Below are 190,638 nucleotides of genomic sequence, written 5' to 3'. Positions count from 1 at the left end.
GAGGAGCGAAAGGGAGACGTAAAACACAGCCTTGCCGATATCTCTAAAGCAAAGCAACTGATCGGCTATCAGCCCCAAATAAATATACAGGAAGGACTGAATTTAACTATTCCATGGTACGCGAATGCCCTTGTTGTAAATAGTGAACAACAAATGTGAAAATAGGTGTTGCCGGCGGATTAAAATACAAGGCAATCCTTCCAAGCTCAGCCTGTTATTTATTTGTATAAAAGATGAGTTGCTCATGATTTTATGTTTTCATTGGAAACGTATTCCATCATACAACTGTTAATACACGCATATTTTTAAATAAAGATATTCTTAAAACTACTGCTTTCCTTCTCATCCTGTTTATAAGTAAAACTTACAAAGTACATTTGATTTTTTACTTCATTCACGTATAAGTAAGTTTACATGATAAAGCTGGTTCAGGTATTTGTTTGTATAATAATGTTGCTTTGCACTGCTTTGATAAGCACTGCACAGGAAGTTAAACCTGTACAATTTAAATACGATCAAACAAGAAAAGATGATACAGTAATTCTTTCTATCAAAGCATTAATTAATCCGGATATAAAACTCTATTCTATACACAAGACTTCGGACGACGCCCCTTTTACAACTATCACTTTCGACAGCACGGCTACGAAATACGTAAAGGATTCTGTTGACGAAAAAGGAAAACTGCAAACCGCAACGGATACTACGTTTCATACACAGGTGAAATACTACAATGACTCTGTTGTTTGGCTGCAAAAAGTGACAGCAAAGCCATCAGATAGTTTGGTGTTGAAAGGTGCCATCAGCTATATGTATAAAAACGGCGATGAATATGTGCCAGCCGAAGAACCTTTTAAATTTTATATACAACCTCAACAAAACAATACAGTTGTATCTGCACCTGTAGAGGCAACCAATATCAGGCATTCTTTATGGTTAATCTTTTTCTCAGCATTCGGTAGCGGGCTGGTAGCGCTTTTTACACCTTGTATTTTCTCCATGATTCCGGTAACGGTGAGCTTCTTTACCAAGCGTAGCAAAACACGCGCTGAAGGTATCAAAAACGCTTTTATTTATTCGCTATCCATCATTGTCATTTTTACATTAGTTGGCTTTTTAGTATCACTCATTTTTGGCCCGGCTGCTTTAAATAACTTAGCTACCAACTGGATTGCCAATCTTGTATTTTTTGCACTATTTTTTGTGTTTGGTATCTCTTTTTTAGGTGCCTTTGAGATAACGCTGCCGGCGAGTTGGTCCACCCAGGCCGATACGAAAGCAGGCATGCACAATGTGGCAGGCATTTTCTTCATGGCACTTACATTAGTCATTGTTTCATTCTCCTGCACTGGCCCCGTGATTGGGCCTTTGCTGGTGCTGGCTTTTAATGGTAGCTTTTACGGACCGTTGATTGGCATGTTGGGATTCTCTATTGCATTGGCATTACCATTTGCATTATTTGCCCTCTTTCCGGGTATGCTCAATGTATTGGGTAGGTCGGGTGGCTGGCTCAATGCTGTAAAGGTTACGTTAGGTTTTATAGAGCTTGCCTTAGCGTTGAAATTTTTATCCAACGCTGATTTATCTAAGGGTTGGCGCCTGCTGGACAGAGAAGTATTTTTGAGTTTGTGGATTGTGATTTTTGCACTGTTAGGTTTGTACTTATTAGGCAAAATAAAACTGCATCACGATACAGAATTGCCGGTAAATGAATCGGGCTTGCCTTACCTGAGCATCCCGCGGCTGTTGTTTGCTATCACTGTTTTCACTTTTGTGGTCTATATGGTGCCGGGTTTGTGGGGCGCTCCGTTAAAAGCTATCAGCGCTTTTGTGCCGCCCATGGGTACGCAGGATTTTAATGCTTCCGTAGCTAATAATGCTAATGCGGTTAACTATTCCTCTGTGCCAAACAGCAATGCGCCGCACCCGGTGAAGTATGTAGATAAAATGAAAATATACGAGCCGGAAGTAGTAACGAAATATGGTATGCATGTGTACTACGATTACAAAGAAGCACTGGCGGCTTCAGTTGCAGTACATAAACCATTGATGCTTGATTTTACAGGCATTAATTGTGTAAACTGCCGCAAAATGGAAGGGCAGGTATGGAGTAATCCGGAAGTAATGAGAAGATTGAAAGAGGACTTTATAATTGTGTCTTTATACGTAGATGTACAGAATATAGACCTGCCACAAAGTGAACAATATTTCTCCAAAGCTTTGAACAAACAAGTAGAAACATTGGGCGACTTGAATACTGATAGGCAGGTAACTTATTTCAAAGCCAATACCCAACCGTTTTATTTCTTTCTGGATGGTGATGAAAAACGGTTGGTAGAAGATGGCTATGGATATGATGCTTCGGTAGAAAAGTTTATCCAATTGCTGGACAATGTGAAAGCAAAATACCAGCAAAGCAGTATGTAAAATTTTAGTAAAGCTATTCATGTTTTAATGTACGTAATGTGTGCTAAGTGTAACAATAATGGCGCGAGCAAATCGCGCCATTATTACAAAGTTCCTGCACTCACCCACCCGCCATTCACAAACATTATTTCCCCGGCGTAGTAGGTCGTACTTCTATCTTGCTGGGCAAGGTGCGTTGCGGTATGTTTAAAAGGTCGGCTACTATTTGCCCAATATCTTCCGGCTGTATTTTCCAGGCATCCTTTTCGCTGGGTATATGATTGTCAAAATGAGTAGCCACCGAGCCGGGCATGATGGTCGTAACTTTTATACCATATTGCCGGAGGTCGAGCATGACCGCTTGTGTAAAGCCAACCAGTCCAAATTTACTCGCATTGTACGCCGAGCCGTTTGCAAAAAAATTGGCGCCTGCTAAACTGGCAATGGTAATAATGTAACCTTTTGTTTGTTTGAGTGCTTCTATGCTTGCTTTTACACTATGAAATACACCTGTAAGATTGGTATTGATTGTGCTATTCCAGTTTTCTACGGTAAGGTCTTCAATAGAAGCAAAATGTCCGATGCCTGCGTTAGCAACCAATACATCTAATTTGCCAAAGTGATCTGTTACTGCTTTTACTGCATTCATCTCCGATTGTAAAGAACTCACATCCGATTCTAATGCCAATAATTTCGTGTCATCTTCACTTAGTGATTTTGCAGCTTCCTGTGCAGCTTGTAAATGGCGGCTTGTGATGGCTACTTTTGCACCATTATCCAATAATACTTTTGCTATTCCATATCCTATTCCCTTGCTGCCGCCCGTAATGTACACTACCTTGTCTTTAATCTGATCTGTCATAAATAATGGTTTTGATACTGTGGTTTTATTAATGTGATAAGTAGCTCACAAAAATTGTGCATGTCAGTTATAACTCATCAGCTTTTAATTTTTAATCTTAAAAAACAGTTACCATGTTATACTTACCGCTATTCCGGGAGAAGCATTTCTGCATTGCAACAGGCAGGTATTCGACAGCTCATCCCAGCTATAGAAAGCATCATTCATCACGTTACCATTGGCATCTTTTACCGTAACGTTTTGTGGTTTTGCAGGCAACAAAATACGCATTACATTATTCGTATTATCCGGACTTTTAGCGATGAATGTATAGCTGTGTGCATCTCTTTTCTCATCATACACCCGCGACGCTGCACATAATACCTGTGGTGTTTTTTTATCTTTTATTCTTTTTAAATCGTATAAGAAAGCTTGTTGCCCCGGCTGCACTATTTTTTGGTTTAATACAGGCAAAAACGGATCGAATAAATCTATAACAGGACCATTAATAGTTAAATGTTTATCACTTACACTTTCATCCATTACAGAAGCTATATCATAAGGTCCTCTTTCAAGATAGAAGTAATTTTTGGTTATAAGCTTCGTATGATTAGATGCTTCATAAGCATCTTTTATCAAGTTAAAAAAAGCACTATCAGCACCTGGAGTTAACACTAATTCTTTTGGATCTTTTCGTACAACATATACTGTTCCTTTGCCATAATGATATACAGAAGCGTGATCGTTTGGATTAATATTCATTTGTTCAAATAAATGCTCCGAAGGTGCGGCATAGTTCAGCCCGTTCGTATTCCACCATTCCTGTACTTTTTGAAACGGATCGTTATCTCTGCCATAATACAACAGCGTGCCGCCTTTCTTTACCCAGGCTGCTAATTGCTGGTGTACCTGTGGCGATTGCGGCTTCATGTTGGTATAACTCATCACCAGCACTTTCGTATTTTGCAAAGCAGCAGGGAAACCTAAGTTTTCCATGTGTACAATATCTGCGGGAATACCGCGCTTCTCTAAAGGCAATACCATTCCGTAAAAATTTGAAAGCTGTGGATCTTCATAACCTTCATGTGTAGGAAAGCGCTGAAACATCATTGAATTGCCTGCCAGCACACCAATACCTTTGCTGCCGTTGATGGTATTGGAAGATGCAGGCATAAAATTGAGCGCATTAATCATCACCTGCATTTGTGTAGCATAAGCAGGCGAAATGGGTTGTCTTTCATTACTATTTTCCAATTTGAATTTGCCCAGATAAATCCTGTTTGGCCAAGGCATCACTTCAAAATGGGAGACAGTAGGATACAATATTTCTGCTGTGAACGTAGCTTCGTAATTCCGTTTATAATCATCCCAGGTACGTGGCCAATCTTCTATCGGGTCGGTTAAAAAATACATGGTGCGACCGATGGGTGCCGTCATAGATAGCATAGAACCATATTCCAGAAATGCATTCTCAAATACCCTTTCCTTTTTTACACCATTATAAATTAATGGCTCTCGCGAAGTGCCGGTCCATACCTGTGCGATGTAACCATCCATGCCGGGCAATGCAGCAAGACTCGCTTCGGGGCTTACAATTTGCCAAGAAGAGTAGTTAAGCAACGAATGGGTTGGCACAAAACAACGAATGTTTTTGCCCTGGCTTTGTCCATATTCTTTAGCATACAGAAACACTTCTTTCAGTGCTTTAAAATACAGGTGGTATTTGAGTTTGGAGGATAAATAAGTTGCTTCCGGTGATTCGTGTTGCGGCATCCACGGAAAGCCGTAGTAGCTTTGCCATTCGCGTTTAAATGCTTCGCTGTAGCCGGCTCTCGCCCAAAACTCCGGCTCTTCCAGGTAAATGGTATTGATGCCTGCATCGATTACTTTCTTAATCAATGTTTTGAAGTAAGCAATATAACTATCTGTTGGCACTGTGTAAGGCACGTTTCTGCCATGACCAATGCTGTCACCCTTTCTATCCATTTGCCCTTCATCCAAATGCGATTTGCCATCCCATTGCCCCGAGAAATAATCCTGGTAATTGCCCCAGGCAATGCCGGTCATAAACTGCACATTGTAGCCGTGTTGTTTATATTGTTCTACACGATCATTAAATGTACTGTCGTAGCCATACACAATGGCTACATCGGAGCGTACATCATAAGCAGGGCTCCATGGTGCCGAAATTTGGAAAGCTGTTTTATCTGCAAGCTGATGATTGGATTGTGCGAAGCTGTGTGTAGCAAACAAGGCGAATAATAAGAATGGAATGTTTTTCACGTTGCAGTCTTTATTGAGGGGTTAAAAGTAAAGGATAATAAATAACTGATTGCAATGGCAAGAGAAGGTTTCCTATCTCGTTTAATTACCTTTTTTATCACCGGATAATTTATTTTTTAAATTATTTGGAAGTTTTGATAAAACTGTTACATTTGTATTCAACAAAGTTGAACAAGCGTAAACAAAGTTTAATAATGGATGAACTACTGACGGAGGAAAAAATAAATAGTCTGAATATTGGGGATCGTATTAAAATACTGCGCATGGGTCAGAAAAGGACTTTACAGGAAATTGCAGATGCGAGTGAACTATCGCGGAGTATGATTTCTAAAATTGAAAATAATAAGGCTATTCCGTCTGTTGCAGCGTTAGTAAAAATTGCGAAGGCATTAGGTACAAACATATCCGGATTGCTGGAGCAAAACGAATTTTTGAACGCCATTATTACACCAAGAAAAAAAGCTGAGGAAAACTTGACATCAACCGATAAAGGGTATTTTATTTACCCTTATGCTTCGGATTATCACGAGAAGAAAATGCAGCCTTTTTTGTTTGTTGCAAGAAAAGGCGAAGTGAAAGCGCATGAAGTATCGCACGAAGGAGAAGAGTTTATATACATCATTCGCGGGCAAATGAAAATGCAGGTGGGCGAAGTGGAATATGTATTGAAAACAGGTGATAGCTTATATTTTAATTCTTTGCAGAAGCATGGTATTATGCCTGTTTCAGAGGAAGTAATGTATCTCGATATTTTTGTTTGATTGCTATAAAACAAAGCATACATTTTTTATAACTAACACCAATCGCTTGTAAGAAGATAACGTAACCATAATAGTATAAATAATAAAGTACCTTAAGTGTGTACCACTACATCAGGCAAATAGCTGTTTGCTGGAGAATATGCTTAAGGGTATAACAACGGTCGGATGAGCGCTAACACATCTGAAGCAAGTAAACGATTGAAGTAAATATTGCCGATATTCCTATAACATATAGGATTGGATTTGCCTTAACTGGGATTGAGTAACTGCGCCCGTTGGAAAAATATGGTTTTTTCTGACAGGAAAAGAATTGCCTAAAGAATAACACACAATTGTAAACACAAGCTGAACTGTCTATTATTTTTTAAATCTTAAAAAGAAGTATTATCCAACTAATCAAGCATCGCTAAGCGCCGGCTAAGCGATACAGAACCTCTTTTCTTACATATTAACAAAAAACCGCCGTATGAACTTGTTTTTAAAACGTTTGCGGGAGCGCGGAAAACTGTCTGCACTCCTCACTGTTCTGCTATTGCTTACTGTTACCGCAATAGCTGCTGCACCCATAAAAGGGGTGATTACAGATGCATCGGGTAAACCACTGGAAGGTGTAACTGTTACTGTTAAAGGCACCACTTCTGCTACCATGACGTCATCGGATGGAACTTTTACCATAGATGCAGGTACAGGAGCAGTGCTGGTTATTTCTTCTGTTGGTTTTGAAAGCCTGGAAGTACCTATGACAACCGGCAAAAACATGACGATTGTATTGAAGGAAAAAGTGAATACCATGGATGAAGTAATTGTAATTGGTTATGGCTCCCAGCAGAAAAAGGATTTAACCGGAGCAATTGCTTCTGTCTCAGAAAAAGATATTGAAAAAACGGCTATCACCACACCCGACCAGGCATTAAAAGGCAAAGTAGCGGGTGTACAGGTACATACCAACTCCCACGCGCCGGGTGGCGGCATTTCGGTACAAATCCGTGGTACGGCTTCCATCTCTGCAGGCGGTTCTCCTTTATATGTGATTGATGGCATGCCTATCTCCAATGATTTTATAACCGGCAGAAGCACAGATGTGGGTTCTTTTGGTGCGCCGCCTAATCCACTTAACTCGATAGATCCCTCTGAAATTGCCTCTATACAGGTGTTGAAAGATGCTTCTGCAACTGCTATCTATGGCTCCAGGGCAGCTAATGGCGTAGTATTGATTACTACTAAAAGAGGGCAATCTGGTCAGCAGACCACTACTGCAGAATATACGTATGGCATTGCTAAATTGAGTAATAAATTGCCCTTCTTAAATGCACAGCAATGGGCAGAACAGGCAAACGAAAGAGCCGTATTGCTGGGACAGGCAAAAGTGTATTCCGATCAGGAAGTAGCCAATTTTGGGCAAGGTACCGACTGGCAGGATGAAGTGTACCGCACGGCTGCCCGCAAAGAATACAAGTTATCCTTCTCCGGTGGTAATGCTGGCATCCGTTATTTGGTAGCAGGCAATATCGCAGACCAGGATGGTATTGTAACAGGTTCCAATTTTAAAAGATATGGCGCAACCATTAATGTTGATGCTAACGTAAGTAAGAATTTTAAAATTGGCGAAAGCCTGATATACAGTATTACTAATAATAAGATTGTGCCTACAGATACTAAAGGGTACGAAGGTATCTCGAATGTGATTGATGCCATTTATGAAGCGCCGCCCACTATTCCGGCAAGAGATAGCGCTGGCAATCCCATCGTATTAGCCAATTATCCCCTGGGTGGTGGCAGAGAAAACCCGTTGGTGATGACCGATAAATATAAGCAGTTAACAAACACTGGTCGCTTGATTGGTAATGTATATGGCAACTATACGATTATCAAAGGGCTGGACCTGAATGTACGGTTTGGTGTGGATGTGAATGACTGGCGGTATCATGAATATTATCCAATCGGTTCAGAAGCTGCTGCCGGTGCCGGTGGCAAGGCAAGCCAAACCAGCATGAAGAACACCAACTTCAGTAATGCCAATACGCTTACTTATCAGACTTCCATCAACGATAATCAACGCATTACTATTTTGGGTGGTTTTACTTATCAAAAGAATACTAATGAAGTTTTAAGTGCTTCCTCTTTTGGCTTCCCAAGTGATATTTTTCAATATTATAATCTTGGCTTAGGAAGCAGTGTGCAAACGCCCGGCAGCAACTTTACGGAGTGGACATTGATATCTTATTTGGGCAGGGTGAATTACTCTTTACTCAACAGGTATCTGGTGACTGCTTCTGTGCGTGCAGATGGCGACTCTAAATTTGGTAAAAACAATAAGTACGGTGTATTTCCTTCTGTGTCTTTTGCATGGCAGTTAGGCGAAGAAGGCTTCATTAAAAGGATGAATATATTTAACCAGTTAAAGCTGCGTACCAGTTATGGTAAAACAGGTAATGAAGCCATTGGTGTGTACCGTTCCCTGTCTTTATTAGGTACTTCTTATGGTACCCGTTCTTCCTATATTTATGGCACTACCAGGTACCCGATTGCCTATCCGCAAAACCTTGCTAATCCCGATTTAAGCTGGGAAAAAACAAGCGAGTATAATGTAGGATTGGATATGGGAATAATAAAAGGCCGCGTAAGTTTATCCATAGATTATTATTACAAAAAAACCACCGATTTGCTGCTGGATGTGCCCGTACCTTCTCAAACAGGTTTTGGAGGCGTATTGCAAAACACCGGTGCTATGTTGAACAAAGGCGTAGAAATCGGGTTGAACAGTACCAATTTTACCGGCAAGTTCAACTGGAATACCAACTTCAATATTTCTTTCAATAAGAATAAAATATTGTCTCTTGGCGGAGCGCCTTACATCTATACCGGCTGGGTAGGTGGCGGTAATGTAACACCGCACGATAAAAATACTGCCCGCTTACAACCTGGTCATTCCGTAGGTGAGTTTTATGGTTCGGTGTACGAAGGTATCTGGACTTCGCAGGAAGAGATTGATAAAGTAGGCACCATGCCTGCAGCAAAGCCCGGCGATATCCGGTATAAAGATGTGAATGGAGATGGCATCTATGATACGGAGAATGATGATGTTTTCTTAGGTAATCCAAATCCCAAATTCAACTTTGGCTTTACTAATGAATTCAGCTATAAAAACTGGAGTTTGCATGTATTTATGTATGGCGAATACGGCAACAAAGTGCTTAACCTGGCTGCCCAGCAACTGGCATTGGATGGTTTAGGACCTTCCGCTAAGCGCTTAGACAGGTGGAGTCCCGATAACCTCGACGGTAAGTATCCTTCCGCCGCTTTTTCTAATCCGCAAAGAGTAAGTTCTATACTGGTAGAAGATGGTTCGTTCCTGCGCATACAAACGGTGGCTTTAGCCTATAATTTACCGGTAAAAAATTTATTCTCCGGCAAAGTGATACATAGTGCACGCTTAGCTGTAAGTGCAGATAACCTTGCCGTATTTACCAAATATTCAGGTTACGATCCGGAAGTGAATTCCTATGGTACCAGCAACACTTCAAAAGGTATGGATCGCTTTGGTTATCCGCCATCCAGAATTATCAATTTTTCTATTGCACTTACCCTTTAAATAATTAATAAACGATTGTTTATGAAAAAGAACTTTTTAAACTTACAAAAAACAGGTGCATCGCTTGTTCTTATTGCGGCTGCATTCACCTTTCATAGCTGCTCGCGTGCACTGGACGAAAAAGTGTACAGCCAGGTAGCGGTAGATCAGTTTTATCAAACCGTTGATCAGGCGCAACTGGCACTGAATGGGGTTTATGGTAACACCCTCTGGAACGATCCTTACCGCGATGGTCAGATGATTACACTTGGCGATGTAACTGCAGGTACACTCACTGGTGGCGGCTCTGCCAATGGGTCGGGAGACCGGTCGGGCATAATTACTGATTGGAGCACGTACACCTGGACCGCCGATGCCATTGAATTGATTACCTGCTGGAACTCTTTCTACCAAACCATCAACTGGGATAATACACTAATAGATAAGCTGGCAAATTCTCCAATACCAGATGCTTCTAAAGCCAGTATTGATGGGCAGGCAAAATTCCTCCGGGCTTTCTTTTATTTTAATCTGGTACGCATGTTTGGCGGTGTTCCGCTCTACACAAACGGCACCTCGGATTTGTCCGACGCCTATAAGTCCCGTGCTTCGGAAGAGGAGATTTATAGTCAAATAATTGCTGATTTAAAAGAGGCACAAACAGAGTTAACTCCATTTAATCCAGGTGATCAGGCCTTGGGAAAAGCTACCGCTGCATCTGCTACTGCATTACTTGCAAAAGTGTACCTGCAACAGCGTAACTGGACAGATGCTGCCGCTGAAGCAAAAAAGGTAATAGATATGGGTTATTTTACTTTGATGAACGATTACGAAAATATATTTAATCCCGATTTTCAGAATGGCCCGGAGAACCTCTTTTCCATTCAGTTTGGAGGCAATGCCAACAGCGCTTCTCAAATGTATCAAACAAGATTAATTTACCTGTATGGACCTCCTGCACAAACATTGCCTGATGGTACCAATATTCAGTTTCATACATTGAAAGACCTGGTAATTTTTCAGGCAACAGGTGATTTCTTTAATTCCACGCCAGATACTTACAGAAAGTGGTGGACAATGCGTAACAGAATGCCTTATTACTATAAAAATGGGGTAAGTGCTGCTAATCTGGTAATGGATACCGTGCAAATGTATGCACCATTCTTAACTAAATTCCATCGTATTGATTTTTCGACCGGTACGTTGAGAGAAGGCGTTAACTTTCCGCTGATCCGCTATTCCGATGTATTGCTGGCGTATGCAGAAGCGCTTAATGAGGCGAATGGTGGACCAACTGCAGAAGCATACAACGCTATTAATACTGTTCGCCGCAGGGCAAGAGCGGTTGGTACTGCTGTAGAACAACCGGAAAGCCTGTATCCTGATGTAGCCGGATTGAGCCAGGATCAGTTCCGTGATTCACTACTGATGGAGTATAAGCGTGAGTTTGCAGGTGAAGGACATTACCGCTGGGATTTGCTAAGGCACGACCGGTTAATAAGCGATGCAAAAGCGAGAGGCGTAACTGCTGCCGATGACAAACACAAGTTGTTTCCTATACCTGCCATTCAAATAAGCCGGAACGAGACATTGGAACAAAACCCTGGTTATTAATAGTTATATGAGAAAGGTTATGTTTAATTGAATACCGTTATAGCAATATCAAGTCTTTAAATTAAACATTCGGGAATCTAAAAAGATAAGAACTAAATTATGATGTACACAAGCTTTCAAAAAGTTGTAAAATTCCTTTCATTATCTGCTGCTTTTACTGTTTTTGCCGGTGCAGGCGTTTTTGCGCAAAGCAGTAATAATTCATCCGGAGATCCTGTAGCAATAAGTGTGGACTTTAATACCAAACAGGGCGCTATGAAGCCAATCTGGGCGTTTTTTGGTTACGATGAGCCCAACTACACCTACATGAAAGATGGTAAAAAATTACTGACAGAAATATCCCAATTGAGTAAAGTACCGGTAAATGTAAGAGTGCATAGTTTATTGGTTTCGGGCGATGGTAAAGCGGCTTTAAAATGGGGTTCCACCAACGCCTATACCGAAGATGCACAAGGACGCCCGGTGTATAGCTGGACAATCATTGACAGCATTTTTGATACATTTATTGAAAGAGGAATGAAGCCTATTGCACAAATTGGTTTTATGCCCGAGGCGCTGTCAACCAAACCGGAGCCGTACAGGCATAATTGGGGACCCGACCAGAAATATGGTAATATTTTTACCGGCTGGGCTTATCCTCCAAAAGACTATACGAAATTTGCCAACCTGGTGTATGAATGGGTAAAACATTCTGTAGAAAGGTATGGAAAGGAAGAAGTGGAAACGTGGTTTTGGGAAGTATGGAACGAACCCAATATTGGTTACTGGCAGGGTACAACTGAAGAATACATCAAGCTGTATGATTACTGTGCCGATGCGGTGAAGCGTGCCTTGCCAACTGCAAAGATTGGTGGACCGGAGGTAACGGGTCCGGCATGGGAAGATGCGGCCACTTTTATGAAAGCTTTCTTAGATCATGTGGTAAACGGAAAGAACTATGTTACCGGCAAAAAAGGCTCTCCGATTGATGTAATTACTTTTCATGCTAAAGGCGAACCAAAAGTGGTGAACGGCATGGTGCAGATGAATGTGGGTAAGCAATTGCGTGATATTGATGCCGGCTTCCAGATTGTTGCATCTTATCCTACATTAAAAAATTTACCCATAATTATTGGCGAATCAGATCCTGAAGGTTGTGCCGCCTGTTCAGAAGACTTCAATCCTCAAAATGCGTATCGCAATGGTACCATGTATTCCAGCTATACCGCCGCAGCCTTTGCAAGAAAATATGATATTGCTGAGAATCGGGGTGTAAACCTGAAAGGTGCTGTTACCTGGGCTTTTGAGTTTGAAAATCAGCCTTGGTTCCGTGGCTTCAGAGATCTGGCAACGAATGGCGTGGATAAACCTGTCTTGAATACTTTTAGGATGTTTGGGATGATGCAGGGCGACAGGGTAGCAGTAGGTAAAAACTTAGCTTACAATTATGCAACTATTCTCGACTCCAGTGTAAGAGGAGATAAGCCGGATATTAATGCGCTTGCTGCTAAAGACGACCATACGGCAACGGTAATGGTTTGGAATTATCATGATAATAATGATTTGACTGTACCGCCATCGCAGGTGGTTGTAAAAATGAATGGACTGCCCGACGGAAAAGTAATGTTACGGCATTACAGAATAGACCAACAGCATAGCAATTCCTATCAAGCCTGGAAAAAGATGGGTTCACCACAAAGCCCTTCTCCTCAGCAGGTGAAAGAGTTGGAAGCAGCCGGCCAGTTGCAGTTATATTCTTCACCTGAATGGGTAACAGTAAAAAATGGGGAGGCCGTGTTGAAGATGGATTTGCCAAGACAAGCAGTTTCATTACTGCAATATTCCTGGTAAAACAGTTTACATAGTTTGATTATAAGTACACTGTTACCTAAATCACTTGCGCCTTTGCCGGTGTTCTTCACCGGCAAAATAAATAAACCATTAAATCATTGCTGTTGGTGAAGAACACCAACATCGGCGAAATATCATAAGTGCAAAAGGCTTTGCCATCCAAACCACTCACTCAAAATACTAAAATGCAACTTAGAGTAAGTGGTGGCGTTGGCCGGACAAACGCGCGGAGCGATCGGCTTGTCCTTGAACTTTTTGATTAATTTTTCTTTCAAGAGAAAAAGTGACAAACATAAATTGAATGTAAGAGATCATACTTAAAGTATCTGTAAACTCAATAGCATCCAAAATAGATCAGTTCTATTCTAAACATATTTTGTAACAGTGTAACAAGTATGATGTCAAACTAAATTTTAGAACTCGAAGCCGCCACAATTACGAAGCAACATTTACTTACAAAAAACACATACAAACAAACTCTTTTCAATTACAATATAACAACAGATGAAAATTCAAGCGGTTAGAACAAAGCTATACCAGTGGCAAGGTCCCGTTAAAACAGCAGACACCATTTTTGCCACACCCCTAAGTGCATTGCCTTTTCAGGAAGATTCCCAGGCGCCTTTCCGGTTTTTTAGCTGGCTGGTGGTAGAAATTGAAACAGATGAAGGACATATAGGCATTGGTAATGCAGGTCTTTGCCCCGATGTTACAAAGCTGATTATAGATTCTAAGTTAAAGCCATTACTTATAAATGAAAACCCCCTGAATACAGAATACCTGTATGAAAAGATGTATCGCTCTACCGTAGCTTATGGCAGAAAGGGCGCTGTGCTGGCTGCCATCAGTGCGCTGGATATTGCCCTGTGGGACATCAAAGGACATGTAATGCAACAGCCGGTATTTATGCTCATGGGAGGCAGAACAAAGCCGGCCATAAAAACATACTATAGCCGTTTATACACCCGCAATTTAGATAGCCTGCAGGCAGAAGCAGCCGATTTTAAAGCACAGGGTTTTACTGGCATGAAGCTTCGTTGCGGCTATCCGCTCACAGAAGGTAAAGCTGGTATGAAAAAGAACCTGGAAATGGTAAAGGTGGTGCGCGAAACGGTAGGCGATGATGTAGATATTATGCTCGAAGCCTATATGGGTTTTGATTTTGTATATGCAAAACAATTTTTACAGGCATTAGAGCCGTACAATCTGCGCTGGGCAGAAGAACTGCTGCTGCCCGATGAGATACACAATTTTGCCAAATTAAAACAATATACAGATATACCACTTTCCGGTGGCGAACACGAGTACACCCGCTTTGGCTTTTATGATTTATTGAAAGCTGATGCGCTGGACATTTTTCAATTTGATACTAACCGAGTTGGTGGATTTACAGAGGCACAAAAAATTTGTACCCTAGCTTACCAGCACGGCGTAGAAGTGATTCCGCATGGCGGGCAGATGCACAATTTGCATGTGGTAATGAGTTCTTTTGCATCGCCTATGGCGGAGTATTTTCCGCAAACGGAGATAGAAGTAGGCAACGAAATGTTCTGGTACATATTCAATGGTGAGGCAGTTGCTGAAAATGGTTTTCTTCAGTTGGATGATAACAAACCCGGCGTTGGTCTTACTTTAAAAGATGATTATGTAGATCAATTTAAAATTATAGAATAAGTGCAGTGTCAACTAAATATGTTTTGCATAAACAATACTATTTCAGATGGTATTTCACCACAGGTGTCCGGAAGATTATTGTTAGCCAAACCAAAGAACTCAATAATAAAGGTGCATCTTAGGCAATGTGGCGTGCAGGCCCGGACGGATGCGCGGAGCCATCATGCCGTCCTTGACTTTTTTGTTTCTTTTTGCGTCAAGGCAGAAAGAAAGAGTAAAAACTTAATGCGGAAACTTCTTCCGAACATTTATGGGTGAGACACCGTCTGTTAGAGAGGCTACCAACGGGTGTCCTCACCCATAAGGGATTGGAGAATTATTTAGTTAATAACCTGATAAGGTAGTTTAAAGAAAGGATGCAATAAATTTTTGTTAGCCAACAAACCAGGTCTATACAACATTATTGTATCAATCACTTGTATTTGCTTATTGCTGCATGCTTTTGTTTTTACTTAAGCACTATTTAAAGCGAAACTTTTTTTAATAGTTAAACATAAAATGGATAACCTTGAAACAAAAAATTTTAGACTTATTCAAACTGAATGGCCATGTGGCATTGGTCATTGGTGGTAATCGCGGGCTTGGGCTTGCCATGGCAAAAGCTTTGGCAGAAGCAGGTGCAGGTATTTGTATTGCTGCAAGATCAAACGGAGAAAATGACAAAGCTGTACAATGCATTAAAGAATCGTATGGCGTTGATTGTATAAGTACTTACTGCGATGTTGCCAACGAAGAAAGTGTGCAGCAAACAGTGCAAAAAACGGTAGCGCACTTTGGGAAAATAGACATCTTAATCAACTCGGCAGGTATCAATATACGGGGAACGATTGAAGATTTGTCGCTGGCCGACTTTAATAAAGTACAGCAGATAAATGTTACCGGCTCCTGGTTAGCCTGCCGCGAAGTGGTACCCATCATGAAGAAGAATGGTTACGGACGCATCATTAACATTGGCTCCATGCTTTCTGTAACCGCCATTCCCGAGCGCACGCCGTATGCAACCAGTAAAGGTGCCATTTTACAACTTACCCGCTCGCTGGCAATGGAACTGGCAAAAGAAAAGATTAATGTGAACGCTATTTTACCTGGTCCTTTTGCTACCGATTTAAACCTGCCGCTTACCAATGATCCGGAAAAGTATAACGCCTTTATTGCCAAAATACCCATGGGGCGCTGGGGCGAATTGTATGAGATAGGTGGCATAGCGCTTTACCTCGCAAGTCCTGCTTCGAGCTATGCAACCGGAGGCTGTTTTTCGGTGGATGGCGGATGGATTACCATTTAAAAACACGCACGCAGGCTGTTATTTCTACAAAACCCAATAAATAATTATGAAAGAAAGCATTCGGCTGGTCCAAATCAAACATCCTGAAAAAGGGCGGCGGGTAGCGATGGTTAAAGAGCCTTCACTCATTTTATTAAACAATACTGACTCGGTTTATGCGCTTGCATTTGATGCACTTAATACACAAGCGAAAATGGAAGCTTTGATAGCATCCCGCTTATCAGATGAAGTGTTAGACTATGATGCTGTTTATAATGGCGAAAGTGAATGGAGATGGCTGCCTTCATTCGACTATCCTCAAAACCCTGCTGCCTGCATTGTTTCAGGCACTGGGCTTACGCATAAAAACAGCGCGCTTAACCGCCAGATGATGCACCAAGCACAGGAAGCAAAACTAACCGACAGTATGCAGATGTACCAATGGGGGCTGGATGGCGGCCACCCCGAAGGCGGAACAGTAGGCGTGCAGCCAGAGTGGTTTTATAAAGGCACCGGCAATATCTTACGTGGTCACGGCGATAACCTTGAAATACCTCATTTTGGTAACGATGGCGGGGAGGAGCCGGAAGTGGCAGGCATCTATATTGTTGACCGGAATGGAAAACCCTGGAGAATAGGGTTAACCACAGGTAATGAATTTTCTGACCATGTAATGGAGAAGAAAAATTATCTATATCTCGCTCCTTCTAAGCTCAGGTCCTGTGCTATTGGTCCTGAACTGGTATTAACTGCTGATTTTGAAGATGTAAAAGGTACAGTAAGCATTACAAGAAGGGGCAATGTTATCTGGTCGAAAGAAATACAGACCGGCGAGAAAAATATGGCGCACAGTCTTCCTAATTTAGAACATCACCATTTTAAATATCCCGGACATCGCATCCCAATGCAGGCGCATATTCACTTTTTTGGGGCAGACGCCTTTAGTTTCGGAGATAAGATACAATTACAGGAAGGCGACATCATGAATGTAGAATGGCGTGGGCTGGGCAGAACGCTAAAAAATCCATTGACATTCTCAAAAGAGGAAGAAAGAATAGTGTCAGTAGCATCAATACTATAAGTTGATTAAAAATAACGAACTCCTTGTTTACTGCAGTAATAAGCTGCAGCAGTATATCTTTTTGTATAGTTTAAATGTATAAGCCATGAAAAATGTAACTAACGTATTGCTTAGCCAAAGAAACCGGTTGCTGATAGTGCTGCTGTTTTGTTGTACACAACACCTGCATGCGCAACCACCAAAAACACCTTTATATCTCGATTATACGCAACCGGTTGATATGCGTGTACATGACCTCATGTCGCGAATGACACTAGAAGAAAAAGCAGCTTTTTTAAACCATGTTGCGCCGGATATTGAGCGCTTTGATATTAAGTCGGATAAATGGAATCAATGTTTGCACGGGGTTGTATGGAACCGGCCTACTACCATGTTTCCGGTATCTATTGCAGCAGCAGCTACCTGGGATACAAAACTAATGTATGCAGTAGCTACTGCCATCTCCGATGAAGCCCGCGCTATATACAATGGCTGGCATAATGATCCCAATTTTAAGGGTGATAAAAAAGGTTTAATCTACCGGGCACCAGTTATCAATATGAGCCGTAACCCATACTGGGGACGTATCAATGAATGTTTTGGTGAAGACCCGTACTTAACCGGGAGAATAGGGGTTGCCTATGTGCAAGGTCTGCAAGGCAATGATCCTGAACATCTTAAACTCGTATCTACCCTAAAGCACTTTGCCGTAAATAATGTAGAAGAAAACCGGCAGGCGCTATCAGCCACCGTGAGTGAGCGCATGCTGCACGAATACTGGTTGCCACAATTTAAAGACTGTATTGTGGAAGGTAAAGCACAATCTATCATGGCTTCTTATAATGCTATTAACGGCACGCCTAACAATATCAATAAACATTTGCTTACGGATATTCTTAAAAATGACTGGGGCTTTAAAGGTTTTGTAGTCTCGGACCTGGGCGGTGTAAGAACGATGGTAAACGGGCACGAAAAAGGACAAATGAGCTACGAACAGGCAGTTGCCAAATCAGTGATGGCGGGCTGCGATTTTTCTGACAAAGAATTTATGGAATATATACCTGCCGCAGTAAAGCAGGGTTTATTATCGGAGGATAGATTGAATGATGCGGTTTACCGCGTAATGCGAGACCGGTTTTTGTTAGGAGAATTTGATCCGCAGGATAAAGTTTCTTACAGCAACATTCCTATGTCGGTAGTTGGTAGTAAAGAACACCTTGCACTCGCATTGCAGGAGGCGCAGGAATCTATCGTTTTATTAACCAATAAAAATGGCGTTCTTCCTTTAGATAAAAACAAAATAAAAACCATTGCAGTTATCGGTCCACATGCCGATGTGTTTACCGCGGGTGGTTATAGCGGTAAACCAATGGAAGCCATTACCCCGTTACAAGGAATTAAAAACCGTATTGGACAAGGCACGGAAGTGATTTTTGCCAAAGGCACACCATTGCCGCCGCCCAGGAGAAGAAGGAATGCAACTGCTGATTCAAACGCAACTGCCACTCCTGTTTTTGATACTGTTTTAGAACTGCAAAATGCTGCTGATGCTGCAAAAAAAGCCGATGCTGTCATACTCTATGTAGGTACTACACTCGATGTGGAGGCAGAAGGGCATGATCGTACTTCTTTAGGCTTGCCGGCTGGGCAGGAGGAATTGTTTAAAACAGTATTAGCTGCCAACCCACGCACCATAGTAGTGTTGATGAATGCAGGTCCGCTTACGATACCTGCAGTTAAAGAAAGCGCACCAGCCATTATTGAAGCGTGGTGGGGTGGCGAGCAGGGAGCTAATGCCATAGCAGACGTATTATTTGGAAATGTTAATCCCGGTGGCAAATTGCCCTATACCGTATATGCTTCAGAATCGCAGGTGCCGCCGCAGGATGAGTATGATATTTCAAGAGGCTTTACATATATGTATTTGAATGGAAAACCGCTTTTCCCCTTCGGCCATGGATTAAGTTATACCACTTTTAAATATTCCAATTTAAAAGTATCTGATAAACAAATAACACCATCCGGCAAGGTAACCGTAAGCGTGGATGTTACCAATACAGGAAAAGTTGCCGGCGATGAAGTAGCACAACTGTATGTACACGATGTACAATCAAGTGTAAAAAGACCTGTAAAAGAGCTTCGTGGTTTTGAACGCATCTCGTTGAATCCCGGACAAACCAAAACTGTAACTTTTGATTTACCTGCAAATAAGCTTGCCTTTTATGATGAACAATCACACGGCTTTTTGGTAGAACCAGGTGCTTTCGACCTTTTGGTTGGCAGCTCATCAGAAGACATCCGGTTGCAAACCCAGCTTAGCGTAATAAAAGGAAAATAAATAAGGATATGGCAAATGCAACAATTGCTTTAAACAATGAGCAGCCGCTGAAAATGCGATGGGTAATGATCACCTTTGCTTTTTTGGCCACTTTTCTCAATTATGTTCATCGCCTCTCCTTTAATTACTTGAGTGCCGATGGCGAATTAAGGAAACTCATTCCCGACGATGCATTCGGGTATATAGGCACTGCATTTTTCGTTGCCTATATGTTGTCTAATGCGCTTTCGGGCCTGGTGATAGACAAGTTAGGAACCAGGATTGGCTATTCGCTTTGTATGGCTTTCTGGACAACGGCTGGGCTCTTTCATGCGTTTGCCGTTACGCCTTTGCAATTTGGTATTTGCCGGTTTTTATTGGGTATTGGTGAGGCAGGCAATTGGCCGGCTGCCTTAAAGCTTACCAGCGAATGGTTTCCGCCCAATGAACGTTCTACCGCCTCAGGAATATTTAACAGTGGCTCTGCACTCGGGGCAATCGTAGTTCCTCCGTTAATAGCAGTCATGAGTTCCCGCTATGGCTGGCAATCTACCTTCATTATTCTTGCAGTATTCGGGTACTTATGGTTGGCTGTCTTTTGGTTTGCTTATTATACGCCCCAGCATTCGGTAAAAGAAGCTAAAGCAAGGGTAATTCCGCCTTTGAAGCTGTTAAAAAACCGCTTTGTTTCCAGGTTGCTGCTGGCAAAAATATTCATTGAGCCGGTGTGGTATTTTGTTACATTCTGGATTGGGCGCTACCTCGTGGATGTACATCATTGGGATTTGAAAAAAATCGGGTGGTACGCGATGCTTCCTTTCATCATGGCAGACATTGGTAATATTGTTGGTGGCTATTTTACACAGTTTATTATTAAGAAAGGGGTTCCTATTCCAAAGGCACGAAAGATAGCTTTGGGTATGTCTGGTGTTATCATGTGTGCACCGCTGTTGCTGGCACCGTTGCTTGTAACCACGCCTATGTCGGCACTTATCGTTTTTGGCTTGGCAGGCTTCGGATATACTTCTTACACCGCCAATGCACTAGCGCTCACCGCTGATGTAGTACCTAAAAGTGCTGCTGCTTCCGGATGGAGTCTTGCATGCATTGGCAATGGCATTGGCGGTGCTATTTTTCAATCATTATCCGGCATTACGCTGGTGTATGTTACTGCTGCTTACAATTATACGGCTGCATACAATGTATTATTTATAGGGTTTGGCGTGTTGTCATTAATAGGCCTGATTATTTTATTATTCCTCATGGGACCATTTGTAAAAAGTAAAGCGTTGCAGGATTATGTAGATGCGGAAGCACCTGTGCCGCCGTATGCTTTAAATGTACAGGCTTAAGGGGGCGGAATGACGGGCAGCAGCACTTGAATCACAATTACTTATCATTCAACTATCAAATTAAGTACATGGTAACGTAAATTCTTTTAAGTTCAAAGAGTACTTAAACATCAATAGCAAGCCTTATATCAGCCAAACCATATACTCAAATAAGAGATGCAATTTAGATTAAGTGGTGGCGTAGGCACGGACAGATGCGCGGAGCGATCATGTCGTCCTTGATCTTTTGGTTACTTTTTCCATCAAGGGAAAAAGTGACAAAAAACTGTATGTAAGAAATCATATATAATAACACTGACAACTTCACAAAACCCTACAGCTGATTTGTTCTGTTTGAAATAATTTAGTTGACAATGTACTAAACATCAATAAAACTTACCAATATGACACTAACCGGTGAAAATTTTATAGGCTTTCAAAACAGTGCAAAAAGCAATAAAACATTCCAGGCTTTTGCATCCGCCACCAACCAGTTTTTACAAGGAAACTTTGCCATTGCTACCAGCGAAGAATTAGAAAAAGTATTGTCCTTAGCAAGCAATGCTTTTCCGGTATATAAAGAAATTTCAGCCGCAAAGCGTGCCGATTTTTTAGATGCAATTGCGGCTGAAATTTATGCGTTAGGCGATATGCTAATAGAACGATGCTCACAAGAGTCATCCTTACCTGTTGCACGTATTGCGGGAGAAAGGAACCGTACTTGCGGGCAACTTCAATTGTTTGCACAACTGCTGCGCGATGGCTGGTGGGTAGATGCACGTATTGATACCGCACAGCCTGAGCGAAAGCCGTTACCAAGGACAGACATCAGGAGAATGCTGGTTCCTATTGGCCCGGTGGCTGTATTTGGTGCAAGCAATTTTCCACTGGCTTTTTCTACTGCCGGCGGTGACACTGCCTCTGCACTCGCGGCGGGTTGCCCGGTGGTTGTTAAGGCTCATTCCTCTCACCCCGGAACAAACGAGTTGGTATCTTCTGCAATCATAAAAGCTGCAAAAGATACCGGCATGCCCGAGGGTGTGTTTTCTTCGGTATATCTTTCCCATGAGGATGCTGTAAGCCTTGTAAAAAATCCCGTTATAAAAGCGGTTGGCTTTACTGGTTCCCGTAGCGTGGGTATGCGTTTATTTAATGCAGCCGTTTCCAGACCAGACCCTATACCAGTTTATGCAGAAATGAGTGCCATCAATCCTGTAGTGCTGATGGAAAGTGCATTAAAAAAACGAAAAGATGCTATTGCAAAGGAATTGGCTGCTTCTTTAATATTAGGGGCAGGACAGTTTTGTACCTGCCCGGGGTTGGTGCTTATGACAGATACGGATGCTGCACTCCAGTTCAGGACTGCTTTTGCTGAGCAGATCGCGGCAGTCATGCCCGCACCCATGCTGAATAAAAATATTCACAAAGCATACTACGAAGGTGTAAAAACATTTGAGGATGCGGCTGAAATATTTGTGTTGGCCAAGTCGTCGACAGAACCGGTGGCAGACCGCTATGAAGCGCAGCCTGTTGTGCACATGATCAGCGGAGCAGACTTTATTGCCAACAAACAATTCTCTGAGGAGATTTTTGGGCCTGCTACTTTATTGGTGATATGTAAAGACGAAGCTGAATTGCAGCAGGCACTTCAATCTTTAGAAGGACAACTAACAGCTACTTTGCATGCTGTGGACGATGATGCAGCAGCTTTGAAACCCATCATCAATATTATATCAGAAAAAGCTGGTCGTGTGATATATGGTGGCTACCCAACGGGTGTAGAAGTTTGCCATTCCATGCAGCACGGCGGGCCATTCCCCGCTACTACCGATGGCAGAGCTACTTCGGTAGGCACGGCTGCCATTTATCGGTTTGTAAGGCCGGTAGCTTACCAGGCATTTCCGGATGCACTGCTTCCTGAAGCTTTACAAAATGCCAATCCATTACATATTCTTCGTTTGGTAAATGGCAACTGGACTACGGATGCAATTGAATAAGATAGTTAGTATAAGTATGAAGGGAAATAATAAAATGGAAGTAAGATGTAACGGCAGCTATTTATAAGTTTTTACATACAAGTTAATAGTGGTATTTTTAAAATTTGTGGAATATTCAAAAAATCAGACCAGTATTTATTTAATAAAAATTGCGCTTATGAATACCCGTTTTCGCCTGGTTTTTACAGTGCTTATTCTTGCATTTAATCCATTGCATTTTTCCAATCTTTACGCACAGAATGCACGGATAAAAATAGATCTCGACCGCACCATAGGAGAAGTGGACCCGCATATTTATGGCAACTTTGTAGAGCACTTAGGTCGTTGCGTATATGGCGGTATTTATGACCCGGACAATAAGCTTTCTGATAAAAATGGCTTTCGTAAAGATGTAATGACTGCTGTACAGAATTTGCATCCAACTATCATCCGTTATCCCGGCGGCAACTTTGTTTCCAACTATAACTGGCTCGATGGTGTTGGTCCGAAATCGGAACGTGTTCCCCGTCTTGAATTAGCATGGTATACCTTAGAACCCAATCTTTTTGGCACAAATGAATTTATGCAGTATGTGCGTTCGGTTAACGCAGAGCCTTATTTTACAGTAAACATGGGTACCGGAACAATTGAAGAAGCACGCCGCTGGGTAGAATACTGCAACGTGAAAGACGGTCCATATTATGCTGAGTTAAGAAAAAAACACGGATTTCCGGAGCCATGGAATATTACATACTGGAGTCTAGGTAATGAAATGGATGGACCCTGGCAAATGGGGCACCTAAGCGCAGAGGACTATGTAAAAAAAGCCCGTGAAGCAGCCAAGTTGATGGTAAGAACTTCACCCGGCATCAAGCTGGTGGCCGCAGGCTCTTCTAATTATCGCGCCGGTGCCGATCCTGACCACTGGAACCAAACAGTGCTTACAGAACTGAAAGATGTGATTGATTACATTGCCATTCACATGTATGTGGGCAACCCCGATAGTAATTATTACAACTTTATTGCAACGCCATTGGTTTTAGAGCAGCGTACCAAAATTATAAAAGGTATGATAGCGCAGGCGATGCAAACTGCCAGCAGAGGCGATCGCGATCCTATTTACATTGCATGGGATGAATATAATGTGTGGTACAGGGCAAGACGTGGCGCCAGTGCAACTGGCAGAAATGCGCTGGAAGAAAAATACAATCTGGAAGATGCTTTGGTAATAGCGGAATTTTTAAATGCTTTCATACGCAATGCCGATGTAGTAAAAATGGCAAACCTGGCACAACTGGTAAATGTGATAGCGCCTATTTTCACTAACGAAAACGGAATGTTTAAACAAACAATTTACTATCCGTTGCAGTTGTTTGCCAACCATGTTTCAGGTACATCGCTCGATGTATTTGTAGATTGTAAAAATTACAGTACCGAACGGTTTAATTTGGGTTTGGGTGAAACAACCGCACAGTTGAGTAAAGTGCCTTACTTAGATGTATCGGCTACCTATAAAGCTGGTGAAGTAACGCTGTGTGTAGTAAACCGGAATAAGGAGGAAGCTATTACTACAGACATTTTATCGCAGAATGGTGCCTTCAGCGGAACATTTGAGGTTTTTGAGGTGAACGGACCAGATATTAAATCGGGAAACGACTTTAATAAAGAGGTAGTAAAAACGGTAGAAAAGCCTGCTATCAATGCCAGCGGAAATAAAATAATGTACAGTTTTCCGCCACACTCTTTTACTATGTTGAAAGGGAAATTGACCAAATAACTTTAATCAATAACTATAACTTATGATTTTATCAACCTGTAAGGTTGTGTTGTACATCATGCTTACTTTTAAGTGCTTCAACCTGACAGGTTTTTCCAACTACTTTACAATCTTATGGTACGACGATAAGGTAATGACTACCGCAGCTTTACCCGCAGCACCATATCGTCGGCAGTTACATACAAGGTATCTTTTGTTGCACTAAACGAGCAATTAGAAGTAAAGCGATTATACACTTTTATTAAACCCAACAACTTGCCTGCTGGTGAAATAATATTGATGCCATCCGGACCAGCTCCAAAGATGTTTCCATATTGATCTATTTTCATTCCATCTGGCCCTTGTTTTTGGGCAGCTTTTTGTTTCAAGGGTAAAGCATTCAGCAATACACCACCACTCTTTATATTGCCATTTTCATCTAATTGAAAAGCATACCAGGCGGGCTTTTGCTCATCGCTGCTGGCGAGGTATAAAGTATGTTCATCAGGCGAAAAAGCGATGCCGTTTGGCCGCGGAATGGAATCAATTAAGAGGCTCAATTTGCCACCGGCACTTATCTTATAAACACCTTCAAACGGCAATTCTCTTGCTGGGTCATCGGCGCCTTTAGGTAAGCCATACACCGGATCGGTAAAGTAGATATTATTTTTGCTGTCTGCCACCAGATCGTTGGGACTATTAAATTTTTTACCATTATAGTTTGCTGCCAATGCGGTGAAGTCGGGCTTCGGTGCATCCAGTGAAGCGCTCATTCTTGCGACCTGCCTATTACCTGACTGGCAAAGTAGCAGGTTGCCTGTTGCATCCAGTGCCAAGCCATTAGAGCCAATTTCCCCTTCCCTCGGCGTACTGCCGGTATAGCCTGCAGGCATCAGGTACACGCGCGGTGTGTCGCCTTCTTTCCATTGGTATATTTTATTCTCCGGCACATCCGAAAACAAGAGCATTCTTTTTTCTGCAATCCATACCGGACCCTCACTCCAGTTGTAGCCTTTACCAATTACTTCTATAGCAGCATTACTATCAATGATGCTGGCAGCACTGCTGTCGTACCATTCAATTTTGCCAATCGCGCTGTCTTGTTGTGCCTGCTGCATAGACTGCGAATTTGGTTGATTATTGCAACCTGCAAATAGCAACACTGTTGATATACAAAAAAGTAGTTTCACCGGATATGTTTTTGGTATGATGAGCTTTAAATGTAATTATATTTTGCTGTCTCTTAAGTCTGATCGTTTCTTGTCTGCAATTTACTCACCCGGATGATAGCTTTTCTCTACATGCTTCATCACATCTTCTTTATAAAACAACACATTTTTAAAATTGCCATTAATGTACATTTCTGCCTGATCAAGATAATGCGGCGATTGCGGATTGAATGATTGTCCGCCGGTAATAACAGATTTTGCTTTTATCTTTTTCCCAAATTCCACACAGGCAATAAAGGAATTGCCATTAAATCCATAACGCTTAACCGTATTAGGAAAACGCCGTGTGGCAAAAGCAGGGATAGAACCAAAATTAGAAGCTGCAAAGCCTACCGCCATGCTCCGCTTAGCATCGTCAAACACACCATCGACAGGACGCTGATAACGGTTTACATTGCCCCAGGCAGTGCGCCAGGTACCAAAGCGGTTAGATAAATCCTTTAAAGTTTCTGATAGTAGTTGCAGCCTTTCCAGTGCGGTAGTATGCTGTATGGCGGCTCTTAATTGTTCCACCAAATGCGTGGCATTGTAAAGATTAGTAACGGGCGGTACTTTTTGTAAAAAACGATAGCCAAATTCGATAGCAATGGTGGACGCTACGGAAGTATCGGCAGCAGATTTATTCCAGTTAGTTAATAAGGTAATGGCCTCGCCTAATGATTGCTTTAATGAATCGGTTGACGCTAAAGAGGTATAATCATTCAGCAACACTGGAAGCAAATCATCAAAAAGGGCTAAATAATGATTATAGCCAATATTTTTAATCATACTTTCTACTGTTAAATCATTGGCATTACTTAATAAACGCGCTGCGGTAATGCCGCGGTAATTCTCCCCATCCGGCGCCATGTAGACAGGATAATTTTCCGGCTTTGGACTGCTCTCTCCCGACACCGTAAATGGTGTAGAATTGCAGTTTTGAATAAAACCGGTAGCCGGGTTATACACATGCACAATAGAATCAAGTGCATATATGCCTTTCCAGTCGGTAGCCGACGTGCTGCCATCTACCGGCAAACTATAGTCGTATTTGGTATTGCGGCGCGGAACAAAATTGCCGTGCCAGTAAGCAATATTTCCTTTGTAATCGGCAAATACAGTATTGTCGGATGTGTTGGAGCGCAGGTTCATTACTTGTTTAAACTCCTCAAAACCTTTGGCTTTGGTGCGCAGCCACGATTGCTCTAATGCTGGCAGTGAACGGTTATTCTCACGCAGGCTAAGCCATTGCCCATTACGGCTGCCCATCACCGGTCCATGAATAGTGTGATAAGTAGTAAATGTTTGTTCTCCAAAACCATCATCTTTTTTATAGCGAATGGTAATTGTTTTCGCAGTAACCGGCAGCAATTGATCATCATATTGTGTGTATAATGAGTCGCCTCTTTTTATTATTTTTTCAGTAAATAAATCTGCAACATCTGCTTCGCCCGAAGTGTGCATCCAGCCGCAATATTGATTGAAGCCTTGAAAGATAAAAAAGGTTCCCCATGTTACCGCGCCATACGCATTCAGCCCCTCGTCGCTTGCCATTTGCATTTCCGAACGGTAATAGAAAGTAACGTGCGGATTGATGTATAAAATAGCATTTTTAGCAGTGGTTTTTTGTGGTGCTACTGCAAAGCCATTGGAGCCCATCGGATCATTATTGATGTATGGATTTTCTTTTTCTCTAAAAGCCACACTGCTGTCTTTAGCAGGGTAGAGGTTTTTCATGTCATTCACCGAAATGCCGCCATCCTGTGTTGCGGAGATGCTGCCGTTAGTACGCAATAGGGCAAACCACGGCTCAAAATGCGTGAGCACTTTTGGCTTTACTTCGGGGTGTTTATATAGATAATAATTTACTCCGTCCGCAGCAGCATCTAATAACTTTTTCAGCCATAAGGGACTATTGTTGTAATCCCTTTTCGCTGCGGCAGTATCATAAATCAGCCGCATTTCCAAATCGTCGTACAATCGGCTTTCGCCATACACTTCCGATAAGCGGCCCAGCATTTCGAGGTTATTTTCTTCTACTTTTTGAAAGCTTTCCTCGCATTGCGCATACAGCAGTCCAAACACCGCATCTGCATCGGTTTTACCATAAATGTGCGGTACAAACCAGTTGTCACGGATAATAGTTACACGCTGTGCTTCGGCTTTGTAGCGTTCAATTTCCTGATGCGAAAATTGTTGGGAGAAGGAAAGCAATGGAATAAAAAGTAATGAAAGTTGTATAAGCATTCTCATCATACTTTCAAAGTAACAGAATCATTTTAAGAAAAGGAATAAGCATTCTGTAATATTCTTATCCTTACTATCTTTCCTACATGAAAATATCCTTTCTTTTTGCCCTGCTATTTTGTTCTCTTTTTTCTTTTGCGCAAACAGATTCTTTTTATCTCTTAAAGCCTGACCGTGTGTTTGATGGCGAAACAATGCACACGGGCTGGGTAGTATTGGTAAAAGGAAATACAATAGCAGGAGCAGGCGCAATGAATTTCAAATTGCCTGCAAATACAAGAGTTATAGAAATGAAAGGCACTACGCTGTTACCCGGTCTAATAGAAGGGCATTCACATTTGTTTTTACATCCATACAATGAAGTAGCGTGGAATGATCAGGTGCTAACAGAAAGCCGTGCCGAGCGTACTGCCAGAGCCGTTACGCATGCACAAGCAACGTTGCTTGCCGGCTTTACTACCGTACGCGATCTGGGAACCGAAGGTGCTATGTATGACGATGCCGGCTTGAGACAAGCAATAGAAAAAGGTATAGTGCCCGGGCCAAGAATGATAGTGGCAACAAGAGCCATTGTTGCCAAAGGCAGTTACGGACCTAACCTGCACAATGCAGATATTAACTTGCCCCAGGGCGCAGCAGAGGTAGGCAATGCAGAGGAGATGGAAAGCGAAGTACGCACGCAAATAGGCAAAGGTGCGGATGTGGTAAAAGTATATGCTGATTATCGCTGGGGAATAGACGGGAACGCTATGCCAACCTTTACTACCGACGAAATAGCAATGGCAGTGCAGATTGCCAACAGCAGCGGCAGAACAACGGCCGCTCATGCTACTACCAAAGAAGGCATGCGCCGGGCAATTATGGCGGGCATTACTACCATAGAGCATGGTGATGATGGTGATGAAGCAATATTTACTTTAATGAAACAAAAGGGCGTGGCGTTTTGTCCTACATTGGCAGTAAGTGAAGCTATTGCTCAATACAAAGGCTGGAGAAAGGGCATTGATCCGGAGCCGGCACGGATTGCTGAAAAAAGGAAAGGCTTTCAGGCTGCATTAAAAAGCTGCGTAACGATATGCATGGGCGGCGATGTAGGTGTATTTGCACATGGCGATAATGCCCGCGAAATGGAGCTGATGGTGGAATATGGGATGAAACCTTTAGACGTATTGCGGTCTGCTACATCTGTGAATGCAACAGTGTTTGGCTATGGTAATAAAATTGGCAGTATTCAGAAGGGAATGCTGGCAGACATTATTATGGTAAGTGGCGATCCTTCCACAGATATTCATGCCGTTAGAAATGTAGTATTTGTAATGAAGGCTGGAATAATTTATAAAGAGTAAAAAATGTGGGAAAGAGTGCTAAAAAGGTAATAAAAACTTCGCTGTTACGGCAGGAAAGTTATCTGATTTATAATTACAATTAATGACTATAACAAAGTATAGCAAAGATGAGCAATAACGCGGATAACACTTACAGAATTCAACATCCTGTAAGTGTTTGTATAAATTGGAAGATTAATAAGCCCTGCTTGTAGGAGAACCATCGGTGTTGAAGTGCGTGTTGGCACTTGTGGCGCTGTGGCTACTAAAAGCCCATAGTAAAACTGCCGCTTGTAACATACAAAAGAAGAACATCAGTCAATATTTTTTGTGCGCTTAGCAAATGCGAATAATTATTCTACTAAAGGAATAGTGAAGTAAAAAGTAGAGCCTTTACCTAACTCACTTTCCACCCAGATGCGGCCCTTGTGGCGCTGTACTATTTCGGCACACAAGTACAAGCCTATGCCAAAGCCGGATACCATGGGTGTATTCTTGTTTTCTACCCGGTAATATCGTTCAAACAGGCGGTCTATATTCTGCGGTTTGATGCCAACACCTTCATCCTTTACACTTATTTGCACCAGCCCATCTATCTGCTCACAGGCTATTTCAATCTTTTTGCCGGGGCTGGAATACTTCATCGCATTGCTTACCAGATTGGTAATAACCTGGCCTATTTTCTCATAATCAGCATGTACAATCAACGGCTTGCACGATTTAAAATAAATTGTATGGCTGTGTGTATTAACAGACATTTCATCTTCTATGTTCTTTACCAGTTCTTCAATATTAAAAGTGGTTTTTTCAAGGTGTATTTTACCTGCTTCCAGGCGCGATACATTGAGGAAGCTGTTAATCATATTCGTCATTTTATTCACCTGTGTATGCGCCTTGTTGATAATGTCGGTAGTAAAAGCATCGCCGCTGTGCTTTGCCCGCATCGTGAGCATTTGCACATACGCTTTAATGGAAGTAAGCGGCGTTTTTAGCTCATGACTTACCATCGCAATAAAATCGTTCTTGCGAATATCATCCAGCTTGCGCTCGGTAATGTCTAATATGGTTCCGGAAAAATTGGCTGGTCTTCCCCGCTCGGCATTATATAGTTTTCCGGTAGCTTTCATCCAACGCAACTTTTGGTCGTGAATAGTAGTAATGGGAAACTCCAGATCAAATCGTTCGCCTTTGCTAATAGTAGCTTCTACTGCCGTAATAACGGCTTCGCGGTATTCTTCTTTTATTTGGCCAACAACCGCCTTGTAAGACATTTTTTCATCGCGGTGATAACCAAACAAGGCTTTCATTCTTGACGAAGGAATAAACTCGCGCGTTTCGGCATTGATAAACCAGGTGCCCATCTCGGCAGATTCGATTGCCATATCCAGCATTTGCTGGGCGCGCTCTTTGTCTATCCGTTCTTCTACACGCGTAGTAATATCTTCTGCCGCTACGATAATGCCCGTTACATTTCCTTTTGTATCAAATAACGGATCGTAATAAAAGCTGACAAACTTTTTTTGCAAGCCTTGTGGTGAATTGTGATAAAATACTTCTTCTTCCTGTCCATAACCCAATCCGGTATCATATACTTTGCGGAGTAGCATAGGAAATGGTTGTCCTTCCAGTTCGGGCAATATCTCCATCAGCGGGCGCCCGGTTATCTCTGCTATCGTTTTGCCCCATAAATCTGCCAACGACTGGTTGGCAATCTCTACAATCCAGTTTTTGCCACGCAATATCATCAGCGAGTAGTGCGCCGTCATAATCAGCCCGCGCAGATTAAACTCACTTTCTTCTACTTTTTGCCTTGATAAAACCTGTTCCGTAACATCGGTAGCTACTGCAATAATGCCGGTAATAGTATTATTTTCTCTGATGGCTTGATATACAAAATTGAAATAGGATTCTTTTAAAGTACCATGATGATTAAGAAGTGCTTTTACTTCATTACCATAAAAAGTATCGCCTGTAGTAAATACATTCTCCAGTATTTGCAAAAAAGGCTGTCCTTCCAGTTCTGGCAGTGCAACAGCCAGTGGCTTGCCGATAATGTCTTTTGTTTTTCCCCAAAGCGACAACATAATTTCATTCGCCGCGGTAATAATAAGTTGCTGCCTGCTGAACATACCAATTGCTACGGGTGCCTGTTCAATAAGGTTGCGGAAAATGGTTTCTTTTTCTGATAGCTCCTGCAGGCTTTGCAGCAAGCGATCCTGGCTATTGGCTAATTGATCATTGGAAGTTGCCAGTTCCTCCACTGTAGCAGTCAGTTCTTCGTTAATGGCGCCTAACTCTTCATTTAATAGTTGCAGCTGCAATTCTCTTTCTGCCAATGTTTTAGTGCGGAGATATACCCGTTCTTCCAACTCATTATTAAGCTTTGCCAGTTTCATTTGCGATTCAGCCAGTTCTTCATTAGTGGCATTCAACTCTTCGTTGGCGGCAGCTAATTGCTCGTTTAGCTGTTGCTCTTTTTCCAGTGCATTACGGTGCTCATAGCTGTATCCGTTATTCAAAATAGTTCCTACATGCAGCGCCACCGATTCTAAAAAATGCTGACAGTCGTTATCCAGCTTTTTGCGTGGCGACACTCCCATTACTATATAGCCATTAATTTTTGTATCACCCTTGGTAATGGTTGCTACCAAAGCTTCACGGCAGGCATCGCCCCATACGCTCATCACCGGGTTGCGCAGATACACATCTAGGTTAGGAATATACGTGGATATGCCGGAATGGGCAACCTGATGATACAAAAACATAGCTTTTGCAGCATCCTGTGCCGAAATGCCGGATACGCCTGCCAGCAACGTTTTAGCGGCATCGTGCTCCGATATGGTATAGAGCGCAAAAAACGGAATGTCTTCGCTCGCCTCTTTTAATATTGCAAGGCAATTTTGCAGGCTTTGCTCCCCCGTTTTAGCAGTGTTCAACTGTTGCAGCAACTGCTGGATAATACCTGCCCTCCGCTCGTTGATAACGCGGTAAGTAGTTTCGATAACGGCATTAAAAACGCCGCCAATGTTGCCATCCGGTCCAATAATGGGAGAGAGGGTATAATCGAAATAACACTCTTCGGTGTAGCCGTACCGCTGCATAAACAGGAGTGCATCGGGGCGGCGGATAGACTCGCCATTGTATAATACGCTTTTGAATTCTTCTGCTAAATCTGCCCATATTTCTGCCCATGCTTCATATCCCGGCCTGCCCAACGCCCAGGGATGTTTATTACCAAGTATCGGGCTGTAAGAGTCGTTGTATAAAATATTAAAATCTTCGCCCCAATAAATGGCAATAGGGAAGCCTGAATTGAGTGCAATGTTTACGGCAGACCGTAAACTGTCTGACCAGGTTTCGGGGTTGCCTAAAACTGTATCTGAGAAGTTGGCAGTGCGAATCAATTTTCCCATTTCGCCGCCACCCTTAACAAACGTGTATGTTGGTTGTATGCTGTTGTCTTTTGTTTGTAGATTCATTTTGCCCTGCTATGAAATCGCCTTTGTAAAAAGATGATATTATACAAATTTCATTCAAACATTTATTTGTACACAACAAAAATTACAATAGATCTAAAAATAGTTTGAGCTGAAAAGCCAGTAAGTAAGTGGCACCGGAATTCATAATAGAAAAAGATTTGCACAGCGCTTTGGATAGACTTGTAGCTTAGCTAGGGAAAAGGTAATAGATGATTTTCTTCAATTCATCAATCAGGTCAAGAGAAGAAATGAATGAACCCGGTGAGGTATTCCAAACAGCTTATCACAGTTCTTGGATTGATAAATGAATTATGTAGTATCAGTGAATGTAGGTAACAACCTCAACCGATTATTTTATAACGGATAAGTATTTCTACCCTCTCTTTATGAACCTTGGTATCCTGGTGATTTAAAACAAAAACTATTGCCAATTTTTGCTACTCATACCGCAAAGCCACAATAGGATTAAGTTTGGAAGCCTTGATAGCTGGCCACAAGCCTGCAAGCAACCCAAATATGGCGCAAATAACGATACCCGTAATAATCCAGCCCCAGGGCACTACAAACCCGGTATCTAAGACCAGCGCGAAAATATTGCCCACCATTACACCTAATATAATTCCGCAAATAGCGCCCGACACGCTGATGATGATTGACTCAAATAAAAACTGCTGACGTATATTTTTCTTTTTGCCACCAATGGCTTTTATCAATCCTATCTCGCGTGTACGCTCGTTTACAGCTACAAGCATAATGTTCATGAGGGCAATGGCAGCACTTATTAGCGTGATCAGTCCGATTAAGCCGGAAGCGCCAACGATGCTGCTGAGCAAACCAATAAACGTTTGCGCCAGTTTATCGCTTTTTTCTGCCACAAAGTTTTCGTCTTCGGTAGGTGTTAAATGGCGGATGCCTCTGAAGAGAGCCGTAGCATATCCTATGGCAGCATCTACCTGTTGTATGCTGTTGGCAGCTATGCCAATAGTGTAAGAGTCGGCGTTGTTGCCCAATTTTCTAATACTGTTGTAGGTAGTAAGGATTACATTATCTGCACGCATCAGGGCACTGGAGCCTTTGGGTTTAAGCACGCCCAACACCAGGAATGGCGCAGTGCCAATGCGGATAGTTTTGCCAACTGCCCGTACCGGATTTTCGCCAAAAAGCTTATTGGCAACATCGCTGCCCAACAGGCATACATTGCGACCACTTTGCACATCTGCAGGTGTAAAATTCCTGCCCACATCAATGCTGTAACCGTTTACCTGCAAATAGTTTTCATCGCCGCCATTTACACGCACATTGGGATTTGTTTTTTTATCGCCATAATGCACTTCATAGCTCCATCTGCCGTTCAAGGCAATACTTACTATAGCCGGAAAATCATAATCCTTTTTAAATCTTTCTGCTTCAGATAATATAATAGGCTTATCAAGATTGGATTTCTTTTTCTTTTTGCCGCGGGTTTCTTTGGTTGCATTATCGTTGTTGTTGCCAAAGCGGATGCGCTCTTTGTACGAAATAGTAAAACCATTGGCACCCATAGTAGCAAAGTTGTCTTTAAGGCTGCTGTTCATGGCATCAATGGCAGTAATAATGCCAATAAGCGCCATGATACCAAAAGCTATAATGGCTACAGTAATGCCGGTGCGCAGCTTGTTGCTGGCAACCGTTTTATAGGCTTGTAAAAATGAATCCTTCAATACCATGTTGCTGCATTGTAATACGTAAAAGTAGGTAAAGAACTAACAGTTGGTATTTGAATAAATGATGAATGGCAGATTTTGTGAGTTTGCGAGTTGTGAATAGTGAGTGGGCAGTTGTAAGTAACGTGTTAAGTCACATCTCTAATTTTCACTGCTCACGTTTTACCTTTCACTCACAACTCACCATTCACGTAGAATGCTCATACCTCATCCCTCATAATTCTTTGCTGCTTGTTTGGAGGAGCCAAGCCCATCAATTCCCAATTCAACAACATCGCCGGCTTTAAGATAAACAGGCGGTTTCATGCCCAGACCTACACCTGCAGGCGTGCCTGTAGTGATGATGTCGCCCGGCAACAGCGTCATAAACTGGCTGATATAAGCAATAAGCATAGGTACTTTAAAAATAAGATTGCTGGTGTTGCCATCCTGCATCATCTTACCATTTACCGTAAGCCAAAGCCGTAAGTTGTTTACATCTTTAATTTCGTCTTTGGTAGCCAGCCATGGGCCAAGTGGCGCAAAGGTGTCGCAGCTTTTACCTTTTACCCATTGTCCCACGCGCTCCAGTTGAAAGTGGCGTTCACTGTAATCGTTGTGCAGGAGATAACCGGCAATGTAGTCTTCCGCTTCACTTTCTTTAACGTACGATGCCCGTTTTCCTATTACAACAGCCAGCTCTACTTCCCAGTCAGTTTTTGTACTGTTTTTGGGTATAATCAAATCATCGTTGGGACCCACAATTGCTGTAGTGGATTTAAAAAACAGAATTGGCTCTACAGGTACCTGCATGTTGCTTTCGGCAGCATGGTCGGTATAGTTTAGCCCGATGCAAACAATTTTGGATGGTTTTAACAAAGGTGGTCCCAACCTCGTTTCGTTGCTTACAACAGGGCATTCCTGCCCGTGTATTTCGAGCCATTGTGCCAGGCGGTTTATGCCATTATTGGTAAAGAAATCTTCTGTATAATCTTCGCCAAATGCAGACACATCTATTCTTTTATCATCAGTAACTTGTATGCCGGGCTTCTCTTTGCCCGCTTCGCCAAAACGAATGAGTTTCATAAATGGTTAATAATTATGTTGGTTTTTGAAAGATTACAAAGATAGCTGTATGAGCGGAGGAATAGTGTTGTGGAGGGTATTTCAAATGTTAGCTTTTCCGCTTCAATGCCATTTAATAAAGACGTAGGCATAACAAGGCACTACAAAGCCACTCAAAACTGAGTGGCTTTGTAACTGATAACTATTATTAAATTAATTAGAATAATACTTTTGCTCAAAACTCTAAACGAATAACCTCATTACTCTGCTACTTGCGGCATATTGCTGCAATGTTCAATAATAGCCTGTTCTATATCTTTTGGTTTGATAGGCTTTACAATAAAACTGTTAATGCCTGCCTGCTTAAACTTACTCGCGTCGTCCAGTGCATTGGCTGTAAGCGCAATGATAACCGGGCGGGTGCTTTGCAGGTAAAACTCGCGGATACGTTTGGTGGCTTCCATACCATCCATTTCAGGCATAAACATATCCATAAAAATAAGGTCGTATTTTTCTTCTACTGCTTTAGCTACGGCTTCCGTACCGTTTTTAGCTGCTTCACATTTATAGCCCATTTTCCTCAATATGGAGGACAGTATCAATTGACTCATTTCGTTGTCATCGGCAGAGAGTATGCGTAATGGAATCCTTCTGCTTAATTCCTTATCTACTTTATCACCGTTGGTATCGGTTACTGTACGTACCTGTGTATCCATAATTTTGCCTGCGCGAATAGTAAAAGTAAACACGCTGCCGCCGGATGTACTTTCTATCTTAACAGCACCGCCCATCAGCGCCACTAAGCGTGCAGCTATAGATAAGCCTAGTCCTGTATAGTGTGTAGTGTACATCACTTCGTCCAGCGATGGTGGTGTATATGTCGTATTCTCCTTATCGCCGGCGTCTGCAATCTTAAACTGCAACTGCAGGTTGTTGGCTTGCTCACTCAGCAACTCTACATCCAGCTGCAATATACCCGTATCGGTAAACTGTACTGCATTGCCCAGCAGGTTTATCAGCACCTGGCGCAGGCGTACAATATCACTTACAATTAATGCAGGCACCTGCGGAGCTATCTGGTAATTGATGGCTATATGCTGGCTGTCTGCAAGCAATAATGTGCGCACCTCTTCTATACAATCCTTTAAGGACAACGGATTGTTTTCGAGTGTCAGCTTGCCCGATTCTATTTTGAAGAAGTCAAGACTGTCGTTAATTACTGATAACAGGCTAACTGCGCCGCGGTGCACCACACTTACCATCTTTTTTTGCTGATCGTCGAGTTGCGTTTGCTGCAGCAGCGATGCCGAGTTAAGTACATGATTAAGCGGCGTGCGCAGCTCATTGCTCATGGTAGAGAGAAATTGCGTTTTGGAGTGGTTGGCATCTTCGGCAGCCATTTTTGCAGCACGCAACTGGCTTTCGCTTTCGCTGCGAAAAGAGATGTTGGTAAGCACCATGCGGTAATAAATAACCAGCAGTACAATAAAAATCAATACACCTGCTACAAACACAGTAATAACATTACGTATGTACGGAAAGGCTTCGTTGAGGGTAGTCGCACTTCCGAAGGCATGCCATACTCTGATGATGTTGAAGGCGATAAAAATGATAACAATTATCATTGCTACCACCAACATCAGGCTCTTGTTTTTATATGTAAAATAAGATGCTTTAATGGGTAAAAATTAATGGATGCAAGTAAATGCGAAGCAGGAGAAAATACAATTAATATTCAATTAAAGGCGGCTTATAATTTACCTTAGATCATATATCTATAAAAGGCTATATGAGTTGGTGTTTCATTTTAAGTTGGTTACATATATTGTAAATTGTTGTAGTAATTGGGGTATATTTAAAGCTTGGGAACTGCTGTAAAAATTTCCCATTTTTAAAAAATACTTTTGCCTGCGCGCTGGCTGCTGTTTCCTTCGTAAGGAGTGGACTGATGCCGGTAAGCCTGTATTTTATAGCCTCCCAGCGCCAGATAACACCTGCCATAAAAGGGGTTACTTTTTTATGTACCGGGCGTTTGCCAAAACATTGTGCAATCATTACAAACAGTTCTTTAAAAGACATATTTACCGCATTCAAAATATAACGCTGTGCCGATACCTCGCTTTCCATCAACAACTGCATGGCGCTTACCACATCCACTACATCTACAAAGCCGGTTATGCCATCGGTGTACCATGGAAACTCCTCATATACCGTTTTAAAGATCTGCGAGGAGCCGCCATTCCAATCGCCTGCACCCAGTATGATAGTTGGATTTACAATTACTGCTTTCAGTCCTTCACCAATGCCACGCCACACTTCCATTTCTGCCAGGTATTTACTTTTGCCATACTCGCTGTTGTTGGTCTTTGGAGACCAGTGCATGTTCTCATCTATAGCTACTCCCTCATTTATGCGTCCGAGCGCTGCAACCGAGCTTACATGCAACAACTTTTGTACACCGGCAGTAATACATGCGTTTACTATATTGGCTGTACCTTCTATATTTGTTTGGTATAGTTCATGTATTTTTTTGGGGTTAAAGGAAACCACTGCGGCACAATGATATACCTGTTCTACGCCCGCTAATGCTTCTTCTAATGCTATCACGTCGAGAATGTCGCCTTTTATCCATTCTACCTTATCGGCACCTTCGTAAGAAGGAATAGCCGAGCGGTACAATGCGCGCACTTGCCTGCCTTGCTGTACCAAGGCCTGCACCAGATGCGAACCAACCAATCCTGTAGCGCCCGTAACAAAAACCATGTTGTATATTAAATGATGCAATGCCGGTTGCAAAATGCTGCAAACATACAGTAAGATGTTGTGTAAACGACAGTTTGGAGAGGGATGAACAAACTTTACAGCGTAGTGATTGCGCATAAGTTACAATCCTTATTTTTACAGCAATGCAACAGCAGTTGTTTTTGTTTGACAAAGGAGATAAGAATAAAGAAATTGTACAGCAAACTGCTGAAGGAATTGCCATGCGCGAAAAGGAGGAAAAACTGTTGAATGATGAAGACGATAATGAAGAAAAAATAGCCGAACAAACAACTATTGATCCTTTTGCCACCGCCCGGCAAAAAGAAGATGAAAAGATAGAACAGCTACTGCTGATGCCCAACATACGGCGCGGGCGCAAGTCTTTTAAAGACATGGATGAAGAAGCAATTCTTGTTGCTGTACCGGATGATGAAGTGTTGTTTAAAAAGCAATATTATCCCATGCGTACGGTAGCGGAATGGTTTGGTGTTACCTTATCACAGTTGCGTAAATGGGAAAACGAATTTGATATTTTGCAGCCAAAGAAGAATGCACGTGGCGACCGTTTCTTCCGCCCGGAAGATGTAAAGAATTTAGAATTGATTTATCATCTTATACGCCGGCGAAAATTTACGGTGGCAGGTGCCAAGCAATACTTAAAAGAAAACAAAACGAAGTTGCAAAATACAGTTCAATTGCTTGATGCATTGAATAAATTTAAACAATTTTTACTGGAATTAAGAGCTATATCCGAATGAAAAAAATACTCGTTGTTACAGGTGCTGTTTTTATATTATTTGCAGGTAAAGCACAAAGTGAGATCACGCCATCAACCGCTACAAACATGCCTTACGAAACCATCCAAGGTGATAATGAAATAACCTTAAAAGGTTTGCTGAGCCGCAAAGTTCTGGAAAGTGATACTACGTTTAAATGGTTTAAAGACAACTATGCTTTGGGCATGGCAGATGCATCGGCAGTACAGGCTTTTCAGGAAAATAAAGATAAAATTCATGTAATTATTTTTGGTGGTACCTGGTGTGAGGATACGCATAACCTGTTGCCTGTTTTTTATCGTTTGGCAGATAAATCGGGCTTACCCGATTCGAGCATTACCCTCATTGGTGTTGACCGCGACAAGCAAACGCTGGATAATCTGAGTGCGGCATTCAACATCATCAATGTGCCTACCTTTATCGTAATGCACGATGGCAAAGAAGTGGGACGTGTAGTAGAATACGGCCAGTACGGACAAATAGATAAAGAGTTGGGTGAGATAGTAAGCGGCATAAAGCCCCAAATGCCCCAGCCCTGAAGGGAGCTATGAAAAATAAAAACTATTTTGAGTTGAAAATACAGCCATTCAAAATTGATAATTTACTATTCACAATCACACAAATTCACAACTGACCACTCACAATATCCACCATTCACAAAAAACACCAATAATATTCTATGCAATACGTTCCAAATGCTAACCGGTACAGCAGCATGCAATACCGCCGCTGTGGCAGAAGCGGTATTTTATTACCCGAAATTTCTTTAGGCTTGTGGCACAACTTCGGTGGGGTAGATGTGTACGAAAATTACAGAGCTATCCTGCACGATGCTTTTGATGCAGGTATTACACATTTTGATTTGGCTAACAACTATGGTCCGCCGCCCGGTTCGGCAGAAGAGAATTTTGGTAGAATATTAAAACAGGATTTTAGCAGTTACCGAGATCAACTCATTATTTCTACCAAAGCGGGTTACCTCATGTGGGAAGGTCCTTATGGCGAATGGGGCAGCAAAAAATATCTGGTAGCCAGCCTCGACCAAAGCCTCAAACGTATGGGATTGGACTACGTAGATATTTTTTACAGCCATCGTCCAGACCCGAATACGCCATTGGAGGAAACAATGCGGACATTGGATTTAGTAGTGCGCCAGGGAAAAGCTTTGTACGTGGGCATCTCTAATTATTCAGCAGATGAAGCAGCAAGAGCTATTCAAATTTTAAATGAATTAGGTACACCTTGCCTTATTCATCAGCCAAAATACAGCATGTTTGAGCGCTGGGCAGAAAACGGTTTGCTAGATGTATTGGAAAAGAATGGCGTAGGTTGTATTCCATTTTCTCCATTGGCACAAGGCCTATTAACGAACAAATATTTGAAAGGTATTCCTGAAGATTCAAGAGCGCATAAATCAACCGGCTTTTTACAGGAAAATCAGGTAACGCCGGAAGCGGTTGCGAAGGCACAGAAGTTGAATGAACTGGCACAACAGCGCGGACAAACACTGGCGCAAATGGCAATTGCCTGGCTGCTGAAAGACCCGCGCGTTACCTCGGTATTAATAGGCGTGAGTAAGCGGCAGCAATTGCAGGATTGCTTGCAGGCGCTGGATAACAAGTCTTTTAGTGAGGAAGAATTAAATAAGATTGAAGCGATATTAAAAGGGTAAAAAATACCCTTGAATTGCATTAACGCTGACAGGGTTTAGAACCTAGCCGGCGTTTTTGTTGGGAGATAGTAAGTCCTGCTCAAAAGCGTACGGTGTTGACGGGTGTGATGTCGCCTGTCGGTGCCACAGGCACACCCAAAGCCTCATAGTAGCACAATAGTTTATCCCGGAATAAAATAAGAAAGCATTTGCCAGCGGCAAATGCTTTCTTATTTCTTCACATTCAAATATTGTTGCAATGTATTTACGTACTCTTCAAATGCTTTGATGCCTTTTTTAGTAATCTTACAGGTAGTGTTGGGATAATTGTCTTTAAACTCTTTTACAACATCTATATATCCGGCTTCCTTTAGCTTTTGTACCTGCACGCTCAGGTTTCCGGCAGTAGCATTGGTCTTTTCTTTTATAAACGTAAACTCGGCTTCTTTTACGCTGATAAGCAGGCTCATGACGGCAAGGCGTAGCTGCGAGTGTAATATGGGATCCAAATCTTTAAACATGCTGTTGCTTCTTTGCTTTCAAATACCTGCGTTGTAATATAAAGCCGGGAATAAACCATGCCAGTTGTGCTGCTGCCACATAATACAGCATAGTATAAGGATAAGCAGTATAGAAAGCCAGTATAGCAAATACCCAGCATGCAATACCGCCAATAATCATGGGTGTAAAACGACGTGTAAAGCCGGTGGCAAAAGTGGGAACGCCATATACAATAAGAAATAATGTTTCTGCATGTAATTGTATATAAGGAACCTGTATTGTATTTACATAAAAGCTCAGCAGAAACATTGTGATAGCAAAGGAGAGCCAAATGCCGCTCATAGCATCGGAATAGTATGTTTTAAACTTCATGCGCCGGCGCTCGCGTGCCGATATAATAATTTGTGGCACCACTGCCAAAAAAGTGAGTAGCCATACATAACGCGCCCACGAAAGCGGATAGAAATAAGATACAAACTGCACCAATGCGCAAAACGATATAATACTGCCCCACATAATAGCGCTAATACCTGTTTCAACAAAGTCGGCTTTGGCTTTGTTAATCATGGTAGTGATGAGTTGCAGGCTTTCCTGCTCATTAAAAGTTTCTTCTTCGTATTGGCTCATAACATGGTAGATTGTATGGATTGTTTTTGATACCGATACCGCAAGATATGGCCAGGTATAATATAACTGATAAAAACTGCTAAGGCTGTGAGCAGCGTTTGTGTATCATAGCCTGAAAAGGCAGCAACAATCACTAATGGAAAACATAACAGCCCACCAATAATCATGGGCTTAAACTTGATGAGACCACCCGACACAAAAGTTCCCATACCATAAAAAGCTATATAAAAAGGGAAACAATACTGCCAGCCGATTTTAATAAAAACAAAAGCCAGCACAAAGAAGCTTAGCCCGATGCCTGTCCATAAATAAGCGTTCGCTTCGTTTATAAATGTTCGTACTCTTATCTGCTTTGCATCACGATAAGCAAGCAAAAAATGGATAGCAAGTGCCACCGGTGTTATCAGCCAGGCAAGATGATACTGCGGATAGCCGGCAATTACTTTCAGATAATATTGTAATAAACAACCAATCATAACCGCCCAACCCCACAGCAAAAAATAGTGACTTTGATTGCTAATGGTGTTTTTAGTAGTTTCTATCATACTGCGGATGAGTTGCAGACTCTGCTGCGGCGAAAACTCCGGCTCGTTGCTATTGTTTTGCATAAAACGTACAACTTAATTTAAAAACATTTACATGCTTTCTCCTGCTGATAAAGAATCGTTGCCAGGAATTTTATTTTGCTTATTAAAATAAGCCCTTAAAATGAATGAAGGAATAATCCATACTAAAATGGCTACCAGCGCCAACAATAGAAAAATGGTTTCATCCTGTTGATAAAAAGAATATGCTGCTATTACCATACATAGCACACCCACTATTTTATGATAGGTAAATTTTGTAATCATGCCTGTAATAAAAGAAGCATAAGCTGTAAGAAACAAAAAAACAGTGACCGACTTATAGGTAATACCGGCAAAACAAGCGGCGATAATTACGGTAAGAAAATAACCCATCCAGATGTAATCGATAGTTTCATCGGTAAAGGTTTTTACTTTCTTCTTTTTCTCTTCGCGCATTTGAATAAATGCCTGGACAAAAAACACCGGCACCAGCAACCAGAACGGCGTAAACGCAAGCTGCATAAAACCTTTTGCCATTGCATACGCCAGCAAACTGCAAAAAAAAATAGTTATGCCATATACTAATGCAGATAAACCACTTTCATAAAAATAGCCCCTTGCTTCATATATCATACGATTGATGAGCTTAAGGCTTTTTTCGGTACTTAATTCTTCCTGATTCATATTGTAGATTTACAACAGTGCATTACCTTTTGTTGTATGCTGTTGAGGTGATTTTATAACAAGCGACCTCCTAAATATAATGGCTATTGGTGAGCTTTGTGAGTAGTGAGTTGTCAATTGTGCGTATTTAATGTGAATTGTAATAGGAAATAAAACAACAATGTGACAAGTAAAAAATGAGCACAGTTTAAACTCACTACTCTCCACTCGCAATATCATTGACACTTCGCGAGCATGGAATCTGCCAGGTCTGCGCCCCAGGTTGGATAGAGTGGCTTCTTTTCTTCTACCTTGTACAAATCAACTGCTTTTTGAAAAATGGGTTTTGCTTTTTCTTTACCGCCGCCAAATTGTTCGGGCGTGTTAAAGACACTCATGCCTTGCAGGTAATACAAGCGCGGATTGTTGGCGTCCAGCTGCATTCCTTTTTGCAAAGCAGCAGCCGCCTCCTGCCCGTAAGTTTGCCAGCGTTCCTGCGGATTTACCAGCATTTGCTGAGTGGCTGCCATGTTGCGGATGCTGGCAAATTCGGCATTATCATTAATCGCTTCGCCTTTGGCACATAAGGCTTTTACTTCTGCTGCCAGCTTATCTTTATCCACGCTTTTATCTATCCAGCCAACACGCACTTTTGCCAATGCAGCCCAGTAGTAAGGCAGCCATTGTGTTTTTTCTGCATCGCCCACACGCTCAAAAGCAGCAGCGGCTGCATTTAAATCGGCAGCCGTTTTCGCAGCATCCAACATCGCTAAATCTTTTTGCATAGCCTGAGTGTACTTGTCGCTTTGTGAAAAAGCTGTAATGCTCACCAGCATTACGATTGAAAGAATCAGTGGTTTCATTGTGGTTTGTTTTTATTGTTTTATTTTTAAAAGAGTATGATAAATGCCTTCAGCATTTTTTACTATTTATGTTTTGTCGTTGTTAATGTTCTTTATCTGCAATCACGTGTTTTATTTATATACATCTACTTGTACTTACTTTACTATCATGTTCAGTAAAGGCATTGCAACAAATAATGCGAAGTCGCCGCCGCAATAGGAGTTGTTTGTATGATAACTTCTTACTGCTTTTTCTTTATCGAAAGCTGCACTCTTCAGCATGAAAGCTGCACCGAAGATCGTGATAAGTGAGGCAACGATCCACCATTTAAATCCTGTATTACTAACACTTTTTTCTTTTGCTTTACCCTGTATTTTCTTTTGCATATTAATTCGTTTAGCACTTACAATATTGATCTGCTTCCAATCTTTTTATTTCACTACAAATTATTATTAATTGCATCTTCACTTCGATTGACGCCCCAGCTAAAGAATGCACCTATAAAGTAAAAGCGTTTGGCTGGTGGTGTAATGGCTTCTTTGTGTAAGCCATCATACGAATAATTATAACCATACACTGCGTTATAACCTAACACATTGGTAACACTTCCAAAGAGTACCACATTGGTTTTGGCGTTTGTGTTGCCGGCCTGCGGTACATAATATATACTCACACCCAAGTTGTTGTAGTTTTTTGTTTTGCCCTGGTCTGCAATGAGGTAAGGCTTTAAGGCTCCATCGTAGCGGAGATTGTAATAAGGTCTGCCGGTAGCAAAGCTATACGTAAGCCCGATGCCTGTTTTCCACTCAGTTATAAAGCGTTTTACAACTAATGAAGCTGTATGTTTGGCGGCAAAGTTGGGCTGCAATTGTATTGGATAATTAAGGTAATCGCGCTTCGTATCTAAGTAAGAATAACTGAACCAATAATCCAGATTTTTAAAACTTTTCTTATCACGCCAAAATAGTTCTATGCCTTTTGCATAGCCACTGCCACTGTTGTTGGCAGTAGTGTAATAGTAATTAACGGGAACGGTTTTTACCAGGTCTAAATATTTCTTATAAAAAGCCTCTACGCGAAAGATTCTGCCTTCCGTCATTTTTTGATAATTAAGAATATAATGGTCGGCTCGTGTATAACCTAAGTTGCGGGTGTACATCAACTGCTGGTTCTCGGGCTTTTGATAAAAAATGCCATATGCTGCCGATATAGAGCCACTGTTACCAACTTTATATGCCAGCGATACACGCGGTGCAAGATTTACTTTACCCAATATGGAAGAATGCTCGAAACGCGCACCCAGCTTGGCTGCGAGGTTGTTGGTAATGTAAATATCACCTTCCGCAAACAACGCCTCATAATTATCTATCAGTTTATACATAGTATCATAAATGGTTGTTTTGTTCAGGCTATGCCAATATTCACCACCAAAGCGGATGGCATTTAAGTTGCCCAGTTTTTTATCAAACACTGCTTTTATTTGCGATAAATCTTCTAATCTATCCAGGTTGAAGTTTTTGTATTGCATCCAGAATTTATCATCACCAAAGTGTTGCGGTTGGTTGTTCTGATTTTGCAACTGTTGCGACAGCTTGTCTTTGTTGGTACTAAAACTGGAGCCAAGATTCATCTTCCAGCCATTGCCCAGATTTTCGCGCCAGCTCAAATTATTATACCAGTTATAATTTTTCAGGCTAAAAGCATCTTTCAAAACGCTGCTGTCAACATCAGGGCGGCGAATGCCTAAGTTGCCGGTACCAAAAGTGGTATAATACTTTACCATACCACCATTTTTTGTTTTAAAACGGAAGTTGGCATCGCCGTTATGAAACTGGGGCATTTTAAAATAATCCGGCGTTTGCTTTACCAGACTGAAGTATGCAGCAACATTTACATACCCATAATCAATACCATAAGAGGCTGTTTTTTGCTTGTTTAAATATTGATAACCTGCACCTGCAAAGAGTGGCGAAATGGAAGCGTTGGCAGCCGTTTTTTCGGGTAAATCAATAGACTCCAATATCACAGCCGAAGACAATGCCTGTCCATACAAAGCGGAGTAACCGCCTGCACTAAACACCGTGCCTTTGAACAAAAAAGGAGAGAAGCGGCCACGGCTTGCAATATCGGGAACAGAAGAAAAATATGGATTATTCACCAGCGTGCCATCTATAAACTGCTTGGTTTCGTAGCCGGCGCCACCGCGTACAAACAAGCCTTCCTGCTCGCCCACCTGTTGCGCACCGGGTAAAGTTTTAATGGCAGAAGTAATATCGGCGTTGCCACCACCAACTGTGGCAACATCTATCGAGTTGAGAACAGTAACTGCACGCTTGCTATCACCTGCTGCAAAGGAACCTGCGGTAACGGTAACTGCTTTTAATTCATTGATTTCTTCCTTGATAGAAAAGTTGATAGTAAGCGGTTCGTTAGCTATAGTAATGGTTTGTTCAACGGTCTTGTAACCTATTGCTGATGCAACTAATATATGATTACCCTTTTCGGTGGTAGTAAAAGTGTAATTGCCCGAAGAATCAGAAGTAGCGCCATCATAAGTATCTTTTAAAGTAATGCTGGCACTGATAACTTTTTTGCCCCGGTTATCTTTTACTGCACCACTGATTTTTACCTGTGCCTGCGCTAGAAAACATGTTAAAAGGAAAGCTATAAAAAGTGCGGACTGTTTCATATGTTTGATTTGGTATTGCAAACGTAGAGTAGTTTATAAAATAAACCAAATTATTCTATAAACATCTGGATGAACGGTATTTTAGGGCTAATCGGAATATTAAATTGGTTTGATGAAAGAGCGCCATTGCGAGCGGAGCGAAGGGCTCTGTGGACAGTAATGCAATCAAAATGAGGCTTTAAAAGAGTTTGTTATATTCTTTTATTATAAGTTCAGCCTTAGCCATCAATAAGGATTTACAGCTAAGCACAGATCGCTTTGCTGCGCACGCAATAACAAGGTGTACCGGTGCTGTTCAGTACCAAAGAAAAACAACGCTTATGTTTGCGCTGCTTAAAAGAAAACCATGTATAAAAAATTCGGTGCAGATAAATTGTTTACCGGCAGCGAAATGCTTCAGAATAGAACATTGATAACCGATGCAGGTGGTGTAATTGAAGACATTGTACCAACAGAAAATGCAGGTGATGATATACAATATATGGAGGGAGTTATCAGCCCCGGTTTTATTAATTGTCATTGCCATCTGGAACTGAGTCACATGCGCGGACTGATACCGGAAAAAACCGGATTGGTTGACTTTGTTTTTAGCGTAGTTACCGAACGTCATTTTGAGGAAACGCAAATTTTGGAAGCTATTGTTGCTGCAGAAACTGAGATGCTGCAAAACGGCATTGTGGCGGTTGGCGATATTTGTAATAATAGCTTAACGGCATTGCAAAAGAGTAAGCAGAATTTGCATTATTACAACTTTATAGAAACCAGCGGTTGGGTGCCGCAAATAGCCGATGCCCGAATGAGCCGCGCGTTGGGTGTGTATGAAACTTATTGTCAACTGTCAACCGACTATTGTAAACAAACTTCTATTGTGCCACACGCTCCTTACTCCGTTTCAGATAATTTGTGGCAATTATTGCAACCTTATTTTCAAGATAAAACGGTTAGCATTCACAACCAGGAAACAAGTTTTGAAGATGAATTGTTTATACAAGGCAGCGGCGATTTTACGCGCATGTATCAACTAATGAACATGGATTGCAGCTTTTTTACACCGTCAGGAAAAAGCAGCTTGCAAACCTGTTTTCCTAAACTAAAAGGTGCCGGAAATGTGTTGCTGGTGCACAATACTTTTACAAAAGAAAAAGATGTGTTATATGCAAAAGAGCAAGCGGAATTAAATGATCAGCAACTATTTTTTTGCCTTTGTGCCAATGCCAATTTGTATATAGAAAATGCATTGCCACCTGTAGCAATGTTGTTACAAAACGATTGCAACTTAGTGCTTGGCACAGATAGCCTTGCCAGCAATCAGGGCTTGAGTATAATAGATGAAATGAAAACTATTCAACAGCATTTTGATTGTATTACTATAGAACAATTGTTGCAAATGGCTACGTTGAATGGAGCCAAAGCACTTAGCATGAGTGACAAGTTGGGGAGTTTTGAAAAAGGAAAACAGCCGGGTATTGTGGTAATTGACGAAACGTTGAAAAATGTAAAACGATTGCTTTAAAAACTGTTTTCAACTCAATACTTCCTGTAAAATAGGCAAGCTGCGCATCTCTCCAAATTCGGGTATGTGCAATACCATAAAATGCTGGTAAGCCAGTAATAACTCCCGCCGCATATTCCTGTTCAGAGGAATATTCTCTAAGTCATTATAAAAAAGAATATTGCTGATGTGTGAAGTAAGCCTTGCTGCCTCGCCACTTAAATAATGCGGATGCATTGGTACATCCTGTACAAACGAACCTTCCATTAAATCTAAAACCGGTGTGGCTTTGCTGAAACTGCCCTGTAAATGAAAGCCCAATTCGCTGCCCAGATGTAAGGTAAAATACAAAGGCAGATTGGCGGTAAATGTATTAGTGCCTTTATCCAATTGCTTTAACGTATCTTCAATCAGGTAAAATAATTCAGGGTTGGCCTCGGGTTGTTTTAGTCCATGTTGCAGCAGTTCTACAATGTACATTGCCACTGCATTTTTTACTACATTAAACAATACTTCATTATACAAATAGCTCCATTCATATTCTTTTATAAACTGCAGGTTCTTTAATTCATTATGATAAACCACCATATTCAGCATAGCGCCCGGTTGAAAATAATTGCCTTTACCTTGCGATTTTTTAGTGGCTTGCCGTACACCTTTTACAATGTAGCTCTGCACGCCAAACAACTCGGTATAAACAGTGGCAATTACACTTGTTTCGCCGTACTTTACCGTTCGCAATACTACACCTTTCGTCTTGTGAGTCATAGTCTATAAAAATACTATTAACACGTGAGAATCTGCACTGTACAACACTAACAATTTCCTAAATTATTTAGCTTTTTGCTCTTTTTCTACCAGGTATTCCAGCCATAAAATTTTGTAATAAGCCGGGCAATAGAAATAGTAATAAATATAACTCCAGTGCAGAAAAATTTGCTTCAGCGGAGTAGGATAGGAGAAGGCCGCACGTGCCTGGAAAAATACAAATTGCTGCTGGTTGCTCTCCTCAAATTCCTGCAAATTATTCAACTCCAATGGCGGCGCGGCACTGCCTAATCGCAACAAGGAAGTTCGTAAAATAATTTGTTCCATCACGTTGTGGCAGGTAGCAAGTTGCTGGTGAATATCTGCAATGAGTTGTGGCTTATATAACTCTAATTGTGAAATGGTAAACCTGTCCATCAGCCTAGCAATATGATACAGCAACACCGGTGTGCGCACATAATAAGGCGATATATAAACCGGAGATTTTATGTAATCGCGGTTAGCAATCATTTGTTGTAATAAGAAGATGGTTGCGCTATCCTGTTTTACCAGCGGCAGCTTTTTTTCCAGCATAAAATACAGTAAATTACAATGTACCCCAAAGTCAAAATCAACCGGCATCCGGTAGCCGAGCCATGTAGAATAAGCCGGAATATTTTTGTATCTTTTGTAAGTGGCAATAATTTTCTTCTGCGATAAATTACTTACTTCTATCATCCTTTTTTTCAGTGCTGTATTATCGCTGTCATTGTTATCCAAACCCATGAGTGCCATTACACTGTCATCGGCATCTTCGCTTTGTCCAAACACACCTTTGAGGTATTGAAAGACAAAAGTGTGCGGCATTATCTTGTCTTTATTTGCCCAAAAGCTATAAAAGGGCAAACCGTTTTTGTTTCGGTATAAAGGATACATACCAGTTGCTTTTGCAATAATAGCTTCAGCCTTCAGCCGGTTCGTTTCGCTTAAATAGGGCAGTATATTCTTCAACGCAAATACACTTACTGCGGTATAGAAAATATTATTGTCGGGTTGATAATTATGCGGACTGCCACCACATTCGCGATACGATGGAAACATACCTGCATAGAAGTCTCTGCCCGTTTGCTGTACCTGCTCTTTTGCAATCGCATCTATTAGCTGCGATATAACCGCTGTATCACTCTGCGCATTAGCGGTAAGGCAAAAAATAAAGAATAATATGGTGAAGTATTTATGCAAAAAGTATTTTATTTAAGTGCAGGCAATTTGTAGATATAATACAGCCATTTCAAAAAATTAGCTGGTTTTTCCATATCCACAATCATATCTTTTCTTTCCATTTTCCACCAGTCAATAGCTTTACCTTGTTTTTGTTGCGTGCGAGCAAATTGATCTATTGCTACCATGCTGCGTGCATTAATGGTATTCATTATTATGCAAAATTCCTGTTTCCGTTTCTTATCATAAGGCAATAAGTGTATTTTTTGATTTTGTATCCGTACTCTTTCTAAGAACTGTTGTTTAAAAGCAGTAAAGTCTTTGCAGGTATTAACCAATGTATAAATGTTATCGCGTACATCTTTATATAAATCAAACAGATCATTTCCCAACTGATATAAACTGCCGATATAAAATAAAGCATCCAGCATTTGCTCGCCCGCCGGCTCGTTTAAGCATTGATGATAAATAACTACCGATACGGCACCTTTGGTGTAAGTGATGCGTTGCAGGTCTTGCAGGCTAATGTTTTTATTTGTTTGCTTTGCTGTTTCTGCCTGGATATACAGCACATAAGCAGAGGCTTGTACATACTCATTTACATGCGGTACGTGCGTGAGTAAAAAGGTTTGTATTTCCTTAGCTACATGTGCAGCAAATGTAGTGGCAGTGTACGTTTCGGGAGTAAAAGTGATGGCTGCAATACTGTCAACATCCAGCTTATCTATATCAAACAAATCGTCGCCTACAGGTGTAAGAATGCCAAATAAAGTGGCACGTTTTCGTTCTTCATCGGTTAGTGTTTGCCCATACAAATGCTTGTAACTGCTGCATAAAAAGGAGGTAATAAACAGTCCGTAATATTTTACAATTTTTTGCCGCTGCTCCGCTGCAAAAGTACCATCATATTTCTTTTCCAGCTCGTCTAAATAGGGCAGTAGAAAGCTGTTATTAAACCGCTTTTGCAGTTGAATTTCCTTATATACATTCTTAAAAGCGCTCAAATAACCCATTGCTGCAAAGTAAAGGAAATGTTGTGTTTGGGGGTGATGAGTTAGAAGAGGAATAAATGGATAGTGCAAGCAAAAATTGAAAGCAGAAAGCTTACAGTTTATATAAATGCCGGTGAGGCCAAAAAACTGCCCGTGTTGCAAAAGGCCCTGCTTATAAAAATAGGCAGGGCATCAATAAACATGAAACAATCCTTAGCTGCCTTTCTTTGCTGCTGTCTTTTTTGTATTCGCTTTTTTAGCCGAAACTTTCCTGGTAGCAGCTTTTTTTGCACCCGTTTTCTTAGGCACTTTAGCGCCTTCTTTTCTTGCTTCGGACAAGCCAATGGCAATGGCTTGTTTAGAATTAGTCACTTTTTTGCCGGTTCCGGTTTTTAGTTTTCCCTCTTTCATTTCATGCATTTCTTCTTCCACCTTTTCACCGGCTTTTTTAGCGTATTTGGCCATACAATTGCTGTTTTGAAGGTTGGTAAATTGTGTTTGTAAATAAAGCACAAAATACCTGCCATCAAAGCAATTGGCTAATGCATTATTAGTGCTTATGTTTTTTCAGCTTATCTTCCTTTGTATCTTTATGATTGTGCGTTACATCATCTCCTTTAAACTGAAACTCTTCATTTTTGCGACTATCCAAATTGTCTTTGTTTTCGGCTCTTTTATTGTTGGTAGCTGCGCGGGTATTGGAAACCTTTGTACCGGTATTTGCTTTCATACATTGCTTATTTATGAGTTAAGTAATACATTATGAAAACAAAAAAGAAGCCAGTAGTAAACACCTTTGCTGGTGTTGTTCGCCGGCAAATAATTATACATTGGTGAAAAACACCAACAGAGGCGAACGATAATATATTAAATAAAAGAAGCCAACACTTACAGGTGCCGGCTTCTTTTATTATCAACAATTAAACTTTAATTTTTATACTACTGCTTCGGTGTGAAAAACGGGTTCTTTTTCATCGGTAGCGATAATGCGTTGCTCATGGTGCGTTTTGGCTGCCTCTACAAAACTTACAAAGAGCGGCGCAGGACGTTCCACTGTACTCTTTAATTCAGGATGATATTGTACACCGATAAAGAACGGATGATCAGGTATTTCCACTATTTCTACCAGGCTGGTATCGGGATTGATGCCGCTGGCTATCATGCCATTGCTTTCAAACAGGTCTAAATAATCGTTATTAAATTCAAAACGGTGGCGGTGGCGCTCCGAAATACGGCTTTCTCCATAAATCCTTTCTGCCAGCGAACCTTCTTTCAATACACATGGATAGGCGCCCAACCGCATGGTGCCGCCCATCATTTTAATTTTTTTCTGCTCCTCCATCATGTCAATCACCGGGTGTTTGGTAGCTACGTCCATTTCTGTGGAATGGGCAGTACGTAAGCCCAGCACATTGCGGGCAAATTCAATCACCGCCATTTGCATCCCAAGGCAAATACCAAAGAAAGGCAATCCATTTTCGCGGGCGTATTGCACGGCAACTATTTTGCCTTCAATGCCTCTGTTGCCAAAGCCGGGTGCTACCAGCAAACCATCTAAATGGCTCAGTTTTTCAGCAACGTTATCTTTGGTAAGATGCTCACTGTGAACGTTTTCCACTTCCACTTTCACATTGTTTATTGCACCAGCATGTATAAAGCTTTCCAGTATAGATTTATAAGCATCCTGCAACTCAATGTATTTACCAATAAGACCAATAGTAATGGTGCTTTTCGGATGTTCCAGCCGATCTAAAAAAGCTGTCCACTTTTCCAGATGCGCCTCGGGAAAAACAGAGATACCCAGTTTCTTTAAACAGTACACATCCAGCTTTTCGCGCAGCATATGAAGCGGCACTTCATAAATGGTAGAAGCGTCCATGGCTTCAATTACTGCTTCCGGTTTTACATTACAAAACAGGGCAATTTTGCGGCGGATTTCGGGACCAAGCGGTTCTTCGCTGCGGCATACAATTACGTCGGGGTGCACGCCGGTCTCGCTTAGCATTTTTACACTGTGTTGTGTAGGTTTGGTCTTCAATTCTTTTGCTGCTTTTAAATAAGGTATGAGCGTAAGATGCACTACTACCACGTCATCTTCGGGCAGCTCCCATTGCAACTGGCGAACGGCTTCTATGAAAGGCAGACTTTCTATATCGCCTACGGTACCACCAATTTCGGTAATTACAATATCGTAGCGCCCATCATTGCCCAACAGCATCATGCGGCGCTTTATTTCATCGGTAATGTGTGGTACTACCTGCACGGTTTTACCCAAAAAAGCACCTTCCCGCTCGCGGTTGATAACGGTTTGATAGATGCGACCGGTGGTTACATTGTTTGCCTGCGACGTAAAAATGCTGAGGAATCGCTCATAATGCCCCAGATCGAGGTCGGTTTCGGCACCATCTTCAGTTACATAACACTCACCGTGCTCATACGGATTGAGCGTACCGGGATCTACATTAATATAAGGGTCAAACTTTTGGATTGTTACCCTGAACCCTCTTGATTGCAGCAGTTTTGCTAATGATGCTGCTATAATGCCTTTACCAAGGCTGCTCGTTACACCTCCTGTAACAAAAATATATTTGGCCATATACTATGGTTTAAAACTTACAATGCTTTAATAGAACACATCTCATAAACTGTCTGCCGCTTGCGAAATGTGAGTGGTCGGTTGTGAGTTTAACGTCTTTTACTCACCATTCACAACTCACAAACAAACCATTTATGAGATTACTTTTAAATAAATAGCTTATTTTTTACATTAAAAAATAGGCCAGCTTATAATTCCTTTATTTGACCGGAGCATCGTTAAACCACAATATGTGGACAACTTTTTAGAAGTTGATGGTTTACGTTCCTATGCGAAGGTCATGCAAAGCTACGCCTAATTGGAGTGGTAAAAAAGGGGTTGTAGCCGGTGTGGATAATAAAGAGAAGGTTTTGACACCTGCCAAAGGCTGAAAGTATTGAAAATACAGGGGTTGCAGAGAGAAAAGGAGAATCAAAAAATTGTGCAAAAATTTTAAGCGTCCACGTGTAAAAATTATCGTAAATAAGTTTTGGAAGGTGTATTTCAAATGTAGGCAGGATAGTTTACGTTCTGAATGAGCAGTATTTTTCAGTAAAACTTAGTTTTTATAATAAGATAACTATTTACAATCAGCATAAATCTTTTGCAAAAAGAGATCAGCACGGCACGCCTGAAATTGTAAACGGGTGTGGGCAGAATAGGAAAACTGCCGACAGAAAAGTGGTGATCTATGAATAGATGCAGGCAACTAAAGCATTTGCAAATTGCGGCAATCGCGTGTTTGGTAAAGCAACAAGAGAAGATGCATTTGCAGAAGAGTTGGCGTTTATTAAAGCAAGAATGAAATAATTAATCTTGGGTAAAGCTAAATCCAAAACCTTGCGCGTTAGTATTATTACGGGTGATGGTATAGGTAAATGTACCTTGTAAGTAGGATGGTTTGGGCAGCGGGGGTGTACCGCAATAACCTATAAAATATTCAACCAGAATTTTATCATTATAAAATGTAAGCTTTGGTGGCGCATACGAAGATAGATTATTGAAATTATGGTAAACAGTTGTTTGAAATGGAGCTATTTCGCCAAAGTTCGCATCACCAACTACCACATCCGTAAGGGGTAATGCAGTTTTATTGATAATACGTATTTGGGCATTCGCATCCATTTTATCTTTATTGCAGGCAAATGAGCTTAGTATTAAAATCAAACCTAAAAACAAAGCAAGCTTTTTCATACAATCAATTTCAACTATGATTCTTATTCGCTCAAAAACGTTGCATTCTTTTCTTGAATAAAGTTCAAAATTTCTTCTCTGCCGGCTTTGTTGCTGGCGCTGCTAATAAAATGCTGTGGCAAAAATTGCCAGGTTTGCCGCAATACATCTAAAAAAGCATTCACATTGCGCTCAATAGCAAGTGGCTTTTCCTTGTCGGCTTTAGTAAATACCAATGTGAAAGGCACCTCCCACTTGTCTAACTGGTTTACAAAATCAATATCTACTTGTTGCGGCTTGTGGCGCACATCTATTAGCACAAATACCTGTGTTAAGTTTTCACGCTTGCGCAAATAATTTTCAATCATCTGCTCCCAGCGGCGGCGGCTGCTTTGCGATACTTTGGCAAAACCATAACCAGGTAAATCCACTAAATACCACTTTGTTACCGGTGCTTTTTCTTTAGCTGCACTCTCGATGTTAAAATGATTAATCAACTGCGTTTTGCCAGGTGCCGCTGAAGTTTTTGCCAGCTTTTGATTATTACAAAGCATATTAATCAGTGAGGACTTGCCTACATTGCTGCGCCCTATAAAAGCATATTCCGGGCGGTCCGGCTTGGGGCATTGCTCATAAGAGGCGCTTGATTTTAAGTACTCTGCTTTTTTGATAATCATAGCTGCAAAATTGCAGATTATTTTTTTGAACCATAGAGACACGGAGAATATAGCGGTACACAACATTATAACTATTTCTCTGTACTGCTCTGTGCCGTTAAGTGTCTCTGTGGTTCAAAAACACAGCATAAAAATTGCGGTATTAAAAAGGCTAACAATATTTGTGTAAAAATTACACACTCTAAATTTTCACCATTTAAAAATGATTGTTGCGTATGAAAATGATTTTTACGCTCTCCCTGTTGTTGCTATTAACAGCAGCCAACAGCCAATTGCTAACATGGTCTCCCACATTCATTACATCTAATACTGTAAATGCCGTTATTACTGCCGATGCAAATTATGGCAATAAGGGGCTGCTTGGGCACACTGCTAATGATGTGTTTGTACACATTGGGGTGATTACAACCTTAAGTACGGGCACCAGCGACTGGAAACACGTGCAAACCGATTGGAATACTACTGATTCCAGGTTTAAAGCGACGCCGCTTGGTAATAATAAATGGAGCTATACCATTAGTGATAGCCTCTATAAATACTTTGGAATACCTGCCAACTCAACTGAGAAGATTTTGAAAATTGCTATTCTTTTTCATGCCGGTGATACCAAACTCGCCAATGCCGATGGCAGCGATATGTTTGTACCGGTGTACGATACCGGTTTGCAAACGCGCATTACACAGCCCTATCGCCAGCCAACTTATATGCCTGTACCGGAACCGGTGACGTATGCTGCCGGCGATGCAGTAGCAATTACGGCTAAGTCGGGTATGATTGCTAATCTTTCTTTATTGTACAACGGTAGCGTAGTAACGACTGCCACAGATAGTGTTATTTCTACTTCGCATACAGCCGTAAGCGGTAACAACCAAATAATAGTGCAGGCAACCAGCGGTGCAACAACAAAATACGATACGCTTAGTTTTTATATTAATACACCTGTTGTTACCAGAGACCTACCTGCGGGTGTACGCGATGGTATTAATTATAGCAGCGATGGTACATCGGTAACACTCGTGCTATTTGCACCCAATAAAACGCGCGTTGCAGTGATCGGCGACTTCAACAACTGGACGCAAACAGAAGCTTATCAACTATACCGTACGCCTGATAGTAACCGCTATTGGATAACCCTTACCGGCTTAACGCCCGGTCAGGAATATGCTTATCAATACCTAGTAGATGGTAATTTGAAAGTAGCCGATATGTATGCCGAAAAAATATTAGATCCGGCTAATGATCCATATATTGATGCGCAAACATATCCCAATTTAAAACCTTATCCTGCTGGTCAAACCGGCATTGTAAGTGTGTTGCAAACCTCCAAGCCAGCTTATACCTGGCAGGTATCCAACTTTACTCGTCCGGATAAACGCAACCTGGTAATTTATGAATTGCTGGTAAGAGATTTTGTGGCAGCACATAACTGGCAAACAGTAAAAGATTCTATTTCTTACTTAAAGCGTTTGGGCGTAAATGCAATAGAAGTAATGCCTTTTAATGAGTTTGAAGGCAATATAAGCTGGGGATATAATCCTGATTTCTTTTTTGCACCAGATAAATATTATGGCACCGAAACAGCTTTGAAGCAATTCATTGATGAATGTCACAAGCAGGGTATTGCGGTGATTATGGATATGGTGATGAACCATGCATTCGGTTCGTCGCCCACGGTGCAGTTGTATTGGGACCCGGTGAATAACAGGCCTGCAGCAGATAATCCCTGGCACAATCCGGTTGCAACGCATCCTGCCAGTGTGGGTTACGACTTTAACCACGAAAGTGCAGCTACACAGGAATTGGTAGAACGGGTAATTGAACACTGGCTATCGGCGTATAAAATAGATGGCTTTCGCTGGGATTTGTCGAAAGGCTTTACGCAAAAAAAATCGGGTGATAATTACGATTTATGGGCAGCTTACGATACCAGCCGCATAACTACCTGGAAACGTTATTATGATACTATGCAAAATATTGTTCCCGGCTCTTACTGTATATTGGAGCATTTCGCCGTGAACAGCGAGGAAGATACACTGTCTAATTATGGAATGCTATTGTGGGGCAACGCAAACTACAATTACAATCAGGCAACTATGGGGTATAACGACGGTTCTGATTTTAGTGGTGGCATATATATCAATCGCGGATTTAGTAATCCCAACCTGGTAACCTATATGGAGAGCCATGATGAAGAACGGTTGATGTATAAAAATGAGCGGTACGGTGACAGCAGCGGTAGTTACAACATAAGAAACATTCCTACCGGCTTGGCACGTGATGGAATGGCTGCTGCTTTCTGGGCAATGCAACCTGCACCTAAAATGGTTTGGCAATTTGGTGAGTTGGGTTACGATTACTCTATTAATACCTGTGAGGATGGGGTAACAATTAGAAATGATTGCCGCACCAGTCCAAAGCCCATCCGCTGGGATTATTTAAGTGATCCTGACAGGCTGGCATTGTACAATGTGTATGCAAAGTTATTTGCATTGCGCAATTATGCACCGTATTTGCCGGTATTTACTGCACCAAAAGATAGTATATCGTATAGCCTTGTTGAAAATTTCAAATGGGAGAAATTTAATTCTGCGCCAATAGATATTGCCGTGATTGGCAACTTTGATGTAGTGCAGCAAACCGGTGCTATCACCTTTTCGCATACAGGCGTATGGTACGATTATTTAAAAGATAGCGCTTTCAATATTACCACGGCTACCCAAACCTATACCTTACAGCCCGGCGAGTACCATGTGTTTGTAGATCAGAATCCGAGTGTAGTATTGCCGGTACAAGTGCTTTCGTTTAATGGCAACCGCAACGCCAATGCAATCAATCTTGTGTGGACTACTACGAATGAAGTAAACCTGCAGCAGTTTGTGGTAGAGCGTTCGCTTGATGGGCGCAACTTCACTGCTATTGGTACGGTAGCTGCCCGCAATAAGAACAGTAATAATTATGCTTTGTCTGATGGGGATGTCACTGCTTTAAATGCCTCAGGTGATATTTATTACCGTTTAAAGATGATGGATAAAGATGGTATAATCTCTTATTCCCTTATAATAAGAATATTACCATTGGATAACAGGAGTATAATTATTTACCCCAATCCTGCTAAAACAGGTACTGTATATATCAAACTCAACACGCCTGCAAGCGGCAAAGCATGGATAAGTATTGTGGATGTTGCAGGAAAAGTATATAATATACAAACTACGCAGCTTAGCAACGGTGCCACCAAAATACCTGTAAATATCAGTTCATTAGCGAGCGGTATCTATATCATTAAAGTAGATGGACTTGATAAAAGAACGATTACACAAAGATTAGTAGTAGAGCAGTGATAGTTTAATAGTGATGTATAAAGTAAAAAGGCGCTGTTGATGCAGCGCCCTTCTTTCTTAAGGTTAATTATTTTTCAAAAACAAAATCAGCTTACTTTAAACATAACAACTGCCGGTCCCCACATCATGTACACATTTCCATCCGGGCCAATTACATATTTTAAGCGCTCGTTGTAGTAACCGGGGGCATCCATTTGCTGTACTTTTACCTTTAAAGCATCCTGTGCCATATTTTGCTTATAGCTATAGGCACCCCAGGTATTCCAGGTTTTATTAAAGATAAGTGTCCACTCATTACCGTGTTTAATGGTAAAAAATGCATACCTGCCGGCGGGCAGCTTTTGTCCTTCAATCATTACATCCCTGTCTACAGCAAACGTGGTTGCCTCATTAGCACCGGCGCGCCATACCGAATCCTCCATCGGGTCGAGGTCCTTACCCATTGTTCGTCCCCATACGCCCGGGCTGCCATACGTCATGGTAATAATGGTTCCGTTTTGAAGGGTAGCTACAACGCTGTCTCTCGGGCTGGCAATTGGTTTGGCATCTTTGGGATGCGTACTAAGGCTGGGAGTTGGCTGTGCGTAAGCCGCCGCAGTAGCTGATACAGCAATAGCTAATACAATAAACAGTTTTTTCATGGTATTCTTTTTTACAAGATTAAGGATGTTTGTGCACATTTTTATATTTAAATCAATACCTGCAACAGCTTTCGTTTACCATATTTTCCCCAGTCTTTCATGGCATCTTTCAGCTTTTTCTTAAACTCTTCCGCGGTAAGTTTTTTGCCTTTCGCAGGAGGTGTAAGGTCAGCTGTAGTGATAGGTGTTACCTCCAGTTTGGTAGCAAACCAGGTAGTATTAATGCGTGGTATGGCTACGCCCAATATCATACCTGGCAAGCCGGTAAAAGATTCAGGACCGCCGGGGGTAACAATCTGGTCGGTGTAAAAAGCAATCACATACACCGAGTCCATAATGCGGCCAACTGCCTTACGGCACTCAAAGCCGGCAATGGTGCGCAGGTCGTTGGTAATGCGCCATTCTATGTGCCGCGCCGTATCCTGCAACAGCATGGTAGTGCCGTAAAATGTTTTTTGCAGCGTCAACTGCTGCTTTGCCATATCGTTGTACACAATATTACCATTAGCCGGACTTTGTATCCACTCCGGTATTTTTACATCGCCGGCTTCCCGTCCGGGCTTGTATAAAGTGTGACTGTCATCAAAGTACAAATCGAAATACGTACTGCTGAATTGGGGCAATGTTTTTTTAATGGCCGCCGTAAAAGCATCTTCACCCTGGTCATTATCATCGTCCAGCGGAGCCATATTTTTATACAGGTTTTCCCTTTTTTCAAATTCTATTTTGCCCTTGGTTACAAAAGCCGGCTGCGCCAGCAAGTGCGTAGTAAAAGGTATAAATAAAAGAAAGATTAGTATTCTTTTCATAGTTAAAAAATTATTGTGCTGCAGGCTGTGCATCCATAGCCGATTTAGAAAAATTCCAGGTAAATGCCAGTACAAAATACCGGCGGATGGTTTCATAGTTTCTTTCGGTTGTTATGTTGGTATTAATAGAACGGCTATACCCTTTATTTTGATTCAGTATGTCATAACCTTGAATCTTAATAATGGCTTTGTCGTTCTTCAATAAACGCCTGCCGATGTAGGCATTCCACAAAAACACATTGTTATTTTCAGTAAACGAAGGCGTTTTTTGCCGCAGGTTTACCTGTAAGTCTGTATTGATTTCCAACTTCCAGGGCAGGGTAATATTAGCATTGAAATTATGTTCCTGCGTCCAGTAATTAGTGGTATTGCTTTCTTGTATAGAAGATTTGGAAAAATTGTAAAAGAAACTGCTGTTGTAGTAAAAATTGTATTTTTTTTCTTTATACTTCTGCAGGCCTATGCGTACACCCGGTGCCTGGTTGTTAGTAGTATTGTCTTTATTATTTACGCGGTTGCTATAGCGCGAGCCGGTATAGTCGAAGCCTGCATTAACAAACATATCCAGCTTCTTCAGCTTCATATTATAACCACCACCCGAGTAGAAGTTGTAATTTCCATTACGGTTGAAATATTTCAGTGTTGTTTTGCCGGTTGCAAGATCTGTTGACTGGTCTGTAACAATCGCATGGCTGGTAGTATTGAAAGATCCATACACATAAAAACCACGCTGGCTTAATACTTTATAAGAATTAAAGTTGAAGAAAATACGATGGTTAAATGCCTGCTTTAAATCTGGATTACCAATGGTTTCAACCAGGAGGTTGGAATTGTCTTTTACCGGCTGAATCTGATTGATCGTTGGCTGGCTGGTAGAGCCGTTATAATTAATCTGGAAGCGTGATGTACTGTTTATTTTATAGGTAAAATTGGCTTTTGGAAAAAAGTTGGTATAATCTCTTTTATAAGTCGTATCGTTCATCAGATCTTTTTGGGTAAAGTTGGTAAAGCCCACATCGGTACCGGCAGAAGCGGTAACTTTTTTACCATTATACCGGAAAGCAGCACCACCGGTATTCGTCAATACATCAAAGCGATAATCATTGCTGTATATATCATTCAACTGGCTGAACTTACCATCATCATCGCGGTCGTAAGACAGCTTTTTAGAATTGGCAGTATAGCTGCGCAATGCATAATTTACTTCTACAAACAGCTTTTTTATAATCGGTTCTGTGTACGTTATTTTCGATGCAATGGTGTTTATTGAGGTGCTGTTCTTCTTTAGCTGGTCTGTGAGGCTATCAACGTACATAACGCCAGTGGTATCGTCGTAATAATGTATATTGCCATACAACGTACCAGTACTATTGTTGCTGTTGTACTGTTCATTAATATTTAATGATAGCGAACGTCCTGCCTTCTTAAATTTTTTACGTAACAGAAAATTTACATTCAGGTTTTGGTTCTCGCCTGATGAAGCTGTTTTTGTATAGCTGTCATTAATTTTAATACCTGCTTTATTGGTGGTAAAACTATTGGAGATACTGCTGCCCAATGTAGTGCCGGTATAGCCACTGCCGGTAAGTTTGACAGAGGTGCTGCTATCTATTTTCCACTCATAAATAGCGTTTGCTGAGTGTCGCTGGCGGCTGCTAAAGTTGGTGCCACTATCGCGGCTGATGAAAGTATTGCCTGGTAAACGGGATTCTGAAATTGTTTTGCCCGACCCTAATGTATTTAATTTATTGTAGCGATAGCTGCCGTTGAGGCTTTGGTTATCATCATCAAATTTATCAGACAGGTTAAGCCCGGCACTCCAGCTTTTGGGCAAGCCTTCGCCGTAATAAGAGGCGTTATTTAGATCGTCATTGTTATCAAAATTGATATAAAAGCCGCCGCTTTCTTCATCGTACTGCATCCCATTACCACCGCCATATTTTTCGCTTTCGCCCCAGTCCAATCCCGTTTTACCCGTACTGCTCATAATTCCATACCCCGATAGTTTTACACTGCCTTTAAAGTTGTTAATCATGGCACTGTTATTCCAGCGGTTTTGAAAGTCCGAAGCAAGATCCACTTTACCAAAGCTGCCTTTCTTTTTATCGGCTTTCAGCTTCAGGTTGATGGTTTTTGTTTTTTGCCCGTCGTCTATGCCGGTAAATTCCGCCTGGTCGCTTTTTTTATCAAACACCTGCACTTTATCTATCGCATCGGCTTGCAGGTTTTTGGTTGCAATAGTGGGGTCATCGCCAAAAAATTCCTCGCCATCCACCAGCACTTTTTCTACTGTTTCACCCTGCGCGGTTATTTTTCCATCTTTATCCACCTGTACGCCGGGCAGCCGTTTCAGCATTTCTTCTACCGATGCACCTTGCCGTACTTTAAAGCTGTCGGCAGCATATTCCAGCGTATCGCCCCTCATGCGCATGGCCGCTATTTGCTGCTGCACAATCACTTCCTTCAGCAGGTTGGCTTTTAAGGTCATAGGCACTCTGCCTAAAGCAATCGTGGTATCGCTGTTGATAGTTATACTGTCTAAATAATCGGCATAGGTATTTTCGGTAATCAATACAATGTATTTACCGGGAATAATATGCTGTAGGCTAAAATTACCATCTTTATCGCTGCGCGTAAATTTATATAGTACCGAATCGTGCGAGCGGAGTAAAGCAATGACCGTGTTGCTGAGATGTTCTTTATTGATGGTGTCGTAAATATTACCTTTTACGGTAGCTTGTTGTGCATGAACAGTTGTACTTGCAAGCACAATCAGTAAAATCTGGGTTAGTTTTCTCATGGGCAGGTAAATATTGGTGATGGCTTTATTCATGCAAGTTGTTGAAATACTTTACAAAGTATGCGGTTCGAATTACTAATTTTACGTTAAGTTGATGAGTGGTAACAATAAAAGGGGAACGGTGGAAAAGGTGGTTCGCTATTGCAGTAATTGTTTTTATTTATTAAGAACAAAGCGTTATCTATGCTAATGGCATAAAAGAAAAAGGCGAAGGCGCAAATTGCAAAGGGATAAAATGCGGTACGAGGCTTACAATAATAATGGTGCTTTTATTGCTGAATAATTAATCTTTGAAAACACACTTCCTCATGAAAAAATACGAAGAGATTCACTTTGTTGACAGCACCAAACCGGTTTGGAACTATTCTTTATTTACCGAAGATGATATAAGTAATTTTCAAAACGGCACGCATTACAGCCTGTATAAACTGTTTGGTAACAAACAAATGGAAGTGCTGGGAAGAAAGGGTACTTACTTTGCCGTATGGGCCCCTAATGCTACCAAAGTGTTTGTAAAGGGCAACTTCAACAACTGGCAAAATCATACGCACCAACTCTTTGTGCGGCTCGATAAATCAGGTATTTGGGAAGGTTTTATTCCTGATGTTGGCAAAGGCGAAATTTATAAATACCACATTCATGGCTACCAGGGCTTACTGCTGGATAAAGGTGACCCGTTTGCCCATTTTTGGGAGCAACGACCGCTCACCGCTTCTATTACCTGGGGATTAGATTATAACTGGCTGGACTTTGAATGGATGGAAAACCGTGGAAAGCACAATGCACTTACATCGCCATACAGCGTATATGAAGTGCACCTGGCAAGCTGGATGCGTCCGAGCAAATATGACGAAGAAACCTACAATACATACGGACAAATAGCCGAAAGGCTTGTGCCGTATGTAAAAGAAATGGGCTTTACGCATGTAGAGTTTATGCCGGTAATGGAGCATCCTTTTGATGGTAGCTGGGGCTACCAGGGCACCGGCTTTTTTGCACCCACCAGTCGTTTTGGCAATCCGCAGGATTTTATGTGGCTGGTGGATTGTCTGCACCGAGCCGGCATTGGTGTGCTGCTCGATTGGGTGCCTTCGCATTTTCCATATGATGCGCACGGCTTGTTTATGTTTGATGGCACCCATACCTACGAATATGCCGATATGCGCAAAGGCTATCACCCCGATTGGAATTCTTATATTTTTAACTATGCGCGCGGCGAAGTAAAAAGTTTCCTTATCAGCAGTGGCCGTTTTTGGTGCGATGTGTTTCATGCCGATGGCTTGCGCGTAGATGCTGTTTCGTCTATGTTGCGCCTGGATTATAGCCGCAGCGAAGGGCAATGGGAACCTAACGAGTATGGCGGCAATGGCAACCTCGAAGCAATTGCATTTATTAAAGACCTTAATGAAACCTTGTACCGCGATTTTCCCGATATACAAACCATTGCAGAAGAAGCTACCGACTGGCCGGGCATCAGCCGCCCTACGTTTGCTGAAGGGTTGGGCTTCGGTATGAAATGGATGATGGGCTGGATGCACGATACGCTGGATTATTTTAAAATGGATCCTTTATTCCGTCCGTTCATGCAAAATAAATTCACCTTCAGCATGATGTATTTCTACGATGAAAATTTTATGCTGCCGCTCAGCCACGACGAGGTAGTGCATGGTAAAAGCCCGATGATTTATAAAATGCCCGGCGATGACTGGCAAAAATTTGCCAATCTGCGGCTGCTTTACACTTATATGTTTACACACCCCGGTGCCAAGTTGTTGTTTATGGGCGATGAATTTGCCCAAACGAGCGAATGGAACTATAAAAGTGAACTCAACTGGAGTTTATTGCAGCATGCAAGTCATGGCGGTATGAAACACTGTGTGCAAAAACTAAATGAACTGTACCGCAGTCAGCCGGCGCTATATGAATTGCAATTTAAACAGGAAGGCTTTGAATGGGTAGATTTAGAGAAGCGCAACGAAGCGGTAATTGTATATAAACGTAAAGGATTGCGTCCCAATGATGATTTGATTATTATACTTAACATGACGCCTGTGGTGCGCCACGATTGGCAGATAGATGCCTGGGGCAAGCAGGTATGGGAAGAAATATTTAACAGCGACAGCAAAGAATTTTGGGGTACCGGCGATGTGTTTAATCCTGCCATCGAAGCAACACTGGTGGATGAAGAAACAAAGCATTATAAACTGCGTGTGCATTTACCTGCATTAGCCGGCATTGTGTTGCGATAGTTGTACACCGCAAAGACGCAAAGGCTCGAAGCTGCATATGGAATTTTAAATTTTGATGAAATGAAAATTATTCATTGTAAAACTTAGTGTCTTTACTCCTTTACGGTTCAAAAAACCTTAACGCTTTGTTACGCCTTTGCTGTGCAGCAAAAATTATATTTGTTGAAGTATGAAGTATAAGCTATTGTTTGCTGCCTGCCTGTTATTTACCTCTTTTGTGCATGCACAAAACATAACAGGAATATGGAAAGGTTATTTCCTGACGGGATTGGGCATGTTCAGAGAGAAATACAATTACGAAGTGCAGATAAACCAATTGCCCAGCAAAGCATTACGTGGTGTTACTTACTCGTATCATACTACCACTTTTTATGGCAAAGCTTTGCTAAAAGGCGTTTATAATGGGAGCACGAAAAATATCATTTTTAAAGAAGATACACTGGTAGAAATGCGGGCTGGCTTTGGCACTTCGCCCTGCCTGTTTACCTGCTATTTAGATTACCATAAAATAGGCACTACCGAATCGCTGGAGGGTACTTTTACCAGCGTAAGAGTAAGTGATGGTGGCGATTGTGGTGGCGGCACCGTTTATCTGGAACGGGTGCAGGAGTCAGACTTTCATAAAGAAGATTTTTTGACTAAAAAACAACCTGCAACAAGGCCTGCTGCGCCACCAACAAGATCGCTTGTGCAAAAAGCAAAGCCTCCGGTTATTACCCGCAAACCGCCCTTACTCAAAAAAGATACGAGCCAATTGAGCATTCAGCAGCCAATAACCAAACCGCCGGTAACAGAAGATACTGTACCCAGGCGGGTGCCTGTGCCACCTGCATTAACAAAACGGGAAAATAGCCTTGTAAGAAAAATTACCACCGATTCGCCTGACATCAAAATAGACTTGTACGATAACGGTGAAATAGATGGCGATACCATCACCGTATATCACAACAATGAGGTAGTGGCATATAAAAAATTACTTGGCACCGAGCCGGTTACCATCCATGTTAAAGCCACTGCAAAAAACAGTCTGCACGAGTTTATAATGTACGCCGATAATTTAGGCAAAATACCACCTAATACGGCCTTAATGGTTATTACTACCGGCGGGCAGCGCTATGAGTTGTCTATTTCTTCATCATTACAAAAGAATGCAAAGGTGGTGATACAATATCAGCCATAAAAAAGTGCAGCCTGATAGCTGCACTCCACATTGCTTTTACACAAAAATCTTATGCTTTTATCCATGTTTTACCACACCCAGACCTATAGCTGTTGTGCCGGTAGTATCCGGGTAAAATCCTTTAATAAACAAAGTATAAATATGCTTGCCATCAAAAGTAATGCTGGTATCTTTTAAAGATTCATTATTATTGAGGGTTATAATCTGAAAATTATAAGTACCGGCTTTCATAGGTAAAAACGAGTTCTTTTCTCCGGCACTTTGCTGGGTTTCAAAACCGTGATAGGGCCAAACGGGACTTGCAGAGTCTTTTATGCGAACGCTCAATGGCACTGAGTTAGGTGCAAAGTTGTAGAAACGCACTTTTACCGAATCGGTCGCATTAGGATAGCTCACACTGTCTTCCACCAAAATTGATTTCATCCTGCTGGCAGAATCAACTATAAAAATGCTGTAAAATTTTCCGGATTCGGTTGTGAAGTTGCTGTTTAACAGTGTTGTGTTCGAATTATTGGCAACCGTTAAATTGCCGGGCCCGGGAATGACCTGGTTATAATAATTGGGTACGCTGCCATATGATACATTGGAGCCTATAATATTGCCATTTAAAACAATAGAGGTATTAACAGCATTGGGCGATACCAGGTCAACTAAAACGCCTGCACGCGGAGTACTGACGCTGCCATCATTCTTAAAACAACCTGCAAACGCTACAATGGCTACTGCGGCAACGGCTAATGTCCTTTTCTTCATACTAAACAGATTAAATTAATTTTACTTTTTTGAATAGATGCAATTACCAACTTAAAACGTTGCCTCAATAAAAAAATTATTCTATGCCGCACGAAGCGATTTCGGTTTTTGACATGTTTAAGATAGGCGTGGGACCTTCCTCCTCTCATACGCTGGGCCCCTGGCGGGCAGCTATGCAGTTTGTGCAAATGTTGAATGAAACTTCTTTACTGGAAAAGCTTACTGCCGTTAAAGTGTTGCTATATGGCTCTTTAGCTAAAACGGGCAAAGGGCATGGAACTGATTTAGCCGTTCAAATGGGCTTGATGAACGAAGACCCGGTAACCATAGATGTAAATAGTATTCAGTTTTCTATTCAGCAGATATTGGAGGGTAAAAGATTGCTGGTTGGTGGAAAAAAGTGGCTCTATTTTAATCCCGAAGAAGACATTGTTTTCCTGATGGGTGAATCGTTGCCTTATCATCCTAATGCGCTTTCTTTTTTAGCCGATTTTTCTGATGGTACTAATATTTGCCAGAGTTTCTATTCGGTAGGTGGTGGCTTTGTGATAAAAGAAGGCGAACAAGGCAGTACTGCGGGCGAAAATATAGACCTGCCTTTTCCTATAAACAACTCCAACGATCTGCTCTATTGGTGCATGAAAACCGGCTTGCCCATTTATGGTATTGTGCTCGAAAACGAAAGTGCCTGGCGACCTGAGGCTGAAACCAAAGCCGGTGTTTTGCACATCTGGCATACCATGCGCGATTGTATTTATCGAGGCAGCCATACCAATGGCGAACTGCCCGGAGGCTTGCATGTACGCCGCCGCGCGTATGCCTTGAATAAAAAACTCGTAGGCAGCAGCATTTATACAAATTATGAAGGTTGGATGCAGGTAATTAAAAGCAGCATCCATAACTTTCAGCATGTACTGGACTGGATTAGTTGTTTTGCCCTTGCGGTAAACGAAGAAAATGCTTCCTTCGGGCGGGTAGTAACAGCGCCTACCAACGGTGCTTCAGGTACTATTCCTGCCGTATTGCTGTATTATATTTTGTTTTGCAACGGCGATTCGGACGAGCAGATTATCCGCTTTTTATTAACTGCCTCGGAGGTAGGCAGCATTTTTAAAAAAGGAGCAACCATTTCTGCAGCAATGGGCGGGTGCCAGGCAGAAATTGGTGTTTCGTCTGCTATGGCAGCGGCGGCGCTTACAGAAAGTTTGGGTGGCACACAACGGCAGGCGTTGATGGCTGCCGAAATAGCCATGGAGCACCACCTTGGCATGACCTGCGACCCGATTGGCGGATTGGTGCAGGTGCCTTGTATAGAGCGCAATACAATGGGCGCTATTAAAGCCATCACCGCATCGCAACTGGCATTGCAGAGTATGCCGGATTATGCTAAAGTATCGCTGGATGCCGTAGTAAAAACAATGTGGGATACCGCCAAAGACATGAACTTCAAATACAAAGAAACAGCAGAAGGCGGGTTGGCCATAAATATACCGTTGGGGATGAAGGAATGCTAAGTTTTTAGATAATGATGTTGCCTGATGAAATTGATAAGTAAAACCTTGCTAAACGCCGCGGTTTAAATGCGTATTCGTATAAAACTGAATTCTTCACTTATGAAAATACGAAAGCGGAGCATGTTTTTAAACTAATTAAACATGCTTCGCTTTTTATTATAAAATTAATTACTAAGCCTTTTTTTTCTGGCTCTTAGGCGCAAACATTGCCAGCATACGCTTGCCTTCCATTTTTGGCATGCTTTCCAGCATACCTACATCTGCCAGCCGCTCTGCAAATTTCAATAGCAGCAATTGCCCACGGTCCTGAAACATGATGGCACGTCCTTTAAACTGCACGTACGCCTTTACTTTGTTGCCTTCTTTCAGGAAGGTTTCTGCATGTTTGGCTTTAAAGTCAAAATCATGATCGTCGGTGCCTGGCGTAAAACGAATTTCTTTTACCTCGCTTTGCTTGGCATTGGCTTTCATTTCTTTTTCCTTGCGCTTCTTTTCGTACAAAAACTTTTTGTAGTCAATGATTTTGCAGACGGGCGGATCGGCGTTTGGCGATATTTCTACCAAATCCAGTTCCTGCTGCTGCGCAATGCGGCGGGCTTCGTCGGTGGGGTAAACGCCGACTGTTACATTGTCGCCTACGAGGCGAACCTGTGGTACGCGGATTCTATCGTTGATACGATGTTCAGGCTCCGGCTGCCTGTTAAACCTTGGGTTAAATCTTCCTCTGGGTGGTAATGCCATTAATTGACGTTTGGTGAATAATTGTTTTTTGTGTGATTAAAATAAAAGTTATCCAACTAATTCTATCATTGTATATAAAAGCGCTATCATAACGAACATCGTACTTACAAACAGGTCACAATTTTATTAAATTCTGCACGCATTTCGCTCTTTAAGTAAGAAAAGTCTATTTGCATATTTCTTTTTAATAATTGAAACTTTATTACGCAAATAAACTAATTCCGATTTGCCTGCAAGGCTGTTTTTCTTCTTTAAATTTATTTTCTGCTATTTGTTCTATTGCCTCTGGAAAAATACGCGCTTTTACTTCATCAACATTGAAGTTTTGTTTAAAAAGTCATATAATCTTATGTATTGACTTGCCATCATACTTTCATAAAAATAGAAACTATTCTCCAGATTTACGATCGGCTATTTCTTCCAGAATATGTGCTGTAAATTCTTCAACCGTTTGCGTGCCCACATCGCCTTTGCCCTGCCGGCGTACAGACAATTTATGCTCCAGCGCTTCTTTCTCGCCGATCACCAGCATATACGGCACACGGCTTAGCTCTGCCTCACGAATCTTTTTACCTATTTTTTCGCTGCGCTCATCTGTTTCAACTCTTATGCCTTTTTTGCGCAATTGGTCTCTCAATTCATTCGCATACGGTAAAAACTTATCACTAATCGGTAGAATTTTTACCTGCAATGGCGACAGCCAAACTGGCAGCTTACCGGCATAATGCTCCAGTAAAAATCCTATAAAACGCTCGTGTGTGCCCAGCGGTGCGCGGTGAATAATCAACGGTGTTTCCGGTTGGTTATCGGCATTGGTGTATTGCAATTTAAAACTTCTGCCCTGCGAAAAGTCAACCTGGTTAGTAGCCAGTGTAAACTCGCGGCCAATTACACTAAATATCTGCACATCTATTTTTGGACCATAAAAAGCCGCTTCATCCTGCACTTCAATGTAAGGAATGTTAGATTCAATTAAAACCTGCCGCACCATTTCTTCGGTTTCTTTCCAAAGTTCCGGCTCGTTTACGTATTTTATCCCCAGCTTTTCAGGTGAGTGCAGCGACAGGCGCATGACGTATTTATCTATACCAAAAATCTTAAAATACTTCAGGTACATTTCATTTACTGCCCTAAACTCATCGGCAAACTGCTCTTTGGAGCAATAAATATGCGCATCATTCATGTGCAGGCAGCGTACGCGCATTAAGCCAAATAGCTCGCCGCTTTGCTCATAGCGATATACTGTTCCATATTCTGCAATGCGATATGGAAGATCCCGGTAGCTCTTAGGTTCTGCTGCAAATATTTTATGATGATGCGGGCAGTTCATGCTTTTAAGATAATATTTTTCCCCTTCCAACTCCATTGGCGGATACATACTATCGGCATAATAAGGCAAATGCCCGCTGGTCAGGTACATGCTTTCCTTGGCAATATGCGGGGTTACTACGCGCTTATAACCAGCTGCCGATTCCGTTTCTTTTGCCAGTTTTTCCAATTCCTCAATGATGATGGTTCCGTTGGGCATCCACATAATCAAGCCCGGACCAACATCATCATCCATCGTATAAATACCCAGTTCTTTACCCAGCTTGCGGTGGTCTCTCTTCTTGGCTTCTTCCAGCATGTGCAGGTATTCATCCAGTTCTTTCTGGCTTGGAAAAGTAACACCGTAAATGCGGGTCAATTGCTTGTTCTTTTCATCGCCTTTCCAATACGCACCGGCTATATTAGTAAGCTTAATAGCTTTAATAAAACCAGTGTTGGGGATATGTGGCCCACGGCACAAGTCGGTAAAACTGCCCTGGGTATAAAAGGTAATTTCACCATCGTTCAAGCCCTGTAGTAAATCCAGTTTATATTCATCACCCTTTTCTTCAAAATAAGCTACAGCATCCCTTTTTGCAATAGGCTTACGGATGTAAGCATTGTTTTGCTTTGCCAGCTCATTCATCTTTTTTTCAAGTGCACGCAAATCTTCCTCAGTTATTTGCCTGCCACCCAGATCCATATCGTAATAAAATCCTCTATCAATAGCAGGCCCTACCCAAAACTTCGCACCTGGAAAAAGGCTTTCTATCGCCTCTGCCATGAGGTGGGCAGATGAATGCCAGAAGGTGCTTTGGCCGTCTTTATCCTGCCACGTGAGCAAGGTAAGTTTTGCATCTTCATTGATGGGGCGAGTAGCATCCCACACTTGCCCGTTTACATTGGCAGCCAGCACTTTACGTGCCAGCCCATCGCTGATGGACTTTGCAATATCCAAAGCAGTTACACCGGCTTCGTATTGCCTCACGGCGCCATCCGGTAGCGTAATATTAATCATGCAATTAAAAATCAATTTTAGGGCAGCAAAAGTAGCAAATGATTTCAATCACCCGCTGTATATCATGCTAATATAAGATTCTGTTGTATTTATTTTTAATTTGAATAAACTGCCAGACAAGAATTGCATTTAATAATCGGAGAAAACACCTTTGGTGTTTTTTTGATATGTATGGGACAAGCTTTGGTGCTGCTATGAAGCTTTTGGTGTGTCACTCACTTCAACACCTGCACATAAATGAGCATTTAAGCGGTACGTTTTTTTGCCGGAGAGGAACGCGGAAATTGCTATGATCAGTTTAATCTCCGCCTGCATGGCTCCGGTCATGCGGAAGACAATCATCAGGAAACGTTATCATCCGAAATTCGTTGGCGCAAACATTATCCAATCAAGTATATTTGATACGCCAAACACTTATCTGTTATGAAAAAAGTTGCTGCTTCTCTTTTGCTACTGTTATTGTTTAGCGCCTGTAATAAAAGCATACAAGACAATACCATTATCAACAATACTAATCAACAACATCCATTACTTTCTGCCAAAGACATCAACAGCTTTATAGAAAGTGAAATGCAACAAAAGGGCTCCTTTGATTGGAAAGATGCCTCGCCGCAAATGGTATGGAGTGCATTGCAACTAAAGGATAAAATAATGTGCGTTGGGTATAAACCTGCCAACTTCACCGATATTGAAAACAAGATAACTTCTATTCACCTGAATGATTTGCAGTGGAAAGCTGCTAAGGAAGCTGTGCTGGATATCATTTATAAAGAAGAAGTAAAGTACAATCCATCGCTCAGGCGGGAAGACCTTGAGGTATGGAAAGAAAACAAACTGCCGGTGATAGATGTAAAAATTGAAAGCCAGCGAACTATAGAACTGTTGCGCCAGTGCCCGCTGGTGCGCTATGCCGAACCTATGGCTTACGACCCGCTTGCCGAAGAAGAAGCAGCCGCAATACAAAAAGAATACAGTTTGATTGGCTCGGATGGCAGCGGCTGCGGCGATTATGCCGGCGATGCTGATTTGGTTGCCAAAAGAGATTACACCGGCATTGCACCGGGCACCAAAATGTCGTGGAATTTTAAATACCACAATATCAATAAGGCATGGACAAAAAGTACCGGTGCTGGCGTAAAAGTAATGGTGATTGATACCGGCGTGAGTCCCGACCAGGACGACTTGGGTAGTCACTTTAACCAAGGCAGATCTACTGGCAGAACAATAGAAAAAATGGTTACGCTGCCCGGCGAAACTTCACCGGATGACTTGTGCGGACACGGCACCACCATGAGCGGTGCGGTAGCTGCCCCCAGAGGTACCGACAGCAATAGTGTGGGCGTGGCTTACAATTGCAACTTTGTAATCTGCCGCGCCGCACACGATGTTTATTTGGATGAAAGTGCTGAAATAAAGGGGGTAAGTGATGCTTATACCTCGGCTGCCGATGATGCTGATGTGAAAATTATCAGCCTTAGCCTGGGACGCATAACCGGCAACGGACAAATAAAAGATGCCATACAGTACGCGTACAACAAAGGCAAGCTGATGTTTTGTGCAGGCGGCACTTCTTTTAACTGGACAGCAGGTTTCGTAGGGGTGATTTTTCCTGCAAGCTTAAGTACCGTACAAGCCATTACAGGTGTGAAAAATACCAATACTTTGAAGGCTTGTAGTGATTGCCACAAAGGCAAAGCCATAGACTTTGTGGTTGTAATGGAGCAAAATGCTACCGGCATTCACCAATTATCTACTGCACTTAGTGGCAGTGTTCCTACTACGGTTGGCGGTTCATCTGTTTCTACCGCTACGGCTGCTGGTATAGCAGCATTGGTGTGGAGCAAATTTCCAGGCTATACAAGAGAAGATGTGGTGAATAAATTGCAAACGACTGCCAGCCTGTACCCTAATAAAAACAAGAATTTCGGTTGGGGGAAATTAAATGCAGATGCCGCTACGAATTGAGTTGTTTGTGTTTGCCACAAATGCGCAGAGACACAAAAAAGCATACAGATATTCTAAGGTTAAGTATAACTTTCATAAAGAAAAAGGTTCCGAATTTTTAGAAGGTTCGGAACCTTTTTCTTTCTTTTTCAATCTTTCGTGTCTTTGTGTCTTCGTGGCAATCATTACCGCAGCAGCATTATCCAGCCACTTAACTTTGGAAAGTTACTTTTCAAATCAATTACATAATAATAAGAAGCTACTGGTAAAGGGGTGCCATTGTACGTGCCATTCCAAGGGCGTCCATTGCCTTTGGCTTTATATAAAAGCTGCCCATAACGGTTAAAGACAGTAATATCTGCTTCGGGATACGTTTCTATATTTTTCAAAATCCATTTATCATTAATACCATCACCGTTGGGCGAAAAAGCATTAGGAATATCTACTTTTTTAAAAACCCTTACAAACACCTCATCAATGGCAATACCGCAGCCTTGCAGCGATTGTATGTGTAATGTATAAGTAGTGTTTTGGGTTGGTGCAGCAATAGGTTGTAATAATTGCGCTGTGGTAAGGTTTATATTTGGCGTCCAGTTGTATGTAATATTAGTGCCGCTTGCAGTACCTTCCAAAACTACTGTATCACCTTCCATAATTTGCTTGTTCGGACCTGCATTGGCTATTGGTTTCTTCCAAACAAATACTTTGGTAAAAGCAGTATCGGTACAGCCTTTTTCATTAGTGACAATAAGCGTATAATTTGTACTATCTGCAGGCGATGCCACCGGATTGGCAATAGCTGCATTGGATAAGCCTGTTGCTGGAATCCATTGATATATAAAGCCACCACTGCCTTGCAATTGCGTGCTGCTGCCTTCGCAGATACTTACATCATTGCTAACAGCAGCGACAGGGCTTTTATTCACAAGCACCCTGGTGCTTGCAGTAATACTGCAACCGGCTGCTGAGGTAATATCTACTGAATAAACACCATCGTACCTGCTGTTTGCATCAGCTAAAACAATAGTACTATCTGTAGAAGAAAAGTTATCAGGTCCTGCCCAGTTGAAAGCTGTGCCCTTGTGTGCCGATAAGATAATGTCTTTGCCTTCGCAAAACGGATTATTGGTCGTGATGTCCGGCGATGGCTTTTCGTTAATGCTAATGCTTACTACATTGGATGCAATACGGCATTGTACCGTATTAATATTGGAAGTTTTGCCAACCGATAGCCGGTATTGTGTACTCGCTACTTGTGCATTCGCTGCAATATTTATGGGTAAAGAAAGCGAAGTGGCACCTGCAATATCGGTCCAGGTTGTACCATTATTGCTACTTTGTTGCCATTGATAAGCAGGATTAGTATATTCTGCTGAAACAGTACTTTCCAAAACAAGATTGGCTGCAGTACCCTGGCAGATGTTAGAATCCGCGCTGTTATTATCACCCTTTATAAAAGCTGTAACGGCAGGTCCGCATGGGCGAAAAGTAATATCATCTAATGCTAAATCGTTGCCGCAGCCACCGGGACCATTATTGGTTAGCCGTAATACAATATCGCTGTTGTTACTGTTGGTAAAAAAGAAGCCAAACTGCTGCCATTGTGCGAAAGCAGTGGCCTTGATATCGCCGGTGTTGTATTTCGCAATCAAAGAGCCATCTGTATTTTCAATAGAAAAAGTAATGTTGGGAATAGTGCCATTCGCGTAGCAAAAAGATCCGGTTGCCAATATATTCATAATCCAGCTTGCAAATTCATAGGTGGTATTGCTGCACAAGCCACGTACGGTATCTACATAAAAATCACCCGGATCCTGAGACGCATTTATAATCATCATCATGCCGTTTATATCATTGGGTGTATGGTCTTCTCTCAATGGATGCCAGGAATTATCTGCTGCATGGCACTGTGGTACCGCCGATGCAATAGTATATTCACCATCGTCAGGGCAATCCTGATCAAAGCGGTAGCTGGTTTGCCGTGATGTTAAGGGCTGACTTACCGTACCAAAAGTGATATTGACTACGGGATCGCCCAAACTGCCGGTACACAGTTGAGCCTGTAATTGATTGGCATACATACAGCAAAGGCAGATAGTCGTGGCAAAGAAGTATTTCAGCAATGGACAATAATTGAGGTTTTAAAATTAGCAGTATTTGTTTGTTACAACTACACTTTGCGGCGCTATATATTTGTGGTTTATTCAGTTTTTATATAAATACATGACCATGGCTGAACCACTATTGCAACAACTACAAGAAACTGCAGCATACATCCAATCACAATATGCCCATCAGCCATTGGTAGCTGTTGTGCTCGGCAGCGGACTGGGCAATTTTGTAAACGAGATAGATATTGAAAAGGAGATCCCCTATAGTGATATTCCTTATTTCCCACAAAGCACAGTACAGGGGCATAGCGGTAAAATGATATTTGGTAAATTGAACGGCAAAACAGTGCTGGTGATGGCAGGGCGCTTTCATTTTTACGAAGGCTATACGCCGCAGCAGGTATCTTACCCGGTAAGAGTAATAAAGCAATTGGGTGTGCAAACGCTATTGCTTTCCAATGCTGCCGGTGCTGTAAATGCGTCTTATAAAGTAGGCGACCTGATGATTATTACCGACCACATCAGCTTCTTCACTGTCAATCCATTAATCGGGAAAAACGAAGATGCTCTGGGTACCCGCTTTCCCGATATGAGCGAACCTTATAATAAAAAACTAATTGCCAAAGCAAAAGAAATAGGTGCGCAGTATGGCTATCACCTGCATCAGGGCGTGTATGTGGCGGTTACTGGCCCTACGTTTGAAACACATGCAGAATACAGGTTAATAAAAGCAATCGGCGGAGATGTAGTGGGCATGAGCACGGTACAGGAAGTGATTGTAGCCCGCCATAGCGGTATGGATGTATTTGCCGTGAGTGTAGTTACTGATCTGGGTATTCGCGAAGATGATAATATTATTACTCACGAAGAGGTGCTGGCGGCTGCCAGCGAAGCAGAACCCAAACTGACAAACCTGTTTAAAGAAATGGTGAAGATGCTGTAAGAAAAAAGGTACAAAAATAAAGGTAAAAGTTGCGAGCAAATACGATTAAAGACTAAGGGGTAGAGTAATGCTGCTGACGTAAAATGATTAACGGCTTTAGTAAAAACGTTTTTACTAAAGCCGTTAACATATAATACAATATCTCAGATTCAATGCATCTGATCAATATAAATTGTGTTTACCCAAAAATCTAAAGCAATAAATCAAGCGAACTTTTTGTACAACGTACTACATTAAAATAATAGTTTATTCATTCATTTGTTTAGCAGTCATTGCTATTACAATATTTACTTTCTGCACCAATTCGGGCAAAGAAGTAAGCTGTTTTTGTTGTCTTGCATTCAACTCGATGGTACGAATATCATCTTTAATAGAGGCAATCTTCAGGATGTCAATGCTCGACTTGAGTTTGTGTGCCAGAAAGCCCACCTGAGCCCAGTCACCTGCACTACAAGCGTTCAGCATTTTAGTGGCATCTGCCGGCGTATGATTGATAAATGCCTCTTTGATTATGCGGATAAACGCCTCATCATTCTGATGAATTTCTTTCAAACCTGATAAGTCGTATAGTTGCTCAATGTTGTACATGATATTGGAATTTTGCATTAGTTAGTAAACTTTTTCTGGAACATTTAATTCTTTATTTTTTATCAAACGATACAAAGTAGATTTCCCAACATTCAATACCTGCGCTACTTTCAGCACATCATAATCATACTTTTCAAGGTAGTCCTGTAATAGTTGCAATGTAAAGCGCCGTAATGTTACCGGCTCTTCCAGCGAGGTAATGCTGCCAGGCATAGTAGCAGATACACGTTGCGTATGTGCCAGTTCTATTTCTTCGCCATCACTCATTACACAACTTAAATCAATAATAGATTTAAGCTCGCGTATGTTGCCGGGAAACTGGTAATTAAGCAATTGCTTTTTAGCCTCGAGCGAAAGGTATTTTTTAGGTAAATTATTCTCGCTGCAAAACTGTTCTATAAAATGTTTGGCTATCAGCAGTACATCATTTTCGCGGTTGCGCAATGGCGGCAGATGAATATTTAATCCCAGTAAACGATAATATAAGTCTTCGCGAAAGGTGCCTTTTTTTACCTCTGCCAGCAGGTTGCGATGCGTAGCCACGATAATGCGCACATCTACCGGAATGATCTTGTTGCTGCCCACGCGCGTAATTTCTTTTTCCTGCAATACCCGCAGTAATTTTGCCTGCAGCGTAATGTCCATTTCTCCTATTTCATCTAAAAACAGGGTGCCTTTATTGGCTTCTTCAAACTTGCCAATGCGTTGGGTAACGGCGCCGGTAAAAGAGCCTTTTTCGTGCCCAAACAGTTCACTTTCCATCAGTTCGGCAGGTATGGCGGCAATATTTACCGGAACAAAAGGCCTGCTTTTGCGGGTAGAATTAAAGTGAATAGCTTTTGCTACTAAATCTTTACCTGTACCTGTTTCGCCGGTTACCGATACAGTGATATTGGTCAGCGCCGCTTTTTCTATTAAAGAGAAAACCTGCTTCATTGGCGTACTGTTGCCAATAATGGCTTTCTGAAAATTGTATTTTTTAGATACTTCTGTTTGCAGCGTTTCAATTTCTTTCTTCAGCGAAATTTTTTCTTTGCAGTTTTTAATAGCAACCCATAGCCGGTCTTGCGTTTCGCTATCTTTTACGAGGTAGTCGTCTGCGCCTTTCTTTAGCAGGTCAATTGCCGTTTGTACATCTTGCTGGGCAGATACGATCACTATGCGCACTTCCGGCAACACATCTCTTATTTGCTTCAGCAATTGCATTGCATTGCCATCCGGCAACGAATAGTCCAGTGTAATAAAGTCCGGCTTCTGGTGCAGGGCTTTTAGTAGTTCGGCTCCCGTTGTAAACGATTTTACCTCATGCTCCGGATTCAAACTTAGAAAATGATGCAGGATGGTATTGTACAATTTGTCATCTTCTAAGACAAAAATTAAAAAGTTTTTTCCTTTCATAGCCCGATATTGGTTCGTCAGATTTCTGGATATAAATATCGGACTATATTTTCTATATTTAAAAATCTAGGGCATTAAACCTGCTTTAAAAAACAATAAAAGTTTGTGATAACCATTAAAATTACAATGGATTACAAATATTTAAGGGTTATACAGCAAATAGAAAGCTGTTTGTTGCACCTTCTACTGGTCGTATCCTATTCATTATATAATGGTAATTAGGTGTGCTGGTTAGCGTAAGTTTAAGATGTAAGGTTTAAAATTTGCCTGACCAGTAAGCGGCGCGGCATTTGGCGTTACTTTCTGTGAGAATAGTTCTGTTGTTATCCCTCACACGCTCTGCCCACTTTAGTTTTGCAGCTTTTATAACATCGTATAGCTCACGTTTTACATCATATATGCAAAGCGTCATCCCAATACTCATCTTGTTAAGCTTTATCCGCTGCTGTAAAAAAGCAGGCACAACAATTTTGTTTCTTTTATTTTTGTTTATATGAAAATTACCGATGAGCTAATTGATGAACTGGCGCAATTGGCACGGCTTGAATTGGCATCTGAAGAAAAAGAAGGCTTAAAAGCCGATCTGGGACGTATGATCAACTTTGTAGAAAAGCTCAACGAAGTAAACACAGATGGCGTGGAGCCGCTGCTGCATATAAGCCCACGCATGAATGTACTGCGCGAAGATGAAGTGCTGGGTTCCATCAGCCAGGAGGAAGCTTTGCGGAATGCACCGGCAAAAAATGAAGCGTTTTTTCTCGTACCTAAAGTGATAAAAAAATAATACACCAAACCATTATGCAATCTATCATCCATCTCGAAGGCATCCTGAAAAGCTATTTCATGGGTACGCAGGCTATTCCTGTACTCAAAGGCATTTCGCTGGACATATATAAAAACGAATATGTAGCGCTTATGGGGCCTTCGGGTAGTGGCAAGAGTACGCTAATGAATATACTTGGCTGCCTGGATACGCCTACCGGCGGCAGGTATGTGCTGAACGGAAAAGATGTGAGCAAAATGGCTGATGATGAGCTGGCCGATGTGCGTAACATGGAGATTGGCTTTGTGTTTCAGCAGTTTAACTTGTTGCCGCGCCTTACCGCTGCCGAAAACGTGGCGTTGCCGCTCGTATATGCTGGTGTGAGCAAAAAGGACCGTACCGAGCGTGCAATGGAAGCTTTGCGTAAAGTGGGACTCGCTGACAGAAGTCACCATAAAAGCAATGAAATGAGTGGTGGACAAATACAACGTGTAGCTATTGCGCGTGCCATTGTAAACAATCCTTCTTTGCTGCTGGCGGATGAACCTACGGGAAATTTGGACAGTAAAACTTCGGTGGAAGTAATGGAAATATTTGGAGCTATACAAGCTGCCGGTAATACAGTTGTTTTAGTAACGCACGAAGAAGATATTGCTGCCTATGCTAAGCGTGTGATACGCCTGCGTGATGGTCATATTGAAAGTGATAGCATGAATGCTCATGTGCACGCAACAGCAGCAAGCGTGTAACAATTGCAATAGTACATTTTAGAACTTTCCCTGTCTTAATGTTCGTCCTCACACTCAACAACGAGTTAAGGTAATCAAAGGTTCGTGAAGACGTAAGCCCTGGCTTACTACCATTCTATTCCTTGTTATATTTCAACAATCAATAACATTCTTATTCTGTGGCTATAAAAATTTACACCAAAACCGGTGATGCCGGTAATACTTCTTTAATCGGTGGCACTAAAATTCCAAAAAGCCATATACGTATAGAAAGCTATGGCAATATAGATGAGTTGAACTCGTATTTTGGCTTGGTAAGCGATTACTTGCAGAATGAAGCATTGAAGAATGTATCGAAAACAATACAAGACCGCTTATTTACCATCGGTTCTTCGCTCGCCTGCGACCCGGATAAAGAAACCGGTATGCATCTGCCTGATTTAAGAGAAGAGGATATTAGTTTCTTGGAAAAAGAAATAGATCGCATGAATGATGCTTTACCTGTAATGAAGCATTTTATTTTACCCGGCGGTCACGTAGCTGTTTCTACTATTCACATTACCCGCTGTGTTTGCCGCCGCGCAGAGCGCAGTGTGGTAAATCTGTTGCAACACGAACAATTTGTAGAACCATTAGTAATTAAATATTTAAACAGACTAAGCGATTACCTGTTTGTACTGGCAAGATATGTGGGTAAACAGTTGGGGGTGGAAGAAGTTATTTGGGAGCCACGAAAGTAGCGCACGAGATATCCGGAGATAATTACGCGAATTGCAAGAATTTATAGCACACGGATAGTATGGATTAAAGCATGGATAAAAAAGGAGATATTATACTAACGAATCACGAATCAGATTCATCAGCTATTATTATCAGTCTAATCATTATTCAAAACTCAATTTGCACATAAAGTCCGTGTCATCCAGGGGCTATAAAAAAACAAAGGAGCTGCGTATAACACAGCTCCTTTTAAATGCAATTATTGAAATAATTATTTTACTTCAACATCAGCACCTGCTTCTTTCAGCTTAGCAGCTAAGTCGTCAGCTTCGGCTTTAGCAACACCTTCTTTGATAGGTTTTGGAGCGCCGTCAACTAATTCTTTTGCTTCTTTCAAACCTAAGCCAGTTAAGTCTTTTACGATCTTAACAACCTGCAGTTTGTTTGCGCCACCGCTTTTCAGGATAACGTCAAATGCTGTTTTTTCTTCAGCAGCAGGAGCAGCAGCGCCACCACCAGCAGCAGGACCAGCAACAGCTACGGCTGCAGCAGCAGGCTCGATGCCGTACTCGTCTTTCAAAATTTTAGCTAATTCGTTAACTTCTTTTACAGTTAAGTTAACCAGTTGATCTGCAAAGGCTTTTAAATCTGCCATGATTTCAAATTTTTGCCGCCTTCATTGCCTGTGCTCCGGCGGAATGTTTAAAAAAATTTGTGTTGTAGTTACCTCTCAGGCTTGAGGTAAGTATTTGTAGTTACCGGTTACTGGTATCCAATATCCGGTAACTAATATTAATTATTGTGCTGGTGCAGCCTCTCTTTCTTCCAGTGCTTTGATGATGCCGGCGAGTTTGCTGCCTGCATTTAAGCCGCTGATAACATTCTTGGCAGGAGATTGCAACAAGCCAATGATTTCACCAATAAGGTCTTGCTTGCTTTTCAGCGTTTTCAGCGTATCCAGTTGGTCGTTACCAACAAAAATAGCTGTATCAATGTAAGCTGCTTTTAAGATGGGCTTTTCGGTATTGGCATCTTTACGGAAAGAGCTAATGAGCAGCGCCGGCTCTTTTGCATTCTCGCTAAAGAGTAGGGCTGTTACACCATTCAGGCTGTCGTACACACCGCTGAAACGTTCTGAATCTATTTGCTCTAACGCCTTACGGATAAGCGTGTTTTTAGCTACTGTTACTTCTACGTTTTTGTCGAAGCAAACACGGCGTAATTTATTTACCTGAGCTACTGTTAATGCCTCGGTATTGGTGATATAAAAGTTATTATATTGATTGAATTTCTCTTTAAGAACGTCAATCACTTCGTTTTTTTGTTCTTTGGTCATAACGCTTTTGTTTGTGCTTCTGAACTATTCAAAACAATAATTCCTAAGCGTTGTGAAGGATTTTTTAGCTTTGAACAGATTTGGTGTCGATAGAAATACCAGGGCTCATTGTGCTGGCCATGCTTACACCTCTGAGGTAAATGCCTTTTGCGGTAGTCGGCTTCAGCTTCATTAATGCATTGATTAATTCCTGGCTGTTGGCAGCAATTTTTTCAGGATCAAAAGATATGCGGCCGATAGAAGCATGTACAATACCTGCTTTATCTACTTTGAACGCAATTTTACCGCCCTTTACTTCCGTTACTGCTTCGGCTACATTGTTGGTAACCGTACCTGTCTTTGGGTTGGGCATCAGGTTGCGTGGACCTAATATTTTACCCAATCTACCAATTTTAGGCATTACCGATGGTGTAGCAACAATCACATCTACATCTGTCCAGCCGCCTTCAATTTTTTGAACGAATTCATCCAAACCTACGAAGTCTGCACCAGCCGCCTTTGCTTCGGCTTCTTTATCGGGTGTGCACAAAACCAATACACGCTTGGTTTTGCCGGTGCCATGTGGCAGGGTAACAGTGCCACGAACCTGCTGGTCTGCTTTTTTGGGATCTACACCAAGGCGCACGTGCAGGTCAACAGAAGAATCGAATTTGGTGGTATTTATTTCTTTAACGAGCGAAGAAGCAGCCTGCAAAGAGTAATCTTTGTTTTTGTCCACTTTTGCTTCCGCCAGCTTTCTTTTTTTAGTGAGTGCCATTTGCAAAAAGTTGTAAGAGTTTAATAAATTAAGATTGCCATGGAGCGTTTCCTTCTACGGTAATGCCCATGCTGCGTGCTGTGCCAGCCACCATTTTCATGGCGCTTTCCAGTGTAAAGCAGTTGAGGTCGGGCATTTTGTCTTTAGCAATAGTTTCTACTTGTTGCCAGGTTACTTTGCCCACCTTAGCACGATTACTTTCCTTAGAACCTTTTTGAATTTTGGCAGCTTCCATGAGCTGAATGGGTGCGGGAGCCGTCTTAATAACAAAATCAAAAGACTTGTCGGTATAAACGGTGATGATAACAGGAACTACTTTTCCTATTTTATCCTGCGTTCTTGCATTAAATTGCTTGCAGAACTCCATGATGTTTACGCCCTTACTACCGAGCGCGGGACCTACGGGCGGTGCGGGGTTGGCTTGGCCACCCTTAACCTGCAACTTTACGTAGGTTGCAATTTCTTTAGCCATTTTTATACTTTTTTTGGTGATAGCGTTCCGATTGTATCGGAACTCCCAATTTCTTACACAAAGAACTTTTTGGGAGCGCGAAGGTAAGGGAATATTATTGAATAAGGAAGATGGAATATTGGAATATTTTGTAAAATATTGGGGAATTTTGAGATGAGATTGGCAATTATTCTTCAAATACTACTCCTCTATATAATGTATTCACTTCAATATTCAGCCCGATTGCTTCTATTGCAAAGCTTTCTTCTGCCTTATTATAAGCCGTGAATTGCCATTTATTATCCACTTATTATCCGCCTGCTTTTTATATTTTCCCATCAATACTCCGGTGAAAGAAATAAGAATATATTCTTTTAAAGAAGGCAAATCCCGGTATAATTTAAATTTACTGCCACGGTCATGATCCTGGGTTGATTTAGATAATACTTCGATAATTACTACTGGATTGGTAGCTGTATCGGTTCTGTTTTTGAACATCTTTAATGGCTCGCAGAAAATGGTTAGGTCTGGGTAGGTGAACAAAGAATGTGTCTCTATGTAAACACGCAAATCACTTGGAAGAATTTCACAGGTTTTGTCTTCAAAGATAACTGCCTATTGTTATGGTGGCATTTCGCACAATACGGTTATGTGCTATGCCAGGACCAGCTATAGCAAATACTTAGCCTTTGTAATATGCATGCTTTTCCAGAGCTACTTCTTCTGCAGCTAAGTAATCTTCAACGCTAATGTATTTGCTGGCTGGTATTGCGCTCATATGAACCCCTTTTTGTAAAAATAAGATTTATTATTTTTATCAACTTTGGCATAAAACTTAATCCATGTTATTTGTAAAACCTGTTTTAAATAACCTGCTGCATCAACTTCTCCTTCAATTCCGCAACTTTATTTTTAAATGCTTCTACTTCTTTCGCCTGCTGTAAGATAAAGCTATTATCCTCCAGCCTGCCTACTACTTTCTCCATTTCCAGTTCACTTTCATACACCATTTTTCTAAACGGATTATTGTAATCTTTGGCGCGTGAAGCGTGGATGGCTGCTGCTACTTTTTCTTTTATTACAATTGCATCTTCCAATAAAATGTGTATTTCTTCCATGCTCAACATATCTAAAGGCATTTGCTTTACTTCACTCAACGAAGCTAATTGATGCAGCAGCTTTTGCTCCGGGTATCGTTGTCCTTGTGTTATATAAAATTGATGTACATCAATCCACGAAGCTATTTCTCCTTCTTTTATCAGCCGCTTTGCTTTTTCCACTTCATCTTCCGGAATTAATTGTCCGCCTACATTCAGCCAATTATTTCTGTGTGCGTAAGTTGCTGTTTTTAACAATGATTGCAAACCAGTATAATCATATTGTTCAGCCACTGTTATTAAGCCACAAATGCCATAAAAAGTAATCATTTCCCGGAAAGCATCATACGCCTGCTGCACTTTGGTAATCGCCGTTTTACGCTTTGCATTTTCAAAGCCGGCAACATTTATTTCCAGCTCTTTGACGACTTCATTTTTTTGCTGTAATAATTGTCTTCCTTCTAATAGGCATTGTTCATCGGTGGGTAAAATTTCTGGTCTTTTTTCGCGGTAAAAAGCTGCACCCACGGCTGTTTCAAACAGGGCAATTGCATCAAACATTTCGTTTACGCTATCCGGGGCCAAAAAATCAGTTTCCAAAAACTGGATGCGTTCTGTGCGGTTATCTCTGTCTGCATACTTCCACGCGTTGCGTGCGAGCGCATACATGTTGTACAAAAACCAATACGCCGGCATCACCACCAGTCTGTCTTTTGCCACATCGTTGCTTACCAATGCAAATGGAACAGGTATATTCAGTTCGTAGTTATAATCGCCTTTAGCAATAATGGTGAAGGACGCTACTTTAGTATTATGTTTGAGGCTTACACATAAGCCTGGCCAAAAGCCTCGTCCCACAATAATTTCACCATCGGCACCACGCGAATTATGATTGCTGCCGATAGTTGCACCAGCCGGAATATTGCTTTGCCCCATCACCATCGCCGCGCACAAAAACGAGTTGTTGTGGTGCTGCTCGTGCGATGGGAATATTAAAGAATTCAACACTTCGCAACAGGAGATTGTAGCATTATTGCCTAAATAAGAATTAATTAATCGTGCTCCATATTTCAACTGCGAGTGCGATGCCATTATAAACCGCACTGCTTTTACACCATAAAACACGCGGCAGCCAAAACCGATCACGCCATTTACTAATTCGCATCCTTCACCAATCTGCGTTTGCCCTTCTTCGCCCGAATTGATGGTAAGATTTTTTAGCTTGTTAGCACCTTTTATGTAAGCATCGGCACCAATCCAAACATCTTTAATAATACCACAATTTTTTATCACTGTGCGGTCACCAATTTTGCCATAATAACCGCGCGCTACCTTGTATTCTTTTTCGGTAAATTCTTTAAAGCGCTCGAGCAATAAATCATCTTCGCGGTAGCGGCTCCACAGCCATGCATCACCAGCCTGCATGCTTACAAACGGAATTACTTTTCTGCCGCCATTTTCATTACAGATTTCCAGCCAGATGCGTACGCTTTCCTCCTCACCTTCTTTTACAATGCCGTTACCAAATTTAGAATGGTCGGTAGTTACCAACTCATTTACATTGGTAATTATCACTTTGCTACCGGTAATGTAATGCGACATATAATGCACATTATCTATGGCTACGTTATCGCCAAAATCACTGCTGATAATGGTAGAGTTGTATAGACCTACAGGTAGTTTCAAATCGCTGAAAGAGAGCACATAAGGCTCTAATTTACCAATGCGCACCAAACCATAAAATTTGCAATTCTTTACCAGTTCGGGGTTGAAAGCATCAGATACGAGCAGGTTGTTCCAGTTGTCGCTGGTGTTGCGGTTACGTACGAGCACTTCTATCTCATAAGCCGTTAATTGCCGGTAATTAATGCCACTACGGTTTTGCAGGTTGCGGAGGTAATATTCATCTTTACCTTCTGGCAGGTATGCCTGTGCAATAAAGTGGTAGCCAAGTGCGCTTACGGTACTTTTAGTAATATTATTCTTGCCCATCAAAGCTGTGTTTACAAGGTTTATGGCGAAAGTAGTGAGAATGGATAAATCTTTCCTTTATCAAAATGCTTTTATGCTTACAAAAAGTTTAATAATTGATGTTTAAAAAAGATGTTTGTGAACATGCATCTTTTAACGCAAAGATACCGGAGTACAGCACAGCGGCGCATAGAGATATAGCAGTTGCTTCTATCAGATTAATTAAAAAATTCAAAAGCAACGCCATCTAAAGTAATCAGGAGACATCAAGTCCTAAACACATCAGGAGACATCACGATCCATACACCTGCTTATCTTTGCCGCAAATTAAAGTTATGGAAGGTAAAAAAGCAATAGAAAGCCTTACGGTAATGAACGAAATAGTGCTGCCCAACGATACCAATGTGTTTGGCAATCTCATGGGTGGCCGCCTGATGTACTGGATGGATATTGCTGCTGCCATGGCATCTACCAAGCATTGCAACTCGGCAAGCATGACTGCCAGCGTAGACAACATCAGTTTTAAAACACCTATAAAACTGGGCAATGTAGTACATATAGAAGCTAAGGTGACACGTGCCTTTAACACATCTATGGAAATACATTTGAAAGTGTGGGGGGAAGATGTACTGAACCAGCATCAATATGAAAGTAATGAGGCGTACTTCACGTTTGTAGCATTGGATGCCACTGGCAAACCTAAGTCTGTACCGGCATTAATTCCTGAAACTAAAGAAGAGCAATTATTATACGAAGGTGCTTTGCGCAGAAGACAAGTGCGTCTCATTTTAAGTGGCAAAATGAAGCCCGATGAAGCAGCGGAGTTGAAGGCTTTGTTTATGCCGCAAGAAGTTTAATGTTAAAGGTGTAAAGAACCGGCAACCTGACTTTAGACATTAAACTTTAATCAATGCAACATCACTGATATTGATACTCGATTTTTCCTACGAGTTGCTGTTGCTTGTTGTACAGCAACTCTTTTTCTTTTAGTCCATTGTCGTTATAAATGTATTGCCAAATCATGTAGTCGCTTCTTCCTGCGGGTACCTGCATCATTTTTATTACACGCCCGTTGGCATCGTAATCATATAAAAAATCGGGCAGCATTTTTTTAACGCGATAGTTGTAGCGTACAATATCGGTAAGCTGATTGTTGGCGTTGTAGTAGTAGTAATAATTTTCTACTGTACGCCCTTTACGCTTCCAGGTTTCCTGTGCCACATTGCCATTATCGTAAGTAAAGACCACCAGCGTAGTATCGCTGCCATCTTTTATCTTCAGCATTTGTGCAGGCTGCCCGTTACTGTTGTATTGCCAAAGATGCACTTCGGTAGAGTGGCTGTTCATAAACGTATCTATAGTTTCGGTAGTAATGGAAGCAATATCACCGGCACCGTTGTAAGTGTAAGCGGTAGTGGTCAACACATTCGCCGAGCTATCCTGGGTAGATACCAGTTTCCCGTTCTTGTATGTATTTACAGTTAATAAATTGCCTGTGGAAGGATAACTTGCATTAACAGTAACGGTATTTGCATCAGGTGAAATCGTTTGTTCTAACTGAAAGTTTTCCGTGGGCTGGTTATCACTTTCAAAACTTTTTGCAGTTACATGCGAAATATGATTAGCCTTTAAAGCCTGGTATTGCTGGGCAGCCTGCTTTGTAGCTACAATATCGTTGTAATAATATTGGCTATATGCTGCATTTAAACAGCCTACAAACAACACTTGCAGCAAAACACCTTTTATCCAATTCATACTACAAAAATAACGTGTTGGTTGGGGCAGATGTTGTAAGGATGAGTTTTATAGGTTTTTTATGAAAAGCAATATAATGTACAGTGTGGTTCTATGAATGATATTAGATGTGTGATTACGGTGTATTCGTCATTGGGAGCGAAGTAATCTGTGGGCAGTAGTACAATCAAAATAAGCCTTAAAGAGGTTTGATTTGTTAGCTTCAAAGGACAAATATGTTTCTTTCTTCAAATCATGTCATCTATATTGATTTAAGCATAGCACAGAGCACTTCGCTACTGCTCAGAATGACGGAGTATCTCTGTCCCAAACCTCCGTTAGAATTGCAGCGTAAATGTTGTGCCCTCGCCTACAGCACTTTGCACGGCAATAGAACCTTTGTGCAGTTGCATGATTTGCTTACACAAGCTTAAGCCAATGCCGCTGCCGGTTTTTTTTGTGGTGAAAAAAGGTACAAATATCTTGTCCATTATCTCCGGCTCCATGCCATAGCCGTTATCTGATACTTTGATGATTACCTTTTTGTTGCTGTTTACACTGCCGGATAAGCTGATAACCGGATTAGCTTTATTTTTTACTGCATCAATCGCATTGATAACCAGGTTAATCAGCATCTGTTCAACAAGGTTTATATCGGCTTCCAGTTGCAGGCTGGTATCTTTCAGAATCACATCCAGTTCTATATTCTTGGCTTCTAACGTGGGCTCCATCAACTGGTATAAATTCTCGAATATATCCCGTACATAAGCCGTAGTGAGTGTAAGCGTTTGTATTTTATTCAGATTGCGGTATGTATCTACAAACTTCAATAAGTTTTCGCTGCGGCGGCGAATGGTATCTATGCCCATTTCCAAATCTTCCACCGAATTGTTATTGTCTGCAAGCACGGGCAAGGATTCATGCAGCCGGTCTTTGAGTGTGCCAGCAAGGGAAGAAATGGGCGCTACCGAATTCATGATTTCGTGTGTAAGCACACGCAGTAATTTTTGCCAGGCATTGTTTTCGGTTTCGTCCAATGCTTCGTTGATGTTCTGAAAAGCAATCAGTTTATACATACTGCCATCTGTTTGAAAGGCCGTAGCAGACAGTAAAATTTTAATAGCTGTTTTTTCAGGATGGACTTCGGTAATCAGCGTTTCGCCGGGTTTCAAATCTTTTACTTGCGCATGGAGTGCTGCATCGCGTATATCCAGCGAATCAATAGTGCGCAAATATGGCACTTGCAGCAAATTCTTCAATGCCTCATTCATCCATACTACTTTGCCATCTTCTATGCTGTAAGAGAGAATGCCGGTATCTACCAACTCCAATATTTTTTGCAGGTATTGATATTGTGTTTCTTTTTCGCGGGCAATTTGTTTAAATGCCAGGTTAATTTCATTAAACCCTGCACGCAGCGGCTGCAAGCCTGCAGGTGCCAGTTTTACATTAAAGTGGCGCGAGAAATCGCGGTAATGAATGGCTTCCACAAACTCTTCTACTTCGCGCTGTGCTCTTTTGTGAAACAAATAAAAATTGAACACCTGGTATATCAGCACCGGCGAGAGCATGATGGCATAGACGATCTCGGAATTGACTATGAAATAAGCTTCGATAGTGAGTATAACAAAGAGAATAATAACGCGGGAAAGTATGCTTAACTCGTATTTTTTAAATGTCATATTTACTCAATCTCCTGTAGAGTGCAGTACGTGTAAGACCCAGCTCTTTAGCAGCTTTTGTAATGTTGCCGCTATGTTTTTCTATTACCCGCAAAATAGTATTTTTTTCCAGATGGCTCAGGTTGCTGTCATCGTCTCCAACCGTAACGGCAACCGGCGCCGATTCGATAGGAGAGAAGATTAAATCGCTGCTGTGGAGCACCTCGCCATCGCTCATGATAATGGCGCGTTCTATGGTATATTGCAGTTCGCGCACGTTGCCAGGATAATGATAAGATTGCAGTTTTTCAATAGCCGATTTATCAAACTCAACAGCCGGTTTCATGTATTTGGTAGCATAGATATTGGCAAAATGTTTTGCCAGCATCAGCATATCTTCCTTGCGCTTACGCAATGGTGGAACGGTGATTTCTACGGTGTTGATGCGGTAAATCAGGTCTTTGCGAAAGCGGTTCTCATTAGCTAAATCTGCCAGTGTAACGTTGGTAGCACAAATCAACCTGATGTCGATAGGAATTGGCTGATTGGAACCTAATTTAGTTACCATTCTATTTTGTAAAACGGTCAATAATTTTGCCTGTTGCGTAAGCGAAATATTGCTAATTTCATCCAGAAACAGCGTGCCGCCGTTTGCACTTTCAAAGCGCCCTTCGCGCTCTTCGCGCGCATCTGTAAATGCACCTTTTTTATGCCCAAACAATTCACTTTCAAATAAACTATCCGTAAGTGCGCCTACATCTACTTTTACATACGGCTGCTTAGCACGTAATGATTTTTGATGAATCGCTTTGGCAATCAAATCTTTACCGGTGCCGTTTTCGCCCAGTATCAGAATATTGGCATCGGTAGGTGCTATTTTGGAAATTTTATAAAAAATATCCTGCATTACTTCGCTTTCGCCCAGCAGCTCGGTACCAATGATGCTGTCTTTGCTGTTGCGCGATTCGGCACGTTGCTGTTTATGGTTTTTTTCCAGCGCATCTTCAACGGTGCTAATGAGTTTCTCGTTATGCCAGGGCTTTACCATAAAATCGAAAGCGCCTTCCTTCAGCGAGCGTACGGCAAGATCAATATCAGCGTACGCTGTTATCATAATTACCTGCAGGTTGGGCTTCAGATCCTTTACACGTTTCAACCAGTACAAACCTTCATTACCGGTATTAATGCTCGATTTAAAATTCATATCGAGCAGGAGCAGATCAAATTGGTGCTCTTTGAGCAGCGCAGGGATGTTCTCCGGATTTTTTTCGGTAACAATTTTTTGTACTTCATTTTTCAACAACATGCGAACGGCAATCAGCACATCCGGGTCGTCGTCAACGGCAAGTATGGAGCATTTTTTTAGACTCATATTGGTATATTAGGACAAAGGGGTTACTTAAAATCAGTTCAGTTTCAGTATATAACGAACAAACATACTGAAATGTTACAAAAATTTTCGTTTATGCTATTTTGTATCCGTTAAAAACAGTATAACGGTGGCTGCAGCTGCTTTTTCTGACTGAAATTAATGCTTTTTTTGTGATGAATGGCTGCAATTTGCAGACTGATGAGCAATCAGCATAAAACTACTGCCTGCAACAGCAAAATAAAAATGCATTGCGGAGATTAATTTTATTTAAAACTATTTATCCGGTCACTTACTTTTTATATAAATGGCTGAATAACTTACGCTAAACAAATCCATGTCTTTGCTGTACAATTTAATAGAAGGTAAACTGTCCAGGGTTTTAAACTGTTTGCTTTTAGATATTACCACTGCATTGTTGTGCGTATTGATGTAAGCCGCCAGGCTATCTATATCGGTAATTAGCGGGATGGGGTGCTTTGTATAATACACAAAAGCATCATTAAAGTTTTGATAAGCCACTACATTATCTGCTGCACCGATAAACTGCTTGTGTTTTTCCATAGGCGTTTGACTGTCTAATGCCGGAAATAACCAGGCAAATACGAGCAAGGTGGCAACCATATATGTGCATCCTATAACACGCAATGCTTTACTAATATTTTGCCTTGCATACACCAACGCCGCAATACCACCAACGGTGAAAACAAGCAATGGAAAAGCAATCCAGCTTACATTATCAACTGGTTCTGTATTGACAGCCCAGGTATAAATGCCAAGGGGCAAAATCATTGTTAGTATGCAAATAATAAGTAGTTCTGGCTTTATATTTTTGAATGAAAACACAGGCAATCTATCTGCCAGCCAGCAACCGATCATAATAGCGAAAAACGGATAAGCCGGTGTAGTATAATTGAGCAGCCGGGTACTGGAGAAAAAATAAAAGCCAACCACCACCCAGAAAGCAATAAAATTAAATAGTAGAAAGTGGTTTGTCTTTCTGTTTTGCCACACATATTTACCCACTCGTATAAAGAATGCAGAGAACGGGAACATGCCTAATATTACAAACAAAAAAGTAATAATAAATAGGCCGCCATGGTTATCCACCGGCTCGTCAAAGCGGCCTACGTTATGCTCAAAGAAGAAGCCTCTTGTCCAGGCGCCGCCGGTGCGCACATGCACCAGATAATACCACGGCACGCAAAAAAGTGCTATTAGTAGCACACCAAACCAGGGCTGCAAACGCACTATATTTTTTAGGGTAAATTGTTTGGTAAATAAAAGATACAACACCATAGTAAGTCCTGGCAGAGCCAGGGCTACCGGACCTTTAGCAAAAATACCTAAACCCAGTAAAATATACATTAGTGCATACCATTTGAACTGCCTGCTGGTGAAACCTTCTATAAAACAGTATAACGACAGCACATGGCACAAAATAAGATAAGGATCGGGCGTTGCTAAGCGAAACTGCACGATGGTGTGCATGGATGAAAGAAGTATAAATGCACTCCACCATGCGGCACTTGTGGTGGCGTGTTTGCGTACAAAAAAGAAAGTGGAAATAATCACTATTAAGCCGCACACCCCCGAAAAAAAACGAGCGCTGCCTTCGTCTTTGCCAAACAGTTTGTAGGCAGCTATCATGGCGTAGTATTCCAGCGCAGGCTTGTCGGTGCGCAAGATTCCATTAAAGGTAGGCGTAATCATATCGCCGGTGGTCATCATTTCGTAGGCACATTGGCTGTTGCGGGCTTCTGCTACCTGGAAAACAGAGGTGCCGCCCAGGCGAACAAACAGGAGAATAATAGCTGCAATTATGATAAACCCGAGGCTGTTAATTTTCATGCGGCAAAGAAAAGAATTCTATGGAACACGGATGCCAGGGACTAGTGCGCAGATTTTTATATACAAACTATTCAAATACAAATTACATGAATTGCACGAATTTGCCGACATGCAAGATAACATGGTTTCAGTATGGATAGAAAGGATGTTTCAATGTGAATGAATCAGATCAATCATTGGCTGTTTATCAGCACAATCCTTATCTGAAGAAATCGGTATCATCCGTGCGCTATAAACATGCGCTATAGGGTATTGTATCAAAAGCGGACAGTTGTTGTGCACATGCGTACAGTAAACAACATACAATTGTTGCTTAACTAATTGATAATCAATAGTAAATTCCATTGGCATTAAGCTTTCAATCTTAGTGAACAGTTTTCATCATGTGCAATTGTATCTGGTATGTCTATACCGGATTTTTCTTAAAAATTAAAAATTAAAATCATGAGAACGTTAAAAAGAATAACAACATTAACCATCATTATATTGTCAGCTGCTTTTTGCCTTGCACAGTTCAGCCCCAAAAAAACTGCACCTATTTGCGAAAAGCGCGTGCAGGAAGCTGCAGCCACTTCCATCAGCGATGCAGAAGATTTTAGTTTAATTAACTTGCTGACATTGAAATTTATGTAAGCCAGTGCTAAAAGACACGGTGCACCACACTTAACGGTAGAAAAACAGTTTATAATAAAAATAAAAGAACAAACAGTGGACAGAGTAATTAAGAAAAAGAAGTGGACAACTAAAAAGATTTTAACTATCGCTGGTATAGCAGGTATTATAGCACTGCTGGCAGCCAGTTACTATTTTACTTCAGGCGGCGCTAAGCTGAATGTAGATACAGAACGCATTACCATTAGTGAAGTGACCAAAGGTCCCTTTCAGGTAACGATTCCTGTAAATGGCGTGGTAATGCCTATTTCCACTATTTACTTAGATGCAATGGAAGGCGGACGGGTAGAAGAAAAATATGTGGAAGATGGTGCCATCATGAAGAAAGGCGATCCTATTATGCGCTTGTCGAATACCGATTTGGAACTTAGCCTTGTAAATCAGGAAACATCGGTATATAACCTGCTTACGCAAATGCAGATAGCTCGTAATAATGCGGTGCAAAATACCACTACAAAGTTGAACCAAATGACCGATGTAGAAAACGATTTAAAAGAAGCTGAACGCGTGTATAACCTTGATAAACGTTTGTATGAGCAAAAAGTAATCGGTTCTCAGGAGTTTCAGCAGGCTAAGAACAAATACAACTATTATCTGGAGAAAAAGAAACTAACTGAGCAGTTGCTGGAACAGGACAGCATTTCTACCAAACAGCAGCTTGCACAGGCAGGACAATCGTATCAAGGCTCTCAAAACGCACTGGCTGTAATGCGCCAGAAAGTGGGCGACCTCATAGTGCGTGCGCCGGTAGATGGACAATTAACATCGCTGGACGCCGAGATTGGTCAAAATAAAAACAAGGGTGAACGCCTTGGGCAGATAGATGTGCTGAGCGGTTTTAAAGTGCGCGTAGATATAGATGAGCACTACATTTCGCAGGTGTATAACGGACTGGAAGGCAAATTTACTTTCGCCAATAAAGATTATAAATTAATAATTAAGAAAGTATATACACAGGTTACCAACGGCCGCTTCCAGGTAGATATGGCTTTTGAAGGCGATGTGCCCCAGGGTATACGCCGTGGTCAAACCCTGCAAATACTGCTTGCATTGAGCGATGAAACACAAGCGGTATTGGTGCCCAAAGGCGGCTTCTATCAGCAAACAGGCGGCAACTGGATTTTCCTCGTAAGCCCCGATGGTAAAATGGCTACCCGCAAAGACATTCAACTGGGCCGGCAAAACACCGACTATTATGAAGTGCTTGGCGGACTGAAGCCCGGTGATAAAGTGGTAACCAGCAGTTACGATAATTACACCAACATGCAGGAACTCGTATTGGAAAAAAAATAAACGAATCAAACTAAACAAAACTATTCAAACCATTTTAAACAGCATTACCATGGCAAACATGATAAAAATTACAGATCTGGAAAAAGTATATCGTACCGAAGAAGTAGAAACGGTTGCTTTGAACAAACTAACGCTTGAAGTAAAAGAAGGTGAATTTGTAGCCATCATGGGACCTTCGGGCTGCGGCAAATCTACACTGCTTAACATTCTTGGCTTGCTCGATGACCCCGATAAAGGCAGCTTTATCTTCAATGGCATTGAAGTGGCGCATTTCAACGAGCGCAAGCGTGCCGACCTGCGCAAGCACAACATTGGCTTCGTATTCCAAAGCTTTAATTTGATTGATGAACTCACCGTATATGAGAACGTAGAATTGCCGCTCATTTACACCGGCGTAAAACCTGCCGAGCGCAAAAAGCGTGTAGAATATGTACTCGATAAAGTGCAAATCATGCACCGCCGCAATCACTATCCGCAACAATTGTCCGGCGGTCAGCAGCAGCGTGTAGCAGTAGCGCGTGCGGTAGTTAATAATCCAAAACTGATATTAGCGGATGAACCTACCGGAAACCTCGACAGTAATAATGGTAATGAAGTAATGGAACTGCTTACTGAGTTGAACGAACAAGGTACCACCATCGTGATGGTTACGCACAGTGAACACGATGCCCGCTATAGCCATCGTATCATCCGCATGTTGGACGGACAAACTGTAACACAAAATATATTGGTGTAAAGCCCCGCCAATCTCCCCTGAAGGGGGAGGCTTTAAATAGCCTGGACGTATGTGCTGTGTAAAGTCTTAGGTTTCGTTTGGATTGCTATAAATAATAGCCGAAAACCTGTAAAACATGAACTATACAAAGAAATGAACTTTGTATAGAATGGATGATTTATGCTCATCGGAATCCATACCATCCTATATCCGTCACAGTTAGCCAGTCTTGATACTAACAACAAAAAGCTGCCCTCATGCTTAAAAATTACTTTAGAACCGCCTGGCGAAGTTTATTGAAGAATAAATTTTATACAGCCATCAACATCAGTGGTTTGGCAGTTGGGCTGGCAACGGGTATAATGTTGCTGTTGTGGGTACAGAATGAATTAAGCTATGATAAATTTCATAAGGACTATCAGCAGATATACCGGTTAAGTTCGCATTTTAAATCGAATGGCGAAGACCTCACCTGGACAGGCGTTCCTGGACCACTGAGCGTTTTTGCAAAATCAATTCCTGAAGTACAATCTGTAGTAAGAACGTCAAGGGATTTTGACCAGAATTTATCCAATGAAGAAAGAACTAAAATATTTGATGGCAATGTAGTGGGCTATGTGGACAGTGGCTTTTTTAGCATGTTCAATTTCCATTTTTTAAAAGGAAATAAAGCCACTGCTTTTCCAAACAGTAATTCTGTGGTGCTTACCCAATCCACTGCACAAAAGCTCTTTGGCAACGAAGAGGCAATAGGTAAAACCCTCCAATTTTTTAAAAACAATTTTACAGTAACAGGCGTGCTGCAAGACTTTCCCCAAAATTCTTCTATTCAGTACGATGCCATTTTTCCGATGAGTTTGTTAGCAAAAGATTTTACTGAAAATGGTGGCAACGGCGACTGGAAAACTATTGATGAAGACCTGGGCGATTTTACTTTTACCACTTACGTACAACTGCAACCTGCTGCCAATCCTGTGAAAACAGGACAAACCTTTTCTGCCTTATATAAAAAAGCAAGAAACGGGGAGAGCGACGCTTCTTTTCAATTACAAAAGCTCGCAGCTATTCACTTAATAAGTGCTGATGGTAACAATGCGGCATTAAGAATGGTGCAGATATTTATGCTGGTTGTAGTATTATTATTAGCTATTGCCAGTATCAACTATGTAAACCTTTCAACAGCGCGTTCTTTAATCCGGGCAAAAGAAGTGAGCATCCGAAAAATTGTTGGTGCACAAAAAGGGCAATTATTCCTGCAATTTTCTATAGAAACGATCGTACTGTTTTGCCTGGCAACAGGGCTTGCCATAGTGCTGATATACTCACTGATGCCGCTCTACAATAACATTTCGGGTAAGACATTATCTTTTACTTTATCTGATGCAAATGTGTGGAAAGCGGTAATACTTGCTGTTGTGGGCACCTTGGTCGCATCCAGCATTTATCCCGCTTTATTATTATCCTCCTTTAAACCTATTGAGTCTTTAAAAGGAAAACTGACTTCCGGTATCAGCGCAGCTTTTTTTAGAAAAGCGCTGGTAGTATTTCAGTTTGCCATTTCTGTTATCTTACTGGTTTGCACTATGGTCATGAGCAACCAGATGAAATTTGTAAAAAATAAGAACCTGGGTTATGATAAAAGCTATGTCTTTTCTGTTCCGTTAACACAAGAAGTAGTGGATCATGCAGATGCGGTAAAAACAGAGCTGAAAAAACAAACAGGTATTTTAAATGTTGCCGTATCCGATGCTTATAGCCTTGCAAACGTTAGTGCTTCAACCGGCGATCTTGACTGGGCAGCAAAACCGGCAAACAGCAATATGATGATTATCCAGATTTCTGCCGACAAAGATTTTATTCCAACCATGAAAATAAAATTTTTGGAAGGAGAAAACTTTACCGGAACGCCGGCAGATAGTGCTTACTTTGTTTTAAATGAAACGGCTGTAAAGGGAATGGGGCTGAAACAACCTTATGTTGGGCAGCAAATCACTTTTCATAACATTAAAGGAACTATTCATGGTGTAGTGCAGGATTTTAACTTTCAATCTTTAAAAGAAAAAATTGCGCCTTTAATCTTTTTTACAAACTGGAACAATAAAAATATACTGTATGTGCGCACCACTGCTGCCAATGCACAGCAGGCAATAGCTGCAGTAGGAAAACAATATAAAAAATACGCAGGCGACTCCCCTTTCAGTTATTATTTTTTAGATAAAACTTTTGAGACGCAATACAAATCTGAGGAGCGTGCAGGTACACTATTTAATGCATTTGCAGGTATTGCTATTTTTATTTCCTGCCTTGGGTTGTTTGGATTAGCTACCTACACGGCGCAGGTAAAAACAAAAGAAATAGGCATTCGCAAAGTATTGGGTGCAAGTGTTGCAAGCGTTGTACAGCTAATAAGCAAAGACTTTTTGAAGCTGGTATTGATAGCGATTGTTATTGCCATTCCGGTTGCATGGTGGGCAATGAATAAATGGCTGGAAGATTTTGCTTATAGAATTAATATAAGTTGGTGGATTTTTATTCTTGCTGCATTCATTGCATCATTAATTGCCCTTATAACCGTAAGTTTTCAGGCTGTAAGAGCAGCAATAGCAAATCCGGTAAAAAGTTTAAGAACTGAGTAAAGGACGACGCCCCCAGCCTCTGAAGGGGAGCTTGTAGCAACAATATTGCTGACGGATTACTTTACAATTTAAATAATAATCAAACTCGAATTTGCTTACGCAGCTACAAGCTCCCCTTCAGGGGCTGGGGGCGTCCCTTCACAATCGTACAACAGGTGTTCATTATCGAACACCTTTTTTATTTGTGTTCGCTAAAATCCTTTGCCAGTAAGGATTTTAGCATTGGCACACCCGTTGAAAACTGAATATTACTAAATGGTCAATTGAATATTAAGAAAGAAATCTGAACAGCTATTCACCATTCCCAATTGACAATTCACCATTCACAACTTGCATACTATGATCAAGAATTTTTTCAAAATTGCTTTTCGTAATCTCTTTCGTAACAAAGGGTTTTCGGCCATCAACATCCTTGGCTTAGCCATTGGTATGGCAAGTGCTATCCTTATTTTATTATGGATACAAAACGAGTTAAGTTATGATAAATTTCACGAGAAAACAGACCGTATTTATGTTGCTAACAACCGCGATAAGTTCAACGGGGAGTTGTGGGCATGGAACACGACGCCCAAAATTTTAGGTCCAACCATCAAGCTGGAATACCCTGCTGATGTGGAAGATGTGGTAAGAATAAATACCAGTGGTTTCCTGTTTACGGTGGGTGATAAGCATTTGAATGCTGAAGGCTATTTTACTGATCCTGGCTTTCTTGCCACTTTTAGCTTTCCGCTGGTGCATGGCAATGCCAAAACCGCTTTGAGCAAAATAGATGATATTGTAATTACACAAAAGTTTGCCAACAAATTATTCGGTACTGATGATGCTGTGGGAAAGGTGGTAAGGCTTGATAGTACCGATAATTTTACGGTAACCGGTGTGGTAAAAGATTTGCCTAATAATACTTCTTTCGACTTTGAATATTTACTGCCGTGGTCGTACATGAAGAAAATAGGCTGGGATGATGAATATTGGGGTAATAACTCTGTAAAAACATACATTCTCCTGAAGCCCGGTGTAAGCCAGACAGCTTTTGATGCGAAGCTTAAAAATATTACCATCAATCATACGGCTAACACCGAGGATAAATCTACTACGCAGGTATTTACACAAAAGTTGAGCGACAGATGGCTGTATAGCAAGTCGGAGAATGGGAATTATGTAGGCGGGCGTATAGAAATGGTAAAATTATTTGGTGTAATTGCTGCTTTTATACTGCTTATTGCCTGCATCAATTTTATGAATTTAAGCACTGCCCGCAGTGAAAAGCGTGCGAAAGAGGTAGGCATCCGTAAAGTAGTGGGCGCGCAAAAAGGTGGCCTGGTTTCGCAGTTCATTGGTGAAAGTATTTTGATCGCTTTGATTGCCGGTATTATTGCTGTTCTCATTGTTCAGATAAGTTTACCGGCTTTTAATAATCTCGTAGGCAAAGAGCTGTATATTGATTATAGCAGTCCATTGTTCTGGTTGTTCTTCATAGGTTTTATTTTATTTACCGGCTTTATTGCCGGTAGCTATCCTGCCTTTTATTTGTCTTCTTACAAGCCGGTAAAAGTATTAAAAGGAACCTTCAAAGCATCTCATGCCTTGGTTACGCCGCGCAAAGTATTGGTAGTGTTACAGTTCACATTTGCCATTGCACTCATCATCTGTACTATCATTGTGGAGCACCAGATCAGGTATGCGCAAAACAGAGATGCTGGTTATGTAAGAGATAAACTGGTGTATTCTCCCATGCAGGGCAATGTAGAAAAACATTACGACTTAATAAAGAATGAATTGCTGAGCAGTGGTGCTGCTCTCTCTGTTACCAAATCGCAGTGCCCGATCACACAACGGTATAGCGACGGATGGGGCTGGAGCTGGCCGGGTAGTACAGAAGGAGATAAGAAAACAGACTTTGTAAGGATGGCTTCGGATGCAAATTTTGTAAAAACAATGGGCGTGCAGCTGCTGCAGGGCAGAGATATTGATATTTACAACTATCCTTCCGATTCTACCGCCTTGCTGCTTAACGAATCGGCTGTAAAAGTGATGCGTTTAAAGGACCCCATTGGTCAGATTGTAAAAGCTGATGGAGAGGATTGGCATGTAGTAGGCGTGTTGAAAGATTTTATTTATGAATCGCCCTACGAAAAAGTGCAGCAACTAGCGGTGCAGGGACCTAAATCGTGGTTTACTACTATTCATTACAAACTCAATCCTGCCAGGTCCACTGCAGAGGATTTGAAGCTGGCTGAGCAGGTGTTTAAAAAATACAATCCTCAATATCCGTTCGATTACAAGTTTGCCGATGAAACGTATGCAATGAAGTTTAAAGAAGAACAACGCACCGGCACCTTAGCGGCTTTGTTTGCAGGCTTAACCATCTTTATTTCCTGCCTTGGTTTATTTGGCTTAGCAACTTATATGGCAGAAAACAGGATTAAAGAAATTGGTGTGCGCAAAGTGTTGGGTGCAAGTGTGGCCAATATTACCACCTTATTATCCACCGATTTTTTGAAGCTTGTGATCGTTTCATTCATCATTGCATCGCCGCTTGCATGGTATGCCATGTACAAGTGGTTGCAAAACTATAGTTACCATATTGATATTGAATGGTGGGTGTTTGCTGCCGCTGGTTTATTATCGGTAATCATTGCTATTGTTACGGTAAGTTATCAATCTATTAAAGCAGCGATAGCCAATCCAACAAAGAGTTTGAGGAGTGAGTAGAGAGGCTGTGCGGGTCTCCGGATTTCGCCCTTCTCATGCGGCAAGTCGGAAATTCTTAGGAACATAAAACATCAGAGACTTGGTATAGCGTTGCAGCCCTGTTCCCCAAAGGGGAGCTTTTAACTCCGGAGATAGAATTGTTACTACAATATTTATAAACTTCTATGAAGTTACTATTCACAGCAAATCATTCAACATGAACAATAAGCCGCTGTCCACCTTCGGAGTTAAAAGTTCCCCTTCAGGGGCGAGGGGGCAATCTTTATTTCGTAATTATTTCAAAATAGCTGTAAGGAATCTTTGGCGGCATAAAAGTTTTTCTGCCATCAACATTTTTGGTCTTGCTTTAGGCATTGCTACCTGTTTGCTTATCATGCTGTATGTGCAAAACGAACTGAGTTATGACCGTTTCAATGAAAAAGCAGACCAGATAGTACGTGTAATATTCCGTGGTAAAATGAATGGTGGTGAAATAAAAGAAGCTAATGTAATGCCACCGGTTGCACAAACATTCAAAAAAGATTTTCCTGAAGTATTGGATGCAACACGTCTTCGCAGCTATGGTACGCCCCGCATTACTTACGGCAACAAAATGTTCAGAGAAGATCCGATTGCTTTTGTTGATGCCAACTTCTTCCAGGTATTTACATTACCATTAATAAAAGGAGATGCAGCTACCGTATTGCAACAACCCAATACCGTTATAATTTCTAAGGCTGTTGCAAAAAAATATTTTGGTAATGAAGACCCGATAGGAAAAGTGCTCCTATTTAAAGACAATAATAATACAGCACTTACAGTTACCGGCATATATAACGAAATACCGGTTAATTCGCATTTTGAACGCTTTGGGTTACTGGCATCCATGACCACTTTGCCTGAAGCAAAGGAAGATACCTGGATGGCTTCTAACTTTTTTACTTATCTCATTCTGCCAAAAGATTATGATTACAGAAAGTTAGAATCAAAACTTCCGCAGGAAGTAGATAAATATATTGGGCCGCAATTGCAGAAAGCAATGGGTGTGAGTATTTCGCAATTCAGGCAAAGTGGCAACGACATCAGCTTTAAATTACAGCCTTTAACTTCTATTCACCTGCATTCCGATTTAACCGGCGATATGCAGCCTTCCGGTGACATCCAATACGTATATATTTTTAGTGTTGTAGCTGTTTTTATGCTGCTTATTGCGTGTATCAACTTCATGAATCTATCTACGGCAGGCGCATCAAAAAGGGCAAAAGAAGTAGGCATCAGAAAAGTAATGGGTTCTGTTAAAAGCCAATTGGTACGCCAGTTTATGGTGGAGTCGTTGTTGCTTACAGCCGTTGCTTTGGTGCTCTCCATTTTGCTGGTGCAAGCTGCACTGCCTTTTTTCAATAACCTTACGCATCTCAGTTTATCATTACAGTTTTGGAGCAATCCATACGTTATACCGGCGCTTATTTTATTTGGTTTAATCACCGGCATTTTGGCTGGCAGTTATCCTGCATTTTTCCTTTCCTCTTTCAATCCCATTACCGTTTTAAAAGGAAAGTTTACTTCTGGTAAAGGGAGCATTGGTTTGCGCAGTGCATTGGTTGTTTTTCAATTCTTTATTTCCATTAGTTTAATCATTGGTACGCTGGTTGTTTATCAACAGCTTTCTTATATCCGGCACAAAAAATTAGGTTATAATAAAGAGCAGGTAATTGTAGTACAGGAGAGCTATTGGTTGGGCAACAATGCAGAAGCCTTTAAACAACAATTGCTGCAAGACCCGCGTGTGCTATATGCCAGTACTTCGGGTTATTTACCTGCAGGACCTTCTTATAATAATAACTTCCTGGTATATGCCGACAATCAAACTACGCAGCTTACCAATACACTGCGGTATATGGTGGATGACCAATATATTCCGGCATTAGGAATGCAGATGGTTGCCGGCAGGAATTTCTCTAAGGAATATGGCTCCGATTCTACTGCTATCATCATCAATGAAACGGCTGCAAGGGCATTTGGCTGGAAAGGGGATGCATTACAACATACCTTAAGCCGTACGAATAATGATGGAAAAACTACTACTTATCATGTGATAGGAATTGTAAAAGATTTTCATTTTAAATCGCTGCACGAACTCATTACGCCACTGGTAATGGTATTAGGAAATGATAATGCGAATATCATTGTAAAGGCAAAAACAAAAGAGATTGCAGGGCTATTGAAAACAATGAAAAGTAAATGGGATGGCTTAACAACCGCATCTCCGTTTACTTACTCTTTCTTAGATGACCGTTTTAATAACACCTATAAAGCAGAACAAAATATCGGGTTGATACTGGGTATTTTTGCCGGACTTACCATTTTTGTCGCCTGCCTTGGGTTGTTTGCATTGGCAACTTTCTCTACTGAACAACGCACCAAGGAAATAGGTATCCGTAAAGTATTAGGTGCGGACGTATCAGGCATTGTTTCCTTGTTATCTAAGGATTTTCTGAAACTGGTACTTATTGCATTTGTTGTCGCATCTCCTGTTGTATGGCTGGTAATGAATAAATGGTTGCAGGATTTTGCCTATCGCATACAAATAAGCGTGTGGATGTTTGTGGTTGCTGCTGTTGCAGTATTATTGATAGCCTTGTTAACCGTTGGCTTTAGAGCGATAAAAGCGGCATTAGCTAACCCTGTGAGGAGTTTGAGAACGGAGTAATGATGGAGGAAAGCAGTAATGGGTATATAAGAATAAAAAGAGCATAGATTTCAGGTTTTATAAAACAGACAGGTTTCACATGTTTAAAAATTATTTGAAAATAGCATTTAGAAATCTGCAACGCCATAAAGCGTATTCCTTTCTTAATATCGCCGGATTAGCCATCGGTATGGCTTGCAGCATTTTTATTCTTTTATGGGTGCAGAACGAACTGAGTTATGACCGGTTTCACAAAAATGCAGATCATCTGTATAGGCTAACCGCTAGTGTTGAAGATTTTAAAGCGGCTGTAAGTCCGGCAGGAATGGCTGCGGGGCTGCAAAGCGAGTTGCCTGAAATTGAATCTGCTATGCGTATCAGCAAGCCTGCTACTGTTTTGTTTGAAACGGGCGACCGGAAGTTTGAAGAAAGGAATGTTTTATATGTGGATGCTAACTTTCTGCAGGTATTTTCTTTCCGTCTGGTAAAAGGTAACCGCAGTACGGCATTACAGCAGGCAAACGGTATATTGATAACTGAGAATATTGCAAAAAAATATTTTGGTGATCAAAATCCAATTGGAAAAATTCTTCGGAAAGATAATCAGGAAAATGTAGTAGTAGCGGGCGTGCTTGCCAATGCACCTTCAAACTCTCATTTGCAGTTTGATATTGTCGCACCTATGTCTGCCATTGCCACTACCAATTACGATATTAAAAACAGTACCTGGGGCAACTTTGATTTTTATACCTATATACAGCTTAAAAAAAGTGCTGCGGCAACTAACGCCAATTTATTAGGGCTTGCAGCACATATTAATAACATCTTTCAAAAGCATAATAATAGTTTAAAGGTTGCCTTTCATTTACAACCCTTAACCAGCATTCATTTGCATTCCGACTTACAAATTGATTTGCCTGGTAATGGCAATATTTTGTATGTAAATATATTTTTCGCCGTTGCCATTTTTATACTCGCCGTTGCCTGTATCAACTTTATGAACCTGGCTACCGCACGCTCTGCACGCAGGGCAAAGGAAGTAGGACTGCGTAAAGTGGTAGGCGCAAGCCGTGTACAGGTTATGTTGCAGTTTTTGGGAGAATCGTTGCTCATTTCTTTTGTTTCGCTCTGCCTTGCGGTAGTTATTGTATGGCTGTTGTTACCTGCTTTTAATCACCTGGCGGAGAAAAATCTATCGTTGCACCTGTTGGATAGCCACATGCTGCTAACGCTTGCTGCTATTGCTTTTTGTACAGGGCTGCTTTCGGGTAGCTATCCTGCCATATTTCTTTCCGGCTTTACGCCAGCTACCGTGTTGAAAGGAAAATTGAAGCCTGGTACAGGCAATCTTTTATTCCGTAATGGATTAGTAATTACCCAGTTTGTTGTATCTATTGTTTTGCTTGCCGGCACCGCCGTGGTGTACAAACAGTTGAATTTTATTAAGGATAAAAATCTTGGCTTTAATAAATCGAACCTGTTGTACATAAACATGACTGGCGATTTGTGGAGTAAACAGCAAGCACTGAAATCGGAACTGCAGCAAAACCCGTACACCAGTGATTATACAGTTGTTTCTGATCTTCCAGCCAATCTAACGACAGGCACGGTAGATGTGCAGTGGGAAGGTAAAGATTCCAGACAACAAATCGTGGTTCCTTCTATTGATATTGATGAGCATTTTATGGATGTTTTTCAAATGAAAATGCTGGCGGGCAGAAGTTTCTCTTCCGCATTTGCGGGTGATACTTCCAATTATGTAGTGAATGAAAAAGCATTGGCAATGATGGGCATGAATGTGGACGAGGCTGTTGGTAAAAACATCTCTTTTGCCGATAGAAAAGGTACCATCATCGGGGTAGTTAAAGACTTCAATTTTAAACCGCTTCAATACGCCATTGACCCGTTGGTGTTGCGGTTGAACAGGTATGGCGGCATTGTAGTGGTACGTGCCAGGGCAGGAGCTACAGAAGCAACCATTCATGCACTGGAACAAATAAGTCACGAGCTCAATCCGGCTTATCCGTTTACCTACCATTTTTTGGATAAAGATTTAGATAACCAGTATAAAGGTGAGCAGCAAATGGGCAGCATCTTTAATTTGTTTGCCATTCTTGCTGTTTTCATTTCCTGTCTTGGTTTATATGGTTTATCCGCTTTTATGGCCGAACAGCGCACCAAAGAGATAGGTGTACGAAAGGTGTTAGGTGCATCGGTATTCAACATTGTTTACCTGTTGTCAGGCAGCTTCACAAAGCTGATTGTTGTTGCCATGGTGATTGCTGTTCCTGTTTCGTATGTAGCTATTCACCATTGGCTCAACAGCTTTGCTTACCGGGTTGATGTTAGCTGGATATTTTTTGTTGTTGCCTGTGTTGCAGCTTTGGTTATTGCATTGCTCACCGTGAGCTATGAATCTATCAAAGCCGCCATTGCCAACCCGGTGAAGAACTTGAGAACGGAGTAATAGTCCTCTAAATCCCCTTGAGGGTAATTTCAGAGGCTTGCGATTTAAGTGTGTAATAAATTATCTATTGAGCTAAAATTCCTTTTCCGGCACGGCAGAGGAATAAAAAGGCAAGTATTATGTTCAACAATTATTTTAAAACAGCCTGGAGGAATTTACTTCGAAATAAAGCATTTTCGCTCATCAATATTCTTGGTTTGGCATTAGGGCTTGCATGTAGCTTACTCATCTTTTTATGGGTGCAGGATGAGCGCAGTGTGGACGCCTTTCATAAAAATGGCAGAGATTTATACCAGGTGTATGAACGATCGCATTATGACGGAAAGATAGATGCCAGTTATACAACGCAAGGCTTGCTGGCAGAAGAATTAAAAAACAACATACCGCAAATTCAATATGCAAGCGGTCTTGAATATGCCTCTGCGCCGGGCGCACAAAACACCTTTGAAGCCGGCGATAAGATAAATAAAATGAGTGGCATGTTTGCGGGTGAAGATTTTTTTAAGATGTTTAGCTTTCACCTGCTGCAAGGCAATGCAGCAACGGCTATCAGCGATCCTGCATCCATTGCGATTTCGAAAAAGATGGCTGAACTATTTTTTGGCAACCCATCTAATGCAATAGGCAAAACAATAACATTTGACAATAAAGAAAACCTGCTGGTAACGGCGGTGTTTGAAGATGTGCCTCACAACTCATCGTTGCAATTTGATTTTTTAAGAAGCTGGACGGATTTTGTTGCACAAAATAACTGGGTACACAACTGGAGTAATACCAGTCCGCAAACATTTGTTCAACTTCGCAAAGATGCGGATGCAGCAAAAGTGCAGGCGCAGATAAAAGATTTTATTTATCGCTATCAATCCAAAACCAAAGGCTTGAAAACGGAGCTGGCATTACAACCTTTTACGCAGCGCTATTTATATTCCAATTTTAAGGATGGTTATATTGATGGTGGACGTATTGAGTATGTTCGGCTCTTCAGTATTGTTGCCATATTTATTTTGTTGATTGCCTGCATCAACTTTATGAATCTTACCACGGCAAGATCGGCACGCAGGGCAAAAGAAGTGGGTATAAGAAAAGTGATCGGTGCATTGCGTATATCATTAATCAAGCAATTTATCGGTGAAGCTTTACTGGTTACACTGTTGGCAATTGTTATTGCATTGGTGCTTGTATCGCTGCTGCTGCCTTCATTCAATCAGCTTACAGGCAAACAGTTGATTTTACCACTCCATCAGTTTGATTTCTGGATAATGATAACTGCGTTATTATTACTTACCGGATTGATAGCGGGCAGTTATCCTGCATTCTTTATGGCATCTTTCAAGCCGGTTCGTGTATTGAAAGGCAGTTTAAAATTAAGCTGGACCAATATATTTTTCAGGAAAGGACTGGTAGTGTTTCAGTTCGCACTTTCTGTTATGTTCATTATTGCAACCATTGTTATTTATCAGCAAATGCAGTATGTGCAAACAAAAAATATGGGTTACAATCGCGATAACCTTTTATATATTCCTATCGAAGGAGATTTGGTGGGTAAGTACGAAGTGTTTAAACAACAGGCATTAAATAACACAACCATATTGAATGTTTCGAAGATGCGGAACTCGCCAACAGTTATTGAACATCATACAAATAGTATTGACTGGCCGGCAAAAGATCCAAACCTGCAGGTGTCGTTTGCTGATGGTGTGGTTGGCTATGATTTTATAAAAACGATGGATTTGCAATTGCTTGCGGGGCGTGATTTTTCAAAGGCGTATAATGATTCAACCAGTTTTATATTGAATGAAACGGCTGTAAATAAAATTGGTTTTAAAAATCCTGTTGGGCAAACAGTATCGTGGGGTAATCGTAAGGGAATGGTGGTGGGTGTTGTAAAAGATTTTCACTTCAGTTCATTGCACCAGCAAATTGAACCGCTGATTATACGGCTTGATGAAAACTGGAGCTGGGGGACTATACTGGTTCGTGTAAAAGGGGGGCAAACAAAACAAGCAATTGCATCATTGCAAAGAATCTGTAAGCAGCTCAATCCAAAATTTCCTTTCACCTATCAATTTTCAGATGCTGAATATGCAAAGCTGTATAACAGCGAGCAGGTTGTTAGCAAGCTATCTAGCTTGTTTGCTTTTTTAGCCATTTTTATTTCTTGTCTTGGTTTGTTTGGTTTAGCCATGTTTACGGCTGAGCAACGCAGCAAAGAAATTGGTATAAGAAAAGTATTAGGTGCATCTGCGAAAAATATTGTTGCATTATTGTCGGTCAACTTTTTAAAGCCTGTTGCAATAGCCTTTCTTATTGCGTTTCCTGTTGCATGGTTTGCTATGAACAACTGGCTGCAGGGCTTTGCATATCGCATACATATAAGTTGGTTAGCGTTTGTAATAGCAGGTGTCGCAGCCATATTAATAGCCTTGATTACCATAAGTTTTCAATCTATAAAGGCTGCGATAGCCAATCCGGTGAAGAGCCTGAGAACGGAATAATGCAAAAAACAGAAAATAATAACTGCAAAAACACGTAGTAGATTATGCTAAGGAGTTATATAAAAGCCGCCTTCCGCAATCTGAACAAGAACAGGTTGTATTCCTTCATTAATATTTTTGGATTAACAGTTGGGCTTGCTGCCTGTTTGCTCATTGGCATCTATATCAACCATGAATTGAGCTATGATACGTTTAATGCTAATGCAAATCGCCTGGTGCGTGTTACGATGGAATATGCGCAGGCAGGCACTGTGAATTCTACTGCAACAACAGGTACTAAAGTTGGCCCGCAGTTTAAACGTACGTTTCCCGTAGTAGAAGAATATGCACGTACTTATATAACGCACAGAGTAATCCAAAACGGCGATAAACTATTTGATGAGCCGGGTGTTTTATATGCCGATCCGGCGTTCTTTAAAATGTTTTCTTTTCATATCATAACAGGCGATGCAGCAACAGCATTAGATGCACCTGATAAAGTGGTGATCACGCAATCGATGGCAAGAAAGTATTTTCCGCAGGATGCTGCACATGGTAATGAAAATGTATTAAACAAAACACTTACACTGGGTGGAAGAGAGGTAAGGGTATCGGCAATATGCGAAGATGTACCTCAGAACTCACAAATTAAATTTGATTTTGCTACGCAGTTCTTGAATCTTAATAATGTACAGGATGAAACCTGGTGGACCGCTAATTGGATAACCTATTTTTTATTACATGATAAAAAGGATATTCCGGTTTTTCAGCAGCAAATAGCCAATTACATGAAAGCGCCTGCGGTGCGGACAGAAGCAGGATTACAGGGCAACGATTATCTTACATTTCATGCAGAGCCGCTTACCAAAGTGCATCTATATTCTGCACTCGCCGGTTTTGAACCCAATGGCAGTATCACTTATGTGTATATGTTTTTGGTGGTTGCCTTACTGATATTGATGATTGCCTGTGCAAATTATACCAATCTGGCTACTGCTCAATCGGTAGGGCGCAGCAGCGAAATAGGAATGCGTAAGGTAATGGGCGCTTCCAAACGCCAGGTGTTTATGCAGTTTATGGGCGAATCGTTTTTCATCACCCTTATTGCTGCTGTGCTTGCTTTTGTTGTAAGTATTTTGCTCATTCCATGCTTCAATCAAATTACCGGAAAACAATTTACGGCTGGCGTACTGCTGCAGCCACTGCCAATTATTGCATTACTGCTATTCACTGTTGTTGTAAGCTTTTTTGCGGGGCTGTATCCGGCACTTGTTTTATCTGCCACACAAGCTATCAGTGTGCTTAAAAAGGGCTTTACATTTACCGGCGGCAACAACCTGTTACGCAAAGTTTTGATAGTTGTACAATTCAGCATTTCTGTATTCCTGATTATCTACACCATTATCATTTTGCAGCAGATGCATTACCTGCAAACGAAAAATCTGGGTTACGATAAAGGTTATATTGTAGTGCTTCCGATTGGTGGTAATATGTTGAATGATTTTAAAAGTTTGAAAGATGCTTTTGCGCAGGTACCGGGTGTGGAAAGCATCACTGCTTCTTACGAAACACCCGAATATGTGGAATGGGGCGATGGTATTACTGCAATAGATGAAAAAGGTAAGCATGTTGTATCGCTTAATGCCATGCCCGTGGATCTTGATTTTACCAAAACGATGAACATGCAACTGGCTGCGGGGCGCGACTTTCAGCAGTCGGATTTTGGTTTAATGGATACGGCAAACAACTACTCCAACTTTCGTCAGCCTTTTATCATCAACGAAACATTGGCAAAAAAAATCGGCTGGACACCCGAGCAGTCTATTGGTAAAACAATTGAAAAGAATGCAGCAGGTCCGGTAGTAGGCGTGGTAAAAGATTTTAATTTCAGCAGTCTTCACGATCCCGTTGGCCCCTTAGTTATTTTTTTAAGTCGCGAGATGTCGCGCAATTATATGATTCGTATCAACGGCAATAACACACAGCGCACAATAACAAATCTTGAAGCCGTTTGGAAACAGCGTGTGCCGGACAGACCGTTTAATTATCATTTTTTGGATGATGATTATAATAAGTTGTACCAGGCAGAACAGCGCTCCTCCCTGTTGTTTTCTGTAGCAGCAAGTCTGGCTGTGATACTCGCCTGTTTGGGTTTGTTTGGCCTTGCAGCATTCACAACCGTACAGCGTACAAAAGAAATTGGTATAAGAAGGGTATTAGGCGCCAACGTAAGCACCATCACCTTGCTCATAGCAAAAAACTTTTTGCAACTGGTGGGCATTGCTATTCTTATTGCTATTCCGCTGGCATGGTGGGCGGGTAATCAATGGTTGCAGGCATTTGCCTATCGCATACCGGTGCAGGTATATGTATTTGTAGTAACGGCTATTGGTACTGCTTTGATAGCCTTGTTTACTGTTGGTTATCATTCTGTAAAAACGTCGTTGATGAATCCTGTGAAGAGCCTGAGAACGGAATAAAAGAGAAGGGAAAAGTAAATAGTTGACAAAGTTTTCATTTTCCAGTTGGAAAGAAGCTTACAAGTCAGTAACAAATGGATGTTTATTTCGTATAACAAGGAACCTTCAACATATAAATCAAGTTTATGTTTACCAACTATCTCAAAATTGCCTGGCGCAATTTGCTCAAGAGCAAAGCTTACTCACTCATCAATATTTTAGGTCTTGCAACTGGCATGGCAGTGGCACTGCTTATTGCATTATGGATATGGGATGAACTCACTTTTGATACCTATCATGCCAACCATGCAACGCTGGCGCAGGTAATGACCACGCAAACTTTTAATGGTGAAACAGGTACTGGCCAAGCGGTAGCCATGCCGTTGGGTAATGAACTGCGCACCAAGTATGGCAGCGATTTTAAGAATATATCTATGGCTTCGTGGAATTTTGGGCATATACTGGCGGTGGGTGATAAAAAGATAAGCAAAGAAGGCATGTGGGTAGAACCCAATTTCCCTACTATGTTTTCTTTAAAGATGAAGAAAGGAGGCATCAACGGACTTCAGGACCCTTCATCAATACTGTTGAATGAATCGGTTGCAAAAGCGTTATTTGGCAATGCAAACCCCATTGGTAAAACAGTAAAGCTTGATAATAAAGATAACTACAGTGTAGCGGGGGTATATGAAGATTTGCCCCGCAATACAACATTATACGCAACAACCATCCTGCTATCCTGGAATAAGTATATTACTACAGAGGAATGGCTGAAAAATGCTATGACACAATGGGGTAATCATTCGTGGCAGGCATTTGTGCAGGTAAATGATAACATAGATATAAGCAAGGAATCTGCTAAGATTAAGAACGCATCTATGATCCATTTAGATGCAGCAAAAGATGGTAAGGAAGAACTAGTGCTGCAACCTATGGACAACTGGCGTTTGTATAGCGAATTCAAGAATGGTAAAGTGGTGGGCGGACGCATCCAGTTTGTGTGGCTCTTTGCTATTATCGGCATATTTGTTTTGCTGCTCGCTTGCATCAACTTCATGAATCTAAGTACTGCGCGCAGTGAAAAACGTGCTAAAGAAGTGGGAATTCGCAAGACTGTAGGCTCGTTAAGAAAACAGTTAATCGGACAATTTTTAAGCGAGTCGGTAGTCGTTGCCCTCATTGCTTTTATATTCGCTATTATCCTGGTGGTATGTTTACTTTCTTTTTTTAACGGCATTGCAGATAAAGATATGTCCATACCCTGGAGCAATCCATTCTTCTGGTTGTTCTCTTTGGCGTTTACATTTTTTACGGGCTTAATCTCCGGCAGCTATCCGGCATTTTATTTATCCAGCTTCGAACCCATCAAAGTATTAAAAGGTACATTCAAGGTAGGGCGTTTTGCTTCGTTGCCACGCAAGGTATTGGTAGTGGTGCAGTTTACTGTGTCCATTACACTCATTATAGGAACTATCATTGTTTTTAAGCAAATACAATATGCTAAAAACAGACCTGTAGGTTATACAAGAGAAGGATTGATCATGGTTGATATGACCACCCCTGATTTGTATGGACACTATGATGCGATAAGAAATGATTTGCTTGCAACCGGTGCAGTAGAAAACATGGCACAATCATCCAGCCCATCCACAGCCGTGTATTCTAATCAAATTGGTTTTGATTGGGAGGGTAAAGATCCTAATTCTTTGCCTCTGTTCGGAATAGTTGCTACTACCTGGGAATTTGGTAAAACGATTGGCTGGCAAATAAAAGAAGGTCGCGATTTTTCGAGGGATTTTGCTACCGATAGCAGTGCATTGATACTTAATGAAGCTGCCGTTAAGCTGACCGGTTTAAAGAATATTGTTGGTAAGAATATTAAGTGGAATGATGGAAATTATACAGTAGTAGGTGTAGTAAAGGACATGGTGATGGAATCGCCTTACGAGCCTGTGAAGCCAACTATTTTTACGATGAACACCAATTGGGCAAATACTATTACCATTCGTATAAAGCCTACAGTATCAATGCAGGAGGCGCTGGCTAAAATAGAAACAGTGTTTAGAAAATATAACCCCGGTGCGCCCTTCGATTACAGGTTTACCGATGAAGAATATGCTAAGAAGTTCTCAGATGAACAGCGCATTGGCAACCTCGCTACTTTTTTTGCCATCCTTGCCATATTTATTTCTTGCCTGGGTTTATTTGGTCTCGCCTCTTTCGTTGCTGAGCAACGTACCAAAGAGATTGGTGTGCGCAAAGTATTGGGTGCATCGGTGTTTAATCTGTGGCAAATGTTATCGAAAGACTTTGCATGGCTCGTAGCTATTTCGTGTGTGATTGCCGTTCCTATTGCCTGGTATTATTTGCATCAGTGGCTTCAAAATTATCAGTACCGAACAGATATATCATGGTGGGTATTTGTAGCTGCTTGTTCGGGGGCTTTAATCATTACACTCATTACAGTCAGCTTTCAGGCAATCAAAGCTGCATTAGCCAATCCGGTGAAGAGTTTAAGAAGCGAATAAAAGTTCCACCCAATCCTGTCTGCCGACAGGCAGGCCCTGCTGAAGGGGAGGCTTAAAACAGCTTAAAAAATGAAACAACTCAAATAATAATCAAACTTAAAAGTCCTCCCCTGTCTGCCAACAGGCAGGCTTCAGGGAGGATTCAGGAGGTCTCTTATGTTTCGCAATTATTTTAAAACCGCATGGAGAAATATAGTCAGAACAGTTGGTTATAGTATATTGAATGTTGCAGGTCTTGCGATTGGGATGGCTGTTGCTTTGCTGATTGGCCTTTGGATATATGATCAATATTCCTTCGATAAATTTTTACCCGAATATCAATCGGTTTATCGTGTGCAGCGAAACTTTGACAGCAATGGTGATACACTCACTTTTCAAACCACATCATTAAAACTTGCCGATGCATTGCGCACACAAATTCCGGAAATAGAATATGTAGCCGAAAGTGATTGGACAAGCGGTCATGGATTAGTTGTGGATAATAAGAAATTATATCTTAATGGTGCAATCGCCGGTACTGATTTTTTTAAAATTTTACAATACCCGTTTCTTGAAGGTAATGCAAACACTGCGTTCCGAGATGCTTATTCTATCGTGCTTACACAATCTTTAGCAAAGTCGCTTTTTGGTAGCGAAGATGCTTTGAATAAAACAGTTCGCTTTGATAATGCGCACGATCTTAAGGTAACAGGGATTATAAAAGATATTCCGGCAAATGCAACTTTCAGTTTTAATTATGTTGTTCCTTCTGCTTATGTCTATGCTACTAATCCTTCAGTTAAAAAAGATGGGCTAAGCAGTTTTGGAAATAACAATCTCCAGATTTTCGTAAAGCTAAAATCCGGAATCCCGTATGCGCAGGTCGCGCCAAAAATCAGAAACATAGAACATACCGAAAAAGGCAATATCAATGCAATGAGCTCTTATGTTACACTGCAACCTATGGAGCGCTGGCATTTATATTCAAACTATGTAAATGGAAAAGACACTGCAGGCTTTCTTGAGTATGTAAAAATCTTTTCTATTATTGGATTGCTGGTGTTGATTATTGCCTGTATCAATTTCATAAATCTCACCACTGCACGTTCAGAAAAAAGAGCAAAGGAAGTGGGTATAAGAAAAGCTATCGGTTCGCAAAGAAAAGATCTGGTACTGCAATTTTTGATGGAAGCATTTTTGCTAACAACCATTGCTTTTGTTTTTGCAGTATTGTTTGCATGGTTGTCGTTGCCTGCATTCAATACATTAACCAAAAGTCATATTATCATGCCATTTAATAATAGTTACTTCTGGATGGTAATGATTGGTTGCTTGGTTGCAACAGCTTTGCTTGCCGGCAGCAGACCTGCATTTTATCTTTCTTCGTTCAACCCTGTAAAAGTTTTGAAAGGGGCAATACAGGCAGGCAGGTCTTCCTTATCAAGAAAAGTATTAGTAGTTATACAATTCAGTTGTTCTATTGCATTAATCATAAGTACAGTTATTATTTATCAGCAAATACAGTATGCTAAAAACAGACCAACAGGGTATAGTTTAAACAGGTTGCTGGCTACCAACATCAACGATGATTTGTATAAAAATTTCACTGCATTAAAAAATGAGCTGATAGCAAAAGGAATTGTGTCGTCAATCACAACTGCAACAAGTCCTGCAACAGACGTCTGGTGGCATTCAGATGTTGATCAATGGTCTGGTAAAAACGCAGGCGAGACAGTAGAGATGGGAACCATACTCGTATCGGAAGATTATTTTAAAACAGTTGGCATGAGCATGCGTGAAGGAAGAGATTTTTCTAATGCTTATGACAGCACGAGTGTGATATTTAATGAAGCGGCTATAAAAAGATTACGGTTAAAAAATCCTGTTGGTCAAAAGATAACATGGCAGGACAAACAATATACCATTGCCGGAGTTGTAAAGGATGCACTGATGTTATCGCCATTTAAAGCTGCAGACCCAACCATGTTTTATTGTTTGCCAAATCCGCAGGGCATATTGTTATACAGGTTATCACCACAGATAACAACACAGGATGCAGTTGCACAACTCACTGCCATTTTTAATAAATATGACCCTGCTTATCCATACACTTATGCTTTTTCAGATGAAAATTATGCTTCAAAATTTAATCTTGAGGTGTTGATTGGGAAAATTGCAGGTTTGTTTGCAGCACTTGCCATTTTTATTTCTTGTCTCGGTTTGTTCGGTCTGGCTGCGTATGTTGCCGAACAACGCACCAAAGAAATTGGCATCCGCAAAGTGCTGGGTGCATCTGTGCAACAGATTTGGTTGTTACTATCAACAGATTTTATTGTATTGGTATTGATAAGCTGCCTTATTGCCGTACCAATATCATTTTATTTTTTACACAGCTGGTTGCAGAATTATGATTATCGAATTAACATCGGTGTTGGTGTTTTTGTGTTGGGCGGATTAATGGCATTGCTGATTACTATCGTTACTATCAGCTTTCAGGCTATTAAAGCTGCATTGGCAAATCCGGTGAAGAGCTTGCGAACGGAGTGAGTGTGAGAGGCGATGTGAGAATAATACGTGTATAAGTTCATTTTATCATTTGTAACTATACGATATATGATAAAGAATTATTTTAAAACTGCTATTCGAAATCTCTGGAGAAATAAAACAACGAGTACTATTAACTTGTTTGGATTGGCAGTTGGAATGACGGCTGCGGTGTTTATTTTTTTATGGGTGCAGAATGAAATCAGTTTTGATGATTATCATCCTGACAAAGAAGATATATTCAGAATTATCAATGCCATTCAGATAAATAAAAATGAAGCCTGGATATGGGAAAATTCGCCCATGCTGATGGCAGAAACAGCGCAAAAAGAAATACCGGAGGTGGTACAAACTGCGCGGGTGATTGCCAACTCATGGGGCGGGCCGGTATTCAATATTAATCATCAGCTTTATACCGAAAAGACAAGCGCATACATAGATAAAAGTTGGTTCAGTATGTTTCACTACAACTTTGTACAAGGCCGTGCTGCTGCTTTTGCAAAGGACCCGTTTAGTATTATACTAACTGAATCTAAAGCCAAAAAATATTTTGGCAATATCCATAATGTTGTAGGGCAAATTATCCGGGTAGATACAGTGAATTATACAGTTCAGGGTATAATAAAGGACAATCCTGTAAACTCCAGTTTTCAGTTTGATATATTGATGCAGATGGACGGGCGTTTAGCAAACCCTCAAACGTATAAAGACGATAAAACCTGGAACAACTTCGGGTACATTACCTTTCTTAAATTACATCCTCATGCAAATCTAAAACAGGTAGAAGCAGGGCTGAATGCTATTATTAATAAAGCCAGAACAAACGATAATGACACTATTACATTAGCGCCTTTGCAAAGCATGTATTTTGAAAATGACCTGCAGTCTTCCAGCATGCCGCACGGCAATAGAAAAACCACGTATATCTTTATTATTTTAGGCATGTTGTTGCTGGTAACGGCTTGCGTAAATTATGTAAATCTTACTACTGCTAAAGCCAGCCTTCGCGCCAAAGAAGTGAGTGTGCGCAAGATTGCAGGTGCTAAACGAAGTAACCTTTTTGGGCAGTTTATTGCCGAATCATTAACCATTAGTATTGCTGCTTTACTCATTACATTATTGTTGTTGCAATTGCTGCTGCCTGTTTTTAATGCCATTACAGAAAAGCATTTTGAACTGCCGCTTTCATCTATTGTCATGTGGAAAATACTGATCGGGACTTTATTGTTTGCAACGATATTGAATGGTATCTATCCGGCTGTACTGCTATCTTCTTTCAAGCCATTAGCTGTATTCCGAGGCATTAATATTTTAAATCTTCGCGATGGTGCAGTGCGCAAAGGGTTAGTGATATTCCAGTTTGCTTTATCCATGATTTTAATTGTAGGTGCTATCGTCATTTACCGGCAATTAAATTTCATACAAACTACCAATCCAGGCTATAATGTATCTCAAATCATGTCGCTTCAAATACCTTATCAGGTTTACGAAACATTAGATGATAAAGCGCAACAAACGTTTTTTACTGCAATGAAAAAAGACTTGCAATCGCAAAGCAGTATTGCCGATGTATGTGGAGGTAGCAACGAAATTGTGAATGTTACCAGCTATAGCTCAGGCAATGCAGATTGGGATGGAAGAGATACTACTTACAATCCAGCTATAGCGAGACTTTCGGTAGATGCGGAGTTTAAGAATATGTTTCAATTACAAATGAAGCAAGGCCGCTGGTTTGATGGCAGCAGTGCGGATGAGCACAATTATATTTTAAATGAAACGGCTGCAACAGCATTTAAATTGCATAAACCCTTAATAGGACAGCGGTTTACCTGGGGCGGCGATACGGGGCAAGTGATTGGCGTAGTGAAAGATTTTTATTACAAAAGCCTGCACGAGAAGATAGGGCCGATGGTCATTACCAATCAAAAAGAAAGGGCTGCTTATTTTTTTCTCAAAACCTATCCCGGCAATATTCAGCAGGCTATTAGTGCAGCCGAAAAAGTATGGGGAAAATATGTACCCAATCAGCCATTTACTTATAATTTTTTAGATGATAGTTTCAATACACTTTACAAATCGGATATAAAAACATCGAGGCTGATTCTAGTTTTTTCGGCTATTGCTGTCATCATCTCTGCATTAGGCTTGTTTGGCTTAGCTGCGTTTACTGCTGAGAGAAGAACAAAGGAAATAGGAATAAGAAAAGTATTGGGCGCAAGCGTTACACATATTGTCAGCCTGTTGTCTAAAGATTTTGTGATGCTTGTTTTAATTGCTATTCTCATTGCATCGCCGCTTGCATGGTTGCTAATGAATCAATGGTTGCAGGATTTTGCTTATAGAATCAATGTAGGTGCCTGGATATTTATTGCAGCAGGCTTGCTTGCTGTTTTTGTTGCTATCGTATCAGTAAGTGTGCAGGCAATCAAAGCTGCATTAGCTAATCCGGTGAAGAGTTTAAGAAGCGAATAAAAGCTCCGCCCAATCCTGTCTGCCGACAGGCATGCTCCTCTAAAGAGAAGGCTTAAAACAGCTTAAAAAATGAAAAGTAAATTATAATCAGACTTAAAAAGTGCTTCCCTGTCTGCCGACAGACAGGCTTTAGGGAGGATTCAGGAGGGCTCTTTTATGTTCAAAAACTATGTAAAAGTTGCACTGCGCAATTTGTGGAAGAACAAAGCTTTTTCTGCTATTAATATCATTGGCTTAGCAGCAGGCCTGGCTGTTTGCCTATTGATTGTTTTGTATGTAGTAGATGAGTTGAGCTACGACAAGTACAACAAAAATGCAGCCCGTATTTATCGTTTGGATGCCGACATTTACTTTAATAATACACAGGCCATTTTTGCGGTGGCACCCGATCCGCTGGCACCTGCTTTAAAAAGAGATTTTCCTGATATAGAAGAAATAACAAGGGTTAATTATCAGAACGACGTACTGGTAAAGAAAGACAACCAGAATGTAAAAGATCATCATGCTGCTTTTGCGGATTCTACTTTTTTTAAAGTGTTTACAGTACAGATGCTACAAGGTAACCCGGCAACCGCTTTAACAGAACCCAATTCCATTGTAATTGATGAAACTACTGCAAGAAAATATTTTAACTCCACTAATGTGGTTGGTAAAACATTATATATAGATAATTCAACCAATTGCAAAATAACCGGTGTTATAAAAGACATACCAAGGCAATCGCATTTTCATTTCAGCTTTATTCGCCCCAGAGGTAAAGACAATGATTCGTGGCTTAGCAACAACACGTACAATTATGTGCTGGTAAAGCCCGGTGTTACAAAGCAAAAGCTGCAAAGCGAGGTGAATGCAACTATTAATAATTATCTGGGCAAAGAGCTGCAGGAGCAACTGCATGCTTCCTTAACGGATATGGAGAAAAAAGGCAATCATTTTATTTATCATGCAACGCCGCTTACCGATATTCATTTACATTCGGATAAACAATATGAAATAGAAGCCAACGGCAATATAACGTATGTATATATTTTTTCGGTGATTGCCATTTTTATTTTGCTGATTGCCTGCGTCAATTTTATGAATCTTTCTACGGCACGTTCGGCCAACCGGGCAAAAGAAGTAGGTATACGAAAAGTGGCCGGTTCGTTGCGTTCGCATCTTATCATACAATTTTTAACCGAATCTGTATTACTCAGTTTCTTTTCCATGCTTATAGCTATTGCTATTGCAGCATCGCTGCTGCCATTGTTCAATCAGTTAGCCAATAAAGAAATGCACGTAAGTACGTTATTTTCTACCTGGTTGTTCCCGGTAATGATTGTACTGGTATTTGTTGTAGGATGTATTGCCGGCAGTTATCCCGCATTTTATTTATCCTCTTTTCAGCCCATACAAGTATTAAAGGGCAAGATTGCCAAAGGCTTTAAAAGCAGTTGGCTGCGTAGTGGATTAGTTGTATTCCAGTTCAGTATTTCCATTATACTGATCATCGGCACCATTGTAATTTACAATCAACTCGATTATATCCGCAGCAGAAAAATTGGTTACAACCGCGACCAGGTGCTGGTGTTGCACAATGCGTGGTACCTCGATAAGCAAATACATAGTTTCAGAAATGAATTATTAAATCTTCCTGGTGTAACCAATGCAACCATCAGTGGCGACCTGCCTACGGGAATCAATTTTGATAATGAAGGCTGGTTTCGCGATGCCACTTTTGATGCAAGCAGGGTGGTGGTGCTCACCAACTTTTATGTGGATGAAAACTACATTCCAACGCTCGGTATGCAAATGGCACAAGGCAGAAATTTTTCAAAAGATTTTCCTTCCGATTCTACAGGCGTTATTTTGAACGAGGCGGCTGTAAAAGTGCTGGGCTTTAAAGATCCTTTTAAAGAAATCTTGTATCGCCCCGATTTTTCTAATGGAAATATCAATGGAGCAATTGCTTACCATGTGGTTGGTGTGGTAAAGGATTTTAACTTCAGTTCGATGCATAGCAATGTAGGTCCGCTTATCATACAGTTGAGTGAAAATTGGGGCAGCATTGCAGTGCGCATCAACTCAAAAAATATTCCGTCATTAATCAACAGCATACAAGCCAAATGGAACAGCATGGCACCGGGGCAGCCCTTTAATTACACATTTATGGATGCTGATTTTAATAACATTTATACTGCTGAACAGCAAACAGGTAAACTGTTTATTACGTTTGCCGTATTTGCCATTTTCATTGGTTGTTTGGGTTTGTTTGGATTAGTGACTTATGCCGCCGAGCAACGTACCAAAGAGATTGGTGTGCGCAAGGTTCTGGGCGCGAGTGTAAGTGGTATTGTTGCCATGCTATCGAAAGATTTTGCAAAACTGGTACTAATCGCTTCGCTCATTGCTTTTCCGGTTGCGTGGTGGGCTATGAATAAGTGGCTGCAAAGCTTTGCTTACCGTATTAATATCAGTTGGTGGGTATTTGTGGTTGCAGGTATTGCTGCTATTGCCATTGCATTAATTACTGTTAGCTTTCAGGCAATTAAAGCTGCTGTTGCAAACCCGGTAAAGAGTTTAAGAACGGAGTAAAAGCTCCGCCAAACTTCTCTTGAAGGGAAGGCTTTAAAACAGCCTGAAAATAGGAAAGTAAATTATAATCAAACCAAAAAGTTCTCCCTACAGGGAAGATTCAGGAGGGCATCATCTATGTTTAAAAACTATCTCAAAATTGCCTGGCGAAATACCCTGCGTCATAAGGCGTATGCAGCCATTAATATTTTTGGCTTAGCCATTGGCATTGCAGCTTGCCTGCTCATTTTGCAATACGTATCATTTGAATTAAGCTTTGAAGATTTTCAGGTAAATAAGGATAGAATATATCGCGTGCAACAAGACCGCTATGACAACGGAAAGCTGAGTACGCAATGGGCTTCGGGTGCCTACGCAGTTGGTAATTCCTTTAAAGATGCCATACCTGAAATAGAAGATTATGTAAAAGTTGTTGGAAACGGAAGAGTAACTGCTGAGATTGACAACCAGCCTGTAAAGATTGAAAAAGTATATTTTGCGAGCAGTTCTTTCTTCAACATATTTACTTATCCATTAATTAGCGGCAATAAAGGTACGGTACTGAAAGAGCCTTTTACGGCAGCACTCTCCGAAACTACCGCCCGGAAACTCTTTGGTACTACCAATGTGGTTGGCAGACCGTTAGCACTTAACCGAAACAGCAATTACACCATTACTGCTGTGTATAAAGATGCACCGGTGAATACTCAACTCAAACCCGATATCCTGCTTTCCTATGCAACGTTTGTAAAGTGGAATACCGACTCCAGTGGCAATGGTCCCGAAACCGCGTGGTTATGGGACGGATGTCTAACATACCTGTTGTTGAGAAAAGACGCTAATCCGGCTGTAGTGGAAAAAAAGTTTATACCAGTAGTAGACCGGTTTACAAAGGAAGACATGAAGAAATACAATTCTGCAGTAATCTATCATTTACAACCCTTAAAAGACATCCATTTATATTCACATTACATGGGTGAACCCGGCGAAAATGGTGATGGTAAAACGGTTTACCTGCTATTGGGTATTGCTTTATTCATTGTGGTGATTGCCTGGGTAAATTATATTAATCTGGCGACTGCCCGGGCTATTACAAGAGCAAGAGAAGTGGGCGTACGTAAAGCTATCGGTTCAAAGAGAAAGCAGTTAATTATTCAATTTTTATCTGAGTCTGCATTGATGAACGGCTTTGCACTGGTACTTGCCATTATCATTGTGCTGATAGCCATTCCGGGTTTTAATGCACTTTCGGGGCAGCAGCTTTCTTTCTCTCTTTTTGGTCATGCCGATTTCTGGCTTGGCTTGGTCGCATTATTTGTAATTGGTGTGTTCTTTTCCGGGTTATATCCTGCGTTTGTATTATCAGGCTTTAAACCCATCGATGTGCTGAAAGGCAAAGCCGGTAGTACTAAACAAAGTGCAATCTTACGAAAGTCGCTGGTTGTATTTCAGTTTGCAGCATCCCTGTTTTTATTGATGGGTACGGTAACCGTTTATCAGCAAATACAGTACATGCGCAAACAATCATTGGGCATTAATATAGATCAAACCCTGGTTGTTCCTTCACCAATTGTGGGTATTGATTCTACATTTTTACAAAAAATAACTGCATTTAAGCAAGAACTACAGCAGCAGTCTGCCATAAAAAATATAACTGTTTCAACAAGTGTTCCCGGCGAGCCGGTAGGCTGGAATGCAGGCGGTATTAAGCTCGTAGGCGCTGATGAATCGGCACAAAAACAATATCGGGTAATTGGTGTTGACTATGATTATATACCCACCTTCGGATTGAAGATGGTTGCCGGCAGAGCATTTTCAAAGGACTTTGGTTCGGATGCGCATTCAGTAATATTCAACCGTAAAGGTATAGAGCAATTAGGTTTTAATAAACCGGAAGAAGCATTGGGTAAAAAAATTGATTTCTGGGGCGAGCAATATACCATTGAAGGCGTTACCGAAAACTTTCATCAGCAATCTTTACGCGAAGCATACGAGCCACTGATATTACGCCTCATACCTGATGTGAACGGCAGCGTCTCCATTAAAACAAGTGCGGCGCAGGCTGCTCAAACGGTACAGGTGGTGAAAGCCAAATGGAATAAATTCTTTCCCGGCAACACCTTTGAATATTACTTCCTGGACGACCATTTTAATGAGCAATACAAAGCTGATCAACGGTTTGGCCAGGTGTTCAGTTTATTTACCAGCCTTGCCATTTTGGTTGCTTGTTTGGGATTGTTTGGCCTTGCCTCTTTCACCACGTTGCAACGCACCAAAGAGATTGGTATCAGAAAAGTATTAGGTGCTTCGGTTGCCAGTATTTTAAAGTTATTATTTCGAGAGTTTGCAGTACTGCTGATAGTAGCCTTTTTGATTGCTACGCCTGTGGCATGGCTCACTACTTCCAACTGGCTGCAAGGGTATGCATTTCGTATTAGTTTACATTGGACTTACTTTGTATTGCCCTTTGTTCTCATCATTGTTATTGCATTAATTACAGTTAGTTTTCAATCTGTAAAAGCAGCCATATCTAACCCGGTGAAGAGTTTAAGAACGGAGTGATATAAGGTACGATATGCTATATCATAAGTGAACAACTACAATATAAAAGCCTAAACCCGCGTTGAATAAGATACCTTTTGATAACCCGAAACATACACTTTTATGCTACAAAACTTTTTCAAAGTTGCCTTTAGAAACCTGGTAAGGCATGTTGGTTTTTCATTTATCAATATTGCAGGATTAACATTAGGATTAACCGCTTGCCTGCTCATCGGTTTGTTTGTGTGGGATGAACATCAGTATGATAAAAATATACCTGATGGAAGCCAAATTTACCGGTTATACAATACGTACACTAATAATGACGGAACAGATGATCGTGCAGTAGTGCCGCCTATGTTTACCACCACTTTGCAACACGACTTTCCGGAAATAGAACAAACTGCAAAGGTGCTGATGTTGCCGGAAAATAAAGTGCTGTTTGAAGCAAATAACAGAAAGCTGTATGAAGTAAGTGGTTACTATGCCGACTCCAGTTTTCTGGATGTATTTGCATTGCCTTTTAAATGGGGCAGTGCTGCAGATGCATTGGATGACCCTGCCTCTATTGTTTTGTCGGAAGAAATGGCACAGCGATTTTTTGGAAATACAAATCCGGTAGGTAAGCAGATACTGATGGATAAAACGCCGATGCTGGTAAAAGGTGTGTTTAAGAAAGACCTGAAGTTTCATTTACAGTTCAACTACCTCGCTCCTATGGCGGCTGCGGGCATACCGGCAGAACGCATGCAAAGCTGGGGCTGGCAACAGTTTTACAGTTATGCAAAGCTGAAAAAAGGGGTAGATGTAGATGCATTGGAAAAGAAGTTTCAGGCGATTGTGTTGGCGAAAACAAAAGCCTTTAACCCCGATGACAGGGGCAGCAATTTGGCGCATTTACAACCTTTAGGAAAAATCCATTTGTATTCGGCCAACTTTAAGTTTGATGCAGCACAAAGAGGTAATATCACGTATGTAAACGCCCTCAGTTTAATTGCCATTTTTATTTTATTGATTGCCTGCTTCAACTTTATTAATCTCGCTACTGCCAAATCGCTGCAACGTGCCAAAGAGGTAGGCGTTCGCAAGACTATTGGTGCCGATAGAAAACAACTGATGCTACAGTTTGTTGGAGAAACGGTATTGCTCACCTTCATCAGCGTAGTTATTTCTATTATACTGGCAGTAACTGTACTGCCGTGGTTAAACGATTTTACCGGCAAGCATATTAGCACCATTTTATTTGTACAGCCGGTAACTATTGTATTGTTCATCACATTGACTTTACTGGTAGGTATAGGTGCAGGTTTTTATCCGGCATTAGTGTTGTCCCATTTTAAGCCCATTAAAGTATTAAAAGGTTCCTTTACGGGCGATGAACAACCGGGTAAAATTCCGTGGTTACGGCATGGACTGGTCATTACACAATTTGCCTTAACAGTCTTGCTGATCATCAGTGCTATTATTGTTTATAAACAGGTAGATTATCTGCACAATACCGATCTTGGTTTTAATAAAGATCAAATCCTGTTTTTTCCAATGCGCGGCGATGATATGTTTAAGAATTATGAAACATTCAAGAACGAATTACAACAATCTCCCGGAATTGCTTCTGTTTCTATTGGTTATGGTTTCCCGGGCGATGCAGTAGCCGGCGATGATATTATTGTTGACCGTAACGGTGAGCATAAAAGCCAGTCTGCAACCCAGCTGATGGTTGATTTTGATTATATCAAAACGTTAGGGTTGGAAGTAGTGGCCGGCAGGGACTTCTCCAAAAACATGCAAACTGATAAAGACCATGCATTTATCATCAATGAAACGGCAGTTAAGCAACTGGGCTTTGGCTCACCTGAAAAAGCATTGGGGCAAAAGTTGTGGTGGAAAGTATGGGGTGCTAAAAACCCCGATTCTTTAAAAGAAGGACAAGTAATTGGCGTGGTAAAAGACTTTCATTACAAGAGTTTGTACGATAGAGTAGAAACGGCCGTGTTGCAAATATTTCCGGATGCTTACTGGAAAGTAGCGGTGAAAATGAAAGCCGCAAATATTGGAAACACCATTGGTTATATAAAAAATGTTTGGAGTAAATATTCGCCTGAATACCCTATTGAATACAAGTTTTTGGATGACAATTTTGAACAGATGTACAAGGCGGAAGATAAACTGAGATCACTGCTGATGATATTCACCTGCATTGCCATATTTGTTGGTTGTCTTGGCTTATTTGGACTGGCTGCTTATACCGCCGAACGCAGAAAAAAAGAAGTAGGTATCCGCAAAGTATTGGGCGCTACCACGCAAGGACTCGTTATGCTGTTGTCAAAAGATTTCATCAAACTCGTTGTTATATCATTGGTTATTGCATCACCCGTTGCATACTACTTTATGCAACGCTGGCTGCAGGATTTTGCTTACCGCGTCAGCATTGGCTGGAGTGTATTTGCCATCGCTGCCATTGTTGCTATCAGCATTGCATTTATAACCGTAAGTTTCCAGGCAATCAAAGCTGCAATAGCAAACCCTGTGAAGAGTTTGAGAACGGAGTGATATAAGGTGCGATTTGTAATGGTAGATGTACAATTTGAATGTAGCACACGGATGATACGGAACAGAGAGTAGATATCGAAATTTTATACTGTTTTATTCAACTTATAACTGTAGCTCATGCTGATCAACTATTTAAAAATTGCCATACGAAGCATAAGAAAAAACAAGCTGTTTTCTGCAATCAATATTGCAGGGCTCGCCATTGGTATGGCGGCTTGCCTTTTGATATTACAATACGTGAGTTTTGAATTGAGTTATGATCGTTTTAATGTTAATGCCAACGATCTCTATCGCGTTACTAATGACCGCTACCGGGAGGGTAAACTGTTACAGCATGGTACCATTACCTATTCTGCAATTGGTAAAGCTTTAAAAGATGATTATCCGGAAGTAGTTGATTTCACAAGAGTAGAGCCTTACTCCGAACAGGTATTAAGTAATGGTGATAAAATGATAGGTGATGTTACTGCTTTGGCAGCAGACAATTCGTTTTTATCTATGTTTTCTTACCCGTTTATTGCAGGCGACAGCAAGAGCGGATTGCAACAGATTAATACCGTTATTCTTACCGAAACACTCGCCCGAAAACTGTTTGATATAAAAGGTAATAATTTTAATGAGATAGTTGGAAAAACAGTTGTAATTACCAGGGATAAGCAGCCTTATAAAATAACAGCCATTTGTAAAGACGTTCCCGAAAACTCACACCTGCAGTTTGATGCTTTGATTTCTTACAATACGCTATATGCAGGTAATGGAAACTGGAAAGAAGCTGATTATGATTTTACCGATTCTGATTTCTGGCAGTATATATTATTAAAACGGGGCACAGATTACAAAGAACTGGAGGCAAAGCTGGATGCTTTTAGTCAACGGCATTTTCAGGGTACAAAGGTGAGTGGCAGTGTTGAAAAGTTTCATTTGCAGCCTTTAATCAGGGCGCATTTGTATTCTGATTATGAATATGAAATTGGTAAAACCGGCAACGCAACAGTGGTTTGGGGCTTACTCATCATTGCTGTTTTAATCATCATTATCGCATGGGTAAATTATGTAAATCTTTCCACTGCAAAATCGCTGGAGCGGGCAAAAGAAGTGGGTATTCGCAAAGTAACGGGTGCCACCAGAAGTCAGTTGATCCGCCAGTTTCTTACAGAATCATTGGTGATTAATCTGTTTGCAATCGTACTTGCTGTATTAACAGTTTCACTTGTTCAAAACAGTTTTAATGCCTTAGTACAACATCAGCTCTCCTTCGCTTTCCTATTGCAAAATGGATATAATGGCTATGCTCTTACCATTGCTGTTGCTGTGTTATTAATTGCAGGCATTTTGGGCTCAGGATTTTATCCTGCTTTTGTGCTGTCTGCATTCAAACCTATATCGGTTTTAAAAGGCAAATTTGTTACTTCTTCCAAAGGAATTGTATTGCGCAAAGTATTGGTGGTATCGCAGTTTGCAATCACTATTGCGTTAATCATCGGCTCATTTGTAGTGTATAAACAAATACGGTTTTTAAATGCACAGGAATTAGGCATGAACATTTCTCAAATGCTGGTTGTAAAACCACCATTGCTTACACACTGGGATTCTACTTTTATCGGTAAAGAAAACAGCTTTAAAAATGAACTAAAACAACTGCCACATATTTACGGTGCTTCTGTTATTAGCAGAACTGCGGGCGATGAAATGTCAAGAGTTTTCAATGTGAGACGTACCGACAAAAACTTAGATGAACAGTTCTCCTTACGCCGTAGCAGTATTGATGCAGATTTCATTCCGGTGTATGGCATTAAAGTAATAGCGGGGCGAAATTTTACAGCAACTGACTTCAATCCTGACTGGGATAAACTGCATAATATTATCATCAATGCGGCTGCTGTTAAACAGCTTGGTTTCTCTTCCAGCGAAGGTGCTGTGGGTAAGAAGATTAATTTCTTTGGAAAGGATTGGGATATTGTTGGAGTGATGAATGATTTTCATCAAAAGTCTTTGCATTATCCTATTGAACCAACGATATTTCAACCAAGCTACGGTACCGATAATCCTATTTGTATAAAGGTAAATACAAAAGCATTGCCTTCAACAATAGTGGCCATCAAAACAAAATTTGAAACATTCTTTCCCGGCAACTACTTCGATTATTATTTTCTGGATGATAAGTTTAATAAGTTATATAGGGATGACGAATTGTTTGGCAAAGTATTCGGCATTTTTGCTGGCTTTGCCATTTTTATAGCTTGTTTAGGCTTGATGGGTTTATCCCTTTTTGCAACCGCACAACGCACCAAAGAAATTGGTGTACGAAAAGTATTAGGTGCTTCTGTTGCCAACATTGTGGCATTGCTTTCAAAAGATTTTATAAAACTGGTGTTAATTGCCTTTGTTATTGCCACGCCGGTAGCCTGGTTTGCCATGTACAACTGGCTGCACGATTTCGCTTACAGAATAAACATTGAATGGTGGTTGTTTGCATTGGCAGGTTTAATGGCTGTAGCTATCGCACTTGCAACAATAAGTTTTCAATCCATCAAAGCGGCATTGAGTAATCCGGTGAAGAGCTTAAGAACGGAATAATCAGCATACTTAATTTATAATTCCTGCAAAACTATCTTTTATGTTCAAAAATTATTTCATTACTGCATTCAGAAACTTTTGGCGCAACAAAATTTTCTCAATAATTAATGTATTGGGATTATCCATTGGCATCAGTGCTGCGCTCGTAATATTCCTTATTGCTTATTACGAATTCAGCTACGATAAATTTGAGCCTGGTAGAGACAGGATTTACCGTGTTGTGCTCGATGCAAAATTCAATGGCGACGAAGTGCACAGCGCTGCTGTACCTGCACCTTTAAGCGGCGCTATACAAAACGAAGTGACCGGCGTTGAGCAAACTGTTCCCATTATGCAATTTCAGGGTGACGGCACTGCAAAAGTAAGCGTCGTAAAAGAAGGTACTGACAAACCACCCGTATTTAAAAAGCAACCAGATATTGTTTATACCAATCCGCAATATTTTTATCTGGTGCCTCACAAATGGATTGCAGGTTCACCAAAATCTTCTTTACAGGATCCTTTCAATGTTGTACTAACTGAAAGCAGGGCAAAGCTATATTTCCCGTCATTGTCTGCAAGCGATATTATTGGCAGGCAAATAAATTATAATGATGATATTACTGCAACAGTTTCGGGCATTGTACAGGATTTGAATGAGCATACAAGTTTTACCGCTGTTGAATTTATTTCGTTTGCCACCATTGCAAAAACACACTTGCAGGATAAATTTATGATGAATGTCTGGAACGACTGGATGGCATATTCTAACCTGTATGTGAAACTTGCAGAAGGTGGCAATGCTCAACAAACAGAAGCACAATTAAAAATGCTCTTAAATAAATATAATAAAGATGCAAACAAAGACGCAGCCAATACCATGAGCTTTCGCCTGCAACCTTTGAACGATGTTCATTTTAATAGTCTGTATAATGGTTTTGGACAAAGAATTGCACATAAACCAACGCTATATGGTTTGTTTGCCATTGCAGCTTTTCTTCTATTGTTAGCATGTATCAACTTTATCAATCTTACTACAGCCAATGCATCACAACGTGCAAAGGAAATTGGTATAAGAAAAACAATGGGCAGTTCAAGAAAGCAACTGGTGTTTCAATTTCTGGGAGAAACGTTTTTTATTACGGTAATTGCCTCTGTTATTTCTGTTGTAATAACACCGTTGTTGTTGCAATTCTTTGCAGATTTTATTCCGCCAGGCTTACGCTTTGATCTTCAGGAGCAGCCTTATGTGGTTGTGTTTTTATGCATGCTTACTGTTTTTGTAAGCTTTATTTCGGGCTTGTATCCTGCACTCATATTATCAGGATATAAACCCGTAATTGTTTTAAAGAACCAGGCTTTTACGAACGGCAGTGAAACACGCCATGCATGGATAAGAAAGGCGCTAACAGTTTCGCAGTTTGTGGTAGCGCAGTTTTTTATTATCGGAACAATGATGGTAAGCAAGCAAATCAACTATTCATTGAATACAGATTTAGGCTTTAATAAAGAGGGCATCATCACGTTTGTAACACCGCGTGATACAGCAGCTGTGCATGGACAACAATTAATAAATGCTATCAATGCTATTCCTGAAGTGGAAGTTGCAAGCAGGGGATTTCTCTCGCCGGCAGAAGAAGGTGCCGCTTTTTCTAACGTATCTTATACGCCAAAGCCGGAGATAAAAGCGCAGGTGCAGATAAGATGGGGCGACCCGAATTACTTTAAAGTGTATGGAATAAAACTGCTTGCAGGAAGAAATGTAGAACCGAGTGATACCATCAAAGAATTAATCATTAATAACACCTACGCAAAATTGCTGGGCTTTCAAGAGCCAGAAGATGCTATCGGGAAACAATTAGACATTAGTGGCAAGAGTAAACCGATAGTGGGTGTAATGCACGATTTTCATGATCAATCTATGCATACGCCTATAACACCGCTGATATTCGAAGGACGCACCGGAGGTTTTTTCCATATCAGGCTAAAACCAAATACTCCAGGCGGCATAATGTGGCAAACTGCTATCGCAAAAATTCAAAAAGCTTTTAAACAAATTTATCCCGATGAAGACTTTGACTACAAATTTTACGACGATACCATTGCGTCATTTTATGCAAGTGAACAACGAACTGCAAGCCTGCTAAAATGGGCAACAGGTCTTACCATATTCATAAGTTGTCTTGGTTTATTAGGTCTTGTTATGTACACTATCAACACACGCAGAAAAGAAATAGGTATAAGAAAAGTGCTTGGTGCTTCGGTTGCAAATATTGTTTCTGTCTTATCAGCAGACTTTATGCAGCTCGTTTTTCTTGCTTTTGTTATTGCTGCACCATTGGCGTGGTGGGCAATATATGAATGGTTGCAGGATTATGCTTATAGAACAACCATGAGCTGGTGGGTATTTATTGTGAGCGGTTCTGCCATGCTGTTGATAGCATTAATCACTTTAAGCATTCAAACCATCAAAGCGGCAACAGCCAACCCGGTGAAGAGCTTGCGAACAGAATAAAGTCCTCCCTTTAGGGAGGACTTAGGTGGGCTCCATAACCGTACAAAAGGTGTTCGATAACGGACACCTTTTTTTGTGCCAGCGCTGAAATGTAAGCTGGTAAAGGATTGTAGGGTTGGCATAGCCGTTGAAAAACGAAACTTGTTGCGTGTGCTTTGTCGCTTTTATTAAATTTCATATCATACTTATCCGCCCGTTTATGGTTAAGAACTATTTCAAAATAGCCTGGCGTTATATTATTAAACACCGGTTTTATTCGCTGGTAAATATCATTGGTTTATCAACGGGTATTGCTTTTATATTGCTCATTGCTGCTTATGTGTGGGGCGAATGGCAGGTGAATAAACATCTAAAAGAGGCAGACCGGCAATACATTCTCCAGAGTAAATGGAAAAATGCGAATGAAGGCTTTGAGTTAGCGACACTGGGACCATTGGCAAAAGCCTTAAAAGAAAATTATCCAAACCTGGTTGCCAATTATTACCGGTATGATGGCATTACCACCAACGTGTCAAAAGGTGATAAAAGCTTCAGGGAAGGCTTGCAGGTGGGTGACAGCACGCTGCTCAATATGTATGGATTTACTTTGTTGCAAGGCAATGCTCAAACAGCTTTGAATGATCCATTTACGATTGTAATTACTGCAGATAAAGCCTTTAAATATTTTGGCAAAACGGATGTGGTTGGGCAAACGCTCACTATAGAGAACTTTTCAGGCTCCAAGCACGATTTTTTGATTACGGGTGTAATGAGAAATCCATCAAAAAATTCTGTCACGGCACTTACTAATAATTACCCTAATGAATTGTTTGTTTCGGATGCCAATCTTACTTTTTTTGGCAGAGATATGAGCTGGCAAAATCCTTTTATTGCCGGGTATATTGAACTGCAAAAAGGCATTACACCAAAAGACCTGGAAAAGCCGATTGCGCAATTGCTGAAGCAGCATGCGCCACCACAGTTTGTTGCTGATCTCACGCCTTATCTCGTTTCCTTGCAGGATTATTATTTCGCTGCTAATAACCGGCTTGTACAAAAGATGGTGTATGCGTTATCAGCTATTGCACTGTTCATTTTGCTGATGGCAGTTATCAATTTCATCAACATGGCGGTGAGCCGCTCTACCGCAAGAATGCGGGAAATTGGCATCCGTAAAGTGCTGGGCGGCTTAAAAAAGCAATTGATTATACAGTTTCTTGTGGAGTCCATTATCATAGTATTTTTTGCGACAGCAGTAGCCTTTATTTTATATGCTGCATCCAAAAATTTGTTTAGCAATATCGTAAGCAAAGACATTCCTTCATTGGCAGATTTTCCATTGTATTTTATAGTCTTCCCGATTGTATTTGTTTTCATTCTAGGCTTTGTTGCAGGCATCTATCCCGCTTTTGTGCTGTCTTCCTTAAAATCGGTAGAATCATTAAAAGGAAAACTGTCTGCAGTAAAAGAAAATGTGTTGCTGAGAAAATCGTTAACGGCGTTTCAGTTTGCAACGGCAATCATTGCGTTTACCGGGGCTATTATCATCTCCCAACAAATCCATTTGTTTCTTAGCAATAATCTTGGATATGATAAAGAATATGTTGTTTCGGCACAGGTGCCGCGCGATTGGTCGCAGGCGGGCGTAGATAAAATGATAACGGTACGCAATGAGTTTGCATCCATGCCAATGGTGCAAAGTGTAGCACTTTCTTACGAAATTCCGGATGGTAACAATATAGGTCAGTCTTATATGTATAAGCAGGGGGGCGACAGCGCAACTGCTGTTCCGATGCAGGTGTTAGTATCGGACGAAAACTATAGCAGTGTGTACAAGATACCTTTACAGGCAGGTGCATTCTTTGATGGCAATAAGCTGGATTCGGGAAAAATAATCATGAATGAAACGGCTGCACGTACGTTTGGTTTTAAGAATCCATCTGACGCCATTGGGCAACAAATAAGAAGTGCAGGCGATCAAACGGTGTATGTGGTTAAAGGAATTACCAACGATTTTCATTTTGGTTCTATGCAGCAAAAGGTAGCACCTATTGTACTATTCAATGTGCAATTTGCGCAGGTTTACCGCTATTTTTCTTTTAAAATAAAGCCCGGAAATATAAACACTGCCATCTATGCATTGCAGCAGAAATGGGCTTCCTTAATGCCCGGTGCTCCGTTTGAGTACACTTTTATGGACGACACCTTAGCCAAACTGTATAAATCCGAGATACAGTTGAAGAAAGCCTCTTATACAGCTACTGTATTGGCATTGATTATTGTATTGCTCGGTGTGTTGGGTTTGATCTCTTTAAGCATTCAAAAAAGAACAAAAGAGATTGGCATCAGAAAAGTGTTGGGTTCTTCTGTTGCAGCTATTGTTGCCTTGTTTATAAAAGAATTTTTGTGGGTGATAATCATCGGCGGCGTAGTGGCTTGTCCGCTGGCTTACATGCTTATGCACAACTGGCTGCAGGGTTATGCTTATCGCATCAACATTACGGCAATGCCATTCATTATAGCGATTGTATTATTAGGCTTTATCACTGCTTTGCTGATTTGTTTGCAAACGATTAAAGCCGCTTTAACTAATCCGGTGAAGAGCCTGAGAACGGAGTGAGAGGTTGTCAGTTGTGAATAGAATATCCATTATAAACTGTTTATATGTTCAAGAACTATCTCAAAACTGCATGGAGGAATTTATGGAAGCATAAAGTGTTTTCCATGCTCAACATCATTGGATTGTCCATTGGTGTTGCTGCCTGTATTGTAATACTGCTGTTTGTATTTTATGAAAGAAGCTTTGATAATTTCCATACCAAAAACATTTATCGCCTCAACGAAGTACAGAAGTTTGAAGGCATGGTGTCTTCGCAGAAAGTAGCCTTGTCTATGTTCCCGATGGCACCTACTTTAAAAAATGAATTCCCGGAGATAAAAAATTTTACGCGTGTACACTGGACAGGGAAATATGAAATGACTTATGGCGATAAGCGGATATACTTTGCTGAATCTTTTTTCGTGGATTCTACTTTTTTGCAACTCTTCGATTTTCCATTATTGCAAGGCAACAAACAAACCGTTTTGCAAAAGCCAAACAGTGTAGTACTAACAGCAGCCAGTGCTGAAAAGTTGTTTGGTAAAGAAAATCCTGTTGGAAAAACCATTACCCACTACGGCGGCGATACTACCAGTTTTATGGTGACCGGTGTTTTAAAAGATGTACCGCAAAACTCACAGATGCAATTTGATGCATTGTACAGCTTCAGTTCTATTTACCAGCCGTGGATGTTTGATAACTGGGGCGGCAACTGGCTGAATACCTATCTTGAACTGGCACCCAACACCAACGTGGCTGCATTAGAAAAGAAATTTCCTGCTTACCTAAAAAAATACATGAAGGAAGGACAGTGGAAAAGCTATGAATTATTTCTGTTGCCTTTAAAAGAGGTACACGCAGGTGCATCGGAAATAGGGCTGGATTATGTCAACTATCAAAAATTTGATAAGCATTATACCAATATTTTTTTCTCCATTGCACTCATTGTACTCCTGATTGCCTGTATCAATTTTATGAATCTCTCTACCGCACGTTCTGCAGAAAGAGCAAAGGAAGTAGGGATTCGTAAATCCATAGGTGCACAGCGTTTTCAGCTATCATTTCAGTTTCTGAGCGAAACCATTTTGTTATCATTTATTGCCTTGGTATTTGCCGTTATATTGGTTAAACTGGCTTTGCCATTTGTAAATAATCTCAGCGGAAGACAATTGAGTTTGCCCCTATTTTCCAAGCCCGGAGTGCTATTCCTGTTGTTAGCAGGAATAATAATCGTGGGCATTATCTCGGGTTTGTATCCTGCTGCTTATCTTTCTTCTTTTCAACCCGTTAAAGTATTGAAAGGCTCGGTACAAACGGGTAAAAATAAAGGGCTGGTCAGAAATATTTTGGTAGTAGGGCAATTTGCGAGTGCTATTTTTTTAATGGTGGCTACCATTTTTGTAGTGAAGCAGTTAAGCTATATGCGAACACAAGATCCGGGTTTCAACAGAAGCCAGGTATTGAATGTTTCGCTGGATGAGGTAACCTATAGAAAATTTGATGTATTAAAGCAGGATTTATTAAAAAGCTCCCTGATTGCAGGCGTTACCGGTGCGCAGGATGTACTGGGTAGTCATTTAGATCAGTCGGGTGTTGAATTTAGAGGAGATGGACCTTTGCGGCAGTTGAGTTCAACCCGTTTAATTGTAGATCCGGATTATTTAAAATTATACAACATACCCGTTGTTCTTGGCAGCAATTTCTCATCTGAAACCTCGGCTAACGGAAAAGAGTTTATCATTAATCAGGCATTAGCCAGAGAGCTGTTAAAAGATAATCCTAAAGCTCCCATGTCTTCACTATTAGGTAAACATTTTGGTTTCGATTCTACCGGAACCATTGTAGGTATTGCTAAGGACTTCAACTTTAATTCACTGCACTACAAGATTGAAACCATGTTCCTGTTCAATCAAAAAGATTGGGGCTTTAGCAATTTGTCAATCAAAGTAAATCCGGGCAAAACAAAAGAGGCATTGGCATATATTCAATCTGTATGGAACAGCAATTGCCCCGATCATCCTTTTGAATACCAGTTTTTGGATGATCATTTTGCAGAAGTATATAAAGCGGATGCACAGGTAAGTAACATAGTGGGCATATTAGCTGCGCTTGCCATTATCATTTCGTCGCTTGGTTTGTTTGGGCTGGCTTCTTATGCAGCCGAAAAAAGAGTAAAAGAAGTAGGCATTCGCAAAGTGATGGGTGCTTCTGTGCAAAGCATTGTGGCATTACTCTCCAGGCAGTTTATCAAACTTGTTTTAATTGCCAATCTTATTGCATGGCCAATAGCATGGTTCGCTATCAACACGTGGTTGCAGGATTATGCATACCGTATCAATATTAGTTGGTGGGTGTTTGTAATAGCCGGTATGGTAGCTATGTTGATTGCTTTACTTACAGTCAGCTTTCAGGCTATCAAAGCAGCCATAGCCAACCCGGTAAAAAATTTAAGAACGGAGTGAGGCTTTGATTTGGAGTTCTTTATGGCAAGTAAAAAATCTCTGCCAGAGAAAATACAAACTACTCCAGGCAGCAGGGTATGTGGAAGGGTAAGCAGGGTAACAGTTTACGAAACGCAAAATTATTATTTATCTATTCAATCAAAAACAACAACTATGAAATATATCTTTCAGATAGCGGTCGTCCTATTGCTCTTATCTTCCTGCCACGGTAATCATTATACCAAAAAAGTATCAATACAAAAGAATACATTAACGCTTACTGTAGATGTGGAAAATGATAAGCAGGATATAGATTATAAACACAGCTTCGATATTACCGGTATGACCAAACAGGAGCAAAAAGCTTTGGTGCAACACATATATGATTCACTTGGAGTGGAGTAATAAAAACCCTAATAATAAAACACTTTTGCAATGTTTAAGAATTATTTGAAAACGAGCATTCGTTCTTTATTAAAAAACAAAACCTTCAGTTTTATCAACATTTTTGGTTTGGCAGTAGGTACCCTTTGCTGCATTTATATTTTGCTGTACATCGAAGATCAGTACAGTTATGATAAGCACCACAACAATGTACAGGACATTTATCGTATCACTTCATCATTAGCTTCAAAAGGGGAGAAGCATAATATGTCCACGGCTTCGCCGCCTATCGCGCCTGCCTTGAAGAACGACTTTGCCGAAGTAAAGCAATTTACACGCCTGGTAACGACAATTGGTGCAAAACAACACTTACTTAGTTATAAGGAAAAGTCTTTTTACGAACAGGATGCTGTATTCGTTGACTCTACTTTCTTTGATGTATTTACCTATCATTTTGTTAATGGTAAGAGCTTGAAAGTATTGGACGAGCCATACTCCGTGGTATTGCTCAAACCCGTTGCAGATAAGCTCTTCGGCAATGAAGACCCGGTTGGAAAAGTAATTGAAATTAATAATACGTATGGTAAAAACAACTTTAAAGTAACCGGCGTTGTAGATGAAAGCTTTGGCAAATCGCACATCAAAGCAAATATGTTCATTGCAATGAACAGTGGCGGTATGGGAGAATATGTAAGGCAGAACGATGCCTGGGCCGGCAATAATTTTACCAATGCGTATGTAAAGCTTCAACCTAATACGAATGTTGCTGCTTTAGAAGCTAAACTACCTCAGTTTTTGCAGAGTCATGGCGCGCAACAATTGAAAACTTTCGGTTTTGATAAGCAGTTGCATTTGCAGCCTGTAAGTTCCATACATACCACTACCGGTTATGAAGCGGAAATGACTAAAACTGTAAGTCCTTCTTTACTGTATATTTTGTTGCTTATTGCTGTTTTGATACAAGTGATTGCCTGTATAAATTTCATGAATTTATCTACGGCACGTGCATCCAAAAGAGCGAAAGAAGTAGGTGTAAGAAAAGTAATTGGCGCAGAGCGCAAAGATTTGATTAAACAATTCCTGAGCGAGTCTTTTTTACTATCGCTGGTTGGTGTATTGATTGCTTTGCCTTTACTGTTATTGGCTTTGCCTTTCTTAAATCGCATTACCGGCGCAGATATACAATATTCATTTCTCGCCAATTACAGGTTATGGTTTTTACTTGCGGGCATTGTTGTTATAACCGGTTTAATTGCCGGTAGTTATCCTGCATTTTATCTTTCTGCATTTCAGGCAATTAAAGTTATTAAAGGAAACTTTACTAACCAGATATCGGCAGCCGGTATCCGTCGTTCGCTGGTAGTGTTTCAGTTTGTGTTGTCTATCATACTCATTGCTGGCATTATAGTCATTTATAGTCAGCTCCGCTATACGGAGAACAAAGATTTGGGTTTCGATAAAAACCAAAAGCTGGTATTTAGCTTTTATACTCAGGATACTAAAAGCAAAATGCAATCTTTTGCTGATGATCTGCGTGGTTTGGCAGAAGTAAAGAATGTAAGCAAAGCCAACAATTATCTCAGCCAGTTTGTAATTAACGATATGGGTGTGTACCTCGCAGGGGGCAATATGGCAAATGGTACCAATGTGCAGTTCATGATTACTGATGAATATTTTGCGAAAGCAAACGGCATTAAAATAATCAGTGGCAGAGATTTTCATTTGTACGATTCGGGTAAAGTTTTGGTAAATGAAACTTTGCTTAAAAGGCTTGGCTTAACACCCGAAAAAGCAATTGGTACCCGACTTTACTCAAAATTTGATCCCGACCCGGAATTTTATTCTGAGATAGCCGGTGTAATGAAAGACTTTAATTATAATTCATTGCACGACGAAATAAGACCATTCATGTTGGCCTACAGCCAGAATGAAAGCATGTTTTCACATTTAATAGTAGCCACCGATAGCAAAAATTACCAGGCTTTACTACAAAAAATAAAGGCAATATGGCAAAAAGATTTCCCGGCTGTGCCTTTTGAATATACTTTCCTGGATGATGAAGTGCAAAAGCAATATGAAACAGAAATTACTTTATCACGCATTATTAACTCTTTTACGTTAATGGCAATAATTATTTCCTGTTTGGGCTTGTTTGGTTTGGCTGCCTTTAGTGCCGAACAACGCCGGAAGGAAATTGGAGTACGTAAAGTATTAGGTGCAAGCATATTCAATTTGACTACGCTGTTATCCAGCGACTTCTTAAAATTGGTTGCTATTGCCATTGTGATTGCAACACCGGTTGCCTGGTGGGCTATGAGCAAGTGGTTACAATCATTTGCTTACCGCATTGATATTAGCTGGTGGATGTTTGCTATAGCTGGTTTGGTTGCCGTGTTGATTGCTTTGGTAACGGTAAGTTTTCAATCTATTAAAGCAGCCATTGCCAACCCGGTGAAGAGTTTGAGAAGTGAATAAATATCAGCTAACAGCTAATTACTGAAAGCTATTAGCAAAAACAAAGAACTTATGTTTAAGAATTATTTTAAAACAGCGTGGCGGAACCTTTTCAGAAACAAAGGATTTTCTATCACCAACATTCTTGGATTAACTACCGGCATTGCATGCACCATTTTTATTTTACTATGGGTGTATGATGAACTTACTTATGACAAGTTTCAAAAGAACTATGATAACATTTACCAGGTTATTGCTAACCGCGATTTTAATAACCAGATTTTTACCGACAGGAGCATGGCGATGCCTTTTGCCAGTGCACTCCAAAACAGCTCACCACAGATAAAAGATGCGGTTGTTACCACCTACCGGCAACAAAATTTGCTCACTTATAACAACAATAAAATAAAGAAAGATGGCTACGTGGTAAGTGATCATTTCTTTAATGTTTTCTCATGGCAGTTTATAAAAGGCAATGCAGCCACCGCACTGAAATATCCTAACTCTATTGTACTTACAGAAGATGCGGCAAAAGCTTTTTTTGGAAATGAGGATCCTATTAATAAAGTGCTTACTATTAATAACGACAAGAGTGTAAAAGTTACTGCGATTGTTAAGCATGCACCTGGTAACTCTACTTTTCAGTTTGACTGGATAACACCTTTTAACTACGATGATCCGGGTACAAAAAGTGCCATGAATGAATGGATTAATTCTTCGTGGAATGTGTTTTTGCAAACAGTGCCAAATGCGGACACAGCTTTATTGAATAAGACGATCACCAAAATAAAAAGGTCGCATGGCAATGATGAAATCAGCAGTTATTTTGTTTTCCCGATGAGTCACTGGCATTTGTACAGCGATTTTGAAAACGGAAAGAACACGGGTGGCATGATTGAGTATGTCCGTTTATTTTCCATTATTGCAATTATCATACTGCTGATAGCCTGCATCAACTTCATGAATCTTTCAACCGCCAGAAGCGAAAAACGTGCAAAAGAAGTGGGTATTAGAAAAACGCTGGGCTCTAACAAAAATCAATTAATAGCACAATTTTTCTGCGAGTCTTTTATCTTAACGCTCATTGCATTTGTTCTTGCAATTGCCGTAGTTGCTTTATTGTTACCATCGTTTAACTTAATGGTTGATAAGCAACTTTCATTAAGCATAACACAGCCTTTATTCTGGGTAATGGCGGTAGTTATTATTTCGTTTACAGCCTTTGTTGCAGGAAGTTATCCAGCATTATATCTTTCTTCATTCAACCCGGTAAAGGTTTTGAAAGGAACCATTATTGCCGGTAAAAAAACAGTATTGCCAAGGCATATACTCGTCACTGCGCAATTTATTATTTCTATTTTATTGATATCTGCCACCATCATCGTTTACCAGCAAATAAAACATGTACAGGACCGCGATATGGGTTATAATCCTAATGGTCTTGTGATGGTTCCTTCTACACCTGATACGGATAAAAGTTTTGCAGCGCTAAAAAATGAATTACTTGCATCGGGTATTATAACCGATGTTACCAGAACATCATCACCCATAACAGAAGTTTGGTGGAATACCGGTGCGCCGGACTATGATGGTAAGCCTGCAAATGCGCAAATCATCATGGGCGGTTTATCTGTTGATGTTGGCTTTGCCAAAACCATGAACGTAAAAATGTTGCAGGGGCACGACTTTACGGGAACACCAGCAGATTCGTCTTCGATGCTGTTAAATAAAGCTGCCGTTGATGCAATGAAGTTGAAAAACCCGATTGGCATGCAGATGCGTTATGGAAGAACCTATACGGTAATTGGCGTAACTGATAATGTAATTATGACGTCGCCATTTGAACCTCCTTACCCGATGCTGATGGTGTATGATGGAAATAACTCCTATGCGAATAACATGCGCATTAAAAGTGGAGTGCCTGCGCAAAAAGCAATCGCCTTTTTAGAAAAAGTATTCAAAAAATATAATCCGTCTGTGCCTTTTGAATACAAATTCGTTGACCAGGAATTTCAAAAGAAATTTATTACGGAAGAGTTAATCAGCAAGCTCACCAATATTTTTTCTGCTTTGGCAATTTTTATTTGTTGCCTCGGTTTGGCTGGTTTGGCATCATTCACTATCGAAAAACGTTTCCGGGAAATTGGCGTGCGCAAAGTGCTGGGTGCCAGTGTGCAGCAATTGCTAATGCTGATATCCAAAGAGTTTTTAAAGCTTGTGGTAATAGCCTTTGTAATTGCTGTGCCGCTTACTTATTGGTTAATGAATAACTGGCTTGAAAACTATAATTACCGCATCAGCATTAGCCTGTGGCTTTTTGTTATTGTAGGCTTTGCCATGTTTGCATTAACACTGGCTGTGGTGAGTTTAAATACAATAAAAGCAGCAACAGGCAATCCGGTGAAGAGTTTGAGAACAGAGTAGGCTAAACCGGATTTAGGGATTAGTGGATTTGCAGGATGGTATTAAAAGTAAAGCATACAGCATAAAACATCTTCTATGTTTAAGAACTATTTAAGAATTGCATTCCGTAATATCTTTAAAAGGAAAGGCTATTCTTTCCTAAATATAGCCGGGCTTGCTATAGGCATGAGTTGCTGCCTGCTCATTTTTCATTACGTCTCTTATGAAAAAAGCTATGATCAGTTTGAACCTGATGCAAAGCAAGTAGTGCGGGTAAGATTGGATAGCTATCAGAAAGGCGTATTGGCGTATAAGTCGGCAACTTCATATCCTGCTATTGCACCTACTATGAAAAGGGACTTTCCGGAAGTAGATCAATTTTGCAGGCTAATTGATGATGAGTTACTACTTTCCAACGAAGCGCAGGACAAAAAGTTTTCGGAAAACAAAGGTTATTATGCCGACCCTGCAACAATAGATATGTTTGGATTGCATTTTATAAGAGGTAATCCAAACACTGCTTTGAACGGACCTGATAAAATTATTCTTTCAGAATCAACAGCAAAGAAATATTTTGGTAATGGAGAGGCGCTTGGTAAGACGTTAATCAACCGCAATGGCTCGCATGTGCAGCCATTTGAGGTAACAGGCATTTACAAAGACTTTCCTGCTAACTCCCATTTAATCATGAATTATCTGGTTTCGTATGCAACGCTGGGCCAAGAGCTGCGTATAATGGGTGATAGTTCCAATGCAAGTGAAACCGCGTGGGGCTGGTACGATTTCTACGTGTACCTGCAATTAAAGCCAGGTATAGATTACAAAAGCTTAGAAGCCAAATTACCTGCTTTTACAGATAAATACATCAACAGCCAGGGATGGAATAAAGATAACAACCGGCGTGTGGAGCTGCATTTGATTCCATTGAGTGATATTCATTTGTATTCCAATTACAACCAGGAAGCAGAAGTAAATGGCAACGGGCAAGCAGTGTCGTTTCTTTTTCTGATCGCCATTTTTATTATCTGCATCGCATGGATCAACTATATCAATCTGGCTACGGCAAGATCGGTGGAACGGGCAAAGGAAGTAGGGGTGCGTAAAGTGTTAGGCGCTCTGCGCAGCACCTTAATCAGGCAGTTCTTAACCGAAAGTTTTTTGCTGAATGTTATCTCCTTAGGCATTTCTCTCATCCTCTTTTTTATACTGCTTCACCCTTTTGATACATTTACCGGAAGGGCTACTTATACCGGCATTATGCTTACCAGCAATTACTGGCTGTTGTTTTTCATTCTATTCTTCGGCGGAACATTTCTATCTGGTTTATATCCTGCTTTTGTACTGTCACATTTTAAGCCCATTTCGGTATTAAAAGGTGCTTTTAAAAATACAACGGGTGGGTTATTACTGCGTAAAAGTTTGATTGTAGTGCAGTTTGTAACTTCTGTGGTATTGATTGCCGGAACCATCATTGTGTACCGGCAAATCAACTATATGACCAACCAAAGTATTGGTGCAGATATTAACCAAACATTGGTATTAAAAGGCACACAAACCATTGCTGATTCTTTGTACCAGAATGTTTATCAGCCTTTTAAAACGGCGGTATTGCAGCAGCCCGGTATAAAAAGCATTGCTGCCTCCAGCAGTGTAATGGGCGATGAAGTTTACTGGACCAACAGCTGGAAAAGAGATGGTGACGCGCAATCAACTGCCGTTACGCTATATAATCTTGGTATCGATTACGATTTTATTCCATCCTATAAAATGGAACTGGCAAGCGGCAGAAACTTTTCAAACCAATTTGGTACAGATAAAAAGACAGTAATCTTTAATGAGAATGCCGTTAAATTATTAGGATTTAAAAGTGCTGCCGATGCAGTTAACCAAAAAGTGATTGTTGGCGGGGACGATACCCTAACAATAATCGGTGTTACCAAAAATTTTCATCAGTTGGGTTTGCAAAAAAATATAGACCCGATGGTGCTGAGACTAACACCAAATATATCCACTTTTTACTCCATAAAATGGAACGGTGCCAATTCACAGCAAACCATTGCAACACTTAGAAAATTGTGGAATGAATACTTTCCAAAAGACCCGTTTAATTATTTCTTTTTAGACGAATCTTTTGGTCAGCAATACAAAGCCGATATGCTGTTTGGAAAAGTGTTTGGCTCGTTTGCCTTTCTGGCTATACTGATTGCCTGCTTTGGGTTGCTTGGCTTATCGGCTTATAATGTATTGCAACGCACCAAAGAAATTGGTATCCGGAAAGTATTAGGTGCATCGGTGCAAAGCATTATGGTGTTGCTCTCGCAGGATTTTCTGAAGCTTGTTTTAATCTCTTTATTACTGGCTGTACCTATAGGCTGGTATGTAATGAATAACTGGCTGCAGGATTATGCGTATCGCATCAACATAAGCTGGTGGATATTTCTTACGGCAGGTTTGCTATCGCTCTTTATTGCATTACTCACCATTGGCTTCCAGGTGCTGAAAGCTGCTGTTGATAATCCGGTGAAGAGCCTGCGAACAGAGTAAGACCCCTGAATACCCTGAAAGGGAAACCTTGAGAGGCTTAGAAATAGAAACGATGTTATATAATAATCAAAAAAGCTTCCGCTGAAGTAGGATTTAGGTGGGCTTCACAACCGTACAACAGGTGTTCATTATCGAACACCTTTTTTATTGTAATTGGCTGAAAGCCTTTGCCAGTAAGCTTTTGAGCATTGGCACATCCATTGAAAACTGAATCCTGTTAATTGTAAACTGAATATTAAAGTAGCGATGTAAAACAACTATTTACCATTCACAATTGGCCATTCACAAACTTACAACTCACATAACATGATAAAAAATTATCTGCTCATTGCCATTCGCAACATGCGCCGGTATAAGTTTATATCGTTTATCAACCTGTTTGGACTTACCGTTGGCATTACCTGCTGCCTGCTGATAAGCCTGTATATTGTAAACGAGCTGAGTTACGATCAATACAACAAAAATGCAGAGAACATTTACCGCGTAGAACGCACCTTTAAGAACGCCGAAACCGGTGCACTCTCATTAGAGTTGGGCGCAGTGGCGCCGCCCATCGGGCCATTATTGCAAAACGATTTTAAAGACATTAAAGCCATTACCAGCGTATTGCCAACCGGCACCACAGCATTTAGGTATAAGGATAAAATATTCAACGAGCCGAATGTTTATTTTATTGATGAAAACTTCTTCAAAATTTTTGATGTAAGGGTAACAAAAGGCAATCCAAATGCTGCTTTAAGCGAGCCTTATTCGGTAATGCTTACTGAGGAGATGGCAAAGAAGTACTTTGGAAATGAAGACCCGATAGACAAGATGGTAAAGCTGGATCAGCAGATTACCTGCAAGGTTACCGGCATTTACAAAGCTTTGCCTGCCAATGCACATCTGCATCCGGATATAATGCTGTCGTTTGCTACCTTAAAAGACTCCGCTATTTATGGCGAAGCAAACCTGCGAACCAATTGGGGTAACAATTCATTTTACGATTATCTCCTGTTGCCGCCAAATTATGATGCACAAAAGTTGGAAGCTCAATTTCCGGCTTTCTTAAACCGGCATGTACCGCACGAAGGAGATAAATTTCAACCATCTGCATGGACTTCTTTATCATTAAGAAAGCTGACCGATATTCATTTATATTCACATAAGGATTCTGAAATAGAAGAAAACGGCGACATAAAACGGGTATATATTTTTTCAGCTATCGCCTTGTTTATTTTGTTAATTGCCTGTATCAATTACATGAATCTTTCTACCGCACGCTCGGCTTTACGTGCCAAAGAAATTGGTGTGCGCAAAGTAATAGGTGCCGGCAAAGGAGAGTTGGTTGCTCAGTTTTTGAGTGAGTCTGTACTCGTTTGTGCCATTGCTACTTTGTTTTCTTTCTTTCTTACCTGGCTGGCACTTCCAACATTAAATAATATCTCCGGACAGTCACTTACTATTCAAAGTTTATTTGTTCCTTCTATTATACTGCCGCTGCTTGCAGTGCCATTTGTTGTAGGTATTTTATCAGGCATCTACCCGGCCGTTTTTCTTTCTTCTTTTCAGCCGGCAAAAGTGCTTAAAGGTGTACTAAAAGTGGGCAAAGGAAACTTGTCATTCCGGAAAGTATTGGTGGTTACACAATTTGCTATTTCTATTATTTTAATCATCAGTACGGCGGTTGTTATCAGGCAATTGCAGTATATGCAAAATAAGTCGCTGGGCTTTAGCAAAGACCAGCTTGTTACCTTAAATGATAATGCAGGGTTAAATAATTCTTTTCAGTCTTTCAAAGCGGCTTTACTCGCCAATCCTAATGTAGTAAGTGTAGCAAGATCAAGCCGCATTCCTTCGGGAAGGTTATTGGATAGCCAGGGTTCGCAAATCAGCAATGGCAATTCGCTGGCACCTACCAAAGCCGATATCAAGTATGTACAGGCTGATGAAAACTTTATACCGGCTTACAAAGTAAGGGTAGTAGCCGGCAGCAATTTCTCCAAAACCGATGGGATGGATACCGCTTCGTTTATTATCAACGAAGCAGCGGTGCGTGCGCTGGGTTTGCGTTCTAACGAAGATGCTATAGGTAAACCATTCATGTATGGCAACAGAAAAGGACAAATTATTGGTGTAATTAACGACTTTAATTTTGAATCGCTGCATCAGCAAATTATACCGTTGGTGTTGCTTACTTCTACGGTGCCCAATGGATATAACCGAATCTCTATTAAAGTATCCGGCAATATACCATCTGCCATAGCACACATCGAACAAACCTGGAAAACTTATTTACCAGATACACCTTTTGATTACACGTTCTTAGATGATCGTTTTGACACTTTATACAAAGCCGAACACCAGCAGCAAATGGTCTTTAGCATCTTTGCCGGTATCGCTATTTTCATTGCCTGCCTTGGTTTGTTTGGCTTGTCGGCATTTACCATTACCCAGCGGGTAAAAGAAATTGGCATCCGCAAAGTATTGGGTGCCAGTGTAAGCAGCATTGTAAGTTTAATATCCAAAGAGTTTTTGTTGCTCGTTGCGGTGGCTGCTGTTATTGCGTTTCCTGTTGCATGGTATGCGATGCACAACTGGTTGCAGGATTTTGCTTACCGCACCAATATTGCATGGTGGATATTTATTATGGCAGCTTGTATTGCCATTTTGATTGCTTTGTTCACAATAAGTATTCAATCTATTAAAGCTGCATTATCCAACCCGGTGAAGAGTTTGAGAAGTGAGTAAAGCCCCATCAAACCCTGTCTGCCGACAGGCAGGCTCCCCTAAAGGGGAGGCTTTGAGACATATACAAATATGGTCGACTTAAATAATAATCAAACAAAAAAACCTCCCCTGTCTGCTGACAAGCAGGATTCAGGGAGGATGTAGGAGGGCTTCTCTATGTTTAAAAATTATCTCAAAACTGCCTGGCGGAGTTTAACAAAGAGTGCCATTTTTTCTTTTATCAATGTATTTGGTTTAACTATTGGGTTTACGAGCTTTCTGTTGATTGCTTTGTATGTTTTTGATGAATTTACTTTTGATGCGTTTCATAAAAATACAAACAACATTTATCGTGTTGTAGCAGATGAAACAACGCCGGAAGGAAAAGAAACAAAGTCGGCAGGCGCCGGTTATCAGATTTCACAAAAAGCAGTAGCTGATCTCCCGGAAATAAAAGATGCGGCACGCTTTATCACTTTTGGCAGATTGAATGTGAGTAATGCTGAGAACACCAATGTGTTTTATGAGGATTTTACTGTTGCTAACCCGGGTTTCCTTACTGTATTTGATTTTAAATTATTGCAAGGTGATCGCCATACGGCATTAACACAACCGCACGCTGTAATTGTTACCGAAGAAACAGCGCAGAAGTTGTTCAACACTACAGATGTTGTAGGCAAAGTGGTGAAGATAGACAGAGATAGTTTGCCTTATAAAATAACCGGCGTACTTAAAAATTTTCCTGCCAATTCGCACATTGCATTCAACCTGTTGTTTTCTGAATCAAGTATTGATGGGGAAAGTTTCAAAAACTTTATCAATTCGGATTGGACCTCCGGGGAATTCTCCACTTATTTATTATTAAGCGATAAGGCAGATGCAAAAAAAGTTGCAGCAAAAATAAATGCACTTGTTTCGGCTAATGCAAATGCGGAATCAAGCGATAAAAGCAGCTATATTTTACAACCATTAAAAGCGGTTCATTTTTATTCGAATGATATAGAAGGCAGCGCTAACAAAGGAAACATTACATATATGTATGTCTTCAGTGTTATTGCTTTGTTCATTTTGCTTATTGCCTGCATCAACTATATGAATTTAACTACTGCCGGCTTTGCAAAAAGAGCAAAAGAAATTGCCGTGCGCAAAGTGGCAGGTGCCTCAAAGCAAATGCTGGTAAAACAATTTCTTACAGAAGCTTTTTTATTAACAGCAATTGCACTTGTTTTAGCATTGTTGCTGGTTGAAATATTGCTTCCTTTTTTTAATACATTTACTGAAAAACAATTAACGCTCGGCTTTCATACAGACTATCGTATTTGGCTCGGCATTGTTGCTGCGGTAGTTGTGGTTGCATTATTATCGGGTAGCTATCCGGCATTGTTTCAGGCACGTTTAAAGCCATTGCAGTTGCTTAAAAGTAAAATCAATATTGGTAAAGGGAACCTTTCGTTACGCAAATCCCTGGTTGTATTCCAGTTTGCCTTGTCCATTATCATGATAATAGCCACTACTATCGTTTATCTGCAGATACAATATGTGAATACAAAAGATATGGGCTTTAATAAAGAGCAGTTATTAGTGGTGGACATCAATAGCGGAAAGGTGCGGAATAAGGCAGCAACTATTAAAAACGAGTTTTCAAAGTTAGCACAGGTAAAAGAGGTAACGGTTAGTTCAAGAGTGCCCGGGGAATGGAAAGTAATTCCGAAAATCAAAGTAAAGAATGAAAAGATACAAAGTGTTGAAGGGGAAGATATGTATTTTCTCGGTGTAGATGATCAGTTTTTAAAAACCTACCAAATTTCGCTGGCAAAAGGGAGAAATTTTTTGCGGGGCAGTATTGCCGATTCTTCTACGGTAATTATAAACGAAACGGCTGCTAAAGAACTCGGAATTACAGAACCTAAAGAACAATTGATAGAAATGCCGGGAGATGAACCGTTTACGGCAAGAGTGATTGGCATTGTAAAAGACTTCAATTTTCAGTCTTTACGCGAGCCTCTGGCACCTATGATACTCGGCTATCAAAATAATCCGGTGCAGGCAATAGATTATTTCACCGCAAGAGTAAACACTAAAGATGTAAGCAAAACACTGGCAGCCATGAATGATATGCTGCATACTGTAGATCAAAATCATTTGTTTGAATATCATTTTCTCGATAAGCAATGGGATTTGTTTTACCGGGAAGATCATATAAGAGAAACGATTTTTATGATTGTTTCTATGCTCACCATTCTGATTGCCTGTCTTGGTTTGTTTGGCTTAACTACCTATGAAGCCGCACAGCGCATAAAAGAAATTGGTATCCGAAAAGTATTAGGCGCAAGTGTTAGCAGTATTGTTATCCTGCTTTCTAAAAGCTTTTTAAAACTGGTGGGTATTGCTGCTATACTCGCGTTTCCTATTGCATGGCTGGCTATGCACAAATGGTTGCAGGAGTTTGCATACCGGATACATGTGCAATGGTGGGTGTTTGTGCTGGCTGGATTAACAGCCGCAGCTATTGCATTTGTTACAATTGGTTTGCAGGCTGTGAAAGCAGCAATGGCTAACCCGGTGAAGAGCTTAAGAAGTGAGTAAAAAGCCCCGCCACCCCCGAAGGGGAGGCTTTAAGGAGTTTGAAAATATGGGTGACATTAAACTATAATCATACTAAGAAGCCCTCCCCTGTCTGCTGACAGGCAGGCTTTAGGGAGGACTCAGGAGGGCTTTTTATGATAAAGAATTATTTCAAAACTGCTTATCGTAATCTCGTGCGTAATAAGAGCTACGCCTTGATTAATACTTTAGGATTAGCTGTTGGTATTGCTGCCTGTTTGCTTATATTTCTCGTGGTGCAGTTTGAGAACAGCTTTGATGACTTTCATAAAAAGAAAAGCAGTATTTACCGCGTTGGTACAGCGTTTCACGATCAGGATGGAGTACACTATTCCGACGGCATTGCTTTTCCTGTTGGTAATGGCATACGGTTAGATTTCCCGCAGATAAAACAAGTGGCTTCTATTTATAAAAACGGCGGACAGATAACCGTTCAAAACGGAGACGCACAGTTGAAGAAATTAAACGAAGACAATTTTTATTATGCAGAGCCCGAACTCTTTAGCATACTGGACTTTCCTTTTCTCGCGGGTAATGCAAAAACAGCTTTAAAAGATCCGAACAATGCAGTATTAACACAGGCAACAGCGGAAAAGTTTTTTGGCAACTGGAAGAATGCACTTGGAAAAACAATTAAATATGAAAATAAAGACCTCTATACCGTTACCGGCATCTTAAAAAACATTCCGGCAAACAGCGATTTTCCATTGAATATAGTAGTGCCTTATGCTGCTTTACAGCACACCTACATCAAAAATAATATGGACGATTGGGTAAGCACATTTGGTGGCGCTTATACGTTTGTTGTATTGCCGCCGCAGCTTTCTATAAATAGCTTTAATGCACAACTTCAATCTTTTGCCAAAAAACATAAACCTGCCGAATATGCACATGATACGTATATAGCACAGCCATTTACAGAAATACATTTTGATGATCGTTTTGGTAACTATAGAGACCACACATTCAGCCATTCGCTGATAAACGCATTATCGCTGATAGGCTTATTCCTGATCATTATTGCCTGTGTAAACTTTATTAATCTTGCTACGGCTCAGGCAGTAAACCGCTCTAAAGAGGTAGGTGTACGTAAAGTACTCGGCAGCAGGCGAAACCAGCTTGCAGTACAATTCTTAGCCGAGACTGCATTGATAGTAATCATTTCCATCCTCATAGCTGTTGTAATTGCTACGCTTGCACTACCTTTCTTAAATAAGCTATTGGAAGTGCAAATAACCATGAGCTTTTTTACTAATCCGGCTTTGTTGTTATTCTTAGTACTTACAGCCATTGCAGTAACCCTTTTATCCGGTCTTTATCCAGCCCTTATCTTATCCCGTTTTAATCCTATTACTGCTTTAAAAAGCAGGATTACTTCAAAGATGGCAGGTGGTATTTCTTTAAGAAGGGCATTGGTGGTTTTACAATTTGCCATTGCGCATATACTCATCATCGGGATGCTGATTGTGGTGAGCCAGATGAATTTTTTCAAGAATGCATCACTTGGGTTTAGCAAAGCTGCCATTATTAATGTGCCCGTTCCGGGTGATAGTATTAATCATACAAAAATTGAATACCTGCGCAACCAGTTACGCTCCAATCCGGGTATTGAAAATGTCAGCTTTAGCTTTGGTAGTCCGTCTTCGGATGATAACTGGAGCAGTGATTTTAAATTTAATCATGCTGCAAAAACTACCAATTTTAGTGCTAATCTTAAATGGGCCGATCCTGAATATTTCAAAACCTACAACCTGCAGTTGGTGGCTGGCCGTATATACAGCGCCGGCGATACAGTAAGAGAATTTGTGGTGAATGAAACATTACTTAAAAAGTTAGGCATCCGCGATCCGCAGGATGCGCTTGGCAAAGAAATTAACTTTTGGGATGGTCGTGTAGTTGCCAATATTGTGGGTGTTGCCCGCGATTTTAATTCTTATTCTTTGCGCGAGCCAATGGCGCCGGTAGTGCTAAGCACCTGGAAAGATGTATATCAAACGATTAATATAAAAATAAAACCGGGTGCCGAAAAAACAGTATTGCCTTTTATTGAAAATTTATGGAACAACACTTATCCCGATTATGTGTATGAATATCATTTTCTGAATGAAACAATCGCGAATTTTTACAAGCAGGAAGACCAGCTTGCAAAACTGTATAAAATTTTTGCCGGCATTGCCATTTTCATTTCGTGCCTTGGGTTGTATGGATTAGTGTCTTTTATGGCAGTACAGCGTACAAAAGAAGTGGGCATCCGTAAAGTGCTTGGCGCCACGGCCCGTAGTATTATTTATCTGTTATCCAAAGAGTTTACTTTGTTGATTATTGTGGCATTTGTTATTTCTGCACCCATCGCTTATTACATCATGCATGAGTGGCTGCAAAACTATACGTATAGAATTTCAATGAGTCCGACCATATTTTTGATAGCCATTGTTTGTTCTATTATTATAGCCTGGATAACCGTTGCGCATCGTGCTATCAAAGCAGCGTTTGCCAACCCGGTAAAGAGTTTAAGAACGGAGTGATGTTTACAAGTGAATACTATTCATCAGTTTAAATAAGACATCATGAAAACAATCCTTCTGATCTCCTGTATAATAATGAGCTTTCAGGTAATAGCTCAAAGTAATAATCAGCCGCCTTGCTCTTCGCCTGAAGCGCACCAGTTTGATTTTTGGATTGGAGACTGGAACATTACATACAGCGATACGGCGCATGCCACCAATCATGTTGAAAAACTTATGAATGATTGTACGGTACAGGAAAACTTTAATGACCCACCTAAAAATTATATGGGTAAAAGCTGGAGCGTGTACAATGCCAATTACAAACATTGGCAACAAACATGGGTTGATAACCAGGGTGGTTACATTGCACTTACCGGAGGCATGCAGGGCGATTCGATGATTTTGATCACTGCTGAAAGAACAGTACCAACAAACATAAGTTCAACGGGTAAAATGATAAACAGAATGGTATATTACAATATTACCAAAGATGCCTTCGACTGGGATTGGGAATCATCTATCGATGGTGGTATTACATGGAAAAGCAACTGGCGACTGCATTACAGCAGGAAATCATAGTTGTAATTATAATGTTATGTCCCGTTTAATTCTTTATCAACAATGCACTTCCATTTTATCATAGTTTAGAATAAGGAACGCGCGGTTTTTAAAACTATGAGGATAAAAGCCTTGTTCTTATTATGTTGATATAGATTGAATCTTACAAAGACTGGGCTGCATTTAAAGCAGGCAGACTTTATGAACAGTTAATAAAAATGATAAGCGGTTGAGGATATACGAAAAACTTCGTCAATTTTATAGCAGATCAATCCGGGTAAATTAAACGTCTGGAAATCTTACTTCTAAACTTTTTCAACAATTCTATTATGCTTAAAAATCTCCTGCGTGTTGCATTGCGTAATTTTAAAAGAGATATATGGTACAGCCTGCTTAATATATTGGGACTTACCATTGGTATTACCTTTAGTTTATTTCTTATTTTTTATATTAAAGATGAACTGAGCTATGACCGGTACCACGAAAAAGCAGATAGAATTTATCGCATTAATGGGTATGCAAAAGAGCCGGATAAAGATGAAATGAAATGGGCGTTTACGCAGTTTCCATTGGGGCCAACACTTAAAAATGAGTACCCCGAAGTAGAAGAAGCCGTACGTTTTGTAAATGTCAACAAAACCATGTATAAAAATGGTGACCTGCGGTTTTATGAAGAAAAGATATTTTATACCGATAGCAGCATCTTTAGAGTATTTACCTATCCGTTTATAGAAGGCGATCCTAAAACTGCTTTGGTAGCGCCAAACTCGATGGTGCTGACACAATCTTTAGCAGAAAAATATTTTGGAAAAAATAAAAGTGCTGTCGGTAAATCATTACAAAATGGCAACGGCGATGTATTTAAAATAACAGGTGTAATAAAAGATGTTCCTAAAAATTCGCACCTCACTTTCAATGCACTTATTTCTATTACTACGCTGCCAAAAGACTTTGCCAACAACTGGGGCGGTTTTGGTTTTTTTAATTATGTATTGCTGAAGCCCAATGTGAATGCTGCTCAGTTTGAGAAGAAACTATTGCCAATGTACGACAAATACATGGCTCCTATTTTTGCGCAGTACAATATCAAAATACATTATGGTGTACAGCCTATTACTGCCATTCACTTACATTCCGATTTGCAGGGCGAGCCGGAAGAGTTGGGCAGCATGTCATACATCTACATCTTTTCGGCGGTAGCCTTATTCATGATTATTATTGCCTGTATCAATTACATGAACCTCACTACAGCACGCAGTGCGCGGCGGGCAAAAGAAATTGGCATTCGTAAAGTGACTGGTTCTTCCAAGTCGCAACTGGTTGCACAGTTTCTTGTTGAATCTATCTTAACGGCATTGTTTGCTTTACTATTAAGCATTGGTTTTATTGCTTTGTTTCTTTCTACCTTCAATGCAGTGGCGGGTAAGTTTATTACTTTTTCTACTTTATTTCAGCCTGGCACGCTGCTTATTTTACTCCTCATTGTTTTGCTGGTAGGCTTGCTTGGCGGCAGTTATCCTGCTTTTTATTTATCTAAGTTCAATCCGGTGCACGTGCTCAAAGGCAATTTATCCAAGGGCTCCAGCAATGTAGTGTTGCGCCGTACGCTGGTAGTTGTCCAGTTTACTATTTCCATGATTATGCTCATTTGCACGTGGGTAGTATATGGGCAGTTACAGTATTTAAGAAGCAAGGACTTAGGTTTCAACAGAGAGCATGTATTATCGCTTACTGCCAATACCAACAAAGACATTCGCAGCAGTATTGTTGCTTTCAAAAATGAAATGAAAAACAAGCCGGGTGTTCTCACCGCAAGTACAGCAGAAGCAACGCCGGGAAAAGGAATCAATTTTCAACTATTTACCATACAAACCAACAAGGGGCATGAAGATAAAGGTGTGGATGTGTATGGCGTAGATGAAGATTATTTTAAAACATTGGGTATTCAGATAAAGCGAGGTAGAAATTTTTCCGGTTTGCCCGATACGCTGCATAGCATTATTGTAAATGAAAGTATGGCAAAGGAGTTTGGCTGGGATGAACCGTTGGGCAAGCGCGTAACATTTCCCGGTGATACTTCGGGTAATTATTTTGAAGTAGTGGGTGTGATAAAAGATTTCAATCAAAAATCGTTATACAATCCCATTACCCCATTGATACTGTATTATCGTCCCAACAGCAACAACATACAACTTAAGCTGGATGGAAAAAATATTGCGGGAACCATTGCCAGTATTGAAAAAACATGGAAAAGCACTTTCCCTGAACTGCCTTTTCAATACACTTTTCTCGACCAGGATTTCGACTCGCAATATGCCGCCGACCAAAAACGCGGAAAGATTTTCGTCACCTTCTCTATCCTTACTATTTTAATCACTTGTTTGGGTTTATTGGGCTTGGTTGCTTTCACTACGCAACAGCGGCAAAAAGAAATCAGCATCCGCAAAATAATGGGAGCAGGTGTGGGGCAAATTGTACCATTAATTACCACCAATTTTGTAGTGCTGGTAGGTATATCCTGTTTGGTGGCTTTTCCTGTTGCCTATTGGTTTATGTATAAATGGCTGCAAATATTTACATACAACACCGGGCTTTCTGTTACACCGTTTTTGATGTCGGCATTAGTAGTATTACTCATTACTTTATTGACGGTTACGTTCCATACTGTAAAAGCAGCTATTGCCAACCCGGTAAAGAGTTTGCGAACGGAGTAGAGGTGTGAGTTGTAATTATAAGTGAGCGTAAAAAGATTGGTGCGAATACCTGTTTTATGTAATGCAAAAGCGCCTTTTATGTTTAAATATTATTTTTTGCCGCTGTTGGTGTTCTTCACCAACAGCGATGAACTATTTGCCGGTGAAGAACATCGGCAAAGGCTAAAAATTAGAAGTAAGTATTCCATTTTTATAATCCCGGTAATTCCATAAATCTTCGTCCATGTTTAAAAACTTCTTCAAAACAGCATTTCGAAACTTATTAAGAAATAAGATTTACGCTTTTATAAACATTGCAGGGCTAAGCATCGGGCTGGCTTGTGCTATGTTGATCATGTTGTATGTAAAAGATGAAGTGAGTTACGACCGCTTTCATGCGAATGTGGGCAACATTTATCGTGTGGTAACGCAGAGTATTGATAAAAAAGGTGTGAAGGGAAGAAAAGATAGCAATACCGGTTATTTTCAGGGACCGCGGTTTGGCCAAAATATTCCTGAAATCAAAGCTTTTGTTCGCATACAAAGCAACTCGATAGATATTAAAACCGGCACAGAAATAAAGTCGCAGGATATGTTGTATGTAGATTCCAGCTTCCTCTCTGTGTTTTCTTTTCCATTAAAAAGCGGCAATCCAAAAACCTGTTTACAGGAGCCTAATGCTGTTGTATTATCGGAAGAGATGGCTAAAAGACAATTTGGGAATAAGGATGCCATCGGCAAGGTAATCATGCTAAAAAAAGATAGTGCATTTGAACCTTATACCGTAACGGCAGTTGCCAAAAAGTGTCCGCAAAATTCCTCTATTCAATTCGATGTATTACTACCCTTCATAACGCCTCCGGACGAAATGAGTAACGGTGAAAATTGGTTTAACTTTTTTCTGAACACTTTTGTAGTGCTTAACCCTAATGCAAACGTGCAGGCAGTAGATGCTAAAATGCAAAAGGTTTACAAAGCAGAATCAAAAGAAGCATTGAAGCTTATCAATGAGAAATTCGGACCTATTGACTTTGATAATGAATACTTTTTGCAGCCTTTTGCCGATATGCACATGAATACCGAATTGCCTGCACAAAATGGACTTTCCAACGCCAGCAACCCGGTGTATTCTTATATCCTTTCGGGCATTGCTATATTTATATTGTTGATTGCCTGCATCAATTTCATTAACCTCACCGTTGCACGCTCGGTAAAGCGGGCAAAAGAGATTGGTATTCGCAAAGTGGTGGGCAGCAACCGGCAGCAACTTATCCTGCAGTTTTTAGGCGAATCTTTCTTCCTATGCACCTTTGCGTTTGTATTTGCTATTGTATTGGTGCAATTAATACTGCCTGTTTTCAATGATTTGTCTAACAAGGCACTCGCCCTTTCTTACCTGTTCGATGCCAGGCTGATTGCTGGTTATATACTCCTGTTTTTTATTACCGGTTTACTGGCTGGCTTTTATCCTGCGCTTATTTTATCGGGTTACAATCCTGTAGAAACCCTATACAGCCGTTTTAATCTTGCAGGTAAAGGGTATCTGCAAAAATCGCTTGTAGTATTGCAGTTCACACTGGCATCCTTCTTAATCATTGCTACATTCACCATTTATGCACAATTCAATTATCTCACCACAGAAAAGCTGGGCTACGATGACACCAATCTGGTGGTGGTGAATAAAAGCAGAATAAGCCACCAGCAGGCCAGATTGTTTCAGAATGAATTGATGAAGTATCCGAACATTGTTGGCGTGGCGCCTAAAAATGGTGGCTCATGGGGAACGGTAGCCAAAATAAGTAACGATTCTACCATACAGTTCTCTTACGAAACGGTAGATGAATCTTATTTGCCTTTGCTCAAAATACCGTTGGTGCAAGGCAGAAATTTTTCAGCAGGTTATCCATCCGATTCGGTTAATTCCGTTATTGTAAATGAATCGTTTGTGAAGAAAGCTGGCTGGAAACATCCGATAGGAGAGGTGGTAAATTTTTGGTACGATAATAAAAAGTACAATGTAGTTGGGGTGGTAAAAGACTATCATTTTCAACCATTGAACGAGGAGATTAAGCCGCAGCTCTTTACCATGAAAAATGATAACCAGTTTGGAACCATATTTATAAAAATAAAACCCAACACCGAAACCGAAAGCCTGAAACAAATACAAAAAATATTTAAACAATTCTTTCCATTAAGCCCTTATACCTACAATTTCAAAGACCAGCAAAACAGGATGCGCTACGAAGCCGAAGCAAAATGGAAACAGATTATGTTGTTTGCAGCTATCCTCACCATCTTTATATCCTGTATAGGATTGTTTGGCTTATCTGTTTTATCGGCAGAAAAGCGTACCAAAGAAATTGGTATAAGAAAGGTGTTGGGCGCTTCTGTAAATGCAATTGTAACGATACTCTCCAAAGATTTTTTGAAACTCGTTTGCATTGCGTTACTGATTGCTGTTCCATCTGCCTGGATGGCTGCTCATCAATGGTTGCAGAATTATCCTTACCGCATTTCGCTGAGCTGGTGGCTCTTTGCATCTGCAGCGGTTTTGGTTATTATTATCGCTTTGTTTACAGTAAGCTTTCAGGCAATAAAAACGGCTGTTGCCAATCCGGTGAAGAGTTTGCGAAGTGAGTAGGTGAAGATGTGTGATGTTGGATGTACAATGTAAAAGTATCAACGTAATTACAAGCGGATGCAAAGGGCGCCGTAGTGTATCCGTTTGAATTGGTAACGTGATGCTATCATTCCATAAGCCTGCGGTGCTAATGACACATACATCATCTTACAACTAAAACACTGCCGGCAATCTGTAGGTGAATTTGAATCATCGTTGATGGCTAGTTTTGATTTTTGCATAGCCTGTTGAGTCCTTCTTGCTGATAACTAAGCGGCGGGTGGCAGAGTATTGTTTCCAACTGTTCATTTGCGGGCTGAAACTGTACGGTTTTAATACAGTTTTTCTTTCTTCTTTTTTCCAAATCCTTTACTGTAAAGCTTTTCAGTAATTGGTATATCCATTGGAGTGTGATGAGGTCGCTGCACAATCATTATTATTCACAAACTATTACAAGATAGAAAGAGCAACAAGTGATACCCCGGATTGTAGCGCTTAACGGTAGGGTTGTGTTGCGCGCCTGTACGGCTTACCTGATAATGGTCAGGCTTAAAAGGGGTGATATAGCAGCAGATGAATAAAGGACCTAAATTTAAATACAAAAGATTTATTACTTATAGTTACAACATCTGGTTATGATTAAAAACTATCTCAAAACCGCCTGGAGAAATTTGATGAAGAATAAAGCTTTTTCTTTCATCAATATACTGGGATTAACGATTGGCATTACCGTGTGCATGATGATTTTTTTATTCATCATGAATGAATTTAGTGTGGATAGCTTTCATGCACAAGGGGATCATATTTATCGGGTGATGCGTGGCGTAAAGCATGATGGTGAAGAAAAAAGTGTTGCATATTTATCGGGCCCGTATGCTCCCGCTTTGCTAAACGATTTTAAAGGAGAAATAAAAAAAGCAGTTCGTGTAAACCCTACCAATAACCTCGTTACGGTGGGTAATCAATCTTTTAATGAAAAGAAGATATTTGATGTGGATGATGATTTTTTCAGTTTGTTTTCATTCCCTTTGATAAAAGGAAAAGCATCGGAAGTTTTAAAACTTCCGAATAGTGTTGTACTTACCGAAACTACTGCAAAAAAATATTTTGGAAGCATAGATAATGCAGTGAATAAAGTAATAACGCTGGATAAAGAACTGGCATTAAAAGTAACAGGTATTGCTAAAGATGTTCCTTCCAATTCTCATCTGGATTTTGACTTGATTGTTCCACTTTCAAACTATAGAGACAGGAGCTTCATGACTACCTGGATTAACAATGGAATATACACTTATGTATTGTTGGATGACAACATAACAAAGGAACAGGTAGAAAAACAGTTTCCCCGGTTTATGGATAAGTATATGGGGTCTGATATGAAGAACTACGGCTTTCATTTTACATTATCGCTTACACCGCTGAAAGATGTATATTTTGAAAACAGCGCTTTTGATGCTGCAAGGCATGGCGATAAAACGGTAGTGTACATCTTTCTTTCTATTGCTGTTCTTATATTATTAATTGCATGTATCAACTTCATGAACCTTTCTACCATTCGCGCTGCTGAGCGCTCGAAAGAAGTAGGGTTGCGCAAGGTATTAGGCGCATTGCGCAAAAGTCTTGTATGGCAGTTTATAGGTGAATCTGTATTACTTACAACTATTTCATGCCTGTTTTCTGTTGCGCTGTTATTGTTGATTATGCCGTGGTATAATCAATTGCTGGGATACTCCTTAACAGTATCATGGAATACATTGCCGATTTATTTATTTCTTATTGGTGTAATCATTATCGTTGGTTTTTTGGCAGGCAGTTACCCGGCATTCTTTCTTTCCGCGTTTTCGCCTGTACAGGCTTTAAAAGGCAAGCTCCGCCTTGGCAAAAGCGGCGCCACTTTCAGGCAGGCATTAGTAGTAATTCAGTTTAGCATCTCCGTGTTTCTTATTGTTGGTACCATCATCATTACCAAACAAATGAGGTACGTAAAAATTAAGCAGCTTGGGTATAATAAAGAACAAACTATTACAATACCTATTGATAACAATGATATTTATAACAATATGAATGTTTTCAAAACCGATATGCAAAACGAAAGCACCGTGCAATCGGTATCTATGATGTCTGGCGAGCCGGGAGGCTTTTTTGATATACACATGTTTGATGTAGAAGATCACCATGAAAAATGGCAATTAAGAACAGAATTTGCAGATTTTGAATACGTAAAAACACTGGGCTTAAACATCATTGCCGGGAGAGATTTTTCTGCGCAATTTCCTACAGATACTACCGATGCCGTTTTGATTAACCGGACTGCTGCAACCAAGCTTGGCTGGACACCAGAACAGGCAATAGGCAAATGGATAAAGAACACGGTAAGAGATGATGCAAACCGTAGAATTATTGGCGTGGTGGAAGATTTTAATTTTTTATCGTTAAAGGAAAACATGGATGCATTGGTAATATCTCCTTCTATGGACAGAAGGGTAATATTGATAAAGTTAAAGCCCGGAAATATTCAACCGGGCATTGCTGCAATCAAGGCCGAATACAGTAAAGTGGCTCCGGCATATCCGCTGGAATATCACTTTTTAGACCAGCAGTTCAATGAGATGTATCAAAAAGATTTACGCCAGCAAACTATTCTTACCGTATTTGCATGTTTAGCCATTTTTGTCGCCTGCCTTGGTTTATTCGGACTCGCTTCATTTACTGCAACAAAACGCTTTAAAGAAATAGGTGTACGAAAAGTATTAGGTTCCTCCGTACAGGGCATTGTGGTTTTATTATCAAAAGACTTATTAAAACCAGTATTGATTGCAACCTGTATTGCATTGCCCGTTGCTTATTATGCAATGGATAAATGGCTGCAGAATTTCGCTTATAAAACAACTTTAAGCTGGTGGATTTTTGTTTTAGCTGCGCTGATAACCTTTAGTATTGCGTTGATAACGGTAAGCATCAAAGCTGTTAAAGCAGCAATAACTAACCCGGTGAAAAGTTTGAGAACGGAGTAGGGGTGATCTGTGATGTGACATGTATGGTGCAAAAATATCAACATTATTGTGAGTGTGGAGGCAATCTACAGGTTGTAGTAAAATCAGAAGAAACCTTTAGCTGAGAAACCTTACAATAATTTTTAACTGGGCCATTAATAATGATTTACAGCTAATCCTGCCGGTATTTCGGACAGTCAGGATTAGCTGCACACAAGGATGGGTGCGAATTGCTTTAATCAAACCTGTTTTAAACTTACATTAGCTTACGCGGCTACCTGCTTAATTGATGCTATAATTAGTAGCAGATTTAGCTTCTTTCCATCCATTCACTTCCGCACAACCGCTGTTCGTTATCGTACACCTCTTATTGTTGTATTGGCTGAAAGTAGCGCCAGTAAAGCATTTTAGCATTGGCATACCCATTGAATGGAATCAAACCGGAACGAGCATCTGAAGCACCAGGCTGCTCACTAATCTGTTATTTTTTAAGTACAATAGTATGTATGCTTAGAAATTATTTGCAAATAGCGTATCGCACGCTTACTAAAAATAAAACCTACTCGCTGATAAACATATTTGGTTTAGCCATTAGCCTTACTGCAAGTATTTTGCTTTTGCTGTGGGTGTGGGACGAATTGAGCTTTGATAAATTCAATGAAAAGATTGATCGTCTTTATACCGCTGCACCAACTTTTGATAAAGACCGTAAGCAGGTGTGGGGCACCACGCCGGCGCCACTTGCCACTTTTGCAAAGCAGCAAATACCGGCTGTTGAAAATGCCGTGCGTATATCGGATAACGGCGATATACTGATGCAGTATAACGACAAAAAATTTGATGAAAAAAGAACTGCTTATGCCGACCCATCGTTGTTTACTATCTTCAGTTTTCCAGTTATAGAAGGCAGTGCAGCCAAACCTTTTACCGATAACCGTTCGATGGTTATATCGCAAACAACTGCAAAGAAATATTTTGGTAACGAAGATGCGGTAGGTAAAGTAATAAAGGTAAATAATAAAGACAATTTTACTGTAACGGGCGTATTCAAAGACATGCCTCAAAATTCCTCTGTTCGCTACGATATTGTAATGCCTTTCAGCATTTTAAATGAAGGATATACGGCAGACAGTTACTGGAAAGGTTTGGATGCCGATTGGGGCAATTATAATTACAATACTTTTTTTCTTATAAAGCCGGGCACGGATGCAGCCTTGTTGGGCAAGCAACTGGCAGATGTGCATCGCAAGAATCAGCAGGAAGATTTTATTAAGGACCTATACTATGTAATGCAACCGCTGAAAAATGTGCATTTATATACGCCTACCGGCGAAGACAATGGTGTACAGGTAGTAAAAATATTCTTTGTAATAGCAATCGTTATTTTATTGATTGCCTGTATCAACTATATAAACCTGGTAACGGCAAGGGCTACCAAGCGCGCCAAAGAAGTAAGTGTGCGCAAGGTAATTGGTGCCGGCAAAAAGCAATTGTTCTGGCAGTTTATTACCGAGTCATTGCTGGTGTTTATTATAGCAATGGTACTTTCACTCGTGATTATTTATGCCATCATGCCATTTTACAATGAGCTATCCGGCAAAAATTTAATCTTTAATTTTTACGATGGCAGAGTGCTGGTATTGTATGCCTGCGCCTTGCTGGTGACGGTATTATTTGCAGGCATTTATCCTGCCCTTACTTTGTCTTCTTTCAATCCGGCTGTGGCTTTGAAAGGGTTAATTCCGGGCTTAGGTAAAAACGCTGTTTTTCGTAAAATGCTGGTAGTGGTGCAGTTTACCTGTTCTATTATTTTGATTATTTCTACCGTCATTATTGGCCAGCAATTAAAATACATCAGGCAAAAGAATTTAGGTTTCGATAAAGAAAACATCATCACTTTTAACGGACGCAAGTTTGCAGACCATTATGATGCTATAAAAGCCGAGCTGGAAAAAGTGCCGGGTATTACAAGTATTACTGCCGGTTCTAATGATATTATGAATATCCAAAGCTCTACCGGCGATGCCGAGTGGGATGGCAAAACGGCTGACCAGGCAAACTTTATGATTAACCAGATGGATGTGGACCGCAATTTTTTGAAAGTAATGAACCTGCAACTGGTAAGTGGTACTGGCTTTAGCGGAACGCCCGCCGATAGCGCACATTATATTATCAATGAAGAAGCCGTACGGCAAATGCACATGAAAGATCCGGTGGGTAAACGGTTTAAATTTCATGACAGGGAAGGCACTATTGTAGGCGTGGTAAAAGATTTTCACTTTCAAAATATGCGGTTGAATATTCAGCCTTGCATTCTTTCGTATCAAAACTTTTGGAACTGGTGGCGTTTTTATGTAAAAACCAACAGCAACAATGCACCGCAAGCCATTGCTGCTATTCAAAAAGCATGGAAACAGTATAACCCTGATTATGAATTGGAGTACCAGTTTTTAGACCAGCGGTTTGATGAGATGTATAAAAACGATATTCATGTAGGCGAGTTGTTCAATTGTTTTGCAGGCATTGCCATTATCATTTCTTGCCTTGGTTTGTTTGGTTTGGTAACCTACATGGCAGAAACAAAAATCAAGGAAATTGGTATCCGCAAAACGTTGGGTGCAAGCATCAGCAATATCATTGTGTTGCTGAGCAAAGACTTTATGAAACTGGTGTTTATTTCGTTCTTAATTGCTTTTCCCATTGCCTGGTTTATGATGAATAAATGGCTTACCAACTATGCGTATCGCACCGAGTTGCAATGGTGGGTGTTTGCAATAGCTGGCGCCTGTGCATTCCTCATTGCTTTTATTACGGTGAGCAGCAAAGCATTCAGGGCAGCGCAGCGCAACCCTGTAAAGGCATTGCGGAGCGAGTAGGAGAGCAGTGAAAAGGTTTGTAAGTTTTATGACATCAATAAGCATCGTTATTGCGACTGCGAGGCACGAAGCAGGAAGCAATCTGTGAATAGTAATTAAATCAAAATAAGCCATCAATAATGATTCGAGGCACAGCACAGATTGCTTCGCTATGCTCGTAATAACGATTATGATTATACTTTAGTATTCAACACAACGTTTGCATGTTTGTGGCAAAAGCCAATCAGATGCTTGTTGTTTACAAAGAATCCCTTTTGCCTTATATTTTTCACTTTTTAAATCTTTATCCATGCTTCAGAACTTCTTTAAAACTGCCATCCGCAGCCTCCTGAAAAATAAAGGATATAGTTTTTTAAACATTTTTGGTTTGGCAATTGGTATTGCCTGTGCAGGGCTTATTTTTTTGTGGGTAGAGAGTGAAGTAAGTTATGACAACTTCAATACAAAGAAAGACAGGTTGTACTTTATTCGCGAAAACCAAAAGTATGATACCTATACTGCCACTTTCGGTTCTACGCCGGGTGTATTAGCACCTGCTATGCAGGCAGAAATTCCGGGTATTGCCAATACCTGTCGCGTGTACGATGAAGATGCCACGCTGTTTACAGTGAATGATAAAGCCATGTATGCTGCGGGCTTATATGCAGAGCCTTCTCTGTTCAGCATGTTTACCTTTCCGTTTGTAGAAGGCAATGCAAAGACCGCTTTTGCGCAGCGCTATTCATTGGTAATAACAGAAAAAGCAGCAATAAAATTCTTTGGAAAAGATAGAAATGTAGTGGGTAAAACAATACGTGTTGATAACAAACAGGATTATATAATAACCGGCGTGTTAAAAGACATTCCCGCAAATTCTTCTTTGCAATTTGAGTGGGTAGCACCTTTTGAAATTGTTTTTGATGCCAGTCCCTGGCTGCATAACTGGGGAAACAATTCACTAAGCACATATATTGAATTAAAGCCCGGCGTTGCCTCCGCATCTGTAAATAAACTATTGTACAATTTTATACAGCAGCGCGAACCAAAGTCTATTGCGCGTCCTTTTTTATGGAGCATGAGTCAATGGCATTTATACGATGATTTTGAGAATGGCAAACCAACAGGCGGTGGTCAGATAACGTATGTGCGCCTATTTTCTGTTATTGCCTGGATTATTCTGTTGATTGCCTGTATCAATTTTATGAATCTTGCTACAGCACGCAGCGAAATACGAGCAAGAGAGGTGGGCGTAAGAAAAGTGCTGGGCTCAGGTAAGAATATGTTGGTTGCACAATTTATTGGCGAAGCCTTGTTGATGGCATTGCTTGCAGCCATTGTTGCAGTTGCTATCATGACATTGGTATTACCTTCATTTAATACGTTAGTGCAAAAAGAGTTGTCTTTAGATGTAGCTAATCCCATTCATTTAACTGCATTGCTGCTTATTACTTTTATTTGTGGTTTACTGGCGGGTAGTTATCCTTCTTTGTATTTGTCATCCTTCAATCCGGTGTTTGTATTAAAAGGAATTAAAACAAAAGGGGGCAGTGCAGCCTTCATCCGTAAAGGATTGGTGGTACTGCAATTCAGCATTTCTATTGTGCTTATTATTGCTACTGTTATTATTTACCAACAGATACAGCATGTGAAGAACCGCAATCTTGGCTTTAATAAAAACAACCTGGTACAAGCCGAATTGCAGGGCGATGTAGCTAAGTATTTCACCGTTATGAAACAGGATTTGCTAAATACGGGTGTAGTGGAAAATGTAGCGGCGAGTGACCATACCACCTTATATGGCGGCAATAATACGGGAAGTTTAACATGGCAGGGCAAAGCGCCTGATGCGCAAATATTAGTTTCAGGAAGAAATGTAACGCCGGAATTTATGAGCACTTCCGGTATAAAGTTGTTGGAAGGAAGAGACTTTGTGCCAACAGATTCTATTCAGTCAAAAAATTTAAATGTTATTATTACCCGGTCGTTAGAAAAGCTGATGGGGAAAGAAAGTGCCATTGGTAAAACATTGTGGAATTCGGGTGATACAAGCGGTCAGCTACTTACTGTGGTGGGCGTGGTAAACGATTATGTATATGGCAATATGTACGGCAAGCCCGACCCCGTAGTGTTTTCCTGCACAGCGCCGGAACATACCAACAAAATGTATCTGCGGCTGAAACAGGGAGCTAATGTAGAAAAAGCCCTGGCAACAATCGAAGCCGTAATGAAAAAAGACAATCCGGCTTATCCTTTCACGTACACCTTTGTAGATGATCAGTTCAACAAAATGTTTTTGAGTGAAATGCTCATCAGTAAATTATCGAGGGTGTTTGCAGCTTTAGCAATTATTATCTCTTGTTTAGGCTTGTTTGGTTTGGCAGCTTACACTGCAGAGCGCAGAACCAAGGAGATTGGTATCCGGAAAGTGCTGGGTGCCAGTGTTTCGGGCATTACCACCTTATTATCAAAAGATTTTATGTTACTGGTTGTTATTTCCTGCCTGATTGCTTTTCCGGTGGCGTGGTGGACAATGCACAACTGGCTGCAAAATTATCAGTACCGTATTGAGATAAGCTGGTGGATATTTGTGATAGCAGGCATTGCTGCCATGCTCATCTCCCTGTTAACGATCAGCTTTCAATCAATAAAAGCAGCACTAGCAAACCCGGTAAATAGTTTAAGAAATGAATAAAAAGAAGCCCCCAGCCCCTGAAGGGGAGCTATTAATATGATTTATTTCGGATAATGATTTTCATATAAGTCTGTAATATATTGCTTCCAAATTCCATCTTTGGACTTACAAACTCTCCTTCAGGCGCTGGGGGCATAACCGTACAACAGGTGTTCGTTATCGAACACCTGTTTTGTTATAATCCGCTGAAAGCCTTACCTGCAAAGCATTTCAGCATTGGCACAGCTGTTGAAAACTGGAGATGGCGAATAATTAATTGGATATTTTAACAATAAAGCAGAACAACATTTCATTCTTGACCATTCACCATTCACCAATACACTACCAATGACCTCTAACTCATAAGCTATGCTAAAGAACTACTTTATCATCGCCTGGCGAAACCTGAAAAGAAACAAGGTTTTTTCCGTCATCAATATTGCCGGATTATCTGCCGGCATTGCTGCCAGCCTGCTGCTCTTTATCATCGTAAGCTATGAAATGAGCTATGAGAAGTTTCAGAAAAGCTATAACAACATTTACCATGTAGTCACGCAAATAAAGTTTTCTGATGGTATGAGTTATAATCCGGGTATTGCTTATCTGGCATTGCCTGCGTTGCGTACCGAAATGCCCGATATACAATTTGCAGGTATTGACTGCATTTACGGCAGCCAGGTGATGGTACCCAATGGTACTGCTGAAAACAGTAAGAAATTTATTGAGGATAAAGGTATCTTTTTTGCCGAGCCGGAATTTTTTAAAGTATTTGATAGTTATCAATGGCTTGCCGGCAGTGCGGCTGTATTAGGTGAGCCAAACAGCATGGTATTAAGTAAAAGCCAGGCTGCAAAATACTTTGGCAATTGGCAGCAAGCCTTGGGTAAAACATTGGTTGTAGATAATGCTTTTACAGCTAAGGTAAATGGCATATTGGAAGATGTACCACAAAACACAGATTTGCCTTTGATGGTGCTGATTTCTTATAAAACCATGAAACCGCATGGCGATAATTATGGCTATAACGAAGACTGGGGAAATGTAAGCAGCAATCATCAAATGTATGCCTTGCTGCCGCCAAATGTAACGCCGGATAATGTAAACAAACGCCTGTTGCAGTTTAGTAAAGCGCATTATACTTTAGAAAAAGGGAAGGCTAACTTTTTGCAGCCACTGGCAGACATGCACAGCGATACAAGGTTTCCTTTATTTGGCGAGCCGGGTGTAAGCAAAACAACGTTATGGACCTTGTCTTTGATTGGTATAGTGATTATCGTTATGGCTTGCATCAACTTTATTAATTTATCTACCGCACAGGCTGTTAACCGCAGCCGCGAGGTGGGCATCCGCAAAGTGCTGGGCGGCAACCGCGCAGGCCTCTTCAGGCAAATGATGGGCGAAACGGCTATAATTGTTGGCATTGCGGTGGTAATTGCGCTTATGGCTGTGCACCTGTCATTGCCTTTTGTAAAACACATCGCTTCAATAGAAGAGGAGTTGAATTTGTTTACACCCAAATACCTACTCCTGTTAGCTGCGCTATCTGTTGTTGTTACGTTATTAGCTGGCTTATATCCTGCCTTTGTTTTATCCGGGTTTAATCCGATTACTGCTTTACGAAACAGAATTAGTACAGCCAAAAGCGGCAGCATTTCTCTGCGCAGGGGATTGGTCATTACGCAGTTTGCCATTTCGCAGGTGCTCATTATTGCTACTATTGTTGCCATCAGCCAAATGGATTTTATCAGTAAAGCCGACCTTGGTTTTAATAAGGATGCCGTGCTGGTGTTGTATAGTAATACTGATAGTTTGAGCCTTGCACGGCAAGATGCATTCAAGCAGCAACTGCTGGCACTGCCGGGTGTTCAGAATGTATCTTTCAACAGCGATATGCCTTCATCCGACAATGGTATGTCCACCAATTTTGCCTATAACCAACAGCCTGGGGAAAAGTATCAGTTGTATTTAAAGTTTGGTGATGAAAATTATTTGAACGCCTATGGTATGCAGCTTGTTGCAGGGCGAAATTATGCAGCCAGCGATACGGTAAATGAAATATTGGTAAATGAATCTTTAGCAAAACGGTTAAGTCCGAACAAACTAGACAATGTAATAGGTAAAACTATCCGTTTTGGTGGTGGCAGATGGAATGAAATTGTTGGCGTAGTAAAAGATTTTAAAACCACTTCGCTGCGCGAGGAAGTAAGGCCTTTAGCCATCACTACAAGGAAAAGTTCCTATTCCAACATTGCCATAAAACTGCATACTTCCAACCTGCAGGCTGCACAAAACAGCATTGAACGTTTGTGGAATCAAAACTATCCCGAGTACGCCTACAATGCTCAATTCTTTGAAGATACTATCAATGCATTTTATCGCCAGGAGCAACAATTGTCTTTGTTGTATAAAATCTTTGCCGGGCTTGCCATTTTTATCTCCTGCCTAGGCTTGTATGGATTGGTGTCTTTTATGGCAGTGCAAAAAACAAAGGAAGTAGGCATCCGTAAAGTGCTGGGTGCAGGCATCAGCCATATAGTTTTTATATTTTCAAAAGAGTTTACGCTGCTCATTATCGTTGCTTTTGTAATTGCTGCACCGGTTGCCTGGTATGTGAGCAACAACTGGCTGCAAAGCTTTGCTTACCGCATTCATATTGGTATTTGGATATTTATCGTTGCCATTCTTGCATCTGTCATTATCGCCTGGATAACAGTAGGATATAAAGCAGTGAGAGCTGCTATTGTAAACCCGGTAAAAAGCTTGCGAAGTGAGTAGAAGCCCCCAGCTCCTGAAGGGGAGCTTGTAACTCCAAAGGTGGAAGTAGAGAACAATATATTTACAGACTTATATGAGAATCATTATCTAAAATAAATCATATTCATAGCTCCCCTTCAGGGGCTGGGGGCATTAAAACTTAAACCTATGTTTCATAACTACTTTATTACTACCATCCGAAACTTATTGCGCAACAAAGCGAGTTCCATTATTAATATTGTAGGGCTTGCGGTAAGTATTGCGTGTTGTATAGCCATTTATGTGTTTGTAAAACACGAAGAAACATTCGATCATTTTCATTCAAAAGCAGATCGCACGTATCGTATTGTTTTTGACAGGAAAACTGTTCAGGGAGTTGAACATAATGGCTATGTAGCATTCCCCACCGCAAAAGCCTTGCGAAACGATTTTCCTAACCTGGAAGCAGTAACGCAGCTGTATGTGCATAATTCAGCTATCGTGCAGATACAGGATGCAGTAGGTGGTACCAAAAAGTTTGAGGAAAAAGAAGCAACTTATGCTGATGAATTCTTCTTTAAAACATTTGATTTTCCTTTACTAGCGGGCAGCATCAATAGAATCCTTTCTACACCGGATGAAGTAGTGTTGTCAAAAACATTGGCAGATAATTATTTTGGCGCAGCATACAGCAACCGCTACAACGAGTTGATTGGCAAAACCATAACCATCAATAAGAATCCTTATCGCATTACCGGCATTATGCAGGATATGCCCCGCAACAGCAATGTTGCCTGCAATATGTTGCTACCCTTCAAAGATTTTGAGCGGCGAAATGAAAATGTGATGCAGGAATGGCAAAACTTCTGGAGTGAAAGTTATGTGTTTGTAACGCTGCCTAAAAACTATACTGCCCAGCAATTTGATAAAGCGCTAATTGCTTTTAAGGACAAGTATCTGGATAAAGAGAATGCAAAAGAAGAAACATTTCATCCACAGCCTTTGTTGCAGGTGCACACCGATGAATTGTATGGTGGTACTTATTATGCTACCCCTTCCATCCTGATCATTGCCTTTGTAACGATGGGCATTATTATATTACTCACTGCTTGCATTAATTTTATAAATTTAGCTACTGCACAATCGTTGCAACGTGCAAAGGAAATCGGTATCCGTAAAACGTTGGGCAGCCGCAACTGGCAACTGATTCTTCGTTTTATGACCGAAACATTGGTGCTGGTGTTGCTTGCTTCCGGCGCAGGTTTGCTGTTGGCAAACTGGTTTTTGCAACAATTCAATCAATACCTTGCTTTTATTGTAAATCTTGATTTGCATATAGATGTTTCTATTATTCTGTTTCTTTTACTACTCTCTTTGGTTATTACTTTTTTAGCTGGTTATTATCCTGCGCGGGTTATGGCTGGCTATCAGCCCATACAAGCTTTAAAAGGAACACTGAAAGCTACAGGTACCGGCTTCGGCAATCGCTTTTCTTTTCGTAAAGTGCTGGTAACAACACAGTTTGTCGTTACCCAATTGCTCATCATCGGAACCATTGTAGTAGCTACGCAATTGCAATATTTTTATAGCCACAATCCCGGTTATCAAAAGCAAGGTATTCTTACGGTGGAAATGCCTGGTTATGATCAGCAAAAAATAACGGTATTCCGCAATGCATTAATGAATTTGCCGCAGGTAGAAGACGTAACATTCAGTTCTGGTCCGCCCATGTCGGCAGCCAATGCATCCAGCAATATGCGCCTGCCTTCTCAGTCAAAAGCGGATGAAATTAATACCGAGCGTAAATATGTTGATCCTAATTATTTGTCCGTTTTTAAAATACCATTGGTGGCAGGAAGAAACTTGCAGGAAGGTGATAAAATAATTATAAAAAAAGACAGTATTAACCGCTATAATGTTTTGGTAAACAAAAAAGCAGTCTCGATGTTTGGCTTTAAAAATGCACAAGCAGCTTTAGGTCAAACTATAGTGATTGGTGAGGATGTAGCTACCATTGTAGGTGTTACAGACAACTTTGATAATGTTGCCATTCAGGATGAAATTAATCCTTGCATGTTGTACTATTCAACCGATTGGATAGCAATGGCCAGTATAAAAATGAAAACTACCAATGCGCTTACCACACTGGAACAGATAAAGAAAAACTGGGAAGCGTTGTACCCCGACCAGGTGTATAAATCCATGACACTCGACGATTACATCCGGCACAAAGCGTTTTATGTACTGGAAGACCTGATGTACCAGGCGTTTAAAATCTTTTCTGTTTTGTCTATTGTTATTGGTTGTATGGGATTGTATGGTCTGGTTTCTTTTTTAGCTATACAACGGCAAAAAGAAATTGGTATTCGCAAAGTATTGGGTGCTTCTGTTAATAGTATTTTATACCTTTTTTCAAAAGAATTTACCTGGTTGGTATTGATAGCTTTTTTAATAGCCGCGCCTGTTGGTTATTGGGCAATGAGTAGTTGGCTGCAAACCTTTGCCAACCGGATTAATTTGCACGTAAGTTATTTTGCAATTACTTTTTGTATCTCTGTATTAATAGTGGTTTTCACCATTGGCTTCCAGGCAATCAAAGCAGCGATAGCTAACCCGGTGAAGAGCTTGCGGAGTGAGTAGGGGAGTGTGATGAATGCTGCATTGCATTGATCGAAAGCATTTTGTAAGACCTGTTGAAGCTGCTATCGCCTGGTTGGAATGACGCCCTATGTATGCGGATTGCTGTTCTGTTGTAAATGTTGCTTTTATGGAAGATTGGTAGATTGAACCGTTGTGCAGCAAAAACGCTGGCAAGAGATTATTATTGATACGAAATTAGCCAACGATGGCAAAATTACGGTTCAGCAATGAGCTAGCTCACTATAGCGCAATAACTATCTGCATTGAGTTGTTATTAAAATAGTTTGGAAATAATGTCCTTAGTAATAAACATTTTGCTACTATCCGGCAAGGGAATATGGTCATACTTTCTAAGAAAGTTTGCTGCATTTTCATCTATGGAATCTATTGTTACAGCCATGATGCCATGCTGTTTATCAAGGCATCGTAGCTTCTTTTAAAGCGTTCAACGGCAACAGTTCATCTATTCCCCGACCTTGGTAAGTTTTATCAACGGCTAATCTTCCTGGCAAAGTAGGCTGCGCTCTTTTAGAGCGCAATAATAGCATCACGACAACATGAGTGGCAGCAATATAAATGACTGCAATTGCAAAGCCCGAGGCAGCTGTTGTTTTTAAACTAATACAGATGCAGGTAGCTGCAGCCGTTGCAGACTACAAATAATAGGGCACGGAGCTGAATAATTAAAATATAACCACTTTAGATTTGAATGATGGAACCGCAGCAATATAACCTCGTTCGACTGTAGAATATACAATCATTCGAATCCAAAATGTACTGAAATAATTTTATGTAGTGCTTTTATTAAATCGTATTACTACTCTAATACTACTTTATACAGGATGCGCTTGTTAGTGGCAGTTTATCTTCCAACAATAACATATTCATATTATTCTGTTCTCAAACTTTTTATAGGGTTTGCAACTGCGGCTTTTATTGCCTGGAAACTTATTGTAAGCAATGCAATAACTATTGCAGCAAGTCCGCTTGCAGCAAATAACCACCAACTGATGTTGATGCGATAAGCATAATCCTGCAACCATTGGTGCATGTAATACCAGGCGATAGGCGTAGCAATTGCAAAAGCAATTGCAATGAGTACGATGAATTCTTTCGAGAACAGATAAACAATATTGGCAGATGTTGCACCAAGCACTTTACGAACACCAACTTCTTTTGTTCTTTGCGCTGCCATGAAGGAGGCTAAACCATACAACCCAAGACAGCTAAGGAATATCGCGATCGCTGCAAAAATTTTATACAACTGCGATAATTGAGCCTCCTGTTTGTAAAAACTTGCAATCTTATCATCCAAAAACCTGTATTCATAAACATAATTGGGGAATGCTTGCTCCCATATTTTTTTAATGGATTGCATGGTAGCAGCAATGTTTGTGGTTGCCAATTTTATTGAAACCTGACGGTACATAGTGGCGTTGGTGGCTATAAGCAATGGCGACAGATTATTGCGCAAAGACCTGTCATTAAAATCTTTCAATATACCAACAACAGGACATTTTATAAGACCACCCATTATGCTTATTTCTTTGTTCAATATATCTTCCGGTTTTTTAAGTCCTAAACTCTTTACGAATGATTCATTCACCAAAAATTCTGTTGTAGGACCGGAAGGTTGCAAATTTCTTCCGGCTACCAGTTGCAATTTATAAGTCGGCACATAGTCATTGTCCGCGAATTTGACAATAGCCTGAAAATCTGCATCTTTTATTGCATTGTCAAATTTGAATGTGGTAAACATATTGTTATCATCTTCAACCGGGGTAGTGGAACTGAAGCTTACTGCCTGCACGCCGTTTATTCCTAATAACTGTTGCCTTAAATAATCTGTGCCGGTACTATCCGGACGGAAGGGAACATTTATAATGGCATCTTTATCGAATCCTAACGGCTGATTCATAAAATAATTCATCTGCTGCACAATGATAAGTGTTCCAATGATGAGTGCCTGTGCAATGATGAATTGAAACACTACCAAGCCTCTTCTTAATGAAATTCCCTTTGCGCCATTTACGGTGAGTTTACTCTTTAAAGCGGTAACAGGATTGAAACATGATAAAACAATAGAAGGATAAAAACCGGCAAGTGCGGTTACAACAATTGTTACAGTTAAAAGAAATAAAATAATTACAGGATTGTCGGGTATGTTGAATGAAAGCGAAAGCTCTAACAGGTTATTTACAGAAGGTAGTGTAAAAATTGTAATAAGAGCTGCAAGTATTACAGCAGTTGTAACGATCAAAAACGTTTCAACGATGAATTGAATTTGCAATTGAGCTTTATTACTTCCCAAAACTTTTCTTACGCCAACCTCCTTTGCACGATTAACTGCCTGTGCAGTGGAGAGATTGATAAAGTTTACACAGGCAATTAACAGGATGAATGCTGCAATCAGCCACAATACATTAAGTAGGTCGTGACTAATTGTTTTGTTGCTGTAATTACCAGCTTCTGCATCATAATGCACGGCACTTAATGGTTGGATAATATAGCTATCCTTATTGTCGGCAGATTGTACTTTTCGTGCGTATGCGCTTAGCTGCTGATTAAAATTATCAGCAGAAATAGCTGGCGGCAACAAAACATAGCAACCAAAATCAGGTGCTGTTCCATTCCAACCGGGTTGTTGAAACCCGTATTCTTTATCTCCGGTAAAATCTGTTCCCCAAGCAACCACCAATTTTAGCTGGAAGTCGGTATTTGCCGGTATGGTTGCAAGAATGCCTGACACTTTCAGCGCCACTGGCGGAAACTGAAACAATGCTGCACCCATGTTATAATATCCAGTTAGCTTAATGGTTTTACCCATTGCTGTTTTCCAGTTGCCAAAATAGGTTTCTGCAATCTCTTTTGTAAGCAATACATTATTAGGATCTTTTAATGAGGCATACGAACCTGCGAGCAGTGGGAAATCAAACATTTTAAAGAATGAAGGCGCTGTATAAAATACACCGCTCCCTTCTTTAAAATTCTTCACAGGCGTTCCATTATCATCCAATACCTGCAACTCATCATTGTGGCTTGCATAAATAGGAGCAACTTGTTCTAACTGAGGAAAAGCCGTTTTCAATCCTTCAGGCATTGGAAAAGGAACGTTTTTTTCATAGGAAATCGTTCCTGCATCTGCATGATGAGATTCAGTCAACACACGGTAGATGCGGTCTTTCTTTGCGTGAAAGGCATCGAAGCTTGTTTGAAATTGAATGATCATAAAGATCGCCATACAAACAGCAATACCAACAGCCAATCCGGCGATGTTGATAATAGCGTAATTCCTGTTACGGGTCAAACTCCGGAATGCGGTTTTGAAATAATTTTTAAACATAAACAAGCTGGATTGAGCGCAAAACCGCTAAAGGGATACCGGGTTGTTATTATTTATGACTATCAATTAGTTGTAAAATCTTACACGTGAGTAAAGTGTACGTTTTTGGTACAGTATTGTTCGTATTTATTACAAGGCAAAGAGCGTGTCTTATAAGCTTACACAAATGCGACTGTTGTAGGTAGCCCTACTTGTCTCAATATTAGCTACTACTTGTCGAATTACCTTGTCCGCTTGAAGAACCTCTGTCGGCCAATGCGCCTTCCCAATATTTATAAAAGTCCCCTTTGATTTTTTTATACTCGTCAATTTTCTCTTGAAGTGTTTTTTCGCCGTTGTTCAGTTTTCCGGCAACAAAATCACTCTCAACATCGTCTCTTAATGCCCTTAATTTGTTCACAATCGTTTTGTTTGTCAGCCAATATTTTTCAATGTTCCAGTAAGTCATCAAAGCCGTTGTTACTGTAATGATAGCTCCGATTATCAAAGCAATATTTTTTGCAAAGGTTGTATATCTCATTTCCCCAAATACAATCATATCCCCATAATCACTAAAATCCAATCCTAAAATTATCGTAGAAATTCCCGCAAGAATTATAGTCGAATATTTATAAAATCTTACACCGTTGAAATAATACGAAGAGCCTTCCTCATACCGTGCTATGTCATAGTTAATATTTGTCAGTAATAGTTTAATTGGCTCCTTGTGTTCTTTAAGTTTTTCAAAGTCATAAGGTTTTGTTGGCTTAAACGTACTCATTCGTACAATCGTAAAAGCTGATATTAACGCTAAAGAAACTTCAAGTCCAACGACAAAAAGCGAATACGGATAAATAATGAAGTTTAAAGTTGCTGTTATAACTAAGAAAAGCAGAAAAAGCAAAAAAAGGAATTTGCTAATCAAAGTACCTTGCTTAGATATTTTATGCCAGTCCCTGTGTTCTTTTTTGTCTGCCTGGTTTTCGCTTTGATTTTCCATTTGTCAGAAAATTAAGGTTGTGTTCTTTGTTTCGAAAGGGTTGCCTGCTATGCTCGGTGTATTGCCGGAGGTGGGGAATTTTAGCACTACTGCTTAATAGATTAAAATGTTCAATTACTTCCGTCAGTTCAATAGCTATTGTCAAATCCCATTTTTGGCAATACTGATGTTGAGCGAGGTACTTTTGTCCTGTCCGTGTTCGGTTTGTCTGAGAAATTGTTTGCTTCTGCTTTTCTTTTTAATCCATTCACTGGTACGGGCAAAGTCCTGCTCTGAGGGTTGTCTGCCGGTAGTATAAAAGTCTATATTCTTTGCTTCTTTAATTATGTCTGTAAGTTACAGATTCTTTAGAAAATATTGGTCAACAAGCCTGGTTGCAGCCCGTGTGTCCATAGACATTATATTGCCCAAAAGAACATGAGCATCTAAGGTCTTTTAGTAGTGCACTATTAGTTTGGTCTTACTCGCAAAGGAAACATAATCATCATACCCTTTGTCAAATAACTCAAACTATGTTAACACCGCAGAACAGAGGAGGAAAAAACACAAGAAAATATTGAGAGAGAAGTAAATAATATACTTTCCTTTTCGCTACTTCAGCTTTCTTCGCAACCAGGCTCTTGCGGGTTCATCGTACAACTTTGAACTTGCATAAGCCAATACGATAGCTCCTGAAAATGTAAGCAGGGCATATGGCAAAGCCTGCGATAAGGTAATGCCGCTGTGATTGCTTACCCATGCCACATAAAAATAGACAAGCACATAATGTGTCATGTATAAGGGATAGGAAAGATTGCCGAGGAACTTACAAATTTTATCTTCCGTTTCACTGCGCACCACACCACTGGCACCGATATATACAATTAACGGAAAAACAACGATGATGCAAAAAGCTTCGTACAAACCATTCATCCAGAGATGTGCTGCACCGCCTATTCTTGGCATAAGCAAAGCAGCCGCAAGCAGCACGCTACACCATAAGAAAGCATTTTTGATATAGACTGGCCGTGCTACCCGCGAAAGGAGCAGACCGGCAAAAAATGGAAATAGCGTACGTGTTATTCCAACACGCATATGTTCAGTATTTAGTGTCCAGCCACCGGTAACGTCTCCATTAGGATTAGTAACCGCAAAATGCAAAAGCACAGCACCTGCCAGTATTACAAAACAAGCTAATGCTTTATTAGATAATTTCCTTAAACCCAGCGCATAGAGGATATTGGCTATATACTCGAAAAAAAGGGACCAGGCAACACTATTGAGCGGATGCATTTCTTCCCAACCGCGTATATCCATAGAAAGCGGGATGGGTATAAGCGTGTAACCTATTAGCATAACGACGATCAGCTTCCATACAGGAACTGTATGAATAAGCGGCCATATAGTTGAATCGGTAAAGTAAAAGCCTATGGCGCCGAGTGTCATACCTAATATAACGAGTGGTTGCAGCCGCTCGAAGCGGCGACGAAGAAAGCCGCCGATGGTTAGTTTGTTCCACCTGTCGTCGTACGCATAACCAATTACAAAGCCGGATAAGAGAAGGAAAAAATCAACTGCCAGGTAACCATGATTAACAACATTGTCGAGGTGGCTGCCGGAAAGCGGTTCGGCAAGGTGAAAGAATACTACAATAATGGCTGCTACACCCCGAAGTCCATCTAATATTTGATAATGCGGCTTTGTGCCAAGTTTGTTATTGTTCATTAACAGCAGAAAATTTGGTAATATACGATGTCCTTAATTTCCGTTCTTAAGATACTTTTTAGCTTATCAACATTTGAATCATCTTGCCGAAAATGGTTGTCTTTTTACTTGACGGATGAAATTATCCTTTGTCGTCAACGAGATATTGAGTGAGCCATGAAAAAGAATGCAATTCGGAAAAGCGACTTTCTCTTCTGCAGGTGTCAAATTATTTTGCTTTTCCTTCCTGACTTTTAATTCATCATATCCAGGTCTTATTACTTTTAAATTTTCTTCATGCTCAGCCCCACGTTGAAAGGAATAGGTCTCTATGTAATCAAATTTTAGATTGTTCATGTAATCTACTGATGATACATATTTATACAGTGTCTCCAGGCGCATATATTAATGCACCTGTTATATTGGCTGCTATCTGGATTGTCTCTAATATTAACTCCCGGCATTTTTACAATTTTCTCATTAAAGTATTCATGTTTATTTTCAACCTGTTCTCCCAGGGCTAAGTATTCGCATAGTATATAATTTGTCTTATACTGCAGTGTGCATACAAAAATTTTCCCTCTTCAATTTACAGCTGACGAATGAGATAAAACAAAAGAGCGAACCGCCATGTACGGCAATCCGCTCGTGTTTAGGCATGAAAGCATTGATTATCCGGGAAAATAACTGTCTTTTACTTCTTTCATTGTTTGTTTGATAATATCCCAGGCATTCTTGTCACCTTTTACCATAGACAGCATAAAATCTTTTGCTTCCTTAAAGGTGATGTGCGGTGGCAGAGGCGCTACATTCGGGTCGGTCATAAACTCCAGCAGCACCGGTTTGGTGGCAGCCATCCCTTTTTGCAAAGCGGGTTCTATTTCATCAGGATTGCTTATTCTAATGCCTTCAAAGCCCAGCAATTGTGCGTATGCTGCCAAATGAAAGTCGGGCATATCCTGCGAATCTTCAAACTTGGGATCGCCTTCCATTACACGCTGCTCCCAAGTCACCATATTCAAGTCGCGGTTGTTAATTACAATCACAATAAACTGCGGATTCGTCCATTCTTTCCAATATTTTGCTACGGTTATCAATCCATTAATGCCTTGCATTTGCATAGACCCATCGCCCATGAGAGCAATAGCCGGACGGTTGGGATAGGCAAACTTGGCGGCCAGCGAATATCCAATGCCGGGACACATGGTAGCCAGCGAGCCGCTCAGCGTACCCATCATACCGGTACGTGCTTTTATATCGCGGGCATACCACGCCGCCGTAGAGCCACTATCAGCAGTGATAATAGCATCGTTGGGCAGCAGTTTATCCAAATGCCAAAATACCATTTGCGGGTTAATGGGATGCGCTTCATTTTGTGCACGTGCATCCAGCACCTTCCACCAGTGGTCATTCCATTTTTCTATTTTATTGCGCCAGTCTCTATCGTCTTTTCGTTCTATCAGCGGCATTAAGGCACGCAAGGTTATTTTGGCGTCGCCCTGCAGGTGTACATCCATTGGGTAGCGCAAGCCCAGCATCTTACCGTCAATATCTATCTGTACGCCTTTTGCTTTGCCTTCTCTCGGCAAAAATTCAGAGTATGGAAAACCGGAGCCAATCATTAATAAAGTGTCACATTCGGTCATCATATTCCAGCTTGGCTCGGTGCCAAGCAAGCCTATGGCGCCCGTTACAAAAGGCAGGTCATCGGGCAATACCATTTTGCCCAGCAATGCTTTTGCAACGCCGGCGCCCAGCAATTCTGCTATTTCGGTTACTTCATCTGCAGCACCGATAGCACCTGCACCTATGAGTATTGCTACTTTTTCACCGGCATTCAAAATATCAGCCGCTCTTTTCAACTGTGCTTCATCAGGAATGATTTTAGGCTGATAATAACCCACACTTGTATGGACGCTGCCGTGTATGTGTGGGGGCTCTTCGTAAGGCAGTTCCTGTACATCAATCGGTAAAATAATGCAGGTAACGGTTCTTTCGGTCAATGCAATGCGCATGGCTCTGTCCACCAACTGACGTATTTGCCGTGGATCGGTGCACATTTGTACAAAACTGCCCGCTACATCTTTAAACAAGGTCGTTAAATCCACTTCCTGCTGATACCTGCCGCCCAATGCCATGCGCGCCTGCTGACCCACAATAGCCAGCACCGGCTGATGATCCATTTTGGCATCGTACAAACCATTCAGCAAGTGGATGGCGCCGGGACCGGAAGTGGCAATACAAATACCTACTTCGCCGGTGAATTTGGCATGTCCGCAAGCGGCGAAAGCGGCGGTTTCTTCGTGGCGCACCTGTATAAAATCCATCTCTCCTTTGGCGCGGTTAAGTGCACCTATTACTCCATTAATGCCATCGCCGGGATAGCCGTATATACGTTTCACACCCCAGTCCTGCAGGCGGCTCACTAAAAAATCACTCACTGTTTTACTCATAGATTGATGATTGTGGTTTAAATGAATAACAGTAAAAGGAGGAGTATCTAAAATTGCACCAAGATGATGAATAGCACACGGAGAAGACGGACTAAAGCATGGATAAGGATTGAATTATGTACGATGTTGACTGTGAGATGTGGAATGTTTAATTAATATTTGAACGTAGTAAAAAGAGAAAGGCAAAGCAGGAAGAATAAGCATTCAAGCTTCGTAGTAGCGATACCTTAATTTGTATTGCTTAAACATATCGTTTTTGCGGAGTTTCTAAATGTTTTCAATATTTTTCCTGCTATAGTGTTACTAACAGGTTGTTCTTACAGAGCCTTAAAGGTATATGCAGTATAGCTGATTGAATAATAGTAATTGTCTGTTAAGCAAAAAAATAATCAAAAGCCCATGCTTACCAATACACTCAAAAGAAGATTGTTCAATTATTGAACACCCGAAGAATCAAAGTATCGCCCTGTATGATTAGAATTCTGAATTGTTGGTTTTATTAAAAGGGGTAATATAACCGGGATAATGATCCCTGAAAGCATAATGACACATAATAATACTCTTGCTGCTCTGACTTTTATTTTGTTTATTACTATATAGTTTATTATAAAAAGTATGACTGGTATGAAACTGAAAATCCCATTTAGATAAGGATTCATACCTGCAATAAAGTTGCGATGCATTTCAAAAAGCAAACAACCTGATGTCAGACTAAGCAGCAGTGAAATAAAAATTCTAAAAGGCATAATAGTCTCTAACTAAAATATGTAAAGTAGTCAACAATGTTATTGAACCATTATGCACTCTGCAACAGCTTCCCTATGCATTCCTTCAAACTTTCCTGCCAGTTTCTGAGCTGCACGCCAAACACTGATTGAATTTCTTGCTTATCCATCACCGTGTACGCCGGGCGCCTGGCGGGCGTAGGATATTGCTCGGTAGTAATAGCATGTACATTGCACTGCAAATGCGCCATTTGCTGAATGGTAACAGCAAACTCGTACCAGGAAATATTGCCATCGTTGCTATAATGATAAATGCCACGCACCGGTGGATGAATAGCGCAATACTTTATTATATCTACAACGGCTTTTGCCAGATCAGCGGCATACGTTGGTGAGCCATATTGGTCGCTTACCACGCTAAGGTCGGTACGCTCTTTCATAAGGCGCAGCATGGTCTTTACAAAGTTGTGTCCGTATGTGCTGTACACCCAAGACGTGCGGATAACCATCGTATGCACATTGTTTTCCATTGCCATTTGTTCGCCCACCAGCTTAGTATAGCCATAGTGGTTAATCGGGTCGGGCTTTTCATCCGGCTCGTAGGGCAGGTGACTACCCCCGTTAAACACATAATCGGTAGAGATATAAATGAGCACGGTGTTATATACTTTGCATTGCGCTGCAATAACGCCCGTTGCAGTGGCATTGATGGCAAAAGCAAGCTCCTTCTCCGTTTCGGCTTTATCCACAGCAGTATATGCGCCGCCATGAATAAAATAGGCAGGTTGATGATCCCTGAAAAATTGTTCAATCGCCACCGTTTCGGTAAGATCCATTTCTTCACGGTCGGTAAACACAAATTCAAACCCTGGCAATGTATTTACCAACTGTTGCAACTCGCTTCCTAACTGACCATTTTTGCCGCTGACAGCAATAACAGGCTTTGCCATAAGTAGAATATTTTATCGAAAGATAATCGGATTTATTGATTGATATATTCCAGCAACGATGAAGTAATATAATTTAATTGTTCGTCATCCAACTCGGTGTGTATGGGCAACGAAATCACACGTTCTGTAAGCCAGTCCGTAACAGGCAGATGATAAGAATCGACGCCAATGCCTGCAAACATCTCCTGCCGGTGTCCCGGCACCGGATAATAAATCATAGAGGGAATGTTTTTGCCGGCCAAATATTCATTCAAACCATTCCTGTCCACACCTTCCAATAATAAGGTGTATTGATGAAACACATGATTGGTGTAAGGTGCAATATATGGCGTTGTAATTTTAGGATGATCAGCAAATGCCGTATTATAAAAATCGGCTGCTTTATTACGCGCAGCAATATAATTATCCAAATCCTTCAATTTAATGTTTAATACTGCAGCCTGTATCGTATCAAGCCGCGAATTGCAGCCCACTATTTCGTGATAATAACGCCTTTGCTGCCCATGATTGGCAATCATCCGTAGCTTATGCGCCAGTGCATCGTCATTGGTACATATTGCACCGCCATCGCCATAGCAGCCCAGGTTTTTAGAAGGGAAAAAAGAAGTGCAACCTACCGTACCCATCGTACCGGTTTTCTTTACTGTACCATCACTAAAAGTATAGTTGCACCCAATGGCTTGTGCATTGTCTTCTATTACATACAAATTATGTTCTTTAGCAACTTGTAAAATAGCTTCGATATTAGCTGCCTGCCCGTACAGATGCACGGGTACAATAGCTTTTGTTTTGGGCGTAATGGCTTTGCGCAACGATTCAATATCCATGCAAAAAGTCTTTGCATCCACCTCTACAAACACCGGCGTTAAACGCAATAGTGCCACTACTTCGGTAGTAGCAATGTAAGTGAAAGATGGAGTGATCACTTCATCGCCGGGCTGCAGGTCAAGCGCCATCATGCTTATCTGCAACGCATCGGTGCCATTGGCGCAAGGTATTACATGCTTTACACCCAAATAAGTAGCCAGGGCAATGGCAAACTCCTGTACGGGCTTGCCATTAATGAAAGCAGAACTTTCCAATACGTCAATTACGGCTTTATCTATCTCGGGCTTTATCTTTTGATATTGCGTCTTTAAATCCACCATTTGTATAGGGCGCATAACACATCATTTTTGTGCGGGCAAAGCTAAGGGAAAAGGTACGATGGTGAATAATGCCATTGAGTAAGCGTGTTTTTTTACAGGCAAATAATAAATAGTTTTTTGGTAAAATCAATCTGTGGTATAATGTGTTATCCGGGTTTAATAACTTTGATAAAAGCTGATTGTATATCACCGTGGAGAACGGGAGTAGATAGCGTTTGCGCAGAGTGAAATGATGCTCTGTGAGCTTCGCTTCTCTGCGCTCTGCGGTTAAAAAGTGTTCGTATTACCATTAAATAAAAACCTTAGAACGATTATTGCTTTATACTTACTAAAACTTACCTCAAAAATCACCAGCTTACTTCATCACTAAAAATTGCCTATGCCTTATGCCAAACCACTTATGATCCTGGTTGCCGGCCCATACCGTTCCGGTACCAACGACGATCCAGAATTGATTACTGCCAATGTAAAAGCTATGACCGATACGGCTTTGGAAATTTACAAAAAAGGGCACATGCCCATGTTGGGCGAATGGTTTGCATTGCCCATCATAGAAGCTGCGGGCAGTAAGCAAATTGGTGATGATATTTTCAATGAATTATTCCATCCCATTGCTTTCAGATTGATTGATCATTGCGATGCAATATTGCGTATTGGCGGCGCTTCCAGGGGCGCAGATGATATGGTAATTGCCGGCCGAGAAAAAGGTAAAATTATTTTCCTTAATAAAGAAGAAGTGCCGGAGGTAAAATAGATAAGCAACAAGCTGCAGGCAATGAGCTTCTACTCATAAGCACAAAGCATATCACGATCCTAATTGAAAGCAATATCATTGCATATCTGCCATTTCCAAAACTGTAATCCATTCACCTGTGGTTACCGGCTGCACAGATAAACGGGAAAGCTTTACCAGCGCCATATCGGCGAGCCTTTTATCTCCTTTTATTTGTGCTAAGGAAACAGGCTTTTTCAACTTTTTTACTGGTTTTACATCCACTACCACCCAGTTTGTATCATCTGTTGTTGGATCCTGATAAGCTTCTTTTACTACTTCGGCAATGCCTACTATTTCGGTGCCTTCGTTGCTATGATAATAAAACAACTGGTCGCCTTTTTTCATAGCGCGCAGGTTATTGCGGGCAGCGTAGTTGCGCACGCCATCCCAAAATGTTTTTTTATCTTTTACAAACTGCTCCCAACTGTATTTGGATGGTTCGGATTTGATAAGCCAGTATGCCATGTGTAAGTACGATTTACGATGTACGATGTTTGATGTAATTGTATATGCGATGTGTGATTTGAAAATTGATAAAAACAGTAAACTGTGGAGCTGTGTACATCAGCTCAATACCATTTCTCTTGCATTTTCGAGGGCAGCAGCGGTTGGTTTTTCACCACTCAACATTTGCGCTACGGCATTAATGCGTTCTTCCTGGCTCAACATGCGGATGTTCGTTTTAATAGCATTATCCTTTAATTGTTTATATACAAAGAAATGCGCATCGGCCCTGCCGGCAATCTGCGGCTGATGGGTGATAGCAATTACCTGCCGCTGTGTAGCTAATTGCTTCATGATAATACCAACCTGTTTTGCCGCTTCGCCTGATATGCCGGTATCAATTTCATCAAAAATAAGCGTGGGTAGATCTACCGACTGGGCAACCAACGATTTGATACAAAGCATTAACCGGCTTAGTTCGCCGCCGCTTGCTACTTTACGTAATGGTTCAAAACGGTTGTTGTTATTGGCATCAAACAAAAACTCTATGTTGCTGCTTCCAAAGCTGTTTAAAGGTGCTTCGGTTATTTGCACTTTCAGTCTTGCATTAGGCATGCCCACCTGTACCAGTAATTTATTTACCTGCTGTGCCAGTGGAGCAGCCTGACCGCAACGGGTCTCATGCAACTGCTTTGCTATTGTGGTAGCTTGTTTAAATAAATCAGTTACTTCTTTTTCTTTATTAGCAATGCTTTCATCTATGTTTAAAACTGCCTGCAATTTCTGGTATAAATCCGCATGAATTTGCAGCAGCTCGGTGGTGGTTTGCACGCCATGTTTTTTTAACAAACGGTAGCCGGTGGCTAATCGCTCATTTATCCATTCAATGCGTTCCGCATCAAAGTGAACCGCATCATTAATGCTTTCTACTTCATCCGCAATATCCTGCAGTTCTACTTGTGTGCTTTGCAGTCGTTGTACCAGTTGCGGCAACTGTGTGTGATATAAATGGTAATGCTGCAGTTGATTGGCTAACTGCCTCAACGTGCTTACAATGGGCTGCTCGCCTTCTTTAAGCGCATAATAAGTTTTGGATAAAGCACTTTTTATTTCTTCCGAATTGCTTAATAACTGCAGTTCTGCATCCAGTTCTTCCAGCTCATTTTCCTTCAGATTCGCATCGCTCAGTTCGGTATATAAAAAGTTGTTGTAATCAAATTCTTTAGTGAAATTATTTTTTTGCCCTTGCAATTTTTGCAATTGCTGCTGACTACTCTGCCACTGCCTGAACAGTTGCTGATAAGTGTTTAGTTTGTCATCATTCTTAGCCAGCGCATCCATTACCTGCCGCTGAAAATCGGCATCGCCCAGCTCCAATGTATCAAACTGCCGGTGCAAATCTACCAGCAGCGACGCCAGTTGTTTAAGTTGTAATAAAGTAGCCGGGGTATCATTAATAAAACCTCTTGATTTGCCCGCGGGTGATATTTCGCGGCGGATAATCAATTCATTGCTGATTTCAAAGTCATTTCCTTCTAAAAAAGCTTTTACCACTCCTTTACCTTCCATCAAAAAGTTACCTTCTACAACACATTTTTTATCGGTGAATTTTAAAATACCGGTATCAGCACGTTCTCCCAAAATGAGACTCAGTGCACCCATCAAAATACTTTTGCCGGCTCCGGTTTCGCCGGTGATGATATTGAGGTTGGGAGAAAAGAGGACGTCAATTTCGTCTATGATAGCGTAGTTCTGTATATGTAATCGCTGCAGCATAATTTAGATGCGCAAATTAGTAAAAAGCAGTATTGGCTAATAAATAAAGGTGTTAAGAAAAGACATAAGAAATAAGACACAAGGTACAAAGAGAAGGGAGTAAGAATGTAAAATACAAGAAGGAATGAAATATGCGTAAAGAAATGGGAATTGTAAGGATTGATAATTGTCGTTTATTGGATTGCCGCACTTGAAAGGTTTTGGTTGCGGCCCCTGCAAATTGCTTTTTAAGAGTAAGTAGAGTTGAAAAAACAAGGGTACAGTATAGAAATACTCCCCCGGAATCCAATATCGTTCTTTATTTTGCAAGCGTAATGCCAAAATGAATTATTGCTGATAATCAATATATTAGTAATAATCCATATTTTTATACAGTTTCATATTGGGAAAAATAGTTGCAAAGTGAGACAAAACCTCTTGCAAAGTACTATTAGAATAGGGTGCAAGCAGTAGTTTAAAATAGATTGAGACTTGCAGGTAAATAAAATCTTATTGTTTTAGCCAACATGCCACCACTTTTATTTTTTCTTTGCAGGAAAGAAACAGTATGCTGGAGAAACTACTACAATGGGATAGAGCGTTATTCATTAAAATAAATAACGATTGGACCAATTCTTTTTTAGATACTGTTTTTCCCTGGTACCGCTACCAAAATACCTGGCTACCCTTATACCTTTTTTTATTCCTTTTTTTATTGATGAACTATGGCTGGCGTATTTGGCCATTTGTAGTAACCGTTGCGCTTACCGTAACGGCAACCGACCAGCTAAGCAGTCATTTAATTAAGCTATTCATAAATAAACCGCGCCCCTGCCACGATGCTTCCTTAGTAGGGCAGGTACGGCTGCTGGTTAGTTATTGTCCTGATAATCCGGGTTTTACTTCCTCCCATGCTACCAATCACTTTGGTATTGCCTGTTTATTCTTTTTTACTCTATACCCCATCTTCAAAAGGGGAGGATACTGGTGGCTGGTATGGGCGGCTACCATCAGTTATGCGCAGGTGTATGTGGGCATTCACTTTCCGCTTGATGTTGTTGGTGGTGCTATACTTGGCTCACTAATAGGTTGCGGCATGGCAATATTGTATAACAAATATATCGGTCTGCCACCGAGGCTGGAAACGCCATTTGGATTGGCTTAAGCAGCAGCTATGGTATAAACGCTGTGTGCTGCCTTTGCAGACGCATTGCCACCAGCAGATAAAATGGCTTTCAGATCTGCATAATCTTTCTGCAATTGTGCTTTGCGCTCCTCATCTTCCAGTAAGCTGTGCAATTCCCTGGTAGCATTTTCCACGGTTAATTCGTTCTGTATTAATTCTTTTACCACCAATTTATCCATTATCAAATTCACCAGTGAAATATATTTTACTTTAATCAGCCGCTTTGCTATCTGATAGCTGATATTGCTGCCTTTGTAGCACACTACTTCGGGTACGCCAAACAAGGCTGTTTCCAACGTAGCAGTGCCACTCGTTACGAGTGCGGCACTGGCTTGTGCCAATAAATAATACGTTTTGCCTGCTACAGCAGCAACATTTGGATAAGGTTGTAATAACGCTTCGTAAAAAGCATCGTCCTGCCCCGGTGCTTTGGCTACTACAAACTGGTATTGCGTAAAAGCTTTGCTTACCTCCAGCATGACGGGCAGTTTTTTTAAAATCTCCTGCTTACGGCTGCCCGGCAGCAAAGCGATGATTGGTTTAGTTAACGGTTGAGCGACGGAGAGTGGGGAGTGGTGAGTGGTGAGTGCGTTGACAGTTAACAGTTGATTGATGACAGCAGCATCTTTTATACTGTTAACGTTCATCTCACTACTGTCAACTTTCTCCTTAAACTCCTCTATCACCTGCACCAGTGGATGCCCTACATATTCCACATCCCAGTCCCATTTATTTTTATAGTAGTTTTTTTCAAATGGCAAAATGACCATCATGTGGTCAATGGTTTGCTTCATTTTTTTTACCCGGCTTTCCTTCCACGCCCATACTTGTGGCGATATATAGAAAGCTACTTTAAAGCCTTGCTGCTTTGCCCACTCAGTAATGCGGAGATTGAAGCCGGGATAATCTATCAGTACTAACACATCGGGCTTAAACTGCTGAATATCTTTTTTGCAAAAAGCCAGATTTTTAAGAATGGTTCTTAAATTCATCAATACTTCTATAAAACCCATAAAAGCCAGTTCTTTATAATGCTTTACCAGCGTGGCGCCGGCAGCCTGCATCAGGTCGCCACCCCAGCAGCGAATGTTGGCGTTTGCATCCAGTTTGTGCAATTCTTTTATCAGGTTGCTGCCATGCAGGTCGCCGCTGGCTTCACCGGCAATCATGTAGTATTTCATGTTTTCAGAAAAATGAAACTACTAAGATGCAAAGAGAATAAGTTATACAAGAGGTATTCCTACATTTTTTTAAGCAGGCCGCGGACTTTGAGATATCCAACAGATACCCTGAGACTCGTATATTATGCTTCTTTGTGTAACTTAGTGTGCTTTGTGTCTTAGTGGTTCAAAAATATAATGGTACAAAAATAAGTGAATGCAGCCTGCTTACCGGCTGATTAAAAAGTTGCCCAACACCAATGAAATCGTTAAAACGTTCCACTTCGTACTACCTTCGCGCAATAGGTTTTTTAGCATTCGTTTTTATTTCAGTAATTCGCACCTTATGAAAAAAGCGGTAAAATATATCTGGATTCTGTTCTTCAGTGGTCTCTTATTCGTTGTACTAATGATATTGCTGGCAGACTGGGGCGTGTTTGGCAAAATGCCGTCTATTGAGGAACTGCAAAATCCATCGGCTTCGCTTGCCAGCCAGGTGTATGCAGCCGATGGTACACTGATGGGTAAATATTACCTGGAAGACCGCGTGAATGTGGAATATAAAGACATCAGCAAACACGTAATCAATGCGCTGGTAGCCACCGAAGACGAACGCTTTTATGAACACAGCGGTATTGATGCACGTGCCCTTGGCCGCGCCATCACCTCACTGGGTACTGAGGGCGGCGCCAGCACCATTACAATGCAAACGGCAAAAAACCTATTTACCGATTATAGTCCCAATACATTAAAACGTATTGTTCAAAAATTAAAGGAAGCTATTATTGCTATTAAGCTGGAACGCAATTTTACCAAGCAGGAAATTATTACCCTCTACTTAAATACCGTTCCGTTTGGCGATAACGTATATGGCATTCGGAATGCTGCAAAAACATTCTTTAAAAAAGAACCCGACCGTCTTACCGTTGGCGAAGCCGCGGTGCTTATTGGTATGCTAAAAGCCAGTAATACGTACAACCCGCGCATCAATCCCAAACGTGCCCGGGAGCGCCGCAACATAGTGCTCGACCAGATGGTGCGTAATAATTACATCACCAAAGCCGAGGCAGATGCTATAAAAGTAACGCCTATCCCGCTCAACTACGAAAAGTTAAACGAAACCACCGGCCTGGCACCTTACTTCCGCATGGTGCTGGGTGAAGAAATGAAAAGGTGGTGCAAAGATCACAAGAGGTCGGATGGCGAACCGTATGACCTGTACCGCGATGGTTTAAAAATTTATACCACCATTAATCCGCGAATGCAAATCTATGCCGAAGAAGCTGTGGGTAAGCACATGAGCGAAATGCAGCGGATACTCAACTCGCAAAGCAATATCAAAAATGGCAGCGTATGGAAAGGACACGAAAATGTATTGCAGGCCGCCATGAAAGTAAGCGACCGCTGGAAAAATATGAAGCAGGATGGCGCTACCGATGAAGAAATAAAAAAATCGTTTTATGTAAAAGTTCCCATGAAGGTATTTGCATGGAATAAAGACCGCAGTAAAGACACGGTAATGACACCGTACGACTCCATCAAATACCACCGCCAGATGCTGCAAGCCGGCTTTATGGTAATGGATCCTTTAAGCGGCGAAGTGCGTGCCTGGGTGGGCGGCATTGATTTTAAAACATACAAATTCGATCATGTAAACCTCAATACCAAGCGGCAGGTAGGTTCTACCATCAAACCATTGCTGTATAGCCTGGCTATAGAAGATGCTGGCTTTACACCCGAAACGCCGGTAGAAGATGAACAACAAGACTTTGGCTCTTTTGGTATGGTGCCGGCTACACCTACGTCCTGTACCGGGCGCACCATCCCGATGATTTCGGCGCTTACGTGGTCGCGCAACTGTGCCACAGCTTATATTATGAAGCAGTTAGGCAAT

118 protein-coding genes (1 of these 118 cut by a window edge) are annotated in these 190,638 nt (G+C 40.9%); 64 read left to right on the top strand and 54 right to left on the bottom strand.

Going from position 1 to position 190,638, the window contains the following annotated elements:
• Positions 1 to 414: 414 nt before the first annotated feature.
• A complete protein-coding gene (locus FC093_RS12015; RefSeq protein WP_240743276.1) occupies positions 415 to 2,427 on the top strand; it encodes a protein-disulfide reductase DsbD family protein in 2,013 nt (670 codons plus the stop codon).
• A gap of 124 nt (positions 2,428 to 2,551) precedes the next feature.
• Here FC093_RS12015 and FC093_RS12010 read toward each other — a convergent pair whose 3' ends face one another.
• Both FC093_RS12010 and FC093_RS12005 read right to left on the bottom strand, forming a co-directional pair.
• On the bottom strand, positions 2,552 to 3,268 hold the full coding sequence (locus FC093_RS12010; RefSeq protein ID WP_137262024.1) for an SDR family oxidoreductase: 717 nt from the start codon (positions 3,266 to 3,268) through the stop codon (positions 2,552 to 2,554).
• A gap of 108 nt (positions 3,269 to 3,376) precedes the next feature.
• Positions 3,377 to 5,530, bottom strand: a complete 2,154-nt coding sequence (locus tag FC093_RS12005) for a hypothetical protein (protein ID WP_240743275.1) — start codon at positions 5,528 to 5,530, stop codon at positions 3,377 to 3,379.
• 194 nt (positions 5,531 to 5,724) lie between these two features.
• Here FC093_RS12005 and FC093_RS12000 point away from each other — a divergent pair, with 194 nt between their 5' ends.
• The 11 genes from FC093_RS12000 (at position 5,725) to FC093_RS11950 (ending at position 24,705) form a co-directional block, all read left to right on the top strand.
• Complete coding sequence (locus tag FC093_RS12000; protein ID WP_137262023.1) at positions 5,725 to 6,291, top strand: helix-turn-helix domain-containing protein; 567 nt, start codon at positions 5,725 to 5,727, stop codon at positions 6,289 to 6,291.
• A gap of 466 nt (positions 6,292 to 6,757) precedes the next feature.
• A complete protein-coding gene (locus FC093_RS11995; protein WP_137262022.1) occupies positions 6,758 to 9,883 on the top strand; it encodes a SusC/RagA family TonB-linked outer membrane protein in 3,126 nt (1,041 codons plus the stop codon).
• 21 nt (positions 9,884 to 9,904) lie between these two features.
• Complete coding sequence (locus tag FC093_RS11990) at positions 9,905 to 11,476, top strand: RagB/SusD family nutrient uptake outer membrane protein (RefSeq protein ID WP_137262021.1); 1,572 nt, start codon at positions 9,905 to 9,907, stop codon at positions 11,474 to 11,476.
• A 99-nt stretch (positions 11,477 to 11,575) separates the two neighbouring features.
• A complete protein-coding gene (locus FC093_RS11985) occupies positions 11,576 to 13,306 on the top strand; it encodes a GH39 family glycosyl hydrolase (RefSeq protein WP_240743274.1) in 1,731 nt (576 codons plus the stop codon).
• Between the two features lie 504 nt (positions 13,307 to 13,810).
• Complete coding sequence (locus FC093_RS11980) at positions 13,811 to 14,980, top strand: enolase C-terminal domain-like protein (RefSeq protein WP_137262020.1); 1,170 nt, start codon at positions 13,811 to 13,813, stop codon at positions 14,978 to 14,980.
• Positions 14,981 to 15,488: 508 nt separating this feature from the next.
• Complete coding sequence (locus tag FC093_RS11975) at positions 15,489 to 16,265, top strand: SDR family NAD(P)-dependent oxidoreductase (RefSeq protein WP_137262019.1); 777 nt, start codon at positions 15,489 to 15,491, stop codon at positions 16,263 to 16,265.
• Between the two features lie 46 nt (positions 16,266 to 16,311).
• Entirely contained in the window at positions 16,312 to 17,325 is a 1,014-nt protein-coding gene (gene araD1 / locus FC093_RS11970) for an AraD1 family protein (protein ID WP_137262018.1), read from the top strand.
• A gap of 85 nt (positions 17,326 to 17,410) precedes the next feature.
• A complete protein-coding gene (locus FC093_RS11965) occupies positions 17,411 to 19,642 on the top strand; it encodes a glycoside hydrolase family 3 C-terminal domain-containing protein (RefSeq protein ID WP_137262017.1) in 2,232 nt (743 codons plus the stop codon).
• 8 nt (positions 19,643 to 19,650) lie between these two features.
• The gene (locus FC093_RS11960; protein ID WP_137262016.1) at positions 19,651 to 20,973 is read left to right on the top strand and encodes an MFS transporter; all 1,323 of its coding nucleotides are present in this window, start codon (positions 19,651 to 19,653) and stop codon (positions 20,971 to 20,973) included.
• A gap of 383 nt (positions 20,974 to 21,356) precedes the next feature.
• A complete protein-coding gene (locus FC093_RS11955) occupies positions 21,357 to 22,949 on the top strand; it encodes an aldehyde dehydrogenase (NADP(+)) (RefSeq protein WP_137262015.1) in 1,593 nt (530 codons plus the stop codon).
• A 157-nt stretch (positions 22,950 to 23,106) separates the two neighbouring features.
• Positions 23,107 to 24,705 (top strand): alpha-N-arabinofuranosidase, encoded by a 1,599-nt coding sequence (locus FC093_RS11950; RefSeq protein WP_137262014.1) that lies wholly within the window; start codon positions 23,107 to 23,109, stop codon positions 24,703 to 24,705.
• A 137-nt stretch (positions 24,706 to 24,842) separates the two neighbouring features.
• On the opposite strand, the gene FC093_RS11945 is transcribed toward FC093_RS11950, so the two are convergent.
• Together FC093_RS11945 and FC093_RS11940 are read right to left on the bottom strand one after the other, a co-directional pair.
• Positions 24,843 to 25,874: an SMP-30/gluconolactonase/LRE family protein gene (locus tag FC093_RS11945; RefSeq protein ID WP_137262013.1), complete on the bottom strand. Its 1,032-nt coding sequence runs from the start codon at positions 25,872 to 25,874 to the stop codon at positions 24,843 to 24,845.
• A gap of 81 nt (positions 25,875 to 25,955) precedes the next feature.
• Complete coding sequence (locus FC093_RS11940; protein WP_240743273.1) at positions 25,956 to 28,148, bottom strand: penicillin acylase family protein; 2,193 nt, start codon at positions 28,146 to 28,148, stop codon at positions 25,956 to 25,958.
• Between the two features lie 77 nt (positions 28,149 to 28,225).
• Between FC093_RS11940 and FC093_RS11935 the strand changes: the two genes are divergently transcribed.
• Positions 28,226 to 29,485, top strand: a complete 1,260-nt coding sequence (locus tag FC093_RS11935) for a metal-dependent hydrolase family protein (protein ID WP_137262012.1) — start codon at positions 28,226 to 28,228, stop codon at positions 29,483 to 29,485.
• A 332-nt stretch (positions 29,486 to 29,817) separates the two neighbouring features.
• Here FC093_RS11935 and FC093_RS11930 read toward each other — a convergent pair whose 3' ends face one another.
• From FC093_RS11930 to FC093_RS11910, 5 genes are all read right to left on the bottom strand, one after another.
• Complete coding sequence (locus FC093_RS11930) at positions 29,818 to 32,943, bottom strand: ATP-binding protein (protein WP_137262011.1); 3,126 nt, start codon at positions 32,941 to 32,943, stop codon at positions 29,818 to 29,820.
• Positions 32,944 to 33,380: 437 nt separating this feature from the next.
• A complete protein-coding gene (locus tag FC093_RS11925) occupies positions 33,381 to 34,649 on the bottom strand; it encodes an ABC transporter permease (protein ID WP_137262010.1) in 1,269 nt (422 codons plus the stop codon).
• Positions 34,650 to 34,853: 204 nt separating this feature from the next.
• Positions 34,854 to 35,711: a fumarylacetoacetate hydrolase family protein gene (locus FC093_RS11920; protein ID WP_137262009.1), complete on the bottom strand. Its 858-nt coding sequence runs from the start codon at positions 35,709 to 35,711 to the stop codon at positions 34,854 to 34,856.
• A gap of 239 nt (positions 35,712 to 35,950) precedes the next feature.
• On the bottom strand, positions 35,951 to 37,330 hold the full coding sequence (locus FC093_RS11915) for a response regulator (RefSeq protein ID WP_137262008.1): 1,380 nt from the start codon (positions 37,328 to 37,330) through the stop codon (positions 35,951 to 35,953).
• 145 nt (positions 37,331 to 37,475) lie between these two features.
• Positions 37,476 to 38,453: an NAD-dependent epimerase/dehydratase family protein gene (locus tag FC093_RS11910; RefSeq protein ID WP_137262007.1), complete on the bottom strand. Its 978-nt coding sequence runs from the start codon at positions 38,451 to 38,453 to the stop codon at positions 37,476 to 37,478.
• Positions 38,454 to 38,596: 143 nt separating this feature from the next.
• Here FC093_RS11910 and FC093_RS24045 point away from each other — a divergent pair, with 143 nt between their 5' ends.
• From FC093_RS24045 to mgrA, 3 genes are all read left to right on the top strand, one after another.
• Positions 38,597 to 39,211: a MerR family transcriptional regulator gene (locus tag FC093_RS24045; RefSeq protein ID WP_206106556.1), complete on the top strand. Its 615-nt coding sequence runs from the start codon at positions 38,597 to 38,599 to the stop codon at positions 39,209 to 39,211.
• Positions 39,208 to 39,768, top strand: a complete 561-nt coding sequence (locus tag FC093_RS11900; protein ID WP_137262006.1) for a thioredoxin family protein — start codon at positions 39,208 to 39,210, stop codon at positions 39,766 to 39,768. The genes FC093_RS24045 and FC093_RS11900 overlap by 4 nt, the downstream gene beginning before the upstream one ends.
• Before the next feature lie 140 nt (positions 39,769 to 39,908).
• Entirely contained in the window at positions 39,909 to 40,901 is a 993-nt protein-coding gene (gene mgrA / locus FC093_RS11895; protein WP_137262005.1) for an L-glyceraldehyde 3-phosphate reductase, read from the top strand.
• Positions 40,902 to 41,110: 209 nt separating this feature from the next.
• On the opposite strand, the gene FC093_RS11890 is transcribed toward mgrA, so the two are convergent.
• The 7 genes from FC093_RS11890 to FC093_RS11860 form a co-directional block, all read right to left on the bottom strand.
• Positions 41,111 to 41,401, bottom strand: a complete 291-nt coding sequence (locus FC093_RS11890; protein WP_137262004.1) for a winged helix-turn-helix domain-containing protein — start codon at positions 41,399 to 41,401, stop codon at positions 41,111 to 41,113.
• On the bottom strand, positions 41,394 to 42,008 hold the full coding sequence (locus FC093_RS11885; protein ID WP_137262003.1) for a hypothetical protein: 615 nt from the start codon (positions 42,006 to 42,008) through the stop codon (positions 41,394 to 41,396). Before FC093_RS11885 ends, FC093_RS11890 begins: the two co-directional genes overlap by 8 nt.
• Complete coding sequence (locus FC093_RS11880; RefSeq protein ID WP_137262002.1) at positions 42,005 to 42,616, bottom strand: hypothetical protein; 612 nt, start codon at positions 42,614 to 42,616, stop codon at positions 42,005 to 42,007. The genes FC093_RS11885 and FC093_RS11880 overlap by 4 nt, the downstream gene beginning before the upstream one ends.
• Before the next feature lie 27 nt (positions 42,617 to 42,643).
• Positions 42,644 to 43,258, bottom strand: a complete 615-nt coding sequence (locus tag FC093_RS11875; protein WP_137262001.1) for a hypothetical protein — start codon at positions 43,256 to 43,258, stop codon at positions 42,644 to 42,646.
• Between the two features lie 215 nt (positions 43,259 to 43,473).
• Positions 43,474 to 44,100 carry a hypothetical protein gene (locus FC093_RS11870; RefSeq protein WP_137262000.1) on the bottom strand — a complete coding sequence of 209 codons (627 nt, stop codon included), beginning with the start codon at positions 44,098 to 44,100 and terminating at the stop codon, positions 43,474 to 43,476.
• A gap of 135 nt (positions 44,101 to 44,235) precedes the next feature.
• On the bottom strand, positions 44,236 to 44,466 hold the full coding sequence (locus FC093_RS11865; protein WP_137261999.1) for a hypothetical protein: 231 nt from the start codon (positions 44,464 to 44,466) through the stop codon (positions 44,236 to 44,238).
• Between the two features lie 53 nt (positions 44,467 to 44,519).
• Positions 44,520 to 46,769 carry a TonB-dependent receptor gene (locus FC093_RS11860; RefSeq protein ID WP_137261998.1) on the bottom strand — a complete coding sequence of 750 codons (2,250 nt, stop codon included), beginning with the start codon at positions 46,767 to 46,769 and terminating at the stop codon, positions 44,520 to 44,522.
• A gap of 346 nt (positions 46,770 to 47,115) precedes the next feature.
• On the opposite strand from FC093_RS11860, the gene FC093_RS11855 reads away from it, so the two are divergent.
• Positions 47,116 to 48,282 carry an amidohydrolase family protein gene (locus tag FC093_RS11855; protein WP_137261997.1) on the top strand — a complete coding sequence of 389 codons (1,167 nt, stop codon included), beginning with the start codon at positions 47,116 to 47,118 and terminating at the stop codon, positions 48,280 to 48,282.
• Between the two features lie 9 nt (positions 48,283 to 48,291).
• Here the strand turns inward: FC093_RS11855 and recO are convergent, their stop codons facing one another.
• From recO to yihA, 8 genes are all read right to left on the bottom strand, one after another.
• Positions 48,292 to 49,029 (bottom strand): DNA repair protein RecO, encoded by a 738-nt coding sequence (recO, locus tag FC093_RS11850; RefSeq protein WP_137261996.1) that lies wholly within the window; start codon positions 49,027 to 49,029, stop codon positions 48,292 to 48,294.
• 63 nt (positions 49,030 to 49,092) lie between these two features.
• Positions 49,093 to 50,250 carry a hypothetical protein gene (locus tag FC093_RS11845; RefSeq protein WP_137261995.1) on the bottom strand — a complete coding sequence of 386 codons (1,158 nt, stop codon included), beginning with the start codon at positions 50,248 to 50,250 and terminating at the stop codon, positions 49,093 to 49,095.
• An 8-nt stretch (positions 50,251 to 50,258) separates the two neighbouring features.
• Positions 50,259 to 51,242 carry a hypothetical protein gene (locus tag FC093_RS11840; protein ID WP_137261994.1) on the bottom strand — a complete coding sequence of 328 codons (984 nt, stop codon included), beginning with the start codon at positions 51,240 to 51,242 and terminating at the stop codon, positions 50,259 to 50,261.
• A 192-nt stretch (positions 51,243 to 51,434) separates the two neighbouring features.
• Positions 51,435 to 51,686 (bottom strand): DUF6496 domain-containing protein, encoded by a 252-nt coding sequence (locus FC093_RS11835; RefSeq protein ID WP_137261993.1) that lies wholly within the window; start codon positions 51,684 to 51,686, stop codon positions 51,435 to 51,437.
• A gap of 85 nt (positions 51,687 to 51,771) precedes the next feature.
• Positions 51,772 to 51,951, bottom strand: a complete 180-nt coding sequence (locus tag FC093_RS11830) for a hypothetical protein (protein WP_137261992.1) — start codon at positions 51,949 to 51,951, stop codon at positions 51,772 to 51,774.
• 204 nt (positions 51,952 to 52,155) lie between these two features.
• A complete protein-coding gene (locus FC093_RS11825; RefSeq protein WP_137261991.1) occupies positions 52,156 to 53,817 on the bottom strand; it encodes a CTP synthase in 1,662 nt (553 codons plus the stop codon).
• A gap of 789 nt (positions 53,818 to 54,606) precedes the next feature.
• Positions 54,607 to 54,990, bottom strand: a complete 384-nt coding sequence (locus FC093_RS11820) for a hypothetical protein (RefSeq protein WP_137261990.1) — start codon at positions 54,988 to 54,990, stop codon at positions 54,607 to 54,609.
• Between the two features lie 23 nt (positions 54,991 to 55,013).
• Complete coding sequence (gene yihA / locus FC093_RS11815; RefSeq protein ID WP_170971065.1) at positions 55,014 to 55,646, bottom strand: ribosome biogenesis GTP-binding protein YihA/YsxC; 633 nt, start codon at positions 55,644 to 55,646, stop codon at positions 55,014 to 55,016.
• A 215-nt stretch (positions 55,647 to 55,861) separates the two neighbouring features.
• On the opposite strand from yihA, the gene FC093_RS11810 reads away from it, so the two are divergent.
• Entirely contained in the window at positions 55,862 to 58,987 is a 3,126-nt protein-coding gene (locus FC093_RS11810) for an alpha-amylase family glycosyl hydrolase (protein ID WP_137261989.1), read from the top strand.
• Between the two features lie 86 nt (positions 58,988 to 59,073).
• On the opposite strand, the gene FC093_RS11805 is transcribed toward FC093_RS11810, so the two are convergent.
• Genes FC093_RS11805 through FC093_RS11795 form a run of 3 tightly spaced genes read right to left on the bottom strand, consistent with a single transcriptional unit; the run spans position 59,074 to position 63,270 of the window.
• Entirely contained in the window at positions 59,074 to 59,628 is a 555-nt protein-coding gene (locus tag FC093_RS11805) for a DUF2911 domain-containing protein (RefSeq protein WP_170971064.1), read from the bottom strand.
• A gap of 47 nt (positions 59,629 to 59,675) precedes the next feature.
• Positions 59,676 to 60,437 (bottom strand): GLPGLI family protein, encoded by a 762-nt coding sequence (locus FC093_RS11800; protein ID WP_137261987.1) that lies wholly within the window; start codon positions 60,435 to 60,437, stop codon positions 59,676 to 59,678.
• Positions 60,438 to 60,447: 10 nt separating this feature from the next.
• Complete coding sequence (locus FC093_RS11795; RefSeq protein ID WP_240743272.1) at positions 60,448 to 63,270, bottom strand: outer membrane beta-barrel protein; 2,823 nt, start codon at positions 63,268 to 63,270, stop codon at positions 60,448 to 60,450.
• Positions 63,271 to 63,545: 275 nt separating this feature from the next.
• On the opposite strand from FC093_RS11795, the gene glgB reads away from it, so the two are divergent.
• Together glgB and FC093_RS11785 are read left to right on the top strand one after the other, a co-directional pair.
• On the top strand, positions 63,546 to 65,486 hold the full coding sequence (gene glgB / locus FC093_RS11790) for a 1,4-alpha-glucan branching protein GlgB (protein WP_137261986.1): 1,941 nt from the start codon (positions 63,546 to 63,548) through the stop codon (positions 65,484 to 65,486).
• A gap of 169 nt (positions 65,487 to 65,655) precedes the next feature.
• On the top strand, positions 65,656 to 66,666 hold the full coding sequence (locus FC093_RS11785; RefSeq protein WP_137261985.1) for a hypothetical protein: 1,011 nt from the start codon (positions 65,656 to 65,658) through the stop codon (positions 66,664 to 66,666).
• Positions 66,667 to 66,723: 57 nt separating this feature from the next.
• Here FC093_RS11785 and FC093_RS11780 read toward each other — a convergent pair whose 3' ends face one another.
• A complete protein-coding gene (locus tag FC093_RS11780; protein ID WP_137261984.1) occupies positions 66,724 to 67,419 on the bottom strand; it encodes a DUF4397 domain-containing protein in 696 nt (231 codons plus the stop codon).
• A gap of 83 nt (positions 67,420 to 67,502) precedes the next feature.
• On the opposite strand from FC093_RS11780, the gene FC093_RS11775 reads away from it, so the two are divergent.
• Positions 67,503 to 68,933: an L-serine ammonia-lyase gene (locus FC093_RS11775; protein WP_137261983.1), complete on the top strand. Its 1,431-nt coding sequence runs from the start codon at positions 67,503 to 67,505 to the stop codon at positions 68,931 to 68,933.
• 171 nt (positions 68,934 to 69,104) lie between these two features.
• Here FC093_RS11775 and infC read toward each other — a convergent pair whose 3' ends face one another.
• Together infC and thrS are read right to left on the bottom strand one after the other, a co-directional pair.
• Complete coding sequence (infC, locus tag FC093_RS11770) at positions 69,105 to 69,674, bottom strand: translation initiation factor IF-3 (protein ID WP_137261982.1); 570 nt, start codon at positions 69,672 to 69,674, stop codon at positions 69,105 to 69,107.
• 388 nt (positions 69,675 to 70,062) lie between these two features.
• Complete coding sequence (gene thrS, locus FC093_RS11765) at positions 70,063 to 72,000, bottom strand: threonine--tRNA ligase (RefSeq protein ID WP_137261981.1); 1,938 nt, start codon at positions 71,998 to 72,000, stop codon at positions 70,063 to 70,065.
• Positions 72,001 to 72,423: 423 nt separating this feature from the next.
• On the opposite strand from thrS, the gene FC093_RS11760 reads away from it, so the two are divergent.
• The gene (locus FC093_RS11760; RefSeq protein WP_137261980.1) at positions 72,424 to 73,965 is read left to right on the top strand and encodes a S8 family peptidase; all 1,542 of its coding nucleotides are present in this window, start codon (positions 72,424 to 72,426) and stop codon (positions 73,963 to 73,965) included.
• Positions 73,966 to 74,129: 164 nt separating this feature from the next.
• Here the strand turns inward: FC093_RS11760 and FC093_RS11755 are convergent, their stop codons facing one another.
• Positions 74,130 to 76,067, bottom strand: coding sequence for a gliding motility-associated C-terminal domain-containing protein (locus FC093_RS11755; protein WP_170971063.1), 1,938 nt, complete (start codon positions 76,065 to 76,067; stop codon positions 74,130 to 74,132).
• 106 nt (positions 76,068 to 76,173) lie between these two features.
• On the opposite strand from FC093_RS11755, the gene FC093_RS11750 reads away from it, so the two are divergent.
• Complete coding sequence (locus FC093_RS11750) at positions 76,174 to 76,998, top strand: purine-nucleoside phosphorylase (RefSeq protein WP_137261978.1); 825 nt, start codon at positions 76,174 to 76,176, stop codon at positions 76,996 to 76,998.
• Positions 76,999 to 77,244: 246 nt separating this feature from the next.
• On the opposite strand, the gene FC093_RS11745 is transcribed toward FC093_RS11750, so the two are convergent.
• On the bottom strand, positions 77,245 to 77,604 hold the full coding sequence (locus FC093_RS11745; RefSeq protein WP_137261977.1) for an Hpt domain-containing protein: 360 nt from the start codon (positions 77,602 to 77,604) through the stop codon (positions 77,245 to 77,247).
• A 3-nt stretch (positions 77,605 to 77,607) separates the two neighbouring features.
• Positions 77,608 to 78,984: a sigma-54-dependent transcriptional regulator gene (locus tag FC093_RS11740; protein ID WP_137261976.1), complete on the bottom strand. Its 1,377-nt coding sequence runs from the start codon at positions 78,982 to 78,984 to the stop codon at positions 77,608 to 77,610.
• A gap of 493 nt (positions 78,985 to 79,477) precedes the next feature.
• Here FC093_RS11740 and gatC point away from each other — a divergent pair, with 493 nt between their 5' ends.
• The 3 genes from gatC to FC093_RS11720 all read left to right on the top strand — a co-directional run bounded on the left by gatC (position 79,478) and on the right by FC093_RS11720 (position 81,215).
• Positions 79,478 to 79,768 carry an Asp-tRNA(Asn)/Glu-tRNA(Gln) amidotransferase subunit GatC gene (gene gatC / locus FC093_RS11730; protein ID WP_137261974.1) on the top strand — a complete coding sequence of 97 codons (291 nt, stop codon included), beginning with the start codon at positions 79,478 to 79,480 and terminating at the stop codon, positions 79,766 to 79,768.
• 14 nt (positions 79,769 to 79,782) lie between these two features.
• The gene (locus FC093_RS11725; RefSeq protein ID WP_137261973.1) at positions 79,783 to 80,496 is read left to right on the top strand and encodes an ABC transporter ATP-binding protein; all 714 of its coding nucleotides are present in this window, start codon (positions 79,783 to 79,785) and stop codon (positions 80,494 to 80,496) included.
• A gap of 158 nt (positions 80,497 to 80,654) precedes the next feature.
• Entirely contained in the window at positions 80,655 to 81,215 is a 561-nt protein-coding gene (locus FC093_RS11720) for a cob(I)yrinic acid a,c-diamide adenosyltransferase (protein ID WP_206106555.1), read from the top strand.
• A gap of 251 nt (positions 81,216 to 81,466) precedes the next feature.
• On the opposite strand, the gene rplL is transcribed toward FC093_RS11720, so the two are convergent.
• The 6 genes from rplL to FC093_RS11690 all read right to left on the bottom strand — a co-directional run bounded on the left by rplL (position 81,467) and on the right by FC093_RS11690 (position 86,828).
• Positions 81,467 to 81,850 carry a 50S ribosomal protein L7/L12 gene (rplL, locus tag FC093_RS11715; RefSeq protein ID WP_137261972.1) on the bottom strand — a complete coding sequence of 128 codons (384 nt, stop codon included), beginning with the start codon at positions 81,848 to 81,850 and terminating at the stop codon, positions 81,467 to 81,469.
• A 141-nt stretch (positions 81,851 to 81,991) separates the two neighbouring features.
• On the bottom strand, positions 81,992 to 82,531 hold the full coding sequence (gene rplJ, locus FC093_RS11710; RefSeq protein WP_137261971.1) for a 50S ribosomal protein L10: 540 nt from the start codon (positions 82,529 to 82,531) through the stop codon (positions 81,992 to 81,994).
• Positions 82,532 to 82,595: 64 nt separating this feature from the next.
• Entirely contained in the window at positions 82,596 to 83,288 is a 693-nt protein-coding gene (rplA, locus tag FC093_RS11705; protein WP_137261970.1) for a 50S ribosomal protein L1, read from the bottom strand.
• Positions 83,289 to 83,316: 28 nt separating this feature from the next.
• On the bottom strand, positions 83,317 to 83,760 hold the full coding sequence (gene rplK / locus FC093_RS11700) for a 50S ribosomal protein L11 (protein WP_137261969.1): 444 nt from the start codon (positions 83,758 to 83,760) through the stop codon (positions 83,317 to 83,319).
• Between the two features lie 228 nt (positions 83,761 to 83,988).
• On the bottom strand, positions 83,989 to 84,348 hold the full coding sequence (locus FC093_RS11695) for a Uma2 family endonuclease (protein ID WP_137261968.1): 360 nt from the start codon (positions 84,346 to 84,348) through the stop codon (positions 83,989 to 83,991).
• 254 nt (positions 84,349 to 84,602) lie between these two features.
• On the bottom strand, positions 84,603 to 86,828 hold the full coding sequence (locus FC093_RS11690) for a DUF4954 family protein (RefSeq protein ID WP_137261967.1): 2,226 nt from the start codon (positions 86,826 to 86,828) through the stop codon (positions 84,603 to 84,605).
• A gap of 314 nt (positions 86,829 to 87,142) precedes the next feature.
• Between FC093_RS11690 and FC093_RS11685 the strand changes: the two genes are divergently transcribed.
• Complete coding sequence (locus FC093_RS11685) at positions 87,143 to 87,664, top strand: acyl-CoA thioesterase (RefSeq protein ID WP_137261966.1); 522 nt, start codon at positions 87,143 to 87,145, stop codon at positions 87,662 to 87,664.
• A gap of 61 nt (positions 87,665 to 87,725) precedes the next feature.
• On the opposite strand, the gene FC093_RS11680 is transcribed toward FC093_RS11685, so the two are convergent.
• The 4 genes from FC093_RS11680 to FC093_RS11665 form a co-directional block, all read right to left on the bottom strand.
• Positions 87,726 to 88,562, bottom strand: coding sequence for a hypothetical protein (locus FC093_RS11680; RefSeq protein WP_137261965.1), 837 nt, complete (start codon positions 88,560 to 88,562; stop codon positions 87,726 to 87,728).
• Positions 88,563 to 88,879: 317 nt separating this feature from the next.
• On the bottom strand, positions 88,880 to 90,223 hold the full coding sequence (locus FC093_RS11675; protein WP_137261964.1) for a sensor histidine kinase: 1,344 nt from the start codon (positions 90,221 to 90,223) through the stop codon (positions 88,880 to 88,882).
• Positions 90,213 to 91,574 carry a sigma-54-dependent transcriptional regulator gene (locus FC093_RS11670; RefSeq protein WP_137261963.1) on the bottom strand — a complete coding sequence of 454 codons (1,362 nt, stop codon included), beginning with the start codon at positions 91,572 to 91,574 and terminating at the stop codon, positions 90,213 to 90,215. Before FC093_RS11670 ends, FC093_RS11675 begins: the two co-directional genes overlap by 11 nt.
• A gap of 285 nt (positions 91,575 to 91,859) precedes the next feature.
• Positions 91,860 to 93,422: an ArnT family glycosyltransferase gene (locus FC093_RS11665; protein WP_137261962.1), complete on the bottom strand. Its 1,563-nt coding sequence runs from the start codon at positions 93,420 to 93,422 to the stop codon at positions 91,860 to 91,862.
• A 444-nt stretch (positions 93,423 to 93,866) separates the two neighbouring features.
• Between FC093_RS11665 and FC093_RS11660 the strand changes: the two genes are divergently transcribed.
• From FC093_RS11660 to FC093_RS11495, 34 genes are all read left to right on the top strand, one after another.
• Positions 93,867 to 94,055, top strand: a complete 189-nt coding sequence (locus FC093_RS11660) for a hypothetical protein (RefSeq protein WP_137261961.1) — start codon at positions 93,867 to 93,869, stop codon at positions 94,053 to 94,055.
• A 75-nt stretch (positions 94,056 to 94,130) separates the two neighbouring features.
• Positions 94,131 to 95,387 carry an efflux RND transporter periplasmic adaptor subunit gene (locus tag FC093_RS11655; protein ID WP_137261960.1) on the top strand — a complete coding sequence of 419 codons (1,257 nt, stop codon included), beginning with the start codon at positions 94,131 to 94,133 and terminating at the stop codon, positions 95,385 to 95,387.
• A 58-nt stretch (positions 95,388 to 95,445) separates the two neighbouring features.
• Entirely contained in the window at positions 95,446 to 96,123 is a 678-nt protein-coding gene (locus FC093_RS11650) for an ABC transporter ATP-binding protein (protein ID WP_137262029.1), read from the top strand.
• Between the two features lie 236 nt (positions 96,124 to 96,359).
• On the top strand, positions 96,360 to 98,738 hold the full coding sequence (locus tag FC093_RS11645) for an ABC transporter permease (protein WP_137261959.1): 2,379 nt from the start codon (positions 96,360 to 96,362) through the stop codon (positions 98,736 to 98,738).
• Between the two features lie 339 nt (positions 98,739 to 99,077).
• Entirely contained in the window at positions 99,078 to 101,450 is a 2,373-nt protein-coding gene (locus FC093_RS11640; RefSeq protein ID WP_137261958.1) for an ABC transporter permease, read from the top strand.
• 196 nt (positions 101,451 to 101,646) lie between these two features.
• Positions 101,647 to 104,139, top strand: a complete 2,493-nt coding sequence (locus tag FC093_RS11635; RefSeq protein ID WP_137261957.1) for an ABC transporter permease — start codon at positions 101,647 to 101,649, stop codon at positions 104,137 to 104,139.
• Positions 104,140 to 104,218: 79 nt separating this feature from the next.
• The gene (locus FC093_RS11630; RefSeq protein ID WP_137261956.1) at positions 104,219 to 106,585 is read left to right on the top strand and encodes an ABC transporter permease; all 2,367 of its coding nucleotides are present in this window, start codon (positions 104,219 to 104,221) and stop codon (positions 106,583 to 106,585) included.
• Positions 106,586 to 106,704: 119 nt separating this feature from the next.
• Positions 106,705 to 109,080 (top strand): ABC transporter permease, encoded by a 2,376-nt coding sequence (locus tag FC093_RS11625; RefSeq protein ID WP_137261955.1) that lies wholly within the window; start codon positions 106,705 to 106,707, stop codon positions 109,078 to 109,080.
• 44 nt (positions 109,081 to 109,124) lie between these two features.
• On the top strand, positions 109,125 to 111,539 hold the full coding sequence (locus tag FC093_RS11620) for an ABC transporter permease (RefSeq protein WP_137261954.1): 2,415 nt from the start codon (positions 109,125 to 109,127) through the stop codon (positions 111,537 to 111,539).
• A 125-nt stretch (positions 111,540 to 111,664) separates the two neighbouring features.
• Complete coding sequence (locus FC093_RS11615; RefSeq protein ID WP_137261953.1) at positions 111,665 to 114,046, top strand: ABC transporter permease; 2,382 nt, start codon at positions 111,665 to 111,667, stop codon at positions 114,044 to 114,046.
• A 156-nt stretch (positions 114,047 to 114,202) separates the two neighbouring features.
• Positions 114,203 to 116,572, top strand: a complete 2,370-nt coding sequence (locus FC093_RS11610) for an ABC transporter permease (protein WP_137261952.1) — start codon at positions 114,203 to 114,205, stop codon at positions 116,570 to 116,572.
• 66 nt (positions 116,573 to 116,638) lie between these two features.
• The gene (locus FC093_RS11605) at positions 116,639 to 119,041 is read left to right on the top strand and encodes an ABC transporter permease (protein WP_137261951.1); all 2,403 of its coding nucleotides are present in this window, start codon (positions 116,639 to 116,641) and stop codon (positions 119,039 to 119,041) included.
• Between the two features lie 156 nt (positions 119,042 to 119,197).
• The gene (locus tag FC093_RS11600; protein ID WP_137261950.1) at positions 119,198 to 121,615 is read left to right on the top strand and encodes an ABC transporter permease; all 2,418 of its coding nucleotides are present in this window, start codon (positions 119,198 to 119,200) and stop codon (positions 121,613 to 121,615) included.
• 117 nt (positions 121,616 to 121,732) lie between these two features.
• A complete protein-coding gene (locus FC093_RS11595; protein WP_137261949.1) occupies positions 121,733 to 124,156 on the top strand; it encodes an ABC transporter permease in 2,424 nt (807 codons plus the stop codon).
• Positions 124,157 to 124,258: 102 nt separating this feature from the next.
• Positions 124,259 to 126,685 (top strand): ABC transporter permease, encoded by a 2,427-nt coding sequence (locus tag FC093_RS11590; protein WP_137261948.1) that lies wholly within the window; start codon positions 124,259 to 124,261, stop codon positions 126,683 to 126,685.
• 117 nt (positions 126,686 to 126,802) lie between these two features.
• Positions 126,803 to 129,262, top strand: coding sequence for an ABC transporter permease (locus FC093_RS11585; protein WP_137261947.1), 2,460 nt, complete (start codon positions 126,803 to 126,805; stop codon positions 129,260 to 129,262).
• A gap of 40 nt (positions 129,263 to 129,302) precedes the next feature.
• Positions 129,303 to 131,756 carry an ABC transporter permease gene (locus FC093_RS11580; protein WP_137261946.1) on the top strand — a complete coding sequence of 818 codons (2,454 nt, stop codon included), beginning with the start codon at positions 129,303 to 129,305 and terminating at the stop codon, positions 131,754 to 131,756.
• Between the two features lie 199 nt (positions 131,757 to 131,955).
• Positions 131,956 to 134,355, top strand: coding sequence for an ABC transporter permease (locus FC093_RS11575; RefSeq protein WP_137261945.1), 2,400 nt, complete (start codon positions 131,956 to 131,958; stop codon positions 134,353 to 134,355).
• A 44-nt stretch (positions 134,356 to 134,399) separates the two neighbouring features.
• Entirely contained in the window at positions 134,400 to 136,796 is a 2,397-nt protein-coding gene (locus tag FC093_RS11570) for an ABC transporter permease (protein WP_137261944.1), read from the top strand.
• 153 nt (positions 136,797 to 136,949) lie between these two features.
• Entirely contained in the window at positions 136,950 to 137,180 is a 231-nt protein-coding gene (locus FC093_RS11565; protein ID WP_137261943.1) for a hypothetical protein, read from the top strand.
• A gap of 30 nt (positions 137,181 to 137,210) precedes the next feature.
• Positions 137,211 to 139,634 (top strand): ABC transporter permease, encoded by a 2,424-nt coding sequence (locus tag FC093_RS11560; RefSeq protein WP_137261942.1) that lies wholly within the window; start codon positions 137,211 to 137,213, stop codon positions 139,632 to 139,634.
• A gap of 51 nt (positions 139,635 to 139,685) precedes the next feature.
• Positions 139,686 to 142,037 (top strand): ABC transporter permease, encoded by a 2,352-nt coding sequence (locus FC093_RS11555; RefSeq protein ID WP_137261941.1) that lies wholly within the window; start codon positions 139,686 to 139,688, stop codon positions 142,035 to 142,037.
• Positions 142,038 to 142,112: 75 nt separating this feature from the next.
• Positions 142,113 to 144,560, top strand: a complete 2,448-nt coding sequence (locus tag FC093_RS11550; RefSeq protein ID WP_137261940.1) for an ABC transporter permease — start codon at positions 142,113 to 142,115, stop codon at positions 144,558 to 144,560.
• Between the two features lie 306 nt (positions 144,561 to 144,866).
• Positions 144,867 to 147,290 carry an ABC transporter permease gene (locus FC093_RS11545; RefSeq protein WP_137261939.1) on the top strand — a complete coding sequence of 808 codons (2,424 nt, stop codon included), beginning with the start codon at positions 144,867 to 144,869 and terminating at the stop codon, positions 147,288 to 147,290.
• Between the two features lie 156 nt (positions 147,291 to 147,446).
• Entirely contained in the window at positions 147,447 to 149,855 is a 2,409-nt protein-coding gene (locus FC093_RS11540; protein ID WP_137261938.1) for an ABC transporter permease, read from the top strand.
• A 134-nt stretch (positions 149,856 to 149,989) separates the two neighbouring features.
• The gene (locus tag FC093_RS11535; protein ID WP_137261937.1) at positions 149,990 to 152,398 is read left to right on the top strand and encodes an ABC transporter permease; all 2,409 of its coding nucleotides are present in this window, start codon (positions 149,990 to 149,992) and stop codon (positions 152,396 to 152,398) included.
• Between the two features lie 42 nt (positions 152,399 to 152,440).
• Positions 152,441 to 152,959: a hypothetical protein gene (locus tag FC093_RS11530; RefSeq protein WP_137261936.1), complete on the top strand. Its 519-nt coding sequence runs from the start codon at positions 152,441 to 152,443 to the stop codon at positions 152,957 to 152,959.
• Positions 152,960 to 153,267: 308 nt separating this feature from the next.
• Positions 153,268 to 155,652, top strand: a complete 2,385-nt coding sequence (locus tag FC093_RS11525; RefSeq protein ID WP_137261935.1) for an ABC transporter permease — start codon at positions 153,268 to 153,270, stop codon at positions 155,650 to 155,652.
• Positions 155,653 to 155,875: 223 nt separating this feature from the next.
• Positions 155,876 to 158,272, top strand: a complete 2,397-nt coding sequence (locus tag FC093_RS11520) for an ABC transporter permease (RefSeq protein ID WP_137261934.1) — start codon at positions 155,876 to 155,878, stop codon at positions 158,270 to 158,272.
• Between the two features lie 614 nt (positions 158,273 to 158,886).
• Entirely contained in the window at positions 158,887 to 161,265 is a 2,379-nt protein-coding gene (locus tag FC093_RS11515; protein WP_137261933.1) for an ABC transporter permease, read from the top strand.
• A 485-nt stretch (positions 161,266 to 161,750) separates the two neighbouring features.
• Complete coding sequence (locus tag FC093_RS11510; protein WP_137261932.1) at positions 161,751 to 164,120, top strand: ABC transporter permease; 2,370 nt, start codon at positions 161,751 to 161,753, stop codon at positions 164,118 to 164,120.
• Between the two features lie 289 nt (positions 164,121 to 164,409).
• Positions 164,410 to 166,791 (top strand): ABC transporter permease, encoded by a 2,382-nt coding sequence (locus FC093_RS11505; protein ID WP_137261931.1) that lies wholly within the window; start codon positions 164,410 to 164,412, stop codon positions 166,789 to 166,791.
• A 348-nt stretch (positions 166,792 to 167,139) separates the two neighbouring features.
• A complete protein-coding gene (locus tag FC093_RS11500; RefSeq protein ID WP_137261930.1) occupies positions 167,140 to 169,545 on the top strand; it encodes an ABC transporter permease in 2,406 nt (801 codons plus the stop codon).
• A gap of 147 nt (positions 169,546 to 169,692) precedes the next feature.
• Entirely contained in the window at positions 169,693 to 172,143 is a 2,451-nt protein-coding gene (locus FC093_RS11495; protein WP_137261929.1) for an ABC transporter permease, read from the top strand.
• 274 nt (positions 172,144 to 172,417) lie between these two features.
• Here the strand turns inward: FC093_RS11495 and FC093_RS24390 are convergent, their stop codons facing one another.
• The 8 genes from FC093_RS24390 to FC093_RS11460 form a co-directional block, all read right to left on the bottom strand.
• Positions 172,418 to 172,543 carry a hypothetical protein gene (locus FC093_RS24390; RefSeq protein ID WP_262711023.1) on the bottom strand — a complete coding sequence of 42 codons (126 nt, stop codon included), beginning with the start codon at positions 172,541 to 172,543 and terminating at the stop codon, positions 172,418 to 172,420.
• A gap of 489 nt (positions 172,544 to 173,032) precedes the next feature.
• Entirely contained in the window at positions 173,033 to 175,486 is a 2,454-nt protein-coding gene (locus FC093_RS11490; protein ID WP_137261928.1) for an ABC transporter permease, read from the bottom strand.
• Between the two features lie 202 nt (positions 175,487 to 175,688).
• Positions 175,689 to 176,465, bottom strand: coding sequence for an SLATT domain-containing protein (locus tag FC093_RS11485; RefSeq protein ID WP_137261927.1), 777 nt, complete (start codon positions 176,463 to 176,465; stop codon positions 175,689 to 175,691).
• Positions 176,466 to 177,056: 591 nt separating this feature from the next.
• Complete coding sequence (locus FC093_RS11480; protein ID WP_137261926.1) at positions 177,057 to 178,169, bottom strand: acyltransferase family protein; 1,113 nt, start codon at positions 178,167 to 178,169, stop codon at positions 177,057 to 177,059.
• Positions 178,170 to 178,247: 78 nt separating this feature from the next.
• Positions 178,248 to 178,505 (bottom strand): hypothetical protein, encoded by a 258-nt coding sequence (locus FC093_RS11475; protein WP_137261925.1) that lies wholly within the window; start codon positions 178,503 to 178,505, stop codon positions 178,248 to 178,250.
• 314 nt (positions 178,506 to 178,819) lie between these two features.
• Positions 178,820 to 180,601 (bottom strand): thiamine pyrophosphate-requiring protein, encoded by a 1,782-nt coding sequence (locus FC093_RS11470; RefSeq protein WP_137261924.1) that lies wholly within the window; start codon positions 180,599 to 180,601, stop codon positions 178,820 to 178,822.
• Between the two features lie 796 nt (positions 180,602 to 181,397).
• Positions 181,398 to 182,276, bottom strand: coding sequence for a dTDP-4-dehydrorhamnose reductase (rfbD, locus tag FC093_RS11465; RefSeq protein WP_137261923.1), 879 nt, complete (start codon positions 182,274 to 182,276; stop codon positions 181,398 to 181,400).
• Positions 182,277 to 182,308: 32 nt separating this feature from the next.
• A complete protein-coding gene (locus FC093_RS11460; protein ID WP_137261922.1) occupies positions 182,309 to 183,439 on the bottom strand; it encodes a DegT/DnrJ/EryC1/StrS family aminotransferase in 1,131 nt (376 codons plus the stop codon).
• 364 nt (positions 183,440 to 183,803) lie between these two features.
• Here FC093_RS11460 and FC093_RS11455 point away from each other — a divergent pair, with 364 nt between their 5' ends.
• Positions 183,804 to 184,178 (top strand): DUF4406 domain-containing protein, encoded by a 375-nt coding sequence (locus tag FC093_RS11455; protein ID WP_137261921.1) that lies wholly within the window; start codon positions 183,804 to 183,806, stop codon positions 184,176 to 184,178.
• A 75-nt stretch (positions 184,179 to 184,253) separates the two neighbouring features.
• On the opposite strand, the gene FC093_RS11450 is transcribed toward FC093_RS11455, so the two are convergent.
• A complete protein-coding gene (locus tag FC093_RS11450) occupies positions 184,254 to 184,664 on the bottom strand; it encodes an EVE domain-containing protein (protein ID WP_137261920.1) in 411 nt (136 codons plus the stop codon).
• Between the two features lie 99 nt (positions 184,665 to 184,763).
• Entirely contained in the window at positions 184,764 to 186,419 is a 1,656-nt protein-coding gene (recN, locus tag FC093_RS11445) for a DNA repair protein RecN (RefSeq protein ID WP_137261919.1), read from the bottom strand.
• 547 nt (positions 186,420 to 186,966) lie between these two features.
• Here recN and FC093_RS11440 point away from each other — a divergent pair.
• Positions 186,967 to 187,563 carry a phosphatase PAP2 family protein gene (locus tag FC093_RS11440; RefSeq protein WP_137261918.1) on the top strand — a complete coding sequence of 199 codons (597 nt, stop codon included), beginning with the start codon at positions 186,967 to 186,969 and terminating at the stop codon, positions 187,561 to 187,563.
• Here the strand turns inward: FC093_RS11440 and FC093_RS11435 are convergent.
• On the bottom strand, positions 187,560 to 188,765 hold the full coding sequence (locus FC093_RS11435) for a lipid-A-disaccharide synthase (protein ID WP_137261917.1): 1,206 nt from the start codon (positions 188,763 to 188,765) through the stop codon (positions 187,560 to 187,562). The two genes, FC093_RS11440 and FC093_RS11435, sit on opposite strands and share 4 nt — an antisense overlap.
• Before the next feature lie 325 nt (positions 188,766 to 189,090).
• Between FC093_RS11435 and FC093_RS11430 the strand changes: the two genes are divergently transcribed.
• Positions 189,091 to 190,638 carry the 5' portion of a penicillin-binding protein 1A gene (locus FC093_RS11430; protein ID WP_137261916.1) on the top strand. Its footprint extends 825 nt past the window's final position, so the window shows 1,548 of its 2,373 coding nt (coding positions 1-1,548); the start codon lies at positions 189,091 to 189,093; its stop codon lies beyond the right edge, outside the window.

It is taken from the genome of Ilyomonas limi (assembly GCF_005233845.1).
Taxonomy (GTDB): domain Bacteria; phylum Bacteroidota; class Bacteroidia; order Chitinophagales; family Chitinophagaceae; genus Ilyomonas; species Ilyomonas limi.
This window is presented reverse-complemented; position numbering and strand designations above follow the sequence as displayed.

What these genes read in the sequence shown, in the direction of transcription:
- FC093_RS12015 (WP_240743276.1), top strand. Translation starts at nt 415, where the DNA reads ATGATAAAGCTGGTTCAGGTATTTGTTTGTATAATAATGTTGCTTTGC.
- FC093_RS12010 (WP_137262024.1), bottom strand. Translation starts at nt 3,268, where the DNA reads ATGACAGATCAGATTAAAGACAAGGTAGTGTACATTACGGGCGGCAGC.
- FC093_RS12000 (WP_137262023.1), top strand. Translation starts at nt 5,725, where the DNA reads ATGGATGAACTACTGACGGAGGAAAAAATAAATAGTCTGAATATTGGG.
- FC093_RS11995 (WP_137262022.1), top strand. Translation starts at nt 6,758, where the DNA reads ATGAACTTGTTTTTAAAACGTTTGCGGGAGCGCGGAAAACTGTCTGCA.
- FC093_RS11990 (WP_137262021.1), top strand. Translation starts at nt 9,905, where the DNA reads ATGAAAAAGAACTTTTTAAACTTACAAAAAACAGGTGCATCGCTTGTT.
- FC093_RS11985 (WP_240743274.1), top strand. Translation starts at nt 11,576, where the DNA reads ATGATGTACACAAGCTTTCAAAAAGTTGTAAAATTCCTTTCATTATCT.
- FC093_RS11980 (WP_137262020.1), top strand. Translation starts at nt 13,811, where the DNA reads ATGAAAATTCAAGCGGTTAGAACAAAGCTATACCAGTGGCAAGGTCCC.
- araD1 (WP_137262018.1), top strand. Translation starts at nt 16,312, where the DNA reads ATGAAAGAAAGCATTCGGCTGGTCCAAATCAAACATCCTGAAAAAGGG.
- FC093_RS11965 (WP_137262017.1), top strand. Translation starts at nt 17,411, where the DNA reads ATGAAAAATGTAACTAACGTATTGCTTAGCCAAAGAAACCGGTTGCTG.
- FC093_RS11960 (WP_137262016.1), top strand. Translation starts at nt 19,651, where the DNA reads ATGGCAAATGCAACAATTGCTTTAAACAATGAGCAGCCGCTGAAAATG.
- FC093_RS11955 (WP_137262015.1), top strand. Translation starts at nt 21,357, where the DNA reads ATGACACTAACCGGTGAAAATTTTATAGGCTTTCAAAACAGTGCAAAA.
- FC093_RS11950 (WP_137262014.1), top strand. Translation starts at nt 23,107, where the DNA reads ATGAATACCCGTTTTCGCCTGGTTTTTACAGTGCTTATTCTTGCATTT.
- FC093_RS11940 (WP_240743273.1), bottom strand. Translation starts at nt 28,148, where the DNA reads ATGATGAGAATGCTTATACAACTTTCATTACTTTTTATTCCATTGCTT.
- FC093_RS11935 (WP_137262012.1), top strand. Translation starts at nt 28,226, where the DNA reads ATGAAAATATCCTTTCTTTTTGCCCTGCTATTTTGTTCTCTTTTTTCT.
- FC093_RS11930 (WP_137262011.1), bottom strand. Translation starts at nt 32,943, where the DNA reads ATGAATCTACAAACAAAAGACAACAGCATACAACCAACATACACGTTT.
- FC093_RS11925 (WP_137262010.1), bottom strand. Translation starts at nt 34,649, where the DNA reads ATGGTATTGAAGGATTCATTTTTACAAGCCTATAAAACGGTTGCCAGC.
- FC093_RS11920 (WP_137262009.1), bottom strand. Translation starts at nt 35,711, where the DNA reads ATGAAACTCATTCGTTTTGGCGAAGCGGGCAAAGAGAAGCCCGGCATA.
- FC093_RS11915 (WP_137262008.1), bottom strand. Translation starts at nt 37,330, where the DNA reads ATGTTGGTGGTAGCAATGATAATTGTTATCATTTTTATCGCCTTCAAC.
- FC093_RS11910 (WP_137262007.1), bottom strand. Translation starts at nt 38,453, where the DNA reads ATGGTTTTTGTTACGGGCGCTACAGGATTGGTTGGTTCGCATCTGGTG.
- FC093_RS24045 (WP_206106556.1), top strand. Translation starts at nt 38,597, where the DNA reads ATGCAACAGCAGTTGTTTTTGTTTGACAAAGGAGATAAGAATAAAGAA.
- FC093_RS11900 (WP_137262006.1), top strand. Translation starts at nt 39,208, where the DNA reads ATGAAAAAAATACTCGTTGTTACAGGTGCTGTTTTTATATTATTTGCA.
- mgrA (WP_137262005.1), top strand. Translation starts at nt 39,909, where the DNA reads ATGCAATACGTTCCAAATGCTAACCGGTACAGCAGCATGCAATACCGC.
- FC093_RS11890 (WP_137262004.1), bottom strand. Translation starts at nt 41,401, where the DNA reads ATGTTTAAAGATTTGGATCCCATATTACACTCGCAGCTACGCCTTGCC.
- FC093_RS11885 (WP_137262003.1), bottom strand. Translation starts at nt 42,008, where the DNA reads ATGAGCCAATACGAAGAAGAAACTTTTAATGAGCAGGAAAGCCTGCAA.
- FC093_RS11880 (WP_137262002.1), bottom strand. Translation starts at nt 42,616, where the DNA reads ATGCAAAACAATAGCAACGAGCCGGAGTTTTCGCCGCAGCAGAGTCTG.
- FC093_RS11875 (WP_137262001.1), bottom strand. Translation starts at nt 43,258, where the DNA reads ATGAATCAGGAAGAATTAAGTACCGAAAAAAGCCTTAAGCTCATCAAT.
- FC093_RS11870 (WP_137262000.1), bottom strand. Translation starts at nt 44,100, where the DNA reads ATGAAACCACTGATTCTTTCAATCGTAATGCTGGTGAGCATTACAGCT.
- FC093_RS11865 (WP_137261999.1), bottom strand. Translation starts at nt 44,466, where the DNA reads ATGCAAAAGAAAATACAGGGTAAAGCAAAAGAAAAAAGTGTTAGTAAT.
- FC093_RS11860 (WP_137261998.1), bottom strand. Translation starts at nt 46,769, where the DNA reads ATGAAACAGTCCGCACTTTTTATAGCTTTCCTTTTAACATGTTTTCTA.
- FC093_RS11855 (WP_137261997.1), top strand. Translation starts at nt 47,116, where the DNA reads ATGTATAAAAAATTCGGTGCAGATAAATTGTTTACCGGCAGCGAAATG.
- recO (WP_137261996.1), bottom strand. Translation starts at nt 49,029, where the DNA reads ATGACTCACAAGACGAAAGGTGTAGTATTGCGAACGGTAAAGTACGGC.
- FC093_RS11840 (WP_137261994.1), bottom strand. Translation starts at nt 51,242, where the DNA reads ATGGGTTATTTGAGCGCTTTTAAGAATGTATATAAGGAAATTCAACTG.
- FC093_RS11835 (WP_137261993.1), bottom strand. Translation starts at nt 51,686, where the DNA reads ATGGCCAAATACGCTAAAAAAGCCGGTGAAAAGGTGGAAGAAGAAATG.
- FC093_RS11830 (WP_137261992.1), bottom strand. Translation starts at nt 51,951, where the DNA reads ATGAAAGCAAATACCGGTACAAAGGTTTCCAATACCCGCGCAGCTACC.
- FC093_RS11825 (WP_137261991.1), bottom strand. Translation starts at nt 53,817, where the DNA reads ATGGCCAAATATATTTTTGTTACAGGAGGTGTAACGAGCAGCCTTGGT.
- FC093_RS11820 (WP_137261990.1), bottom strand. Translation starts at nt 54,990, where the DNA reads ATGAAAAAGCTTGCTTTGTTTTTAGGTTTGATTTTAATACTAAGCTCA.
- yihA (WP_170971065.1), bottom strand. Translation starts at nt 55,646, where the DNA reads ATGATTATCAAAAAAGCAGAGTACTTAAAATCAAGCGCCTCTTATGAG.
- FC093_RS11810 (WP_137261989.1), top strand. Translation starts at nt 55,862, where the DNA reads ATGAAAATGATTTTTACGCTCTCCCTGTTGTTGCTATTAACAGCAGCC.
- FC093_RS11805 (WP_170971064.1), bottom strand. Translation starts at nt 59,628, where the DNA reads ATGAAAAAACTGTTTATTGTATTAGCTATTGCTGTATCAGCTACTGCG.
- FC093_RS11800 (WP_137261987.1), bottom strand. Translation starts at nt 60,437, where the DNA reads ATGAAAAGAATACTAATCTTTCTTTTATTTATACCTTTTACTACGCAC.
- FC093_RS11795 (WP_240743272.1), bottom strand. Translation starts at nt 63,270, where the DNA reads ATGAATAAAGCCATCACCAATATTTACCTGCCCATGAGAAAACTAACC.
- glgB (WP_137261986.1), top strand. Translation starts at nt 63,546, where the DNA reads ATGAAAAAATACGAAGAGATTCACTTTGTTGACAGCACCAAACCGGTT.
- FC093_RS11785 (WP_137261985.1), top strand. Translation starts at nt 65,656, where the DNA reads ATGAAGTATAAGCTATTGTTTGCTGCCTGCCTGTTATTTACCTCTTTT.
- FC093_RS11780 (WP_137261984.1), bottom strand. Translation starts at nt 67,419, where the DNA reads ATGAAGAAAAGGACATTAGCCGTTGCCGCAGTAGCCATTGTAGCGTTT.
- FC093_RS11775 (WP_137261983.1), top strand. Translation starts at nt 67,503, where the DNA reads ATGCCGCACGAAGCGATTTCGGTTTTTGACATGTTTAAGATAGGCGTG.
- infC (WP_137261982.1), bottom strand. Translation starts at nt 69,674, where the DNA reads ATGGCATTACCACCCAGAGGAAGATTTAACCCAAGGTTTAACAGGCAG.
- thrS (WP_137261981.1), bottom strand. Translation starts at nt 72,000, where the DNA reads ATGATTAATATTACGCTACCGGATGGCGCCGTGAGGCAATACGAAGCC.
- FC093_RS11760 (WP_137261980.1), top strand. Translation starts at nt 72,424, where the DNA reads ATGAAAAAAGTTGCTGCTTCTCTTTTGCTACTGTTATTGTTTAGCGCC.
- FC093_RS11750 (WP_137261978.1), top strand. Translation starts at nt 76,174, where the DNA reads ATGGCTGAACCACTATTGCAACAACTACAAGAAACTGCAGCATACATC.
- FC093_RS11745 (WP_137261977.1), bottom strand. Translation starts at nt 77,604, where the DNA reads ATGCAAAATTCCAATATCATGTACAACATTGAGCAACTATACGACTTA.
- FC093_RS11740 (WP_137261976.1), bottom strand. Translation starts at nt 78,984, where the DNA reads ATGAAAGGAAAAAACTTTTTAATTTTTGTCTTAGAAGATGACAAATTG.
- gatC (WP_137261974.1), top strand. Translation starts at nt 79,478, where the DNA reads ATGAAAATTACCGATGAGCTAATTGATGAACTGGCGCAATTGGCACGG.
- FC093_RS11725 (WP_137261973.1), top strand. Translation starts at nt 79,783, where the DNA reads ATGCAATCTATCATCCATCTCGAAGGCATCCTGAAAAGCTATTTCATG.
- rplL (WP_137261972.1), bottom strand. Translation starts at nt 81,850, where the DNA reads ATGGCAGATTTAAAAGCCTTTGCAGATCAACTGGTTAACTTAACTGTA.
- rplJ (WP_137261971.1), bottom strand. Translation starts at nt 82,531, where the DNA reads ATGACCAAAGAACAAAAAAACGAAGTGATTGACGTTCTTAAAGAGAAA.
- rplA (WP_137261970.1), bottom strand. Translation starts at nt 83,288, where the DNA reads ATGGCACTCACTAAAAAAAGAAAGCTGGCGGAAGCAAAAGTGGACAAA.
- rplK (WP_137261969.1), bottom strand. Translation starts at nt 83,760, where the DNA reads ATGGCTAAAGAAATTGCAACCTACGTAAAGTTGCAGGTTAAGGGTGGC.
- FC093_RS11690 (WP_137261967.1), bottom strand. Translation starts at nt 86,828, where the DNA reads ATGGGCAAGAATAATATTACTAAAAGTACCGTAAGCGCACTTGGCTAC.
- FC093_RS11685 (WP_137261966.1), top strand. Translation starts at nt 87,143, where the DNA reads ATGGAAGGTAAAAAAGCAATAGAAAGCCTTACGGTAATGAACGAAATA.
- FC093_RS11680 (WP_137261965.1), bottom strand. Translation starts at nt 88,562, where the DNA reads ATGAATTGGATAAAAGGTGTTTTGCTGCAAGTGTTGTTTGTAGGCTGT.
- FC093_RS11675 (WP_137261964.1), bottom strand. Translation starts at nt 90,223, where the DNA reads ATGACATTTAAAAAATACGAGTTAAGCATACTTTCCCGCGTTATTATT.
- FC093_RS11670 (WP_137261963.1), bottom strand. Translation starts at nt 91,574, where the DNA reads ATGAGTCTAAAAAAATGCTCCATACTTGCCGTTGACGACGACCCGGAT.
- FC093_RS11665 (WP_137261962.1), bottom strand. Translation starts at nt 93,422, where the DNA reads ATGAAAATTAACAGCCTCGGGTTTATCATAATTGCAGCTATTATTCTC.
- FC093_RS11660 (WP_137261961.1), top strand. Translation starts at nt 93,867, where the DNA reads ATGAGAACGTTAAAAAGAATAACAACATTAACCATCATTATATTGTCA.
- FC093_RS11650 (WP_137262029.1), top strand. Translation starts at nt 95,446, where the DNA reads ATGATAAAAATTACAGATCTGGAAAAAGTATATCGTACCGAAGAAGTA.
- FC093_RS11645 (WP_137261959.1), top strand. Translation starts at nt 96,360, where the DNA reads ATGCTTAAAAATTACTTTAGAACCGCCTGGCGAAGTTTATTGAAGAAT.
- FC093_RS11640 (WP_137261958.1), top strand. Translation starts at nt 99,078, where the DNA reads ATGATCAAGAATTTTTTCAAAATTGCTTTTCGTAATCTCTTTCGTAAC.
- FC093_RS11635 (WP_137261957.1), top strand. Translation starts at nt 101,647, where the DNA reads ATGAACAATAAGCCGCTGTCCACCTTCGGAGTTAAAAGTTCCCCTTCA.
- FC093_RS11630 (WP_137261956.1), top strand. Translation starts at nt 104,219, where the DNA reads ATGTTTAAAAATTATTTGAAAATAGCATTTAGAAATCTGCAACGCCAT.
- FC093_RS11625 (WP_137261955.1), top strand. Translation starts at nt 106,705, where the DNA reads ATGTTCAACAATTATTTTAAAACAGCCTGGAGGAATTTACTTCGAAAT.
- FC093_RS11620 (WP_137261954.1), top strand. Translation starts at nt 109,125, where the DNA reads ATGCTAAGGAGTTATATAAAAGCCGCCTTCCGCAATCTGAACAAGAAC.
- FC093_RS11615 (WP_137261953.1), top strand. Translation starts at nt 111,665, where the DNA reads ATGTTTACCAACTATCTCAAAATTGCCTGGCGCAATTTGCTCAAGAGC.
- FC093_RS11610 (WP_137261952.1), top strand. Translation starts at nt 114,203, where the DNA reads ATGTTTCGCAATTATTTTAAAACCGCATGGAGAAATATAGTCAGAACA.
- FC093_RS11605 (WP_137261951.1), top strand. Translation starts at nt 116,639, where the DNA reads ATGATAAAGAATTATTTTAAAACTGCTATTCGAAATCTCTGGAGAAAT.
- FC093_RS11600 (WP_137261950.1), top strand. Translation starts at nt 119,198, where the DNA reads ATGTTCAAAAACTATGTAAAAGTTGCACTGCGCAATTTGTGGAAGAAC.
- FC093_RS11595 (WP_137261949.1), top strand. Translation starts at nt 121,733, where the DNA reads ATGTTTAAAAACTATCTCAAAATTGCCTGGCGAAATACCCTGCGTCAT.
- FC093_RS11590 (WP_137261948.1), top strand. Translation starts at nt 124,259, where the DNA reads ATGCTACAAAACTTTTTCAAAGTTGCCTTTAGAAACCTGGTAAGGCAT.
- FC093_RS11585 (WP_137261947.1), top strand. Translation starts at nt 126,803, where the DNA reads ATGCTGATCAACTATTTAAAAATTGCCATACGAAGCATAAGAAAAAAC.
- FC093_RS11580 (WP_137261946.1), top strand. Translation starts at nt 129,303, where the DNA reads ATGTTCAAAAATTATTTCATTACTGCATTCAGAAACTTTTGGCGCAAC.
- FC093_RS11575 (WP_137261945.1), top strand. Translation starts at nt 131,956, where the DNA reads ATGGTTAAGAACTATTTCAAAATAGCCTGGCGTTATATTATTAAACAC.
- FC093_RS11570 (WP_137261944.1), top strand. Translation starts at nt 134,400, where the DNA reads ATGTTCAAGAACTATCTCAAAACTGCATGGAGGAATTTATGGAAGCAT.
- FC093_RS11565 (WP_137261943.1), top strand. Translation starts at nt 136,950, where the DNA reads ATGAAATATATCTTTCAGATAGCGGTCGTCCTATTGCTCTTATCTTCC.
- FC093_RS11560 (WP_137261942.1), top strand. Translation starts at nt 137,211, where the DNA reads ATGTTTAAGAATTATTTGAAAACGAGCATTCGTTCTTTATTAAAAAAC.
- FC093_RS11555 (WP_137261941.1), top strand. Translation starts at nt 139,686, where the DNA reads ATGTTTAAGAATTATTTTAAAACAGCGTGGCGGAACCTTTTCAGAAAC.
- FC093_RS11550 (WP_137261940.1), top strand. Translation starts at nt 142,113, where the DNA reads ATGTTTAAGAACTATTTAAGAATTGCATTCCGTAATATCTTTAAAAGG.
- FC093_RS11545 (WP_137261939.1), top strand. Translation starts at nt 144,867, where the DNA reads ATGATAAAAAATTATCTGCTCATTGCCATTCGCAACATGCGCCGGTAT.
- FC093_RS11540 (WP_137261938.1), top strand. Translation starts at nt 147,447, where the DNA reads ATGTTTAAAAATTATCTCAAAACTGCCTGGCGGAGTTTAACAAAGAGT.
- FC093_RS11535 (WP_137261937.1), top strand. Translation starts at nt 149,990, where the DNA reads ATGATAAAGAATTATTTCAAAACTGCTTATCGTAATCTCGTGCGTAAT.
- FC093_RS11530 (WP_137261936.1), top strand. Translation starts at nt 152,441, where the DNA reads ATGAAAACAATCCTTCTGATCTCCTGTATAATAATGAGCTTTCAGGTA.
- FC093_RS11525 (WP_137261935.1), top strand. Translation starts at nt 153,268, where the DNA reads ATGCTTAAAAATCTCCTGCGTGTTGCATTGCGTAATTTTAAAAGAGAT.
- FC093_RS11520 (WP_137261934.1), top strand. Translation starts at nt 155,876, where the DNA reads ATGTTTAAAAACTTCTTCAAAACAGCATTTCGAAACTTATTAAGAAAT.
- FC093_RS11515 (WP_137261933.1), top strand. Translation starts at nt 158,887, where the DNA reads ATGATTAAAAACTATCTCAAAACCGCCTGGAGAAATTTGATGAAGAAT.
- FC093_RS11510 (WP_137261932.1), top strand. Translation starts at nt 161,751, where the DNA reads ATGCTTAGAAATTATTTGCAAATAGCGTATCGCACGCTTACTAAAAAT.
- FC093_RS11505 (WP_137261931.1), top strand. Translation starts at nt 164,410, where the DNA reads ATGCTTCAGAACTTCTTTAAAACTGCCATCCGCAGCCTCCTGAAAAAT.
- FC093_RS11500 (WP_137261930.1), top strand. Translation starts at nt 167,140, where the DNA reads ATGCTAAAGAACTACTTTATCATCGCCTGGCGAAACCTGAAAAGAAAC.
- FC093_RS11495 (WP_137261929.1), top strand. Translation starts at nt 169,693, where the DNA reads ATGTTTCATAACTACTTTATTACTACCATCCGAAACTTATTGCGCAAC.
- FC093_RS24390 (WP_262711023.1), bottom strand. Translation starts at nt 172,543, where the DNA reads ATGGCTGTAACAATAGATTCCATAGATGAAAATGCAGCAAACTTTCTT.
- FC093_RS11490 (WP_137261928.1), bottom strand. Translation starts at nt 175,486, where the DNA reads ATGTTTAAAAATTATTTCAAAACCGCATTCCGGAGTTTGACCCGTAAC.
- FC093_RS11485 (WP_137261927.1), bottom strand. Translation starts at nt 176,465, where the DNA reads ATGGAAAATCAAAGCGAAAACCAGGCAGACAAAAAAGAACACAGGGAC.
- FC093_RS11480 (WP_137261926.1), bottom strand. Translation starts at nt 178,169, where the DNA reads ATGAACAATAACAAACTTGGCACAAAGCCGCATTATCAAATATTAGAT.
- FC093_RS11475 (WP_137261925.1), bottom strand. Translation starts at nt 178,505, where the DNA reads ATGAACAATCTAAAATTTGATTACATAGAGACCTATTCCTTTCAACGT.
- FC093_RS11470 (WP_137261924.1), bottom strand. Translation starts at nt 180,601, where the DNA reads ATGAGTAAAACAGTGAGTGATTTTTTAGTGAGCCGCCTGCAGGACTGG.
- rfbD (WP_137261923.1), bottom strand. Translation starts at nt 182,276, where the DNA reads ATGGCAAAGCCTGTTATTGCTGTCAGCGGCAAAAATGGTCAGTTAGGA.
- FC093_RS11460 (WP_137261922.1), bottom strand. Translation starts at nt 183,439, where the DNA reads ATGCGCCCTATACAAATGGTGGATTTAAAGACGCAATATCAAAAGATA.
- FC093_RS11455 (WP_137261921.1), top strand. Translation starts at nt 183,804, where the DNA reads ATGCCTTATGCCAAACCACTTATGATCCTGGTTGCCGGCCCATACCGT.
- FC093_RS11450 (WP_137261920.1), bottom strand. Translation starts at nt 184,664, where the DNA reads ATGGCATACTGGCTTATCAAATCCGAACCATCCAAATACAGTTGGGAG.
- recN (WP_137261919.1), bottom strand. Translation starts at nt 186,419, where the DNA reads ATGCTGCAGCGATTACATATACAGAACTACGCTATCATAGACGAAATT.
- FC093_RS11440 (WP_137261918.1), top strand. Translation starts at nt 186,967, where the DNA reads ATGCTGGAGAAACTACTACAATGGGATAGAGCGTTATTCATTAAAATA.
- FC093_RS11435 (WP_137261917.1), bottom strand. Translation starts at nt 188,765, where the DNA reads ATGAAATACTACATGATTGCCGGTGAAGCCAGCGGCGACCTGCATGGC.